General features: G+C 62.9%; 215 protein-coding genes and 5 pseudogenes (1 of these 220 cut by a window edge). 134 read left to right on the top strand and 86 right to left on the bottom strand.

Annotation, left to right across the window (positions count from 1 at the left end; genetic code table 11):
- The 4 genes in view from MUO32_RS01100 to MUO32_RS01085 are tightly spaced (at most 2 nt apart) and all read left to right on the top strand, a layout consistent with a single transcriptional unit that may run on beyond the window.
- A protein-coding gene (locus tag MUO32_RS01100; protein WP_257946391.1) for a sugar ABC transporter ATP-binding protein crosses the window boundary here: on the top strand, window positions 1-1,050 show its 3' portion. 495 nt of this gene lie to the left of the window's left edge; 1,050 of the gene's 1,545 nt are visible here — the last part of the coding sequence; its start codon lies beyond the left edge, outside the window; the stop codon is at window positions 1,048-1,050.
- Window positions 1,050-2,117, top strand: a complete 1,068-nt coding sequence (locus MUO32_RS01095; protein ID WP_257947140.1) for an ABC transporter permease — start codon at window positions 1,050-1,052, stop codon at window positions 2,115-2,117. Before MUO32_RS01100 ends, MUO32_RS01095 begins: the two co-directional genes overlap by 1 nt.
- 2 nt (window positions 2,118-2,119) lie before the next feature.
- Window positions 2,120-3,154 carry a Gfo/Idh/MocA family protein gene (locus MUO32_RS01090; RefSeq protein WP_257946390.1) on the top strand — a complete coding sequence of 345 codons (1,035 nt, stop codon included), beginning with the start codon at window positions 2,120-2,122 and terminating at the stop codon, window positions 3,152-3,154.
- Window positions 3,151-5,013 carry a hypothetical protein gene (locus MUO32_RS01085; protein WP_257946389.1) on the top strand — a complete coding sequence of 621 codons (1,863 nt, stop codon included), beginning with the start codon at window positions 3,151-3,153 and terminating at the stop codon, window positions 5,011-5,013. Before MUO32_RS01090 ends, MUO32_RS01085 begins: the two co-directional genes overlap by 4 nt.
- Before the next feature lie 3 nt (window positions 5,014-5,016).
- Here MUO32_RS01085 and MUO32_RS01080 read toward each other — a convergent pair whose 3' ends face one another.
- On the bottom strand, window positions 5,017-5,733 hold the full coding sequence (locus MUO32_RS01080; protein WP_257946388.1) for a transcriptional regulator NanR: 717 nt from the start codon (window positions 5,731-5,733) through the stop codon (window positions 5,017-5,019).
- Window positions 5,734-5,883: 150 nt separating this feature from the next.
- Here MUO32_RS01080 and oiaX point away from each other — a divergent pair, with 150 nt between their 5' ends.
- The 3 genes from oiaX (at window position 5,884) to MUO32_RS01065 (ending at window position 10,341) form a co-directional block, all read left to right on the top strand.
- Window positions 5,884-7,140 carry a 3-oxo-isoapionate-4-phosphate decarboxylase OiaX gene (gene oiaX / locus MUO32_RS01075; RefSeq protein ID WP_257946387.1) on the top strand — a complete coding sequence of 419 codons (1,257 nt, stop codon included), beginning with the start codon at window positions 5,884-5,886 and terminating at the stop codon, window positions 7,138-7,140.
- 2 nt (window positions 7,141-7,142) lie between these two features.
- Complete coding sequence (locus MUO32_RS01070) at window positions 7,143-8,444, top strand: four-carbon acid sugar kinase family protein (RefSeq protein ID WP_257946386.1); 1,302 nt, start codon at window positions 7,143-7,145, stop codon at window positions 8,442-8,444.
- 106 nt (window positions 8,445-8,550) lie between these two features.
- Entirely contained in the window at window positions 8,551-10,341 is a 1,791-nt protein-coding gene (locus MUO32_RS01065) for a diguanylate cyclase (protein ID WP_257946385.1), read from the top strand.
- Here the strand turns inward: MUO32_RS01065 and MUO32_RS01060 are convergent.
- The 10 genes and pseudogenes from MUO32_RS01060 to MUO32_RS01015 all read right to left on the bottom strand — a co-directional run.
- Window positions 10,250-10,486, bottom strand: a pseudogene (locus tag MUO32_RS01060) (hypothetical protein); the annotation flags it as partial. The gene MUO32_RS01065 and the pseudogene MUO32_RS01060 sit on opposite strands and share 92 nt — an antisense overlap.
- A gap of 1 nt (window position 10,487) precedes the next feature.
- Window positions 10,488-11,387 (bottom strand): NAD(P)-dependent oxidoreductase, encoded by a 900-nt coding sequence (locus MUO32_RS01055; RefSeq protein ID WP_257947139.1) that lies wholly within the window; start codon window positions 11,385-11,387, stop codon window positions 10,488-10,490.
- Between the two features lie 50 nt (window positions 11,388-11,437).
- A complete protein-coding gene (locus MUO32_RS01050) occupies window positions 11,438-12,646 on the bottom strand; it encodes a mandelate racemase/muconate lactonizing enzyme family protein (protein WP_257946384.1) in 1,209 nt (402 codons plus the stop codon).
- Between the two features lie 24 nt (window positions 12,647-12,670).
- The gene (locus MUO32_RS01045; protein WP_257946383.1) at window positions 12,671-14,311 is read right to left on the bottom strand and encodes an ABC transporter ATP-binding protein; all 1,641 of its coding nucleotides are present in this window, start codon (window positions 14,309-14,311) and stop codon (window positions 12,671-12,673) included.
- A gap of 3 nt (window positions 14,312-14,314) precedes the next feature.
- A complete protein-coding gene (locus tag MUO32_RS01040) occupies window positions 14,315-15,142 on the bottom strand; it encodes an ABC transporter permease (protein ID WP_257946382.1) in 828 nt (275 codons plus the stop codon).
- A complete protein-coding gene (locus MUO32_RS01035; RefSeq protein ID WP_257946381.1) occupies window positions 15,142-16,101 on the bottom strand; it encodes an ABC transporter permease in 960 nt (319 codons plus the stop codon). Before MUO32_RS01035 ends, MUO32_RS01040 begins: the two co-directional genes overlap by 1 nt.
- Window positions 16,102-16,181: 80 nt before the next feature.
- A complete protein-coding gene (locus MUO32_RS01030; RefSeq protein WP_257946380.1) occupies window positions 16,182-17,771 on the bottom strand; it encodes an ABC transporter substrate-binding protein in 1,590 nt (529 codons plus the stop codon).
- Window positions 17,772-17,806: 35 nt separating this feature from the next.
- Window positions 17,807-19,300 (bottom strand): aldehyde dehydrogenase family protein, encoded by a 1,494-nt coding sequence (locus MUO32_RS01025; RefSeq protein WP_257946379.1) that lies wholly within the window; start codon window positions 19,298-19,300, stop codon window positions 17,807-17,809.
- On the bottom strand, window positions 19,297-20,406 hold the full coding sequence (locus MUO32_RS01020; protein ID WP_257946378.1) for a mandelate racemase/muconate lactonizing enzyme family protein: 1,110 nt from the start codon (window positions 20,404-20,406) through the stop codon (window positions 19,297-19,299). The genes MUO32_RS01025 and MUO32_RS01020 overlap by 4 nt, the downstream gene beginning before the upstream one ends.
- Window positions 20,403-22,052 (bottom strand): GMC family oxidoreductase, encoded by a 1,650-nt coding sequence (locus MUO32_RS01015; RefSeq protein ID WP_257946377.1) that lies wholly within the window; start codon window positions 22,050-22,052, stop codon window positions 20,403-20,405. Before MUO32_RS01015 ends, MUO32_RS01020 begins: the two co-directional genes overlap by 4 nt.
- 147 nt (window positions 22,053-22,199) lie before the next feature.
- Here MUO32_RS01015 and MUO32_RS01010 point away from each other — a divergent pair, with 147 nt between their 5' ends.
- Window positions 22,200-23,210: a LysR family transcriptional regulator gene (locus MUO32_RS01010; protein WP_257946376.1), complete on the top strand. Its 1,011-nt coding sequence runs from the start codon at window positions 22,200-22,202 to the stop codon at window positions 23,208-23,210.
- 274 nt (window positions 23,211-23,484) lie between these two features.
- On the opposite strand, the pseudogene MUO32_RS29265 reads toward MUO32_RS01010, so the two are convergent.
- Window positions 23,485-23,589 (bottom strand): annotated as a pseudogene (locus tag MUO32_RS29265) (hypothetical protein); the annotation flags it as partial.
- Between the two features lie 173 nt (window positions 23,590-23,762).
- Between MUO32_RS29265 and MUO32_RS01000 the strand changes: the two are divergent.
- Together MUO32_RS01000 and arsK are read left to right on the top strand one after the other, a co-directional pair.
- A complete protein-coding gene (locus tag MUO32_RS01000) occupies window positions 23,763-24,131 on the top strand; it encodes a helix-turn-helix transcriptional regulator (RefSeq protein ID WP_257946375.1) in 369 nt (122 codons plus the stop codon).
- Complete coding sequence (gene arsK / locus MUO32_RS00995; RefSeq protein WP_257946374.1) at window positions 24,097-25,341, top strand: arsenite efflux MFS transporter ArsK; 1,245 nt, start codon at window positions 24,097-24,099, stop codon at window positions 25,339-25,341. The genes MUO32_RS01000 and arsK overlap by 35 nt, the downstream gene beginning before the upstream one ends.
- On the opposite strand, the gene arsH is transcribed toward arsK, so the two are convergent.
- From arsH to MUO32_RS00965, 6 genes are read right to left on the bottom strand one after another with little or no spacing between them, the layout of a single operon-like run.
- Window positions 25,333-26,043, bottom strand: a complete 711-nt coding sequence (gene arsH / locus MUO32_RS00990; RefSeq protein ID WP_257946373.1) for an arsenical resistance protein ArsH — start codon at window positions 26,041-26,043, stop codon at window positions 25,333-25,335. The two genes, arsK and arsH, sit on opposite strands and share 9 nt — an antisense overlap.
- The gene (gene arsC, locus MUO32_RS00985; RefSeq protein ID WP_257946372.1) at window positions 26,036-26,458 is read right to left on the bottom strand and encodes an arsenate reductase (glutaredoxin); all 423 of its coding nucleotides are present in this window, start codon (window positions 26,456-26,458) and stop codon (window positions 26,036-26,038) included. The genes arsH and arsC overlap by 8 nt, the downstream gene beginning before the upstream one ends.
- Window positions 26,459-26,460: 2 nt before the next feature.
- Window positions 26,461-27,519 carry an ACR3 family arsenite efflux transporter gene (gene arsB, locus MUO32_RS00980; RefSeq protein ID WP_257946371.1) on the bottom strand — a complete coding sequence of 353 codons (1,059 nt, stop codon included), beginning with the start codon at window positions 27,517-27,519 and terminating at the stop codon, window positions 26,461-26,463.
- Window positions 27,519-28,046: an arsenate reductase ArsC gene (locus MUO32_RS00975; RefSeq protein ID WP_257946370.1), complete on the bottom strand. Its 528-nt coding sequence runs from the start codon at window positions 28,044-28,046 to the stop codon at window positions 27,519-27,521. The genes arsB and MUO32_RS00975 overlap by 1 nt, the downstream gene beginning before the upstream one ends.
- Window positions 28,047-28,061: 15 nt before the next feature.
- A complete protein-coding gene (gene arsN2 / locus MUO32_RS00970; RefSeq protein ID WP_257946369.1) occupies window positions 28,062-28,502 on the bottom strand; it encodes an arsenic resistance N-acetyltransferase ArsN2 in 441 nt (146 codons plus the stop codon).
- The gene (locus MUO32_RS00965) at window positions 28,499-28,852 is read right to left on the bottom strand and encodes a helix-turn-helix transcriptional regulator (protein WP_257946368.1); all 354 of its coding nucleotides are present in this window, start codon (window positions 28,850-28,852) and stop codon (window positions 28,499-28,501) included. Before MUO32_RS00965 ends, arsN2 begins: the two co-directional genes overlap by 4 nt.
- Before the next feature lie 106 nt (window positions 28,853-28,958).
- On the opposite strand from MUO32_RS00965, the gene MUO32_RS00960 reads away from it, so the two are divergent.
- The 3 genes and pseudogenes from MUO32_RS00960 to MUO32_RS00950 form a co-directional block, all read left to right on the top strand.
- Complete coding sequence (locus MUO32_RS00960) at window positions 28,959-29,318, top strand: hypothetical protein (RefSeq protein ID WP_257946367.1); 360 nt, start codon at window positions 28,959-28,961, stop codon at window positions 29,316-29,318.
- Window positions 29,319-29,334: 16 nt separating this feature from the next.
- Window positions 29,335-29,856, top strand: coding sequence for a GMC family oxidoreductase N-terminal domain-containing protein (locus MUO32_RS00955; protein ID WP_257946366.1), 522 nt, complete (start codon window positions 29,335-29,337; stop codon window positions 29,854-29,856).
- Window positions 29,857-29,898: 42 nt separating this feature from the next.
- A pseudogene (locus MUO32_RS00950) lies at window positions 29,899-30,345 on the top strand (GMC oxidoreductase); the annotation flags it as partial.
- 159 nt (window positions 30,346-30,504) lie between these two features.
- On the opposite strand, the gene MUO32_RS00945 reads toward MUO32_RS00950, so the two are convergent.
- Window positions 30,505-31,974 (bottom strand): PLP-dependent aminotransferase family protein, encoded by a 1,470-nt coding sequence (locus MUO32_RS00945; RefSeq protein ID WP_257946365.1) that lies wholly within the window; start codon window positions 31,972-31,974, stop codon window positions 30,505-30,507.
- Between the two features lie 224 nt (window positions 31,975-32,198).
- Between MUO32_RS00945 and MUO32_RS00940 the strand changes: the two genes are divergently transcribed.
- The 6 genes from MUO32_RS00940 (at window position 32,199) to MUO32_RS00915 (ending at window position 37,970) form a co-directional block, all read left to right on the top strand.
- Window positions 32,199-33,317, top strand: a complete 1,119-nt coding sequence (locus MUO32_RS00940) for an ABC transporter substrate-binding protein (protein WP_257946364.1) — start codon at window positions 32,199-32,201, stop codon at window positions 33,315-33,317.
- A gap of 72 nt (window positions 33,318-33,389) precedes the next feature.
- The gene (locus MUO32_RS00935; RefSeq protein WP_257946363.1) at window positions 33,390-34,274 is read left to right on the top strand and encodes an ABC transporter permease subunit; all 885 of its coding nucleotides are present in this window, start codon (window positions 33,390-33,392) and stop codon (window positions 34,272-34,274) included.
- On the top strand, window positions 34,271-35,059 hold the full coding sequence (locus MUO32_RS00930) for an ABC transporter permease (RefSeq protein ID WP_257946362.1): 789 nt from the start codon (window positions 34,271-34,273) through the stop codon (window positions 35,057-35,059). The genes MUO32_RS00935 and MUO32_RS00930 overlap by 4 nt, the downstream gene beginning before the upstream one ends.
- 2 nt (window positions 35,060-35,061) lie before the next feature.
- Window positions 35,062-36,120: an ABC transporter ATP-binding protein gene (locus tag MUO32_RS00925; protein WP_257946361.1), complete on the top strand. Its 1,059-nt coding sequence runs from the start codon at window positions 35,062-35,064 to the stop codon at window positions 36,118-36,120.
- Between the two features lie 45 nt (window positions 36,121-36,165).
- A complete protein-coding gene (locus MUO32_RS00920; RefSeq protein WP_257947138.1) occupies window positions 36,166-37,185 on the top strand; it encodes a sugar phosphate isomerase/epimerase in 1,020 nt (339 codons plus the stop codon).
- Window positions 37,182-37,970, top strand: a complete 789-nt coding sequence (locus MUO32_RS00915) for an inositol monophosphatase family protein (RefSeq protein ID WP_257946360.1) — start codon at window positions 37,182-37,184, stop codon at window positions 37,968-37,970. The genes MUO32_RS00920 and MUO32_RS00915 overlap by 4 nt, the downstream gene beginning before the upstream one ends.
- A 65-nt stretch (window positions 37,971-38,035) precedes the next feature.
- On the opposite strand, the gene choX is transcribed toward MUO32_RS00915, so the two are convergent.
- On the bottom strand, window positions 38,036-38,974 hold the full coding sequence (choX, locus tag MUO32_RS00910) for a choline ABC transporter substrate-binding protein (protein WP_257946359.1): 939 nt from the start codon (window positions 38,972-38,974) through the stop codon (window positions 38,036-38,038).
- 100 nt (window positions 38,975-39,074) lie between these two features.
- On the opposite strand from choX, the gene betI reads away from it, so the two are divergent.
- Both betI and MUO32_RS00900 read left to right on the top strand, forming a co-directional pair.
- A complete protein-coding gene (gene betI, locus MUO32_RS00905) occupies window positions 39,075-39,677 on the top strand; it encodes a transcriptional regulator BetI (RefSeq protein ID WP_257946358.1) in 603 nt (200 codons plus the stop codon).
- Window positions 39,674-41,038: an amidase gene (locus tag MUO32_RS00900; RefSeq protein WP_257946357.1), complete on the top strand. Its 1,365-nt coding sequence runs from the start codon at window positions 39,674-39,676 to the stop codon at window positions 41,036-41,038. The genes betI and MUO32_RS00900 overlap by 4 nt, the downstream gene beginning before the upstream one ends.
- Before the next feature lie 128 nt (window positions 41,039-41,166).
- On the opposite strand, the gene MUO32_RS00895 is transcribed toward MUO32_RS00900, so the two are convergent.
- Window positions 41,167-41,862, bottom strand: a complete 696-nt coding sequence (locus tag MUO32_RS00895; RefSeq protein WP_257946356.1) for a GntR family transcriptional regulator — start codon at window positions 41,860-41,862, stop codon at window positions 41,167-41,169.
- A gap of 150 nt (window positions 41,863-42,012) precedes the next feature.
- Between MUO32_RS00895 and MUO32_RS00890 the strand changes: the two genes are divergently transcribed.
- The 20 genes and pseudogenes from MUO32_RS00890 to MUO32_RS00795 all read left to right on the top strand — a co-directional run bounded on the left by MUO32_RS00890 (window position 42,013) and on the right by MUO32_RS00795 (window position 62,650).
- A complete protein-coding gene (locus MUO32_RS00890) occupies window positions 42,013-43,005 on the top strand; it encodes a substrate-binding domain-containing protein (RefSeq protein ID WP_257946355.1) in 993 nt (330 codons plus the stop codon).
- A gap of 85 nt (window positions 43,006-43,090) precedes the next feature.
- Window positions 43,091-44,596 carry a sugar ABC transporter ATP-binding protein gene (locus tag MUO32_RS00885; protein ID WP_257946354.1) on the top strand — a complete coding sequence of 502 codons (1,506 nt, stop codon included), beginning with the start codon at window positions 43,091-43,093 and terminating at the stop codon, window positions 44,594-44,596.
- A gap of 2 nt (window positions 44,597-44,598) precedes the next feature.
- A complete protein-coding gene (locus MUO32_RS00880; RefSeq protein WP_257946353.1) occupies window positions 44,599-45,588 on the top strand; it encodes an ABC transporter permease in 990 nt (329 codons plus the stop codon).
- Complete coding sequence (locus MUO32_RS00875; RefSeq protein WP_257946352.1) at window positions 45,585-46,619, top strand: NAD(P)-dependent alcohol dehydrogenase; 1,035 nt, start codon at window positions 45,585-45,587, stop codon at window positions 46,617-46,619. The genes MUO32_RS00880 and MUO32_RS00875 overlap by 4 nt, the downstream gene beginning before the upstream one ends.
- Window positions 46,616-47,548, top strand: coding sequence for an SMP-30/gluconolactonase/LRE family protein (locus MUO32_RS00870; RefSeq protein ID WP_257946351.1), 933 nt, complete (start codon window positions 46,616-46,618; stop codon window positions 47,546-47,548). Before MUO32_RS00875 ends, MUO32_RS00870 begins: the two co-directional genes overlap by 4 nt.
- Window positions 47,548-48,333 (top strand): SDR family NAD(P)-dependent oxidoreductase, encoded by a 786-nt coding sequence (locus tag MUO32_RS00865; RefSeq protein WP_257946350.1) that lies wholly within the window; start codon window positions 47,548-47,550, stop codon window positions 48,331-48,333. The genes MUO32_RS00870 and MUO32_RS00865 overlap by 1 nt, the downstream gene beginning before the upstream one ends.
- 14 nt (window positions 48,334-48,347) lie before the next feature.
- On the top strand, window positions 48,348-49,544 hold the full coding sequence (locus MUO32_RS00860; RefSeq protein ID WP_257946349.1) for an AGE family epimerase/isomerase: 1,197 nt from the start codon (window positions 48,348-48,350) through the stop codon (window positions 49,542-49,544).
- A gap of 89 nt (window positions 49,545-49,633) precedes the next feature.
- Window positions 49,634-50,614 carry a sugar ABC transporter substrate-binding protein gene (locus tag MUO32_RS00855; protein WP_257946348.1) on the top strand — a complete coding sequence of 327 codons (981 nt, stop codon included), beginning with the start codon at window positions 49,634-49,636 and terminating at the stop codon, window positions 50,612-50,614.
- Window positions 50,615-50,674: 60 nt separating this feature from the next.
- On the top strand, window positions 50,675-51,646 hold the full coding sequence (locus MUO32_RS00850) for an ABC transporter permease (RefSeq protein ID WP_257946347.1): 972 nt from the start codon (window positions 50,675-50,677) through the stop codon (window positions 51,644-51,646).
- 3 nt (window positions 51,647-51,649) lie between these two features.
- Complete coding sequence (locus MUO32_RS00845) at window positions 51,650-52,405, top strand: ATP-binding cassette domain-containing protein (protein ID WP_257946346.1); 756 nt, start codon at window positions 51,650-51,652, stop codon at window positions 52,403-52,405.
- 66 nt (window positions 52,406-52,471) lie between these two features.
- A complete protein-coding gene (locus MUO32_RS00840) occupies window positions 52,472-53,719 on the top strand; it encodes an enolase C-terminal domain-like protein (protein ID WP_257946345.1) in 1,248 nt (415 codons plus the stop codon).
- Between the two features lie 11 nt (window positions 53,720-53,730).
- Complete coding sequence (locus MUO32_RS00835; RefSeq protein WP_257946344.1) at window positions 53,731-54,864, top strand: fumarylacetoacetate hydrolase family protein; 1,134 nt, start codon at window positions 53,731-53,733, stop codon at window positions 54,862-54,864.
- Window positions 54,865-54,988: 124 nt separating this feature from the next.
- Window positions 54,989-55,723 carry a FadR/GntR family transcriptional regulator gene (locus tag MUO32_RS00830; RefSeq protein WP_257946343.1) on the top strand — a complete coding sequence of 245 codons (735 nt, stop codon included), beginning with the start codon at window positions 54,989-54,991 and terminating at the stop codon, window positions 55,721-55,723.
- A gap of 2 nt (window positions 55,724-55,725) precedes the next feature.
- Complete coding sequence (locus tag MUO32_RS00825) at window positions 55,726-56,928, top strand: mandelate racemase/muconate lactonizing enzyme family protein (RefSeq protein ID WP_257946342.1); 1,203 nt, start codon at window positions 55,726-55,728, stop codon at window positions 56,926-56,928.
- Between the two features lie 145 nt (window positions 56,929-57,073).
- Window positions 57,074-58,048, top strand: a complete 975-nt coding sequence (locus MUO32_RS00820; RefSeq protein ID WP_257946341.1) for a sugar ABC transporter substrate-binding protein — start codon at window positions 57,074-57,076, stop codon at window positions 58,046-58,048.
- A gap of 70 nt (window positions 58,049-58,118) precedes the next feature.
- Entirely contained in the window at window positions 58,119-59,102 is a 984-nt protein-coding gene (locus MUO32_RS00815; RefSeq protein ID WP_257946340.1) for an ABC transporter permease, read from the top strand.
- Window positions 59,099-59,830 (top strand): ATP-binding cassette domain-containing protein, encoded by a 732-nt coding sequence (locus MUO32_RS00810; protein WP_257946339.1) that lies wholly within the window; start codon window positions 59,099-59,101, stop codon window positions 59,828-59,830. The genes MUO32_RS00815 and MUO32_RS00810 overlap by 4 nt, the downstream gene beginning before the upstream one ends.
- Window positions 59,831-59,837: 7 nt before the next feature.
- Entirely contained in the window at window positions 59,838-60,593 is a 756-nt protein-coding gene (locus tag MUO32_RS00805; protein ID WP_257946338.1) for an SDR family oxidoreductase, read from the top strand.
- Window positions 60,593-61,477: an aldose 1-epimerase gene (locus MUO32_RS00800; protein WP_257946337.1), complete on the top strand. Its 885-nt coding sequence runs from the start codon at window positions 60,593-60,595 to the stop codon at window positions 61,475-61,477. The genes MUO32_RS00805 and MUO32_RS00800 overlap by 1 nt, the downstream gene beginning before the upstream one ends.
- A 393-nt stretch (window positions 61,478-61,870) precedes the next feature.
- Window positions 61,871-62,650: pseudogene (locus tag MUO32_RS00795) on the top strand (integrase core domain-containing protein).
- On the opposite strand, the gene dhaL (MUO32_RS00790) reads toward MUO32_RS00795, so the two are convergent.
- The 14 genes from dhaL (MUO32_RS00790) to MUO32_RS00725 all read right to left on the bottom strand — a co-directional run bounded on the left by dhaL (MUO32_RS00790) (window position 62,647) and on the right by MUO32_RS00725 (window position 78,624).
- Window positions 62,647-63,282, bottom strand: a complete 636-nt coding sequence (gene dhaL, locus MUO32_RS00790) for a dihydroxyacetone kinase subunit DhaL (protein ID WP_257946336.1) — start codon at window positions 63,280-63,282, stop codon at window positions 62,647-62,649. The pseudogene MUO32_RS00795 and the gene dhaL (MUO32_RS00790) overlap by 4 nt on opposite strands.
- A gap of 28 nt (window positions 63,283-63,310) precedes the next feature.
- On the bottom strand, window positions 63,311-65,428 hold the full coding sequence (locus MUO32_RS00785; RefSeq protein ID WP_257946335.1) for a bifunctional sugar-binding transcriptional regulator/dihydroxyacetone kinase subunit DhaK: 2,118 nt from the start codon (window positions 65,426-65,428) through the stop codon (window positions 63,311-63,313).
- 136 nt (window positions 65,429-65,564) lie between these two features.
- The gene (dhaL, locus tag MUO32_RS00780; protein ID WP_257946334.1) at window positions 65,565-66,206 is read right to left on the bottom strand and encodes a dihydroxyacetone kinase subunit DhaL; all 642 of its coding nucleotides are present in this window, start codon (window positions 66,204-66,206) and stop codon (window positions 65,565-65,567) included.
- A 13-nt stretch (window positions 66,207-66,219) separates the two neighbouring features.
- Entirely contained in the window at window positions 66,220-67,212 is a 993-nt protein-coding gene (locus tag MUO32_RS00775; protein ID WP_257946333.1) for a dihydroxyacetone kinase subunit DhaK, read from the bottom strand.
- 11 nt (window positions 67,213-67,223) lie between these two features.
- A complete protein-coding gene (locus MUO32_RS00770; protein WP_257946332.1) occupies window positions 67,224-67,997 on the bottom strand; it encodes an SDR family oxidoreductase in 774 nt (257 codons plus the stop codon).
- Between the two features lie 60 nt (window positions 67,998-68,057).
- The gene (locus MUO32_RS00765) at window positions 68,058-69,044 is read right to left on the bottom strand and encodes a substrate-binding domain-containing protein (RefSeq protein WP_257946331.1); all 987 of its coding nucleotides are present in this window, start codon (window positions 69,042-69,044) and stop codon (window positions 68,058-68,060) included.
- An 84-nt stretch (window positions 69,045-69,128) separates the two neighbouring features.
- On the bottom strand, window positions 69,129-70,133 hold the full coding sequence (locus MUO32_RS00760) for an ABC transporter permease (protein ID WP_257946330.1): 1,005 nt from the start codon (window positions 70,131-70,133) through the stop codon (window positions 69,129-69,131).
- Window positions 70,134-70,187: 54 nt separating this feature from the next.
- Window positions 70,188-71,666 carry a sugar ABC transporter ATP-binding protein gene (locus MUO32_RS00755; protein ID WP_257946329.1) on the bottom strand — a complete coding sequence of 493 codons (1,479 nt, stop codon included), beginning with the start codon at window positions 71,664-71,666 and terminating at the stop codon, window positions 70,188-70,190.
- A gap of 309 nt (window positions 71,667-71,975) precedes the next feature.
- A complete protein-coding gene (locus tag MUO32_RS00750) occupies window positions 71,976-73,559 on the bottom strand; it encodes a Na+/H+ antiporter (RefSeq protein ID WP_257946328.1) in 1,584 nt (527 codons plus the stop codon).
- A gap of 107 nt (window positions 73,560-73,666) precedes the next feature.
- Window positions 73,667-74,380, bottom strand: coding sequence for an ABC transporter ATP-binding protein (locus MUO32_RS00745; protein ID WP_257946327.1), 714 nt, complete (start codon window positions 74,378-74,380; stop codon window positions 73,667-73,669).
- Window positions 74,377-75,195 (bottom strand): ABC transporter ATP-binding protein, encoded by an 819-nt coding sequence (locus MUO32_RS00740; protein ID WP_257946326.1) that lies wholly within the window; start codon window positions 75,193-75,195, stop codon window positions 74,377-74,379. Before MUO32_RS00740 ends, MUO32_RS00745 begins: the two co-directional genes overlap by 4 nt.
- On the bottom strand, window positions 75,192-76,499 hold the full coding sequence (gene livM, locus MUO32_RS00735; protein WP_257946325.1) for a high-affinity branched-chain amino acid ABC transporter permease LivM: 1,308 nt from the start codon (window positions 76,497-76,499) through the stop codon (window positions 75,192-75,194). The genes MUO32_RS00740 and livM overlap by 4 nt, the downstream gene beginning before the upstream one ends.
- Window positions 76,500-76,510: 11 nt before the next feature.
- Window positions 76,511-77,428 (bottom strand): branched-chain amino acid ABC transporter permease LivH, encoded by a 918-nt coding sequence (locus MUO32_RS00730; protein WP_257946324.1) that lies wholly within the window; start codon window positions 77,426-77,428, stop codon window positions 76,511-76,513.
- Between the two features lie 80 nt (window positions 77,429-77,508).
- Entirely contained in the window at window positions 77,509-78,624 is a 1,116-nt protein-coding gene (locus MUO32_RS00725) for an ABC transporter substrate-binding protein (RefSeq protein ID WP_257946323.1), read from the bottom strand.
- Between the two features lie 324 nt (window positions 78,625-78,948).
- Between MUO32_RS00725 and MUO32_RS00720 the strand changes: the two genes are divergently transcribed.
- From MUO32_RS00720 to MUO32_RS00695, 6 genes are read left to right on the top strand one after another with little or no spacing between them, the layout of a single operon-like run.
- Window positions 78,949-81,033, top strand: coding sequence for a hydantoinase/oxoprolinase family protein (locus MUO32_RS00720; protein WP_257946322.1), 2,085 nt, complete (start codon window positions 78,949-78,951; stop codon window positions 81,031-81,033).
- A gap of 11 nt (window positions 81,034-81,044) precedes the next feature.
- The gene (locus MUO32_RS00715) at window positions 81,045-82,703 is read left to right on the top strand and encodes a hydantoinase B/oxoprolinase family protein (protein WP_257946321.1); all 1,659 of its coding nucleotides are present in this window, start codon (window positions 81,045-81,047) and stop codon (window positions 82,701-82,703) included.
- Window positions 82,700-83,911: a pyridoxal phosphate-dependent aminotransferase gene (locus tag MUO32_RS00710; protein ID WP_257946320.1), complete on the top strand. Its 1,212-nt coding sequence runs from the start codon at window positions 82,700-82,702 to the stop codon at window positions 83,909-83,911. Before MUO32_RS00715 ends, MUO32_RS00710 begins: the two co-directional genes overlap by 4 nt.
- 12 nt (window positions 83,912-83,923) lie before the next feature.
- Window positions 83,924-84,730 carry an NAD(P)-dependent oxidoreductase gene (locus MUO32_RS00705; protein WP_257946319.1) on the top strand — a complete coding sequence of 269 codons (807 nt, stop codon included), beginning with the start codon at window positions 83,924-83,926 and terminating at the stop codon, window positions 84,728-84,730.
- Window positions 84,730-85,923, top strand: coding sequence for an FAD-binding oxidoreductase (locus tag MUO32_RS00700; RefSeq protein WP_257946318.1), 1,194 nt, complete (start codon window positions 84,730-84,732; stop codon window positions 85,921-85,923). Before MUO32_RS00705 ends, MUO32_RS00700 begins: the two co-directional genes overlap by 1 nt.
- Before the next feature lie 17 nt (window positions 85,924-85,940).
- The gene (locus MUO32_RS00695; RefSeq protein ID WP_257946317.1) at window positions 85,941-87,626 is read left to right on the top strand and encodes a thiamine pyrophosphate-binding protein; all 1,686 of its coding nucleotides are present in this window, start codon (window positions 85,941-85,943) and stop codon (window positions 87,624-87,626) included.
- Window positions 87,627-87,647: 21 nt separating this feature from the next.
- On the opposite strand, the gene MUO32_RS00690 is transcribed toward MUO32_RS00695, so the two are convergent.
- On the bottom strand, window positions 87,648-88,379 hold the full coding sequence (locus MUO32_RS00690) for a FadR/GntR family transcriptional regulator (RefSeq protein WP_257946316.1): 732 nt from the start codon (window positions 88,377-88,379) through the stop codon (window positions 87,648-87,650).
- A 35-nt stretch (window positions 88,380-88,414) separates the two neighbouring features.
- Window positions 88,415-91,480, bottom strand: a complete 3,066-nt coding sequence (locus MUO32_RS00685; RefSeq protein WP_257946315.1) for an FAD-binding and (Fe-S)-binding domain-containing protein — start codon at window positions 91,478-91,480, stop codon at window positions 88,415-88,417.
- 98 nt (window positions 91,481-91,578) lie between these two features.
- On the opposite strand from MUO32_RS00685, the gene MUO32_RS00680 reads away from it, so the two are divergent.
- The 3 genes from MUO32_RS00680 to MUO32_RS00670 are packed head-to-tail and all read left to right on the top strand — an operon-like array spanning window position 91,579 to window position 93,282.
- Window positions 91,579-92,328 (top strand): SDR family NAD(P)-dependent oxidoreductase, encoded by a 750-nt coding sequence (locus MUO32_RS00680; RefSeq protein ID WP_257946314.1) that lies wholly within the window; start codon window positions 91,579-91,581, stop codon window positions 92,326-92,328.
- Window positions 92,321-93,064, top strand: coding sequence for an SDR family oxidoreductase (locus MUO32_RS00675; protein ID WP_257946313.1), 744 nt, complete (start codon window positions 92,321-92,323; stop codon window positions 93,062-93,064). Before MUO32_RS00680 ends, MUO32_RS00675 begins: the two co-directional genes overlap by 8 nt.
- A 20-nt stretch (window positions 93,065-93,084) precedes the next feature.
- Complete coding sequence (locus tag MUO32_RS00670; protein WP_257946312.1) at window positions 93,085-93,282, top strand: hypothetical protein; 198 nt, start codon at window positions 93,085-93,087, stop codon at window positions 93,280-93,282.
- A gap of 27 nt (window positions 93,283-93,309) precedes the next feature.
- Here the strand turns inward: MUO32_RS00670 and MUO32_RS00665 are convergent, their stop codons facing one another.
- Window positions 93,310-94,638, bottom strand: a complete 1,329-nt coding sequence (locus tag MUO32_RS00665) for an MFS transporter (protein WP_257946311.1) — start codon at window positions 94,636-94,638, stop codon at window positions 93,310-93,312.
- 323 nt (window positions 94,639-94,961) lie between these two features.
- Here MUO32_RS00665 and cyoA point away from each other — a divergent pair, with 323 nt between their 5' ends.
- The 5 genes from cyoA to MUO32_RS00640 are packed head-to-tail and all read left to right on the top strand — an operon-like array spanning window position 94,962 to window position 99,851.
- Complete coding sequence (gene cyoA / locus MUO32_RS00660; protein WP_374708591.1) at window positions 94,962-96,020, top strand: ubiquinol oxidase subunit II; 1,059 nt, start codon at window positions 94,962-94,964, stop codon at window positions 96,018-96,020.
- A gap of 60 nt (window positions 96,021-96,080) precedes the next feature.
- Complete coding sequence (gene cyoB, locus MUO32_RS00655; protein WP_257946309.1) at window positions 96,081-98,084, top strand: cytochrome o ubiquinol oxidase subunit I; 2,004 nt, start codon at window positions 96,081-96,083, stop codon at window positions 98,082-98,084.
- A gap of 3 nt (window positions 98,085-98,087) precedes the next feature.
- Window positions 98,088-98,711: a cytochrome o ubiquinol oxidase subunit III gene (cyoC, locus tag MUO32_RS00650; RefSeq protein WP_257946308.1), complete on the top strand. Its 624-nt coding sequence runs from the start codon at window positions 98,088-98,090 to the stop codon at window positions 98,709-98,711.
- The gene (cyoD, locus tag MUO32_RS00645) at window positions 98,708-99,106 is read left to right on the top strand and encodes a cytochrome o ubiquinol oxidase subunit IV (protein ID WP_257946307.1); all 399 of its coding nucleotides are present in this window, start codon (window positions 98,708-98,710) and stop codon (window positions 99,104-99,106) included. Before cyoC ends, cyoD begins: the two co-directional genes overlap by 4 nt.
- Window positions 99,107-99,113: 7 nt before the next feature.
- Window positions 99,114-99,851 carry an SURF1 family protein gene (locus tag MUO32_RS00640; RefSeq protein WP_374708590.1) on the top strand — a complete coding sequence of 246 codons (738 nt, stop codon included), beginning with the start codon at window positions 99,114-99,116 and terminating at the stop codon, window positions 99,849-99,851.
- Window positions 99,852-99,857: 6 nt separating this feature from the next.
- Here MUO32_RS00640 and MUO32_RS00635 read toward each other — a convergent pair whose 3' ends face one another.
- Together MUO32_RS00635 and yghU are read right to left on the bottom strand one after the other, a co-directional pair.
- Window positions 99,858-100,241, bottom strand: a complete 384-nt coding sequence (locus MUO32_RS00635; protein WP_257946306.1) for a hypothetical protein — start codon at window positions 100,239-100,241, stop codon at window positions 99,858-99,860.
- A 5-nt stretch (window positions 100,242-100,246) separates the two neighbouring features.
- Complete coding sequence (gene yghU / locus MUO32_RS00630) at window positions 100,247-101,158, bottom strand: glutathione-dependent disulfide-bond oxidoreductase (RefSeq protein ID WP_257946305.1); 912 nt, start codon at window positions 101,156-101,158, stop codon at window positions 100,247-100,249.
- A 225-nt stretch (window positions 101,159-101,383) separates the two neighbouring features.
- Here yghU and MUO32_RS00625 point away from each other — a divergent pair, with 225 nt between their 5' ends.
- Window positions 101,384-101,707, top strand: a complete 324-nt coding sequence (locus MUO32_RS00625) for a hypothetical protein (RefSeq protein ID WP_257946304.1) — start codon at window positions 101,384-101,386, stop codon at window positions 101,705-101,707.
- Here the strand turns inward: MUO32_RS00625 and MUO32_RS00620 are convergent, their stop codons facing one another.
- Entirely contained in the window at window positions 101,708-102,376 is a 669-nt protein-coding gene (locus MUO32_RS00620) for a TetR/AcrR family transcriptional regulator (RefSeq protein ID WP_257946303.1), read from the bottom strand.
- Window positions 102,377-102,497: 121 nt separating this feature from the next.
- Here MUO32_RS00620 and MUO32_RS00615 point away from each other — a divergent pair, with 121 nt between their 5' ends.
- Together MUO32_RS00615 and MUO32_RS00610 are read left to right on the top strand one after the other, a co-directional pair.
- Window positions 102,498-103,715, top strand: coding sequence for an efflux RND transporter periplasmic adaptor subunit (locus tag MUO32_RS00615; protein ID WP_257946302.1), 1,218 nt, complete (start codon window positions 102,498-102,500; stop codon window positions 103,713-103,715).
- Window positions 103,716-103,738: 23 nt separating this feature from the next.
- Entirely contained in the window at window positions 103,739-106,822 is a 3,084-nt protein-coding gene (locus MUO32_RS00610) for an efflux RND transporter permease subunit (RefSeq protein WP_257947136.1), read from the top strand.
- Window positions 106,823-106,895: 73 nt separating this feature from the next.
- Here the strand turns inward: MUO32_RS00610 and MUO32_RS00605 are convergent, their stop codons facing one another.
- On the bottom strand, window positions 106,896-107,936 hold the full coding sequence (locus MUO32_RS00605; protein ID WP_257946301.1) for a glutamine synthetase beta-grasp domain-containing protein: 1,041 nt from the start codon (window positions 107,934-107,936) through the stop codon (window positions 106,896-106,898).
- A gap of 337 nt (window positions 107,937-108,273) precedes the next feature.
- Between MUO32_RS00605 and MUO32_RS00600 the strand changes: the two genes are divergently transcribed.
- Window positions 108,274-109,281 (top strand): magnesium and cobalt transport protein CorA, encoded by a 1,008-nt coding sequence (locus MUO32_RS00600; RefSeq protein ID WP_257946300.1) that lies wholly within the window; start codon window positions 108,274-108,276, stop codon window positions 109,279-109,281.
- Window positions 109,282-109,332: 51 nt separating this feature from the next.
- On the opposite strand, the gene MUO32_RS00595 is transcribed toward MUO32_RS00600, so the two are convergent.
- The 4 genes from MUO32_RS00595 to MUO32_RS00580 all read right to left on the bottom strand — a co-directional run bounded on the left by MUO32_RS00595 (window position 109,333) and on the right by MUO32_RS00580 (window position 114,199).
- The gene (locus MUO32_RS00595; protein WP_257946299.1) at window positions 109,333-111,288 is read right to left on the bottom strand and encodes a methyl-accepting chemotaxis protein; all 1,956 of its coding nucleotides are present in this window, start codon (window positions 111,286-111,288) and stop codon (window positions 109,333-109,335) included.
- A 116-nt stretch (window positions 111,289-111,404) separates the two neighbouring features.
- On the bottom strand, window positions 111,405-112,298 hold the full coding sequence (locus tag MUO32_RS00590) for a DMT family transporter (protein WP_257946298.1): 894 nt from the start codon (window positions 112,296-112,298) through the stop codon (window positions 111,405-111,407).
- Between the two features lie 123 nt (window positions 112,299-112,421).
- Window positions 112,422-113,495: an ROK family transcriptional regulator gene (locus MUO32_RS00585; RefSeq protein ID WP_257947135.1), complete on the bottom strand. Its 1,074-nt coding sequence runs from the start codon at window positions 113,493-113,495 to the stop codon at window positions 112,422-112,424.
- 53 nt (window positions 113,496-113,548) lie between these two features.
- On the bottom strand, window positions 113,549-114,199 hold the full coding sequence (locus tag MUO32_RS00580; protein WP_257946297.1) for an SGNH/GDSL hydrolase family protein: 651 nt from the start codon (window positions 114,197-114,199) through the stop codon (window positions 113,549-113,551).
- 264 nt (window positions 114,200-114,463) lie between these two features.
- Between MUO32_RS00580 and MUO32_RS00575 the strand changes: the two genes are divergently transcribed.
- From MUO32_RS00575 to MUO32_RS00555, 5 genes are read left to right on the top strand one after another with little or no spacing between them, the layout of a single operon-like run.
- The gene (locus MUO32_RS00575) at window positions 114,464-115,540 is read left to right on the top strand and encodes an ABC transporter substrate-binding protein (protein WP_257946296.1); all 1,077 of its coding nucleotides are present in this window, start codon (window positions 114,464-114,466) and stop codon (window positions 115,538-115,540) included.
- 59 nt (window positions 115,541-115,599) lie between these two features.
- Window positions 115,600-117,093 (top strand): sugar ABC transporter ATP-binding protein, encoded by a 1,494-nt coding sequence (locus tag MUO32_RS00570; RefSeq protein ID WP_257946295.1) that lies wholly within the window; start codon window positions 115,600-115,602, stop codon window positions 117,091-117,093.
- A gap of 13 nt (window positions 117,094-117,106) precedes the next feature.
- Window positions 117,107-118,078: an ABC transporter permease gene (locus MUO32_RS00565; protein ID WP_308311252.1), complete on the top strand. Its 972-nt coding sequence runs from the start codon at window positions 117,107-117,109 to the stop codon at window positions 118,076-118,078.
- Window positions 118,079-118,080: 2 nt separating this feature from the next.
- Window positions 118,081-119,031, top strand: coding sequence for an ABC transporter permease (locus MUO32_RS00560; protein WP_257946293.1), 951 nt, complete (start codon window positions 118,081-118,083; stop codon window positions 119,029-119,031).
- Window positions 119,032-119,058: 27 nt separating this feature from the next.
- Window positions 119,059-119,715 carry an SGNH/GDSL hydrolase family protein gene (locus MUO32_RS00555; protein WP_257946292.1) on the top strand — a complete coding sequence of 219 codons (657 nt, stop codon included), beginning with the start codon at window positions 119,059-119,061 and terminating at the stop codon, window positions 119,713-119,715.
- A 42-nt stretch (window positions 119,716-119,757) separates the two neighbouring features.
- Here the strand turns inward: MUO32_RS00555 and MUO32_RS00550 are convergent, their stop codons facing one another.
- Entirely contained in the window at window positions 119,758-120,624 is an 867-nt protein-coding gene (locus MUO32_RS00550; protein ID WP_257946291.1) for an aldo/keto reductase family oxidoreductase, read from the bottom strand.
- A gap of 110 nt (window positions 120,625-120,734) precedes the next feature.
- Here MUO32_RS00550 and MUO32_RS00545 point away from each other — a divergent pair, with 110 nt between their 5' ends.
- Window positions 120,735-121,646, top strand: coding sequence for a LysR family transcriptional regulator (locus MUO32_RS00545; RefSeq protein WP_374708572.1), 912 nt, complete (start codon window positions 120,735-120,737; stop codon window positions 121,644-121,646).
- 78 nt (window positions 121,647-121,724) lie between these two features.
- A complete protein-coding gene (locus MUO32_RS00540) occupies window positions 121,725-122,345 on the top strand; it encodes a pentapeptide repeat-containing protein (protein ID WP_257946289.1) in 621 nt (206 codons plus the stop codon).
- A gap of 346 nt (window positions 122,346-122,691) precedes the next feature.
- Here the strand turns inward: MUO32_RS00540 and MUO32_RS00535 are convergent, their stop codons facing one another.
- The 3 genes from MUO32_RS00535 to MUO32_RS00525 all read right to left on the bottom strand — a co-directional run bounded on the left by MUO32_RS00535 (window position 122,692) and on the right by MUO32_RS00525 (window position 125,065).
- Window positions 122,692-123,180, bottom strand: coding sequence for a hypothetical protein (locus MUO32_RS00535; RefSeq protein ID WP_257946288.1), 489 nt, complete (start codon window positions 123,178-123,180; stop codon window positions 122,692-122,694).
- A gap of 380 nt (window positions 123,181-123,560) precedes the next feature.
- Window positions 123,561-124,343 carry a pyrroline-5-carboxylate reductase gene (locus MUO32_RS00530; protein WP_257946287.1) on the bottom strand — a complete coding sequence of 261 codons (783 nt, stop codon included), beginning with the start codon at window positions 124,341-124,343 and terminating at the stop codon, window positions 123,561-123,563.
- Between the two features lie 2 nt (window positions 124,344-124,345).
- Window positions 124,346-125,065, bottom strand: a complete 720-nt coding sequence (locus MUO32_RS00525; RefSeq protein ID WP_257946286.1) for a GntR family transcriptional regulator — start codon at window positions 125,063-125,065, stop codon at window positions 124,346-124,348.
- 201 nt (window positions 125,066-125,266) lie between these two features.
- Between MUO32_RS00525 and MUO32_RS00520 the strand changes: the two genes are divergently transcribed.
- The 11 genes from MUO32_RS00520 to MUO32_RS00470 all read left to right on the top strand — a co-directional run bounded on the left by MUO32_RS00520 (window position 125,267) and on the right by MUO32_RS00470 (window position 135,570).
- Window positions 125,267-126,100: an ABC transporter substrate-binding protein gene (locus MUO32_RS00520; protein ID WP_257946285.1), complete on the top strand. Its 834-nt coding sequence runs from the start codon at window positions 125,267-125,269 to the stop codon at window positions 126,098-126,100.
- 58 nt (window positions 126,101-126,158) lie between these two features.
- On the top strand, window positions 126,159-126,935 hold the full coding sequence (locus MUO32_RS00515) for an amino acid ABC transporter ATP-binding protein (RefSeq protein ID WP_257946284.1): 777 nt from the start codon (window positions 126,159-126,161) through the stop codon (window positions 126,933-126,935).
- A gap of 9 nt (window positions 126,936-126,944) precedes the next feature.
- Window positions 126,945-127,607, top strand: coding sequence for an amino acid ABC transporter permease (locus MUO32_RS00510; RefSeq protein ID WP_257946283.1), 663 nt, complete (start codon window positions 126,945-126,947; stop codon window positions 127,605-127,607).
- A gap of 10 nt (window positions 127,608-127,617) precedes the next feature.
- Window positions 127,618-128,283 (top strand): amino acid ABC transporter permease, encoded by a 666-nt coding sequence (locus tag MUO32_RS00505; protein WP_257946282.1) that lies wholly within the window; start codon window positions 127,618-127,620, stop codon window positions 128,281-128,283.
- A 10-nt stretch (window positions 128,284-128,293) separates the two neighbouring features.
- Complete coding sequence (locus MUO32_RS00500; RefSeq protein WP_257946281.1) at window positions 128,294-129,169, top strand: dihydrodipicolinate synthase family protein; 876 nt, start codon at window positions 128,294-128,296, stop codon at window positions 129,167-129,169.
- A gap of 54 nt (window positions 129,170-129,223) precedes the next feature.
- Window positions 129,224-130,462: an FAD-binding oxidoreductase gene (locus MUO32_RS00495; protein ID WP_257946280.1), complete on the top strand. Its 1,239-nt coding sequence runs from the start codon at window positions 129,224-129,226 to the stop codon at window positions 130,460-130,462.
- Window positions 130,463-130,473: 11 nt separating this feature from the next.
- Complete coding sequence (locus tag MUO32_RS00490; protein ID WP_257946279.1) at window positions 130,474-131,949, top strand: aldehyde dehydrogenase family protein; 1,476 nt, start codon at window positions 130,474-130,476, stop codon at window positions 131,947-131,949.
- Window positions 131,950-131,960: 11 nt separating this feature from the next.
- A complete protein-coding gene (locus MUO32_RS00485) occupies window positions 131,961-132,992 on the top strand; it encodes a proline racemase family protein (protein WP_257946278.1) in 1,032 nt (343 codons plus the stop codon).
- Between the two features lie 10 nt (window positions 132,993-133,002).
- Complete coding sequence (locus tag MUO32_RS00480; protein WP_374708571.1) at window positions 133,003-133,755, top strand: SDR family NAD(P)-dependent oxidoreductase; 753 nt, start codon at window positions 133,003-133,005, stop codon at window positions 133,753-133,755.
- Window positions 133,756-133,770: 15 nt separating this feature from the next.
- Window positions 133,771-134,526: an SDR family NAD(P)-dependent oxidoreductase gene (locus tag MUO32_RS00475; protein WP_257946276.1), complete on the top strand. Its 756-nt coding sequence runs from the start codon at window positions 133,771-133,773 to the stop codon at window positions 134,524-134,526.
- A 144-nt stretch (window positions 134,527-134,670) separates the two neighbouring features.
- A complete protein-coding gene (locus tag MUO32_RS00470) occupies window positions 134,671-135,570 on the top strand; it encodes a DMT family transporter (RefSeq protein ID WP_257946275.1) in 900 nt (299 codons plus the stop codon).
- A gap of 1 nt (window position 135,571) precedes the next feature.
- Here the strand turns inward: MUO32_RS00470 and MUO32_RS00465 are convergent, their stop codons facing one another.
- Window positions 135,572-136,156: a UbiX family flavin prenyltransferase gene (locus tag MUO32_RS00465; RefSeq protein WP_257946274.1), complete on the bottom strand. Its 585-nt coding sequence runs from the start codon at window positions 136,154-136,156 to the stop codon at window positions 135,572-135,574.
- Window positions 136,153-137,664, bottom strand: coding sequence for a UbiD family decarboxylase (locus tag MUO32_RS00460; RefSeq protein ID WP_257946273.1), 1,512 nt, complete (start codon window positions 137,662-137,664; stop codon window positions 136,153-136,155). The genes MUO32_RS00465 and MUO32_RS00460 overlap by 4 nt, the downstream gene beginning before the upstream one ends.
- A 108-nt stretch (window positions 137,665-137,772) precedes the next feature.
- On the opposite strand from MUO32_RS00460, the gene MUO32_RS00455 reads away from it, so the two are divergent.
- The 9 genes from MUO32_RS00455 to MUO32_RS00415 all read left to right on the top strand — a co-directional run bounded on the left by MUO32_RS00455 (window position 137,773) and on the right by MUO32_RS00415 (window position 145,113).
- Window positions 137,773-138,279: an SCP2 domain-containing protein gene (locus MUO32_RS00455; protein WP_257946272.1), complete on the top strand. Its 507-nt coding sequence runs from the start codon at window positions 137,773-137,775 to the stop codon at window positions 138,277-138,279.
- Complete coding sequence (locus tag MUO32_RS00450) at window positions 138,270-139,247, top strand: peptidase U32 family protein (protein ID WP_257946271.1); 978 nt, start codon at window positions 138,270-138,272, stop codon at window positions 139,245-139,247. The genes MUO32_RS00455 and MUO32_RS00450 overlap by 10 nt, the downstream gene beginning before the upstream one ends.
- An 11-nt stretch (window positions 139,248-139,258) precedes the next feature.
- Entirely contained in the window at window positions 139,259-140,191 is a 933-nt protein-coding gene (locus tag MUO32_RS00445) for a U32 family peptidase (RefSeq protein ID WP_257946270.1), read from the top strand.
- Window positions 140,192-140,519: 328 nt separating this feature from the next.
- On the top strand, window positions 140,520-140,675 hold the full coding sequence (gene napE, locus MUO32_RS00440; protein WP_374708589.1) for a periplasmic nitrate reductase, NapE protein: 156 nt from the start codon (window positions 140,520-140,522) through the stop codon (window positions 140,673-140,675).
- 10 nt (window positions 140,676-140,685) lie between these two features.
- Window positions 140,686-141,189, top strand: a complete 504-nt coding sequence (napF, locus tag MUO32_RS00435) for a ferredoxin-type protein NapF (RefSeq protein WP_257946268.1) — start codon at window positions 140,686-140,688, stop codon at window positions 141,187-141,189.
- Complete coding sequence (locus MUO32_RS00430) at window positions 141,182-141,466, top strand: chaperone NapD (RefSeq protein WP_257946267.1); 285 nt, start codon at window positions 141,182-141,184, stop codon at window positions 141,464-141,466. The genes napF and MUO32_RS00430 overlap by 8 nt, the downstream gene beginning before the upstream one ends.
- Complete coding sequence (gene napA / locus MUO32_RS00425) at window positions 141,441-143,945, top strand: periplasmic nitrate reductase subunit alpha (protein WP_257946266.1); 2,505 nt, start codon at window positions 141,441-141,443, stop codon at window positions 143,943-143,945. Before MUO32_RS00430 ends, napA begins: the two co-directional genes overlap by 26 nt.
- Window positions 143,915-144,406, top strand: coding sequence for a nitrate reductase cytochrome c-type subunit (locus tag MUO32_RS00420; protein ID WP_257946265.1), 492 nt, complete (start codon window positions 143,915-143,917; stop codon window positions 144,404-144,406). The genes napA and MUO32_RS00420 overlap by 31 nt, the downstream gene beginning before the upstream one ends.
- A 2-nt stretch (window positions 144,407-144,408) precedes the next feature.
- Entirely contained in the window at window positions 144,409-145,113 is a 705-nt protein-coding gene (locus MUO32_RS00415) for a cytochrome c3 family protein (RefSeq protein ID WP_257947134.1), read from the top strand.
- A gap of 3 nt (window positions 145,114-145,116) precedes the next feature.
- Here the strand turns inward: MUO32_RS00415 and MUO32_RS00410 are convergent, their stop codons facing one another.
- The 5 genes from MUO32_RS00410 to MUO32_RS00390 form a co-directional block, all read right to left on the bottom strand.
- Window positions 145,117-145,545: a DMT family transporter gene (locus MUO32_RS00410; RefSeq protein WP_257946264.1), complete on the bottom strand. Its 429-nt coding sequence runs from the start codon at window positions 145,543-145,545 to the stop codon at window positions 145,117-145,119.
- The gene (locus MUO32_RS00405) at window positions 145,542-146,030 is read right to left on the bottom strand and encodes a DMT family transporter (protein WP_257946263.1); all 489 of its coding nucleotides are present in this window, start codon (window positions 146,028-146,030) and stop codon (window positions 145,542-145,544) included. The genes MUO32_RS00410 and MUO32_RS00405 overlap by 4 nt, the downstream gene beginning before the upstream one ends.
- A 95-nt stretch (window positions 146,031-146,125) precedes the next feature.
- Window positions 146,126-147,361 (bottom strand): DUF2325 domain-containing protein, encoded by a 1,236-nt coding sequence (locus MUO32_RS00400; protein ID WP_257946262.1) that lies wholly within the window; start codon window positions 147,359-147,361, stop codon window positions 146,126-146,128.
- Between the two features lie 137 nt (window positions 147,362-147,498).
- Complete coding sequence (locus MUO32_RS00395; RefSeq protein ID WP_257946261.1) at window positions 147,499-148,197, bottom strand: LrgB family protein; 699 nt, start codon at window positions 148,195-148,197, stop codon at window positions 147,499-147,501.
- Complete coding sequence (locus tag MUO32_RS00390; protein ID WP_257946260.1) at window positions 148,190-148,564, bottom strand: CidA/LrgA family protein; 375 nt, start codon at window positions 148,562-148,564, stop codon at window positions 148,190-148,192. The genes MUO32_RS00395 and MUO32_RS00390 overlap by 8 nt, the downstream gene beginning before the upstream one ends.
- Before the next feature lie 371 nt (window positions 148,565-148,935).
- On the opposite strand from MUO32_RS00390, the gene MUO32_RS00385 reads away from it, so the two are divergent.
- The 6 genes from MUO32_RS00385 (at window position 148,936) to MUO32_RS00360 (ending at window position 154,734) form a co-directional block, all read left to right on the top strand.
- Window positions 148,936-150,585: an ABC transporter substrate-binding protein gene (locus MUO32_RS00385; protein WP_257946259.1), complete on the top strand. Its 1,650-nt coding sequence runs from the start codon at window positions 148,936-148,938 to the stop codon at window positions 150,583-150,585.
- Window positions 150,586-150,602: 17 nt separating this feature from the next.
- A complete protein-coding gene (locus MUO32_RS00380; RefSeq protein ID WP_374708570.1) occupies window positions 150,603-151,670 on the top strand; it encodes an ABC transporter permease in 1,068 nt (355 codons plus the stop codon).
- A complete protein-coding gene (gene nikC / locus MUO32_RS00375) occupies window positions 151,667-152,587 on the top strand; it encodes a nickel transporter permease (protein ID WP_257946258.1) in 921 nt (306 codons plus the stop codon). The genes MUO32_RS00380 and nikC overlap by 4 nt, the downstream gene beginning before the upstream one ends.
- Window positions 152,584-153,417, top strand: a complete 834-nt coding sequence (locus MUO32_RS00370; RefSeq protein ID WP_257946257.1) for an ABC transporter ATP-binding protein — start codon at window positions 152,584-152,586, stop codon at window positions 153,415-153,417. Before nikC ends, MUO32_RS00370 begins: the two co-directional genes overlap by 4 nt.
- The gene (locus MUO32_RS00365) at window positions 153,414-154,166 is read left to right on the top strand and encodes an ABC transporter ATP-binding protein (protein WP_257946256.1); all 753 of its coding nucleotides are present in this window, start codon (window positions 153,414-153,416) and stop codon (window positions 154,164-154,166) included. Before MUO32_RS00370 ends, MUO32_RS00365 begins: the two co-directional genes overlap by 4 nt.
- Window positions 154,167-154,236: 70 nt before the next feature.
- Window positions 154,237-154,734 carry a hypothetical protein gene (locus tag MUO32_RS00360; RefSeq protein WP_257946255.1) on the top strand — a complete coding sequence of 166 codons (498 nt, stop codon included), beginning with the start codon at window positions 154,237-154,239 and terminating at the stop codon, window positions 154,732-154,734.
- 7 nt (window positions 154,735-154,741) lie between these two features.
- Here the strand turns inward: MUO32_RS00360 and MUO32_RS00355 are convergent, their stop codons facing one another.
- The gene (locus tag MUO32_RS00355) at window positions 154,742-155,308 is read right to left on the bottom strand and encodes a pyridoxamine 5'-phosphate oxidase family protein (RefSeq protein WP_257946254.1); all 567 of its coding nucleotides are present in this window, start codon (window positions 155,306-155,308) and stop codon (window positions 154,742-154,744) included.
- Window positions 155,309-155,436: 128 nt separating this feature from the next.
- Here MUO32_RS00355 and gcvA point away from each other — a divergent pair, with 128 nt between their 5' ends.
- The gene (gcvA, locus tag MUO32_RS00350) at window positions 155,437-156,339 is read left to right on the top strand and encodes a transcriptional regulator GcvA (protein ID WP_257946253.1); all 903 of its coding nucleotides are present in this window, start codon (window positions 155,437-155,439) and stop codon (window positions 156,337-156,339) included.
- Between the two features lie 114 nt (window positions 156,340-156,453).
- Complete coding sequence (locus MUO32_RS00345; RefSeq protein ID WP_257946252.1) at window positions 156,454-157,158, top strand: SDR family oxidoreductase; 705 nt, start codon at window positions 156,454-156,456, stop codon at window positions 157,156-157,158.
- A 44-nt stretch (window positions 157,159-157,202) separates the two neighbouring features.
- Here the strand turns inward: MUO32_RS00345 and MUO32_RS00340 are convergent, their stop codons facing one another.
- A complete protein-coding gene (locus MUO32_RS00340; protein ID WP_257946251.1) occupies window positions 157,203-157,970 on the bottom strand; it encodes an SDR family NAD(P)-dependent oxidoreductase in 768 nt (255 codons plus the stop codon).
- 209 nt (window positions 157,971-158,179) lie between these two features.
- Between MUO32_RS00340 and MUO32_RS00335 the strand changes: the two genes are divergently transcribed.
- The 5 genes from MUO32_RS00335 (at window position 158,180) to MUO32_RS00315 (ending at window position 164,485) form a co-directional block, all read left to right on the top strand.
- Entirely contained in the window at window positions 158,180-159,370 is a 1,191-nt protein-coding gene (locus MUO32_RS00335) for a diguanylate cyclase (protein ID WP_257946250.1), read from the top strand.
- Between the two features lie 180 nt (window positions 159,371-159,550).
- Window positions 159,551-161,776, top strand: a complete 2,226-nt coding sequence (locus tag MUO32_RS00330; RefSeq protein WP_257946249.1) for a methyl-accepting chemotaxis protein — start codon at window positions 159,551-159,553, stop codon at window positions 161,774-161,776.
- Window positions 161,777-161,919: 143 nt separating this feature from the next.
- Window positions 161,920-162,273: a hypothetical protein gene (locus MUO32_RS00325; protein WP_257946248.1), complete on the top strand. Its 354-nt coding sequence runs from the start codon at window positions 161,920-161,922 to the stop codon at window positions 162,271-162,273.
- A 132-nt stretch (window positions 162,274-162,405) separates the two neighbouring features.
- Entirely contained in the window at window positions 162,406-163,974 is a 1,569-nt protein-coding gene (locus MUO32_RS00320; protein ID WP_257946247.1) for a hybrid sensor histidine kinase/response regulator, read from the top strand.
- 82 nt (window positions 163,975-164,056) lie between these two features.
- Entirely contained in the window at window positions 164,057-164,485 is a 429-nt protein-coding gene (locus MUO32_RS00315; protein WP_257946246.1) for a globin family protein, read from the top strand.
- A gap of 54 nt (window positions 164,486-164,539) precedes the next feature.
- On the opposite strand, the gene MUO32_RS00310 is transcribed toward MUO32_RS00315, so the two are convergent.
- Window positions 164,540-165,280, bottom strand: a complete 741-nt coding sequence (locus MUO32_RS00310; protein WP_257946245.1) for a response regulator — start codon at window positions 165,278-165,280, stop codon at window positions 164,540-164,542.
- 440 nt (window positions 165,281-165,720) lie between these two features.
- Between MUO32_RS00310 and MUO32_RS00305 the strand changes: the two genes are divergently transcribed.
- The gene (locus MUO32_RS00305; protein ID WP_257947132.1) at window positions 165,721-166,386 is read left to right on the top strand and encodes a DUF1062 domain-containing protein; all 666 of its coding nucleotides are present in this window, start codon (window positions 165,721-165,723) and stop codon (window positions 166,384-166,386) included.
- Window positions 166,387-166,522: 136 nt separating this feature from the next.
- Here MUO32_RS00305 and MUO32_RS00300 read toward each other — a convergent pair whose 3' ends face one another.
- A complete protein-coding gene (locus MUO32_RS00300) occupies window positions 166,523-167,575 on the bottom strand; it encodes a helix-turn-helix domain-containing protein (RefSeq protein WP_257946244.1) in 1,053 nt (350 codons plus the stop codon).
- Between the two features lie 989 nt (window positions 167,576-168,564).
- On the opposite strand from MUO32_RS00300, the gene MUO32_RS00295 reads away from it, so the two are divergent.
- Together MUO32_RS00295 and MUO32_RS00290 are read left to right on the top strand one after the other, a co-directional pair.
- Window positions 168,565-168,822, top strand: coding sequence for a complement resistance protein TraT (locus tag MUO32_RS00295; protein WP_257946243.1), 258 nt, complete (start codon window positions 168,565-168,567; stop codon window positions 168,820-168,822).
- Window positions 168,823-169,031: 209 nt separating this feature from the next.
- Entirely contained in the window at window positions 169,032-170,072 is a 1,041-nt protein-coding gene (locus tag MUO32_RS00290; protein ID WP_257946242.1) for an AI-2E family transporter, read from the top strand.
- Between the two features lie 390 nt (window positions 170,073-170,462).
- On the opposite strand, the gene MUO32_RS00285 is transcribed toward MUO32_RS00290, so the two are convergent.
- The 5 genes from MUO32_RS00285 to MUO32_RS00265 form a co-directional block, all read right to left on the bottom strand.
- Complete coding sequence (locus MUO32_RS00285) at window positions 170,463-170,651, bottom strand: hypothetical protein (RefSeq protein WP_257946241.1); 189 nt, start codon at window positions 170,649-170,651, stop codon at window positions 170,463-170,465.
- Between the two features lie 34 nt (window positions 170,652-170,685).
- Window positions 170,686-170,994 carry a hypothetical protein gene (locus tag MUO32_RS00280; protein ID WP_257946240.1) on the bottom strand — a complete coding sequence of 103 codons (309 nt, stop codon included), beginning with the start codon at window positions 170,992-170,994 and terminating at the stop codon, window positions 170,686-170,688.
- Window positions 170,995-171,201: 207 nt separating this feature from the next.
- Window positions 171,202-172,776, bottom strand: a complete 1,575-nt coding sequence (locus MUO32_RS00275) for a Do family serine endopeptidase (RefSeq protein WP_257946239.1) — start codon at window positions 172,774-172,776, stop codon at window positions 171,202-171,204.
- Between the two features lie 206 nt (window positions 172,777-172,982).
- Window positions 172,983-173,552, bottom strand: a complete 570-nt coding sequence (locus tag MUO32_RS00270; protein WP_257947131.1) for a L,D-transpeptidase — start codon at window positions 173,550-173,552, stop codon at window positions 172,983-172,985.
- A 126-nt stretch (window positions 173,553-173,678) separates the two neighbouring features.
- The gene (locus MUO32_RS00265) at window positions 173,679-175,229 is read right to left on the bottom strand and encodes a hypothetical protein (RefSeq protein WP_257946238.1); all 1,551 of its coding nucleotides are present in this window, start codon (window positions 175,227-175,229) and stop codon (window positions 173,679-173,681) included.
- 293 nt (window positions 175,230-175,522) lie between these two features.
- On the opposite strand from MUO32_RS00265, the gene MUO32_RS00260 reads away from it, so the two are divergent.
- From MUO32_RS00260 to MUO32_RS00215, 10 genes are all read left to right on the top strand, one after another.
- On the top strand, window positions 175,523-176,506 hold the full coding sequence (locus MUO32_RS00260; protein ID WP_257946237.1) for an AraC family transcriptional regulator: 984 nt from the start codon (window positions 175,523-175,525) through the stop codon (window positions 176,504-176,506).
- Window positions 176,507-176,985: 479 nt separating this feature from the next.
- On the top strand, window positions 176,986-178,050 hold the full coding sequence (locus MUO32_RS00255; protein WP_257946236.1) for a helix-turn-helix domain-containing protein: 1,065 nt from the start codon (window positions 176,986-176,988) through the stop codon (window positions 178,048-178,050).
- Window positions 178,051-178,512: 462 nt separating this feature from the next.
- The gene (gene msuE / locus MUO32_RS00250) at window positions 178,513-179,103 is read left to right on the top strand and encodes an FMN reductase (protein ID WP_257946235.1); all 591 of its coding nucleotides are present in this window, start codon (window positions 178,513-178,515) and stop codon (window positions 179,101-179,103) included.
- A gap of 22 nt (window positions 179,104-179,125) precedes the next feature.
- Window positions 179,126-180,229 (top strand): dimethylsulfone monooxygenase SfnG, encoded by a 1,104-nt coding sequence (gene sfnG, locus MUO32_RS00245; protein WP_257946234.1) that lies wholly within the window; start codon window positions 179,126-179,128, stop codon window positions 180,227-180,229.
- 109 nt (window positions 180,230-180,338) lie between these two features.
- Window positions 180,339-181,250, top strand: a complete 912-nt coding sequence (locus tag MUO32_RS00240) for an ABC transporter ATP-binding protein (RefSeq protein WP_257946233.1) — start codon at window positions 180,339-180,341, stop codon at window positions 181,248-181,250.
- Window positions 181,250-182,146, top strand: a complete 897-nt coding sequence (locus MUO32_RS00235; RefSeq protein WP_257946232.1) for a branched-chain amino acid ABC transporter permease — start codon at window positions 181,250-181,252, stop codon at window positions 182,144-182,146. Before MUO32_RS00240 ends, MUO32_RS00235 begins: the two co-directional genes overlap by 1 nt.
- Before the next feature lies 1 nt (window position 182,147).
- Complete coding sequence (locus MUO32_RS00230; RefSeq protein WP_257946231.1) at window positions 182,148-183,188, top strand: branched-chain amino acid ABC transporter permease; 1,041 nt, start codon at window positions 182,148-182,150, stop codon at window positions 183,186-183,188.
- A gap of 96 nt (window positions 183,189-183,284) precedes the next feature.
- Window positions 183,285-184,619: an ABC transporter substrate-binding protein gene (locus MUO32_RS00225; protein ID WP_257946230.1), complete on the top strand. Its 1,335-nt coding sequence runs from the start codon at window positions 183,285-183,287 to the stop codon at window positions 184,617-184,619.
- 108 nt (window positions 184,620-184,727) lie between these two features.
- Window positions 184,728-185,507 carry an ABC transporter ATP-binding protein gene (locus MUO32_RS00220; protein ID WP_257946229.1) on the top strand — a complete coding sequence of 260 codons (780 nt, stop codon included), beginning with the start codon at window positions 184,728-184,730 and terminating at the stop codon, window positions 185,505-185,507.
- A gap of 25 nt (window positions 185,508-185,532) precedes the next feature.
- Window positions 185,533-186,780 (top strand): SfnB family sulfur acquisition oxidoreductase, encoded by a 1,248-nt coding sequence (locus tag MUO32_RS00215; RefSeq protein ID WP_257946228.1) that lies wholly within the window; start codon window positions 185,533-185,535, stop codon window positions 186,778-186,780.
- Window positions 186,781-186,870: 90 nt separating this feature from the next.
- Here the strand turns inward: MUO32_RS00215 and MUO32_RS00210 are convergent, their stop codons facing one another.
- A complete protein-coding gene (locus MUO32_RS00210) occupies window positions 186,871-187,101 on the bottom strand; it encodes a hypothetical protein (protein ID WP_257946227.1) in 231 nt (76 codons plus the stop codon).
- A gap of 37 nt (window positions 187,102-187,138) precedes the next feature.
- A complete protein-coding gene (locus tag MUO32_RS00205; protein WP_257946226.1) occupies window positions 187,139-187,528 on the bottom strand; it encodes a hypothetical protein in 390 nt (129 codons plus the stop codon).
- A gap of 205 nt (window positions 187,529-187,733) precedes the next feature.
- Here MUO32_RS00205 and MUO32_RS00200 point away from each other — a divergent pair, with 205 nt between their 5' ends.
- On the top strand, window positions 187,734-188,267 hold the full coding sequence (locus MUO32_RS00200; RefSeq protein WP_257946225.1) for a methylated-DNA--[protein]-cysteine S-methyltransferase: 534 nt from the start codon (window positions 187,734-187,736) through the stop codon (window positions 188,265-188,267).
- A gap of 250 nt (window positions 188,268-188,517) precedes the next feature.
- Here MUO32_RS00200 and MUO32_RS00195 read toward each other — a convergent pair whose 3' ends face one another.
- From MUO32_RS00195 to MUO32_RS00160, 8 genes are all read right to left on the bottom strand, one after another.
- Window positions 188,518-189,267: a 2OG-Fe(II) oxygenase gene (locus tag MUO32_RS00195; protein WP_257946224.1), complete on the bottom strand. Its 750-nt coding sequence runs from the start codon at window positions 189,265-189,267 to the stop codon at window positions 188,518-188,520.
- The gene (locus MUO32_RS00190; protein ID WP_308311238.1) at window positions 189,264-189,830 is read right to left on the bottom strand and encodes a methylated-DNA--[protein]-cysteine S-methyltransferase; all 567 of its coding nucleotides are present in this window, start codon (window positions 189,828-189,830) and stop codon (window positions 189,264-189,266) included. The genes MUO32_RS00195 and MUO32_RS00190 overlap by 4 nt, the downstream gene beginning before the upstream one ends.
- A gap of 192 nt (window positions 189,831-190,022) precedes the next feature.
- Window positions 190,023-190,160 carry a hypothetical protein gene (locus MUO32_RS00185; RefSeq protein ID WP_257946223.1) on the bottom strand — a complete coding sequence of 46 codons (138 nt, stop codon included), beginning with the start codon at window positions 190,158-190,160 and terminating at the stop codon, window positions 190,023-190,025.
- Window positions 190,161-190,423: 263 nt separating this feature from the next.
- A complete protein-coding gene (gene alkB, locus MUO32_RS00180; RefSeq protein ID WP_257946222.1) occupies window positions 190,424-191,074 on the bottom strand; it encodes a DNA oxidative demethylase AlkB in 651 nt (216 codons plus the stop codon).
- Complete coding sequence (locus MUO32_RS00175) at window positions 191,058-191,708, bottom strand: hypothetical protein (protein WP_257946221.1); 651 nt, start codon at window positions 191,706-191,708, stop codon at window positions 191,058-191,060. Before MUO32_RS00175 ends, alkB begins: the two co-directional genes overlap by 17 nt.
- 22 nt (window positions 191,709-191,730) lie before the next feature.
- Window positions 191,731-192,372 carry a DNA-3-methyladenine glycosylase gene (locus MUO32_RS00170; protein WP_257946220.1) on the bottom strand — a complete coding sequence of 214 codons (642 nt, stop codon included), beginning with the start codon at window positions 192,370-192,372 and terminating at the stop codon, window positions 191,731-191,733.
- A gap of 19 nt (window positions 192,373-192,391) precedes the next feature.
- Window positions 192,392-193,483 (bottom strand): bifunctional DNA-binding transcriptional regulator/O6-methylguanine-DNA methyltransferase Ada, encoded by a 1,092-nt coding sequence (gene ada / locus MUO32_RS00165; protein ID WP_257946219.1) that lies wholly within the window; start codon window positions 193,481-193,483, stop codon window positions 192,392-192,394.
- A gap of 225 nt (window positions 193,484-193,708) precedes the next feature.
- Complete coding sequence (locus MUO32_RS00160) at window positions 193,709-193,858, bottom strand: hypothetical protein (protein ID WP_257947175.1); 150 nt, start codon at window positions 193,856-193,858, stop codon at window positions 193,709-193,711.
- Here MUO32_RS00160 and MUO32_RS00155 point away from each other — a divergent pair.
- Window positions 193,820-193,987: pseudogene (locus MUO32_RS00155) on the top strand (IS3 family transposase); the annotation flags it as partial. The gene MUO32_RS00160 and the pseudogene MUO32_RS00155 sit on opposite strands and share 39 nt — an antisense overlap.
- A gap of 52 nt (window positions 193,988-194,039) precedes the next feature.
- Here MUO32_RS00155 and MUO32_RS00150 read toward each other — a convergent pair.
- On the bottom strand, window positions 194,040-194,843 hold the full coding sequence (locus MUO32_RS00150; protein WP_257946218.1) for a DeoR/GlpR family DNA-binding transcription regulator: 804 nt from the start codon (window positions 194,841-194,843) through the stop codon (window positions 194,040-194,042).
- Between the two features lie 400 nt (window positions 194,844-195,243).
- On the opposite strand from MUO32_RS00150, the gene lsrF reads away from it, so the two are divergent.
- The 7 genes from lsrF to MUO32_RS00115 all read left to right on the top strand — a co-directional run bounded on the left by lsrF (window position 195,244) and on the right by MUO32_RS00115 (window position 205,193).
- Window positions 195,244-196,131, top strand: coding sequence for a 3-hydroxy-5-phosphonooxypentane-2,4-dione thiolase (gene lsrF / locus MUO32_RS00145; protein WP_257946217.1), 888 nt, complete (start codon window positions 195,244-195,246; stop codon window positions 196,129-196,131).
- Between the two features lie 68 nt (window positions 196,132-196,199).
- Entirely contained in the window at window positions 196,200-198,155 is a 1,956-nt protein-coding gene (locus MUO32_RS00140; RefSeq protein ID WP_257946216.1) for an SDR family oxidoreductase, read from the top strand.
- A 111-nt stretch (window positions 198,156-198,266) separates the two neighbouring features.
- A complete protein-coding gene (locus tag MUO32_RS00135; protein ID WP_257946215.1) occupies window positions 198,267-199,394 on the top strand; it encodes a sugar ABC transporter substrate-binding protein in 1,128 nt (375 codons plus the stop codon).
- Window positions 199,395-199,452: 58 nt separating this feature from the next.
- Window positions 199,453-200,991, top strand: a complete 1,539-nt coding sequence (locus MUO32_RS00130; protein WP_257946214.1) for a sugar ABC transporter ATP-binding protein — start codon at window positions 199,453-199,455, stop codon at window positions 200,989-200,991.
- Window positions 200,988-201,962: an ABC transporter permease gene (locus MUO32_RS00125; protein ID WP_257946213.1), complete on the top strand. Its 975-nt coding sequence runs from the start codon at window positions 200,988-200,990 to the stop codon at window positions 201,960-201,962. Before MUO32_RS00130 ends, MUO32_RS00125 begins: the two co-directional genes overlap by 4 nt.
- A gap of 1 nt (window position 201,963) precedes the next feature.
- Window positions 201,964-203,463, top strand: coding sequence for an FGGY-family carbohydrate kinase (locus MUO32_RS00120; RefSeq protein WP_257946212.1), 1,500 nt, complete (start codon window positions 201,964-201,966; stop codon window positions 203,461-203,463).
- The gene (locus MUO32_RS00115; protein ID WP_257946211.1) at window positions 203,460-205,193 is read left to right on the top strand and encodes a glycerol-3-phosphate dehydrogenase/oxidase; all 1,734 of its coding nucleotides are present in this window, start codon (window positions 203,460-203,462) and stop codon (window positions 205,191-205,193) included. The genes MUO32_RS00120 and MUO32_RS00115 overlap by 4 nt, the downstream gene beginning before the upstream one ends.
- 205 nt (window positions 205,194-205,398) lie before the next feature.
- Here MUO32_RS00115 and MUO32_RS00110 read toward each other — a convergent pair whose 3' ends face one another.
- Entirely contained in the window at window positions 205,399-206,343 is a 945-nt protein-coding gene (locus tag MUO32_RS00110; RefSeq protein WP_257946210.1) for a LysR family transcriptional regulator, read from the bottom strand.
- A gap of 162 nt (window positions 206,344-206,505) precedes the next feature.
- Between MUO32_RS00110 and MUO32_RS00105 the strand changes: the two genes are divergently transcribed.
- The 12 genes from MUO32_RS00105 to MUO32_RS00050 all read left to right on the top strand — a co-directional run bounded on the left by MUO32_RS00105 (window position 206,506) and on the right by MUO32_RS00050 (window position 216,325).
- Entirely contained in the window at window positions 206,506-207,180 is a 675-nt protein-coding gene (locus MUO32_RS00105; protein WP_257946209.1) for a 4-carboxy-4-hydroxy-2-oxoadipate aldolase/oxaloacetate decarboxylase, read from the top strand.
- A gap of 66 nt (window positions 207,181-207,246) precedes the next feature.
- Window positions 207,247-208,083, top strand: a complete 837-nt coding sequence (locus tag MUO32_RS00100) for an ABC transporter substrate-binding protein (protein ID WP_257946208.1) — start codon at window positions 207,247-207,249, stop codon at window positions 208,081-208,083.
- A gap of 111 nt (window positions 208,084-208,194) precedes the next feature.
- On the top strand, window positions 208,195-208,920 hold the full coding sequence (locus MUO32_RS00095; RefSeq protein WP_257946207.1) for an amino acid ABC transporter permease: 726 nt from the start codon (window positions 208,195-208,197) through the stop codon (window positions 208,918-208,920).
- A gap of 2 nt (window positions 208,921-208,922) precedes the next feature.
- Window positions 208,923-209,639, top strand: a complete 717-nt coding sequence (locus MUO32_RS00090; protein ID WP_257946206.1) for an amino acid ABC transporter permease — start codon at window positions 208,923-208,925, stop codon at window positions 209,637-209,639.
- On the top strand, window positions 209,636-210,358 hold the full coding sequence (locus MUO32_RS00085; RefSeq protein ID WP_257946205.1) for an amino acid ABC transporter ATP-binding protein: 723 nt from the start codon (window positions 209,636-209,638) through the stop codon (window positions 210,356-210,358). The genes MUO32_RS00090 and MUO32_RS00085 overlap by 4 nt, the downstream gene beginning before the upstream one ends.
- An 88-nt stretch (window positions 210,359-210,446) precedes the next feature.
- Complete coding sequence (locus MUO32_RS00080; RefSeq protein WP_257946204.1) at window positions 210,447-211,655, top strand: aspartate transaminase; 1,209 nt, start codon at window positions 210,447-210,449, stop codon at window positions 211,653-211,655.
- Window positions 211,656-211,699: 44 nt separating this feature from the next.
- The gene (locus tag MUO32_RS00075; RefSeq protein ID WP_257946203.1) at window positions 211,700-212,407 is read left to right on the top strand and encodes an HpcH/HpaI aldolase/citrate lyase family protein; all 708 of its coding nucleotides are present in this window, start codon (window positions 211,700-211,702) and stop codon (window positions 212,405-212,407) included.
- A 79-nt stretch (window positions 212,408-212,486) separates the two neighbouring features.
- Window positions 212,487-213,434 (top strand): 2-hydroxyacid dehydrogenase, encoded by a 948-nt coding sequence (locus MUO32_RS00070; RefSeq protein WP_257946202.1) that lies wholly within the window; start codon window positions 212,487-212,489, stop codon window positions 213,432-213,434.
- A 7-nt stretch (window positions 213,435-213,441) separates the two neighbouring features.
- Window positions 213,442-214,473 carry an L-idonate 5-dehydrogenase gene (locus tag MUO32_RS00065; RefSeq protein ID WP_257946201.1) on the top strand — a complete coding sequence of 344 codons (1,032 nt, stop codon included), beginning with the start codon at window positions 213,442-213,444 and terminating at the stop codon, window positions 214,471-214,473.
- Between the two features lie 11 nt (window positions 214,474-214,484).
- Complete coding sequence (locus MUO32_RS00060; RefSeq protein WP_257946200.1) at window positions 214,485-215,240, top strand: SDR family oxidoreductase; 756 nt, start codon at window positions 214,485-214,487, stop codon at window positions 215,238-215,240.
- Between the two features lies 1 nt (window position 215,241).
- Window positions 215,242-215,754, top strand: coding sequence for a gluconokinase (locus tag MUO32_RS00055; RefSeq protein ID WP_257946199.1), 513 nt, complete (start codon window positions 215,242-215,244; stop codon window positions 215,752-215,754).
- Between the two features lie 181 nt (window positions 215,755-215,935).
- A complete protein-coding gene (locus tag MUO32_RS00050; protein ID WP_257946198.1) occupies window positions 215,936-216,325 on the top strand; it encodes an RtcB family protein in 390 nt (129 codons plus the stop codon).
- Window positions 216,326-216,594: 269 nt separating this feature from the next.
- On the opposite strand, the gene MUO32_RS00045 is transcribed toward MUO32_RS00050, so the two are convergent.
- From MUO32_RS00045 to MUO32_RS00010, 8 genes are all read right to left on the bottom strand, one after another.
- The gene (locus MUO32_RS00045) at window positions 216,595-218,175 is read right to left on the bottom strand and encodes a GMC family oxidoreductase (RefSeq protein ID WP_257946197.1); all 1,581 of its coding nucleotides are present in this window, start codon (window positions 218,173-218,175) and stop codon (window positions 216,595-216,597) included.
- Window positions 218,172-218,987 carry an alpha/beta fold hydrolase gene (locus tag MUO32_RS00040; RefSeq protein ID WP_257946196.1) on the bottom strand — a complete coding sequence of 272 codons (816 nt, stop codon included), beginning with the start codon at window positions 218,985-218,987 and terminating at the stop codon, window positions 218,172-218,174. Before MUO32_RS00040 ends, MUO32_RS00045 begins: the two co-directional genes overlap by 4 nt.
- A gap of 50 nt (window positions 218,988-219,037) precedes the next feature.
- Entirely contained in the window at window positions 219,038-219,829 is a 792-nt protein-coding gene (locus tag MUO32_RS00035) for an L-iditol 2-dehydrogenase (protein ID WP_257946195.1), read from the bottom strand.
- A 22-nt stretch (window positions 219,830-219,851) separates the two neighbouring features.
- Complete coding sequence (locus MUO32_RS00030; RefSeq protein ID WP_257946194.1) at window positions 219,852-220,829, bottom strand: cyclase family protein; 978 nt, start codon at window positions 220,827-220,829, stop codon at window positions 219,852-219,854.
- A 20-nt stretch (window positions 220,830-220,849) separates the two neighbouring features.
- Window positions 220,850-221,839 (bottom strand): ABC transporter permease, encoded by a 990-nt coding sequence (locus MUO32_RS00025; protein WP_257946193.1) that lies wholly within the window; start codon window positions 221,837-221,839, stop codon window positions 220,850-220,852.
- Window positions 221,836-222,846 (bottom strand): ABC transporter permease, encoded by a 1,011-nt coding sequence (locus tag MUO32_RS00020; RefSeq protein WP_257946192.1) that lies wholly within the window; start codon window positions 222,844-222,846, stop codon window positions 221,836-221,838. The genes MUO32_RS00025 and MUO32_RS00020 overlap by 4 nt, the downstream gene beginning before the upstream one ends.
- Complete coding sequence (locus MUO32_RS00015) at window positions 222,843-224,327, bottom strand: ATP-binding cassette domain-containing protein (RefSeq protein WP_257946191.1); 1,485 nt, start codon at window positions 224,325-224,327, stop codon at window positions 222,843-222,845. Before MUO32_RS00015 ends, MUO32_RS00020 begins: the two co-directional genes overlap by 4 nt.
- Window positions 224,328-224,400: 73 nt before the next feature.
- Window positions 224,401-225,525, bottom strand: a complete 1,125-nt coding sequence (locus MUO32_RS00010) for an ABC transporter substrate-binding protein (protein WP_257946190.1) — start codon at window positions 225,523-225,525, stop codon at window positions 224,401-224,403.
- A 163-nt stretch (window positions 225,526-225,688) separates the two neighbouring features.
- On the opposite strand from MUO32_RS00010, the gene MUO32_RS00005 reads away from it, so the two are divergent.
- Window positions 225,689-226,510: aldehyde dehydrogenase family protein (locus MUO32_RS00005; protein ID WP_257946189.1), on the top strand; the 822-nt coding region annotated here is incomplete at its 3' end.

Genomic DNA, 226,510 nt, shown 5'->3' with positions numbered 1-226,510 from the left:
ACCCGCATCCTCATCATGGATGAGCCCACCTCGGCGCTGAGCGCTGCCGAAGTCGACGTGCTGTTCCGTGTCATCGCGGACCTCAAGGCACGCGGCGTGGCCATCGTCTATATCTCGCACCGGCTGGAAGAGCTGATGCGCATCGGCGACTATATTACCGTCCTGAAGGACGGGCAGATCACCGGTCATGCCATGGTCAAGGATATCGACACGCGCTGGATCGTGCGCTCGATGATCGGCTCGGATGCCAAGGATTTTGCCAAGCAGGTCGATCACGCGCCGGGCGAGGAGGTTTTTCGCACGGAAGACATCTGCCTGCCGCGCGCGCAGGGCGGCTATGCGGTTGATCATGTCTCGATCGGCGTGCGCGAGGGCGAGATCCTCGGCATCTACGGCCTGATGGGCGCGGGGCGTTCCGAGCTTTTCGAATGCATCATGGGCCGGCACGAGCATTACACGGGAAAAATCTTCGTCGAGGGCGAGGAGTTGAAGGGTCGTGACACGACCCGGCGTATCCGCGAGGGGCTTGCGCTGATCCCGGAGGATCGGCAGCGCGAAGGGCTCGTGCAGTCCATGTCGATTGCCGACAACCTGTCCATGGCGAGCCTCGGCCAGTTCCTGAAAGCCGGCTTCCATATCGACCTGAAGCTGGAGAAGGCGGCGATCCTCGAGGCGATCCGCAATCTTTCCATCAAGGCGAAGAACCCGGATTTCGACGTCACCTCCATGTCGGGCGGCAACCAGCAGAAGGTCGTTATCGGCAAGGCGCTGATGACCGGTCCGAAGGTGCTGCTGATGGACGAGCCCAGCCGCGGCATCGACGTCGGCGCCAAGGCGGACGTCTTCCGCACGATGCGGCGCTTGGCAGGCGAGGGCCTCGCCATCCTGTTTTCCACCTCGGACCTCGAAGAGGTCATGGCACTGTCCGATCGCATTGCGGTGATGAGCAACGGACGGCTGGTGACGGTCGTCGACCGCAAGGACGCCACCGAAGAGATGATCGTCTCGGCCTCCGCAGAGGGACATAAAACCAAAAGGATGCATGCGTGATGACGACAGCAACGCAAACTGCCGCCACCGGCAACCACCTCTCCACCGGAGCCGCCCTGCTGACGCTGATGAAGCTTCGAACCTTCATTGCGCTCTTTGCGGTGATCATCTTCTTCTCGATCTTCGCGCCGAATTTCCTGTCGACCGCCAACATGATCCTGATGTCGAAGCACGCGACACAGAATGCGTTTCTGGCAATCGGCATGACCTTCGTCATCATCACCGGCGGCATCGACCTGTCCGTCGGCTCGATCGTCGGCCTCTGCGGCATGATCGCCGGTGGGCTCATCATGTATGGTGTCGCGCTGCCGCTGGGCTACACGGTCTATTTCAACATCGTCGAAGTGGCTGTTATCGTCATGGTCGTCGGCATCCTGATCGGCGCGGTCAACGGCCTCTTGATCACCCGCCTGAACGTCGCCCCCTTCATCGCGACGCTCGGTACGCTCTATGTGGCGCGCGGCATGGCGCTGCTTTATTCCGACGGTCAGACGCTGCCCAACCTCACGGGGCGCGAAGACCTCGGCAACCAGGGTTTTTCCTATCTCGGCTCCGGCTCGATCCTCGGGCTGCCGGTCTCGGTCTGGATCCTCATCGTCGTCGCGCTGGGGGCCGCCTATTTCGCCCGCTTCGTGCCGCTCGGCCGCCATATCTTCGCGGTCGGTGGTAATGAACGCGCGTCCCGCATGTCGGGTATCCGCGTCAACCGCGTAAAAATGTTCGTCTACATGTTTTCCGGCTTCTGTGCGGCGATTGTCGGCCTCATCATCTCCTCGGAGCTGATGGCCTCGCATCCGGCGACCGGCACGAATCTCGAACTCAACGCCATTGCAGCAGCCGTTCTCGGTGGTACATCCATGTCGGGCGGGCGCGGCACGATTGGCGGCACGATTATCGGCGCCTTTGTGATCGGCATTCTCTCGGACGGGTTGGTGATGATGGGTGTGAGTTCCTTCTGGCAGATGGTGATCAAGGGCCTCGTCATCATCGTTGCCGTCGTGGTCGATCAGGCGCAGCGCCGCCTCCAGCAGCGCGTCACCCTGATGCAGATGGCAAAGGCAGGTTGAGCATGGCGAAGACGAAGGGTGCGCTCATCGGCTGCGGCTTCTTCGCCGTCAACCAGATGCATGGCTGGCAGGACCTGCCGGACGTCGAGATCGTGGCGATCTGCGACCGTGATCCGCAACGGCTTGCGATCGTCGGCGAACAGTTCGGTGTCGACAGGCGTTATCACTCGGCGGACGACATGTTTGCCGACGGCGGCTTCGATTTCGTCGATATCGCAACGACGGTCGGCAGCCATCGGGCACTGGTGGAGCTTGCCGCCAGCCACAAGGTTCCGGCGATCTGCCAGAAGCCCTTTGCGCCGACGCTTGAAGATGCCAAGGCGATGGTCGCCGCCGCTGACAAGGCCGGCATTCCACTGATGATCCACGAGAATTTTCGCTGGCAGACACCCATTCTTGCGGTGAAGGCGGTGCTGGACGGCGGCGCGATCGGCGATCCCTTCTGGGGTCGTGTCTCCTTCCGCTCCGGCTTCGATGTCTTCTCCGGTCAGCCCTATCTCGCCAAAGGCAAGCGCTTCATCATCGAAGACCTCGGCATCCATTCGCTCGATATCGCCCGCTTCCTGTTCGGCGACGCTAGCCGCATGACCGCCCGTACGCGCCGCATCAATCCGGACATTGCCGGCGAAGACGTGGCTACCATGCTGCTCGACCACGACAACGGCATCACCTCGATCGTCGATGTCAGCTACGCGACGAAGTTGCCGGAAGAACCGTTCCCGGAGACCTTCGTCGAAATTGATGGCAGTAAAGGCACGCTGCGCCTCGGCAAGGATTACAAGCTCGTCGTCCACGGGCCTGATGGCACGACGGAAAACATCGTCGCGCCGAACCTGCTGCCCTGGGCGTCGCGTCCCTGGCACAACATTCAGGAAAGCGTTGCGCTCATCCAGAAACATTGGGCCGAACGGCTGACAGAGGGCCGTGAGCCGGACACGTCCGGTCGCGACAATCTCAAGACCTTTGCCCTCGTCGAGGCAGCGTATTTGAGCGCCGAGCGCGGCGAGACCGTTACCATCGCGGACCTGCTTTCATGAGCAGTGACCTGCTCAGGCTCTATGGTACGAACGAGCGCGAGCCGGAAAACCGCATATTCACCGCCGGTGACCTGAACGTGGCATTTCAGGACGGCAATCTGCGCACGCTGCGCTTTCGTGGCCATGAAGTGCTGCGCGGTGTTTCCTTTCTTGTTCGGGACAAGGATTGGGGTACGTGTAGCGCCGAGATCTCGGGCCTCGATGTGCAAGAGTCCGGGGAGCGTTTCGACATTGCCTATACGGCCCGCTTCAAGGCTCCCTCCGGTGCCCATCTCGATTGCACCATAACCATTTCCGGCACGGCGACAGCGGTGACGTTCGCAGCCGACTGCGTCAGCGATGCCGATTTCGAAACCGCGCGCGCGGGGTTCGTCGTGCTGCACCCGGTCATCGGCGTTTCGGGGCAACCCGTCGATGTCCGCCATGGCGATGGTCGTGTCGAGCGCGCGCAGTGGCCGGACCGTATCGAGCCTTGGCAACCGTTCAAGGACATCTCCGCCATCACCCATCGGGTCGCGCCTGGCATCTCGGCGGTGACGGAATTTGTTGGCGATATCTTCGAGATGGAAGACCAGCGCAACTGGACCGATGGTTCCTACAAGACCTATGTGCGCCCGTTGGCGCTGCCCTGGCCCTATCTCGTGTCGAAGGACCAGCCGTTCAGCCAGAAGGTGGCCGTCGAAATTCAGGCTGCGGACGATGCCGTGCCTGCGACCGGCACCTCGGATGTCATCACTGTGCAGCTGGCACCGACGGCCCGCCGCTTTCCCGAAATCGGCGTCGGCCTGCGCCCGGAATGCCTTGCGCAGGAACTGGCGGCCGTCGATACCCTGAGGACCATCGGCGCACGGCACCTCATCGCCCATTTCGATCCGGATGCCGGCCATGGCATAGCGGCCTTGAAGGGCTATGCCGATATCGCGGAAAAATCCGGCCTCAAGGTCACGCTGGAACTCGCCGTGCCGTGCAGGCGCCCACTCGCCGAAGAGATGGCCGGCTTTGCCGCGCTGGTGCGGGATGCCGGCCTGATACTGGAGACGCTCTTCGTCTGTCCGTCGGTCGATCGCCAGTCGACACCGCCCGGCAGCATCTGGCCGGAGTGCCCTCCGCTGGAGCATGTCTACGCCGCGGCGCGGGCTGCCTTTCCCGGCGTCCGTCTCGGCGGCGGCATGATGAGCTATTTCACGGAACTCAACCGCAAGCGGGTGCCTGGCGATCTTGTCGATTATGTCAGCCATTGCACGAACCCCATCGTGCATGCGGCCGACGATCTCTCGGTCATGCAGACTTTCGAGGCTCTGCGCTCCGTGGTCAGTTCGACCCGTGCCATCTACGGCGAAAAGCCCTATCGCATTGGCCCGTCGACGCTGGCCATGCGGCAGAACCCCTATGGCAGTGCGACGAAAGAAAATTCTGCGGGTGCACGCATTCCCATGGCGAATATCGACCCGCGGCACAACGGTGCGTTCGGTGCTGCCTGGACGCTGGCTTATGCTGCGACGGTTGTTGGGGCTGGGCTGGAGGTCCTGACGCTTTCCACGCTCGCAGGCTCGTTCGGGCTAGTGGCGGGCGAGGGCGAGGCAACAGCGCAGGGGGCGCTACGGCCACTCGCCCATGTCCTGGAAAGCCTGGGCGCGTTGACGGGGCAGGATGTGTATTCCGTCGAGACATCACGGCCGAATGCGGTGCTGGGTCTTGCATCGACGGAGCGGCTTCTGATGGCAAATATCACGGCCGAGATGCAGAGAGTGGCCCTACCAGCGCTGCCGCTCGCGGTTTCGCTGATCGGAGGAGAGGCCTTGCCGGTCTCGGAACAGGTGATCGTCCCGCCCTACGGCTGCGTCGAGGTCGTGCTCTGAACCCTATTTCTGCCCTTTGAGGGCATAGAGCGCGCGGGAGCGTTCGAGGTGCTTGATCATCGCCTTCTCGGCAAGGTCCGCATTGCCCTTCTCGATGGTGCGGATGATTTCCTCATGCTCGGCGAGCGTAAAATTCTCGCGGCCCGTCCAGATGAGCATTTCGGTATGATAGGATTTCAGCCAGCCCAGCATTGCGCCGCAGACGGCGGCGAAGATCGGATTGCCCGAGATCTGCGCGATATATTGGTGAAATTCCATATCGGCATCGATGAAGGCGTCGGCATCGCCAAGGCTGGCTTTCTGTTTGTCGAGGAGGGCGCGCAGTTCGGCGATGTGCTGCGGGGTGGCCCGGGTCGCGGCCTCACGGATCATGCCGCGCTCGAAGAAGATACGGGCGCTCTTCAGGTGCTCCAGCGAGTCGGAGGAGCCGGAGAGCATCATCTTGGCCGGCAGGTCGACCTGCCGGAAGATGGATTCGGCAGTGATGCGGAGCACTTTGGCGCGCTCGCCCTGTGAAATCTCGACCAGGCCCTTGCCGGCGAGCGCCTGCATGGCCTCGCGAATGGCCGGGCGGCCGACGCCGTAGCGCTCCATGAGTTCGCGCTCGGAAGGCATGTCGTCGCCGGCCTTCAACTCGCCGGTCTCGATCATGGCCTTCAATCGCGCGAAAACTTCGTCGGAAAGTTTCTTGCGGATGATGGGTTCGGAAACGACGTTCATGAGTCACCTGATTTCGACAGGTTTGAATATGCACCAAGTTCCTTCGCCGCAACAGCTTTCACCGTGATCGGCTTGCAATAACATAAATACTCATTATACCAGCCATAAGGTATTCACAAGCGACATGTCGCGGCTGCGGAAGGATGAAACGTGATCCGTCTGACCTATCGGATAGAAACACCCGGTTCGGTGGAGAAGATGGCGACGAAGATCGCCAGCGACCAGTCGACCGGCACCTTCGTCGCGCTGCCAGGCGAGACGGAGGAATTAAAGGCGCGCGTCGCGGCCCGCGTCGTCGCCATCCGTCCGCTATCGCCGACGGACCGTGCATCATTCCCCGATGAGGCGGGCGGCGCCACGCTGTTCAATCGCGCGGATGTCGATATCGATTTCCCGCTGGACGCCGTGGGTACTGACCTCTCCGCGCTGATGACGATCGCCATCGGCGGCGTCTTTTCCATCAAGGGCATGACGGGTATCCGTATCGTCGACATGAAGCTGCCGCCCGAATTCGCCGCCGCCCATCTCGGCCCGCAATTCGGCGTATCCGGCAGTTTTGCGCTGACGGGCGTCAAGGACCGACCGATCATCGGCACCATCGTCAAACCGGCGCTCGGTCTTCGTCCGCCTGAGACGGCGGCGATGGTCGGCGAATTGATCGATGCCGGCGTGGATTTCATCAAGGACGACGAGAAGCTGATGAGCCCGGCCTATTCGTCCTTGAAGGATCGAGTCGCGGCGATCATGCCGAAGATTCTCGATCACGAGCAGAAGACGGGCAGGAAGGTCATGTACGCCTTCGGCATCAGCCATGCCGATCCGGACGAGATGCTGCGCAACCATGACACCGTGCTGGCGGCGGGCGGCAATTGCGCCGTCGTCAACATCAACTCGATCGGTTTCGGCGGGTTCGCATTCCTGCGCAAGCGCTCAGGCCTCGTGCTGCATGCCCACCGCAATGGCTGGGATGTTCTCACGCGCCATGCGGGCCTGGGCTTCGAATTTTCCGTCTGGCAGCAGTTCTGGCGGCTGCTTGGGATCGACCAGTTCCAGATCAACGGTATCCGCGTGAAATACTGGGAGCCGGACGAAAGCTTCGTGCGCTCCTATCAGGCTGTCACCACGCCGCTGTTTTCGGACAAGGACGTCGCGCTTCCTGTCATCGGTTCCGGCCAGTGGGGCGGGCAGGCGCCGGATACGATCGCGGCGACAGGTGGTTCGACGAACCTGCTTTATCTCTGTGGCGGCGGCATCGTCAGCCATCCGGGTGGACCGGGCGCGGGGGTGAAGGCGGTGAAGCAGGCGTGGGAGGCGGCCGTCGCGGGCGTGCCGCTCGAAACCTATGCCAAGGACCATCCGGAACTTCGGCAATCCATTGAAAAATTTGCCGATGGCAAGGCGGCCTAACCATGACGCGACCCCTGATAAGCTATTACGGCGATGATTTTACCGGCTCGACGGATGTGATGGAGGCGCTTGCCTCGAACGGCGTCGAGACCGTGCTCTTCCTGAAAGTGCCGGATGCGCAGTTGCTCTCGCGCTTTACCGGTGCGCGTGCCTTCGGTCTGGCCGGGGCAAGCCGAAGCGAAACGCCGGACTGGATGGATGCGCATCTCCGCGCGGCCTTCGTCTGGTTGAAGGCGCTGGATGCCGAACTTTGCCACTACAAGGTCTGCTCGACCTTCGATTCCGCCCCGCATGTCGGAAATATCGGAAGGGCAATCGAGATCGGCCGTGCGGTCTTCGGTGCCGGGACGGTGCCGCTCATCGTCGGTGCGCCGCAGATCCGTCGCTACACCGCCTTCGGCGAACTCTTCGCTGCCTATCAGGGCCGAAACTACCGCATCGACCGTCATCCGGTCATGTCGCGTCATCCGGTCACGCCGATGGATGAGGCCAATCTTCTCTTGCATCTGTCGCGTCAGACGCAGCTCTCTTCCGCCTTGGTGGACAATGTAGCGCTGCTCGGCGCGCCGGAACCCCTAGACGCCGATATCCTCCTGCTCGACGTGCTCGACCAGCCGACGCAGGCGGCGGCCGGTGCTTTGCTCTGGAATCGGATGCGTGGAAGCAGCCGCTTCGTCTGCGGCTCCTCGGGCGTCGAATATGCCCTGATCCCCGCCTGGAGGGCGGATGGTTTGATCGGTGAAAAACCGGCTTTCGCCGATGCCGGTCCCGTCGACCGCATCGCCGTCGTTTCCGGCAGCGTTTCTCCCACGACCGAGCGCCAGATCCGCCATGCGCTGGCCGATGGCTTCGGAGGTGTGACGCTCGACCCGCTCGCCCTTTCCGGCGAGGACAATGCGGCAACCATTGCTGCGGCCATAGCAGCCGGTCTCAACGTGCTGGAAACCGGGCAAAGCGTCGTGCTCTATACGGCGTTGGGACCTTCTGCCGACCGGGGCGGCGAGCTCGATTCCTCCATCGGTGCGCGCCATCGTCTCGGTCGGGCGCTTGGCCGCATCCAGTCGGAACTCGTTGCGCGGACGGGTCTCGCACGCGCCGTCGTCGCCGGCGGCGATACGTCCAGCCATGCGCTGGGCGAGATGGGTATTGCCGCGCTCACGCTGAAGATGCCGCTGCCGCAAACGCCCGGATCTCCGCTCTGCGTCGCCCATGGCGGTCCTGCGGATGGTCTGCAGATCGCGCTCAAGGGCGGCCAGGTCGGCGGCGACGATTATTTCAGCATGATCAGGGCGGGTGCCGCGTAGGACTGATTTCCTGCCACGATCTGCTCGATCCCGCTTCCGTCTGCCATTGCAGCAATCGGCAACGTTTTCTTAATCCTCGCTCAAGCCGCCGCTGGCAGTGTAGGGTATGAGGATAACCACGATCACCAACTGGGCCTATGGCATCACGGTCGTTCTGACCGCGCTATCAGGCACCGCATTCATTCTGTCGTCACGCAGCGCGCTCGAAGAACGGGCGACCGCCGAGCAGCATCTGATGCTCGATACGCTGGCGGAAGAGCTGGCGCTTGGCGCCGAAGTCACCAGCGACGAGGCGCGGCTCTATGTCATGCGTGGCGAGGAGCGCCATCTGCAGGCGTTTCAGGTCAGCGAAGGCGAGGAGCGGCGCCGGGAGGCGGCAGCCGCCAAACTTGCGTCGCAGGGCCTGGTGCCAGCCGAGGCGCAGGCACTGCTTGCCATCAATGCGGATGCGGAGGAACTGGACAAGATCGAACGCACCGCGATCGAGGCCTACCAGCGCGGAGACAAGGCTGCGGCGCAGGATCTCCTGTTCGGTCAGGAGCACGAACGGGTCCAGCAGGCGCTTCTCCAGACGGTCGCCCATTTCCGCGACCTGACGGCAACACGCTCGGGCGCCGAACTGGAAGCGGCGCGTGCGCGCAGCAACACATGGAGCCTTGTCGCCAAGATCATGCTGGCGGTGACGGGCGCGCTGTTCGTGGCAGTGCTTTATTTCGTTCTGCGGCGGCGGGTGGCGATGCCGTTGACGCGCATGACGGGCATCGTCAGCCGCCTCGCCAAGCAGGATTACACCGTCGAGGTGCCGGTCGACCGCAGAAGCGATGAAATCGGCGAGATGAGCGAGGCCATCGAGATCTTTCGCGCCAATCTGATCGAACGCGAACGGCTTGATACCGAGCGGCGGGCGGACCAGCAAACAAAAGATCTGATCCTGCAGATGATGCACCGCGTGCAGGCGTGCCAGAACCAGGCCGAGCTGACGGATGTCATCGTCCGCTTCGCGCCGCAGATATTTCCCGGCCTTGCCGGCGGGCTCTATGTGCTGAGTGAGGCCAACACGTCGCTGACGCGTACCGGCGCATGGCTTGAACCGCAGCATTCGGCGGCCGTGTTTCCCGCGGCGGAATGCTGGGGTCTCAGGCGTGGCCGATCTCATCACAGCAGCGTCAACGGTTCCGACGTGCCGTGCCAGCATATCAACCCGCCCGGCATTGCGGCCCTTTGCGTGCCCCTGACGGCGCAGGGCGATATGATCGGGCTTCTCTACTTCGAAGAGCGGGAGACCGAGGCGCTCGGGCCGGCGGGCCCACGGCTCTATCTCGAGCTGATCGCGGAGAATGTCGGCCTCGCCCTCGCCAATCTGCAACTGCGGGAAAAGCTGACGATGCTCGCCGTCAGCGATCCGCTCACGGGTCTGTTCAATCGTCGCTTCCTGGACGAGACGCTGCAACGGCATGCGCGAGACCACAGGCATGAGCCGCTTGCCTGCCTAATGATCGATATCGACCACTTCAAACGCTTCAACGATCAGTTCGGGCATGATGCGGGCGATCTCGTCATGCAGTTCGTCGGGCAGACGCTGCGCGAAACCTGCGGCGCGACCGGCAATGCGTTCCGGTTCGGCGGAGAGGAATTTACCGCACTCCTGCCGTCCCTCGATGAACAGGGCGCGGCCGATCTCGCTGACACGCTGCGTGAAAAGGTCAGCAGCGTCGCGCTTTCTCACGCCGGGCAAATTCTGGGTATGGTCTCCGTCTCCGTGGGCGTGGCGGCCTCTCCTGTCGGTGGCTCCGTCGAAACGCTGATCACGCGCGCCGATGCCGCTTTGCTCGAAGCCAAGGCGAAGGGACGAAACAGGACGGTCGCCGCAAGCGCGGTGAAGAAGGTGCTCTCCTAGGATGAGGTCCCCACCCTAGGGAAGGCCCCCCGAGATCCCGGGAGTCCTGTCCGAACGAGCCGAACTCCCGGCTGATGCCGGATTTCTTGAAGCCGCCGAACGGGGCGAGCGGCTCGTGCGACGCGCGGTTGATCGCGACCCGGCCGTCACTCCAGGCGCGCCGGGAATCCCTCCGCCCGGAGATCCTGCCCGACGGCGTCTTCCAACAACTTGACGATCTGGGTCGACTGGGCAGTACCGCCGTAGGTTTCCTTTCCCTTGAGAAAAATCTCGTTTGTACGCTGGGCGAGCTCCAGTGGAACGTTGAAGGCGCTGCCGTAATTCATTGCAAATCCGAGATCCTTCAAAGCAAGGTCCATCGTAAAGCCGACGTCGTAGCTGCCATTGAGGATGAGTTGGCCTTCCGTTTCGTGAACGAAGCTGTTGCCGGAACTTGCCTTAATTGCCTGCCAGGCCTGCGCCAGATCGATGCCGCCGCGCTTGGCAAGCATAAGGGCCTCGCCATCGGCCACGAGATGAATGAAGGCCAGCATATTGGTGATCACCTTGATCACAGCCGCATTGCCGAGCGGACCCATATAGAAAATCTTGTCGCCCATCGCCTGCAATGCAGGAAGGTGCCGATCGAAGAGGTCCTTCTGTCCGCCGGCGAGCATGGTGATTTTGCCCTGCGCGGCAAGGTGGACACCGCCGGTCACGGGCAACTCCATGGTCGTGACGCCCTTCGCTGCGGCTTCGGATGCAAGCCGAAGTATCTCTTCACGGCCAACTGTGGACATCTCGATCCAGGTCAGTCCTGGTTTTGCCGCACCGAGGATTTGGCCGAGGACCGCCTGCGAAATCTGCGGCGACGGAAGACAGGTCAGAACGACGTCACATTGCTGAGAAAGCGAACTGACGGAATCGGCCCATGTCGCGCCTGCCTGGATAAGCTTTTCGGCCGTCGCGGGTGCCCGATCATGCACGACGAGCCCGAAGCCCGCGCGCAGCAGGCTGGCCGCCAGATGCCCCCCCAGATTTCCGAGCCCGATGAAACCATAGCGCATTGCAGGACCTTTCTGTCGTCGAGGAGGTTGTTGTCCTTGTCCAGGATCGATCACGGCACGACCGGTTCGGCGACAAGGTTCAGGTGGAGTTCGCTACCCTTATAGGGGGCTGCAACGATCGCCTCGTCGTTCAATGTCACGCCGAGACCGGGAGCTGTCGGCGGAATGACGAAACCGTTTTCCCAGACGATCGGCTCGTTGAGAAACCGCATGAAGGGGCCATCGAAACGGCCGATCGATTCCAGGATGAGAAAGTTCGGACTGCACGTCGCGATCTGGATATTGGCGGCTGCCACGACCGGGCCACAATAGAGATGCGGCGCAATCTGCGCAGATCGCGTCTCCGCCATCGCGGCGATCTTCTTTGCTTCCAGTATGCCACCCACGCGGCCGAGGTTCATTTGCAGGATGGAAGCGGCGCCTGCCTCGAGCAGGCGCGCAAATTCATGTTTGGTGCAAAGGCGTTCGCCAGCGGCGATCGGGATGGCGGTGTAGCGGGCGACTTCCGCCATGTCCCCAGGATTTTCCGGTGGGATAGGTTCCTCGAACCATAGTGGATCGTAGGCTTCGAGCCGGCGGGCCAGGCGCTTGGCGCCGGAAACGGTGAACTGCCCATGGGTGCCGAACAGCAGGTCGGCTCTGTTGCCGACGGCTTGCCGGATGCGTTTGCAGAATTCTTCCGACCGCCAAAGATCCTCCATGCGAGGCTGATGGCCATCATAGATCGTATAGGGGCCGGCCGGGTCGAATTTGACGGCGGTGAAGCCCTCTTCGACAGCGGAAGCAGCTACCGCGGCGGCAATATCTGGATCGTTATAGACGTTGGGAAGGCCCGGGTCGGGATAAACATCGCCATGCGGCGGATAAAGATAGGTGTAGCTGCGCAGCCGCTCATGGACCTTGCCGCCCAGAAGTTGATAGACGGGCTGGCCCGCGGCCTTGCCGATGATATCCCAGCAGGCCATTTCAAGGCCGCTCAGGACGCCCGTTACGGTCACATCCGGGCGCATCGTAAAGCCGGCCCCATAACTCCTGCGCCACATCTGCTCGATATGATGCGGATCATTGCCTTCGAACTGGCGAGTGAACATGTCGACGGCCATCGCCGCGCAAAGATGCGGGCTGAACGTGGCGTTGTAGATTTCCCCCACCCCGCTGATGCCGCAGACCGTGGTCAGGCGGACGAATATGAAGTACCGGCCGCCATGACGCGGCGGCGGGTTGGCGACAACGAAGGTTTCTATTCGATCGAGCTTCATCGAGGGCCCCCTGTAAAACCAGTGTCAGGAAAAAGGTTCTGCGTTCCTGGACGTCAACGTGCGTGTCAGCCAGTCGGGATCCATTTCCGGCACGGACTGGAGAAGTCGCGTCGTGTAGCCGCTCGCGGGACGGGCGAAGACATCGCCGACATTGCCGGCTTCCGCGATACGTCCATGCTGCATCACGATCACCTCATCCGCAACGGCCTTCACCGTCGACAGGTCGTGCGTGATGAACAGGAGCGCAAGGTTGCGCTCCTTCTGGATATCCGCCAGCAGCTTCAGGATACCGGCGGCGACGATCTGATCGAGCGCGGAAGTCACTTCATCACAGATGATGAGTTTCGGTTCCGCTGCGAGCGCGCGCGCGATGCCGATGCGTTGTTTCTGCCCACCGGACAATTCGGACGGCAACCGGTTCATGTATTTCGCCGGGTCGAGTTCGATCTGTTCCAGCAGACCGGCGATGCGCCTGTCCCGCTCGCGCCCGCGCAGGCCGAGATAGAACTCCATCGGACGACCGACGATATCGCGGATGCGCTGCTTCGGATTAAGCGCTGTGTCGGGCATCTGGTAGACCATCTGGATGTGGCGCAGATCCTCTCGCGAGCGGGTGCGGTAGTCCGCAGCGAGCCGTCGCCCCTCGAACAGGACCTCTCCGAGCGAAGGTCTCACGACGCCGCTGATGACGCGCGCCGCGGTCGATTTCCCGGAGCCGGATTCACCGACGACGGCGACGGTTCGGCCTGCATGCACGTCAAAGGAAACACCTTCGAGGACTTTCAGCGCGCCATAGGCGGCATCGATGTTGCGCACGCTCAAGACCGGCCCCACGGTCGGACGTTCCGGCGCGCGCGCATGATCCAGAGAACGTACGGACCATAGGGATTTGGTATAGTCCTCTTTCGGGTCGCGGAGCATGGTGCGGGTAGGGGCGGTCTCCACCGCCCTGCCGCTTTTCAGCACCGTGATGCGGTCCGCCATCTGCGCCACGACCGCAAGGTCATGGCTAATGTAAATCGCGGCCGTGCCGAACTGCCTGACGATATCGCGAATCGTTGCCAGAACCTCGATCTGGGTCGTGACGTCGAGGGCGGTGGTGGGCTCGTCGAAGATGATCAGATCGGGCCGGCACGCCATCGCCATCGCCGTCATGGCGCGCTGCAGCTGGCCGCCCGAGACCTGATGCGGATAACGGAAACCGATCTCTTCGGGTTGCGGCAGCCGCATGCGCCTATAGAGATCGACGGCATCCTTCATCGCCTTCTCGCGCGGCATGACCTTCTTGACGACCGGCGCTTCGCAATGCTGGACGATGAGCTTGTGGGCCGGATTGAAGGAGGCGGCAGCGGACTGCGCCACATAGGCGATGCGCTTTCCGCGCAGGTCGCGCCGGACCGTTTCGCCGGAGCCGACGAGATCGATTCCGTCAAAATCGATGGAGCCCCCCGCGATGCGGCATCCGTCGCGGGTGAAGCCCATGGCTGCCAGGCCCAATGTCGATTTCCCCGCCCCGGACTCGCCGATCAGGCCCAGAATTTCTCCGCGCGCCAAGTCGAGATCGACGCCGTCGACGAGCTTGATCCACCCTTCCGAAGAGCGGCCTTCGATCGTCAGATTGCGGATTGAAAGGAGCGGCGATCCTGCCTTGATGTCGTCGGTCATGGCTTAGTCCTTCAATCCGCTGGCCCGGTGGAGCATCCAGTCGATGACGAAGTTGATGGAGACGGTCAGCAACGCGATGGCCGCCGCCGGCAGGAGCGGCGTTACGTCGCCGAAGGAAATCAGCGTCGCGTTTTCCCGAAGCATGGAGCCCCAGTCGGCCGTCGGCGGCTGAATGCCGAGGCCGAGGAACGACAGCGCCGCGATGAACAGGAAGACGAAGCAGAAGCGCAGCCCGAATTCGGCAACGAGTGTCGAGGCGATGTTGGGCAGCACTTCCCGCAAAATCAGCCAGGGCAGCCGCTCGCCGCGCAGCCGGGCGGCCTGCACGTAATCCATGACGACGACGGTCTGCGCCGAGGCCCGCGCGAGCCGGAAGACCGGAGCGACATAGATCAGCGCGATGACGAAGACCATGCTGGCGATCGAGGTGCCGACGATGGTGAGCAGCATGAGCGCCAGGATCAGCGACGGAATGGCCATGATCACGTCGATGATCCTGGAGAGGATGCGGTCGGTCATGCGCCCGAGAAGAGCGGCGAGAATGCCCAGGATCGAGCCGATGGTGAAGGCGATGACCGTGGTGAGCAGCGCAAGGCCGACGGTATTGCGCGTGCCATAGACAAGCCGCGTGAACATATCGCGGCCGAGATTGTCCGTTCCGAGGAGATACTGCCGGCTCCACGGCTCATACTGGGCTCCGACCACGGCGGTTTCGCCGTAGGGTGCAATCAACGGCGCGAAGAGACCTATGACGGCAACGATGAGTATGACGATCATGCCGAAGCGCGCGGTGAAGGGGGCGGCGGCAAAAAGCCGGAAAAGGTTTGCCATCAGCCTTCTCCATTCAGAATGCGCGGATTGCTGACGATGGACAAAAGGTCGGCGATCAGGTTGAGCAGAATGTAGGCAGCCGCGAAGATGAGACCGACCGACTGGACGACCATGACGTCGCGATGGCTGACCGCGTCCACGAACAGCTGGCCAAGCCCCGGATAGACGAAGACCACTTCGACCACCACGACGCCCACGACGAGATAGGCGAGGTTCAGCGCCACCACGTTGATGATGGGCGCGAGGGCGTTCGGAAGGGCGTGGAACAGAATGACGCGCAGGCGGCCCATGCCCTTGAGCCGCGCCATCTCGATGTAGGGGCTCGCCAGCACGTTGATGATAGCTGCGCGCGTCATGCGCATCATATGGGCGACGACCACCAGTACGAGCGTCAGGGCTGGAAGGAACGAGCGATACAGCAACTCTCCGAACGGCATTGCGGCGTCGATGTTGGAGAGCGAGGGAAACAGCGCCATGCGCACCGAGAAAAACAGGATCAGAACATAGGCGACGAAGAATTCCGGCAGGGAAACGCAGACCAGGGCGACGACGTTGCAGAGCCGGTCGAAGACCGAATTCCTGTAGAGCGCGGCCAGAACGCCGAGGGTGAGCGCCAGCGGGATGGAGATGGCCGCGGCGAAGGAGGCGAGAAACAGCGTATTGCCGAGCCTTGCCGAAAGGAGTTCGGAAATCGGCCGATTGTTCGAGAGGGAATTGCCGAAATCGCCGTGCAGGGCGCCCGCCAGCCATTGGAAATAACGCTGGACGGCCGGCTGGTCGAGGCCGAGCTCCCTGCGGAACGCCTCAACGGTTTCGGGCGTCGCGGATTGGCCGAGTATCTGCTGCGCAAGATCGCCAGGCAGCAGCTCGACACCGAGGAAGATCAGCGCGGAAATCGCGATCAGGGTGACGACACCCAAGGCTAAACGTTCTCCGAGGAGAACCCAGATTCGTGACATGCCGCCTCCCAGCGTCGTTCGTAGGTTTCTGCTTGCCCAGCTCTGCCGGAAGAGCGTTTCCGGCAAAGCTGGGCAAGGCATCAGGCCATCCACCACCGTTCGATGAAGTGCAGGCTATCCATGTTCCACATTTCACTGAGCTGGCCGTGCTGGACGGTATCCTTCAGTGCGAAGACGTATTGGCCGAACATGGGGATCAGCGCGCCACCGTCGTCGCGGCACAGGCGTTGCATTTCGGAATACATTTCAGCACGCTTGCCCTGGTCGACCTCTGCGCGTGCTTCGAGCAGAAGCTTGTTGAAGCGTTCGTTGTTCCACTTCGTGTCGTTCCACTCGGCGTCCTTGGAGTAGCCCGCGGAGAACATCCAGTCCGGAGTCGGGCGGCCGCCCCAATAGCTGCAGCAGAAGGGTTTCACCAGCCAGACATTGGACCAGTAGCCATCGTTCGGCTGGCGAAGAACCTCGATGTTGATGTTCGCCTTCTTCGCCTGTTCGGCATAGAGGATCGACGCATCGACTGCACCCTCGAACGCGGCTTCCGCCGTGTAGAGCTGCACATTGAGGCTGGAAAGTCCTGCCTGCTTGAGATGGAACTTTGCCTTGTCGGGGTCATAGGCACGTTGCTCGATCGATGGATCGAAGAAGGGCATCGAGGAACTGACCGGATGATCGTTGCCGACAGATCCATAGCCCTTCAATACCTTTTCGACCAGTTCTTCGCGATCGATCGCGAGCTTGAGGGCCATGCGCACGTCGACGTTGTCAAAGGGCGCGGTGTTGACATGCATGGGCATCGTATAGTGAAGCGTGCCGGAAACGGTCTCGACCCGCAGGCCCGGCGCTCGCTTCAAAAGATGGATGGTCTTGAGGTCGGGTCGGTCGATGAAATCGACCTGTCCCGTCATCAGGGCATTCATGCGCGCCGTCGTATCGGAAATGGTGGTGATCTCGACCTGATCGAAATGCGCGCGACCTTCCTTCCAGTAATTGTCGCGCCGTTTCAGGCGGACGCGAACGCCCGGCTCGAAGCTTTCGATCGTATAGCCACCCGTCCCGATCTGGCTGAGCGGATCGATCTTGCCGTTTACCGCCTGCTTGATGCAGAGGTGATAGTCGGCGAAGATATAGGGGAAATCGGCATTTCCCGTCGAAAGCTCAAAGACGACAGTATGATCGTCCGGCGCCTTCATCTCCGCGATCTGGGAAAGAACCGGCTTGACCGCGGACTTCGAGTCTTCGCCGAGATGATATCCCAGGGATGCGATGACGTCGGCGGAGGTCAGCTTTCTGCCATCGGAAAATTCCACGTTCTTTCGCAGCTTGAAGGTCCAGATCTTGGCGCCAGGCTCCGGCGCGAAGCTCTCGGCTAGATCGGGCGCAATGACGCCACCAGGTGCGAATTCCGTGAGGTGGTTGAAGACGGCGTAGTTCGTCGCGAACATGAAGTCGTTGTTGTAGGTCGCGGGATCGAAGGAATCCGAGGTCGATCCTTGCAGGAAGCCGACGCGAAGCGTGCCGCCCTTCTTGGGAACGGCCTGTTCCGCCTGGGCGAAGGCGGAGGATGCGACGGACAACGTTGCGCCAAGCGCGAGTGCCCCCGTCATGAACCCGCGACGGTCCATTTTTCCCGCCAAGAACGAGCGCTTCAATATATCAAACTGGTCTGTCATGCCTGCCTCCCTGTGAATGATGAATTGCCTTCCGCTCAATGGCGGATGGTGATCGCCTTCGTGCGTGTGTAGGCCTCGATCCCTTCGAGCCCTTTTTCCCGCCCGAAGCCGGACTTCTTGGTGCCGCCGAACGGCACTTCGATGCCGCCGGCCCAATAGTCGTTGACCGTGACCTGACCGGCCTCGACGCGGCGGGCGATTTTCAAGGCCTTGCCGATGTCGCGTGTATAGATGCCGGCGACGAGGCCGAACTCGGTGCCGTTGGCGACATCGATCGCTTCCTCCTCGCTGTCGACGACCTGTACCGTCAGCACAGGGCCGAAGATTTCGTCCTGAACGGCCGGATCATTGACGGATGCGCCGTCAATGATGGTCGGCTCGAAGAACCAGCCCTGTCCCGTTTCGCCATCGACCGTGGCTTGCCCGCCGGTGACGATCCGGCATCCCCGCCGGCGCGCGGCGTCGACATGGGCGGCAATGCGGTCGAGGTGAAGTTTCGAATTGATCGCGCCGACCTCGGCGGCCGGCGAGAGGCCGTGTCCGAGGTGCAGGGCGCGGGCCTTCTCGGCCAGTCTTTCCAGCATGCGGTCATGGATTGGCCGTTCGACCACGAGCCGCGACCCTGCCGAGCAAATTTGTCCCGCATTGGAGAAGATAGCCCAAAGCGCACCGTCCACCGCGCGATCCAGGTCGCAGTCGGCAAGCGCGATCAGGGGCGATTTTCCGCCCAGTTCGAGCGTCAGGCCGGTCACATTTGCCGCAGCTGCCTGCATCGCGCCGATACCCGTCGCGACGGAGCCTGTAAATGTGACATGGGAAATCGCGGGATGCCGGACGAGCGGTGCGCCCGCGTCGAGACCGAACCCCGTGACGACGTTGAGCACGCCCGCCGGCAGTCCGGCTTCGACAAGCCAGGCTGCCAGGATGAGGGCGGTGAACGGCGTCGTTTCCGCGGGCTTGACGACGGCGGCGCAGCCGGCCGCCAATGCCGGCGCGACACCGCGGGCAAAGGTCGAGGTGGGATAGTTCCACGGTATGATATGGGCCGTGACGCCGACCGGCTCGCGTTCCGTCCAGCTGGTAAGCCCGGGGCCGAGGGGGATGGAGCGTCCTTCGAGTTTGTCCGCTGCCCCCGCATAGTATTCGAAGCAGCGAATGGCGGATTGGACGTCGCCGCGTGCTTCGGCCAGCGTCTTGCCGGAATCCAGCGTTTCGACGAAGGCGAGATAGTCGCCTTTCGCCCGGATCACGTTCGCCATCCGGTTCAGAACGCGGCATCTTTCGGCCGGCGCGGTGTCGCGCCAGACCGAAAGACCCTTCTGCGCCGATTCCACGGCCCGTTCGATGTCCGCCGCATTCCCGGCCGGAAAGGTGGCGAACGGGCGTGCGAGGCCGGGGTCGAGGCTTTCGATCGTTTCGCCCGTCGCACCGGCCACTGTGGCGCCGTGGATGAAATGGCCCGTCGGCAGGCCCTCGACGCGACCGCCCGTAAAGTAGCAACGGGCAAGGTCTTCAGCGGTCAGGGTCATGCTGCGATCTCGCTTTTCTGATATAGCGAGCGGGCGAGCCAATCAGGGGAGATTTCCACGCCCCAGCCCGGACGATCGCTGACGGTCACCGTGCCGTTCGTCACGGTGTAGGGATCGTCGACGAAAAGCCCTTCCTGCCACGGATAGTAGTCAGGCCCCTCGATCGAGAATTCGAGATACTTGCCGGCATTCGGGATCGCGCGGAGAAGGTGCATCGTGAACAGGGTTACGAGGGACAGGTTGGCGCTGTGCGGTGTGCAGGGCAGGCCCGCCGCCTCGGCCATGCGGGCGACTTCCAGAGAGCGTGTCATGCCGCCCATATAGAGGATGTCGGGCTGGACGACATCCACTGCCTTCATGGCGATCATCCGTTTCCAGTGCTGCATGTCGAAGTCCTGTTCGCCACCCGTCACGTCCAGTGACAGCGCCGCGGCGACCTCGCGGGTCTGCTCCATCTCCCAATAGGGGCATGGTTCCTCGAAATGCTCGACGCCGTTGGCTTCGAGCATCTTGCCGACCTCGATGGCCCGGCGCGGCGAGTAACAGGAATTGGCATCGACCAGCAGCGCGGCATCGTTCCCCAGCGCCTTGCGGACAGTCGGAACGATACTGTCGGTCCGGCCGTCCCATTCGTCCCTGTCGTGCCCGCATTCGGAGCCGATGCGGAACTTGAAGGCGTCGAAACCGTATCGGTCGCGCAATTGCAGCAGGCGCATGGCCTCGTCTTGCGGCGTGATATCGCGACGCATGGAGGAGCCATAGGCGCGCAGCGAACCGGCAGAGCCACCGAGAAGCGCGGCCACAGGCTTTTCAGCGGCTTTGCCGCGCCAATCCCATATCGCCGTGTCGAGGCCGGACAGGGCGCGGTAGAGATAGGAGCAGGAGAAGAACTTGTGTTCGCGTTCGGGGATTTCCGTCACCAGCGCTTCAAGGTCGCCTGTATCGCGCCCGAGGGACCACGGCGCGATCTGGCGGTGAAAGACCGTTGCCGTAACATCCGCATTGTAGGTGGAGAGCTGGCCCCAGCCCATGGTCCCGTCCTCGCATGTCAGGCGCACGAAGCCGACGTACGGATCGGTGAAAGTTTCGAGCTTGCAGATTTTCATTCGCATTCCATCCCAAGGAATTGTCGATCGGATTGTTTGGCGGCTTCGAGGATCAGGTCGGCCGCGCGATGGGCGAGCATGATGGTGGGCGCGTTCGTGTTTCCCGAGGTGATGCCGGGGAAAGAGGAAGCATCGGCGACACGCAGGCCCGTGACGCCGAAGACACGCAGTTCACAATCCGTGACGCCCGTCGCCGCATCCTGCGCCATGCGGCAGGTCGAGACCGGATGAAAGACGCTGCCGCACCGCTTGCGGAAATCGTCGAGTATGCCGTCATCGTCCAGCGTCTGGATATCGGGCGCCATAGCCTCCTTCGTGAAGCGGCGCATCGCGGCCGTGCCTGCCATGCGCTGGATCAGCCGGCCGCCGGCGATTACGTCGTTCAGATCCTTCGCCGTCGAGAGGTAGTTCGGGACGATCTTCGGCGCGTCTTCCGGGTTCGGCGAGACGATCTCGATCGTGCCCCGGCTGGTCGGCCGTGTCGGCTGAAACGAAAGGATATAGCCGGGGAAGGGGTCCGGATTGATGATCGGTCGCTTGTCGGACGGCGCGGTCGTATAGGTGACGGGGTTCAGATACAGCTGCTGGTCGGGCCGCCCGAGCCCCGCGTTCGAGCGCACGAACCCGCCGCATTGGTTGACGCTCAGGCTCAGCGGCCCGCGGCGGGTCAGGATATAGCGGGCGCCCTGGATCGCCTTGCCCCACCACGGCGACAGCATCGAGTTCAAGGTGGGCTCGGTCGCCTTGTAATAGTAGTTTATGCCTAGATGGTCCTGGAGATTGGCGCCGACATTGTCGTTTGCCATGACAACGGGAATGTCGAGCCGTTGAAGAAGCGCGGCCGGCCCGATCCCCGAGGCCTGGAGCAGCTTCGGCGAATTGACGGTGCCAGCGCTGACGATGATCTCCTTACGCGCTTTGAAGACCTGAACGCCGGACGCCGACCGAACCGATACGCCCGTGGCACGCCTGTCCTCGACAATGATGCGGTCCACCAGGCAGTTCTTGAGCAGGGTGAGGTTCGGGCGGCCGAGAGCCGGCTTCAGAAACGCATCGGCGGCAGACCATCTTTTTCCGTGTCGCGTCGTGATCCGGTAGCGGGTGACGCCTTCGGGCGAGGGGCCATTGCAATCGTCCGTCACCGGCAGGCCGAGTTCCTCGGCCATGCTGAAATAGTGCCGGTTCGACGGGTGAATATCGTTGCTGACGTCGCTGACGAAGAGCGGGCCGTTGCCCTCAATCTCGCCGTTCGCCAGGATTCGGCTTTCGATTGCCTCATAGTGCGGACGCACGTTGTTCCAGCCCCAGCCCTGCGCGCCGGCCGATTCCCAGTCGTCGAAATCGGCGGGAAGTCCACGACAGTAGATGAGCGCGTTGATCGAGCTCGAACCGCCCACGACCTTGCCGCGCGGCCAATAGCTGACGCGGCCGTCGGTCTGCGGATCCGCCTCGGTCGTGTACATCCAGTTGATGCGCGAATCGAAGAAGGTCCGGCCGTAGCCGATCGGCGTCCGTATCCAGAAGCTCTTGTCCGAGCCGCCGGCCTCCAGGACCAGCACCCGGTTGGTCCCGTTTCTGGAAAGGCGGTCGGCCAGAACGCAGCCGGCAGAGCCCGCGCCCACTACGATATAGTCAAATGTATTCAAAATGCGGCCCTCCGGCCTTCCCAGGATGCATTTGGCTTCGCCGCCTGATGCCCCGTCTCCCGGCGCTAAAGTTCATTCGTGGCTTGGCCAAAGTCAAACAAAGCTTTATTGCTGTTAGGCATCATTTTATTTGAAGCGGGATCGGCCATGGCTTACGCACTTCCACCTCTTCAATGGTTGCGTGCCTTCGAGGCGGCAGCGAGATCGTCGAGTTTTTCCACGGCGGCGGCGGAACTCAATCTCACGCCGGCGGCCGTCAGCCATCAGGTCCGCTCTCTTGAGCGGCATCTACGGTTCCAATTGTTCAAAAGATTGCCCCGAGGCTTGCAGCTGACCGATGTCGGCAGGGCCTATCTGCCCAGTGTCGCAAGAACGTTCGACGAACTGACAGTCTCGACCGTAGGTCTGTTTGGTCGCAGCCAGCATACGCATGTTTCTGTCCGGGCTTCACTCCTGTTTGCCACGACCTGGGTCGCGCCACTGCTCCCGAAGTTCTATGCGAAGTTTCCGCATATCAAGATCAGGCTGCTGGCGGCGGTGTGGGCCGATACGTCGACGAGCGTCGATGTCGATGTTCGCTTCGGGGATGGTCATTGGAGTGAGTTCGAGGTGCGCCCCTTGTGGCGAGAGCCCTCGGTCCTCGTCGCCAGGAAGGATGACGTGATTGCAGGCGACTGCGACCGGGAACGGCTGCTCTCTCTTCTGAAGGGAGGCGTCGTGCAGATCATGGGCTGCGAGGATCGCTGGACGAAGATCTTGCGCAAGCACGATATTGGCGAAGCCGGATTGCGGGTCAACACGATGACGGACAACTCGCTCATCGCCCTCGAACTGACCGCCGCCGGCTTTGGGCCGTGTATCGTGCAGCAGAGCTATACGACGCACTATCTGAAGGAGCGGCACCTCCATATGCCCCTCGCCGAGGGCATATCGATCAATGAGTCCCACTTCATCCTGACCGCGCGCTCGGCCGAGCGGACGGCGCCTGAAGCGGTGATTTTCAGGGACTGGCTGATCGCCGAATTGAAGGATGTCCAGGCTGGGAGGGATGAAGCCGGTCGCATCGAGGATCATGGCAATGGCCCAATGGAGCGGGAGATCGTCGATACTGTAGGCGTGCCCACTCAACATGTTCTGCAAAATCAACAGGATTTATGAGGCGTTGATCGATCCGATCCAAAGCAGTGTCATCAACGCAAGTTCGAAGATCCGTCATCCCCGTGAATGCCGCTGTACAGACGGGTGAGACGACCCTGGGTCCCGAGAAGCGAGCCGGCGCTCCAGCCAAGCGCGGTGAAGATGTGCAATAGAGCATCCGCGGTCGGCCTCCGTCGCTGACCCCGAAGGTGAGCTTGGCCTCTGGATCGGGCAGCGCGTGATCCGAAACATTGCGGATGATCGCGGAGAGCTTCCCCGTCGGCACGTGGCTCCTGCCGTCTTCATCGATATCCCAGAGCTGGATGAACATCTCCAGCCACGCTTCTGAATTCGAGACGCAGTCGAGCGCCGAGAACGCGCCCGCCTTGACCTCGGTTATAGGATAACCCGCCCTTCACCAGGTGTCCTTCGTAGGGAAACACGAGCGATGCCTCGGGCGCAGCCGCAAGGCCGTCAAGAAGTTGGCCAAACGTGGTATCGGAGGAAATGGTCTTGTCGATTGCTGTTCTGTGCGCTATTCCTCCGATTCAATAATTCAAGGATTATTGAATAATGGATGAACGTCAAGCCCTCACGTCATTCGCGGCCCTGTCGCAACAAACCCGTCTCGCCATCGTTCGCACGCTGGTTGTCGCCGGACCGGATGGGTTGGCCGCCGGCCTCATAGCCGAGCGTATGGGCGTCTCGCCTTCGAATGTGTCTTTCCATCTGAAGGAGTTGGAGCGTTCGAGCCTTATCATGCAGCGCCGGGAATCTCGGTCGATCGTTTATAGCGCCAGCTACGATGCGCTGGCCGATCTCGTGAAATTCCTGATGGAAGACTGCTGCGCCGGACACCCCATCATCCGCGAGAACGTCCAACGGCCCGAAGGCTGCAGCAAGACGGATGTTGCCCGGAGCGAGGGCGACATCGTTGCGTAATCCGAATGTTCCTGTCGGCATCGTTGCCGCACTCGGCCTGACCCAGATCATCGGTTACGGCACCCTCTATTATAGTTTCAGCATTCTGGCGCCTGGCATGGCGGCGGATCTCGGCATTACCGTCTCGCAGGTTTTTGCCATCTTCTCCGCATCGCTCTTCGTTGGTGGTTTATCGGCACCCTATATCGGCCGGCAGATGGACCGCGTTGGGGCGTCGACCGTGATGGCTATCGGCTCGGTGTTGTCTGCCTTGACCTTGATCCTCTGCGCCTGGTCACCATCGGTGGCGATCTTCGCCTTAGCCATCGTCCTTCTGGAAATCTCGTCCGGCATGGTTCAGTATCAGGCTGCGTTCGCGGCGTTGGTCGAGGCCGGCCCACGGTCTGCATCGCGGAGCATCACCTATCTCACCCTGATCGCCGGCTTTGCTTCCACGATCTTCTGGCCGATTGCCACGGCGCTGCTCGGCTATCTCTCGTGGCGGGAAATCTACCTCGTCTATGCCGGGCTCAATCTTGCCATCTGCATGCCGTTCCACGTCTGGATCATGCGAAAAGGAAAGATGGCCGCGGTCGGCGGGCAAAGACCCATGCGCGAGCCTGTCGTCGGGGCTATTCCGCGCGAGCGTCGGCGTGGTGCGGTTATCGTCGTGTCGGCTGCATTCGCTCTGCTCAGCTTCACACTTGGAGCGATGCTGGCGCATATGGTGCCGATGCTCGGCGCGCTCGGCTTCGGAAGTGCCGCCGTCGTCATCGGCTCCCTGTTCGGCCCGGCGCAGGTTCTCAGCCGTCTCGTGAACATGATCTTCGGCACGCGGCTCGCACCGCCGGGCCTCGCGGTCGTCTCCGCGGCTTTCATGGTGCTGAGTGTCGTCATCCTGGCGCTGTCCGGCAACTGGCTCCCCGGCGCGGTCGCCTTCTCGATTTGCCTCGGCCTCGGATCGGGCATCAACAGCATCGCGCAGGGCAGCCTGCCCCTCTACCTGTTCGGCTCGGATGGATATGGTGCGCTCACCGGCAAGATGGCGGCGGCAAGACTGGCTGCTGGCGCTGCCGCCCCCTTCGCCTTCGCGGCGACGATGGAGCAGTTCAGCATAGGCGCATCGCTCGTCCTGAGCGCGTTCCTCGGCTCTATTGGTATCGTAGCCTTTGTCGTGGTGGCGGTGGCGACCAAGCGGACGCTCGTCGCCACCGCGAGCCTGTCAAATTGAGCGCAGCGACACGCGCTTCTCAAGCTCGGCCGCCTGTTCCTTCCGCTCGCTGTAGCGGTCGGTGAGATAGGCGGAAGCATCGCGCGTGAGGATGGTGAATTTCACCAGTTCCTCGCAGACGTCCACCACCCGGTCGTAGTAGGGCGAGGGCTTCATTCGGCCATCGGTGTCGAACTCCTGATAGGCCTTGGCGACCGAGGATTGATTGGGAATAGTGATCATCCGCATCCACCGGCCGAGGATACGCATCTGGTTCAGGGCATTGAAGGACTGGCTACCGCCCGAGACCTCCATGACCGCGAGGGTCTTGCCTTGCGTCGGTCGAACCGATCCGACCGAGAGCGGAATCCAGTCGATCTGCGATTTCATGATGCCGGTCATCGCGCCATGGCGTTCCGGACTCACCCAGACTTGGCCTTCCGACCATTGCGAAAGCTCGCGCAGCTCCTGCACTTTCGGATGGCTCACCGGCGTTTCGTCGGGGAGCGGCAAGCCCTTTGGATCGAACATGCGCACGTCGCATCCGAGCCGTTCGAGCAGCCGGCGGGCCTCGAACGCGAGCAGGCGGCTATAGGAAACCTCGCGCAGCGAGCCATAGAGGATCAGGATGCGCGGCTTGTGTGTCGAGAACGCCGGGCGCAGGGCATCGAGATCGGTCGAGTGCAGGTGATCATCCTGCAATGCGGGGAATGTGTCAGGCAATGCGCTTTCCTTCCCGGTCAAGAACCTGCTCACCGTCTTCCTTGAAGAATGGCCCCTTGAAGGGGGCCGGCAGGATGTCGAGCACCGCTTCGGAGGGGCGGGCGAGCCTCGTGCCGAGCGGTGCCACGACGAAGGGACGGTTGATGAGGATCGGCGTCGCGATCATCGCGTCGAGCAACTGCTCGTCGGTCAGGTTCGGGTTGTCGAGGCCGAGTTCGGCATAGGGCGTGCCCTTCTCGCGAATGGCTTCCCGGACCGTCAACCCGGCGTCTGCGATCATCGTTGCAAGCTGCTCGTGTGTCGGCGGATGCTGCAGGTACTCGATGACAACAGGGTCGATCCCGACCGCGCGGATCAGTGCCAATGTGTTGCGGGACGTTCCGCAGGCGGGGTTATGATAGATGGTGACGTCCATTCTCAATGCCTTTCGGTAGCAGTGGTTCGGGAGACAGCGGGGGCCGATTCGTACCAATCCTTCGAGCGGTTCACGATCCACACGACCGACAACATGACCGGCACCTCGATGAGCACGCCGACGACGGTGGCGAGCGCTGCCCCGGACTGGAAGCCGAACAGGCTGATGGCGGCGGCAACCGCGAGTTCGAAGAAGTTGCTGGCGCCGATCAGCGCCGAGGGACCGGCAACGCAGTGCCGCTCGCCGGTCATCCGGTTCAACAGGTAGGCGAGCCCGGAGTTCAGATAGACTTGGATCAGGATCGGCACGGCGAGCAAACCGATGACGGCGGGCTGGGCGATGATCTGTTCACCCTGAAAAGCGAAGAGCAGGACGAGCGTTGCGAGGAGCGCCAACAGCGAGACGGGCTGGAGCTTTGCAAGAATGCCATCGAGTGCGCGCGTCGTTCCGTCAGCCGTGAGCCGACGGCGGATGACCTGCGCGATAATGACGGGCACGACGATGTAGAGGGCGACGGAGAGAACGAGCGTTTCCCACGGCACGGTGATGGCGGAGAGGCCGAGCAGCAGACCGACGATCGGAGCGAATGCGACGACCATGATGGCATCATTCAACGCGACCTGCGACAGCGTGAACAGCGGCTCCCCGCGCGTCAGGTTGCTCCAGACGAAGACCATCGCCGTGCAAGGGGCTGCAGCGAGGATGATCAGTCCGGCGATGTAGGAATCGATCTGATCGGCAGGCAGGTAGGGGCGGAACAGCCAGCCGATGAACAGCCAGCCGAGCAGCGCCATCGAGAATGGCTTGACGGCCCAATTTATGAACAGGGTCACGCCGATACCGCGCCAATAGGTGCCGATCTGCGCCAGCGACCGGAAATCGATCTTGAGCAGCATCGGGATGATCATCAGCCAGATCAGGATCGCGACGGGAATGTTCACCTTTGCGATCTCGGCCGCACCGATGATCTGGAAGAGACCGGGTATGAAGTGGCCGAGGGCGACACCGGCGATGATGCACAGGAACACCCAGATGGTCAGGTAACGCTCGAACGTGGACATCAGGCAGACTTTCCTTGCGGCGAAGTCGAACCTTCCATCGCGCCGATCTGACGAAGCTTCGTCTCAAGTGCCATGTGATCGATGGATGCCAGCGGTAGGTTGACGAAAGCTGCGATTCGGTTCTTGAGGAAGCGCGCGGCCTGAGCGAAGGCGCGCTGGATCTCGACGTCCGATCCCTCGATGGCGGCCGGGTCCTCGACACCCCAATGGGCGGTCATCGGATGGCCGATCCAGACCGGGCAAGCCTCACCGGCGGCGCTGTCGCAGACGGTGAAGATGAAGTCCATCTGCGGAGCATCGGGCTCCGCGAACACGTCCCAGCTTTTCGACGAGAAGTTCGTCGAGGTATAGCCGAGCGCTTCCAGTTCCTTCAGGGCATGCGGATTGACCTCACCCTTCGGCTGACTGCCGGCAGAGTAGGCTTTGAACCGTTCGCCACCGTCCTTGTTGAGGATGGATTCGGCGAGAATAGAACGAGCGGAATTGCCCGTGCAGAGGAACAGCACGTTGTAGGTCTTGTCGGTCATGGTCGTGATCCGTGGTTAGGTCGGCGGCTTGATACGCTTCATGATCGTCGCCGATGATGGGCAGATGGAGGAAAGCTGGCGGGTCGCCAGCACGGCTGCGGGCACGCTATTGCGCTGGACTTCAGAAAATCCGATGCGCGTGAAGAATGGTGCTGCACTCGTCGTGGCAAGGAAGACGTCGCCGGCATGATCGAGGCCCGCCAGTGCCTGTTCGACCAAAACGCTCCCAAGTCCTTGTCCACGGTGATCGGGAAGCGTGATGACCGAACTGAGGAGGAAATCGTCACCGCAGCGCTCGACACCGGAGAAACCGACAACCCGGCCATCCGATGACAGAGCCCTGAAGAAGGTGCGGTCGTGATCCTCGATGTCATCAGTTGGCAGGTGTGCGTCCGTCAACGCCGCCCTGAGGTCGGCGTCGTTGTCCTCAATTTGCTCCAACCTGATCGCGCTCATGATATCTTCGCCTCCGGGGCGCAGCAGGGTGTCAATTCGGCAATGAGCGGAGCGCAAAGCTCCGTCGATCCGCCGCAGCAGTCCTTCAGGAGGAACAGGGTCAGGTCTCGCAGGCCATTGAGGTCTGCCCGGTAGATGATCGACCGGCTCTGCCGCTCGCTCGTGACCAGTCCGGCCCGCGAAAGCGTTGCGAGATGCGCCGACATGGTGTTCTGCGGCACGTCGATGAGGCGGGCAAGTTCGCCCGCTGGAATGCCATCGGGCTCGTGCCGCACCAGCAGCCGGAAGGTCTCCAGCCGTGTTGTCTGGGCCAAGGCGCCGAGCGCCGCTATCGCTGTGTTGTTATCCATGTATCCAGAATAACGGATATTTTGAGCCTGTCAATCAAAGTCGACAGTCAGAGTCTCCAGCTGTGATAAAGAGAAGCATGCTCCATGCTCGGCCCTCTATCAGCAGATGTATGATGGGTTCTTCATCTTCCTCGTCTGGACCTCGGCGCTCAACTCCGCGCTCGCCGGCATAGGCATCGCCGATTACGCCTTCCTGCGCGGCCAGAAGCTCGACATGCGCAGCCTCCACGCGCCGCAGGTAAACAGTCCCTACCGTTTCTGGGCCGACTTCTACCCGATCGGCCTGTTTGCGCTGGCCGTCGGCTTCGGGGTCTACGTGCTGGTCTTCCATCCGCAGACGCTCGAAAGCCTGCCGATCTTCAAATACCTCAGGGCCTCCGTGCCTTCCTGCCTTGCGGCCGGCGCGGTCCACTATGTCCTGACCCGGTTGTTTGCTCGCGGGCGCGGCTGGGGCCTCTATCCGTAACCTTTGGATGGTCGCCATGACCGAGACCTACGACTATATCATCATCGGCGCCGGATCGGCCGGCTGCGTGCCTGCCAACCGGCTTTCGGAAGATCCGGATGCTCGAATATGGCGGCAGCGACAAGTCGATCTTCATCCAGATGCCGACGGCGCTGTCCATTCCGATGAACTGCACCAAGTACAACTGGAAATATATGCCCCTGCCGGAACCCGGCCAAACCTCAACGTCACTACCCATGCCATGACGCGGCGCGTGCTGCTGGAAGGCAAGCGCGCCGTCGGCGTCGAATATGAACTCGGCGGCGAGCACGTCATGGTCAAGGCGAGCCGAGAGGTGTTGATTTCCTCCTGTCCGATCGGCTCGCCGCACCTCCTCCAGCGCTCCGGCATCGGCCCGGCCGCCGTGCTGCAGAAGGCTGATGTTGAGGTGCTGCACGATCTGCCGGGGTTGGCGAAAACATGCAGGATCACTCGGAGGTCTATATCCAATATGCCTGCAAGGAGCCGATCACGCTCAACGGCAAGATGGGGCTTTTGAGCAAAGCGCTGATCGGCGCGGAATGGCTGCTATCTCGACCGCGAGGAGGACCGCGAGGGCTTCCGCCGCTGCCTGCGCCTCACCCGCGAAATCGTCGCCCAGCCGGCCTTCGACCGTTTTCGCGGCGAAGAAATCGCGCCGGGCAAGGATGTCCGCAGCAATGACGAGATCGACGCCTGGGTGCGCGAGACCATGGAAAGCACCTATCACCCCTGCGGTTCCTGCCGTATGGGCGAGGATGCGATGGCGGTCGTGAACAGCGACCTCAAGGTGCGTGGCCTCGAAGGGCTTAGGGTGATCGACAGTTCCGTCTTCCCTGCCGAGCCGAACGCCAACCTTAACGCGCCGACTATCATGCTCGCCGAACGTGCCTCGGACATCGTGCGCGGCAAGCCGCTGCTAGCGGCCTCCAATGCTGAAGTCGGCGTTGCGCCCGGCGTCGGTGTGACCCAGCGCAGCGGCACGCCGAAACGTATCCTGCAGCATTGAGGTAGCGGCGATGCCACGGGGGATCGGCCATGTGCTTGCCCGGCGCGACCCGGAGAATCCCGAGGAGCCGCGTGATTGGGCGCTTTTCATACAGGCGCTCTTTCGTGAGCTCCTGGCCCGCTTCGCCGGCATGCCCTTTGGAGACCGGCGACAGCAACATCAGGATCGGGAAAGCGCCTCGGCGAAGCGGCTGAGATAGGGGCGCATGCGCTCTGCCGGCACGCCGGCATAGCCGAGGACGAGTGCGTTCGGTCTTGGCGTCGCGATGGTGTAGTCGGAGAGCGGGTAGCACTGCAGGCCCGCCTCCAGCACATCACGCTGGGCGACCCGATCTTCGCGCCCGTTCGTGAGCCAAACCAGCGCGTTGAGGCCGCTTTCGGAACAGTCGATATTGGCCAGGCCGGCGAGCGCTGCCTGCCCCGCGTCGAGAAAGGCGCTGCGGCGCTCGGCATAGAGCCCGCGCATTCGGCGCAGGTGGCTGGCGAAATGGCCGCCGCCGATGAATTCGGCAAGCGCAAGCTGGGTTTCGACCGGCACGCTGCGATGGATCAGGCCTGAAAGATTGCGGAAGGTGCCGACAAGCTGCGGCGGCAGCACGAGATAGCCGACGCGGATGCCGGGATAGAGCGCCTTGCTGAAGCTGCCCGCATAGATGACCCGCCCATGGCTGTCGATGGAGCGCATGGAGGGCAGGGGCGCGCCGTCGTAGCGGAACTCGCTGTCGTAGTCGTCCTCGATGATCCAGGCGTCATTCGCCCGCGCCCATTCGAGCAGGGCAAGCCGGCGCGGCAGGGAGAGTGTTGCGCCGAGCGGATGATGGCGGGAGGGCATGACGAAGGCGAGTCGGGCATCGGGATAGTGCGCCATTGCGCCCGCCACATCCATGCCGTCTTCGTCGACGTCGGCCAGGCAGAGGTCGAGGCCGAGCGTGCGGAACAGGTTGGAGGTGGTGACGGGGCCGGGGTCTTCGAACCAGACGCCGTCACCCGGATCGGCCAGCGCCAGGGCGGCGAGCGTGAAGGCGGCGTGTCCACCGGGCGTGATGACGATCTGTTCCGGATCGCAAGGGTCGCGCCGGTGCAAAGCGAGATATTCCGCGATCCGCTGGCGCAGGACGAATTCCCCAGCGACATCGCCATAACCCATGCCTGCCCTGCCGCCGCGGGTCGCGGCATTCCAGCACTTGCGCCAGACGGCGAACGGAAACCGGTCGAGCGCCGGCTGGTTGGGCAGGAAGGGTTTGGGTTCCACGCGGTCTATTTCCGCCGAAACCCCACGCGACAAGGCGCCGATCCGCGACAATCTTGGCGGGGCATCGTCCTCTGCCTGTGCGAAACGCGCCTTTGCCGGGCGGCGCGGCAGGGCGGCTGAGACGAAGGTGCCCGCACCTTGCCGTGCCTCCAGATAACCTTCCGCCTTGAGGTTCTCCAACACCCGCACGAGGGTCTGCCGCGACAGGCCCAGCTCCTCGCAAAGAATGCGGCTCGCCGGCAGGCGCGTACCGGCGCGCAGGTGCCCCTGCAGGATTGCCGTGCGCAGCTGGTCCTGCACCTGCCGGAATTTCGGCAGGGCGATGCCGGCATCCAGGCGAAGGAAGGGCAGGATCGGGCCTTCGAGCTGTTTGGCCAAGGCCTATCTCCAAAATTGGTACAGTTGAACGCACAATAATGGACGTTTTATTGTTGTCCAATTGTTACATGCTCTGCCTACACGAAAAGCACCGATGCAGCCCCGAAGGACGCAGACAGAGTGCGGGGGAACCGGAATGCACGGACCGCGGTCGCGGCCGGATGCAGAGACCGACAGACAGTCAACGCTCACGCGCCGTCGCAGACGGTCAACAGGAGGACTTCATGAAAACGCGCCTATCGCATGCCGCCCGCTCGGCTTTCGTTTCCACGCTTGCCATCGCCGCCGCGCTGCCGGGCCTTGCCCGCGCCGAGGCGCCGCAGGATCTCGTCGATGCCGCCACGAAGGAGGGCATGCTGACCGTCATCGCCCTGCCGCATGACTGGTGCAACTACGGCGAGGTTATTGAAGGCTTCAAGGCGAAGTATCCCGGCATCACCGTCAACGAACTGAACCCCGACGCCGGCACGGCCGACGAACTGGAGGCGATCCGCTCCAACAAGGGCAATACGGGCTCGCAGGCGCCCGACGTCGTCGATCTCGGCCTCGCCTTTGCGCCGGCGGCCACGAAGGAAGGCCTCTTGCAGCCCTACAAGGTGGCGACCTGGAACGAGATCCCTGACAACATCAAGGACGCGGACGGCTACTGGTACGGCGACTACTATGGCGTCATGGCCTTCGGCATCAACAAGGACCTGATCCAGACCCCGCCGGCCGACTGGTCGGACCTCACCAAACCGGAATATTCCGGTTCCGTCGCGCTCACCGGCGATCCGCGCTCCTCGGCACAGGCAATCCTTGCCTTGATGTCGGCGGGCATTTCGCGCGGTGCCGAGCCCGGCGCGGACTCCGGCAAGAAGGGTCTCGAACTCTTCGCCGAATTGAACAAGGCCGGCAATTTCGTGCCTGTGCTCGGCAAGGCCGGCACCATCGCACAGGGCCAGACGCCGATCATTGCCGCTTGGGACTACAACCTGCTGTCCTGGCGCGATGCGCTGAACGGCAATCCGCCGATGGACGTCATCGTGCCGGCGACCGGCGTGGTGGCGGGCGTTTACGTACAGGCGATCTCGGCCTATGCGCCGCATCCGAATGCCGCCAAGCTCTGGATGGAATATCTCTATTCCGACGAGGGCCAGACCGGCTGGCTGAAGGGCTACTGCCATCCCGCGCGCTTCAACGCCATGCTGAAGGCCGGAAAATTCCCGCAGGAGCTGCTCGACAAGCTGCCGCCTGCCGAAGCCTATGAAAAGGCGATCTTCCCGTCCGTTGAGGCGCTCGACGCCAACAAGAGCGCGATCGTCGAAGGCTGGGACAAGGTGGTCGGCGCCAACGTGAAGTAAGCCCGCATCCGGCCGGAGGCTTTGCTCTTCTCGCGAAGCCTCCGGCCAAGTCCTCCCCGCAGGAAACATCCGATGACGACAAGCGCCGCTTCTCTGCCGGCGGCCTTGCGGCCGCGGCAACTTATTCACTGGATCGGGGTTGCTCCGTTCTTCCTCTTCGCCACGCTGTTCCTGATCCTGCCGACGCTCAACATCGTCATCGGCGCTTTTCGCAACCCGCAAGGCCAGGTGACGCTGGAAAATCTCGGCAAGCTGCTCTCGCCCTCCATCCGGTCGGCCTTCTGGATCTCCATCGAGCTCAGCCTGCTGACTGCCGCGCTCGGCTGTCTCTTCGGCTTCCTCATCGCCGCCGCAATCACGCTCGGCGACCTGCCGCGCTGGCTTCGCAACGGCATCATCACCTTTTCGGGTGTCGCCTCGAACTTCGCCGGCGTGCCGCTCGCCTTCGCCTTCATCGCAACGCTCGGCCGGCTCGGTTTCGTGACCATGCTTTTGCGCAACTGGTTCGGCATCAATCTCTACGGCTCCGGCTTCAGCATCGTCTCGTTCCTCGGGCTGGCGCTGACCTATCTTTATTTCCAGATCCCGCTGATGGTGCTGATCATCACGCCCGCGCTGGAAGGCCTTCGCCGCGAATGGCGCGAGGCGGCCGAAAGCCTCGGGGCTTCAGGTGCGCAATACTGGCGGATGGTAGCGCTGCCGGTGCTGTGGCCCTCGCTGCTCGGCACGCTGGCCCTGCTCTTCGCCAATGCGTTCGGCGCCGTCGCCACGGCTATCGCGCTCACCGGCTCCTCGCTCTCGATTGCGCCCATCGTGCTCTTCGCGCAGATCCGCGGCGACGTGCTCAACGATCCGCATCTCGGCTATGCCATCGCCTTCGGCATGATCGCGCTCACCGCAATCGCCAACGGCATCTACATCCTTCTGCGCATGCGTGCCGAACGGTGGGTCAAATGATTGGAAAGCGCTTCTGGTCTCTCTTCGCCGTCGCGCTCGGCGGCATCTATTTCCTGCTGCCGCTCGCCGGCATGGTCGATTTCTCGATGCGCATGAAGCGCGGCGAATACAGTTTCGAAGCCTACCGCATCGTGCTTGCCGATCCGCAGTTCCAACAGACCTTCCTCTATTCGGTCGTGCTGGCCTTGCTGACCATCGTGCTCGGCATCCTCCTGGTCGTGCCGACGGCTTACTTCGTGCGGCTCCGACTTCCTGGCCTCAGGCCCGTCATCGAGTTCATCACGCTCCTGCCGCTGGTCATTCCGCCTATCGTCATCGTTTTTGGCTATATCCGCATCTACAATACCTCCTCCATCCTGCCGCTGACGGGAACCTGGTTGGGCACCAACCTGCTCCTGCTCTTCGGCTATGCGACGCTGGCGCTGCCCTACATGTACCGTTCGGTCGACACAGGCCTGCGCACCATCGACATCGCCAGTCTCACCGAAGCGGCACAGTCGCTCGGGGCTGGCTGGGCGCGCATCCTCACGGTCGTAATCCTGCCGAATGTTTTCGTATCTGTCCTGTCGGGTGCATTTCTGACCTTCGCGATCGTCATCGGTGAATATGTCTTTGCCGCCCTGCTGAACGTCAATTCCTTCGGACCCTACATGGTCTGGATGGGTGGCAACCGGGCCTATGAGCCCTCGGCGCTTGCCGTTGTCGCCTTCGCCATCACCTGGGCCTGCATGGGACTGATCCAGCTCGTCACCCGATTCTCCAAATTCTCCACCGCGAGGCGCTGACCATGGCCTTTCTCGACATCCATCACCTGGAAAAAGCCTTCGGCGCGACCCGCGTCGTCAAGGATTTCAATCTCGGCATCGAAAAGGGAGAGTTCGTCTCCTTCCTCGGCCCCTCCGGCTGCGGCAAGACGACGGTTCTGCGCATGGTCGCCGGCTTCGAGACGCCGACATCGGGCGCAATTCGCATCGATGGCCGGGATGTCACGGGCCTTCCCGCAAATCGGCGCAAGATCGGCATGGTCTTCCAGGCCTATGCGCTCTTTCCAAACCTGACCGTGGCGGAAAACATCGGCTTCGGCCTCAAAGTGGCGGGTGAGGACAAGGCGTCGATCGCGCGGCGCGTTGCGGAAATGCTGGAACTGATCGGCCTGCCGCAACTCGGCGCCCGCTATCCCTTCCAGCTCTCCGGCGGCCAGCAGCAGCGCGTGGCGCTCGCCCGGGCGCTGGCGCCGCGTCCTCAGGTGCTGCTGCTCGACGAGCCGCTCTCCGCGCTCGATGCAAAGATCCGCATCAGTCTGCGCGAGGAAATCCGTCGCATCCAGCAGGACCTCGGCATCACCACCATCTTCGTCACACATGATCAGGAAGAAGCGCTCTCCATATCGGATCGTATTGTGGTCATGCACCAAGGGATCGCCGACCAGGTCGGCACGCCCTTCGATATCTACAATCGTCCTGCGACCCGTTTCGTCGCGGAGTTCGTCGGCACGCTCAATCTCGTCGATGTCGATGTGGTGGAGGCGGCCAATGGCCGCGTTCGCCTCGGCGAGGTGCCCGTCGTGTTGAACCGGCCATTGTCTGCCCGTGCCGGTGAACGCATCAGCCTGGCGCTTCGGCCGGAAACGGTAGCGCTTGGCCGGACCGAGGGGCACGACGTGGTGCTTGCCGGTCGCATCGCCGAGGTGCATTTCCTCGGTTCGGTGATCCGCATTCGCGTCACGGTCGGCGGCCAGAGCCTGTCCCTCGACACGTTCAACCAGCCCGACCGGCCGCCGCCGGCCGTGGGCGCGTCCGTCGAGGTGAGCATCTCGGATCGCGACCTTCTGGTGCTCGCCGCCTGAAGGATGCGTAACCTGAATTATGGAGGAACCGATATCGTGACGGAAATGCCGTGGAGCCTTGAGCCGCCGGACTGGCGCAAGACAATCGCCGCGTTGGATCCGGCAAGCCGAGCCCGGCTTGCCGCGCGTGCGCGCGGTGCGCCGCTTTTTGCCCATGCCTATGCCTTTCATCTCAATATGCGTTTCGGCGGCATGACGCCGCTGCGGCTCGCGGATTTTACCGCAGCGCAGCGCCTTTCCGGTCTCAAGCTGCATGTCGACGATGGGGAGCAGGCCAGCCTCAGCCGCATGGATGACGACACGCTCGCCGCTTTAGCAACGCAGCTAAAGGCGCGTGGACTGGAACTCCACGTCGAGACCAGCACGACGGAGGAGGGCGGCCTTGCCGATGCCGTGCGCATCGCGCTCACCACCGGCGCGACCTCGCTGCGGTGCTACCCACGCTACGAGGGACGGGTGTCACAGATCATCAACTGGACGATCGCCGACCTCCGGCGCCTTACAGATTTCGATCCGGAGGGCCAGCTGCGCTACACGCTGGAGCAGCACGAGGACCTGAAATCGCAGGAATTGGTTCACATCATTGAAGCGGTTGCCAATCCACGCCTCAGCCTGCTCTTCGATTTCGGTAACATGATCAATGCCTACGAGTTGCCGATGCCGGCTCTCGCGATCCAGGCTCCCTACATCACAGAGGTTCATGTCAAGGACTGCCTGGTCGAGCCGGATCGCGGTGGTTGGGCGCATCTGGCCTGTGTCTCGGGCGCGGGCCATCTGCCGATGCAGGCGATGTTCGTGGATCTGCTTCTGCTCGGTGAAGACCGCTCGCAGATTCTCGCCTTCGGACTGGAGGAGGAGGAGGGCTACTTCGCCCCGGCGCTACGCCGGCCCTCGGATGGGCCGGATCCCTTCATTCCCGACCGAACGGCGAGCTTCACCGATCTCGGACCGGGAGATCTCGCGGCGCGTCTCAGCCGCGAGGCCGTCGCCGCCCAGCGGCAGGTGGAAACGATCCGGACCATGCTCGAGGATATCGCGCAAGAAGCCGAAAGGACCGAAGGATGAATGCTGAAACCACCTGCCCGCCGGCTTTTCTGGCGATCGCCCACGCCATGGCGGATGCCGCCGCAGAGGTGATCCGCCCGTGGTTCCGCAAGCGAATTCCGGTCGATGCCAAGGCCGATGCCAGCCCCGTCACCATCGCCGATCGCGATGCCGAAACGGTCATGCGCGGCATGATCGAGGCGGCATTCCCCGAGCACGGCATAAGGGGCGAGGAATTCGGCGCGTGCCGGACCAATGCCGAATGGATCTGGGTTCTCGACCCGATCGACGGCACGAAATCCTTCCTCTCCGGCTCGCTCGCCTTCGGCACGCAGATCGCGCTGCTTCACCGGGGCAAGCCCGTTCTCGGCCTGATCAACCAGCCGATCACCGGCGAACGCTGGCTTGGCACACATGCCACTGCGACCCTCAACGGTGCGCCGATCCGCACAAGCGACCAAATCCGGCTCGGCGAAGCCATCCTCTACACTTCAGCCCTGGAGCAGTTCGATCCCTCGCACCACGAGCGTTTCGCCGCCCTTGCCGCAAAGGTCCGTTTCAGCCGCTTCTCGCATGACTGCTACGCCGCCGGCTTGCTCGCCCTCGGCGGCATCGACCTTCTCGTCGAAAGCAACGTCTTCGACTACGACATCCTTCCGCAAATGCCGATCGTAGAGGCGGCCGGCGGTGTCGTAACCGACTGGCACGGTCGGCTGCTCATCGACGCCCCGCAATATGAAACCGTGCTGATGGCGGCCAACGCGGAAATCCACCGTGCGGCCTTGGACCTCCTGCGTCGGGATTGATGGAGGCGTGGAAACGCCCCTGCGCGATGGCCCGGTGCCGAGCTTTCGCTCGGCACCGTAGTCATCTACCTTGCCAACAATGCGTCCTGGGCAGCCTGCAGGCCATCTCCGCCGTCGCGTGCCGTCACGCCAGCCAACCATTTTTCAAGAATCTCCGGCCGCTTGGCGATCAGCCTCTTCGCGGTTTCGGCCGGGTCGGCGCCATCGGTCATGATCGCATTCATGCCGATGTTCTCGTAGTCGAGATGGAATGTCAGGTTCTTGAGCAGCTTCGCGACATTCGGGCACTCTTTGGCGTATCCCTTGCGGGCGATGGTGCGCACCGTCGCGCCGCCGTAGTTCGGGCCGTATTCCGCATCGCCGCCGTTCAGATAGGTGAGCTTGTAGTTGATATTCATCGGATGCGGTTCCCAGGCCAGGAACACGATCCATTCGTTGCTTTTGGTCATCTTGTCGACCTGCGTGAGCATGGCGGTCTCGCTGGATTCGATGACCTGCCAATCCTTCAATCCGTGGCGATCGGCGGTGATCATGTCGAGCAGGGGCTGATTGGAACCTGCCTCTATCCCATAGATTGTGGCGTCGAATTTGTCGGCGTGTCCGGCGAGGTCGTCGTAGGATTTGACACCCGCTTCGGCGACATAGCTCGGCACTGCGAGCGTGAATTTGGCTCCCGTCAGGTTCGTCACGATGACCTCGACGTCCCCGTCATCGAAGTAGGACTTGAACTGCTCCTCCTGCACGGGAAGCCAGTTGCCGAGAAAGACATCGACCTGGTTGGTCTTCAGCATCTCGTAGGTGACGTTAAGGCCGAGAAGCGTCTGCTCGGTCTCGTATCCCAGTGAGTTCAGCAGCAGGGATGCCGTGGCGTTCGTCAAGGCGAGGTCCGTCCACCCAAGATCGGAAAGGCGGACCTTCTGGCAGCTTTCCGGCTCCGCCCAGGCGGACGCAGCAGAACCCAGAAGCGCGAGCGAAACGCTGGCGAAAAGGACGTGAGTTTTCATGGTTCCCTCTTTTTTATTGATCGTGCCAACAATAATATCTTTTTTGTTGGCGCGATCAATAAAAAATGCAAAATGCCTGTGTCATGCAGGAGGACACGGGATGCCAAAGGTCGGCATGCAACCCATTAGGCAGAAGCAGATCATCGCTGCCGCCATTGAAACCATTCACGAATTCGGGATCGAACAGAGCTCCATCCGACAGATCGGCATGAAGGCTGGTATTTCCCCCAGCCTCATCACCCATTACTTCGGTAGCCGGGATGCGCTCTATACGGTGGTCCTGCGCCATCTGAACCGCGAGCTGTCACGGGCGACCGTTGAGCGGCTTCGTGGTGCAGGGACGCCGATGGAACGGTTGCTGGCTATCGCCTCCGCTCAGTTCGAGCCCGCGCAATTTCAGCCCGCTGTTGCGACGACGTGGTTCGCCCTGTGGGCCAGCCTTGCCGGAAATCCCGAGATGATGCGTTTCCAGTCGATCTATGAAAGGCGGCTGGCCAGCAACATCGCCCATTGCCTGCGCTCCCTCATCCCGGCTGATCGGATCGAATTCGGCGTGAATTGCCTTCTCGCCATGATCGACGGGCTCTGGGTGAAGGCGGCACAGCCGACCAGCCGCATCACCACCGAAAATGCCTTTCCGATCTTCAAGGACTATGTCCTTCAACTTGTTGCACAGCTTTCGCGCGGGCAGGTGGGGCAATGAAGGAATGGGAATACAGCGCTTTGGACGGGGTGGCGCTTGCAGACCTGATCGCGCGAGGAGAGGTGTCCCGCGAGCAGGTCACGGCGGCGGCAATCGGGGTGATCGAAAGCCGCAATCCCGATCTGAACGCCGTGATCCGCTATAATTTTGATGGCATCCGGGACGGCTCTTCTGAAATCCGCAGCATGCTCGATGGGGTTCCGTTTCTCTTGAAGGACGCCAACCTCTATTCGTCCGGCATGCCAACGACCTTCGGCTCGGCGTTCTTCCGCGATGCGGCTGCACGACCTGACAGCCTCATGGTCGATCGTTGGCGCAAGGCGGGGCTGTCCATCCTCGGCAAGACCAACACGCCTGAATTCGCAGCCGAGTTCGTGACGGAGCCGCGCGCCTACGGCACGACGAAAAACCCGCGTGCGCCCGGATTGACGGTCGGCGGAAGCAGCGGCGGTGCAGCGGCAGCGGTGGCCGCCGGCATGGTGCCGATTGCGCACGCCACCGATCTTGGCGGCTCCATCCGGATCCCGGCCGCCTGCTGCGGTGTTTTCGGGTTCAAGCCGACGGCTGGTCTCAATCCCGTTGGTCCCTACTTCGCCGAAATTGCCGGAGGCCTTAACTCCGACCATGTCGTCACCCGATCGGTTCGCGACAGCGCAGCCTCGCTTGACATTACCGCGGGCCGAAAACCCGAAGGAGGCTCCTACCTCAAGGCCCTCCACCAACCTACAGGCCGCCTCAGGATCGGCATCAGCGCGGTCGATCCCATGGGCCGCAGATCCGGTGCGGAGCAGCAGCAGGCGTTGAGCGATGCAGCGCGGCTTCTTGAGGGCCTTGGGCACGACGTGTTCGAGTATGTCTACCCTGAAGGCCTGTCCGCGCCATGGTTCGACGACCTCTGGATTTTCGACATCGTGAAGCTGGTGGATGAGAGGGCGCGGGAGATAGGACGCAGTCCCGAGCGTGAGGAGCTCGAGCCTCTGACGTGGCATCTGCTGGAGAAAGCGAAAGCCGGCGGCCCTGCGGCTCATGCAGCGGCACAAACGGCGCGTATCGGCTACAATACCCGCTATCTTGGCTCCATGCAGGAGATCGATATCGTGTTGACGCCGACCCTGGCGGCGAACCCGCCAAAGGTGGGCACCTTGGCCTTCACCAGTTTCGATGGCGTGGATGCCTGGAACGAGGCGGGCTATGGTTTCGCACCGTTTTCGACACCCTCGAATATTTCAGGTCAACCTTCGGCGTCCTGCCCGTGGTTCGCGAGCACGTCGGGTCTTTCTATCGGGGTGCAAATCAGTGGCAAGCCGGGAGGCGATCTTCTGGTTCTGCAGCTGGCTGCACAGTTGGAAGAGGCGAGATAGCCCCGCCTGAAGGCATGCGAGGGAAGTTTCAATCATCGGGCAATTCTCGATGGAAATATCGGCCACGCCGGGCAGCGGTACATGGGCTGAAATTCTCAATGCATCTGTGGCCGGCAGGTGGTCGGCCGTCATTGCTCATTTGAAGTGCGCATCGCTTCTTGCGCGAAGAAGGATGAAAACCGTCGCGAAAGTTCGCTGAGATCCAGCATGACCCGCCGCAGGTGCAGTTTCATCACTTCCTGGGCGCGGTCCACGTCACCGCTCGTCACGGCATCCAGTACTTCCTGGTGATCTTGCACGAGCTGGTCGAGTTGGCCTGCCTGCACCGACAGGCGACGGACGCGATCCATGTGCTTCTTCGCATCGGAAATGAAGCCCCAGACCCCGTCGCGGCCGGCCAGGCTGCAATAGAGCGCGTGCATGCGCTCATCGCATTCGAAGAACAAATCCGGATTGTCTTCCTGGATGGCAAGCGCCTGCTCTTCGATGGCTTGGCGGATGCCAAGCAGGATGCGGCGGTTCGATTGCCGCGCCGCTTCCGCCACGATCGCGAGTTCGAGCTGTTCGCGGACGAACTGTGCCGTGCGCACCGCGTCCATGCGGATCGGTGCGACCACGACGCCCGCCCGCGACCGGATATCGACCAGCCCCTCCGCGGAAAGCCGCGACAGCGCCTCGCGCACCGGCGTGCGGCTGACGCCCAGGAGGTCGGCCATCGCATGCTCCCCGATCGGTTCGTTCGGCTTCAGCTCGAGCCCGATAATCTTTCGTGAAAGGGTACGGTAGCAATGCTCCGCCGCCGAAATCTTCGTGTCACGCGTCATGGGTTGAACACCTCTTGTTTTCTTGCATGCAAATCGCCCGCACGCGCAGGATAACCCGGGAAACAAAGATATTCCACTCGTACCAATGTCGAAGCTTGACCATTGCCGGAATCTTGCATACAAGAATGCAAGACATTTGGGAGGAGACCGATGACACTGCATGGCAAGTTGCGGCCCGCTATCGTGCGGACCATTGCATCTACCGGAATGGCCGTATTCATGGCGGGCGCGGCAAGCGCTGAGGATCTGACGATCGGCGCCCTGTACCTTGATGCGCAGGGCTTTTATGGCGGCATCAAGAAGGGCATCGAGGCAGGTGCCGGTGATGAAAGCGTGCGCCTGCTCGGGCAGAATTCCCAGGGCGATGCGGCCAAGGAAGCGCAGTTTGCTTCCACGCTGATCTCCTCGAAGGTCGGCGCCATCATCATGTCCCCGGTGTCGGCCACCGCCTCCGTGCCGGTCGTAAAGCAGGCGGCGGAGGCCGGTATACCGGTGGTCTGCTACAACACCTGCGTGAACGACGAGGACGCCAAGAAATACGTCAAGGCGCTCGTGACGACCGACCAGTACAAGCTCGGCTACGATGTCGGCCTCGTCGCTGGCGACTACTTCAAGGGTAAGGGGATCGACAAGCCCCGGTTCGGCATTCTGAACTGCGACGTCTACGAAGCCTGCGTCCAGCGCAAGGCCGGGTTCAAGAAGGCCGTGGAGGAGAAGGTTCCGGGCGTCGAATGGGCGGCCGACCAGGCGGGGTTCGAGCCGGGCAAGTCGACCGAGACGGCAACGACCATGCTGACCGGCGACATGGCGATCAACGCCATGTTCGCAACGACGGACAATGGCACGATCGGCGCCATCCAGGGCATCATGGCCTCGGGCCGCCAGGGGCAGGCGGTGGTGTTCGGCAACGATATCAGCGTGCAGCTCGCGCAATATCTCATCAACGCGCCCGAAACGCTGATCGCCACCAACGGCCAGCAGCCGCAGCAGATGGGCAAGGATTCTGTGCGCATAGCGCTGAAGGCCATCAAGGGCGAGGCGGTCGACAGCTATCTGACCATCGTGCCGACGGAAATGTTCCTGTCGTCCGATCCGGAGAAGGTGAAGTCCTGGCTGGAAGCGCGGCCCGACGGCATCCCCTGATGCTGGTTCTGTTTCCTCCCGGAGGAGGGGCGCGGCTTGCCGCGGCCTTCCTTCTTTTTCAATCGCAGTCAGTGGCATGGTCCCCATGGTCGAACCGCTCGTTCATATGCGCGGAATATCCAAGGCGTATCCCGGCGTTGTCGCCCTGGAGGACGTGAGCTTCGCCCTGGCGCGGGGCGAAGTCCGTGCCCTGCTCGGCAAGAATGGCGCGGGCAAATCGACGCTGGTAAAAATTCTCGCCGGCGTCGAACGGCCGGACGAGGGTACGATCCTGATCGATGGTAAAGCCGTCGCGCTGCGCGCGCCCATGGATGGCATCCGGGCCGGCATCGCCACTGTGCATCAGGAATTGAGCGTGGTGCCGGAGCTTTCCATCGCGGAAAACGTCTTCCTCGGCCGCTGGCCGACCCGCGGCAGGCGCGTCGATTGGCGCCGGATGCAGCGCGAAGCACATGATGCACTGGCCCTGCTCGGCCTTCATCTCGATCCACGCCAGCCGGTGGCGCGCCTCTCCGTGGCGGAGCGCCAGCTCATCGAGATCGCGCGCGCCCTCAGCCAGGGCGCCCGCCTGCTCATTCTTGACGAGCCGACCAGCTCGCTCGTCGCCCAGGAGGCGGAAACGCTGATCCGTGTCGTGCGGCAGCTCGCCGAACAGGGCACCAGCATCATCTACATTTCCCACCGCATGGATGAAATCCGCAAGGTGGCGCATTCCGTCACCATCATGCGGGACGGCCGCCATATCGCGACCGCACCGGTTGCCGATGTCTCGAACCGCGAGATCGTCGACATGCTGCTCGGCAGCGCGCAGGGCGAAGGCGGTAGCACACGCATCTTCGGCCAGCCGGGTAAATTTACCCCGTTGCTGACGATCAGCGACCTTCGTGTTGCGCCGCGCATCGAAAACGCGAGCCTGGAGATTCGGGCCGGCGAGGTGCTGGGCATCGCCGGCGTGCTCGGATCCGGCCGCACGGAGCTCCTGCAGGCCATCGCCGGCCTGCGCGCCGCCCATGGCGGCTCCATGACGCTTGCCGGCAGAGACTTCAGGCCGACGAGCCTGCGCGAGGCGCGGGCGAACGGCATCTTCATGACGCCGGAAGATCGTCGCGGCGAGGGCGCCGTGATGATGCTCGGCATCGACGAGAACCTGGTCATGGCGAGCTGGGGGTCGGTCTCGCGTGGTGGCGTGATCGACCGGGCGGCCATGCGCAGGAAGGTTACCGCATCGATCCGCTCGCTCGGCATCAAGCTTGCCCATCCCGGCGAGGCGCTCGGCAATCTCAGCGGCGGTAACCAGCAGAAGGTCGTCATCGGTAAGGCACTGAATGCCGCGCCGCGCATCCTGCTGCTCGACGAGCCGACGCGCGGCGTCGACATAGGCGCCAAGCGGCAGATCTACCAGCTGATGCGGGATGCCGCCGCCGACGGCCTCGCCGTCGTCTTCGTCTCCGGCGAGATCGAGGAATTCTGCGAGGTCTGCGACCGCGTCCTGATTCTGCGTGGCGGCTGCATAACGGGCGAGGTGGAGGGGTCGGCGATCCGCACGGAGACGCTGGCCGACCTGACGACGGGCGAACACGGAGTGCATTGACGATGGCCCCTATCCAATCCGAATCCTATCAGAAATTCGATCTGCGACACTTCCTGAGCGGGCGTGCCAACGAGATCGGCCTCCTCGTCGCCATCCTTGTGCTCTACGCCTTCCTGGCGGCTTTCGCCTCGAATTTCATGACGCTGCCCAACCAGCTCAATATTCTCCGCGATGCCGCCTTCGTCGGCATCATCGCCTGGGGCATGACGCTGGTGCTGATCAGCGGCGAGATCGATATTTCCGTCGGTCCGCATGTCGCCTTTGCCGGCGTGCTTCTCGCCTCGCTGGCGCAATCCGGCGTACCACTTGCCGTCGCTGCGCTGATCGTCATCGTCCTTGGCGCGCTGATCGGCTGCTTTACAGGCGTGCTGCGCGCCTTCCTCGACGTGCCGAGCTTCATCGTCACGCTGGCGCTTTGGCTCGGGCTGCGCGGTACGGCGCAGGTCATGTCGGATGCCGTGCCGATCGTGATCATGGATTTCAGCTTTCAGCGCCTCGGTGCGGGCTGGTTCCTGGGGATTCCGACGCCCGCGGTCATCATGCTGATCCTTTTTGCCATCTTCAGTTTCGTTGCGACGCGCACGGTCTTCGGCCGCAGCGTCTACGCGGTCGGCGGCAATGCGGAGGCCGCGCGCCTCTCGGCCATTCCCGTTGCGCGGGTGCGCATCCTCGTTTTCGCCATCACCGGCGCGCTGGCGGCACTGACGGGCATCCTGATGGCAAGCCGCCTCGGCTCCGGTAACAGTGGCGCGGCCTCCGGCCTGGAGTTCGACATCATCGCCGCCGTCGTCGTCGGCGGAACCAGCCTGTTCGGCGGGCGCGGCACCATGCTCGGTACGTTGCTCGGCGTGGTGTTCATCGCAGCCCTCGTCAACGGTCTCGTCCTCATGGGCGTCGATCCTTTCGCGCAGGGTATCGTGCGCGGCGTCGTCATCCTCGTCGCCGTCATGGTCAACATCATCAGCATCAAGCGCATGCGGGGGCGCACATGAACCTCAACGTCACAAGGCCGAACCGGGCAGCCGTGCTCCTGTCGCCCAACCATGTCGAGTTGCAGGACTGGCCGGAGCCGGCCGCGGGTCCGAACGATGTGGTGGTGGAGGTCGCCGCTGTCGGCGTGTGCGGATCGGATGTGCACTATTTCCGCCATGGCCGCATCGGCAATCTCGTCTGCGACCGGCCGATCGTGCTCGGTCACGAAGCGGCGGGTACGGTCGTCGCGACGGGCGGTGCGGTTACGCATCTCAAGCCCGGCGACCGCGTGACGCTGGAGCCGCAGCGGCCGTGCGGCCATTGCGAGCAATGCTGGTCGGGTGCCTACAATCTCTGCCGCGACGTGGTGTTCATGGCGACCCCTCCCCATCACGGGGCATTCGCGCGGCGAGTCGTCAATCCGGCCGACTTCACCTTTGTCATTCCCGACAGCCTCTCCTTCGAGGAGGCGGCAATGATCGAGCCGCTGGCCGTGGGACTGTGGGCGACGGAGCGGCTCGACCTCAAGCCGGGCAGCTCCGTACTGATCGTCGGTGCCGGTCCGATCGGGCTTCTGGCGGGGCAGGCGGCGGCGGCGCGGGGGGCCACGCGCATCATCCTTTCCGACATCAACCCGGCGCGTATCGGCCTCGTCGCCCGTTTTCCGCGTTTCGAGGCGCATGATGCGGCAGCCGATCCGGCCTATGAGACGATTGCCGAGGTGGATGCCGTCATCGAATGCAGCGGGGCGCCGATGGCGGTGACGCGCGCCCTGCCGCGTATCCGTCCGCGCGGCGGCCTTGCTCTGGTCGGCATAAACCCGACGGGCGCTGCCTCCGTCGATTTCTGGCCCGCCATGGAGCGGGAGCTCTCGATCCACGGCGTCTTTCGCTATGCCGGCATGTATCCGAGGGCGATCGAACTGGCCGCAAGTGGTCTTGTCGATCTGAAATCCGTCATCACGCACCGTTTCGGTCTCGAGGAAACGGCGGCGGCGCTTGCCAAGGCGAGCGACGATCCGTCCTCGATCAAATCGGTGGTGCTGCCATGAAGATGACGATTTCCCTGCTCCTCGATGCGCAGGACACCGTCGGTGAGAGCGTCGTCTGGTCGGGTGAGGAGAACGCGCTTTACTGGGTCGATATCGTCGGCCGGCGCATCCATCGGCTGGAACCCTCCAGCGGCCGCCACGATGTCTGGCCGACGCCCGATTTCGTCACCTCCATCGGCATGCGGGCGGATGGTGGCTTCATCGTCGGCCTGCGCCGCACTGTCTGCCTGTGGCTGCCGGGCGGCGCCTTCGAGGAGTTCGCGGTGCCGGAGCCGGATCTGCCGGACAACCGCCTCAACGAGGGGCGCGTCGCGCCGGACGGTACCTTCTGGGTGTCGACCATGCAGAGCAATCTCCATCCCGACGGGTCGCCAAAGGATATGGACCGCAATGCCGGGGCCATCTACCGCATCGATGCGGGCGGCCAGGTCGCACAACTGACGCCGAACGTATACGGTATCACCAACACGATGGCCTGGACGCAGGATGGCCGCTTCTTCTTCGCCGATACTCTGGCGAACGAGCTCTATCTCTTCGATTGCGATGTCGCCACCGGGACCCTTGCCAACCGGCGCACCCTCGCGGCCGGTTTCCCGCGTGGCTTTCCGGACGGCTCCTGCCTCGATGCGAAGGATCGGCTGTGGAACTGCCGTGTGGCGGGCGGCGCGGCGGTCGCAGGTTTCGACACGGATGGCGGTCTCGTCGGCGTCGTCGAACTACCGGCGGGCTGGCCGACGAGCTGCACCTTCGGCGGGCCGGATCTTTCCACCCTCTATGTCACCTCGGCGCGCTTCACCATGTCGGCCGACCATCTCGATGCGCATCCGCTGGAAGGCGGGCTCTTTGCCGTCGAAGGCGTCGGGCGTGGTCTCGCCGAGCCGAAATTCGGGGCCTGTGGCCAAAATCCTTCCGTTTCGGAGAAAGCATGATGAGTGAATTTGACGGCAAGAGCATCATCGTTACCGGTGGTAGCCTCGGCATGGGGCTTGCCTGCGCACACCGTTTCGCGGCGGGCGGCGGCAAGGTGCTGATCGTCGCCAACGACAAGGCTTCGGTCGATGACGCGGTGGCGGCGATCGGCAGTAGCGCCGCCGGCTTCGTCGGCGATGTGCGCAGCAAGGACGACATGGCGGCTGCCGTTGCGGCCGCGGTCGCGCGCCACGGCGGCGTCGACGTGCTTGCCTGCTGCGCCGGCATCCAGCGCTACGGCACGGTGGTCGATACACCGGTCGAGGTCTGGGACGACGTGCTGGATATCAATGTCAAAGGCCTCTTCCTCGCCGCGAAATTTGCCATCCCGGAAATGAAGAAGCGCGGCGGCGGAGCGATCGTCGCCATCTCCTCCGTGCAGGCCTATGCCTCGCAGGCGGGCGTCGCCGCCTACACGGCGAGTAAGGGCGCCATCAACGCGCTGGTGCGCGCCATGGCGCTCGACCATGCGCCTGATAACATCACAGTGAACGCCGTCTGCCCCGCCTCGATCGACACGCCCATGCTGCGCTGGGCGGCGGATATCTGGAAAGGTGAGAGCACGGCCGAGGCGACGCTCGACGCCTGGGGCCGTGGCCATCCGCTCGGCCGCGTCGGCAAGCCGGCCGAGGTCGCCGATCTCGTCGCCTTCCTCGCAAGCGACAAGGCCCGCTTCATCACCGGCGCCGATATCAAGATCGACGGCGGCGTCCTCTCCAAGCTCGGCATCATCATTCCCGATTGATCGGAAGGCTGGCCATGAAACCGTTTCCCGATTTCCGCTCGAAGACGTTCCTGCTCGCCCATCTGCGCGAGATCATGGATTTCTACCACCCGATCTGCCTGAACAGCGAGGACGGCGGCTATTACAACGAATACCGCGACGACGGCTTCGTCACCGACCGCAAGACACAGCATCTCGTCTCGACCACGCGATTCATCTTCAACTATGCGACGGCCGCCGTGCTGTTCCAGCGGCCGGACTTCGCCGAAGCTGCCGCCCACGGCGTCAAGTATCTCGACGAGGTACACCGTGATCCCGACTTCGGCGGTTATTTCTGGTTGATGCACGGCCGCGAACCGGTGGATACGACCAAGCATTGCTACGGTCACGCCTTCGTGTTGCTGGCCTATGCCACGGCGATGAAGGCCGGCATCGCCGGCATGGCCGAGAAGGTGTCAGAGACCTGGGACTTGCTCGAAAACCGCTTCTGGGAGCCGGAACACGAGCTCTACAAGGACGAGATTGGCCGCGACTGGCAACGAGTTTCGCCCTATCGCGGCCAGAATGCCAACATGCACATGACCGAGGCGATGCTGGCGGCCTATGAGGCGACGGGCGAGACGCGCTACCTCGACCGCGCCGAAACGCTCGCCCGCCGCATCTGCGTCGAGCTTGCGGCCGGTGCCAAGGATGTCGTCTGGGAGCACTATCGCCAGGACTGGGCGATCGACTGGGATTACAACAAGGACGACCCCAAACACCTTTTCCGCCCCTACGGCTATCTGCCGGGCCATATGACGGAATGGACCAAGCTGCTGCTGATCCTCGAGCGGTATCGCCCGCGGGAATGGATGCTGCCCAGGGCCGTCCTGCTCTACGAGACGGCGCTCGCCAAAAGCGCGGACCTCGAGTTCGGCGGCATGCACTACAGCTACGGCCCGGATGGCAAGCTCTACGATCTCGACAAGTACCATTGGGTTCATTGCGAGACGGTGGCGGCCGCCGCCGGCCTTGCGGAGCGCACCGGCGAAGAGCGCTACTGGCAGGACTACGGCCGTCTCTGGCGCTACAGCTGGCGGCATCTCGTCGATCACGATCACGGCTGCTGGTTCCGCATCCTTTCACCCGCTGGCGAAAAGCAGAGCGACATCAAGAGTCCGCCGGGCAAGACCGACTATCACCCCTTCGGCGCCTGCTACGAAATCCTCCGCATACTGGGGGAGGCGAAGTAGCGCCCGATGGAAAACGGCCGGCCGCGCCAGGCGCTCCGCGGCTCGTCTCTCGGCAGAGAGCGCAAGCAAAGATTATGGGAGGGAATGACATGCTGAAGACATCGCTAGCCGCATTGGCGTTGGGCGCCGCGCTCGTCACGGCCGGTGCCGCCGGGGCGGCGGACAAACCGAAATTCGTCTATCTGACGCAGACCGGCATCGACAACAGCTTCTGGCAGTCGATCAAGCGGGGCATGGACGATGCCTGCGCCCAGTTCGAGGCGGATTGCCAGCTCATCTTCACGACGCCGAACGGTGACTTGCAGAAGCACCTGCAGAATCTCGAAACGGTGGTGGAGCAGGGTGTTGACGGCATCGTCACGGTCGTCGTCAACGACGACCTCTACGACGAGACCGTGAAGAAGGCTGTCGACAAGGGCATTCCGGTCATCACCGCCAATGTCGATGACAGCCAGGGTGCTGCCGGCAACGCGCGCAACGCCTTCGTGGGGCAGGATCTTTTCGAGGCGGGCTATGTCCTGATGAAGGGGCTCCATGCGAAAATTCCGGCCGGCCAGCCCATCCATGCGCTGCTGGGTCTCTCCCGTCCGGGGGAAAGCTGGGCCGAGGCGCGTATCGGCGGCGCCAAGAAATTCCTGGAGGAGGCAAAGGCGGCCGAGCCGAACCGCGAGATCACCTACGAGGTGATCGACAGCTCCAATGACATTTCCGTCACGGCGTCCCGCATCTGCCAGTATGTTCAGGGCAAGCCGGAAACCAACGCCTATGTCGATGCCGGCTTCTGGGGTGCGGGGGCGGGTGAATGCCTGCGCGACCTCGGCATCAAGCCCGGCCAGCTGCACATGGCGACCTTCGACCTCGTGCCCGTCGTGCTCGACGAGATGAAGAAGGGCTATGTCGATATCACCATCGATCAGCAGCCCTACTACCAGGGTTATCTGCCGATTCTCCAGCTAGCGATGATGAAGAAGTTCGGTCTCAGCGCCTTCGACGTCAACACCGGCAAAGCCGTGGTCGAACCGAAGGACCTGGAGCAGGTGGAGAAATTCATGTCGATGGGTGTCCGCTAAGCCCGCCGTTTCCCAGCCCTTCCGCCAAGGCGCGGGAGGGCCCTTCAAAGGCCTGACACCATGAAACTCAATGTCCGCAACCTGATGGCGCGGCCGGAAATGGCGGCGCTGCTGATCTTCGTCGCCCTGTTCGTCGTCTTCAGCTTCATCAACGACCGGTTCTTCGCGACCGGCAACATGACTGTCTATCTGCAGCCGATCCCGGAACTGGCGATCGTCGCGATGGGCATCACGATCCTGATCATCGCCGGCGAGTTCGACCTTTCCGTCGGCTCCGTCTTCGGCCTCTCGCCGATGGTGACGGTGCTCTTGATGCAGAACGGTTGGCCGACCGCGGCGGCAATCCTCGCTGGTCTCATGATTGCCGCGTTGATCGGCTTCGGCAACGGCCTGATCACGCTGAAACTCAAGATCCCCTCCTTCATCGCGACGCTCGGCATGCTGTTCATGGCGCGAAGCTTCGCGGTCGTGCTGGCCGGCGGCTTTCCGCCGATCTTTCCGCGCGAACTCGATGTTTCCTGGCTGGTCGGACGGCTCGATCTCGGGCTCGTCACGCCGCGCGTCTCGTTGCTCTATATGATCGCGATTGCGCTGGTGCTCGGCTTCGTGCTGCGCCGCATGGATTTCGGCCACTGGATCTTTGCCACCGGCGGCCATCCGCAGGCGGCGCGCGACATGGGCATCAAGACCGAGCGGGTGAAAATGGCCTGCTTCATGTTGTGCGCCACGCTCGCGGGATTTGCCGGTATCATCCAGAGTTTCCGCGTCAAGGTGATCGTGCCCAATCTCGGCACAGGCCTTGAAATGCAGGCAATCGCCGCGGCCGTCATCGGCGGCGTGGCGCTCACCGGCGGCGTCGGCTCCATTCTCGGCGCGGTGGTCGGCACGCTGCTGATCGCCATGATCGAGAACATTCTCATCCTCAGCGGCGTCAATGCCAACTGGTTCATGTTCGCCGTCGGCGCCATGATCGTGGTGGCGGTCGTCCTCAACACGCAGACCCGGCTGAAAGCCGAAGGCATGAAGGGGTAAGCCATGAGCACCGCTGCCAATACGGCCGAAGAGCCGATCATCAAATGCGTCGGCCTGCAGAAGTGGTACGGCGCCGTCCATGCCCTGAAGAATGTCGATTTCCATGCCGCGCGCGGCGAGGTGATCGGCCTCGTTGGCGACAACGGTGCGGGCAAGTCGACGCTGATCAAGATCCTGTCCGGCGTGCACACGCAAGACAAGGGCGACATCTTCATCGAAGGCCGCAATGTCTCCATTACCGGCCCGGAAGTGGCGATGGGCCTCGGCATCGAGACGATCTACCAGTACACCGCCATGGTACCGGAAATGTCGATCGCGCAGAATTTCTTCATCGGACGGGAGCCGCTGAAATTCGGCCGTCCCGGCCTCGGCATCGTCGACCGGGCGAAGATGGCGCGCGAGGCGATGGAGGGGCTGCGCGGCGTGGGTCTTCACCTGCGCGGGCCCGATACGCCGGTCAAGGCCCTTTCGGGCGGCCAACGCCAGGGCGTCGCCATCGCGCGCGCCATGCATTTCCGCTCGAAGGTGCTGATCCTCGACGAGCCGACCAATCACCTCTCGGTCAAGGAGACCAACAAGGTGCTGGATCACGTCGTCGAGCTGAAGGGCCTTGGCATCACCTCGATCTTCATCAGCCACAACCTGCATCACATCCATCCGATCTCCGACCGCATCGTCGCCATGGCCCGCGGCGAGAAGATCGCCGATCTGCCTGCCGGCGAGATCAGCGTCGACGAGATGACCCGGATGATCAGCTAACGGCCTCGCTGGCCAGAGCCGGGATGTCCCCGGCTTTCCCGACAGACAGTTCCATTGGAGCCTCCCATGAAGCGACCCAGAATTACCGATATCCGTGCCACGACCATCACCGTTCCGCTGGAGGCGCCACTGCGCCATTCCAACGGGGCCCATTGGGGACGTTTCGTGCGCACCATCGTCGAGGTGGAGACCGATGTGGGCATCGTCGGCCTCGGCGAGATGGGCGGCGGCGGAGAGAGCGCCGAAGCCGCCTTCCGGGCGTTGAAATCCTATCTCGTCGGGCACGACCCTTTCGAACTGGAAAACCTCCGGTTCATGATCTGCAACCCGACGGCAAGCCTCTACAACAATCGCACACAGATGCATGCGGCGCTCGAATTCGCTTGTCTCGACATCATGGGCAAGTTCCTCGGCGTACCGGTCTATGATCTGCTCGGCGGCAAGATGCGTGAAATGGTGCCCTTCGCCAGCTACATGTTCTTCCGCCTGCCCAACAAGGACACGGGTCTCGGCGAAACGCGCACGGCCGACCAGCTCATCGAACAGACGCTGGCGCTGAAGAAGAAATGTGGCTTCACCTCGCACAAGCTGAAAAGCGGCGTCTTCCCGCCGGACTACGAGCTGGAGGTGTATCGTGCCTGGGCGAAGGCGCTGGGGCCGGACAGCGTGCGCTACGACCCCAACGCCGCCTTCTCCGTCGAGGAGGCGATCCGTTTCGCCAAGGGGATCGAAGACCTCAACAACGACTATTACGAGGATCCGACCTGGGGGCTCAACGGCATGCGCCGCGTGCGCGAGAACACCAACATGCCGCTCGCCACGAATACCGTGGTCGTCAATTTCGAGCAGCTCGCCACCAACATCCTCAACCCGGCGGTCGATGTCATCCTGCTGGACACGACCTTCTGGGGCGGCATCCGGCCCTGCGTGAAGGCAGCCGGTGTCTGCGAGACCTTCCAGCTCGGTATCGCCGTGCATTCCTCCGGCGAACTCGGCATCCAGCTCGCCACCATGCTGCATCTCGGTGCCGTCGTGCCGAACCTCGTTTTCCATGCCGATGCGCACTACCATCAGCTTGTCGACGACATCATCGTCGGCGGCCCGATGCGCTACGAGAACGGCGCGATCAAGGTGCCGTCCGCGCCGGGTCTGGGTGTGGAGATCGACCGTGACAAGCTCGGCAAATATGCCGACCTTTACAAGACGCTGGGCGGCTATCCCTACGACCGCGATCCGTCGCGCGAAGGCTGGTTCTCCGTCGTGCCGAATACGCGCTGGGCGGATCCGGATGACAACCGCGTCGTCAACTACTGAGGGACCGGGCTATGGAGCTGGATCCTCAAGGCACCTTCGTCGGCCGCGCCTGGCTTCCCGCCGTGGCCGGCCCCTCTCTTGTCGTGTTGCGCGACGGGACGCTGGTCGACATCACCTCGCGCCAGACGCCGACCATGCGCGACCTGCTCGAAATGGACGACCCCGCCGGCTTCGTGCGGGCACAGGCCGGAACGGCCGTCGGCCGTCTGGACGACATTCTCGCCGCGTTCGGGCGCAGAGACGGGCCATGGCTTCTCGCGCCCTGTGACCTGCAGGCCGTCAAGGCCTGTGGCGTGACCTTCGCGCGCTCGATGATCGAGCGGGTGATCGAGGAGCGCGCGGCCGGCGACCCGGCCCGCGCAAAGGCGATCCGGGAGCGGGTGGCGACGCTTGTCGGCGCCAGCCTTCGTGATCTGAAAGCCGGTTCGCCGCAGGCCGCGAACGTGAAGGCCGCTCTCGTGGAAGAGGGGCTCTGGTCGCAATATCTCGAGGTCGGCATCGGCCCGGATGCGGAGGTGTTCACCAAGGCGCAGGCGCTGTCGTCCGTCGGCCACGGCGCGGATGTCGGGCTGCACCCCATTTCGAGCTGGAACAATCCCGAACCGGAAGTCGTCCTCGCTGTCGACAGCCGTGGCCGGGTGCGGGGCGCCACGCTTGGCAATGACGTCAACCTGCGCGATGTCGAGGGCCGCTCCGCGCTGCTTCTCGGCAAGGCCAAGGATAACAATGCCTCCTGCTCCATCGGTCCCTTCATTCGGCTCTTCGACGAAAGCTACTCCATGGAGGACGTGCGAAATGCCGTTCTCCAGCTAAAGGTGGAAGGCGAGGACGGTTACGTGCTCACCGGAAGCAGCTCCATGAGCGAGATCAGCCGTGACCCGCTTGATCTCGTGGCCCAGACGATCGGCGCCCATCACCAATATCCTGATGGATTCATGCTGTTTCTCGGGACCATGTTCGCACCGGTCGAGGATCGCGGCGTTGCCGGCCAGGGTTTTACCCACAGGATCGGCGACCGGGTCAGCATATCGAACGACCGGCTCGGCACGCTGGTCAACCGGGTCAGGTTGTCCACGGAATGCGATCCCTGGCTGTTCGGCATATCCGATCTGATGCGCAATCTCTCGAAGCGCGGTCTGCTTTAGGACGAGCTGGGGAAAGCGCCTGCGGGCGGGCGGAGGTGGAGCCGCCATTTTTCGAATTGACACTCCTTCGGGCGGAGGCTAATTAAAGGTTACGCTATACCTATATGATAGGTTGGAGGATAACTTGAAAGAGATCGCGCCGGATGGCACGCCACCCCGCATTCAATCGGAGACCGACGGGCTGCTCGGGGGCGTCATCAATGCTGTGAAGGCTCATATCCGTGAGAATGGGCTGCAGGTCGGTGACTGGTTGCCGAGCGAGGGGGCCTTTTCGGAGAAATTCGGCGTCTCCCGCGGCATCGTGCGGGAGGCGTATCGTTCTCTCGCCGCGTTGACGCTGATCGATATCGGCAATGGCCGCCGCCCACGGGTGGCCGCGCCCAAGGCGGATGTTCTGGCGCTGATCACCGATCACGCCGTCTACACCGACCAGGTGACGATCCAGCAAATATTCGACGTGCGCCGGACGATCGAGCGCCGCACCGTCGTACTCGCCGCCATGCGGCGCACCGACAGGGAGGCGGCCGAGATCATCGCGCTCGCCGATGCGATGCAGCGCGATTTTCAGGATCCGCAGAAAGTCATGGAGCACGATATCGCGTTTCACGAGGCGATCGGCGCCGCGTCGCGCAATCCCATGTTCGCCCTGATCGTCGGCTCCTTCCACGTCGTCACGCGCCAGACCTGGCCGATCGGCTGGGCAAGTCGCGCCAGCAACGAAACGCGGCAGGAGAGCATCGATGGCCACATGACGATCGCGCAGGCCATTGCCAATGGAGACCCGACGCTGGGCGAACAGGCGATGGTGGAGCATTTCGATCTGACGGTGAAGGCGCTGTTGACGGCGGGAGTGTATTGAGCATGAAGATTACGGCGTTCGAAACGGTCCGCGCCCGCGACTTTCCCAACATTCTCTGGGTCCGCATCCACACGGACGAAGGCCTTGTCGGACTTGGCGAGACCTTCTTCATGGCTGCGACGGTGGAAGCCTACATCCATGAGGTCGTCGCACCCAAACTCCTCGGCCGCGATCCGCTGGAGATCGACCGGATTTCCAAGGACCTGACGGGCTATCTCGGTTTTCGCTCGACGGGCGCGGAGATGCGCGGCAATTCCGCCGTCGATATCGGGCTTTGGGACCTCTTCGGTAAGGCGACCAACCTACCGATCGCCCAGCTTCTCGGCGGCTTTTCGCGACAGGAAATCCGGACCTACAATACCTGCGCCGGCAACACATACATGCGTGAGGCGAAGGGCCAGCAGACTGCCAATTACGGCATCGGTGGCCCCCAGCGCGACTATGACGACCTCAACGGTTTCCTGGAGCGGGCCGATGAGCTTGCCGAGGATCTGCTGTCGGAGGGTATCACGGCCATGAAGATCTGGCCTTTCGATATCGCTGCAGAGAAGAGCGGGGGGCAGTACATTTCCGGTCCGGATATGCGCAAGGCGCTGGAACCCTTCGAGAAAATCCGCAAGCGCGTCGGCGACCGTATAGATATCATGGTCGAGTTCCATTCCATGTGGCAGCTGACGCCCGCTATCCAGATCGCAAGGGCCCTGGAGCCCTATGCCACCTTCTGGCATGAGGATCCGATCAAGATGGATTCACTCTCCAGCCTGAAACGTTACGCTGCGGCCAGCCGCGCGCCGCTCTGCGCTTCGGAGACGCTCGCCACCCGCTGGGCCTTCCGCGACCTGATGGAGACGGATTCCGCAGGCGTCGTGATGCTCGACCTTTCCTGGTGCGGCGGTATTTCGGAAGCCAAAAAGATCGCCACCATGGCGGAGGCCTGGCACTTGCCGGTCGCGCCGCATGATTGCACCGGGCCGGTCGTGCTGGCCGCATCGACGCATCTTTCGCTCAACGCGCCGAACGCGCTCGTGCAGGAAAGTGTGCGCGCCTACTACAAGACCTGGTACGCCGAGCTGACGACGCAATTGCCGACCGTGAGGAACGGCATGATCACCATTCCGCCGGGAGCAGGGCATGGTGTCGATCTCGCGCCGGATCTTGACCGCAAGTTTGACGTTTCGCGCCGTATGTCGGCTCTCGAAGGGTAGGGCCTTCGGGTGTCTTGCCTGCGCGCGGACGGCATCTGCGCGATTTTCTGAAGATTGCCGGGACTGCAAGGTCCCGGGTGGAGTTCCGCGACGGCGTGAAGGAGCGCCGGACACAACGATCGATGTTCAACGGGAGGTACGCATCATGATCCGAAAATTGATAACGGGAACAGCCCTCGGGCTGGCATTCATGGCTTCCGGCGCCAGCGCCGAAGGGCTCAACATCGCCTTCATCAGCCACTCGTCCGCTTCCAACACCTTCTGGCAGTCGGTCAAAAAGGGCTATGACGATGCCTGCGAGAAGGTCGGTGCCTCATGCCAGCTGATCCTCACGCAGACGGAAGGAGCCGTCGAACAGGCCGTCGCCAACCTTCAGGCGGCGATTGCTTCCAAGCCGGATGCGATCTTTGTCGCGATCGTCGACAACAAGGCCTATGACAATGTGATCCAGGAAGCGGTCGATGCCGGCATCCTCGTTCTCGCCGTCAATGTCGATGACAGCGAAGGCGCCAAGGGCAATGCCCGTAAAGCCTTCATCGGCCAGGGCTTTACCGCAGCCGGCTATTCGCTCGCCAAAGCGCAGTCGGAGAACTTTCCGAAGGACGGCCCGCTCAACCTGCTGGTCGGCGTGAATGCGCCCGGCCAGACCTGGTCCGAACAGCGCGCCGGCGGTGTGATGAAGTTCCTCGAAGAGTACAAGGCCGCGCACACCGATCGCGAGATCACCATTACGCGCATCGATTCTGCGACCGACCTTGCGCTGACCGCCGACCGTATCGGTGCATATCTCAATGCCAACCCCAACACGACGGCCTATTTCGATACGGGCTACTGGCACGCTGGCGTCGCCAAGGTGCTGAAGGATAGGGGCATCGAGCCCGGCAAGGTTCTGCTCGGCGGTTTCGATCTCGTGCCGGAAGTGCTCCAGCAGATGGAGGCTGGCTATGTGCAGGTGCAGGTCGACCAGCAGCCCTACATGCAGGGCTTCATGCCCGTCATGCAGGCCTATCTGTGGAAGACGGCCGGGTTGACGCCCTCCGACATCGACACCGGGCAGGGCATCGTTACGCCGAAAGACGTTCCGATCATTCTTGAAATGGCAAAGCAGGGCCTGCGCTGATCCGGCGCACCCGACACGCAACCGGCGTCTTGTCCCGGAAGGCGAGACGCCGAACCATAAGTGGCGGTTCATGAAGCGGTTTCTGAAAATCTATCTCGACAAGCCGGAACTCGCCGGCCTCGCTCTGCTGATCGTTCTCCTGGCCGTTTTCCAGGTGAAGTCGAACGGCATCCTGCTCTCCTTCGAGAACGTGCGCGGCGTCATGGGCTTGCTGCCGGAAATGGCGCTCGTCGCCATCGGCGTGACGATCCTGATGATCTGCGGCGAGTTCGATCTGTCGGTCGGGTCGGTCTTCGCGCTGATGCCGATGTCTATGGCCGTGATGCTGAACGGCGGAGTACCCTTCACGGGCGCGGTTCTGCTGGGGCTTCTGGTCTGCGCGGTGATCGGCTTCATCAACGGCTATGTCACGTTGCAATTCGCGATCCCGAGCTTCATCACCACGCTCGGCATGCTGTTCATCGCGCGTTCGCTGACCATCGTCATCTCCGGCGGCTTCCCGCCGTTGCTACCCTCCGACCTGCCGACCTGGCTCTTCACGGACTATATCTGGCAGGGCGCGCTGTTCCGTATGTCCTTCGTCTGGTTCGTCGGCATTGCGGCGCTGGTCGGGGCCATGCTGTCGCTCACCAATTTCGGCAACTGGATCCGTGCAGCCGGCGGCTTCAACGAGGCGGCCGCCTCGATGGGCATCCCCGTCAAGCGCGTCAAGATCGCCTGCTTCATGCTCTGCTCCGTGCTGGCGGGGTTCGCCGGCCTCTTGCAGGTGCTGCGTCTCGGTTCGCCGCTCCCCTCCATCGGCGAGGGGCTGGAGCTGCAGGCGGTCGCGGCCGCGGTCATCGGCGGCACGGCGCTGGCGGGCGGCATAGGCACGGTCTTCGGCGCGATCATCGGCACGCTGCTGATCCGCACGATCGACAATGGTCTGGTTCTCTCGCGCGTCGATGCCAACTGGTTCAAGTTCGCCATCGGCGTGCTCACCATGTTCGCTGTCATCGCCAATGCCTGGATGGGCAAGCTTTCCCGCAAGATCAAGGTGGAGGCGCACAAGTGACGACGCCGGTCATCGAATGCCGCAACCTGCAGAAATGGTACAGCGGCGTGCACGCGCTGAAGAGCGTCAACCTCACCATCCATCCCGGCGAGACCGTCGGGTTGGTGGGCGACAATGGGGCGGGCAAATCGACGCTCATCAAGATCCTCTCCGGTGTCCACCATCAGGATTCCGGCGAGGTGCTGATCGAAGGCAGGAAGGTCGAACTGCGCAGCCCCAAGGACGCGATGCGTCATGGGCTGGAGACGATCTACCAGTACAATTCCATGGTGCCTACCATGTCGATCGCCCGAAATCTCTTCATCGGTCGCGAGCCGATGAAATGGTCGCTCTTCGGCATCGGCATCATGGACCAGAAGCGCATGCGCGCCGAAAGCGTGCAGGCCATCGCCGATGTCGATCTGCACCTGCGTTCGCCGGATGCACTCGTCGGTGAGCTTTCCGGCGGTCAGCGGCAGGGTGTCGCAATCGCGCGTGCCATGCATTTCAAGTCCAAGGTGCTGATCCTTGACGAGCCGACCAACCATCTCTCCGTCAAGGAGACCGACAAGGTCATCGGTTTCGTGCGGGGCCTGAAGGCACAGGGGCTGACCGGTATCTTCATCTCGCACAACATGCAGCATGTCTTCCAGTCCTGCGACCGGATCGTAGCCATGGCCCGCGGCGAGATCGTGTTCGACAAGCCCACGTCCGAAACCTCCATCGACGAGGTTCACGCGCTTCTGTGAGGAGACAATGACAGAGCTGACAGGAAAGACCGTCCTTCTCACCGGCGCGCTCGGCACGCTCGGCCGCGCCCAGGCAAACCGGCTTGCGCGTGCCGGGGCGAGCCTGCTGCTGCTCGACCGTCCGGACACCGGCGGCGGCGAGGAATTCGCTGCCGAAACGGCCCGGGCGTACACCGGTAAGGCAGTCTATATCGGCGAGGACCTGAACGACCTCGCCGCTGCGGAAAGGCGTGTGTTCGTGCTCGCGCGCGAGCACGGCGGCATCGATATCCTCATTAACAACGCCGCGCTCATCATCAACAAGCCCTTCGAGGCGTTCTCGCTCGAGGAATACGAGGATCAGGTCCGCGTCAACTCCTCCGCCGCCTTCGCGCTGGCCCGCGCCGTCGCGCCGGCCATGAAGGGCAGGGGTTACGGCAAGATCGTCAATTTCTGCTCGGTAACGCTGAACGGTCGCTGGGACGGATATGTGCCCTATGTCGCTTCCAAGGGCGCGATGCTGGGGCTGACGAAGTCGCTTGCGCGCGAACTCGGCCCGCATGGCGTGCGCGTCAATGCGGTCTCCCCCGGCGCGGTGGTGTCGGAGGCGGAGGCGCGTGTCTTTGCCGACCGGCTGCAGGCCTACAACGACTGGATTCTCGAAAACCAGTCGCTGAAGGCACGTATCCAGCCGGAGGACGTTGCGGAACTGGTGCATTTCCTCGTCTCGCCGGCATCCGACATGATCTCCGGCCAGAACATAGCCGTTGATGGCGGCTGGTAATGACGGTTTCGCTTTCCAACGGCAGGGCGCGCATCACCGTGCGGCCTGATCTCGGCGCCGGGTTGGCGGCGTTCGACGTGTTGCATGGGGCGGACTGGCAGCCGATCTTTCGGGCAGTCGATCCCGGGACGGCTCATCCCTTTGCCCTATCCAACATCTTGCTCGTGCCCTTTTCCGGACGTGTTTCCGGCGGTGGCTTCTCCTTCAATGGCGACTTCCACGCATTGTCCCGCAACATGGACACAGAGGCCTATCCCCTCCACGGCAGCGGTTTTTCATCTCCATGGCGCGTGGCAGCGGAGGGAGGGGATTTCATAAGCCTGGCGCTCGCGGCCGAGGGGCCGGGGCCATTCCGTTTTGATGCGACCGCGACGTATCGTCTCGTCGATGCCGGGCTCGTCATGACGCTCGACGTCACCAACCGCGCAGCCATCCGGCTACCTTACGGCGCAGGCTTCCATCCCTGGTTCGTGCGCGATGCGGATACGACGCTTGCCGCCGCGGCTACGGACGTCTGGCTGGAGCAGGCCGATCATCTTTCGAAGGGCCGCGAGCCCGTTGGCATGCATCCGGACATGGATTTCAACCGGCCCCGGCTTCTCCCGGCCCGGTGGATCAACAACTGGTTCGACGGCTGGAACGGCAAGGCGCGGATCGCCTGGCCGGGGAAGGGCCTGGCGGCGGATATCGAGACGAGCGAGCCGCTGAACCGGTACGTCGTCTTTTCCCCTGCCGCGGATGCGGATTTCATCTGCTTCGAGCCGGTGACGCATCCCGTGGATGCTTTCAACCTGCCCGGTGAACCGCAGGACCATGGGCTCAGGGTGCTGGAACCGGCCGAAAGCCTGAGTGTCTCCATGCGCATCACGGTCTGCCCCGCGTGATGAAAAAGCAAAGCCGCGGTCGGGTGCGGGAGCCGTGGTCTCTATGAGCTCGGTCGGGCGTGCATGGTTCACCGACGATGGTAACTGTCTACCGCGGCAACGGCAGTTGCATATGTAAAGGGGAAAGTCTCTGTGGAGGGTGATCATATCGGCGAACGGCTTGAAACAGTGTGCCATTGCTCCCCGGGAAGCGGCATGCCCTCGAACCCCAACTGCATGAGAGAGAAATATGGTTTAGCACTGAGTCCCAGGTTTGGGCCGCCGGGATTTGGAATTTTCCGGCTTTGATCACGATGACCGGCTGATTTTGTCATCGGGATTGTGCATGGCAATCGTGACGTTGTATCCGATTGCCGAGTGGGGACGATCTTCAGTGTTTAGTCCCTGTATTTGATGGTGCAATCTTTTCCATGGAATGGAAGGAAGCACTATGGGCCAAACACGTCACGACCGCGCTCGCAGGAGCCGCGTTCAACTGTTGTCAGTGCAGAAGAGGAGGCGGTCATCGTTGCGTTCCGGCAGCACATGTTGCTGGTGCTGGATGATTGCCTCTAAGCCCTCCAGCCGACAATCCCGCATCTGACGCGCTCGTCATTGCATCGATGTCTGCAACGCCATGGGATTTCGAGATTGCCGGAGGTCGATGGTGATAAACCGCCGAGAAAGAAGTTCAAGGCCTATGCAACCGGCTATTTTCACGTCGACCTGGCCGAGCGAGCAGCCACCCGAACGGCGTCACACTTCCTGGATGCGCCGGTTGCTGCTGTACCCTTCGAGATCCGCACGATGTTAACCGACAGCGGAATTCAGTTCGCGGACATCCCGAAGAACTGCAACGGGCCAGCCGCCCGGTTCTGGGGGCATCCGTTCGATCGGGCATGCTGACGACATGGCATCGAGCATCGGCTGACCAAACCCAGGCATCCATGGACAAACGGCCAGGTCGAGCGGATGAATCGGACGATCAAGGAGGCAACCGTCAAACAATATCACTCCGACAGCTACGATCACCTCCGCAGACACATAGGCGATTTCGTCTCGACAACAATTTCGCAGGCGGCTCAAGACCTGACAGGCCTCACGCCGTATGATTACATCTTGAGCGTCTGGACAAAAGAACCCGAAAGATTCAGGCTCGCTCCAACCCGCCAAATATCAGGACCAAACACCTAGAGCGTCGCAGCCATCGCCTTGATCAGCATGGCGGCGGAGGCGGCGCCCGGGTCGGTATGGCCGAGCGAGCGTTCGCGCAGGCGGGCGGCGCGGCCCTTGGTGGCAACCATGGTGGCGGTGGCGGCAGCGCCGTTCTCTGCGGCGGCTTCCACGGCCTTCCAGAATTCGGGTTTCTGGCGGTGAGCGGCAACGGCTGTCGCGGCAGCCTCCGCGGCGGGCAGCCAGACGTCGAGCATCGTCTTGTCGCCGCGCTGCGCCTTGCCGCGGTCGCGGATGCCCTCGGAAATCGCGCTGAGCATGTCTCGGCAGGCCGCAAGATCGAGCTGGTCGCAGCCCGCAAGCGCCTGCCCGGCGCGGCGAAAGCCTGTTGCATAGAGCGGGCCGGTGGAGGCGCCGACGGCGTCGAGGAAGCCGCTTGCCGCCGTCGACATCACGTCGGAAGGGCTTGCACTTTCAAGATCAAGCGCGGCCAGTGCCGCCGTCACCGCCTTGAAGCCGATCGACATGGTGATGCCATGGTCGCCGTCGCCGATGGCGCCGTCGAGTTCGGAAAGGCGGTCCTTTTCCGTTTCGATCACCCTGGACATCCGTTCGAACATCCGGGCAAGCACCCGTGCGGCAGTTTCCGACATGTCTTCCTCCCCTAGGGCACAAGCGGCCTCAGCCCTTTGCCGCTTCGTCCGCTTCAGGCGCATGGATGGTCAGGATCGCCGTCCGGCACGGATGGTGCAAAAGCCCGGTCAGCTGACGGTCGAGATGCAGGATCGAGATGGAGGCGCCGACCATGTCGAGCGAAGTGCAGTAGTGCCCCACCCAGTTCGCCTCGATTTGGATGTTCTTGGCGGCGAGCCGCTGCTCTACCCGGCGGTAGAGGATGTAGAGCTCCATCAACGGCGTGGCGCCGAAGGAGTTGACGAGAACCGCCACCTTGTCGCCGGGCTCGGCCTTCATCTCCTTGAAGATGTTGTCCATGATCGCATCGACAATCTCGTCGGCGGTGCGCACGCGCTCGCGCGATACGCCGGGCTCGCCATGGATGCCCATGCCGAGTTCCATGTCATCGGGGCCGATTTCGAAGTTGTGCCGCCGTGTCTGCGGCATGGAGCAGGATTCGAGCGCGACCCCGACCGTATAGGTACGGTCGTTCGCCTTGCGGGTGACGGCCTCGCATTCGCCAAGCGTCATGCCGAGATCGCAGGCAGCACCCGCCACCTTGAAGACGAAGAAATTTCCGGCAACGCCGCGTCGTCCCTCCTTGTCCTCGACGGGCGAGGAGGCGATGTCATCGGTGGTCAGAACCGTGCGGATCGGGATGCCCCGTTCCTCGGCAAGCTCTGCGGCCATCTCGAAATTCATTACGTCGCCGGCATAGTTGCCGTAGACGAACAGTACGCCCGCACCACCGGAGGCCGCCACGGCGCATTTCACGATCGGGTCGGGCGGGGGGGAGGAGAAAATGTTGCCGAGCGCCACCGCATCGGCAAGCCCCTTGCCGACATACCCGACGAAGCAGGGTTCATGTCCCGTGCCGCCGCCGATGACGAGGCCGACCTTGCCGGGGCGCGGGCCGTTGCGGGCGACGAGGGCGCGGTGGGAGGTGCCGATCGGCTGGAGGTAAGGCCTGTGCGCGGCGATCAGGCCGTCCAGCATCTCTTCGACTACATCATTGGGATTGTTGAGGAATTTCTTGACATGGCTGCGATAGCTGTTGGCGACCGGCGTGCTTTTCTGGCGTTGCGAAAGCTTGCCGTCGAGACTGGTGACGCCATCGGCGCGGAGAATGCCGGCGCCTGTTGCCGCATCCGTTACAAGCACATTGACATAGCCGCCGCGCAGGGCGGCGAGGAGGGCCGGTACCTTGTCGAAGCCGCCGGCCACGGCGACGCGCGTGCCGATGCCGCGCAGCATTTCGAGCGAGATGCCGATGGTGCGGTCGTCGAGTGGACCGGCGACGGGACGGCCACGTTCGTCGATGAAGCGGCCGGCGAGCACGCCGGCGGCGCCCTTGGCGAGATAGTGCTGCAGGGGTACGGATTCGAAGAAGCCGCTGGTGTGGATCGTCGAATTGGGGCGCAGCGACGAGATGCCGAAGACGATGCGGTTGGCACGCGCGAGCGTATCGAACTGCTCGCGGATCAGCGGCTCGGCCAGCAGCATGTCGTGCATCTGCGCGGAGGCGACGACGGCGGGTGCGGTGATGTTGACGCAGCGCGCGGAGATGGCACGCGCAACGGCGGCGGTGGTCAGTTCCGGCGTGTAGGCGAAGCTCGCGGTGGTGCCACCGGTCGCCTGTACGACGGTGACGTCCTGCAGGGAGCCCATTTCGAGATGTTCGCCGACCGAAAGGATCGTGCGGCCCCAGGCGACGGCGAGCGTGTCGCCGGACTTGATCATCTTGGAAAGCGCCTGCGCGCCGGCAGCGCCCAGCCGGCCGATCAGTGGACGTGAATCGTCGCCGTTTGGCACGACGAGGCAGTCGGCGAGGCCGAAATGGCGCTTCAGTTCCTGCGCGATGGTGAGAGAGGCGAGGCGGGCGGGCTCGATGGAGATGTTGACGATGCCCTTTTCGCGGGCATCGGCGAGGTAGCTGTTGACGGTGGCGCGCGAGACGCCCATCGCCGAGGCGATCTCGCCCTGCGTCATGCCGTCTTCGTAATAGAGCCAGCAGGCCCAGACATAGGGGTCATCGCCATAGCGTAGCGGGATCGTGTCGATGCCCTCAGGCCCGGTGCCCCGGCCGGGGCCGCCCTTGCGCGGTGCGGAAGTCTTCAATACCATCGGTTTCGCCGGTCCCCCATCAGGCGGCGAAGATGAAAGCAACGCCGCCGGTTTGCAACATGCCACGGCAAAAAAGCGGTGCGCGACCCGTCACGAAGGACAGGCCGCGCATCCTGGGAGGAACTTTTCGTCTGTCTCAGGCGAGGCGTTCGCGCGCGCCGCCGGACAGTTCCTTGAGAATGATGGCGCAGGAGGTGGCGCCCGCATCCAGCACACCGAGCGAACGTTCGCCGAGGCGGCTCGCACGGCCGATCTTGGCAACGAGGTTGATTGTCGAGTCGCGGCCGGCTTCCGCGGCGGCGACAAGCGCTTCAAGTGCTTCGCCGAACGACTTATTAGCCGCCGTCGTCGTGTCGAAGGCCTCGACGGCGGGCGCGAGAGCGTCGATCAGCGTCTTGTCCCCGACCTTCGCCGAACCGATCGACTGGATGCCCGCCAGGCCGGCATGCAGCATCCTGCTGTAGGTGGCCGCGTCGATCTTTTCGATACCCTGGAGGGTCTCGGCGAATTCCGTGAACATGACGCCGTAGAGCGGGCCCATCGAACCGCCGATTTCCGTCATCAGTACGGTGCCGAGCGTGTCGAGGGATTCAGAAAGCGAAGCGTCCTTGCCCTTCAGGCGCTCGGCGGCCATGGCGAAACCCTTGGCCATGTTCACGCCGTGGTCGCCGTCGCCGATCTTGCCGTCGATCTCGCTGAGATAGGCGCGGTTCTCGACGATCCGTTCGGCCATCGACAGCACGATGGCACCTGAGGAGGCATTGTCGAAGGTCTGCATGTGTCTTCCTCCGTTACAGGATCATCGTGCAACGCGTCTCGACCTCGAGCAGCGTCTTCAGTTCGTCGTCGAGCGCCATGACGGTCAGCGTCGCGCCGACCATTTCCAGCGAGGTGAAATAGTTGCCGATCCAGGTCTTGCGGATTTTCAGGCCACGGGCCGAAATCTCGCTCTCGATCGTGTCGTTGAGGATGTAGAGTTCGTTGAGCGGCGTCGCGCCCAGGCCGGAGACGAGGACCGCGACCTCGGTGCCCTCGGGCAGGTTGTGATCGTCGAGCACGATCTTCACCATGTCCTTGGCGACCTCTTCGGCCGTCTTCAGCTTTTCGACGCGCACGCCCGGTTCGCCGTGATGGCCGATTCCGACCTCCATCGTGCCGGGCTCGATCTGGAAGTTCGGATGCCCGACGGCCGGCAGCGTGCAGGGGCCGAGGCCGACGCCGATCGAGCGGCAATTGTCGATGGCCTTCTGCGCGGTGGCGCGAACCTCTTCGAGGCTGGCGCCGGTCGCGGCCTTTGCGCCGCCCATCTTCCACATGAATATCTCGCCAGCGACGCCGCGGCGCTTTTCGCGCTCCTGCGGTGGGGCGGAGCAGACGTCGTCATTGGCGACGACGGTCGCGATCTCGATGCCGTCCTTGGCGGCGAGCTTCGTCGCCATCTTCACGTTCATGTTGTCGCCGGCATAGTTGCCGTAGAGCACGACGACGCCCTTGCCGCCATTGGCCTCGCGGATGGCATCGTAGAAGCTCTTGGCGGTGGGCGAGGAGAACAGTTCGCCGACGGCGACCGCATCCAGCATGTTCTTGCCGGTATAGCCAATGAAGGCCGGCTCATGGCCGGAGCCGCCGCCCGTCACCACACCGACCTTGCCGGCGAATGGCGCATCCCTGGCGACGACGACGCGCGGGTTCTCCGCAAGGCGCACGATGTCCGAATGGGCCTTGACGAAGCCCTTGACGGTGTCTTCGACCACCAGATCCGGATCGTTGATGAAACGCTGCATGATAAGTCCTCTCACAGAATGGTGTAGCCGCCGTCGATCAGGAGATCGGCGCCGTTGATCATGTCGGCGCCCGGCGAGGCCAGGAACACGGCGGCGGCAGCGATCTCTTCCGGGAAGGCGAAACGGCCGTTGGGGATGCGCTTTTTGGCGGCTTCGCCTTTCTCACCGGCCCAGGCCTGCTTGCCCAGTTCGGTCAGAACGATGGTGGGGGAGATCGTGTTGACGGTGATGCCGTGTTTGCCCCATTCGGCGGCAAAGGTCTTGGACATGCCGATGACACCGAATTTCGAGGCGCAATAGGCGACGTGATCCTCGATGGCGACCGTACCGGCCTGCGAGGCGAGGTTGACGATCTTGCCACCCTTGCCGGCCGCGATCATGCGGCGGCCGACGGCCTGGGTGATCAGGAAACTACCCTTGAGGTTGATGTCGATCGTCCTGTCCCACTGGGCAAGCGTCAGGTCTTCGGCTGGCGCAAGGGCCACGATGCCGGCGCTGTTGACCGCGATATCGATGCCGCCGAAGGCTTCGACCACATCGGCTACGGCTTTTTCGACGGAGGCCGGATTGGAGACGTCGCAGACGAAGGGCTTTGCCGAACCGCCGAGCTCCTCGGCCTTCGCCTTCGCGACCTCGACATTGATGTCGAGCACGGCGACCTTGGCGCCCTTGGCGGCAAAGGCGGCGGCGACGGCCGCGCCGATGCCGGAGGCGCCGCCGGTGACGAGCGCGACCTTGCCGTCGAGCGGGAAGTTGAGATCGATCTTGGGAGGTGTGTCGGTCATCGGTTCAGCCTTCGAAGGGTTGGGAGAGCGGGGCGGCATCGACCGCCCCGCGAATGGTCGTTACTTGCGCATGCCCAGGAGCTTGTCGACGTTGTCGGCCGTGACCGGCGTCCACGGAACATTGTACTCCTTGTCCTTGCCGTCGTTGAACGGCATGTCCGGATACTGCGCCCAGATGTCGGACTGCGGCTTGTAGTCACCCTTCCTGGCGTGGAAGATCGCGAGATCGAGCGCACCCTGCGCCTGGGCGCGGGCATCCTGCAGGATCGAGGTGATCGTGCCTTCCTTGACGGCCGTCAGCGCGTCCGTGATGCCGTCGATGCCGGCGATCGCGAAATCCTCGGTCTTCAGGCCGGCGGACTTGATCGCTTCGACGGCGCCGAGCGCCATTTCGTCGTTCTGGCCGATGACGCCGTTGATCTGGCCGGGATGCGAGGTCAGCCAGTTTTCCATCAGCGTCTGGGCTTCGGCGCGCGACCAGTTGGCGGTCTGCTGTTCGAGAACCTTGACATCAGGGCACTCGGCAAGCGCCTTCTGGTTGCCTTCAAGGCGCGAGATCTGTGCGGACTGGCCGATCGGGCCTTCGATGATCACGACATTGCCCTTGCAGCCGATCTTGTCGAGCACGGCTTTGGCTTCCATGTAGCCGGAGATCGTGTCGTCGGAGCCGACATAGGAGGCGAGCAGGTCGGAATTGACGCGGGTGTTGGAACCGACGACCGGAATGCCGGCGTCGCTGGCGGCCTGCACGGCGGTCGCGCCGGCTTCGATGTCGATCGGCACGAAGATGATCGCATTGAACTTCTGGGTGATCATCGTGTTGAACTGTTCTTGCTGGACCAGCGCGTCGTAGCGTCCGTCGAAGACGGTCAGCTCGACTTCGCCGCTCTTGACGGCCGGGTGTTCCTCGAGCGCTGCGGACCAGATCTGCATGAATTCCGCGTTGAGGCCGTAGGGTGCCGCGCCGATCTTCAGCTTCTCCTGGGCCATGGCGGACGAGGCGAGCAGCACCGTCGCAGAGGCAAGCGCGATCATCAGTTTCTTCATGTCATTCTCCTCCTTTGAGAATTTCGGCCGCCCTCCGGCGTGCCGTTCGTCCACGGGCGTGGGAAGACGCCCGGTTTCTGCGGGCTAGAGGCCCTGATTTCGCTTCTGGTCGAGCATGACGGCACCGACGATGAGGGCACCCTTGAGGACCTGCTGGTAGTAGGACTGGATGCCCATGAGATCGAGGCCGTTGTTCATGACGCCGATGATGAGCGCGCCGATCAGCGTTCCCGTCACCCGGCCGACGCCGCCCGAAAGGCTGGTGCCGCCGATGACGACCGCCGCGATGGCGTCCAGTTCGTAGGCGATGCCGGCCTGCGGCAGGGCCGAACCCGTGCGGGCCGACAGGATCATGCCGGCAAGGCCCGATAGAGCGCCCGAGATGACATAGACCATGAAGCGGATGCGGGTGACGTTGAGGCCCGAGGTCTTGGCCGCATGCGGGTTGCCGCCAACGGCATAGATGTAGCGGCCGAAGCGCGTGCGGGTGAGCACCCACCAGGAGACGCCGAAGACCAGCGCGAGCAGGATGACCGGCATCGGAATGCCGAGAATGTTGCCCGTGCCGATCCAGCGGAACTCGGGGCTGAGGCCCGGCACCGGCTTGCCGCCGCCATAGATCAGCGTGGCGCCGCGGGCGGCCGACAGCATGCCGAGCGTCGCAACGAAGGCCGGCACCGAGAAGCGCGAGACGATGAAGCCGACCAGCGCGCCGCAAGCGACGCCGACGAGGATGCCGACGGCGAGCGCCACGACCATCGGATAGGGCGCGCCGGCAATGCCGGCGGTCGCCGAACTCGTGACGAAGCTCGCGCTCACCATGCCGGCCAGCGCCACGACCGAGCCGACCGACAGGTCGATGCCGCGCGTCAGAATGACGAAGGTCATGCCGATGGCGAGAACGCCGTTGATGGACGTCTGCAGCAGGACGTTGGAAATATTGCCCGGCGTCAGGAAGAACTCGTTCGACAGCGCGAGGACGCCGACGAGCAGCAGAAAGGCGAAGAAGATGCCGTATTCCTGCAGGATCAGCCTGCGGCGGTCGGAATTCAGCCAGCTGCTGGCGGTGTTGTTTTCTGCACTGGACACGGTGTCACCTCTTGCCATGCTTGGGTCGATGCGTCGCTCGGGGTCTCGTTTCCGTCAGGTCGACAGATGCACGAGGGACTGGGCATCCGTCTGCCGCCGGTCATGGATACCGGCGGACCGTCCCTGCCGCATCACGAGGATGCGGTCGGACATTCCCAGGATTTCGTCGATTTCGGAGGAGATCATCACGACCGTACCGCCGGCGGCGGCGAAGTCGCAGATGATGCGGTAGATCTCGCGCTTGGCGCCAACATCGACGCCGCGGGTCGGCTCGTCGAGCAGCAGCACGCGCGGTTGGCGCTGGAACCACTTGCCGAGCACGACCTTCTGCTGATTGCCGCCCGAAAGGCCGGAGACCGGCATCGTGTCGCGCGCGGCCTTGATGGCGAAGCGGGCGATCATATCGGCGCTGGCGGCCTGCTCCTCGCTCTTGCGCATCACGAAGGCCGGGCTCATTTCCGGCAGGCTGGCGAGGCAGATATTGTTGCGCACGCTGTCCGTCAGGTTGAGGCCCGTGACCTTGCGATCCTCGGTGACGAAGGCGATACCTTCGGCCATGGCGTCGGACGGCTGGCGGATCGTGACGGCCTGGCCGTCGAGGCGGATGTCGCCTGCCGAGGGCCGGTCCATGCCGAAGAGGCAGTTGAAGATTTCCGTGCGGCCCGAGCCCATCAGGCCATAGATGCCGAAGATCTCGCCCTTGCGGGCCGTGAACGAGATGTCGTCGATCTTGCCGGGTGCAGACAGGCCCGAGACTTCGAGGCCGGCGATCTCGGTCGGCGTGTTGGTCTTGATGTATTCTTCGCCGAGATCGCGGCCGACGATCATGCGGATGAGGCCCGGCCGGTCGATATCGGCGAGCTTGCCTGCCCCCACGAAGCCGCCGTCGCGGAACACCGTGTAGCTGTCGGCGATCTGAAAGATCTCCGAGAGGCGGTGCGAGACATAGACGATGCCCTTGCCCTCGGCCTTCAGGCGCTGGATGGCCGAAAAGAGGTGCTGCGCCTCCTTCTCGCCGATCGCGGACGTCGGCTCGTCCATGAAGATGACGTCAGCCTCGTGGCTCAGCGCCTTGGCGATCTCGACCAGCTGCATCTGCGCGACCGAGAGGTTCATCATGTATTGCGTGGCGGAAATGCTGAATTCGAGGCGGTCGAGCAGCGACTGCGCATTGCGGTTCATCGTCTTGAAATCGATGCCGCCGAAGCGGGCCGATGGCTCGCGGCCGAGATAGATGTTTTCCGCCACCGTCATGTGCGGAACCGGGCTCAGCTCCTGCTCGATGATGGCGATGCCGGAGCGCAGTGCCTCTGCGGGGTTGGCGAATTCGACCGGATTGCCACGATGCAGGATCGTGCCGCCATCGCGCTTGTGGATACCCATGAGGATGGACAGGAAGGTCGATTTGCCTGCGCCGTTGCCGCCGCACAGCGCGTGCACCGAGCCGGCTTCCAGCTCGAAGCGGCCGTCGCGAAGCGCGGCAACGCCGCCAAAGGACTTTTTCAGTCCTTCCACTTTCAGAAGTGGCTGCATGCATTCCTCCCGGCATTTCGGGCGATGCTCTCCCATCGCATTTTTACAAAATACGTTTATGTGTCGACAAATGTCAACATTGGAAAATGACAAACGATGATGATCGCTTGTCTTTTGTAAGGTGGGCGAATGTCATCGGTCACCATGCCTTTGGCGGCATTGGATTTTTCGCTCCGAAACTCGGCCAGTCGGTTCGTGAAAATGTGTGGAGGAAACGACCCTGGTGGCGTTCGACCGCAGGAACGCAAGCGAAAACGGCGCGACCGCGCCGCGCCGTTTCCATTGGGGACTCTGGTGTGATGGCCGCCGTCAGCCCTTGGCGGAGATGGCGCTCAGTTCCTCGAGATCGAGATCGCGCTCCAGTTCGTGCAGGGTCTCGTCGTCGATATCGCCGGCGCGGTGGAGGCGGATGAGCTCGTGGCGGCCGGCGGCGACGATTTCAAGGACGAGGTCGAAATGCGCGTGCAGCAGCGGCGTGTAGTGCTCGGTGCGCTCGGCATAATCGACGATGGCCACGGCCCGGCGCTGGTATTTCTCGAGAAGTTGCGGATGGATGAGCGCGCCGTCGCCGTCATAGGCCCGCTTCTGCACCGTCGCGAACTGCGCCTGCGCCATGGTCATTTCCGCCTGGCTCATCGAAAGGCGTGGTTTTTCGGAAATGGATTCGCTGAGGCCGGCCCATTCGATGATCTTTCCGAGGGTCGTGCCTTGGATGAGAACGGTGCCGAGAATGACGGCGAAGGACGTGACGAGGATGAAGTCGCGGCCCGGAAAGCTCTCGGGCACGCTGAGCGCCAGCGCCAGCGTCACCACGCCGCGAATGCCGGCCCAGCTCAGCACCGTCGCGCCACGGGCACCCACCGGCGTGTAGCGCTTGAGGCCAAGCGTGTTGCCCACGACAATTGCGAGGTCCGACATGAATATCCAGGCAAAGCGCGCCAGCGTCAGCGCGACGAGGATGACGAGGATCGGCAGGCCCCAGGTGGCGGCGACGACGTCGAAGCCGCCGACGCGTTCCACGACGCCCCGCAGCGAAAGGCCGATCAGGATGAAGACAGCCGCCTCCATCAGGAAGACGACGACCGTCCAGAAGGACGTGCCGCGCATGCGCGTCGCGGCCGAAAGCACGGTGTGCTGGTGCCAGCTGGCAATGAGGCCCGTCGTGACGGTGGCGATGACGCCGGAGACATGCAGGTACTCGCCGAGCAGGTAGGAGGTCCAGGACAACAGGGCGGTGGCGGCGATCATCAGGTACTCGTCGCCCAGACGGCGCACCACCAGTACCCAGGCCGTGCCGATGGCCGTGCCGACCAGCGCACCGCCGACGGCCAGGACGAAGAAGCTGCCCACCGCCTCGGATGCGCTGAAGGCGCCGGTGACGCCGGCAGCGATCGCGAAGCGGAAGAGCACCAGGCCGCTCGCATCATTGAGCAGGCTTTCTCCCTCAAGCAGGATCTGCAGGCGCCGGGGCAGTTTTACGCGCTGCAGGATCGCGCGGGCGGAGACGGCATCCGGTGGCGAGACGATGGCGCCGAGCGCCGCGCAGGCCGCCCAGGGCAGTGAGGGAAACAGGAAATGGGTGACGACGGCGACGACAACGGCGGTGAAGAACACGGCGCCGACAGCGAGCGAGAAGATGCCGATCAGGTGCCGGCGCAGGCGTCCGACGGCGATGGTCCATGCGCCATCCAGCAGCAGCGGCGGCAGGAAGATGACGAGCACGAGTTCCGGGTCGACCTCGATGGTCGGCAGGCCCGGCACGAAGGCCAGCATGGCCCCACCGGCCAGCAGCGCGACGGACGGCGGCAGGCCGAGCCGGTGCGCGGCATAGTGGAGCGCGATGATCGCCACGAACATGCCGATCACGAGCTCGAACAGATGGGTCGGATCCATGCTCTCTCCGCAGCGGTCCATGCCGCAAAGCTTTATTACAAGAACGTTTTGCGCAAACGCAATTGCATCGGGCCGTCAACTGACCGGAAAGCACGGAAATCGCTTCTTCAATGCAGGCCGAGATAGGCCTTTCGGACATCTTCGTTGTCGAGCAGCGCGGCGCTTTCGCCGGACAGATGGATGCGGCCGTTGACTATGACATAGGCGCGTTGCGAGAGTTTCAGCGCATGGTTGGCGTTCTGCTCGACGAGGAAAATGGTTTTTCCCATCGCGGCGATCTCGCCCAAGACCTCGAAGACACGCTTGACGACAAGCGGCGCGAGACCGAGCGAAGGCTCGTCGAAGAGCATGAGTTCGGGGCGGGCCATCATGGCACGGGCGATCGCCAGCATCTGCTGCTCGCCGCCGGACATGGTGCCCGCGGTCTGGTTGCGGCGCTCGCGAAGACGCGGGAAGAGCTCGAACATCGTCGCGCGGTCCTCCTCGAAATGCGCCATGCCGATGGGCGTCGTACCCATCATCATGTTCTCCTCGACGCTCATGTCCGGATAGATCTGCCGGCCCTCCGGCACCAGCGCGATGCCGCGACGGGAAATCCGGTTGGTTGGAAGGCGCGAGATATCCTCGCCCCTGTGCAGGATTTTGCCTGCCGTGGCGCGTGGCGCACCGAAGATCGCGGAGAGGAGCGACGTCTTGCCGGCGCCGTTGGCGCCGATCAGGCTGACGATCTCGCCCTTGGAAATGTGGACGTTTACATCCTTCAGCGCCTCGACGGGTCCGTAATGGGCGTGCACGCCGGAAAATTCGAGCAATCTCGTCATGCGTTGACCTCTTCTTCGCTGACCCCGAGATAGGCGGCGACGACAGCCGGGTCGTTTGCCACATGCTCGGGCGTTCCGTCGGAAATCACCTCGCCATGGTCGAGCACGACGACGTGCTGCGATATGCGCATGACGAGGCCCATGTCGTGCTCGATGACGAGGACCGTCTGGCCGTGTTCGTGACACAGCCGCTGGATGACTTCGGATAGCTCGCGCGTCTCGGACGGGTTGAGGCCGGCGGCCGGTTCGTCGAGGCATATAAGTTTCGGGTCCGTGCACATGGCGCGTGCGATTTCGAGGCGTCGCTGGCGGCCGTAGGGCAACTCGCCGGCGAGCCGGTTGGCGTCCTCTGCCAGGTTCATCTGCCGCAGCCAATGATACGCCCTGTCGACGGCCTCGCGCTCCGCCCGGCGGAAGGCCGGCGTCCGCAGGACGCCGCTGACGATGTTGTTGGCGGTGACGCGATGCTGGGCGACCAGCAGGTTTTCCACGACCGACATTTCCTTGAACAGGCGAATGTTCTGGAAGGTGCGGGCGATGCCGGCGCGGGTGACGAGATGCGAGCCACCTGTGATGGGCCTCGTCATCAGCGCGCCGATGTCCTGCGGTCCGTCGCGGCCGTTAAGCAGGATCTGGCCTTCGCTGGCGCGGTAGAAACCGGTGATGCAGTTGAACATGGTCGTCTTGCCGGCTCCGTTCGGGCCGATCAGCGCGGTCACCGCGCCGCGCTCGACGGAGAAGCTGACGGCGCGGTTTGCGACGATGCCACCGAAGCGCATGGTAACGTTGCGCACGTCGAGGAGGGGTGTCGTCATCGGGTTGCCTCCGCTTTGGCCGCAAATGGAAGGCTGCCGGTTTTCTCGGCCGTGGTGCTCGGGAAGAAGGCCGGGCGCTTGATGCGCACGAGGCCGCGCGGTTTCCAGATCATCATGACCACCATCAGCACGCCGAAGATCAGCACACGATATTCGGCGAAGTCGCGCAGCAGTTCCGGCAGGATGGTGAGCACAAGGGCTGCGGCGATGACGCCGACGGTCGAGCCGAGGCCGCCGAGCACGACGATGGCGAGGATGAGCGCAGATTCGAAGAAGGTGAAGGAGGTGGGATTCACGAAACCCTGGTGCACGGCGAAGAACACGCCGGCAAGTCCGCCCGTCGATGCGCCGAGCATGAAGGCCGTGAGTTTCGTGAAGACGTGGTTCACGCCGAGCGAGCGGCAGGCGATCTCGTCCTCGCGCAGTGCTTCCCACATGCGGCCGAGCGGCATGACGCGCAGGCGCTCCACGGCGTAGATGACGAGGCAGACGACGAGGAAAAGCACGAGGTAGATGAACCAGAATTTGTAGTCGGCGCTGTAGGCGATGCCAAAATAGTCGTGCAGAGGCACGCCGCCCTGCTTGGCCGTGCGGGTGAATTCGAGCCCGAACAGGGTGGGCGCGGGAACCGGAGCACCGTTCGGGCCGCCGGTGAATTCCAGCCAGTTGTTGAGGACGAGACGGATGATTTCGCCGAAGCCGAGCGTGACGATGGCGAGGTAGTCGCCGTGCATCTTCAGGACCGGGAAGGCGAGGATCATGCCGAAGAGGCCCGCCAAGAACGGCGCGATGACAAGTGCGCTCCAGAAACCAAGTCCGAGATACTGATAACCGAGCGCCAGCAGATAGGCGCCCACGGCATAGAAGGCGACGAAGCCGAGATCGAGCAGGCCGGCAAGGCCGACGACGATGTTGAGGCCGAGGCCGAGCAGGCAATAGATGAGCGCGAGGATAGCGATGCCGAGAAAATACTTGTCGGCGAAGAAGGGCAGCGCGATGCCGGCGAGGAAGAGGAGGGCGAGAAGGGCGGTGGACGATTTTTCCTCACCCGTCATGACCGTCACGCCGCCGCCACTCGGTGCGGCCCCGCCGGCGAGTTTCCGCCCGAAGGCCGTCATGCCGATCAGCGAAAGTGCGACGCGGCCGAGGGTTACGAAGGCGGCGAGCACTACGGCGCGCGTCAGTTCGTTGCGGAATGAAAAGCCCTCCAGCACGAGGCCGGAAATCGGACCAAAGAGGATCAGCGAAACGGTGAAGGTGAGGAGAGCCTGCTTGAGCAGCGCCGGGAGGCGGTTCGTTTCCATGGTCGTTCTCCTCACACTTTCTGGATTTCCGGCCGGCCGAGCAGACCATAGGGGCGGAAGAACAGGAGGGTGATGAGCAGCGCGAAGGCGAAGACGTCCTTGTAGTCCGTACTGACATAGCCGGCGAACAGCGCTTCGGTCAGACCCAGCAGAATCCCGCCGAGCACGGCGCCGGGCAGCGAGCCGATGCCGCCGAGCACCGCCGCCGTGAAGGCCTTGATGCCCATGACGAAGCCGATGAAGAAGTTGAACGAGCCGTAATTGAAGGTGACGAGCACACCGCCGACGGCTGCCGTCGCGGCGCCGATGACGAAGACGGTCGAGATGATGCGGTCCGTGTTGACGCCGAGCACGGCGGACATGCGGATGTTCTGCTGCGTCGCCCGGCATTCGCGGCCGATGCGCGTGTAGTTGATCACATAGGTGAGGATGCCCATGGCGATCAGCGAGGCGAAGAGGATGACCGTCTGCATATAGGTGATCTGTGCGAAATGCACGCCGTCGCCGAAGCGGAAGGCGCCGCTGATCAGCGTCGGCACGCCCTGATCGCGTGCACCCTGGGCGATCTGCACATAGCTCTGCAGCATCAGCGAAATGCCGATGGCAGAGATGAGGGGAGCAAGCTTGGTGGAGCCGCGCAGCGGCCGGTAGGCGACGCGCTCGATGGCCCAGCCATAGACGGCAGTGATGGCGCAGGTGATCACCAGCACGGAAATCAGCGCGAACGGTACGGACTGGATGCCGAAGAAGGTGAGAACGGCCAAGGTGATGGCGGCGATATAGGCCGAGACCATGTAGACGTCGCCATGGGCGAAGTTGATCATGCGTATGACACCATAGACCATGGTGTAGCCGACGGCGATGAGGCCATAGATCGTGCCGAGCGTGATGCCGTTGAACAGTTGCTGGACCAGGATATAGACGTCCATGGCGCTCCCCTCTCTTATATTTTGCGGGCATGGTGAAGCCAGTCGGACGCAAAGGTCCGGCTGGTTCGAGCAGACCTGCCTCAGTTCACGAGGGCGGGGGTTCCCTTGTCATCGAAGTTGTAGAAGACGAACTTGAAGTCCTTGATGTCGCCTTTCTCGTCCCAGGTGATTTTGCCGATGGCCGAATCGACCGTGTTGCCGCGCAGCCATGCGGCTTGGGCATCGAGGTCTTCGCCGGCCTTCAGCGCCGCGACGACGGCCTGCGCATTGGCGTAGCCGTAGAGCACGTAGTTGGCCGGGGTGACGCCCGCCTTCGTCAGCGCGTCCTGAACATCCTTGGTCGACGGGTCGGCCAGCGGATCGGGCGTTGCCGAATAATAGACGTCCTTCAGGTTGGCGGCGCCGCCGGCCGCGGCGACGACTTCTGCCTGCGCGAAGGCGTCACCCGTGACGAAGACGACATCGACGCCCTGTTCCTTCAGCTGGCGTACCAGCGGGCCGCCTTCGGGGATGAGGCCGCCGAAGTAGACCGCGTTGGCGCCGGTGCTCTTGATCTTGGTGACGAGCGCGTTGAAGTCGCGTTCGCCGCGCGTCAGGCCTTCGTAGAGGACGGGCTGGATGCCGCGCGCCTCGATCGTCTTCTTCACGGCGTCCACCAGGCCCTGGCCATAGGTGTCCTTGTCGTGGATGAGGGCGATCTTGTCCCGCTTCAGCGTGTCGAGGATGAAGCCGGCGGCAACGACGGCCTGCTGGTCGTCGCGGCCGCAGCCGCGGAAGAGGTTGTCGAAGCCACGGTCGGTGACGGCAGGATTGGTCGAGGACGGCGTCATTTCGAGAATGCCGGCGTCGTTGTAGATTTCAGAAGCCGGGATGGTGCTCGAGGAGCAGAAGTGGCCGATCACGGCCTGCACCTTGTCCTGGTCGACGAAGCGGTTGGCGACGGCCACGGCTTGCTTCGGCTCGCAGGCGTCGTCGCCCTTTACCAGTTCGATCTGCTTGCCGTTGATGCCGCCCGCGGCGTTCACGCCGTTCACATAGGCCGACACACCGTTGAAGACCTGCTCGCCGAAAGTGGCGTTTGCGCCCGTGTAGGGGCCGGCGACGCCGATCTTGACCGTATCGGCGGAGAAGGCCGGCGCCAGCAGCAGCGCGGACGCGATGGCAGTGGCGGTGAGGAATTTCGAAACATAGGACATGAAAGGCTTCCCTCTGGTTAAGCCGTTGATCTTCCTGAAGGTGACGCGCGTTTTCCGGCGTTCGATCTTCTTCTTGCGGCCCGTCTTCTGCTTGTTTGCGGATGGGAAGACGGCCGGCATCCCGTCCTGTTCGCGACGCTTGTCCCGTCGTAAACAGGCCTCGATTTCAGTTGACACATGTATGATAAGTGATATATCCAAAATCCGTCAAGCGGAAATCTTGCATCGATGCGCCAGCCGTGGAAACTGGTGCGTCAGAGCTTCGCCCGGCGTTTGCGTCGGACTAGGATTGAGCGCCGAGGGTGCGTCTATTTGGGGAACGAAATGCCAAGCAACGTGTCGCGCAACTGCCGGGTGGGGGTCGATATCGGCGGCACCTTTACGGATATCGCCCTTGATCTCGATGGTGTTATCCATTCGACCAAGGTGCTGACCGACTACACCGCGCCGGAGCGGGCGATCCTCAAGGGTGTCGCCGCCGTCGCAGTGACGGCTGGCGTCGCCCTTTCCGAGATCGACCTTCTGATCCACGGCACGACGCTCGCCACCAACGCCTTGATCGAGCGGCGCGGCGCCAGGACGGCTTTCGTTACGACCGAAGGTTTTCGCGATGTGCTGGAAATGCGCACGGAAAACCGTTTCGAGCAGTATGATCTCAACATCGTCCTGCCGCCGGCATTGATTGCCCGCGCCGACCGTTTCGTGGTGCGCGAGCGTATGAATGCGGCCGGTCAGGTGCTGCTGGCGCTCGATGACGCCTCGGTTTCCGCCGTCGTCGACGCGATTGCAGCCGGCGGCTACGAGAGCGTCGCCATCGGCTTCATCCATGCCTATGCCAATGGGGCGCATGAAGGCGCGGTGCGCGAGGCGATCCTGAAGCGCCTGCCGCATGTCTCCGTCTCGATTTCCTCGGAAGTGTCGCCGCAGATGCGCGAATTCGAGCGGTTCAACACGGTCTGCGCCAATGCCTATGTGAAGCCGGCGATCAAATCCTATCTCGACCGTCTCGTCGTTTCGCTGAAGGAGATCGGTGTCGGCTGCCCGGTCTTCATGATCCATTCCGGCGGCGGCATCGTCTCGGTCGAGAGCGCTTCGGAGTTCCCGGTTCGGCTGGTCGAGTCCGGGCCTGCCGGCGGTGCGATCTTCGCGGCCGACATCGCCCGCCGCCATGGTTTGGATACGGTGCTGTCCTTCGACATGGGCGGCACGACGGCAAAGATCTGCCTGATCGAGAACCAGGTGCCGAAGACGGCAAAGACCTTCGAAGTCGCGCGCACCTATCGCTTCCGCAAGGGGTCCGGCATGCCGATTTCCATCCCGGTGGTGGAAATGGTGGAGATCGGCGCGGGCGGCGGCTCGATTGCCTCCGTCGATGGCATGCGCCAGATCCGCGTCGGCCCGCATTCCGCGGCCTCCGAGCCGGGGCCGGCCTGCTACCAGCGCGGCGGCAAGAATCCGACGGTGACCGACGCCGACCTTATCCTCGGCAAACTCGATCCCGACAATTTTGCCGGTGGCGCAATCCCGCTTTCCGTGGCGGCCAGCCGCCAGGCCATGGTCGACGATATCGGTTCCGTCATCGGTCTTGATCCAGACGCGGCCGCCTACGGCACCTGCGAGATGGTGGACGAGAACATGGCCAATGCCGGCCGCGTCCACACGGTCGAGAACGGTAAGAACATCGCCGATTTCACCATGATCACCTTCGGCGGCGCCGGCCCGCTGCATGCCGCCCGCCTCTGCGAGAAGATGGGCATTTCCACCTTCCTCGTGCCGTCAGGCGCCGGCGTCGGCTCCGCTATCGGTTTTCTGCGCGCGCCGTTCGGCTACGAATCCGTGCGCAGCGCTGTCTTCAACCTCTCGCATTTCGATTTTGCCGCGGCGAACAGGCTGGTCGCGGCCATGCAGGCCGAAGCGCTCGGCTTCGTCGAAGGCGGGCTCGACAGCGGTGCGCCCGTCGTCGAGCGCACGCTCTTCATGCGCTATGCCGGGCAGGGCTGGGATATCCCGGTGCCGCTCGAAACGGAAAAATTCGATGCCGTCAGCGCCGAAAAGATCGCGGCCCTGTTCGAGAGCGAATATGCGCGCTTCTTCGGTCGCGCCATCGAGGGCCTCGATATCGAGATCGTCAGCTGGTCGGTGAGGGCAAGCTCGCCGCTGCCGCCGGTCGCCCGCGTCGCCACCGTCGATGAAGGCGCCGTCGTTGTGCCGGCCAGGACCCGGCGTCTCTTCGAAGCCGCGCAAGGCACCTTCCTCGATGCTGGCATCCATGAACGCGACAACCTGAAGCCCGGCGATGTCGTGAAGGGCCCCGCCATCGTCGTGGAGCGCGAGACCTCCACCATGCTCACCGCGTCCTTCAAGGCCATCGTCCAGAACGATGGCTGCCTGCTCGTTACCCGGCTGTAAGGGATAGAATCATGAACCAGTCGATGATCGATATCCATATGCAAGTCATGTGGAACCGCCTGATCTCCGTCGTGGAAGAGCAAGCGCAGACGCTGATCCGCACCGCCTTCTCCACCTCCGTGCGCGAGGCGGGTGACCTCTCGGCCGGCGTCTTCGACCTCGAAGGCCGCATGCTGGCGCAGGCCGTGACCGGCACGCCCGGCCATGTCAACGCCATGGCCGAATCCGTCGCGCACATCATTCGCGACATCGGCCCGGAAAACATCTTCGAAGGAGATGTCTACATCACCAACGACCCGTGGAAGGGCACCGGCCACCTGCACGACATTACCGTCGTCACGCCATCCTTCCATCACGGCAAGTTGGTCGGATACTTCGCCTCCACCGCTCATGTCGTGGATGTCGGCGGGCGCGGCTTCGGGCCGGATGCACGTGAAGTGTACGAAGAAGGCCTTTTCATCCCGATCATGAAGTTCTTCGAGCGTGGTGAACTGAACCGCACGCTCATCCACATCGTGCGCAACAATGTGCGCGAGAACGACAAGGTGGTCGGCGACTTCCATGCGCTTGCCGCCTGCAACGAGACCGGCCATCGCCGCCTCATCGACATGCTGACGGAGTTCAACCTCGAAGATCTCTCGATGATCGGCGGCTTCATCCTCAAGCACAGCCGCGAGGCGACGCTGGAGCGCTTGAGGAACCTGCCGCACGGCAGCTGGTCCTACAGCCTCGATCTCGATGGCTACGACGAGCCGGTGCATCTCGCCGCAAAACTCACCATCGGCCCCGACGGCGTGCTGGTCGATTTCGACGGCACGTCGGGCATGAGCAAGTTCGGCATCAATGTGCCGCTGGTCTATGCCAAGGCCTATGCCTGCTACGGTATCAAATGCGTCGTGGCGCCCGACATCCCCAACAATGCCGCCTCGCTCGCGCCGTTCGACATCTCGGCCCCGGAGGGCTGCATCCTCAATGCCAAGCGGCCGGCGCCGGTCGCCGTGCGCCACGTGCTCGGCCATTTCGTGCCGGATCTCGTGCTCGGCGCGCTGCATCAGGCGCTGCCCGGCCAGGTGCCGGCGGAAGGTGCGAGCGCGCTCTGGAACCTGCACATGAGCGTACGCCCCATCTCCGACCAGATCGGCGGCAAGGGCGCGGAAATCCTGATGTTCAACTCCGGCGGTTCCGGCGCGCGCGCTTCGCTGGATGGCCTCAATGCCACTGCTTTTCCGAGCGGCGTTCACACGATGCCGATCGAGGCGACGGAGAATGTCGGCCCGGTTATCGTCTGGCGCAAGGAACTGCGCGAAGGTTCCGGCGGGGCCGGCGCCCAGCGGGGCGGTCTTGGCCAGATGATCGAGATCGAGGCGGCAGAGGGTTTTTCGTTCCGCTTCTCCGCGATGTTCGACCGGCTCGACCATCCGGCCCGCGGCCGCGACGGCGGCCTCGATGGTGCACCCGGCGGGGTGGCGCTCGATGACGGAACGGCGCTGAAGGGCAAGGGGCTGCAATTCGTGCCGGAGGGGCGGCGTCTCGTGCTCTCCCTGCCCGGCGGCGGCGGCTATGGCGAGCCGAAGGAGCGGCCCGCGGATGCCGTCGTCCACGACGTGAAGCACGGATATATCACCGAGGAACAGGCCGTGCTTTATGGCAGGTCGGGAGGAAAGCCATGAACATGATCGTGTTTGAAAGCGCGCGGGCATCCACCATCAAGTCGTCCCCCTCCATGGCCGTGTCCATGGCCGCCAAGGCCATGCGGGCCAAGGGCGAGCACGTCATTGACCTGTCGCTCGGTGAGCCGGATTTCGACACGCCCGCCCATATCGTCGAGGCGGCCGTCGATGCGATGAAGCGCGGCATCACCCGCTACACGGCACCGGACGGCCTTCCCGAACTGCGCGAGGCGATCGTCCGGAAGTTCAAGCGCGAGAACGGCCTCGACTACGCCGCGGATGAAATCTCGATCGGCAACGGCGCCAAGCAGATCCTGTTCAACGCCTTTCTCGGCACGCTGGAGCCGGGCGACGAAGTGGTGGTGCCGGCACCCTACTGGGTGTCCTACACCGATATCGTGATCTTGCACGGCGGCATGCCTGTTATCGTGCCTTGCGGTGTCGAGGATGCCTTCAAGATCACGCCGGAGCGGCTGGAGGCGGCGATCACGCCGAAGACCCGCTGGTTCCTGTTCAATTCGCCGTCCAATCCGACCGGCGCGATCTACACTGCCGGCGAACTGAAAGCGCTGGGCGAGGTTCTCGCCCGCCATCCGCGCGTCGCCATCATGTCGGACGAGATCTACGAGCATATCGTCTGCGCCGACGTGCCTTTCACGTCCTTTGCCAATGCCTGCCCGGATCTGCGCGACAGAACGCTGCTGATCAATGGCGTGTCCAAGGCCTATGCGATGACCGGCTGGCGGCTCGGCTATGCGGCCGGGCCCAAGAACCTCACCAGGGTGCTGAACAAGATGCAGTCGCAGAGCACGACCTGCCCGTCGTCGATCACGCAGGTCGCGGCCGCAGCGGCGCTCGATGGGCCTCAGGACTTCGTGACGACATCGGTCAAGGAATACAAGGCGCGCGGCGAGCGCGTCGCCAAGGGTTTTGCCGCCATTCCGGGTCTGGAGGTGCGCGCGCCGGAAGGGGCTTTCTATCTCTTCCCGAAATGCGCGCCCTATATCGGCAAGGCCGCGCCGGACGGCACCCTCATCGCCAACGACACGGCGCTCGCCTCCTATCTTCTGACGGAGGGCAAGGTCGCGACCGTGCCGGGTGCCGCCTTCGGGGTCGAGCCCTATATCCGCCTGTCCTTCGCCACCTCCCGCGACAATCTCACGCTCGCCATCGACCGCATCGCCGATGCGCTCGCCCGGCTTCGCTAAGAGGAACCGACCATGTCCCATTTCCAGAACGTTCTTCTGACGGGTGCTGCCGGCGGCGTCGGGACGGCACTGCGCCAGTCCGGCACGCGGCTCGGCAAGGCCGTGCGGCTCTCCGACCGTGAGCCCTGCGAAAACATCGCCTCGCATGAAGAGGATTTCCCGCTCGAGCTTGCCGATTTCGCTGCCGTTTCGCAGGCCGTGAAGGGCTGCGACGCCATCGTGCATCTCGGCGGCCAGCCGCTCGAGGCCGAATGGAAGACGATCCTCGATAGCAACATTTCCGGCGGCTACAATATCTACGAAGCCGCGCGCCAGCACGGCGTCAAGCGCATCGTCTATGCCAGCTCCGTGCATGCCATCGGCTATTATGAACGCACCGAGACGATCGACGGCACCGTGCCGACCCGGCCCGACAGCCTCTACGGTGTGTCGAAGACCTTCGTCGAAAATCTCGGCCGCTACTACTTCGACAAATTCGGCATCGAGACGGTGTCCATCCGCATCGGCTCCTGCTTTCCGGAGCCGACGGATCGCCGCCATCTCATCACCTGGCTCTCCTACCGCGATTGCCGCCAGCTGGTCGAAAAGTGCCTGTCGGCCGAGCGCGTCGGCTTCATGATCGCCTACGGCATGTCGAACAACAGCCGCGCCTTCTGGGACAACCGTACGGCCGCCTCGCTCGGCTACAGGCCGGAAGACAGCGCGGACGATTACGCCGAGAAGGTTTTTGCCAGGACCAGCCAGGGGGATCCGAACGATTCGGCCGTGCGCTTCCAGGGCGGCAGCTTCACCGCCGTCGGCCATTTCGAGGACACGTGATGCCGGCTTCGAAAACATCCTATGACGTCGTCATTGTCGGCGGTGCCGTCGTTGGCAGCGCAACCGCCTACTTCCTGGCGACCAATCCCGATTTCACCGGCTCCGTGCTGGTCATCGAGAAGGACTGGACCTATCAGCGCTCGGCGACCGCGCTCTCCTCCAGTTCCATCCGGCACCAGTTTTCCAATGCGATCAATGTGCAGGTCTCGCAGTTCGGCACGGAATTCATCCGCAATTTCAAGGAAAACGTCGCGGTCGACGAGGACACGCCGGAGATCGGTTTTCACGAAAACGGCTATCTCTTCCTCGCTGGCGATGAGCGTGGTGCCGACGTGCTTCGACGCAACCATGAAACGCAGGTCTCCTGCGGGGCCGAAGTCTCGCTGTTGGATCCTGACGGGTTGGGCAAGCGGTTTGCGTGGCTGAACACGGAGGGGCTGACGCTCGGCAGCAAGGGCGAACGCGGCGAGGGCTGGTTCGACAGCGTCGGCCTGTTGCAGGGTTTTCGCAAGAAGGCCCGTTCGCTCGGCGTCGAGTATATCGAGGACGAGGTCGTCGCGATCAACCGTGAGGGCGATCGTATCGTTTCGGTGACCACCAAAGGCGGGCAGACGATCGCCTGCGGCGCGCTGGTCAACACGTCGGGCACCAACGGCAAGAACATGGCGCGTTTGGCCGGCCTCGACATTCCCGTCGAGCCGCGCCGCCGCTCGCTCTTCGTCGTCGATTGCCGCGAACCGCTCGGCCCCGGCGTCGGTCTTACCATCGATCCGACGGGCGTGTTCTTTCGGCCGGAAGGAAAGTTCTACCTGATGGGCACCTATCCCAAGCACGATCCGGAAGTCGATCCGAACGATTTCGCCGTCATGCACGACGAGTTCGAGGAAGAGATCTGGCCGACGATGGCGCAGCGCGTGCCGGCTTTCGAGGCTATCAAGGTCGTCAACAGCTGGGCCGGTCACTACGACTATTGCACGCTCGACCACAACGTCATTCTCGGCCCACATACCGAGGTGAAGAATTTCCTCTTCGCCAACGGCTTTTCAGGTCATGGCCTGCAGCAATCGCCCGCCATGGGACGGGGGCTTTCCGAGCTGCTCACGTATGGTGGTTTTAGGACACTCGATCTCTCGCCCTTCGGCTACGAGCGCGTCGCCGCCAACAGACCCTTCCTTGAGGACGCCGTGATCTAGCGGCTGAGGAGACAGACATGACAACCGAATACGAGACCCGCAGCGGCGGCCAGGTTCTGGTCGACGCACTGAGGATCCATGGCGTCGACCGGGTGTTTGGCGTTCCGGGTGAGAGCTATCTCGCCGCCCTCGATGCCTTCCACGATGCGGAAGACGCGATCGAATTCGTCATCTGCCGACAGGAGGGCGGGGCGGCCTATATGGCGGAAGCCTATGGCAAGCTCACCGGCAAGCCGGGTATCTGCTTCGTCACCCGTGGGCCCGGCGCCACCAATGCCTCCGTCGGCGTGCACACGGCCTTCCAGGATTCCACCCCGATGATCCTCTTCATCGGTCAGGTCGCGCGCGATCAGGTGGAGCGCGAGGCGTTCCAGGAAATCGACTACCGCCGCATGTTCGGCCAGATGGCCAAATGGGTGGTGGAGATCGAGGATGCCGCGCGCATTCCCGAACTGATCAGCCAGGCTTTTCACCGTGCCGTCAACGGCCGGCCGGGGCCGGTCGTGGTGGCGTTGCCGGAAGACATGCTGACCGACAGGGTCGCGCTCGCCGATACGCCCGTCTACAAGCGCGTCGAAACCTATGCCGGGGGGCCGCAACTCGAAGACCTGGCGGCACTTCTGGCGAAAGCCGAGCGTCCGATGGTCGTCGCCGGTGGTGGTGGCTGGACCAGGCAGGCCGTCGCGGATCTGCGCGCCTTCTCGGAAGCCTTTGCGCTGCCTGTTGCCGCCTCCTTCCGCTGCCAGGACCTTTTCGACAACACCCACGAAAACTATGCCGGCGATCTCGGCCTTGCCGCCGGACCGAAGTTGATCCAGCACGTCAAGGATTGCGACCTGCTGATCTCCATCGGCGCGCGGCTCGGCGAGATGACGACCGGTGCCTACACGCTGATCGACATTCCCGTGCCGAAGCAGACGCTTGTTCACATCCATCCGGGGGCGGAGGAGCTCGGCCGTGTCTATCACGCGACGCTGCCGATCAATGCCAGCGTTGCGGGCTTCCTGTCGCAGGCGGCGACGCTGAAGCCGGCCATCGCGCCCGCCTGGGCGGATTGGACGACGACCGCCCATGCCGATTATCTGGCGAATATCCGGCATCCGCAGGTCCCCGGGCCCGTGCAGATGGGCGACGTGATGGAGTGGCTGCGCGGCCATCTGCCGGCCGATGCGATCCTGACGACAGGCGCAGGCAACTACTCCGCCTGGGCGCACCGCTTCTATCAGTACCGCACGTTCCGTACCCAGCTCGGGCCGACGAACGGTTCGATGGGCTATGGCGTGCCGGCTGCCATCGCGGCAAAAATCACCGCGCCGGAGCGCATGGTGGTGGCCTTTGCGGGCGATGGCTGCTTCCTGATGAACGGGCAGGAACTGGCAACCGCGATGCAATATGACGCCCGCGTCGTGTTCCTCGTCATCAATAATGGCATGTATGGCACGATCCGTATGCACCAGGAGCGCAGCTATCCGGGCCGGGTTTCCGGCACCAGGCTGACCAATCCGGATTTTGCGGCGCTTGCGCGGTCCTACGGCCTGCACGGCGAGACGGTGGTGGAGACGGACGAGTTTGCCGATGCCTTCCGTCGTTCGGAAGCCTCCGGCAAGCCGGCGCTCATCGAAATCCGCATCGATCCCGAGGCGCTGACGCCGAAGATGAGCCTGACTCAGATCCGCGAACAGGCGCTTGCCGCCGGAAAATAGGGACTGAAGGGCGGCGGGGCGTTATTCTTCCGCTTCGCTGCCCGCCGGATCGTTCAACATGGCGCGATAGCGGGTGAGGCTTTCCTCGAGATGCGCGACGAGCGCCTGTTTGGCGGCCTTCGGGTCGCCCTGCGTGATCGCCGCCAGGATAGCTGCGTGCTCCTTGTTGATCTTCTTCAGATAGGCGTTGTAGGTGCGGCCGGACTGGCGATGCTTCAGCACGAGATCGAAATTGATCTCACCCATCACGGCTTCGAGGAAACTCGGAAAATGCGGGTTGCGCGTCGCCTTGGCGATGGCGAGATGGAATTCGAAATCCGCCCGCGCCTCGATCTCTGCGTCTTCAGTGTCGAGGTTTTCGATATAGTCGAAGGCGCGGGCGATTTCTGCGAGGGCTTCCGGCGTGCGGCGCTGGGCGGCAAGCGCCACGGACTGCATTTCCACGCCAAGGCGCAGTTCCAGGATCTGCATCGCTGAGCGGATGTCGTCGATCCGGCTGATCTCGAAATTCAGCGTGCGGACGTCCTTGTCCGTGACGTAAACACCCGCTCCCTGGCGGGAAATGACGCGGCCGGCCACCTTCAATGAGGTCAGCGCCTCACGGATGACGGTGCGCGAAACGCCGAACTCTTCGCAGAGTTGCGCACTTGACGGGATCTTTTCGCCGGGCGCATAAAGTCCGCTATCGATGCGCTCGGACAGCTTGGCGACGACGATTTCTGCGAGATTGCCACGCTGCGTGATGATCGACATGCCCGTCCCGCCTTTTTTCCGATAGTTTACATTTATCACATATCATACCTGGCGCCTTTACTTAAAGAAAAGCCCGGGTTCTCCCTGAGAATGGCGAGGATGGCCTGAAGTGGATGCGGCAGGTGCCGATCCGCTATCAGCTTCACCTGCGAACGGCAGGAATAACCCGTCGCCATCACGATGGCGTCAGCCCCGGCGCGTGCCAGCGCCGGTCCCCAGCTCATGGCGTAGAGTTTTTCGGACATGTCCCGGTTGCGCATTTCGTGGCCGAAGGTGCCGGCCATGCCGCAGCAGCCGGTGTCGAGGGCGGTCAAGTCTACGCCCAACCTTGCGAAGACGGCGCTCCATTGGCTGACGGCGGTGGGCGCGTTGGTGCGCTCCGTGCAATGGGCCATCAGCAGGTGACGCTTCGCCTGTCCAGGAAGGGAGGGGAGGCGGTCAAACAGGGAGGCCAACCATTCCTGCGGCAGCTGGACGCGGGCGCGCATCCGCGTACCGGCATATTCGCCGCGATAGGCGAGCGTCATCGACGGGTCGAGACCGACCAGCGGAATATTGGTTTCGGCGAGCTTGTCGAGCCGCTCGGCCGTGCGCCGTGCCGTTCTTTCAAAGGCGCCGAGATAGCCATGCACATGCAGTGCCTTGCCGTTGAGGAAGGGAGGCGAGACGAAGGGCCGAAGCCCGAGCCGGCGCGCCACCTCGACCGCATCGAGCAGCACTTGCGGGTCGAAATGCTCGGTGAAGGCGTCGGGGACGAATATGACGGCGTTTGCCCTTTCCGCCTCACCAAGCCGGGCAAGCGCGGCCGGCGTTGCCACGGGGACCGCGCGAAGGGCGAGTTCGCGGCGGGCGGAACGTGCGGGAAGCGATGGAAGCGCGGTGAGGCCCACAAAGGCCAGGGCCGCTTTTCCGACGGTGGAGGCGGTTGCACGGTTATAGAGGGGACGCAGGCGCGCCATCAGCGGCAGCATGGTCTCGATGGTCGCGACGACAGGATCCTTCAAGGGACGCAGATAGCGCCTGTAGTAGAGTTCGAGGAATTTTGCGCGAAAGGCCGGTACGCTCACCTTTACAGGGCACTGGCCGGCGCAGGCCTTGCAGGCGAGGCAGGTGTCCATCGCCGCACGCACCTCATGGGAAAAGTCGTTGCGGTTCAGCGGGTTCAAGCTGTTCCACGCCCGCAGCGGGAGGGTGAGGCTGGCGAGGGGCCGGCGCTGCCGTTCGGCCTCGCGGCGGGGATCGATGCCTTTTTCCGACAGACGACGCAGCCATTCGCGCATCAGCGAGGCACGGCCTTTCGGCGAATGGCGCCGGTCGCCGGTCGCCTTGTAGGAGGGGCACATCTGGCTGTCCGCGTCGAAATCGAAACAGGCGCCGTTGCCATTGCAATAGGCCGCATTGTCGAAGGCGGCGCGAATTTCATTGCCGATCTGCCGATCGAGCGTGCCGCGCAAAGGAATTTCGTCGATTTTCGGCAGCGCCTTGCCAGCAGGTGCGACGATCTTGCCGGGGTTGAGCTGGCCAAGGGGATCGAAGGCCGTCTTGATGTCCTGCAGGCACGGATAGAGCGGGCCGAAGAATTCGGGCACATATTCCGACCGTACGCCCTTGCCGTGTTCGCCCCACAGTACGCCGCCATGTTTGCGCGTCAGCGCCACGACGGCGTCGCTGATCCGGCGAACGAGCGTCGCGTGCTCGGGTCGGGTAAGGTCCAGCGCAGGGCGTACATGCAGCACGCCGGCATCGACATGGCCGAACATGCCGTAGGAGAGGCCCTCCCCGTCGAGTAGGGCACGGAATTCGCGGATGTAGCCGGCGAGATTGTCCGGCGGCACGGCGGTGTCCTCGACGAAGGCGACAGGCCGCGTCGGGCCGTCCACATTGCCGAGCAGGCCGACGGCGCGCTTGCGCATCGTCCAGACCGCGTCGATCTCCGCCTTGCCATGGGTGGTCGTAAAGCCCTTTCTTCCGGGAAAGGGGGTGCCCGCCAGCGCCGCGGTCACCGCGAAGAGCTTGTCCGCAAGCTCCTCGGGCGTGTCGGCCAGCACCTCGGCGATATTGATGCCGTTGGCCGGCCCGTCCGCATCGTCGGGGAAAAAGGGTGCGATGCGTGGCCAGATGATATCGCCCTTGGCAAGCCGCAGCACCGTCTCGTCGATCGTTTCGACCGAGGCGACATTGAGTGCGACGAGATTGCGCGCATCTTCGAGGGCGGCGTTGAAATCGGCATAGCGGATGTTGACGAGGGCCGCGTGCGCGGGAAGAGGCAGCAGGTTGAGTTCGGCCTCCGCGATGATCGCCAGCGTGCCCTCCGAGCCGCAGAGCACGGCATTGAGGTCGAAGCGCCCGTCCCCGCGTTGCAGATGGGCGAGATCATAGCCGGTCATGAAGCGATTGAGCTTTGGGAAAATCCGTTCGATTTCGGCACGCTCGACAGTGGCGATGCGCGCGAGCGTGCGATGGATATCGCCGATCCGGTCGCCCCGCGCCTGCAGCGCGCGCAATTCCTCTTCGCGCACCGGCCGGGAGAGGAAATCGGTGCCGTCGGTCAGGACGATACGCAGGCCGAGCACATGGTTGCTGGTCTTGCCGTAGAGACAGGACCCCTGGCCGCAGGCGTCTGTGGAGATCATGCCGCCGATCGTCGCCCGATTGGAAGTGGAGAGTTCCGGCGCGAAGAACAGGCCGTGCGGCGCGAGCGCCTTGTTGAGCTGGTCCTTGACGACACCGGCTTCCACCCGCGCGATACGGCGCACGGGGTCGATGTCGAGGATGCGGTTCATATGGCGCGAGCAATCGACGACGATCCCCGTGGTCAGCGACTGACCGTTGGTGCCCGTGCCGCCGCCGCGCGGGGCAAGTGTCACGCCGGAGAATTCGGCGCGGGCGAGGGTCTTGGCAATACGCTTGAGGTCGTGGATGTTTTTCGGAAACAGGATGCCAGCGGGTTCGACCTGGTAGATGGAGTTGTCGGTGGCAAAGACATTGCGGTCTGCCGCGGACACGGCGATGTCGCCCTCAAAGCCCGCACCGGCAAGATGGTGCAGGAAATCGTCGCAGGGGGCGGACGCGGTCGGTATGGCGCTGAGGCGGGGGATCATGGGCGGGAGTCCAGAAACGGCTTGCGCTTCGCTAAAGTTGGCATATAAGTGATAACATACCAATATGGCGGCGCAACCCGAAATCGCGAGGTAGGAACGTGAAGAACCAGTCTGTTGTCATCGTCGGCGGGGCTTCAGGCCTCGGCCTTGTGACTGCCAAGCTGATGATCGCACAGGGGGCGACGAAGATCGGCCTTATCGATCGCAACGAAGCGCTGCTCGCCTCCTCGGCGACGGAGCTCGAAGCGCTTGGCGCAGAGGTGGCGACGGCCGTTGCCGACATTTCCCGCGCCGAGACGGCCCATGCCGGCTTCGAGGCGGTAGCCGCCAAGCTCGGCCGCATCCATGCGTTGGTCAACAGTGCAGCGATCTATCCGCGAAAAGCCATCCTCGAAATCACCGACGAAGACTGGGACCTCGAAAACGCCATCAACGTGAAGGGCACCTACCATATGATGGTGGCTGCCGTGCGCCACATGCGCCAGTTCGTCAGCGTGCCCGAGGTGACAGGCCGCATCGTCAACATCACCTCCGTCGACGCCTTCAAGGCGCATCCGCAGAATGCGCATTATGCCGCGACCAAGGCGGCCGTGGTGAGCCTCACCAAATCCTTCGCCCAGGAATGCGCCAAGGATCAGATCCTCGTCAACTCGGTCGCTCCGGCGGGTTTTGCCACCGATCGTGCCAAGGAACTCGGTTTCCTGCCGGAACTCGCCAAGGCAAGTGCGCTCGGACGCGCGGCGGAACCTGCCGAAATGGCTGAGTGGATCGTCATGATGGCCTCGAGCCGCAACACCTATGCGACCGGTGAGAATGTCGTCATCAGCGGGGGCTACATCTATGTCTGACGCCTATCGTGTCGCCGTCGTCACGGGTGCCACCAGTGGCATCGGCAAGGCCATCGTGCCGGCATTGCGCGCCCGCGGCCTCACGGTCTACGCCGTCGGCCGCAACGAGGCGCAACTCGCCGCACTTTCCGACGCGACCGGTGCGATCCCCGTCCAGGCGGATGTGCGCGATACCGCGCGTATCGCCGAGGCACTCGACGGTGTCGCGGTCGACATTCTCGTCAACAATGCCGGCATCCTCTCCACCCGCGCGGCTTTTCAGGACATCGATCCCGTCGAGATCGATGCGATGATCGATGTCAACCTGAAGGCGCCGCTGCATCTCACACGCGTCGTGCTGCCGGGCATGGTGGCGCGCAAGCGCGGCCATTTGATCTATATCGGCTCCAGCGGCGGCCAGGCGCCCTATCCGAACATGGGGGCCTATGGCGCCTCCAAGGCCGGCCTCAGCCTGTTCTGCGACAACCTGCGCTGCGATCTGCTCGGCACGTCCGTCCGCGTCAGCGAGATCGTGCCGGGTCGCGTCCAGACGGACCTTTACCGCACCTCGATTGCCGACAATCAGGCGCAGGCCGCGCTCTACGATGGCTATCGCCCGATCCTCCCGGAACATATCGCCCGCATCGTCACCGACGTGATCGCGCTTCCTGTCTATGTGGATGTCGCTCGCGTCGAGGTTTTTCCCACCGATCAGGCGCCGGGTGGTGGCACGATGGTGAAATTTCAGGCAGAATAAGGGTTTGCGGGGAGGGGCGCATGAGCGACAGGACTGATAACAAAACGATAAGCGTGAAACCGGATCTCGTGCGCAATTACCGCCCGGTTGCGATTCGTTCCGTCGTTGCCGCCCACGCGATGATCCCCAAGGCGCGCCCGGAAACCGCGTCCGAGCCGTCTGCTGCCGGGACGGGTTTTGCTCTACCGCCCGGCTTCCACAACCCTCCGGAGGAATGAGGGACAGGCCCCTGATACGCTGCCGCGTCAGGGGTTGTGGGTGGTCCGCGTCAGCGTCAGCGCCGCAATGGTGCAGATGGCGCCGGAAATCAGGTAGCCGCCGATGAAGATGATGCCGAAGGTGCTGGCAAGGCCGAGCGCCACGAGGGGTGCAAAGCCGGCACCGAGCAACCAGGCGAGATCGGAGGTCAGCGCCGCGCCGGTATAGCGGTATTGCTGTGTGAAGCGCGAGGATACGGCACCCGAGGACTGGCCGAACGTCAGGCCGAGGATGAAAAAGCCGATCAGGATATAGGCATCCTGGCCGCTGCGGCCGGCGTCGAGCAGGAACGGCGCCGAGAACGAGAAGATGGCGATGAGAACCGCGCCGAGCATCAGCTCGTTGCGCCGGCCGATCCGGTCGGCGATGAAGCCGGACAGCACGATGCCGACCGCGCCGAGCGCCGCGCCGGCCACCTGCACCCACAGGAACTGCGCCGCCGACTGGCCTCCCGTCAACGTCACCCAGGAGAGCGGGAAGATGGTGACGAGGTGGAACATGGCGAAGCTTGCGAGTGGCACGAAGGCGCCAAGCACGACGTCCATGCTGTGCTTGCTCAGCATTTCGAAGATCGGTCGGGCCTGAAGTTCCTGCGCCTGCATCGCCGCGCCGAATTCCTTGCTGGCGACGATTCGCAGGCGCGCGAAGAGCGCCACGACGTTGATGGCGAAGGCGACGAAGAACGGATAACGCCAGCCCCAGGCGAGGAAATCGGCCTCGGAGAGGTTCGTGACGAAGTAACCGAAAAGGATGCTGGCCAGCGCGAAGCCGAAGGGTGCGCCGAGCTGCGGGATCATGGCGTACCAGCCGCGTTTGTTCTCCGGCGCGCTGAGGTTGAGGAGCGAGGCCAGGCCATCCCACGCCCCGCCGAGCGCAAAACCCTGTCCGAGTCGGAAGAGGGCCAGCAGCGCCACCGCCCAATAGCCGATCGTGTCATAGCCGGGCAGGAAGGCGATCGAGGCGGTGGAGCCACCGAGGATGACAAGCGCCGCCGTCAGCTTCGTGCCGCGACCGTAGTTGCGGTCGATCCACATGAAGACGAAGGAGCCGATCGGTCGGGCGATGAACGCGAGCGGGAAGAGAGCGAAGGACATCAGCGTCGCGGCCACCGCGCTCGACGCGAAGGGGAAGATCAGCTTCGGGAAAACGAGGATCGAGCCGAGGCCATAGACGAAGAAGTCGAAGAATTCGGAGGTGCGGCCTATGACCACGCCGATGGCGATGCTGCCCGGGGAGAGCGGCTTGTCGTCGTCGTGCATGCGACGGGCATCCCGTTCCATGCCGGATGATGTGGGGTGGTGGGTGGCCGAACTCATGAACTCCTCCGCGCGGATTTGCGTCATGTGGTTAGAATGTTGATCAATCGGCGCCGGAGATCAAGGACTGGATAGGGGGCCGGTGCCGATTTGCCTTCGGTGCCTGAAATTGACGACAGGCATTTCTATTGCGCTAGTACAAACGCGCATCGACAGATAGCCCCTGATTGACTAACCTCCTGCGACAGAATGCTGCGCTGCGACGAACGACCTCATTTCCAAGTGCCGTGGTGCCCGATTATTGCCGACTAGACAGAACGCAAGTTGAGGCCGAAATGCCGAAGCAATTCAGTTTAGCCCGACGATCCATCATTTTTGCCCTGATGCTGGCCACCCTTTCGGGGTGCAATATGGTCGTCATGTCGCCCTCGGGCGATATCGCTGCGCAGCAAAGGGACCTCATCGTCATCTCGACGATCCTGATGCTCGTCATCATCATTCCCGTGATTTTCCTGACGCTGTTCTTCGCCTGGCGCTATCGCCAGTCGAATACGGCGGCGACATACGATCCGGAATGGCACCATTCCACCGGCCTCGAAGTCATCATCTGGTCTGCGCCGCTCGCCATCATCATCGCGCTCGGCGCCATCACATGGGTGAGCACGCACAAGCTCGATCCCTATCGCCCGCTCGACCGGATCGATGCGGCCCGGCCCGTTACCGAAGAGGTGAAGCCTGTTACCGTCGAGGTCGTGGCGCTCGATTGGAAATGGCTGTTTTTCTATCCGGACTACGGCATCGCGACCGTCAACGAGATGGCCGCACCCGTCGACGTGCCGATCAATTTCAAGCTGACCGCCTCGTCCGTGATGAACTCCTTCTACGTCCCGGCGCTTGCCGGCATGATCTACACGATGCCCGGCATGGAAACGAAGCTGCACGCCGTCATCAACAAGGCCGGCGAGTATGAAGGTCTCTCCTCGAACTACAGCGGCGACGGCTTCTCGCATATGCGCTTCAAGTTCCACGGCGTGGATCAGGCCGGCTTCGACGCATGGGTCGCCCGTGTGAAGCAGAACGGTACGGCGCTCAACCGCGATGCCTACCTGAAGCTCGAAAAGCCCAGCATCAGGGAGCCGGTCCGCTATTTCGCCTCGGTCGATGACGGGCTGTACCAGGCTATCCTCAACATGTGCGTGCGATCCAACCAGATGTGCATGAAGGATATGATGCACATCGACATGATGGGTGGTGCGGGCAAGGAGAGCCACGAGAACAAGGCCAAGCTCGAGCACGACAACCGGCATGCGGCGGAGGAAGCGCCTGCCGCCACCTTCCCGGAAACCGGCAACCCCGCGCGCAGCGAAGAGCCCGCCGAAGGCGTCGAGGAGCGGCAGGAGGAGCCGGCCACGATGAACCACGACGCGCACCAGTCGCACTAGGATTTCATCGCGTCCGCCGGTCACGGTGGACGCGCAATCGACAAGCTATTGGACGATCCCATGTTCGGTGACATCAGCCTCACGAAATTCCTCTTCGGTCGGCTTTCCCTTGAAGCGATCCCCTATCACGAGCCCATCCTCGTCGTGACCTTCGCGGCCGTGGCCGTCGGCGGCCTTGCGGTTCTGGCGCTCGTCACGAAGTTCAAGCTCTGGGGCTATCTCTGGAACGAGTGGTTCACCAGCGTCGATCACAAGAAGATCGGCATCATGTACATCATCCTCGCCATCGTCATGCTGCTCCGCGGCTTTGCCGATGCCATCATGATGCGCATCCAGCAGGCGATCGCCTTCAACGGCAACGAGGGCTACCTCAATCCGCATCACTACGACCAGATCTTCACCGCCCACGGCGTGATCATGATCTTCTTCGTGGCGATGCCCTTCGTCACCGGCTTCATGAACTATGTCGTGCCGCTGCAGATCGGCGCGCGCGACGTCTCCTTCCCGTTCCTGAACAATTTTTCCTTCTGGATGACGACGGCCGGCGCCATCATCATCATGATGTCGCTCTTCGTCGGCGAATTCGCGCGCACTGGCTGGCTCGCCTATCCGCCGCTTTCGGGCGCTGACTACAGTCCCGGCGTCGGCGTCGATTATTACATCTGGGGTCTGCAGGTGGCGGGTGTGGGAACGACGCTGTCGGGCATCAACCTGATTGCGACCATCGTGAAGATGCGCGCGCCGGGCATGACCTTCATGAAGATGCCGGTCTTCACCTGGACGTCGCTGTGCACCAACATCCTGATCGTCGCGACCTTCCCGATTTTGACCGCGACGCTCGCGCTGCTCTCGCTCGACCGTTACGTGGGGACGAACTTCTTCACGAACGACCTCGGCGGCAATCCGATGATGTATATCAACCTCATCTGGATCTGGGGCCATCCGGAAGTCTACATCCTCGTGCTGCCGGCTTTCGGCATCTTCTCCGAGGTGGTCGCGACTTTCTGCGGCAAGCGCCTCTTCGGCTATACGTCGATGGTCTACGCGACCTGCGTGATCATGATCCTGTCCTATCTCGTGTGGCTGCACCATTTCTTCACGATGGGCTCGGGCGCCTCGGTCAACGCCTTCTTCGGCATAACGACCATGATCATCTCGATCCCGACGGGTGCGAAGATGTTCAACTGGCTCTTCACCATGTATCGCGGCCGCATCCGCTACGAGCTGCCAATGCTGTGGACCATCGGTTTCATGATCACCTTCGTCATCGGCGGCATGACGGGCGTGATGCTCGCGATCCCGCCGGCCGACTTCGTGCTGCACAACTCGCTGTTCCTCATCGCCCACTTCCACAACGTCATCATCGGCGGCGTCCTGTTCGGGTTGATGGCGGGCGTCGTCTACTGGTGGCCGAAGGCCTTCGGCTACAAGCTCGATGTGTTCTGGGGCAAGATGAGCTTCTGGTTCTGGCAGATCGGCTTCTTCTTCGCCTTCATGCCGCTCTACGTGCTCGGCCTGATGGGCGTCACCCGCCGCGTCAGCCAGTTCGAGGATCCGTCGCTGCAGATCTGGTTCATCATCGCCGCCTTCGGCGCGGGCCTGATCGCGATCGGCATCGCCTCTTTCGTCATCCAGCTCGTCGTCAGCTTCCTGAAGCGTGACCAGCTGCGCTGCGACAGCGGTGATCCGTGGAACGGCCGCACGCTCGAATGGTCGACCTCCTCGCCGCCGCCGGACTACAACTTCGCCTTCACGCCGGTCGTGCACGATCACGACGGCTGGTACGACATGAAGAACCGCGGCTACGAGCGTCCACTGGAAGGGTTCAGGCCGATCCACATGCCGAAGAATACCGGCACGGGCGTCATTCTCGCCGGCATCAGCATCGTGCTCGCCTTCGCTCTGATCTGGTACATCTGGTGGCTGGCTGCGGTGTCCTTCGTCGCCATCGTCGCGGTGTCGATCGCCCATACCTTCAACTACGATCGTGACTTCTTCATCCCCGCCGAGACCGTGACGGCGACGGAAGATGCGCGCACGAAGCTGCTTGCAGAACGGACCTGAGCCATGAGCGCGACCCAAGTCCAAAACACCGATGAAAAACCAGTCTTCTACCTGAAGGAAGAGCATCACCCGGAAAACAGCACCATGCTGGGTTTCTGGCTCTACCTGATGAGCGACTGCCTGATCTTCGCCGTGCTCTTCGCTACCCATGGCGTGCTCGGTCGCAACTACGCGGCCGGCCCGTCGCCGGCCGATCTTTTCGACCTCAACCTCGTCGCGATCAACACGGCGATGCTGCTCCTGTCCTCCATCACCTACGGTTTCGCGATGCTCCAGATGGAGCGCAACGCCAAGATGGAGACGCTGGTCTGGCTCGGCATCACCGGTGTCTTCGGCGCGGCCTTCCTCGGGCTGGAACTCTACGAGTTCTATCACCTGATCCTCGAAGGCGCCGGCCCGACCCGCTCGGCCTTCCTGTCGTCCTTCTTCACGCTGGTGGGCACGCACGGCCTGCATGTCACCTTCGGCATGATCTGGCTGATCACGCTGATGGTGCAGGTCAGGCGATACGGTCTCAACCCCGAAAACCGTCGCCGGCTGATGTGCCTCTCCATGTTCTGGCACTTCCTCGACGTCATCTGGATCGGCGTCTTCTCCTTCGTCTATCTTCTGGGAGTTCTCGGATGAGCGCGCACCCCACGCACGAAAGCGCACACGACACCCACCATGCGCACAGCCATGGCGCCGGCGCCGGACACGGCTCGTTCAAGGGCTATATGACCGGCTTCGTCCTCTCGATCATCCTGACGGCCATTCCGTTCTGGCTGGTCATGGGCGAGGTGCTCGACAGCAAGCTCTTCACCGCCGTCCTCGTCATGGGCCTCGCCGTGGTGCAGATCGTCGTGCACATGGTCTATTTCCTGCACATGAACACGCGCTCCGAAGGCGGCTGGACGCTGATGGCGCTGATTTTCACCCTCATCATCGTCGGCATTGCCATCGCCGGTTCGCTCTGGGTCATGCATCACCTCAATACGAACATGATGCCGATGACCCACGAGATGATGAAGAATATGCCCTGACGTGACGATGCGCAGGGATCAATGGCCTGACGGGGAGGGTGCGAAGCCGCCCTCCCGCGCACGGATGGTTCTGACGGCCCTCCTGCTCGGCCTCGCCGTGGCTTTCATCGCGCTTGGCACCTGGCAGGTGCAGCGCCTCTTCTGGAAGCTCGACCTCATCGCCCGCGTGGAGGCCCGCATCCACGCCGATCCGGTGCCGGCACCATCGGGCGCGACCGATCAGGCGGAGGACGAATACCGCCGCGTTACCGCCATCGGCCTTTTCGAGCATGGCAAATCGGTGCTCGTGCAGGCGGTAACGGAACGTGGCCCCGGCTTCTGGGTGATGACGCCGCTCCGGCAGGTCGATGGATCGACGATCCTCGTCAACCGCGGCTTCGTGCCTTCGGACAGGAGTTCTGCCGATGCGCGCGTCGGCAGCGAACTGGCCGCCGGCCCTGTTTCCGTGACGGGCCTTCTGCGCCTCACCGAACCCGGCGGCGGTTTTCTGCGCTCCAACGATCCGGCAAACGATCGCTGGTTCTCGCGCGATGTCGAGGCGATAGCGGCGGCGAAGGGATTGGCCGACGTCGAGCCCTATTTCATCGATGCGGATGCGACGCCCAATCCAGGTGGCCTGCCGGTCGGCGGGCTTACCGTCGTGGCCTTCCGCAACAGCCATCTGGTCTATGCGTTGACCTGGTATGCGTTGGCGGCCATGAGCGCCGGCGCGGCCTATGGCGTGATGCGCCGGCGGTTCGTGTAACGCTGACTACACTTCGAAGTGATCCTCGAAGGCTTCCGGAAAGCTCTGGCGGGCGACACGCTCGTTGATCTGCAGCATCGCCTCGTAGGACAGGGGATCGAAATCCTTGTCGGCCGCAATGACCTCCCGACCGAAAAGCAGGCTGAGGCGCGCGGCGTCGAGATTGCCACGCTCGAAGGGTTCTGCACCGAAATGGTACCAGAGCGCATGCATGAAAGCAGCGTCGATGCGGTACTCTGCCATGCCTGCCCGCGCCTTGCGGGGCAGCGCCTTGACAGGCGTCACCCCGCGCGGATTGGCGCGGCGGATGGTGAACTGAACCCCGGTGCCCGGCATGCCGGAGGGAAAACCGCGGTGTTTGATCATGTCGGGCAGCGTCGCTTTTCCCATGGTCCTCAGGTCCCGTTCTGGCCGATCTTGTCCTGCGTCTTCGTGTCGAAGTCGGAGGCGTCGTGGCGTTCATGCAGCTGTTCGGACGGATCGCCGGTCAGCTTGTTGACCATGCGGCCGCGCTTGACGGCGGGGCGTGCGGCGATTTCGGCCGTCCAGCGCTGGACGTTTTTGTAGCTCTGCACATCGAGGAAGGTGCCGGCATCGCCGTAAGCCTGACCGAGGGCGAGGCCACCGTACCACGGCCAGATCGCCATGTCGGCAATCGTGTAGTCCGCGCCTGCCATGTACTGGTTGTCCGCCAGATGACGGTCGAGCACGTCGAGCTGGCGCTTCACCTCCATGGCGTAGCGGTCGATGGCGTATTTGATGTGGATCGGCGCATAGGCATAGAAATGCCCGAAGCCGCCGCCGAGGAAGGGGGCGGAGCCCATCTGCCAGAACAGCCAGTTGAAGGTTTCCACGCGGGCGCGAAGGTCGCTCGGCAGGAAGGCGCCATATTTTTCGGCGAGATAGAGCAGGATCGAGGCGGATTCGAAGAGGCGTACCGGTTCACCGCCGCCCTTTGGCGCGTGGTCCATCAGTGCCGGGATTTTCGAGTTCGGGTTGACGTCGACGAAGCCGGAGCCGAACTGGTCGCCATTGCCGATACGGATCGGCCAGGCATCGTATTCCGCATCCTTGTGGCCGGCGGCCAGAAGCTCCTCCAGCATGATGCCGACTTTCACGCCGTTGGGCGTGGCGAGCGAATAGAGCTGCAGCGGGTGTTTGCCGACCGGCAGGTCCTTGTCATGGGTCGGACCGGCGACCGGCCGATTGATATTGGCGAAAGCGCCACCATTGCCCTGTTCCCACTCCCAGACCTTGGGTGGCTGGTAGCCGGCGGGAAAATTGTCGCTGGGCGATTTTTCGGTCATGAAATTCAACCTTGTTTGGCGGGAGGAGATCCATCTGCCGGAATCGGCAAATCTCCATATAGGAATACTCTCGGCTTTACTCACCCCTCCCGCGCCCGGTTTCAAGAGGGTGTTTTCCAGACATGCGGCCGATTGCCGTTAAAGCGGTACAAAACGCGCGCTGAGGGTATCTCAATTTGTTTACGCCTATTGTCCGGCCTATCGAAAGTGATTGGGTGGATCGACATGGTCGGAGCAGTTTCCTCATCGACATCAGCAGCCGTTACGCTCACATCCTCGTCGGGCGGCAGTGGTCTTTCAGCGCTTGAAGCGCAGCTTTCCGCTAAGGAGAGCGAGCTTTCCGAGGCGCAGGACGAGGACGCGAAGGCCGAACTCAAGGATGCGATCGCCACGCTCAAGGCCGAGATCGCCGCACTGAAAGCTGCGAAGGAAACGAGTTCGCCACAACAGCAGGCGGCGCAGGCTTCCGGAAGCGAAGACACCTCGCGCATCGGCACGCGCAATTTCGAGGACGGCGATCCCTTCGGCGAACGGGAAATGTACGTCTGATCAGTTTTCCGGCGCCGGGCGAACGCCGGTGCCGTGGACGAAGATGCGGATGCAACGCCGCATGTAGTCCTTGCGCGCGTCGAGGCCCGGCCACTCGGCGTGCGCACCCGTTTTCGTCACGATGGCGCCGAACATCATGTCCATGAGCATCCTTGCGGCGCTCGGTGTGTCGTCGATGAAGAACCGCCCTGCCTGTTTTTCCGTCTCCATCCATTCGGCAAGTAGAGCATGCGCCCGCTGCCCGCCGAGCCGGTGCAGCATCTCGCCGACCTCGGGATAGCGTGCGGCCTCCACGATGGTGAGGTTGAGAAAGGCCTCCCGTGCCCTATCTTCCTCTTCGCTGATATCGATCTGGAAAATCCGTTCGAGGGCATGCGAAAGGCTCAATCCCTCGTAGTCACCTGGAAGAGCCAGCATGCTGGTACGATGCTGCTCGATGATAGCGCCGAGCAGATCGGTCTTGGAGGGAAAGAGTTCGTAAAGCGTGCGCTTGGAAGCGCGGCAATGGGCGGCGACCTCGTTCATCGTCGTGCCGCCATAGCCCTGGGCCAGAAACAGCTGGCGCGTTGCCGCGATGATCTTCGCGCGTTGTTCGGCAGGCGTCGCAAGCTTGGGGCGTCCCCGGGTTCTGCGTTTCGCGGGGGGTGTCGAGGCCGGGGTTTCGGGCATGGGGGATTTCCGTGGAGGCGGTAGCCATTGACTATCTCGGTTCATGGAGATTAATGGTACTTATTGGTTTTGTAAATATGGCAAACGGGCAGGATGATCTGCCGTCACCGGAAAAGGGTGCATGATGCACGAGAAAATCCTGCGGATCGGCCTTGTGGCGGCTGGGCTTCTTCTGGCCGCCTGCTCCGATCAGAATGGTGCAAACGCCCCGGCGGGCGGTACCATGCCTGCGACCGAGGTGGGCTTCGTGGTTCTCAAGGCGCAATCCGTGCCGCGTTATGCCCAGCTCTCCGGCCGCGTCGTGGCGCATGCCACGGCGGAAATCCGCCCGCAGATCGACGGCATCATCGAGAGCATCGATTTTCGCGAGGGGCGGCAGATGAAGGCCGGAGACCTCCTTTTCAAAGTGCGCGATGCCAAGTTCAGCGCGGCCTATGCGGCGGCGGCGGCCGTGCTGTCGCGTGCCGAGGCGACGGAACAATCCGCCCAAGCTACGTTCGCCCGGAACGAGCGGCTGCAATCGCAGAGCGCGGTGAGCCAGCAGGTGCTGGACGAAGCGAAGGCGGCGCTGTTGCAGGCGAAGGCCGATGTGGAATCGGCCAAGGCCAGCCTGGAGGCGGCGCGGATCGATCTCGACAACACGACAATCAAGGCGCCCATCGACGGGATCATCGGCACGGCCAGCGTCAGCGTCGGTTCGCTTGTCACCCAGAACCAGACGGATGCGCTGGCGACGATCCGCCAGATCAACCCCGTTAATGTCGATCTCGTCGATACCAGCGCCAACCTCCTGCGGATCCGGCAGGATGTCGAGGCCGGGCGACTCGGACGCGAGGGCGAGGGGGCGCCGAGCGTCAAGCTGACCCTCGAGAACGGCGCAGAGTACAAGCAAACCGGCACGATCTCGCTGGCGACGGTCAATGTCAGCGAAAGCACCGGCACCTTTACGCTGCGTGCGAGCTTCCCCAATCCCGAATACATCCTGCTGCCGGGCATGTTCGTGCGCGCTTCCGTCGATCTCGGTACCATGCCGAACGCCTTTCTGGTGCCCCAGCGCGCCGTGCAGCGCAGCGGCACGGGCGATCCCATCGCCTATGTCGTCTCCGCTGACAGCAAGGTGGAGCAACGCACGCTTTCCACCGGCGGAACGAGCGGCAACGATTGGATCGTCACGGAGGGGGTGAAGGACGGAGACCGCCTGATCGTCGATGGGTTCCAGAAGATTTCCGCTGGCGCCAGCGTGACGCCGGTGGAAGCGACGATCGATGAGGATGGTGTTGTCGAGCAATCCCTGGCAGCCCCGGCCGTTGCCGGCGATGCGTCGGGAGACGCGAAATGACCGAAGGCCTCCGGCGCAACGCCCTGGCGAGCTTCTTCATCGCTCGCCCTGTCTTTGCCATCGTGCTTGCGATCGCGACCCTGCTTTCCGGGGTGATGGGCATCTATTCGCTCTCGATCTCGCAATATCCCGATGTCGCACCCGTCACGGTCCGGATCAGCGCGAGTTATTCCGGCGCCACGGCGGAAGCGGTCGAAAATTCCGTCACCACCAAGATCGAAAGCGTGCTCACCGGCCTTGAAGGCCTGCTCTACATGGAATCCACGTCGAATACCGGCTCGGCGTCCATCTCGCTCACCTTTGCCAGCGGCACGGATCCGGAACTGGCGCAGGTGGAGGTGCAAAACAAGCTGGCGCGCGTCGAATCCCAGCTTCCCGAGGCCGTGCAGGATGCCGGCGTCAGCGTTTCCCGTTCGCCCTCCGGCATCCTGATGATCGGCAACATCATCTCGCGCGACGGCCGCTACACTTCTTCGGAACTTTCCGACATCATGTCGAGCAGCATCGAGGAGCGCATCGAACGTCTCGACGGTGTCGGTTCCGTGCAGTCCTTCGGCAGCGGTTATGCCATGCGCATCTGGCTCGATCCCGACCAGATGCAGAAATACCAGCTGGTGCCCTCCGACGTCACCACGGCCATCAAGGCGCAGAACGCGCAGGTCGCCGCCGGGTCCATCGGCTCGACGCCCGTGGTGCGCGGCCAGCAGCTCAAGGCCAGTATCGTCGCGCAGACGCAAATGACGTCGGCCGACGAATTCAAGAAGATCATCCTCAAGACGGCGACCGACGGTTCGGTTGTGCGCCTCGGTGATGTCGCCCGCGTGGAAATCGGCCTCGAGAGCTATGGCCAGAGTTCGACCTTCAACGCCATGCCGGCGGCGGGCTTCGGCGTTCAGCTCGCAAGTGGCGCGAATGCGATCACGACCGCGAACGCCGTGCATGCGGAACTCGACAGCCTTGCCGGCTCGCTACCCGAGGGCGTGGAGATCGCCTATTCCTACGAGACGACGCCGTTCGTCGAACTATCGATCGAAAAGGTCGTGGAGACGCTGATCGAGGCGATCGTGCTGGTCTTCCTCGTGCTCCTGCTCTTCCTGCAGAACCTGCGCGCGACGATCATTCCCATGATTGCCGTACCCGTCGTGCTGCTCGGCACGTTCGGCGTGCTCGCAGCACTCGGCTATTCCATCAACATGCTCACCATGTTCGCCATGGTGCTGGCCATCGGCCTCCTCGTCGACGATGCGATCGTGGTGGTGGAGAATGTCGAGCGCGTCATGTCGGAGGAGGGGCTTTCCGCCCGCGAGGCGACGGAAAAGTCGATGGGAGAGATCACCGGCGCGCTGATCGGCGTGGCGCTCGTCCTCACGGCGGTCTTCATTCCCATGGCCTTCTTCTCGGGGTCGGTCGGCGTCATCTACCGGCAGTTCTCCGTCACCATCGCCAGCGCCATGCTGCTCTCCGTTCTCGTCGCCATCATCCTGACGCCGGCGCTTTGCGCGATGCTTCTCAAGCCCACCCATGGCGGGCTGGCGGCGCGTGTCTTCGGCGGTTTCAACCGGGGTTTTGAGAAGACGACGCGTGGCTATGTCAGTGTGGTTGCCGGCATGCTCCTGCGGCCGCTGCGCATGCTCGTGCTGTTTGCGACGCTGCTCGGCGGCGCCTGGTGGGTCTATACGCAATTGCCGACCTCCTTCCTGCCGGAAGAGGACCAGGGCGTGCTGATGACGCAGATCACGCTTCCGGCCGGCGCCAACGCGGCCCGTACCCAGGCCGTGATCGACATGGTCGAAAGCTACTTCCTCACCAAGGAGAAGGATGCCGTGCAAAGCGTCTTCATGACGCTCGGCTTCGGCTTCGGTGGCAGCGGCGAAAATGCCGCGATGGCCTTCGTGCGGCTCAAGGATTTCGACCAGCGCACGGATACGGCACTCTCCGCCTCCGCTATCTCGCAGCGCGCCACGGCGCATTTCCGCAAGATCCGCGATGCCGAGGTTTTCGTGCTTTCGCCACCGGCCATCCAGGGGCTTGGCCAGAGCAACGGCTTTTCTCTTTATCTGGAAGACACCGGCAACAACGGCCGGGAGGCGCTGACGGCGGCCAGCAACCAGCTGGCCGATCTGGCGCAGACGGACGACACGGTCGGCAATGTGCGGGGCAACACCCGCACGCTGGAGAGCCAGCTGAAGATCGAGATCGACCAGGAAAAGGCAGGCGCCCTCGGCGTCGATCTCAGCGGCATCAACGGACTGATCTCCACCGCTTTTGCCGGCAGCAACGTCAACGACTTCGTCTATAACGGCGAGATCAAGCCCGTCTACGTGCAGGCCGATGCGCCGTTCCGCATGCAGCCGGAGGATATCAATCGCTGGTATGCCCGCAACGGCAACGGCGAGATGGTGCCGTTCTCCGCCTTCGCCACAACGAAGTGGATCCAGGGTTCGCCCTCGCTTGCCCGTTTCAACGGAACGCCGGCCATCTCCATGAATGGTGCGGCTCAGCCCGGTGCCAGTTCCGGCGATGCGATGGACCGTATGGAAGCGCTCGTCGCCGATCTCGACGGGGGCTACAGCGCGGCCTGGTCCGGCCTTTCCTATCAGGAGCGGCTCGCAGGTTCGCAGGAGGCGATGCTCTATGCCGTCTCCATGCTGGTCGTCTTCCTCTGCCTAGCGGCACTTTACGAAAGCTGGTCCATCCCGCTTTCCGTCATCCTCGCTGTGCCGGTGGGCGTGCTCGGCGCGCTGGTTGCCGCCTGGCTGTTCGGCCAGTCGAACGACGTCTATTTCAAGGTCGGCTTGCTGACGACGATCGGCCTGACGGCCAAGAATGCCATCCTGATCGTCGAGTTCGCCAAGGATCTGCGCGATCAGGGAAAAAGCATCGTCGATGCCGTCCTGGAAGCCGCGCGCATGCGCCTGCGGCCCATCGTCATGACGTCGCTCGCCTTCGTGCTCGGTGTCCTGCCGTTGGCCTTTGCAACCGGCGCCAGCTCGGCGGCGCAGAACGCCATCGGCATCGGCGTGATGGGCGGCATGATCGCCGCGACCGTACTCGGCATCTTCTTCGTACCGCTGCTCTTCGTGGTCATTACGAAACGGCGAGCCTGATCGTCACGAAACCCCCAAAAGCAAAACGCCCCGCAAATGCGGGGCGTTTCTGTTCCAGCGATCGAAGGAAGCCTTAAGCGGCCTGACGGTTTTCCACGTCGGTCGGGACCGTGGCGATCGTCTTCAGGATCTGCGAAGCGATCTGGTAGGGGTCGCCCTGCGAGTTCGGACGGCGGTCTTCCAGATAGCCCTTGTAGTCGTTGTTGACGAAGCTGTGCGGTACGCGGATCGAGGCACCGCGGTCGGCCACACCATAGCTGAACTGGTGGATCGAGGCGGTCTCGTGCTTGCCGGTGAGGCGCATGTGGTTGTCCGGGCCGTAAACGGCGATGTGGTCGGCGCGGGCTTCGGCGAACGCGTCCATCAGGTCTTCGAAATAGGCCTTGCCGCCGACTTCGCGCATGTATTCGGTCGAGAAGTTGGCATGCATGCCCGAGCCGTTCCAGTCGGTGTCGCCGAGCGGCTTGCAGTGATATTCGACGTCGATGCCGTACTTCTCGGTCAGGCGCTGCAGCAGGTAGCGGGCAAGCCAGATCTCGTCGGCGGCCTTGCGCGAACCCTTGCCGAACACCTGGAATTCCCACTGGCCCTTGGCGACTTCGGCGTTGATGCCTTCATGGTTGATGCCGGCAGCCAGGCAGATGTCGAGATGTTCCTCGACGATCTTGCGGGCGAGACCGCCGACATTGCTGAAGCCGACGCCGCAGTAATACGGGCCCTGCGGAGCGGGGAAGCCGGCATCCGGGAAGCCGAGCGGGCGGCCGTTCTGGTAGAAGAAGTATTCCTGCTCGAAGCCGAACCAGGCGCCGTCGTCGTCGAGGATCGAGGCGCGCGTGTTGGACGCATGCGGCGTCTTGGCGTCGGGCATCATGACTTCGCAGAGCACGAGAACGCCATTCTTGCGCTCCGGGTCGGGATAGACCGCGGCGGGTTTCAGCACGCAATCGGAGCTCGAGCCTTCGGCCTGCAGGGTGGAGGAGCCGTCGAAGCCCCAGAGCGGGAGCTGGTCGAGCGTCGGGAAAGCGTCGAATTCCTTGATCAGGGTCTTGCCGCGCAGGTTCGGGGTGGGCTTGTAGCCATCGAGCCAGATGTATTCGAGCTTAAACTTAGTCATTTCGTTCTCTCACGTGACGCTGGTTCCAAGACCGCCGGGCATCCTCTCCGACAGTCACTGAGCTGTCATATGCATGTGCCGTGCCAGTTTGAGATTGGCGTAAAAACCGGCCGAATTTTCGCCTTTGCCGTGCCAGTCGATGTCTTGCGGGAGTTGTTTCGCGCAAGGAAGAGGCGGACTGCTCAAAAAATAGGCGACACGTTGTGAGAGAACAGGCAGAGCGGCACAGGCACCTGGCAAAGATCAAGCTTTCCCTCGAACCGTTTGCGAATCTGCGCTAAATTAGCGACCTGCCCGCCCGCCGTACCGGTGACGCGCTTGCAGACGGGAGGTGATGATGGATCATGTCCGCAACTTCGCGCCCGCCCCGGCGCAAGAGGGGATCGTCGCCTCAAGCGTCTACGCGGCCGGCCGGCGCATTGCCGATATTCCCATCGAGGAGGCCGGCGCCTGGGCGGCGAAGGAAGGGCATGTCGTCTGGATCGGCCTGCTGGAGCCGAGCCGCGAGCTTCTGCTGCGCGTGCAGGCGCAGTTCAGTCTGCATGATCTGGCCATCGAAGACGCAGAACACCCGCACCAGCGCCCCAAGCTGGAGCAATATGGCGATGCGCTGTTCATCGTGGCGCGCACAGCGCAGTTGATCGAACGCCGCGTCATCTTCGGCGAAACGCATCTCTTTGTCGGCAAGGGCTATATCGTCAGCGTGCGGCACGGTCCCTCGACCTCCTATGCCACCGTCCGCCAGCATTGGGAGAGCTGCCCGCATTCGCTGGCGAAGGGCGAGGACTTCGTGCTCTATGCCATCCTCGATTTTATCGTCGACAATTACATGCCGGTGCTGGAGCAGCTCGAATACGAGGTCGAGGAAATCGAGGACAAGGTGCTCCTCAAGCCGATGACGGGGCCGGAGATCGAACGGCTTTACATGATGCGGCGCGACCTTCTGCGCCTGCGCAACGCCGCACTGCCGCTGGTGGAAGTGTGCCGCCGTCTGACGAGTTCCGACCTGCCGCAAATTCAGGCAGCCTTGCATCCGCTGTTTCGCGATGTGACCGATCATATCCGCACGGTGCAGGAAAAGATCGACAGCCTGCGCGAGGTGCTGGCCTTCGCCTTCGAGGCGAGCCTTCTGGTCGGCCAGAGCCAGGAAACGGCGATTTCCAAGAAGCTCGCCTCCTGGGCGGCGATCCTCGCCGTGCCGACAGCGCTTGCCGGCATCTACGGAATGAATTTCAACGATATGCCGGAGCTGCGGATGGCGTACGGCTATCCGATGGTGCTCACCGCCATCATAGCGACCTGCACCTTCCTCTATTGGAGGTTTCGCAAGAACGGCTGGTTGTGAGGGTGATCATTCTCGCCGAAGCGGAGTGCTCCGGCGAGACGGTGGTTTTCCCTAGAACTCGTCCCACCCCGCTTCGACAGCCGGAGCGGCTGCTGCACCACCGAAGGCGCTCGCGATCCTGCCGACCATGCGCCGTGCCGGTGAAGGGACGTGGCGCGAAGCTGTATTCGCTGCCGCGATCGGGGCCCTTGCAGGTGCCGAAGCTTGGCTGGATACCGCAGCGACCTGGAACTGGCCGACGAGCTGGCGCAGCCGTTCGGCTTCCGTGGCGAGCGAGGCGCTGGCGGCCGTCGACTGTTCGACCATGGCGGCATTCTGCTGCGTCGTCTGGTCCATCTGGTTGACGGCGGCGTTGACCTCGGCAAGGCCGATCGATTGTTCGCGCGCCGAGGTGGCGATGGCGTTCAGCTGGCCGTTGATATCGTTGACATGCTGGCCGATGATCTTCAGCGCATCGCCGGTTTCCGTCACAAGGCGCACGCCGCCTTGGACTTCCGTGGCCGAATGACGGATCAACTCCTTGATTTCTTTCGCCGCCTGGGCGGAACGTTGGGCAAGCTCGCGCACCTCCTGGGCGACGACCGCAAACCCCTTGCCGGCTTCGCCGGCACGCGCCGCTTCCACGCCGGCATTCAACGCCAGCAGGTTGGTCTGGAAGGCGATTTCGTCGATGACGCCGATGATGTTGGAAATCTGGCGCGAGGATTCCTCGATGCGCTGCATGGCCGATACGGCGTCCGAGACGACCTTGGTGGACAGGTCGGCCGAGCCCGTGGCTTCCAGGGCCTTCGCCCGCGCCTCTTCGGCGCGCTTGGAGGAATTGGAAACATTGGCGGTGATCTCGTCGAGGGCCGCGGCGGTCTCTTCGAGGGCTGCGGCCTGCTGTTCTGTGCGACGTGACAGATCGTTGGCGGCCTGGCTGAGTTCCCGAGAGCCGCTGTCGATGGAGCCGGTGGCTTCGGAAACAGATTGCAACGCGGTGCGCAACTGGCCGACGGCGGCGTTGAAATCCTGGCGAAGCGCCTCGAACTCCGGGGCAAAGGATTGCGTCAGCTCGCAGCCGAGATCGCCGTCGGCCATGCGCTTCAGCCCTCTCGCAAGGCCGTCGGTCGCCTCAGCCATGGCTGCGGCGCGCCCGCGATCGATCTCGGCGCTGCGTGCGCGCTCGGCTTCCGCCGCGCCGCGCTGGGCTTCGGACGAGGCTTCGAGTGCGCGGGTGCGCAGGCCGTTGTCCTTGAAGACCTGTACGGCGCGGGCCATGCTGCCCACTTCGTCACGGCGTTCGGTTTCGGCAATCGCAACGTCGAGATCGCCATTGGCGAGCGTGGTCATGGTGCCGGCAAGCGCGTTGAGCGGTCGGGCGATCCAGGCGCGCACGGCGAAGAACCCTGCGACGAGCATCACGGCAAGGCCGATGATGACGGCCAGGACCGTCGTGAGGATGGTTGTTCGCGTGGCTTCCACCAGGGTCGTCTGACGGGTTTCGGTGGCTGTGGTGATCTTGCCGATCTCATCGGTTATGGCGGCGATGACGGCGGTGAAGGCCGGTTTGCAGGATGTGGCGAAGTCATCGTGTGTACGCTTGATCGAGCCCTCGTCGAGCGCGGCGGTGGCGGCCGTTACGACGGCGGCGCAATGGCCGTTCAGCGCGTCGAGCGCTGCAACCTTGATCGCGTTGATCCGCTCGTTGCCGGGTGCTGCGGCAATCGCCGTGTCCATCTGCTTGGTGAAGAAGCCTTCGCTCAATTTTATGTCCGCGGCGGCCGCTGTTGTCTCCTCCGGCGTGCGCGCCATCAGCAGGTCTGCGATGGCGGAGCGGATGGAAACGAGACTGCGGCTTGCCCGGGCCAACATCAGTGTCGCGGCGGAATCTTCGTCCAGCAGCGAGGAATAGGACGTATCGATGAAGGCGATGCGCCAGGTGCTGTAGGCTGTCACGCCAGCAACAAACAAACCAAAGGCGCAGAGGATGACGAGGAACTTGCCGATAACAGGAATATTGCGCATGGCGGCGGCCTAAGCTGGAGAAACTGCTCCTTTGGTAGGCGGTGACCGTTAGATTTCGCTTAAATTTTTACCCCTCAATCGGCAAGGCAGTTTTCACACTTTGGCATCAATAAGCATCAGCGAATAAAGATCAGGCCCATGCCGAGGATGACGAGAGCGGCACCCGCCCACGCGCCGGCAGCGGGGCGTTCACCGGTCCGCAGCCACAGCATCGGCAGGATAATGGCGGGCGAGGTGGCCGAGAGCGTCGAGACGATGCCGACCTTGCCGCCCGAAAGCGCGAACAGCAGCAGCGTCATGCCGATGGCAAGAGCCGTAACGCCGGTAAGCGCGGTCATAGCAAGGACCTTTGGTGTCAACGGCCCTTTCGGCTTGACGGAGGCTATGGGTAGCTGCGCCATCACGCTGAGGCAGGCGGCCGCGACGCCGACGCGCAGCAGCGAGGCGACGAAAGGGTCGAGGCCGGTTTCCATGACCGGACGCGCGATGATCGAACCGATGGCCTGGCCTGTTGCCGCACCAAGGCCCAGCAGCACGCCGACCGAGAGCGGCCCCTTGATCGTCTCCCATTCGTGCATCTGTGCCCGGCGCTTGCCGAAGATGATGGCGAGGAAGACGCCCGATGCCGTCAGTGCGATGCCCGCGAGGGCGAGGGGCGGCAGCGCCTCGTCCAGCACCAGCCAGCCGAGCAGCGCCGCGATCGGCGCGTTCAGCGCGAAGAGAATGCCGGAACGGCGCGGTCCCAGCCGGTTGAGCGCGGAAAAAAGCAGGGTGTCGCCGATGAAAATGCCGATGAAGCCCGAAAGCAGCAGAGGACCGACCGTCGCCATATCCAGCTCGCGCCATGTTCCCGTGACGATCACGTAGATCGTCAGCAGCCCCGTGACGAAAATCTGGCGAACGCGGTTGAAGGTCGGCGCGCCGAGATGACCGGCAGGGCCTGCCGAGATCAGCCCCGTCAGGGCCCAGCAGGTCGCGGCGCCGAGCGCGGCAAGTTCATGAATTGGCATTGCAGTCCGATCGGTAGGCAGCCCGGAAGCGGCGTTCCGTCCGCTCCGTTAAAGCGCGATCGAGCGGCTTTCGTCCAGAGCCGCAACGCTGGATCAACAGGCTTCTGTTGCGTGGCGAGATCGTCAGTTCACCATGAAGCGGGAGCTGAAGGGAAGGCTCGCAGCGCCGACGGCTTTCGGGGCCGCGGAGGTCCTGCCCACGACGGCGTTCACCGAGGGGATTTCCTGCCGAATGAGCATGCAGAGTGCGGCACAGATATCGGCGGGAACGAAGGACGAGAGAACGACGGTCTTCAGTTCGATGAATTGCAGCAGCGATTGGGTGAGCTGAACGAGGCTTTCCGCGCAGGCCTGCTGCCAGGTGGCAAGCTGTGGCCCCATGGACGGCCAGGCGTGATCCTGGCCCCAAAGTTTTTCCGCAGCCGCATCACCCGGCGGCAAGGCGCGTTCCAGCGCGAGCACGCCGACATCGTAGCTCAGGGGAGAGTTGCCGTTGTAGATCTGGTGGTTGAGCACGAGCCGCCCGTGCAGCCGGGCGCCGAGATAGAAGAACAGGAAGTCCTGCAGTTGCCGCGCCGTGCCGAACAGGCTTTCGCCGCCGGCCGCGGCCGTGATGTCGTTCTGCACGAAGACGGGAAGGCCAAGCTCGGCCTCCAGATAGCGGTGCAGAACGTCATGGTCCGGCCCGGAGCGGATCGGCGGGGTGGGCAGAGCCAGGCCGACGCCGGCGATGCGCGTCTGCCGGCTTTGCGAAAGTCCCGCGATCGCCTGGTGGATTTCGAGCGCCAGCGCTTCCGGTGCATCGAACGTATCGGCGGTCTTGTGCGGCATCACGCGCTGATGCTGCACATTGCCGATGAAATCGACGACGACGATATGGGTATTGCGATAGCCGACGCTGACCCCGACGGAATAGGCGCCTTCGGAATTGAGCATCAGCGGCGTGGTCGGCGGGCCGACACGGCCCTTCTGCGCCTCGCCGCGCACGACCAGGCCTTCCTGTTCGAGCGAGCGCACGATGACGGAGATGGTCTGGGCCGAAAGGCCGGTCTTCTCGCCGATTTCGAGACGGGTCGTCGCCTCGTTTTGCAGGAGCAGCGAGAGGACGAGACGTTCGTTGTGGCTGCGCACGCTCAACGAATTGAGGCCGCTGGCGCGGTCGGCGATGCGAAGCGGGTTGGGCGGCGCGAAACGCATATCAGGCAAGGCGGCGATCCTTCCCTGAAAGGGTGATGATCCGGCGGCAGAGATTACGCATCGGCCCACCCGATCGCCAGAACCTCCTGCGCAAGCGCTTCGCCGAGCTGGCGATGCGCCGCCTCGTCGATATGGAAACCATCGGCTGGCGAGCATTGGCAGACCGTGCCGGCATCGAAGAAATGCGCTTCCAGCGAATCCGCCATGATCTCGAACTCCAGCGCAAGCTTGCGGGATTTTTCCTGCGCGCCGGAGAAGATCGATTCCCACTCGCGAAGATCGTCCAGCATCGGCGGCGGGGCGACGATCATGATTTCCGGATCGTGCCCGGCGGGGCCGGGCGAAAGCTCGCGGATATCGTGCACGAGGCAGCCTATGCCCATGGCGACCTCCGATGGCGGCATGTTGAAGCGCCGCTTCAGGTCGTTGGTGCCGAGCATGATGATGATGAGGTCGAGCGGCGTGTGGCTTTGCAGGCAGGGGCGCAGATAGGTGCGGCCGTTCTTCAGCGCGCCCTCGATCGGGTCGTCATGAACCGTCGTGCGACCGCTCAACCCCTCTTCGATGATCTGCCAGCCCGGGCCGAGCAGGCCTTCCAGGACACCACCCCACCGCTGTTCGCGGCGATAGCGTTCAAGCGGCCCCCGACCGGGAATCTGGCCGTGCGTGTTGGAATCCCCGAAGCATAGAACGGTTCGCGCCACTGTCTCCTCCACCGGGCCGCATGCCCGCTTTTCGGGTTGAGACTTCGCATCCGGAGGGGCGATTTGCAAGGATGGTCGATTATTCATTCAGTCTGAATAACTATTGACAGCCGAAAGCGCCAGTGGTTTTGTGTCGGTCGGAGGAGAGTTTCAGGTCGTTTCAAAGGCTGTGCACGAGCACCGGACATGCGTCACGGGCTGTCGATGCCGCATGTCTTCCGGCCGACCTTCCCCCTTGTGGACGCCAGCTTTTGGAGGAGAAGTATGAGCAGCATCATCAAGAAAATAGGCCTGTCGGTTCTGTTGGCCGGTGTGGTCTTCGCTACGAACGGTTTTGCGCAGGAGGCGCCGCTGCTCGAGGGCGTCACGATCCGTGCGGAGAACAACCCGACGGTGGAAGAGGGCAAGTACAAGAAGGACGCGCCCTGGGTCATCGGCATGAGCAGTTTTGGCGTCAACGCCAACACCTGGACCGTGCAGGTGGCGCATGAGGCGCAGGCCGCTGCCGACCGCGACAAGCGCATCACCAAGTTCGTTCTGCTCGATGCCGGTTTCGACCAGAAAAAGCAGGTCGCCGACATCGAGGACCTGATCGCGCAGAAGGTGGATGCGATCATCGTCCAGCCGGTGACGTCGACCTCCGCCAATGCCAGCATCGAGAAGGCCATCGCGGCGGGTATCCCGGTCGTGCTGCACACCGGCCGCATCGAATCCGAGGCCTATACGACGGAAATCCAGGGCGGCGCCGAGCATTTCGGCAAGGTCATGGGCGATTTCCTCGTCAAGGAACTCGGCGGCAAGGGCAACATCTGGGTGCTGCGTGGTCTTGCCGGCCATCCGGAAGATACCAACCGCTACAATGGTCTCAAGCAGTCGCTTGAAGGCAGCGAGATCAAGATCACCGCCGAGGAGCACGGCGACTGGCAGTATGACAAGGCCAAGAAGGTCTGCGAGACGCTTTACCTCAACGACCCGAATGTCGCCGGCATCTGGTCGTCGGGCGCGGACATGACGCGCGCCTGCGTCGACGTCTTCAAGCAGTTCGGCGCCGCCATCCCGCCGATATCCGGCGAGGGCAACAACGGCTTCTTCGGCCAGTGGATCGCCGACGGCTTCAAGTCGGTCTCGTCGGAATACAGCCCCGCGCAGGGCGCTGCCGGCATCCGCGCTGCGGTCGCTCTTCTGGAAGGCAAGGCGCTCCACAAGCACTACGACTACAACCCGCCGGGCTGGGATATCGAGAAGGTCAAGAAATACTACCGCGACGACCTGTCGGCCAATGTCTGGTGGCCGTCGGAACTCTCTGAAGAACAGCTCAAAGAGTTCTACGCCAAGCAGTAGGCGGATCGTTACGGGAGGCGGACATCTGCCTGCCTCCCGTTGTCCGGTAGGGGAAATCCATGTCGCATCTCATTGAAATGACCGGAATCTCAAAAGCGTTCGGCGGCAGCGTCGCGCTGCGTGGCGTGTCGCTGGCGCTGGCTCCGGGCACCGTACACGCGCTGATGGGCGAAAACGGTGCCGGCAAATCGACGCTGATGAAGATCCTTGCCGGCGTGCACCAGCCTGACAGCGGCGAGATTCTTCGCGCTGGCCGGGCCGTCAGCTTCGCCAACCCGCGCGCAGCACTTGAAGCCGGCATATCCACGGTGTTCCAGGAACTGTCGCTGCTGCCCAATATGACGATTGCGGAAAACATGTTCCTGGGCCGCGAACCGATCGGTCGCCTTGGTGGCATCGACCGGCGGCGCATGCGCGACGAGACAAAGGGCGCGCTCGCCCGCCTCGGCCTGACGCTCGATCCCGACACGCTGGTGTCGGAACTTTCCATCGCCGAACGCCAGTTTGTCGAGATCGCCCACGGTATCGATGCGGACGCCGATGTCTTCATCCTCGACGAACCGACGGCCGCGCTGAATGCCGCCGATGTCGAGGTTCTCAACCGGCATATCCGGACATTGCGCGACACCGGCAAGGCCATCGTCTACATCTCCCACCGCATGGACGAGATCTTTGCCATCTGCGACGTGGTGACGGTGCTGAAGGATGGCCAGCGGGTCGGCACCCGACCGCTCTCGGAGATGACGCCGGCCTCGCTGATCGCGATGATGGTCGGGCGAGAGCTGGAAGATCTTTTTCCCGAGCGCGGTGAAGGCGAGGGTGCCGCGGCGCTCTCCGTGTCGGGGCTTCGGCTTCGGATGGATTCCAAACCCTTCTCCTTCACGGTGAAGAAGGGAGAGATCGTCGGTTTTGCCGGGCTCGAAGGGCAGGGCCAGCAGAAGGCGCTGCGAGCGCTGGTCGGTCAGTTCGCGCCGGCCGAAGGAACGGTCTCCCGGCGCGGAGAGACCATCAGGCTTCCCGTGTCGAAGGAAAGCGGCGTGCGGCGCTGGCAGGCGCTCGGCGGAGCCTTCGTGCCGGAGGATCGCAAGGACGAGGGCCTGTTCCTCGGCCATTCCGTTGGCCAGAACATCGTCACGGCGCTGCATGCCGCTCGACCGGCGCTGAAGGCGGCGAAACGCTACGGTGCCGTCGTCGCCGAGACCATGCGCCGGCTGAACGTCAAGGCGTCCGGACCGTCAGCCGCGGTCGGCGCGCTCTCCGGCGGCAATCAGCAGAAGGTGCTGCTCGGCCGCTATCTGGCGACCGATGCCGACCTTCTTCTGATCGAGGAACCGACGCGCGGCGTCGATGTTGGCGCCAAGGCGGAAATCTATCGCATCCTGCGCGATTTCGCGAAGGCGGGTGGCGCCGTGCTGCTGCTGTCGCGGGAAACGGTGGAGCTCATTGGCCTCTGCGATCGCCTCTATGTGATCCACGGCAACACGATCGTATCGGAAATGCGGGCTTCGGATGCGACCGAGCACGGCATTCTCGACGCGGCGCTCAGCGCATGACGGATTGGAAAGCCTGATGAACCCTTCTTCCACCTTCGGAAAACTGCTCACCGGCCGCGGCAGCCGGCAAGGCCTCTGGCTACTGCCGCTCATCATCGCGCTTGCCATGGTGTTGTGGCTCGCGGTCGCCACCAGCCAGTTCGCTCAATGGAGCAATCTTGCCAATCTCGTCGCGCAGGGAATGCCACTGCTGATTACGGCAGTCGGGCAGATGTTCGTCGTGCTCGTCGGCGGGCTGGATCTGTCCATCGGCTCCGTCGTCAGCTTTACGACGGCGATCCTCGCGCTCGATTTGCCGGGCTACGTTACCATCCCCAGCGTCTTTCTGCTCGCCGGGCTGATCGGCGCGACCAACGGCTACTGTGTCACGCGGCTCAACGTGCATCCGATCGTCGCCACGCTCTCCATGCAATATGTCGTGCTCGGCATCACGCGCGTGCTGCGCCCGGTTTCGGGGGGCGCGGTGCCGGATGGCGTGCGCTGGCTGGTCGAGGGCTCGATCTTCGGCCTGCCGCTGCCGGTCTTCTGGGGCATCGTCACGATCCTCGTCGCCTGGAAGCTGCTCTACGGCTCGCGCTACGGCCTGCATCTCTTCGCGATCGGCGGCGGTGTAGCTTCCGGCTCTGACGATGCCGCGCGCAATTTCGGCATCCCGGCCAGCCGCAACATCCTGCTGGCCTACGTCGTCTGCTCGCTGTTCGCCGCGCTTGCCGGCGTGTTCCTGGCGGGGCGCATCGTCTCGGGCGATCCGAATGTCGGCCTGCTGATGGAACTCGATGCGATCACAGCGGTCGCGATCGGCGGCACGCAGCTATCGGGCGGCGTCGGCAGCCTGCATGGCACGGTCATTGGTGTCGCGGTGCTGGCTCTGCTCTCCAACGGCATGAACCTGCTCAACGTCACGCCTTTCGTCCAGACGGCGATCAAGGGCATCCTGCTCATGGCCGTCGTCGCGCTCCAGTCGCGCAAAAAGATCGGACTCTGATCATGTCGGCTCTCGTCAACTCGTCCCTGTTCCGGCGCATTTCCAGGGTTCCGCCATCCTACTACCTGCTCGTCGCGCTGCTGGTGATCCTCTTCGTGACGCGCCCGCAGATGCTGAACGCCAATGTGCTCGGCGTCTTCGTGCGGCAGGTCGTGCCGCTCGGCATTCTCGTGCTCGGGCAGCTGCTGGTGATGCGGGTAAAGTCGATCGACCTCTCGGGCGGCGGCGTCATCCTTCTCATCAATTACTGCATTTCGTCCGGCATGTTCCCCGGCGCCTCGCTCGGCTTCTACATCGTGCTGGCGCTGGCGACGGGCCTTGCCATCGGCCTCTTCAACGGCGTGATGGTGGCCAAGCGTCGGGTTTCTGCGGTCATCGTCACGCTGGCGCTTTCCATCGTCCTGGTGGGTTTCGTGCAATACCTGTCGAGCGGCAAGCCGCCGGGCGATGTGCCGAAAATCTTCGCGGACCTATTCAATACCCGTTTTGCCGGGCTGCCGAGCCCTGTCCTGTTCTGGATCGCGCTCACGGCACTGATGGCACTGCTCCTGTCGCAGACCGTCTTCGGCCGCTTTGTCGCCGCAGTCGGCGAAAGCATGCCGGCCGCGCATTTTTCCGGCGTGCCGGTCGAGCGCACAGTCATCCTTGCCCACACGATTGCCGGCCTGATGGCCGCGATTGCCGCACTCGTGCAGACGGCCTCCATCGCCGTCGGGAGCGTGCGCGTCGGGCTCGATCTGCCGATCCTGTCGGTCGCCGCGACCATTCTCGGCGGCGTGGTGTTCGGGCGCGGCGAGGGTGGCGTCTGGGGGCCGTTCTTCGGCGTGCTCTGCTTCGCCTTCCTCTTCGTCGTGATGACGATGTTCGGCGTGGGCGATGCGGGGAAACTCGTCGCCCAGGGGCTGATCATCCTGTTCGCCGCCATCTTTTACGGCCTTCGCGCCGGCAAGTGACATCAACAGCCATTCAAGGAGGACTAAATGGCCGAAAAGCGCTCAATCCTGTGCTTTGGAGATTCTTTGACCTGGGGCTGGATTCCCGTGAAGGAATCCGCGCCCACGCTGCGCTACCCCTATGAGCAGCGCTGGACCGGAGCCATGGCCGCACGGCTTGGCGAGGGATACCATATCATCGAGGAGGGTCTCAGCGCCCGTACCACCAGCCTCGACGACCCGAACGACGCTCGGTTGAACGGCAGCGCCTATCTTCCTTCGGCGCTCGCCAGCCACCTGCCGCTCGATCTCGTCATCCTCATGCTCGGCACGAACGACACGAAGTCCTATTTCCACCGCACGCCCTATGAGATCGCCAATGGCATGGGCAAGCTGGTCGGACAGGTTCTGACGTCGGCGGGCGGTGTCGGCACGCCCTATCCGGCGCCCAAAGTGCTGGTCGTTGCCCCGCCGCCGCTCGCGCCGATGCCTGATCCGTGGTTCGAAGGCATGTTCGGCGGTGGCTATGAGAAGTCGAAAGAGCTTTCCGGCCTCTACAAGGCACTCGCCGATTTCACCAAGGTCGAGTTTCTCGCCGCCGGCGACCACGTCGCCACCGACGGCGTCGACGGCATCCATTTTTCCGCCGAAACCAACATCAAGCTCGGACACGCCATCGCGGACAAGGTCGTGGCACTGTTCTGAGCGAAGCCACTCCGGTGCCTCCCTTGCCGGAGTGGCATTCTTCTAGCCGGCGATTGCGTCGAGTTCCGCCACGGCATCGGCCGGCAGGACGATGTCGGCCACGGTGAGATTTTCCTGAAGGTGGATCCGCGACGAGGTGCCGGGAATCAGCAGGATGTTGGGCGCGCGTTGCAGAAGCCAGGCAAGCGCCACCTGCATCGGCGTGTGTTCGAGCCGGCCGGCGACGGCAGATAGCGTCGAGGATTGCAGCGGCGAGAAGCCGCCGAGCGGGAAGAAGGGCACATAGGCCGTCCCCTCTGCCGCCAGTTGACCGATCAGCGCATCGTCGTTGCGATGGGCGAGGTTGTACTGGTTCTGCACGCAGACGATATCAGCGATCTTGCGCCCGTCGGCGATCTGCCTGGCCGTCACGTTCGACAGGCCGATATGCCGGATGAGGCCCTGGCGCTGCAGATCGGCCAGCACCGAGAGCGGCTCTTCCAGCGATCCCTCAGCTGGGCCATGCACGTCGAACATGGCGCGCAGGTTGACGACATCGATGACGTCGAGGCCGAGATTGCGCAGGTTGTCGTGCACCGCTTCGGTCAAGGCTTCCTTCGAGAAGGCCGGGTTCCACGAAGCATCGGCCCCGCGCGTCGCACCGACCTTGGTGACGATCGTAAGGTTGTCCGCATAGGGATGCAGCGCCTCGCGGATGATCTGGTTGGTGACATGGGGGCCGTAGAAATCGCTCGTGTCGATATGATCGACACCATTTTCGACGGCCGCGCGCAGCACCGCGACGGCTTCCGCGCGGTCTCTCGGCGGGCCGAAGACGCCTTTGCCGGCGAGCTGCATGGCGCCGTAGCCCAAGCGCTTCACCTGACGGTCGCCAAGCGTGAAGACACCGGATTTTTCAAGATTGGGCATGATCCATCTCCTTTGATTGCGAGGCTGGAGATAGGGCTGTTTCAGCGTCATGATAATTGGCTATAATCCGTATGGGCCGTTCGGATTTTCGGACAGTGATCGAGGCGATGATGAGCAGCAAACCCGACATGGAAGATCTTGGCGCCTTCCTCGCCGTTGCCCGCGCCGGCGGTTTTCGCGAGGCGGCGCGGATTGGCGGGGCCAGCGCCTCCGTCCTCAGCGACGCGGTGCGGCGGTTGGAAACCCGGTTGGGCGTGCGCCTTCTCAACCGCACCACGCGCAGCGTCGTGCCGACGGAGGCGGGACGCGGTCTCCTGGAACGGCTCGCCCCGGCCTTCGGTGAAATCGATGCCGCACTCGCCTCCGTGAAGGATACGCTGGGTCGCCCGGCCGGTAGGTTGAAACTCAATGTTCCCGTCAGTGCCGCCAGGCTGGTTCTGCCGCGCATCGTACCGCCCTTTCTGGCGGCTTACCCGGATATCCGGCTGGAAATCATGACCGACGAAAATTTCGTCGATATCGTCACCGCCGGCTGCGATGCCGGCATCCGCTACGACGAACGACTGGAGCAGGACATGATCGCCGTACCGATCGGCCCGCGCCTGCAGCGTTTTGCAAGTGGAGCTTCGCCCGCCTATCTGGCTGCCCATGGCAAGCCGGAGCATCCGCGAGACCTGTTGGCGCACACCTGTATCCGCGGCCGTTTTGCCGGCCGGGCCATCACGCCCTGGGAATTCGAGCGTGACGGCGAGCTGGTGCGCGTCGATCCGCCGGTCGCACTCGTCGTGCAGGCTGGCGGCGGTTCGGATCTCGGCGTCGCCGCCGCGATTGCAGGCACGGGGGTCGTGTCCCTCTTCGAGGACTGGCTGCGACCGTATTTCGAAAGCGGTGCGCTGGAACCGGTGCTCGAACCCTGGTGGCAAAGCTTTTCCGGCCCGTTTCTCTATTATCCCGGCCGCAGGCTTGTGCCGGCGCCCTTGCGCGCGTTTATCGATTTCATAAAGGCTCTTCCCGAGGACTGAGTATCCGGATCGGTTTTTCCTTCATCGGCCTGTGCGTTGCGCCTATCGTGATCGCGAAGAATCACCAGGCGGACGACGATGGCAGAAAGACGATATGGCGAGGCACCGCCGAAGACCGATGTCACCATTGCCGGCGCGGACTGGTATGGCCGACAGATCGAGCGCGAGCGCCATGAGAAGACGCTGTTCGCCGATCTCGACATGAGCGAGGCGCAGACGCTCGGCGTGGTCTTCCACGAATGTATCTTCCGCCGTGCCCGCTTCAATGCCTCGTCGCATCAGGCGAGCGCCTTCGTCAATTGCACCTTCATTTCCTGTCGGTTCTTCGACAGCCGTTTCACCGAATGCAAGCTGGTCGGCAGCATGTTCGATGCCTGTGATTTCGACCAGATGCAGGTTTCGGGCGGCGACTGGTCCTTTACCGGCTTGCCGGGCGCCGTACTCGGTCGCGCCGTCTTCAAGGGCGCGCGCCTGCGCGAAGCCGATCTCACGGGCGCCTTCTGCAAAGGCGGCTCGATGTGCGACGTCGATCTCTCCGGTGCGTGGCTACACGGCGCGGACTTCACCGCCTGCGATCTCCGGGGCAGCGACCTCAGCGCCATCGACCCGGTCAATGTCCACCTGAAGGATGCGATCATCACGATCGACCAGACGATCGTCATCGCCGAGGCTTTTGGTTTTGACGTGCGATTGAAGTGATTCTTCGCGGGTAAAATCCGTCTTGCCGCCTGCTGGCGCTGGCGTGCCAAGCGGCGTGAGGCGCCCCTCGGCAAAGGCCCGCACGAGCGACGTGAGCAGTGTCACCGCCCGGGCGAGCACGTCGATATCGTGCCCTTGCGCGGCAAGCCGCTCGATCGCCACCGCCTGCCAGCGACGCGGTTTTTCACGCGGGATGATGCCATCATAGGTGGATTGGATTCGAGTAAGCGCTTCTTTTGGGAGATCGGAACGCTGGGCTGTCTTCCCTGCTCGCGGAGCTTCGCAGGAAAAGTGTGAAGAATCGCCTTTCGACGACGCCCATGGGTGTGGCTACCGTTCCGAGGTCTCAAAGAAAGGGCGTAACGGCGATCGGCAGGGCCACGACGATGATCAGGCTGAAAAACACGGCGGAAGCCAGCTTCAGGCGGTTGCGCTTTCGGGTCGACTCGCCGGTCCAATCATACGCCATACTCTTCCCCTCATAGGCACGCTTGTCGCGATTGCATTCGCGAGCAGGCAAATCTGTCTCCAACGTGGCGTCATGGCAACCCCTGAAATCTTGAGGCTCACCGTCCGCAACAGGAATGCTTGTTTCGCACGGCTCCGAAGAAGCCCTGCACCATCGATGCGCAGCCGTCTGCGCGACGTTCCCCGTCTCCCGGCAGCGCTGCAGCGCTTCCTGCAGGATGCGGCGGGCGCGGTATGCGCTGAGCGGAGCAGGCTGGTTCGCGCGGCGGGCCTGTTCGAGACGCCTGTCTATGTTGCGGATCGCGCGCGCCAGGCGTTCGATGGGCGGCAGTTCTGGCAAGGGCGGGCGGAAGCGTCGCAGGGGCATGTTCATTTCCTCGAATCGGCCCCGTCATGGAGCCGTGCAGACCGTAGCGGGCTCGCCGCTCGATCCAAGGTACTCATGATTGCGAGGTGCATTGCAGTCGATAAAGTCTCATCAGCCGCCTGAAAATTTGAATCGAATGCGAGATATCGGCCTGCCGCCGACGTCGCGCGATGCAACCATGCCTCTTTTCGAGACGTCACGAGCAATGCCGGAACCCGGCAGGGCGATTGCGCCTTGACCTGTCGAGAAGGAATGAAGGCAGAAAAATGGAAGCAGGCCGCGAAACTGAAATCCGCCGCCGTGGCATCGCCTGGACGGAAGCGTGATGATACGCACCGTGATGGCCGACCTATGCGTGCGTCCGCGTTATGGAGCGGATATCATCCGGTGATGCGCTTCAGTACCCGGTCCAGCGCCAGCCTCAACGCATCCGAGCCACCCTCGTTGTCGAAGTCCCGGAAGACCTGCTCGTTGAGGCCGCCTTTGGTCGCAAATTCGTGGCTCATTTCCATGAATGCGGTTTCCTTGCTGCCCCGCAGGGCCGTGTCGGAGAGGCTGGCGAAGAGGGGCGCGAGATAGGCGCGGGCTTTTTCTTCCGGCAGGCCGTTTTCCGAAAGCCATTGCGTCGTGCGGTGCATGATACCGAAATAGGTGGCCATCAGGGCGCTTGCAGCGGCAAGCAGGTCGTACTCCGCCCGTGTCTCACACTCGACGGCATTGCCGAGCACATTGAAGATGGCGGCCGTATCCGCGTCGGCCGGATAGACGGCGGTGACGCCCTTGCGGCGCGCGACGAAGGGCAGGGGAACCGCCTGCGAAAGGCGCACATCCGCGCCGATCCAGTCGAGAAGCGCCTCGCGGCTCATCGCAGCGACGACGCTGATCACCCTCTGCCCGTCGCGGAACTGCAGGGGACGGATGACTTCCTCGGCAATCTGCGGACGGATGGCCAGCATGACGGTGTCGCAGCCATCGACGATCGCCTGGTTGTCGCCGGAGACGAGAACCTGCGGATAATCGGCGGCGAGCGCGGCCGAGATATCCGTGCTGCGCTGCGAGACCATGACATGCGGCACGGCAGCGGGCTTGGTGAGCAGGCCGCGCACCATGGCGTCGGTGATGGTTCCGGTTCCGATAAAACCGATTTTCTGGGGGAGGGACATGATCATTCCGCAGCAGCAAGAGGGCCGAAGGAGACATCGGTCGTGTAGTTTTCGCGCAGGAACGCGATAAAATTGTCCTGGAACTGTCGCGTATGCGCGTGCGCCAATTCGTCGGCACGCTCGACATTCTTGGCACGGATCGCTTCCAGCATCAGTTCGTGCTCGTCGGTCAGGAGATAGCCGTCGCCGGTGCGCTCCAGATATTCGAAATGCAGGTGCAGCATGCGCTGGCCCTGGTTGAGCAGGCGCTCGTAGAACGAGGCGAGATAAGCGTTCTTGCCGGCATAGGCGACGGCCATGTGGAACTGCTTGTTGGCTTCCGACATCTTGAGATGCTGGCCGGTCTTCACCGCCGTCTCGAATTCCTTCTGGCGCTTGGCGATGATCTTCAGGTCGGCCTCGGTGCGCAGTGCCGCGGCAAGGCGCGTGTTCATGCGCTGGGCGACGTCGAGGGCTTCGACATATTTCGGAAAACTCGCCACTTCGATGGGCGCGACGATGGTGCTTCGGTTGGAGAGCGTGATCACCAGTTCTTCACCGGCAAGCCGGATCAGCGCCTCGCGGATCGGCGAGCGCGACATATCGAAACGCTCGGCGAGCGTCGTCTCGTCGAGCAGCTGACCGGGCGGCAGGGTGAGCGCCAGAATTTCGTTGCGCAGCGTGTCGTACACACTTTTCGAGCCCATGCCGCGCACGCGTTTCGATTCAATTTCCTCAGACACTTACGTCCCTTTCCGCATTTCACGGCCATTGGGCCAGAAAATCCACGCCGCAGCAATCTTAAAATTTGCGCTTGACTTTGTCGACACGGTGGCGACATAAATTCACCAGTCGACACGGAGCCGACATAAAAAGACCGCAAGAACGGCCAAAGCCGACGGGTGGAACCGCGCGTCCTACGCGCTCAAAATGGGAAGATGCACATGCTTTCGAAAGTGATGACGTCCGCTCTGCGGACCACGGCCGCGCTCGCCCTGATGGCAGGTCTTTCGGCTACGGCCGCATTGGCCCAGGAGACGGCAGGATACTGGCAAGGTGTCCAGAAGAACGGTACGCTGCGCTGCGGCGCGGCCGTTGCCCCGCCCTACATCATGCGCGATCCGGCAAGCGGCGAATATTCCGGTTTCTTTGCCGATCTGTGCCGCGAATTCGCCGACGTCCTGAAGGTAAAGCCCGAGTTCGTCGATACGACCTGGGATAACATCGTCGCGGGCCTTCAGGCCGGAAAATGGGATGTCTCGCTGGCGCTGAACCGGACGCCTGCCCGCGCCATGGCGGTGCAGTTCTCCATCCCCGCGATGGAGTACCAGATCTCGCTTGCCTACAACAAGGAGAACCCGAAGGTCCCTGCCGGCGCCGCCTCGGTCGCCGATATCGACAAGGCCGACGTGACGCTTGCCGTCATGTCCGGCACGGCACAGGACAAGGCGATCTCGGCAGCCGTCAAGAATGCGACGATCCTGCGTCTGCCCGGCAATGACGAGACGCGTCTCGCCGTCGTCTCGCGCCGTGCGGATATCCTTGTCGACGCCTCCGACACCAACCAGCTTTTCACGCAGTCGAACCCGGAATGGGCCGTTGCGCTGAACCCCACGCCCGCACTTGCCAAGCAGGGCGTCGCCTTCGGCCTGCCGTACCAGCTGTCGGCTTCCGACGTCGAAGTGGTCAACATCTTCCTCGAGGAGCGCGTTGCCACCGGCCATGTCGAAGAGCTGATCAAGAAGGCCGTCGACGACGTTCTCAAGGCTTCCAAGTGATCGATCGGGAAGCCGGGTTCTCCCGGCTTCCCGCCAACGCCCAGGCTGGAGAACCCGCATGACCTCCGCATCCGCTCCCCTTGTCGCCATCCGCGCGCTGCACAAGAGCTACGGCCCGCATATCCAGGTGCTGAAGGGGCTCGATATCGAGATGAAGCCCGGCGAACGCGTCGTCGTCATCGGCCCCTCGGGCGGGGGCAAATCGACGCTCCTGCGCGTGATGATGGGCCTCGAGAAGATCGACAGCGGCGCCGTCACCTTCGGCGGCAAACCCTACATCTCCTCCGCCGGCCCCGAGGCGAAGACGCTCATCGATACCGAGGTGCGCCGCTCCATCGGTATGGTGTTCCAGCACTACACGCTGTTTCCGCATCTCAGCGTCATCCAGAATCTGGTGCTCGCGCCTTGCAAGGTCCGCGGCGAGAAGAAGGCGAGCGCGATGCAGCGGGCACAGGCGCTGCTGGAGCGTTTCGGCCTCGGCGCCAAGGCGAACGCTTTTCCGGCTCAGCTCTCGGGCGGCCAGAAGCAGCGCGTCGCCATTGCCCGCGCGCTGATGCTCGATCCGAAACTGATGCTGTTCGATGAAGTGACGTCGGCGCTCGACCCCGAACTGGTGGCGGAAGTCGAGCAGGTCATTCTCCAACTCGCAAACCAGAACATGCCGATGATGATCGTGACCCACGACATGTGGTTTGCCAAGAACATCGCCTCGCGCGTCATTTTTTGCTCCGGGGGCGTGGTGGTCGAGGATGGCCCGCCCGAACAGGTGCTGGGCGCCCCGCGGGAGGACCGCACCCGCGAATTCATCGACCGCGTCTTCCACATCAAGCAATAGGAGATGGCGGTGAACTATACGTTCGATTTCAATGCCGTCTCGCTCGGCCCGCTGATCGAGGGGCTGATCGTCACGCTGGAGCTGACCGTCGCGGCCAATCTCATCGGCGTCATTCTCGGCTTTCCACTCGCGCTTTTGATCATGAGCCGCTTTGCCGTCATCCGCTGGCCGGCGACGCTGTTTGTCGAATTCTTCCGCTGCACGCCGGCCATCGTGCAGATCGTCTGGTTCTTCTACTGTGTGCCGATGCTGTTCAACGTCTTCCTCGGCTCGATGACGATGGGCATTCTGGCGCTTGGCCTCAACCTCATGGCCTTCAACGCGGAAGCCTACCGCGCCGCCATCCAGGCCGTGCCGCGCGAACAGCTCGATGCCGGCATCGCGCTCGGCCTAAACCCGTTCCAGCGTGTGTTCCATATCGTGCTGCCGAATGCGCTTCGGGCTTCGATCCCTGTGCTTTTGACCAACGGCATCGTCATTTTCCAGCAGAGCGCGCTGGTAGCCATCGTTGCCGTTCAAGACCTCATGTACCAGGCCAAGACGCTTGCGACGGAGACCTACCGGCCGATCGAGACCTTCACCATCGCCGCGCTGATCTACTTTGCCGTCTCGTTCCCCGTCTCGCAGGTCGTCGGCTGGCTCGAACGCCGCCGCCAGATCCTGACGAGCTAGGAGAAAAGCCATGTCGCTCGACTTCTCCGTTCTTTTGCGCTTCCAGGAGGCGCTTGCACTGGGCCTCTGGACGACGATCAAGCTGACGCTGATCTGCATCGTGCTCGGCTGCTCGCTCGGTTTCCTCGTCGGCCTTGCCCGCACCGCACCCAGCGTCATCGTGCGCGGTATCGCCAGCGTCTACGTCGAATTCTTCCGTGGCACGCCTGTCCTGATCCAGCTGTTCTGGATCTTCTTCTGCCTGCCGCTGATCCTCGGCGTCGAGCTCTCGAACCTTGCCTCCGGTGTCATCGCGCTGACGCTCTATGTGGGCGCCATCACCAGCGAGACGTTTCGCGCGTCGCTGAAATCCGTCGGCCGCGAGCAGATGGATGCCTGTATCGCGCTCGGCCTGCCGCGCCGGGTGCAGGTGACGAACGTGATCCTGCCGCAGGCGGTGCTGCGCGCCGTTCCGACGCTGCTCTCCAACTGTGTCAGCCTGTTCAAGGAAAGCGCGCTGGTTTCGGCGGTCGGCATGGCGGACCTGATGTTCGTCGGCCAGAACATTTCCAACAACACGGCCCGCCCGGTCGAGGTGCTGACCATCGTCGCGCTCATCTACTTCGCCATCGCCTTTCCGCTGACGCGCGCCGTCACGCTCGTCGAAGGCCGCATCCTCAAGAAACTCGCCATTTAGGAGAAAGACCATGAAACTGTCAGGCGTCATGCCCGCCCTCGTCACCCCCTTCGACGCCAACAACCGGGTCGATTTCAAGGCCTTCGAGAAACATCTCACAGGCCTGCGCGCTGCCGGCGTCACCGGCTGGGTGCCGATGGGCTCGACAGGGGAGTATTTTTCGCTCTCGAACGAAGAGCGCGAGGACGTGCTGAAATTCGTCAAGGATTTCGCCATCGAAGGCGAAGCGCTGATCGCCGGCACCAATGCGCCGGCCACCCGCGAAGTCATCGAAAACACGCTGCGCGCCAGGGAGATCGGCTACGACACGGTGCTGCTCGCCACGCCCTTCTACACGCGCCCGACGCAGGATGAGTTGCTGGCGCATTACCGCGCCGTCCTCGATGCGACCGACATCAACCTCATCCTGTACAACTATCCGCCGAAGGACGGCATCGAGATCGGCTTCGACCTGATGGATGCGCTTGCCGACGACCCGCGCGTCATCGGCATCAAGGAAAGCTCGGGCGTGCTGCAGCGCGCCGTCGATATCCATGCGCGCTACAAGGGGCGCATCGACCTCGTCTCCGGCTCGGACGACATCGCGCTCGACTTCATGTTCTGGGGCGCCGACTGCTGGATCTGCGGCCCCGCCAACTGCATGGCCGCTGCCTGCGTCGATCTCGACCGCGCGTTCCGTTCCGGCGATCTCGCCAGGGCGAAGGAGAAGATGACCGTGCTCTACCGTGCGATGAACATCCTCGAAAGCGGCAAGTTCGTGCAGAAGATCAAATATGGCTGCGAGCTGCAGGGCACGCCCGTCGGTACCTGCCGCGCGCCGCTGGGTGAACTCACCGAGCAGGAAAAGGCCGATTTCCGCGCCGCCATCGCGCCGGTTCTCAACTGACGCAACTTAAGCCGGAGGCGTAGGCCTCCGGCACCTCTTCGAGGAGCGCTTCCCGTGTCATCCACCGCCGTCGTCGGCGCCGGCATCATCGGCACCACTATCGCCTATGCGCTTCAGCGCCGCGGATTTGCCGTGACGCTGGTCGATCGCGATGCACCCGGCAAGGGTGCCTCCTATGGCAATATGGCGAGCATCGCGGTGACCGAGTTCATGCCGGCCTCGCGACCGGGCGTCTGGGCGCAGATGCCGAAATGGCTGCTCGATCCGGAAGGGCCGGTGCGCATCCGCCCGGCCTACATGCCGAAGCTGGTGCCGTGGTTCCTGCGCTTCCTCGCGGCGAGCCGCCCGTCGAAATTGCGCGAACTGGAAGCGGCAGGTGCGGCCCTTTGCGGGCGCGTCCATGAGGATCTCGATGCGCTGCTCCGGGAAACCGGCCTGACCCACATGCTGGGCGTCGAGGGCTGCCTCAGCCTCTATGCCGACGAGGCGGAATTCCGCGCCGACCGCGAGCATATCGACATCCTCGAACGCTTCGGCTTTCGCCACGACGTCATCGGCGGCCATGCCATCCGCGATCTCGAGCCGGCCTTGACGACGAAGATCGCCAAGGCCGTGCGTTTTCCGGACAATCGCTCCATCGCCGATCCTTACCGGTTGGTGACGGCGCTTGCGGACCGGTTCCAGGCGCTGGGCGGCGCCATCCAGACCGGCGATGTCGTCGGATTTGAACAGGGGGAGGGCGGTGTTTCGGCGCTGCAGTTCGCCGATGGCCGGCGCCTTGCCGCCGATCGCGTCGTGCTGGCGGCAGGCGCCTTTACGGGGCGTCTCTCCAGACTGCTCGGCGAGCCGATCCCGCTTGAAACCGAACGCGGCTACCACACGCAGATCATGGCACCAGGCATTTCGATGCGCCACTCGATCATATGGCCCGCCCGCGCCTTCATGGTGACGCCGACGGCAGGCGGCATCCGGGTCGGCGGTACGGTGGAGATGGCCGGCCTCGATGCGCCTCCGGATTATCGCCGCGCCAAGGTGCTGGTGAAGCGTGCGAAGGAAGCGCTGCCCGATCTCAAGGCGGAAGACACCAGCGAATGGATGGGGCATCGCCCGGCGCTTCCCGATACGGTGCCGGTCATCGGCCCGTCGGCCAAGCGGAAAAATGTCTTCTACGCCACCGGCCACGGCCATCTCGGCCTTACCTATGCCGCGACAACAGGCCGGCTGATTGCCGATCTCATGACGGGCGCAAACCCGCCCGTCGATCTCAAACCCTACCGCATCGACCGTTTCTGAAAGGCCTGACCATGCGAAGCGAACTCTACATCGATGGATCGTGGAAAGCCGCGTCCGACGGCAGGACCCTTGAGGTCGTCAATCCGGCGACGGAAGAGGTCATCCACCACATCGCCGCCGCTACGGCGGAGGATGTCGATTTGGCCGTGAAGGCGGCCCGCCGCGCCTTCGACACGGATGGCTGGCCGAGGACATCGGGTGCCGAACGCGCGCGATATCTCCGCGCCATCGCAGCGGGCATCCGCGCCCGCCAGGCCGAGATCGCCCGGCTCGAAACCATCGACAACGGAAAGCCTTTTCCGGAGGCCGACTGGGACATCGCCGATGCCGCCGGGTGCTTCGATTTTTATGCCGGCCTTGCCGAACAGCTCGACAGCAACCCGGAAGAACCCATTGCGCTGGCCGATGCGCGTTTCACCTCCAAGGCCGTCAGGGAACCGATCGGCGTCGCCGGCGCCATCATCCCGTGGAACTATCCGCTGCTGATGGCGTCGTGGAAGGTCGCCCCGGCGCTCGCAGCCGGCTGCACCGTCGTGTTGAAGCCTGCGGAAGTCACCTCGCTGACCGCGCTGGAACTTGCCGCCATCGCCGACGAAGTCGGCCTGCCGCCAGGTGTGCTCAACATCGTCACGGGCGCCGGTTCTGTCGCCGGCCAGGCGATCATCGATCACAAAGGCGTGGACAAGCTGGCCTTCACCGGCTCCGGCCCGGTCGGCTCGAAGATCATGGCCGCCGCCGCCCGCGACATCAAGCGCATCAGCCTCGAACTCGGCGGCAAATCGCCCTTCGTGGTCTTTGACGACAGCGACATCGAGAAGGCCGTCGAATGGATACTCTTCGGCATCTTCTGGAATCAGGGCCAGGTCTGCTCGGCAACGTCGCGCGTGCTGGTGCAGGAGGGGCTCTATGAGCCGTTGCTGAAGCGGTTGATCGAAGAGACGAACCGCATCCGCATCGGCGACGGTCTTGCAGACGGCGTGCTGCTAGGGCCGCTTGTCTCGAAGAAGCAATACGACCAAGTCATCGCGGCCATCGAGGCTGCGAGGTCGGCAGGCGCGACGCTCGCCTGCGGCGGCAGGAGGCCGGAGGGTTTCGAGAAGGGCTACTACCTGCGCCCAACCGTTCTCACTGACGTGCCGCTCGACAGTGCCGCCTGGGTTGAGGAAATCTTCGGTCCTGTCGTCTGCATGCGTTCCTTCAAGACGGAAGCCGAAGCCGTTGAACTCGCCAACGATTCCCGTTTAGGCCTCGCCGCCGCCGTCATGTCGGCCGACGATGCGCGGGCCGAGCGGGTGGCAAAGGCCTTCCGCGCCGGCATCGTCTGGATCAACTGCTCGCAGCCCACGTTCACCGAGGCACCCTGGGGCGGCTACAAGCAGTCCGGCATTGGCCGCGAACTCGGCCGCTGGGGTCTCGACAACTATCTCGAGACCAAGCAGATCACGAAGTATGTGAGCGAAGATCCCTGGGGCTGGTACATCAAGTAGGAGCCCGCGCCATGCACTTCGAAAAAGTCCTCGATCTCCTGCTCGTCCACTGCCAGGGCGAGCTCGGCCATGTGCTGATCGACGGCGCACCGGACATTCCCGGCGCGACCATGCTCGACAAGATGAACCACATCAACACCGTGGACGACAGCCTGCGCCGCTTCCTCACCTTCGAGCCGCGCGCCCATGTCGCCCAGTCGGTGAACCTCGTCGTCGCGCCGACGCGGCCGGATGCGGATGCCGGTTTCATCGTGCTTCAGGCCGATCGCGCCCATCCGATGTCCGGCAGCAATTGTATCTGTGTCGTCACGGCTCTTCTTGAAAGCGGCCGGGTGGCGATGCGGGAGCCGGAGACGCTGGTCCGCCTCGATACGCCCGCCGGCCTTGTGGTGGCGCGGGCGCGCTGCGAGGGCGGACGCTGCCTTTCCGTTAGTCTCGACAATGTGCCGAGCTTTGCTGAGCTGCTGGATCATGGCCTCGATACGCCCTGGGGCCGCATCAACGTCGATATCGCCTTTGGCGGCGTCTACTATGCATTGGTTGATGTCGGCCAGCTCGGTCTCACCATCAGGCCGGAAAATGCCCGCGCGCTCGCCGAGGCGGGTATCGAATTGAAGCGGCTGCTTGCCGACCAGGTGAAGGTGCGGCATCCGACGCTGCCCGGCGTCGATGAGATCGCCTATGTCATGTTCCGTGACAGCGAGCCGGATGGCGCGGTGCGCACCTGCACCACGCTCCCGCCCGGCCGGGTCGATCGCTCGCCCTGCGGCACGGGCAGCTCCGCCAACCTCGCCACGCTCTTTGCGCGGGGAGCGGTTTCGGTGGGCGACGTCCGCACTTCGCGCTCCATCATCGGCGGTGAGTTTCTCGCCGAAGCTATCGGCGAGGTGGAGATCGGCGGACGCCGCGCCGTGCTGCCGCGCATCACGGGGTACGGTTATGTCTATGGCCGCACGCAACTGCGCCTGGACCCGAATGATCCATTCGCCAGCGGTTTTGCGCTGTCGGATACATGGGGCCCGCAGGTCGATCGTCTGAGGTAGGAACATGCACATGTCATTGCAGGGACAGACCATTCTCGTCACCGGCGCCTCGGGCGGTATCGGTGCCGCCATTGTCGAGCGTCTGGCGGGTGAGGGTGCCCGCCCGATCATTCACTATGGGCGCGACGCAACCGGCGCGGAGGCGCTCCTTGCCCGTGCCGGCGGCAACGGGCTGCTGGTGCAGGCCGATCTTTCCACGCCGGATGGTCCGTTTGCGTTGTGGCAGAAGGCGCTCGATGCGGCAGGCCGCATCCACGGCCTCGTCAACAATGCCGGCATCCGCACGGAGATTTCCATCGCGGCATCGCCCGAGGACTGGAAGGCCGCGTGGCAGAAGGAGTTCCAGATCAATGTCTTCGCTGCCGCCGATCTCTGCAAGGAGGCCATCCGCCACTTCAAGGCGACAGGCGGCGGGCGCATCGTCAACATGGCGAGCCGTGCCGGCCAGCGCGGCTATGCGGCCGATGCCATGCCCTATGGCGCAAGCAAGGCGGCGCTGGTCAATCTTACCAAGTCGATTGCCCGCAGTTTCGGCGCCGATGGCGTCACGGCCATCGCTATCGCGCCCGGTTGGGTGCGCACCGACATGGCCGAAGACTTTATCGCCACGCATGGCAAGCAGGCGGCTGTCGCCGATATTCCGATCGGTGAGATGGCGTCACCCGCCGACGTGGCCGAACTCGTTGCCTTCGTGTTGCGTCCGTCGCAGGCCTCGCTGAATGGCGCAACGCTCGATGTCAACGGTGGCAGCTATATCCGGTAAATCAGGGAGGGTTTCATGAAGCGGTTTGAAAACAGGGTCGCCATCGTCACGGGCGCGGGTGGAGGGATCGGCTCGGCCATCGCGCGGCGGCTCGCCGCCGAGGGTGCTTTGGTGGTGGTGACGGACGTCAATGTCGAGGCTGCGGCGGCCGTGGTGCAGGGCATCGAAGCCGAGGGCGGGCGGGCGACGGCGATTGCCGCCGACATCGCGAAGAAGGATGCCTGTCTCTCCCTTATCGAGCAGGCCTTTGCGCTGGAGGGCCGTATCGACGTGCTGGTCAACAATGCCGGCATCAACAGGCGCGGCAATCTCCTCTCGCTTTCGGATGAGGACTGGGAGATCAGCTTCACCGTCAATCTGGATTCGATGTTCCATCTCTGCCGCGCGGTACTGCCGCATATGATCGCGGCAGGTGGCGGGGCCATCGTCAACACCGCCTCGCAATGGGGGCTCTATCCGGCGCCGAACCACATCGCCTACAATACGACCAAGGCCGCCGTCGCCGCCTTCACGCAGAACCTCGCCCGCGACTATGCGCCGGACAAGGTGCGCGTCAATGCGGTCTGCCCCGGCGAAATCCACACGCCGATGCTGGAAGCGGGCGTCAAGCGCTCCGGCCGCACCATCGCCGATCTCGACAAGCTCGTTCCCTACGGTCGCATCGGCAAGCCCGAGGAGGTCGCCGCCCTCGTCGCCTTCCTCGCTTCGGAGGAGGCCGCGTTCATGTGCGGATCGCTGGTGGAGATCACGGGTGCGCAGGCCGTGGCCTGACGCACCGGCTGGCGGGGCTTGCGGTCGGCCGATGACCGCAAGCCGCGCTCCACGCAGGATTGACATCACGCTTCGTCCTGCATCGAACTGTTTCCTGCGTGAATGATGTAAGGTCCGCGAACAGTGTGATGGCGAGAGGGCGGGATGGCATCGGAAAAGACGAATGTGTCGGCGGATCTCACGCTGCTTCTCCTGCTCTCCACCCTCTGGGGGGCGTCCTATACCTTCATCAAGATCGGCGTTGAAACGATCCCGCCCGTGACGCTGATCGCTGCGCGGACGCTGATCGCGGGAGGTCTGCTGATGGTTCTGGTCAAGATGCGTGGGCTGTCGCTGCCGACGGATCGCGAAAACTGGGCCCGTTTTCTCTTCCAGGCCTGTCTCAACAGCGTCATTCCGTTCACGCTGATCGCCTGGGCGGAGCAGACGACGGATGCGGGGCTTGCGACTATCCTCAATTCCACGTCGCCGATCTTCACCTTCCTTCTGACGGTCCTCGTCACCCGCCACGAAGCGGTAACACGGCGAAAACTCTTCGGTGTCTCCGCTGGCCTGGTCGGGGTCTGCCTCATCGTCGGCTTCGAGGCACTGGATGGCCTCGGGCGTGAAGCCCTGGCGCAACTCGCCATTGTCGCGGCGACGATATCCTATGCCGGCGCGGCGATCTTCGGCAAGAGTTTCAAGGGCATGGATCCTATGCTGCCCGCCGCCGGGTCGATGATCTCGGGAGCGCTAATCCTTCTTCCCGTCAGCCTCGTCGTCGATCGGCCATGGACATTGGCGCCGAGCGGTCAATCCATCGCAGCTCTTTTCGGTCTTTCCGTCTTCTCGACCGCACTCGCCTTCGTGATCTACTTCCGGCTGATCCAGACGCTGGGCTCGGTCGGCACGACGGCGCAAGCCTATATACGGGTGCCGATCGGCGTCGGTCTCGGCGTGGTGTTCCTGGGGGAAACGGTGACGCCGACGGCGGGGTTGGGCCTTGTCTGCGTGCTGGCCGGCGTCGTTGCGATGACATGGCCGGCAAGAGCACAGCTCGCTTGATCTACGCGCCGCCCGTTCCTTCCCAGCTTCGCGTCAGCGACGGGCGGGCAAGCGCGAGAAGGTCGATGGCCCGGGCGGCGAGGTGGTCGACAATCTCGGCGACGGAGTTCGGCCGATGATAGAAGGCGGGGACCGGCGGCATGATGATGGCGCCCATCTCGGTCGCCGAGACCATGGCGCGCAGATGGCCGAGATGCAGCGGCGTTTCCCGCGCAAGCAGGACAAGCCGGCGGCGCTCCTTCAATTGCACGTCGGCTGCACGCGTGAGCAGCGTATCGGCGCGGCCGGTGGCGATGGCCGACAACGTCTGCATGGAGCAGGGCGCGACGATCATGCCATGGACCGGGAAGGAGCCGCTGGCGATGGAAGCGCCGACATCGTCGATCGGGTGATGACGATCGACGAGGGAGGTGAGGTTTTCAGGTGTATCGAGACCGCATTCGAGCGCAAGCGTGCGCCGCGCCGCGTCGGAAACGACGAGATGGGTTTCGATGTCGGGGAGTGCCGAGAGCCGCTCGACAATGCGCACGCCGAGCGCTGCACCGGATGCGCCGGAAATGCCGACGATGACGCGCTCCACGGTCATGCGATCGTCTCCCCGAGGCCAAGCGAATGCCAGAGGCCATCGACCCTTGCCACGACATCGGGCGTCATCGCGAGGGGGCGCCCCCATTCGCGGTCGGTTTCCGTGCCGATCTTCGTGGTGGCATCGAGGCCGAGCTTGCCGCCGAGGCCGGATTTCGGCGAGGCGAAGTCGAGATAGTCGATCGGCGTGTTATCGACGATCATGAGGTCGCGGCTGGCGTCGAAGCGGGTCGAAAGCGCCCAGATGACATCCGGCCAGCTTTTGACATCGATATCGCCGTCCACGGCGATGATCAGCTTGGTGTAGCTGAATTGCGGCAGCATGGACCAGAGGCCCATCATCACCCGCCGCGCCTGGCCCGGATAGCGCTTGTCGATGGAGACGACCATGGCGCGGTAGGAACAGGCTTCGGGCGGCAGCCAGAGATCGTGGATTTCGGGAAACTGCCGCTTCACCAGCGGTACGAACAGGTCGTTCATCGCCTCGCCGAGCCGCGAGGGCTCATCCGGCGGCCGGCCGGTATAGGTGGAGAGGTAGAGCGGGTTTTTCCGCATCGTGATCGCCGAGAGCGTCAGGACCGGGAAGGCCTCGACGGAGTTGTAGTAGCCCGTGTGGTCGCCATAGGGACCTTCCTCTGCCGTTTCGCTGGCGGACACGGTGCCTTCCAGCACGATCTCCGCACTGGCGGGGATGGGGAGCGGCACGGTGACGCCCGATGCCGTCTGCTGCCGTCGGCCGCACAGCACGCCGGCAAAGGCGAGTTCGCTCATGCCGTCCGGCAGCGGCATGACGGCGGAGAGGATGGTGGCGGGATCGGCGCCGATGACGACGGCAACGGGCATTTCTTCTCCGCGTGCCTGCCAGAGCCGGTGGTGGCGCGCCCCTCCGCGATGCGCCAGCCAGCGCAGGATCAGTCTGTTCTTTCCGAGCTTCTGCATGCGGTAGATGCCGACATTGATGTCGGATGGGTCGTCGGGTGCCCGGGTGATGACGAGCGGCCAGCTGACGAGGGGTGCAGGTTCGCCCGGCCAGCAGGTCTGGATCGGCAGGCGGCCGAGGTCGATGGCCTCGCCCTGCCAGATCGTGTGTTGGCAGGGCGGGCGGGAGACCGCGCGCGGGTTCATCGACAGGGCGGCTTTGAGATGCGGCAGCTTCCGCCAGGCATCGCGCATGGATCGCGGCGGTTTCGGATCGCGCAGGTCCGCGAGGAAGGAGGCAAGATGCGGCAGGTCGCCGGTTTCGAGCCCGAAACCCCATTCGATCCGTTCGCGCGTTCCAAAAAGATTGGCAAGGAGCGGCACGGGCTGGATGTTGCCGCCACCATCGACAGACCTCTCGAACAGCAGCGCGGGGCCCTCCTGCGCAAGCACGCGACGGTGGATTTCGGTGACCTCGTGTACCAGCGAAACGGGCTCGTGGATGCGCTTCAGCCGCGCCCGCCGTTCGAGCAGGGCGACGAAATCCTGAAGGCTGTCATAGCGGCGCGGAATGGGGATATCGGCTTTCATGCCGAACCCTTGCCGGGGAAAAACGTCACGGTCTTTGTGCTGGAGCAAACTCCCCCGGGTCAACGCTCCCTAGGCTTTGCGCATTCATTCCCGCCAAGGCGAACCCGCATGCCCACCCTTCCTCCCCTCCTTGCCAAACCTGTCGAAATCGCGCCGCTCTGGTTCGTGGAGCGCGTGGCGCGTGCGATCTTTTCCAGCGTGCTGAAGGCGCACCCCGATCTCTTCGACCGGCTCGGGCAGTACAAGCAGACGCGTTACTGTTTCTCGCCCTGCGACCTGCCGCTGCATTTCCGCGTCGTGCCGGCGGCCCAGTCGCTTGCCGTTTCGCGTGGTGAGCCGCCCTTGGCCGATGCGCGCATCGAGGGGCCGCTCGCGCTGCTGCTCGGCCTGCTGGAAGGGCGCTGCGATGCCGACGCGCTGTTTTTCTCGCGCGATCTCTCCGTCACCGGCGACATGGAAGCGATGCTGGCACTGCGCAACACGCTTGATGACAGCGCCATCGACCTGCCGAGGGAATTTGGCGCGCTGGCAGGCCCGTTTTCGCCGCTGGTGGCGGCTGCGGCCCGCCACATCCGGGCGCGGGCGCTCGAAGGGAGGGACGCGGCATGGAACTGATCTGCCCCGCCGGCACGCCCGCCGCTTTCCGCGAGGCGCTGGAAGCCGGAGCGGATGCCGTCTATTGCGGTTTTCGCGACGAGACCAATGCGCGCAATTTCCCGGGCCTCAATTTCAGCCGAGAGGAGCTGCGCCAGTCGATCATGCTCGCCCGCCGCAAGGGCGTACAGACCTTCGTTGCCCTCAACACCTTCATGCGGGCCGGCGACGAGGCCCTCTGGTATGCCGCCGCCGACGACGCGGTGGCGCTGGGGGCAGACGCTCTCATCGTCGCCGATTTCGGGCTGATGGCCTATGTGGCTGAGCGATATCCGGAGCAACGGCTGCATGTCTCCGTCCAGGCCTCGGCCTCGAACCCGGATGCGATCCGCTTCCTCGTAGAAGCCTTCGCTGCCAAGCGCGTGGTGCTGCCGCGCGTGCTGACAGTTCAGGACATTGCCCGCCTCACCCGGCAGATCGATTGCGAGGTGGAGGTCTTTGCCTTTGGCGGTCTTTGCGTGATGGCGGAGGGGCGCTGCTCGCTGTCCTCCTACGCGACAGGCAAGTCGCCGAACATGAACGGCGTGTGTTCGCCGGCAAGCCATGTGCGCTACCGGGAGGAGGAGGGCGCGCTCGTCTCCGAACTCGGCGCCTACACGATCAATCGCTTCGGGCCCGGCGAGGCCTCCGGCTATCCGACGCTCTGCAAAGGCCGCTTCGATGTCGGTGGCACGGAAGGCTACGCCTTCGAGGACCCGGTCTCGCTCGATGTGATCGACGAGATCGACGCGTTGAAGGCGGCTGGCGTCTCGGCGCTGAAGATAGAGGGGCGGCAACGCGGCAAGGCCTATGTCGCCGAGGTGGTTTCCTCGCTGAAGAAAGCGCTCGGCGCGACCCCGGCGGAACGCTCTGCCCTCGTTTCCCGATTGCGGACGATGAGCGAAGGCCAGCGCACCACCTCCGGCGCCTACGACAAGCGCTGGCGTTAGGAGATGACAGGATGAAAATGAAGCGGGCAGCCCTGAGCCTCGGGCCGGTCTACTATTTGTGGGACGGGCCGAAGTGGCGGGATTTCTATTTCCGCATCGCCGACGAAGCTGCGGTCGAGTATGTCACGCTGGGCGAGACGGTCTGTTCCAAGCGCCAGCATTTCAGCGAGCCGCATGTCGCCGAGGTCATCGAGCGGCTGGAGGCGGCCGGCAAAGAGGTGACGCTCTCGACGCTCGCGATGGTGACCCTGGAGCGCGAAAGCCGGCAGGTGCGCGATCTCATCCGCGATAGCGTTCATGCGGTGGAAGCGAACGACCTCTCCGCGCTTGGCCTGCTCAAGGGGCAGCCGCATTCGATCGGTCCGCTGGTCAATGTCTACAATGCCGCCACGGCGCGCACGCTTGCTGCGCGCGGAGCGAACACTATCTGCCTGCCGCCGGAGCTTCCTGCTACCTCCGTCCATCGGATGCTTGAAGCCATGCCCGGTTTTTCCTTCGAACTCTTCGCTTTCGGCCGTATGCCGCTGGCCATCTCCGCGCGCTGTGCCCATGCGCGCTCGAAGGGGCTGACCAAGGACAATTGCCAGTTCATCTGCGGCGGCGACCCGGACGGTCTGCCGTTGCGCACGCTCGACCGCCAGTCCTTCCTGGTGCTCAACGGCGTGCAGACCATGTCCAGCAGTTGCGCCGTCCTGCTCGACGATCTCGCGCCATTGGTCGATGCGGGTCTTTCCCGTATCCGGCTCTCGCCGCAGGACTGCGACATGGTCCGCGTCGCGGCGCTCTACCGCACGGTGCTCGACGGGCGTATGGACGGCGAAGAGGCACTTGTGGAATTGGCGAAGGCCTATCCGGGTGTGCGCTTTTCGAACGGCTTCCTGCATCAGCAGGAAGGGGCCGCCTGGGTTTCACGAGGCCGGTCCGCGGGCCTGGGGCATGGCTGAGGCGCGTGGTTCGGATGGCTGCTCCACTTGTAGATAGGTAAAACACTTTTAAAACATATGGGAATTTTTACATTCAATTATTCTAATTTTATTTCGCTTTTTAGTCTGCGCTCTCTATTTTGGCGAGATGAACTGAAGGGTTTCTCGATCTTCGTTATATTTATTAATATATATCGCTTGTTGATATTTGACAAGTATTATCATGAGTGGAATAGTTTAGTTTTTTCTGCTTTATTTTCAGTTCTCCAGTGCTACTATCGCGTCAATGATCTTGCGTCGGAGGAAGTGAACCTTGTCCGAAGTCTCGACAGAACATACGTCGCCGCAGGTGTCGAAATCCACGCGCCGCCGCGAATTGATCACCTTCCTCATTCTGGCTTTCGGAATCTGGCCTATCGTCGCCGTCGGCATCGTGGGCGGCTACGGCTTTCTGGTATGGGGGCTCCAGATCATCTATGGGCCTCCCGGCCCGCCGGCCCATTGAGGGCGCGACGATGGAGCGGCGCGAAACGGTATCGAGACGGGATTTCCTGAGAGGCGGTCGTCGAAACGCATCCGTCCATATTCGTCCGCCTGGGATCGAAGAGGCGTCGCTTGCCGCGTGCACGGGCTGCGGCGCCTGTGTCGAACGCTGTCCGAGCCAGATCGTCAGTCTTGTCGACCGGTTGCCGGTGCTCGATTTTTCGGTCGGCGAATGCACTTTCTGCGGCGCCTGCGCGCAACACTGTCCGGAGCCGGTGTTCACCGGCGCCCCGGCCACCAGCTTTGCCCACATCGTCGCCATCGAAACCTCGTGCCTGCCATTCCAGCGCGTCGATTGTCAGGCCTGCCGGGATGGCTGTCCCACCGGCGCGATCCGTTTTCGCCCCGTGCGTGGCGGGCCGTTTGTACCGGAGTTGCTGGCCGAAGCCTGCACGGGCTGCGGTGCCTGCATCTCCGTCTGTCCCGTCGGTGCGATAGCGCCGGCGCCGCGAGAAGCGGAGGCCGCCTATGCCTGATCGGCGGCAACATCACATTTCCAGCGCCGTGATCGCCACAAGACCCGTGGCGATCGACGGCGTGCTGACCGCACTTGCCGAGTTCGACAATGTCGAGGTGTACGGTGCGGACAAAGGCAAGATCGTCATCGTCATCGAGGGGCCATCGACCGGCGTGCTCGGAGATACGCTGATGCGCATCTCGCTCCTCGACGGTGTGATCGCCGCAAACATGGTTTTCGAACATGTCGAAATGGAAGGGAACGAGGCTGATGGGCAGCGAACTGACGCGGCGTGACATCCTGAAGGCCCAGGCGGCGGGCGTCGCTGCGGCGGCGGCCGGCATTGCGCTGCCGGTCGCCGCCCAGCCGGTACCGGGCGGGGTGAGCGCGCTGGAAATCAAGTGGGACAAGGCACCCTGCCGCTTCTGCGGCACGGGTTGCGGCGTCATGGTGGGCGTCAAGGAAGGTAAGGTCGTCGCCACGCATGGCGACATGCAGGCCGAGGTCAACCGCGGCCTCAACTGCATCAAGGGCTACTTCCTGTCCAAGATCATGTACGGTGCCGACCGCCTGACGGCACCGTTGCTGCGCAAGCGCGACGGCGCCTACGCCAAGGACGGCGAGTTCGAGCCGGTGACCTGGGAAGAGGCCTTCGATGTGATGGCGGAACAGGCCAAGAAGGTGTTGAAGGAGAAGGGGCCGACGGCGCTCGGCATGTTCGGTTCCGGCCAGTGGACGATCTTCGAAGGTTATGCCGCGACCAAGCTGATGCGCGCCGGCTTCCGCTCGAACAATCTCGACCCGAATGCCCGCCATTGCATGGCCTCGGCGGCTTACGCCTTCATGCGTACCTTCGGCATGGACGAGCCGATGGGCTGCTACGACGATTTCGAGCATGCCGATGCCTTCGTGCTGTGGGGCTCGAACATGGCGGAGATGCATCCGATCCTTTGGACACGCATCGCCGACCGGCGGCTCGGCCATGAGCATGTGCGCGTGGCGGTTCTCTCAACCTTCACCCATCGCAGCATGGACCTGGCCGACATCCCGATGGTCTTCAAGCCGGGCACGGACCTCGTCATCCTCAACTACATCGCCAATCACATCATCCAGACCGGCCGGGTGAACGAGGATTTCGTTCGAAACCACACGAAGTTCGTGCGGGGCGTCACGGATATCGGCTATGGCTTGCGCCCCGACAATCCGCTGGAGGTGAAGGCGGCGAACGCGGCCGATCCGACCAAGACCGAGGCGATCGACTTCGAGGCCTTCAAGGCTTTCGTTGCGGAATACACGCTGGAAAAGGCCGTCGAGATGACCGGCGTCGAAGCCGGCTTCCTCAAGCAGCTTGCCGAACTCTATGCCGACCCGAACCGCAAGGTCATGTCGCTCTGGACCATGGGCTTCAACCAGCATGTGCGCGGTGTATGGGCCAACCAGATGGTCTATAACCTGCATCTGTTGACGGGGAAGATTTCCGAGCCCGGCAACAGCCCGTTCTCGCTGACCGGCCAGCCGTCTGCCTGCGGCACGGCGCGCGAGGTCGGCACCTTCGCCCATCGCCTGCCGGCCGATATGACGGTGACCAACCCCGAGCACCGCAAGCACGCGGAGGAGATCTGGCGTGTTCCGCATGGCATCATCCCGGAAAAGCCCGGTTATCACGCCGTGCAGCAGGATCGCATGCTGCGCGACGGCAAGCTGAATTTCTACTGGGTGCAGGTCAACAACAACGTCCAGGCCGGTCCCAACACCTCCAACGAGACCTATCTGGGCTATCGCAATCCGGACAATTTCATCGTCGTCTCGGATGCCTATCCGACGATCACGGCGATGAGCGCCGACCTCATCCTGCCCGCCGCCATGTGGGTGGAGAAGGAAGGCGCCTACGGCAATGCCGAGCGGCGAACCCATGTCTGGCACCAGCTGGTACAGGCGCCGGGCGAAGCGCGCTCCGACCTCTGGCAGATGGTGGAGTTCTCCAAGCGCTTCACCACCGACGAGGTCTGGCCTGCGGACCTTCTGGCCGCGAACCCCGCTTACAAGGGCAAGACGCTCTATCAGGTGCTTTTCGCCGAAAGCGATGTCGCAAAGTTCCCGATCAGCGAGGTCAAGCCGGAGCACGACAACAACGAGGCCCAGCACTTCGGCTTTTACCTCCAGAAGGGGCTGTTCGAGGAATATGCCGCCTTCGGCCGCGGCCATGGCCACGACCTGGCTCCCTACGACACCTATCACGAGGGGCGCGGCCTGCGTTGGCCGGTCGTCGATGGCAAGGAGACGCTCTGGCGCTACCGCGAAGGTTACGACCCCTATGTGAAGCCCGGCGAGGGCGTCAAATTCTACGGCAACAAGGACGGCAGGGCGGCGATCATCGCGGTGCCGTACGAGCCGCCGGCTGAATCGCCTGACGATGAGTTCGACACCTGGCTCGTCACCGGCCGCGTGCTGGAGCATTGGCATTCCGGCTCGATGACCATGCGCGTGCCCGAACTCTTCAAGGCCTTCCCGGGCGCGCGCTGCTTCATGAACGCCGACGACGCTCGCAAGCGCGGCCTCAACCAAGGCTCGGAAATCCGCATCATCTCGCGGCGCGGCGAAATCCGCTCGCGCGTCGAGACCCGCGGGCGCAACCGCATGCCGCCAGGCGTGATCTTCGTGCCGTGGTTCGATGCCAGCCAGCTCATCAACAAGGTCACGCTCGACGCCACCGATCCCATCTCGAAACAGACGGATTTCAAGAAATGCGCAGTCAAGATCGAACCCGTCGCATAACCTTCCGCAAGGGATGGATGCTGGCTGTGCTCAGCGCCGCCGTCATCGCCACCAGCGCCATGGCGCAGATGGTGCCGCAGCTCTCCGGTCCCGATGGAGACAAGATGCAGGAGGTGCCGGCCGATCCGCTGCCGAAGTGGATCGTCGACGATATCAGGCGCATGCGCGCCTATCCCGAGCAGCCGCCGATCATTCCGCATTCGATCGACGGCTACCAGCTTTCGGTCAATGCCAACCGCTGTCTCTCCTGCCACAAGCGCGAGTTCTCGCAGGATGCCGGCGCGCCGATGATCAGCGTCACCCATTACATGACGCGTGAGGGCCAGATGCTCGCCGACGTCTCGCCGCGCCGCTACTTCTGCACTGCCTGCCACGTGCCGCAGGCGGATAAGAAACCGCTCGTCGGCAATACCTTCAAGGACATGAGCGAGCTTGGCGTCACCAATGCGGGAAGCGAGTGATGATGGCGCGCATCAAGGAACTCATCGTCTGGGTCTGGACCATCCTGACGACGCCGGCGGCGACCCTCAGCCTCGCCTTTCTGACGCTCGGCGGCTTCGTCGGCGGCGTGATGTTCTGGGGCGCCTTCAACACGGCGCTGGAGCTGACCAACACCGAGAAATTCTGCACCTCCTGTCATGAGATGAAGGACAACGTCTATCAGGAACTGACGAACACCGTGCATTTCACCAACCGCTCGGGCGTGCGCGCCTCCTGTCCGGATTGCCATGTGCCACACCAGTGGACCGACAAGATCGCCCGCAAGATGCAGGCCTCGAAGGAAGTCTGGGGCAAGATCTTCGGCACGATCAGCACGCGTGAAAAATTCCTCGACAAGCGGCTGGAACTCGCCAAACACGAATGGGCGCGCCTGAAGGCGAACGACAGCCTGGAATGCCGCAACTGCCATTCCGCCGTGGCGATGGATTTCACCAAGCAGACCCAGCGTGCCGCCGACATTCACGCGAAGTATCTCCTGCCGGGCAAGGCGACCTGTATCGATTGCCACAAGGGTATCGCGCACGAACTGCCGAACATGAAAGGTGTCGAGCCCGGCTGGAAGATGCCGAAGGAACTGGAAGGGAACGAGCTTCCAGCGGCCTCAAACGATGCCATCGGCGACCTGCGCCGGGCGGTTGCCAGCGCGCATGGCGTGACGACGTTCTAGACGTCAGCCGCGTGGCCGGCGCTGGGCGACCAGCATGCCGGCCATGATGAGCACGACGCCGAGACTGGAAAGCCAGAGCGACAGTTTTCCGGATTGCAGGAGGTCGATCGCAAGACCGCAGACCATCTGCCCGCCGATGATCAGGAGGGCAGTGTTGACCGCGCCGATGCGCGCGACGAGCCAGCTGCTCAGCGCTACGAAGACGACGCCGATCGGACCGCCGAGATAGGCGTACCACGGTGCGTCGGCTGCACTGGCAGGCCACAGGCCGCCGACGATCAGCCCGAGCGCCGTCAGGGCGACGAAACCGACAAGATGGTTCCAGAAGGAGGCGATCAGCGGGGAGGTCGAAAGGCTGAGCCGGCCGTTGAGTTGGCGGCTGAGGCCGACGAGAAGGCCGGCGGAGCAGGCGATCAGGATGAACGGGCTCATGCGGTGACATTTCCTGCGAGAAGGATGAGCAGGCTACCGGCCAGAACCAGCGCAAGGGCTGCGAAATCGCGCAGGGAAATGCGCCGCTTCGGCAGGCCGAACAGGCCCCAGCCATCGGCTGCCAACCCGAAGGCCAACTGGCCGGCAAGCCCGAGCGCAAGCGTGCCGGGAAGACCGGCGGGTGAGTTCACGGCCATGGAGGAGAGAACGACGGTCGCCGCACCCGAGAGCCCGCCGAGATAGGCCCAGAGCGGTGCGGGTGGTCGTGGTTCGAGGGCCGTGCTGCGGCGGGGCAGCACGAGAAGGAACAGCAGCGCCGCGACCGTTCCCGTCGCATGCGCGGTCCAGGAGGAAAACAGCGAATTGCCGTAATGCGCCAGAGCGCCGTTGAGCTGCACCATCAAAGCGAGCAGGCCGCCGGTGCCGAAGGCGACGAGAAAGCCGAGCGGATGGGAATGGGTCTGGTCTTGTGGGCTGGAACGCATCGTCGGGCCTCCCGCACGGTTGCCGACCCGATCGTCCGCACCGTTCTCCTCGGCTCCTGTCAGCAAAGCGGCCGAAGATCAAGCCGGCTTTTGCGCTAGAGCCGTCCATAGGCGCCGCCCGCGCCCGTTATCGCCGCGAGGAAGCTTGCGAGGCCGGCGGAGCGCAGGGGAAGGTAGGATTTTCCCTGTTCGCGGCACAGGCGCTTCACGAGGCCGACGGCCGCGTGGCTGATGTGATCGACCGGGAAGAGGACGGTTGCCGCCTGTCCGACAAGGGCCGGCAGCAGCGTCGTGCTGTCCTCCATGCCGCCGTCGTGCAGGAGGAGATCGACATTGCGGTTTTCCGCGCAGGCCCTGAGGTGATCGAACAGGTTGCGCCTGCCGCCGACATAGAGCACAGGACCGGCCGTCTGTGTGGTGACGTTCTTGGTCGCATGCCGATCCTCGGCGGCGACGATCGCCTCGAGGGCTTCGTTTTCGCGCAGGACCGAATGGGAGAGGTCCTGCAATTGCTCCAGCTCACGCTGCAGGGCGCCGCAGCGCTCCTCGGTCGCCGCGAGGCGCCGGGCAAGCGCATCGGAGCGGGGGGCGTCGGTTTCGGTGCGCCCGGCGGGAATGGTCTCCTGTTGTCGCGCGCGCCGGGCATGGGCGGCCAAGGCTTCTGCCTGCACGGCTCGCTCCTCCAAATGGCGGATGCGCTGTTGCAAGGCGATGCGCTCCTCGGCGGCGACCTTCAAGCGTGTTTCCTGGCGGGCGGTCTTTTCCCGCTCGTCTTCCAGTTCCCTTTCGAGCCGGGTCAGGCGGGCGATGTCGAGGCGGCTGGCGCTGCCGACGAGATGCGAGAGCATATGGACCTCGCCGAAAATGTCACGCACGAGGCCCGGCGGCGTGGCCGGATGGCTGATCAGCGCCCAATAGGGGCCGGCAATGTCGCCGCGGTCGAAACTCTCTCGCCAGATGCGTCGGAGCATCGTCTCGTCCGCCTGCCGGGGGATGCGCTTGATGCTGGCCTCATGGCGTTTGTCGAGCGCCTTGTTGAGCAGTTTCGCCGCCTGGTCGCGCTGGCCTGCCAGGCGCACGCCGCGCCCATGCAGGCCATGGTCCGTGGCGGCTTTCGCGTCCTCCTGGCCTGCCTTGAGCAGGATCTGTCGCAATTCGCTATTCGTCAGGCAGGTGCCGATGATCGAGCAATGAAAGGCGGTGGGAATATCCCAGGTCTTCAGGCGCTGGGAGCTTGCCTTTTCTGCCGCGGTATCCGGTGCCCTCGCGCTAGAGGGGAGGGGAATCGGCATGGAAACGGATGGTGGCAGGAGGCGGGGTTGGGTCGGCATGGCATATCCTTTCAACGTTATATTTCATAAAACATAACGAATGGGAAGCGTATGCCGCTGTCCCGGGCGGCTATGCTAGGCCGGTCGGGCCGGCCGCTGCATTCAAGCCCTGCGTATCCTTCAGGGCTTGAATGCCGTTACAGGAAGAGGTGGACGATCAAGGAGGTCAGGACGGCATTGAGGCCCATGGCGATGCCGGAAAACAGCCCGGCGACCGGATCCACGGAATAGGCGCGTGCCGTGCCGATGCCGTGCGAGGCGAGCCCGACGGCAAAGCCGCGGGCGCTGTAATCCTTGATCCGCATGGCGTTCATCATCGGCGTGACGATGATGGCGCCGCAGATGCCGGTCAGCACGACGACAGCGGCGGTCAATGCCGGGTCGCCTTGAAGGCCTGAGGAGATGGCCATGGCGACGGCCGCCGTGGTGGATTTCGGCGCAAGCGAGGCGACGACGGAAGGCGAGAAGCCGAAGAGATGGGCGAAGAAGACGGTGGCGCCCACAGCGGTCAGACTGCCGACGACGAGGGCGGCCAGCATGGGGACCAGATTGCTCTTTACCAGCGAGAGCTTTTCGTAGAGCGGGATGCCGAGCGCGACGGTCGCCGGCCCCAGCAGAAAGTGGATGAATTGCGCACCCTCGAAATAGGTCTTGTACTCGATGCCGGCGAAACAGAGCACGGCAGCGATCAGGGCAATGGTGAGCATGATCGGGTTGAGAAGCGGATTGCCGGGACGCAGGCCCGCCATGGCCGTCGCAGCGAGCCAGACGACCAGCGTACCTGCGAGCCAGAGAAGGGGCGAGGTGGCGAGATAGACCCAGAGAGCGTTATTCATCGGCATAGCCTCCCGAAAGACGCTTCACCAATATGAAGACCCAGACCGTCACCGCGAGCGTGATGACCGTCGACAGCAGAACGATGGCGAGGAGCGCAAAACCGCGGTCACGAATGAGATCGAGGTGCTGAATGATGCCGACCCCGGCCGGCACGAAGAGAATGCCGAGATTGGCGAGAATCGACCGCGAGGTTTCCAGGGTCTGCCGGTGGGCCGGCTCAAGCATTTTTACGCCGCCTGTCAGCGTCAGGACCACCGCGATCATCGCCATGCCGATGACCGGACCGGGTACGAAGCCGCCGAGAAAATAGGCTGTGACTTCGCCGATCAATTGGAAGACCAGAAGGATCGTTATTCCGACAAGCATGCGTGCTCTCCTCGTTCCGTGTCCCGACACCGGATGTCGCCAATCCAGCCCAACGGAAGGGCCGTTGCCGGAGGGATGAGGCGCGCCGGTTGATGGAAGGATTAAAGGCGTTCGGCCGTTAAATCCACCGCCCCAAAAGGCAGGATCGAGATTTGCGCCGATGGACGACGACGTCGTCTGATCCGCCGCCGCCGGTTCCGCGCTCTGCGTTTGCACGTCGCTTGAGCAGGAGGTCAGATGCCTCTTTCTCAAGGAGTGGGGACAGCCAGAAAGAAGGGTTGTCTTTCCCCTCAATAGTATGATTGACTTACGAAAATGACATCCGCCCGATCGGATGCCAAAAGGACAATCGTGTTAAACGGGGAACGGAAATGAACAGGGAAAAGATCACCAGCCGCATTCGCCCTCTGCTCGCGGGCACCGCCTTCTCGCTGCTGCTCGTTTCGGGCGGCATGGCGCCGGCCTTTGCGGAAACGCCGGCCGATACGCTGGTCCAGGCCTGGGCAATCGACGATACGATCACGCTCGATCCGGCCGAATCCTTCGAACTGTCACCGGCCGAGTTCATCGGCAACGCCTATGACATGCTTGTTCGCCTCGATATCGCCGACACGACCAAGGTCAAGGGCGGCATCGCCGACAGCTGGACCGTTTCCGACGATGGCCTCACCTATACGTTCAAGCTGAAGCCCGGCATCAAGTTCGCCTCCGGCAACCCGGTCACCGCCGAGGATGTCGCCTGGTCCTTCGAGCGTGTCGTCAAGCTCGACAAGAGCCCCGCCTTCATCCTCACCCAGTTCGGCCTGACGGGCGACAACGTTGCTGAAAAAGCCAAGGCCCTGGACGAAAACACCTTCGTCTTCACCGTCGACAAGGCCTATGCGCCGAGCTTCGTGCTGAACTGCCTCACCGCCACCGTCGGCGCCGTGCTCGACAAGAAGCTGGTGATGGAGCACGCCGAAGCCAAGACGCCGAGCGACGAGTACAAGTACGACACCGATTTCGGCTATGGCTGGCTGAAGACCAACTATGCCGGCTCCGGCCCGTTCAAGATCCGCGACTGGCGTGCCAACGAAATCCTCGTTCTGGAGCGCAACGACAACTACTATGGCGAAAAGCCGGCGCTGACCCGCGTCATCTACCGCCACGTCAAGGAAAGCGCGACGCAGCGCCTGATGCTGGAAGCCGGCGACGTCGATGTTGCCCGCAACCTGGAGCCGGGCGATCTCGACGCCGTTTCCAAGAATGCGGACCTCCAGACGACAAGCGCGCCGAAGGGCACGGTCTATTACATCAGCCTCAACCAGAAGAACGAAAACCTCTCCAAGCCCGAGGTGCGCGAGGCTTTCAAGTATCTCGTCGACTATGACGCGATCGGTGCGACCCTCATCAAGGGCATCGGCGAAATCCGCCAGACCTATCAGGCCAAGGGCGTGCTCGGCGCGCTGGAGGCGAGCCCCTACAAGTTCGACGTGGCGAAGGCCAAGGAACTGCTGGAGAAGGCAGGCCTGAAGGACGGCTTCTCCGTGACCTTCGACGTGCGTAACACGCAGCCGGTGACCGGCATTGCCGAATCCTTCCAGCAGACCGCCGGCCAGGCCGGCGTGAAGATCGAGATCATTCCCGGGGACGGTAAGCAGACGCTGACCAAGTACCGCGCCCGCAACCACGACCTTTATATCGGCCAGTGGGGCATGGACTACTGGGATCCGAACTCGAATGGCGAAGCCTTCACTTCCAACCCAGACAATGGCGACGACGCCTCGGTCAAGACGCTCGCCTGGCGCAATGCCTGGGACATTCCGGAACTGACAGCCGAATCCAAGGCCGCCCTTCTCGAGCGTGACAACGACAAGCGCGCCGCGATGTATGAGGCGCTGCAGCAGAAGGCGCTGGAAACCAGCCCCTTCGTCATGATCTTCCAGCAGACGGAAGCGGCCGGCATCCGCGGCGTGGTGCAGAACTACAAGCTCGGACCGACGATGGACACCAACTTCCTTTCGACCGTGACCAAGGAATGACCTGAAGGAACGGTTCCTTGAACACTGCTGCTAGACACAAGCCGGCAAGGCGCGCCAACCGGCGCGCCTTTGAGAGGCTGAAATCGGTCGCCGGCTTTCTTGTCGTCGTCGCCACCACCTATCTCGGCCTGCTTGCCGTCACCTTTTTCATCGGCCGCGTCGTGCCGATCGATCCGGTGCTGGCGATCGTCGGCGATCGTGCGCCTGCCCATGTGGTCGAGCGCGTACGGCAGGAAATGGGGTTCGATCTGCCGTATTATCAGCAGTTCTGGCTCTACCTGAAAGGTGTGTTCCAGGGGGATTTCGGCACCTCGGTGCTGACGACCAATCCCGTCATGACCGACATCCGCCGCGTTTTCCCCGCGACGATGGAGCTTGCCACGGTCGGGACGATCTTCGGCGCGCTCCTCGGTATTCCGCTCGGCGTGCTCGCGGCCGTCCGGCGCGGCAGCATTGTCGATCAGGTGGTGCGCATCGTCGGCCTCGTCGGTTATTCGGTGCCGATCTTCTGGCTTGGCCTTCTGGCGCTGCTCGTCTTTTATGCGCGCCTCGGCTGGGTCTCCGGCCCCGGCCGCATCGATGTCGTGTTCGAATATACGTTCACGCCCATCACCGGCTTCTTCCTGCTGGACGCGATCATCAACCGCGACTGGGCGGCCTTCCGCGATATCGTCTCGCACATCATCCTGCCAGCCTCGCTGCTCGGCTATTTCTCCATGGCCTATATCAGCCGCATGACGCGCTCCTTCATGCTGAACGAACTTGGCCAGGAATACATCGTCGCCGCCCGGGCGAAAGGCCTGTCGGAGACCCGCATCATCTGGGGCCATGCATTGCGCAACGCCGCCGTGCCGCTCGTCACGGTGATCGCGCTCTCCTATGCCGGCCTGCTCGAAGGCTCGGTGTTGACGGAAACCGTATTCGCCTGGCCGGGGCTGGGTCTCTACATCACCAATTCCCTGCAAAACGCCGACATGAACGCGGTGCTCGGCGGCACTATCGTCATCGGTTCCGTCTTCATCGCCATCAACCTTCTCTCCGACGTGCTCTACCGCATGCTCGATCCCAGAACGAGGACACGATGAGCGAGGCCGCCACCATGACCCGTCGCGAATGGCTTCTGACCGACCGGCCGCAATCGCGCCTGCAGGCGAGGCTCGGCCGTGCCTATGTCGCCTGGCGGCGGTTTACCGCCAATCGCCTTGCCGTCATCGGCCTCGTCATCATCCTCGGTCTGGTCTTTCTCGCCGTCTTCGCGCCGTTCATCGCGCCCCATTCGCCCTATATCGGCGACCTCGCCAAGACGCGCCTTCTGGCGCCGGGCCAGGGGCACTGGCTCGGCACGGACGATCAGGGCCGCGATATCCTCTCTCGTCTCATCTACGGTTCGCGCCTCACCTTGCAGGTCGTGTTGCTGGTCGCGGTCATCGCCGCCCCCATTGGCCTTCTCGTCGGCACGGTCGCCGGCTATGCGGGCGGCTGGGTGGATGCCGTGCTGATGCGCATTACCGACATCTTCCTCGCCTTTCCGAAACTCGTGCTGGCGCTTGCCTTTGTCGCCGCCCTCGGACCGGGCATCGGCAACGCCATCATCGCCATCGCCATCACCTCCTGGCCGCCCTATGCGCGTATCGCGCGGGCCGAGACGCTGACGGTGCGAAATTCCGACTATATTCTTGCCGTGCAACTGATGGGCGCCTCGCCCTGGCGCATCGTGCTGCGCCATATCATGCCGCTCTGCATGTCCTCGCTGATCGTTCGTGTGACGCTCGACATGGCCGGCATCATCCTCACGGCCGCCGGCCTCGGCTTCCTGGGCCTCGGCGCGCAGCCGCCGCTGCCGGAATGGGGCGCGATGATCGCGTCCGGTCGCCGCTTCATCCTCGATCAATGGTGGGTTGCCGCCGCCCCGGGTTTTGCCATCCTTATCGTCAGCCTCGGCTTCAACCTGCTCGGCGACGGTCTGCGCGATGCGCTCGACCCGCGCGGGAGCGGCCAATGAGCACTCTGCTTGACGTCGAGGACCTCCGGGTCTCCTTCCCGACGCGCACGGGCGTCATCGAAGCCGTACGCGGTGTCTCCTTCACGCTTGGCCGCGAGCGGTTGGGCATCGTCGGCGAAAGCGGTTCCGGCAAGTCGCAGACCGGCCGTGCCATCATGGGCCTGACGGCCGAGCATGGTGTCATCGAGGCCAAGAGGCTGGATTTCAACGGCACCGATATCCTCAAGGCTTCGAAAGCCGAGCGGCGTGCGCTGCGTGGCAAGCGCATCGCCATGATCCTGCAGGATCCGAAATATTCGCTGAATCCGGTCATGACCATCGGCCGCCAGATCGTCGAGACGCTGCGCACACACGAGCCGGTCGGCAAGGCGGAGGCGAAGAGGCGGGCGCTCGACATGCTCGCTGCGGTGCAGATCCGCGATCCCGAACGCGTCTTCGGCCTCTATCCGCACGAAGTTTCCGGCGGCATGGGGCAGCGCGCGATGATCGCCATGATGCTGATTGCCGGCCCCGAACTGCTGATCGCCGACGAGCCGACTTCGGCGCTCGACGTGACGGTGCAGCTTGATGTGCTCGCCATCCTCAACCGGCTCGTCGTCGAGCGTGGCATGGGGTTGATCTTCATTTCGCACGACCTGCGCCTCGTGTCCTCGTTCTGCGACCGCGTCATCGTCATGTATGCAGGCCGCATCGTGGAGGAACTGCCGGCGGCAAAGCTCTCCGAGGCGCAGCATCCCTATACCCGCGGCCTGCTCAACTGCATGCCTGAGATCGGCGCGGACAGGCATCCGCTACCCGTGCTCGATCGCAAACCGGAGTGGAGACTATGACGCCGGCTCTCGCCATTGACGGCCTCGGCGTCGAGTACGACGACTTCGTGGCGCTGGATGATGTCAGCCTGACGGTTGCACCGGGCGAGTCCTTTGGTCTGGTCGGTGAATCCGGCTCCGGAAAATCGACGCTGCTGCGCGCCGTTGCGGGGCTCGCGCCCGTCTCCGCCGGCACCATCACGGTCGATGGCAACGTGCTCGGCAGCAAGCGCGACAAGGCTTTCTACCGCAAGGTTCAGATGGTCTTTCAGGATCCCTATGGCTCGCTGCACCCGCGCCAGACGGTCGACCGGCTGCTGCTGGAGCCACTCGCCATCCACGGCTTCGACGATGCCGAGGAGCGTATCGTGCGTGCGCTCGACGAGGTGGGGCTGGGCGCGAGTTTTCGCTTCCGCTACTCGCACCAGCTCTCCGGTGGCCAGCGCCAGCGCTTGGCGATCGCCCGCGCGCTGATCCTCGAGCCGTCCATCCTGCTGCTCGACGAGCCGACCTCGGCGCTTGACGCTTCCGTGCAGGCCGAGGTGCTGAACCTGCTCGAACAGCTGCGCGCAACCCGCAACCTCACCTTCGTCATGGTCAGCCACGACCTGGCCGTCGTTACCCATATGTGCGACCGGCTGATGGTCATGCAGAGCGGCCGTGCGGTGGAGCAGCTTGCTTCCACCGATCTTGCCGCCCGCAAGGTCACGCAGGACTATACGCGCGGCCTGCTCACTGCCAGCGAGGGTTTTCGGCGCGATCCCGCTTAAAGCCGTTTGCCGCCGGATGCGCGCATGATAGGGCAGGCGACACTTTCGATCGCCAAGCCGGATGATATCAATGACCGTTTCGCTCTACGCCGATTACATCGCGGATCTGCGCGTCCTGTTTTTGGAACTGGACCGCAGTCCCGACCTCTTCCAGAGCATCGACGTGCATCTGGAACTGGCGGCCGGCGGCAGCCTCGTCGTCTACGAGACCAAACGGCGCAAAGGCCAGACGGACAGCCTTTACTATGGCCGCCCCACGGCGGGGGATGCCAACCGCCAGATTTCTCAGGCCACCGCCTTTTCTGCGATCGACCGTTTCTTCGCCCTCGGCCAGTTCATCGCCCTGACCGGCGAGGCGACGCAAACGCTGGATACGCAGTATCCGCATTGCGCCGTCAATTTCTCCTACCGCAAGAAAGGCCATCCGGCTGCACGCTCGATGCTGATGGTGTTTGTCGGGTTCAACGACGAGGCGGATGCCTTGCACTATATCGCCGCAATCGACGATCCCTCGGTTTTCGTTTCCGAGCGCCCCTACAGGACGGCCAAGGCCTACGAATGGAAGTGAGCACTGCTCACGGTGCGAGCCGTGTGCCTCGCCAGTCCGCCCCTTGTCGCTCGAACGCATAGCGGATGTGGTCAGGAGGGGACAGGTCGAGCCATTCGAGACGTGTCAATGTGACGGTGACCAAGGCGAAGCGGTCGTAGGCGCTGCCGGTCGCAGAGGGCTCGACCGCCTCCAGGGGCTGGTTGCCGTCGCCCAGAACGGTCCCGGGCGCGTGCGGTGCGTCGAACAGGATCAGCGTGCGTTCGCGCAGCGCCTCCCACATGGCGCGCCGCTCTGCCTCGTCGCTGACGATTGCGGCTTTGCCGGAAAGTCGAAGCTGGACCGATGCGGTCGGATCGAAGCCGACGAGGGCGACGCGCGGCTCGTCTTGGATCTCCCGAATTTTCGGAGAGCGCATGTCGGTGACGAAGGAGAGCGTTCCGCGTTCGACATTGCAACCCCGCAGCACGATGGTGCGCAACTGCGGCGCGCCGTCCGCGCCAGTCGTGGCGAGCTGCAGGAAATTGAAGGGCGACCGGCTCGTCGCGGCGGCGTCCAGACGTTCCCAGATCGTGGCCAGAATGGTTGCCGTCAAAGCTTGCTCCGTCGTGGGGTGTTCCGCTTCTGTAACACGGGTTCATCGGGCTGTCGAAACAGTTTGCCGTTCTCATTGCGATAGAAAATCTGCTATGGGAGAAGTCCCTTTCATCCGAAAAAGCATCCATGGCCGACCGCATCGGAAAATTGCCTTCCCTCAATGGTGTGCGTGTCTTCGAAGTCGTGGCGCGGCATCTGAATTTTCGGCTGGCGGCGGAAGAGCTTGGCGTCACCCAGGGGGCGGTGGCGCAACAGATCCGCGGGCTCGAGGCCGAGCTTGGCCTCAAGCTGTTCGAGCGCCATCCGCGGGCCTTGGCGATCACCGAAGCGGGGCGCAGCTATGTCGGCAGCATCCGCCGCGCCTTCGAGTTGATTTCGGAGGCCACGGAGACACTGCGGCCCGAGCCGCAGCACCTGACCATCAGCGTCACGCCGACATTCGCCTCGAAATGGCTGATCCCGCGCCTGCCGGATTTCACGGCTGTGCACCCCGAAATCGACCTGCGCATCCTCGCGACCGACCGGATCGCCAATTTCCAGACCGATGCCGTCGACCTCGCCGTGCGCTACGGTCGGCCATCGTTCGGCCCTGGCCTTCAGGCGGATCTGCTCTTCGAGCACATCGTCGTCGCGCTCGGCAGTCCGCTTCTCATCGACAAGCTGGGAAGGCCTGAAATAGCGGACAATCTTGCAGCCTATGCGCTGCTGCACGATGCGCATAATTTCTGGCCGCAGTTCCTCGAGCACGCCATGGGCAAGACGGCGCCCGTCATGGCGGCGAAGAACATCCGGTTCAACCAGACGTCGCTTGCCCTGGAGGCGGCGATTGGCGGGCAGGGGTTGGCGCTCGCCAGCAGCTTCTTCATCGAAGAGGATATTGCCGCGGGCCGCCTCATGCGGCTGTTCGAAACGGAGTTGCGGGTGGGAGGCGATTTTTACATCGTCGCACCGCGAAAACCGCGCCACGCCGCTTCTGTCGAAGCGGTGCGTGGCTGGCTTTTGCGGGAAAGCGCGAAGTTCAAGGGCTGAAGACCAGCATTCGATAGATTTTCTACAGGATGATGCGCGCATTTTTGTTTGGTCGCGCAAGGGGCCGCCGTGCCAGAATGGCGGCAAGCAATCAGAGAGCGAAAGGACATTCCGATGACAGAACAGAAGGTCGCATTGATCACCGCCGGCGGCAGCGGCATGGGGGCTGAGGCGGCCAGACGGCTGGCTGCGGATGGTTTCAAGATCGGCGTGCTGTCCTCCTCCGGCAAGGGCGAGGCGCTGGCCGCCGAATTCGGCGGTTTCGGCATCACCGGCTCGAACCAGTCGAACGACGACCTGCAGCGTCTTGTCGATGGCGCGATGGAGCGCTGGGGCCGGGTGGATGCCCTGGTCAACAGCGCCGGCCACGGGCCGCGCAAGCAGATTCTCGATCTCACGGATGAGGATTGGCACGTCGGCATCGACGTCTATTTCCTCAACGCCGTGCGCCCGACACGCCTTGTGACGCCGATCATGCAGAAACAGAAGTCGGGCGTCATCATCAACATCTCCACCGCCTGGGCCTTCGAACCGAGCGCGATGTTCCCGACCTCTGCGGTCGCCCGGGCGGGCCTTGCCTCTTTCACCAAGATTTTCGCCGACACCTATGCGGCCGACAATATCCGCATGAACAACGTGCTGCCCGGCTGGATCGACAGCCTGCCGGCGACGGAAGAGCGGCGCGATGGCGTGCCGATGAAGCGTTATGGCACGAGCCAGGAAATCGCCGCGACGATTTCCTTCCTCGCCTCCGACGGCGCGGCCTATATCACCGGCCAGAACATCCGCGTCGACGGCGGCATTACGCGCGCCATCTGACGAGGTGGCCGGAGCAACGGCGCCCGCAAGCGCCGTTGCTCGCATCAGATGGCTGTAAACCCGTTATCAACGAAGAGATGGGTGCCGCTGACGAATTCCGATTCGTCGCTGGCAAGATAAAGTGCCGCGCGCGCGATATCCTCGGGCTCGCCGATGCGGCCCTGCTGCGCGGCGAGCGCGGCATCCGAGACATCCACGCCATAGCGGTTCAACGCTTCGATTTCACGGTTGCCGTGCGGCGTGCGCACGAAACCGGGGCAGATGGCGTTGCAGCGGATGTTGCGGTCGCGGAACTCGACGGCGATGGCACGGGCAAACATATGCACCGCACCCTTCGTCGTGCCGTAGAGCACCTCCATCGGTGTCGCGGCCACGGCCGAAATCGACGACGTGCAGACGATGGAGCCGCCGCCGGCCGCGATCATGCCCGGCAGCACGGCGCGTGTAACGAGGAACATCGAGCGCACATTGATCGCCGTCAGCCGTTCCCATTCCTCAAGCGTCGTTTCGAGGAAGGGTTTTACGATGATCGACCCCGCATGATTGAACAGCACATTGGCCGCGCCATAGTGGTCCTCGGCCGCCTTGATAGCGGCGATGACAGCAGTTTCGTCGGAGACGTCGGCCATGAAGGCCTGTGCATCGCCGCCGTTTGCGCGAATGTCGGCGGCGGTCTCCTCCGCTGCCGCCAGATTGTAGTCGACGATTGCGACGCGTGCGCCCTCCCTGGCGAAGAGGCGCGAGGCTGCCCCGCCCATGCCCGTCGCACCACCGGAAATGATTGCCGTTTTTTTCTCAAGTCTGTCCGCCATCGCCGCACGTTCCTCCAGGTTACGGATGGGGCGGGTCTTTCGAAACCCGCCGGGATTTGCATCGGCAAATTCGTCGTCTTCTCGACGCTGGAGTCAATGGGCAGGCGCGAAAGCATCCGGTTCGGCAAAGCATACCTTGCAACTTTAGGCACTTGTTCAGTATTCTTGCCTAACGTCAGGCAATTATTCCGCATACGGGGACTTCGACGATGACCGTCGTGACGCTGGACCAGGTGGAGCGCCAGAGGGCGCGGGGTTTCCGCTTCCTGCGCTTTTCCCCCGAAATCGAGGCGTATTTCCGCAAGGACTATGCCGCCGAGCGGGTGCGGCTCGCCGTGATCTGGGGCATCATCGGCACGTTGATCTACGATCTCGTCTATTTCGGCGACCGAACCATGATGGCGGATGTCTTTTCCGGCCTCGTCACGGTGCGTTTCTTCATCTTCACGCCCTTCGTCATCGCCTGCATCCTCGCGGTGCGCCGCTGGCCGGATGCGGCCCTTTATGACGGGCTTTCGGTCGCCATAGCCGTGCTCGGCGTCACGCTGCCGATGGCCGTCGCCATCGGCAGCGAAAGCCCCTATCTGTTCGTCTACCAGAACGGCAATTCCGCCGCCTTCCTGTTCTTCGTCATCGCGCTGCGGCCGCGCTTTCCCGCCATCCTCGTCGGTCTCGTGCTGATGTGCGCCTCGCATTTCACCACGACATCGCTCACCGGCGCCTTCGATGCCGTCACCTACTCCGGCATCGTCACCTTCTACGTGACGCTGTCCATTTTCCTGGCAGTGAGCGCCTATTTTCTGGAGCAGAAGGACCGGCAGAATTTCCTCAACCAACTGCGTGGAAGCCTGCTTTACCAGCAACTGGAGCACAATGCCGACCTCGACGAACTGAGCGGCCTGCTCAACCGCCGCTCGCTTTCCCGCGTCCGCGATGCGGTTTGGAATGGCGCCCCGACCAGCGTCGCGGCGATCCTGCTCGATATCGATCACTTCAAGCGTTTCAACGATGTGCATGGCCATATCGAAGGCGACGCCTGCATCCGTGCCATCTCGCAGTGCATTCACGGCACTGCGGACAAGGGCGCCCATGTGTTTCGCTTCGGCGGTGAGGAGATATTGGTGCTTTCGGCCGGCCAGTCATCCCTGCAGGCGCTTGCGCAGGCCGAGCGCATTCGCAAGGCGATCGAGGCCCTCGCCATTCCCCATAAAGGCCTGGACGATAGTTGCGTGACGGTCAGCCTGGGCGTCGCGCTGGTCTCTCCGGCCGAGGTCGCGCTGGAGCGCCTCCTGCAGGACGCGGATGCCGCTCTTTACGAGGCCAAGCGCAGCGGCCGAAATACGGTCGCACTTGCCTCGGGCCTGGTTGCACCCATCCGGGATGATTGGGCTGCGGCCTGACGACCGGATACAACCATCGCGCTTTTGGAATTTGCGAAAAATTCCACCGGCAAAGCCATGCGAACGGCCGCATAGCGTGATTTTCCATAAAGGCTTTATTACTTATTAAGTTAAATACCGCAGCGTCGGGGCATCCAATTGCAACCATCGCCGGTATCGCGGCGAAACAGGACCGACCCCATGGCCTCAACCTCTGCTGCGCGTCCGAAATCATCCCGTTCACTGGCCGTCAAGCTGCTCTCCGTGAGTGCTGTCGCGATTGCCTGCGTTCTGGCGTTGACCTTCCTCGTCGTCATTCTTCAAGTGCGCGAACGCACCGTGGCCATCACGCTCAAGCAGGCGGAAGCCGAGGCCGAGGCGACGGCGCAGGCAATGAGCGGCAAGATAGACGCACTCTCCGGCGCCACGCGCAGTCTCGCGGGTATCATCGAGCGCGGCATTGCGGCAGGCAAGCTCGACCGGGCCATGATCACGACGATGCTGCCGGCGCAGGTCGAAAAATTCGACCTCGTCTTCGGCGCGTGGATCGTCGATACGGAGCAGGGGCTCGACGGCACGCTCGGGCCGAAGGACGATGCGGCACAGGGCACCAATGCGGACGGTGTCTTCACGCCCTACTGGGTCCGTGGCGCCAGCGGCATGGAGCTGCTGCGGCCCACCGTCGATCGCAACGCCGAATACTACCGCCTCGCCGCCGCGAGCAAGAAGGGCGCTGCGACAGAACCCTATGAAGAGCCGTCGGCCAACAACCTCCTGATGATGACCGTCACCCAGCCCGTCATCGTCGACGGGCGTCTGGCCGCCGTCACCGGCCTCGACGTCGCCCTCGGTTCGCTGGCCGAATCGCTGAAGGCGGAACGTCCCTTCGGGGAGGGGCGCGTCTACCTGCTCTCGGGCACCGGCAAATGGCTGGCAGCGCCGGATGCGTCGCAGGTGATGAAGGAATATGCCGCCGAAGGCACCGATCAGGTGAAGGCGGCCCTCGGCGAGGGCAAGACCGTGACGCTGCACGATGTTGCCGGCAGTGACGGCGGCTCGGTCTACCGCGTCGTCTATCCGTTCGATCTGCCGGGTCTCAATGCCCGCTGGGCCGTGGCGGTCGATGTGCCGGTCGCGGCGGTGTCCTCCGTCGTCAACGAACAGACGAAGATTCTCGTGATCGGCGGCATGTTCATCCTGGCGGCCGTCATCGGCTCGCTGCTGCTGGCCGTGCGTGCCTTCGTGCAGCGGCCCATGGCCTCGCTGCTCGGCGATGTCGCGCGCATGTCCGAAGGGCAGCTGGAACAGCCGGTCGCCGGCCAGGAGCGCAGCGACGAAATCGGCAAGGTTGCCGTCGCTCTCGAAGCCTTCCGCCATCGCCTCGCCGACGGCCATCGTCTGGAAGCCGCCAATGTCGAGCAGCGCCAGCTGGGCGAAAACGAACGGCGCCAGGCCGAGGCCGAGCGCACCCGCGCCGCCGAAGAACAGCGCAAGGTCGTCGAAGCTCTCGGTCGCGGCCTCGCCAATCTCTCGCGTGGAGATCTCACCAGCCGCATCACCGAGGCGTTCCCGCCGTCCTATGTAGGGCTGCGCGACAATTTCAACGACACGATGGACAGCCTCGAACGCACCATTTTGCAGCTCAACCAGACCGTCCACTCGCTGAATGCCGGCATCGGCGAGATCAGCCGCAGCTCGGACAATCTTTCGCGCCGTACGGAGCAGCAGGCCGCAAGCCTGGAGGAAACGGCGGCCGCCATGAACGAGATCGCCGAGCAGATGCACACCAGCACCCGCAATGCCGGCGAGGCCGCGACGAAGGTCAACGCCGCCTGTTCGGATGCCGACCGCTCCAACGCCGTCGTTCGCAAGGCGATCACCGCGATGGAGGGCATCGAGGATTCCTCGAAAAAGGTCAGCCAGATCATCGGCGTGATCGACGAGATCGCCTTCCAGACCAACCTTCTGGCGCTGAACGCCGGAGTCGAAGCCGCCCGCGCCGGGGAAGCCGGCAAGGGTTTTGCCGTGGTGGCGCAGGAAGTGCGCGAGCTTGCCCAGCGCTCAGCCCAGGCCGCCAAGGAAATCAAGGCGTTGATCTCGGCCTCCAGCGCGCAGGTTCAGGAAGGTGTTTCGCTCGTCGGCGAAACCGGCGGGGCACTGACGCGCATCGCCGAGCAGATCCTGTCCGTCAACAAACTGATCCAGGACATCTCCGCCTCGTCGCGCGAGCAGTCGTCCGGGCTTCAGGAAATCAACGTCGCCGTCAACAATATGGATCAGGTGACGCAGCAGAACGCTGCGATGGTGGAAGAAACCACCGCCGCCGCGAACCTCCTCAACGACGAGGCGCATAGCCTGCGCGACATGGTGATGCGCTTCTCCGTCGGCGATGGCGGCGCGGTGCAGCACCGACGCGCTGCCGCCTGAGGTCAACCCGCCTTATCCTGCGGGCGCGGTCATCGCGCTCGCGGGATAACCCTCGATCCTTGAAACCTGGCTGAAACACAGCGCACGAACGGGTGAAACCGTCGTCTGGCAAGGTGTCGGCAGATCAAGGAGAGGATCATCCGATGTGTGCAGCCATTCGACGTGTCTTTGCCAGGGCCCTCGTGACGGGCATTGCCCTCAGCCTTGCCGTGCCCGCCTTTGCGGCGGACGGGACGAAGCTTTTCAGCTTCGTCAGCGAGGACGGGGAGATCGTCGCGGCGCTGACATCGGAGGACGCTGCGCTCGGCGCGGACGTCGGGGCCATCGGGAAGGTGCTGCACGATCATGGCACGCTTACCGTCTGGCGCTATGCCGTGCGCAAAGCGACGGACGGCGAACTGGAGCAGGCGCCTCTGGCGAAGATCAGCGTGCAGGCGCAGGGCAATCTTCGGGTCGAGCCTTACACCACGCCGTTGCGCGTGGTGCCGTTGCAGTAAGCCCCGCCTGCGCCTTCCGTTCGGCGGCTGAAACACAAGCGAAACACTTGCCGGCTAGTCTTCCGCGGCCCCGCCATCATCCTGCGGCCCTCCGTTCTTCCGGGGGTGCCCGGTTTCCCGGAAGGACTGCGCATGAACACACCGTCCGAGTTCCGCGAACTCGAAGCCTATCATGCGGCGGTTGTTCGGAGCGCGCTCGATGGCATCGTCGTCATCGACGGCGAAGGGCGGGTGGTCGATTTCAACCCGGCGGCGGAAGCAATCTTCGGCTATGAGAGGAATGCGGTCATCGGCGCGCCCATCGCCGACCTGATCATTCCGCCTGAACACCGCTCCGCGCATGACAATGGTCTTGCCACCTATCTCGCGACGGGGACGAGCCGCATGCTCGGCAAGCGGCTGGAATTGCCGGCCATGCTTTCGACGGGCGAACTGATCCCTATCGAGCTTGCCATCACGGACGTCACGCTCGGTGGCCGGCGGCTGTTTGCGGCCCATATCCGCGACCTGCGGGCGGCACGACGTGCCGAAGCGGAAATCCGCGAGCAGCGCAACGCGCTCCACCAGAAGGAAAAGCTGGCGGCACTCGGATCGCTTCTCGCAGGCGTAGCCCATGAGCTCAACAATCCGCTGTCGATCATCACCGGGCAGGCGTTGATGATGCGCGAGGCGATGGAGGAGCGGGCCGTTGCCGACTGGAACGGTCTCGTTCGGCGCTGCGACCGCATCTCGACGGCGGCGGATCGCTGCGCGCGCATCGTGCGCAGCTTCCTAGACATGGCGCGGCAGCGCGAGGCGGAGCGCACGCCGACGCGGCTGGAGACGGTGGTGAACGAGGCTGTCGAACTTCTTGGCTATACGATGGGCGCGGCCGGCATCACCGTCGAGCGCCGCTGGGCGGAGGACCTGCCGATGCTTGCCCTCGATTCCAGCCAGATCCATCAGGTCGTGCTGAACCTGCTCGTCAATGCCCAGCAGGCGCTGGAGCAGGCGGGCGGTGCGGAGCGAAAGATCACCGTCGGTATTGCCGTCGATCGGGCGGCGGGTGCGGTTTCGCTCACCGTCGATGACAACGGCCCCGGCGTGCCGGAGGCGATCCGCAGCCGCATCTTCGATCCCTTCTTCACCACCAAGCCGCAAGGGGCTGGCACCGGCATTGGCCTTGCAGTGTCGAAAGGCCTCGTCGAAGCCCATGGCGGCAGCCTGACGCTCGCCGATGCGCCGGGCGGAGGTGCGCGCTTCATCATCCGGCTCCCCTGTGAAGCGGTACAGCCGAGCGAGGCGGAGAGCGCCCGGCCGACAGCGAAGGTGGATCGACCGACCCCCGACCGGCACCTGCTGGTGGTCGATGACGACGCGGCGATCGCCGAACTCCTGGCGGAGATCGCCGGGCGCCTCGGCTATGCCGTCACCGTCACGCATGGCGGGAACGAGGCGCGGGGCAGAATTGACGCGCGAGGCGGCAAGTTCGATGCGATCCTTTGCGATATCCGTATGCCCGCCGGCGATGGCCCCGGTCTCTACGACTGGCTTCAGGAGAGCTATCCGGCGCTGGCCGGACGGATCGGCTTCGTGACGGGGGACACGCTCGGGCCGCTCGCCGGTCGCTTCCTTGCCCGGTCCGGCTGCCCGATGATCGAGAAACCGTTTACGCCCGGCGATATCGAAGCTTTCCTCGAGGATCTGACGACACCGTGCTGAAACAGTTGAAACATGCCGGATCGAGGCGGGAAACGGCCATCGTCTAGCGTGGCACCATCGAACAACCGCTGGAGCCCGTGTCATGGATGACCGCAAGATCGCATTGCTTGAAACCACATTCGCCGAGGTGAGGGCCTCTCAGGATGCCGCCGCCGCGCTGTTTTACGAACGGCTCTTCGTCAACGACCCGTCGTTGCGCCGGCTTTTCACGGCGTCCGACATGTCCGCGCAGGGCCGCAAGCTGATGGCGGCGCTGGCACTCGCTGTCAATTCGCTGCGCAAGCTCGATGCGCTCGTGCCCGTGCTGGAAGGCCTTGCGGTGAAACACGTCACTTATGGCGTCGAGCGCGGCCACTATGAGACGGTGGGCAAGGCGCTGATCGAGACCCTGTCGCTTTCCTTCGGGGAGCGGTTCACCGCCGAGGTCCGCAACGCCTGGACCGACACGTACCAGCTCGTCGCCGGCGTGATGATGCGCGCGGCCTATGAGCCCGAGGCGGTGCCGGCTTGAAGCTGTTCCGGCGAACGTGTGCAGCGGCCGTGTTCGGAATGGCCGGCAAACGCTCTAGGTGCCGCGATTGGTGACGAACATGTAGCCGACGCCGCGGATGGTCTTGATGGTCGCCGGCTTGGCGGGGTCGGCTTCGATTTTCTTGCGCAGGCGCGTGATGCGGACATCGATCGAGCGGTCGAAGGGCTCGTTGTCGCGGTTGTGGGCAAGATCGAGCAGTCGGTCGCGGCTCAGCACGCGGTTGGGGTGTTGGGCCAACACGCGCAGCAGGTCGAACTCCATGGCCGTCAGCGTCTCGCGCGTTCCACCCTCGAGGATGAGGCAGTGGCCTTCAAGGTCGAGATGCGCCCGGCCGAAGGCAACGAGGCCTTTGCCCGCCACGGGGGCGGGCGGGGCGGCTGGCTCGGCCGGTTGGGTCGCCCCGCGGCGCAGCACGGCGCGGATGCGCGCCTTGAGTTCGCGCAGGTCGAAGGGTTTGGTCACGTAGTCGTCCGCGCCCATTTCCAGCCCCACGACCCGGTCCACCACATCGGAGGCGCCGGTGAGCATGATGATGGGAACGGCGGACCCGGCCCGGATACGCCGGGCAATGGAAAACCCGTCCTCGGCCGGCAGGTTCAGATCGATGATCAGGAGATCGGCCGGCCGCTCGCAGAGGGCGGCATCGAGAGCCGCGCCGCTTGCGACGCCGCGCACGGAAAATCCCTGACCGGCAAGATAGTCCGAGACCATCTCCCGCAGGTCCTCGTCGTCATCGGTGACGATGACGTGGGGTAAAACGGCATGTTCGTTCAAGAGTGTGGCCCGGTGTCGTCTGTTCTTCCTCTAGTTGAACATAGCGCGAAGAATGGCGCCTGTCGCGGCCGATCACTGGCCGGACAGGACGAATCCAACCAATTTTTTCCAAAAGTGGCGTTCGTGCCGCGCGTTGGTTTCGCCGGCAGGATTTGATCCCCTGTTCATGCGCGCGAGCGTTTGCTAAAGCTGGGCGCGAAGAGCTTTGGCACCCAGAGGTTCCGTTTTGCCGTCGTAAACACCGGTCTCACCCCTTTCGCCCCATGGAGCAGGATGGCGCTTGCCATGCTGGTCCGTGCCTTGTCCATCGGGTGATGGTCTGAGACCGGTCTGGCATTGTCGACCTGTGCCATGCGCAGCCGTTTACGGCTGTCTCAGCTCTTCCGCCCTCGAAACATCGCCACACCGCGCCCGCAACGGGCTCTCACGACCGTCTCTTGGTGAACTTCCTTTCGGAAGACCAAGACGACATGCATCATTTCCTCATGGTCCGCTGGACCATCGTTCCCTCCCGGGCGCCGCAGCCCATTCTCCCGTGCAGCACCTGCGGTGGTCCAAGACCCTTCAGGTCGAGCGACCGGCTTCGGCTCAATGCAAATGGCAAGAAGCTCGACGCCTGGCTGATCTACAAATGCACCCAGTGCGACAAGACCTGGAACCGCACGCTCTTCGAGCGCCGCAACATCCGGGAGATCGACCCGGCGACATTGCAGGCTCTGCAATCCAACGACGCGCAATGGGCGCGCCGGCACGCCTTCGATCTCGATGCCCTGCGGCGGAAGGTGTCGCACATCGAGACCTTTCCAGACAGCACGGTGCATAAGGCCGTGCTTGGGGGGAATGCGGGTGGAAACAGTTTGGAGATCGTTTTCTCGGTGCCCATGCCGAGCCAACTCCGGCTCGATCGGTTGCTGGCGAACGAACTCGCAATCTCCCGTTCCCGTCTTCAGGCGCTTGAAGCCGCCGGAAAGGTCGGCTTTCATCCTGAGCGCAAGGATGCCTTGCGGCGGCCGGCATCGGATGGCTGCGTGGTGCGCTTCGCGGTCGAGGGGTTGCCGGAGTGCGAGGCCCTGATATCGGCGGCATGTGGCATCGAGACCGGATAGGCCGTAGCATGCAGGGGTGGTCGCCTGGCGTCCACCCCTGCACTACGAGCGCCGGGATACGCTTCAGCCCGGCAGAATGCCGGATGGCGCTGTCGGCGAGCAGGGGGGACTGTTTCAGGCCGCTCCTGTTGCAATCCTACGATTGTCCCGAGAGATAGCTGTTCGTCAAAAGAGAGTGCAGGGAGGGGGAGGTGTTGCCGTGCACACCCTCCGGCCGAATTCGGGGTCGTCTGATCCCCAGCCAGCCAGCCTCTCGAGCCTCCTTCGGGGTCATGCCGAATTCGCGCCGGAACGTCCGGCTGTATGTCGATGCGTCGAGGAAACCCCACTCCTCGGCGATCGCCGAGATGGTGCGCCTGTCCGTCTCGTCGGCGAGGATGTCTCTGGTGCGCAGCAGACGTTGACGCCGGATGGTGTTGGAGATGCCGCCCGAGGGCTCGAAAATCCGGTAGAGCCTGGATCGCGAGACGTTCAGGTCTCGGCATAGTTTTTCCGGCGAGAGATCGTGATCGGCGAGTTGTGTGGCGATGAGCTTGTTGGCGCGCGCCATGATCACGGCATTGATCGGCCCTTCCGCTTCGAAAATGTGATTGCGGGACGGGACTATGCATGCGGCAATCAGATTGATCGTCGCAATGGCGATATACTCGGCATCGCGCTCCGTTCGATCGGGAAGCGAGCGATAGAGGAGCTGGACGTAGTCGGAAATGAAGGTCGCCATCTCCGGGCGGATGGTGAGATCGAAAGGCTGCGAGAATGCAAAATCCCGTGGAAGGAAAAGCGAAAGGACGCCATCGTCCTCGGCCTGGTCTTCATGCGGCGCGCCAAGGCACTGCCAGCGTAGTTTTTTGGCCTGCAAGGATCCTCCGTCCGAGGCAAGCCTGAACGGGACGCTCAGCACCCAGTGGTCGAAAACGGGGTTCTTCTTGCTGCTCCAGCGCCGTCGATAGCCGTTGCCGCGACAATCCAGCGATAGCAGCGTTAAATTGCCGAGCTGCCAGATCCGCTGGCGGGCGGCAAAAGTTTTGAATTTGTTCCGCAGGAGCGTAATGTCCACAACACCGGCGTTCCAGGTTCGGTAAAAATCGAACTGTTCAGCCGGTGGCGCCAAGGACGTGTCGAGGTCGATGGCGCACTTTAGAGGGATCTGTTCGGCGTTGCCCGCGGCGGTTTGAGTTTCTTGCTGCATGGCCATCCCTATCGTGTGGCCTCTGGCGATTGGCCGAGGAAATTGCTGATCAGAAGATGGGGATCGATGAGGCGGAGTGTCCTGTCTATTCCCGCGTTCATGATCAACTCCTGATCCCGTGGCGCCGCGCTAAAAGCGCCCTCTGTCACCGCTATGGAACCGGCCAGACGTCATTGAAGCCAACCTTTCCACCTCTGGGTAAAATGCATTCAAGCCAAGAACAAATGGTGTGAAACTGGAACACCTGTATCGAATGATCGCTGTGAGTCTAATCTCACCATGGGATTTGAACATATGCAGCCGGTCCCAATTATGGGTGCTGCATCCTCTTGCTGCTTGAACAGGCGGCTATTGGCCGACGGATTGGCAACCCCCGTGCTTTCAGCACTATGCGAGACGGAGCGTTCATCCGCACTGCCGGTGAGCGCATCACGCGTTTTGAGCTGGCGTTCGCGGCAAATTTAGTTTGAGCCCCTCCAGCGGGCTCAAAAATCCGATAGAGGCGCAAACGGGAAATGCCGAGGTTTTGCCGGTATCACTACCGGGGCGCGAGCCTTGCATCGATCGGATGCTGCGCCTCTTCCAGCTTTTCGCTGCAAAGGGAGAGTGTTGCGGCGATGAGGAAACTGGAGAGATTGCGTTGTCTCATCTGAGTGACATTGCATTGAAGGAGGATCAAATAATCTGCACCGCATGGAAGTAACGATAGCGGGGAGGGGAGCAAGGCCTCCCAACTTCTGTTTCCCGGGCTTATTTCATGCTGCCTCGCGCACAAGCCGCTCGGGCGCGTGACTACTCGCCGGCCATGCGCAAACTTTGGAAATATCGTTGATTTTTGGGGTGGGGCTCTGGCTGCAACGTCGGATTAGAGACGCAGCGCATGGGTTTGGGACATGCGACTGATTGTACTCCGAACGATATTTGCAAAAATGCTTCGTCGCAATGCTGCGATCCCGCAAGGGGGAAAGAGTTTGTTTCGGAGAAAGAAAATGAAAAAAGTCGCTGTTGCTGTGGTCTGCGCCATGCTTGTCGCAAGCTGTACCTCGAACGAACAGCGCGTGGCGGGAACGACCGTCGCCGGTGCCGCGACCGGCGCCGTTATCGGCGGCATTGCCAATGGACGCCGTGGCGCTTTGGTCGGCACCGCAATCGGTGGTGCTACGGGCGCAATGGTCGGCGTGGCCACCAATCCTCGCGAGTGCTGGGCACGGGACCGGTGGGGTCATCGCGTCCGCGTTCGTTGCTGATGTACCGCCGACCGATAGCGCATAACGTCTAGCCTTTTGCGAGCGAAGCCCTTCAGAATCGCGTCGGCGGCAGCATTCGCGCCGCCGACGGCAAGGCATGATAAAACAAAATCATCGGTTGTGAGGTATGGAGGGCAATCGCACATTGGAATAGCATTGTCCTTGGCCGCCACGGTTTGTGGTTGGCGCGCCCAGGGAACATCGACATCATGAACAGCCGAGCATTGCTTACCCCCCTCTTCATTATCGCGATCGTTGCGCTTATATCCGCCTTCAAGATTGCGGCCGCCGTGTTTGCTCCCGTGGCCGGGGCGCTCTTCATCATCGCGCTCGTCTGGCCGTTCCAGAAGAACCTGCAGCGTTTTCTACCGAAACTGCTGGCTCTGGCGCTGGTGGTCGCGACCATCGTCCTGGTCTTCGTCGTGCTCACGTCGATCGCCGCCTGGGGATTTGGGCGCATCGGCCGATCCGTGATTGCAGACAGCGCACGGTTCCAGGTGCTTTACAGCCAGCTCGCCGACTGGCTCGACGGTCATGGTATTGCCATTGCCGGTATGTGGGTCGAGCATTTCAACGTCGGTTGGTTGCTGCGCATGCTGCAAGGTGTGACCGCGCGGCTGAACACGACGATCTCGTTCTGGATCGTCGTTGTCGTCTATGTCCTGCTCGGACTGCTCGATACGGAGGCCATCGCCCGGAATATCCGCAGGGCCCTCTCCGCCGAAACCGCCGATGCCGTGATCGGTGGTGGCGTGCTCACGGCATCCAAGCTGCGGCGCTACATGCTTGTCAGGACGGTCATGAGCGTTGCCACCGGCACGCTCGTCTGGGCTCTTTCCGCCGCATTCGGGCTTCGGTTCGCTGCCGAATGGGGTGTCATCGCCTTTACGCTCAACTACATCCCCTTCATGGGGCCATTCGTGGCGACACTCCTGCCAAGCGTCTACGCTCTTGCGCAGTTCGGCTCGCCGGAAGCGGCCATCCTGATCTTTGCCGGTCTCAACGTCATCCAGTTCGTCATCGGAAGCTATATCGAGCCGAGAGTGGCGGGTTACGCGCTCGCGATGTCGCCCTTCCTGGTTCTCTTCTCGGTCTTCTTCTGGTCGTTCATCTGGGGCCTGTTCGGCGCGTTCATCGGCGTGCCGATCACCATCATGATCCTGACCTTCTGCGCGCAGTTCCCTTCGACGCGATGGATCGCCGAGATTTTCGGGGCGCCCGCTGCCGCGGAAAACGAGCAGTCGGGCTAGTCCGTTCCGGCTTGTGGATTGGTTGCCGCCGGGCAGGCTCGAGATGGTGCGCTTGCGCGAAAACGTGGCCGACCCCATGGGCGTGGTGTTGGCCATGTCGATGGCAAGCTGCACCCCGCTCGTGATGGGAAGCCACCGCAGACGCGTCCGGGCCGCGCAGCGCGTACACCCATTCGAGCCGGCGACAGAGATCGCAGGAGCCACAGGGCGGCGCCGACCAGTGCCGGCCTCTTCACAAAGCATACAAGGACGGCAGTGGCGTTCCTTCGATTGCCGTCACCGCCACGGGCCAGGCTCCGCGATCAGCGTTAATCCAACCGACGCCATGCGCGATCAGATCGATTCCTAGGAATGCGCCGATCACCCAACTGCTGGTCGATGGATGTCTCGTCAGAACTGGAAGGCCGATCTCCGCGACCCCGCGCAGATGGCAGCGATCGCGAGCACGGCGATCCTGACGATCGTGGCGAGGGCACCGTCGGCGAGGACGAAGGCACCGGCAAGGGCAAGGGCGATGCCGATGGCTGCGTTGATCCCGCGCGAGGAACGGGGTTGCTCTGCGGTGGATCGGCGCATCATCACCCGGTCCCTTCAGCGAGCCTTGGTGAGGAGCCTATCGGCGGCGAAGCCGATGGACGTCGATGACGCGGCCTGTACGGGAGCTGAGCGCGATCTCGAAGGTGCTGTTGCCGCGCCTTGCGTGATAGATGTACGTGCGGCCCCTGCAGTCGATACGGCGGACATCGCGGAAGCCGCGGTTGCGAATGAGCTGCTGGCCCTGCCTGCAGGTAATCGCGCGGCCGAAATTAAGGTTGGAGCCGACGTGGATGCTCACCTCTAGGGCATAGGCCGGGGCAGGCAGCGACACTGGCAAAATCAGGCTGAACGCGAGAGCAAATGCCGACCATGTGTTTTTGCGCATCTTCTTTCTCCATCGATGAAAAGCTTCGCGATGATAGGTTTCGCTTCCGGCGCCTTGTCAAGGCGTGGTTTTCTGGCATCCCCGTTTTCGGGACGCGATGCCTATTTTTAGGAATGAATTCATCAAGGCGCGGTTGCCGGACAAAGACGTAACGATACAAAAAGGCGCCAGTTGCCCGGCGCCTCTATCTCACTGATTGTTCACCTGTCAGGCCTGATCGACCGGCAGGGTTACGAACCGGGTGCTGCCGTCTGCTTCCAGCTGGAAGAGAGCGTGCTTGCGACCGCCTTTGCGGGCCTCATCGAGGACTTTCCCCGCATCCGCGGCGCTGACGACTTTCCGGTTGTTGATCGAGACGATCTTTTCTCCACTCTTGAAGCCCTGGTCGGCCGCGCTGCTGTCGGGGTCGACATCCGTCACGACGAGACCGGATTGATCGTCGGCCGGCGTGACGGTAAGGCCAAGCTCCGTCATTTCGGTCTTTTCGGAGGGCACCTGCTGGTCGCCGCCCTGGTCAGCGTTCGCGGCGACGTCGTCGCTTGCCGTCTCGCCCAGCGTGACCGTTACGGTCTGGGCCTTGCCGTCGCGAACCAAGGCAACCTCCGCCTTGACCTGCGGGCCGAGGGCCGCAATGCGGCGCGACAGGTCGCGGGCGTCCTTGACCGGTTGGCCATTGACGGCCGTGATCACGTCACCTTGCCTGATGCCGGCTTTCTGGCCGGGTGAATCTTCCTGGGGAGCGACGACGAGTGCGCCGGCTGCGTCCTTCAGGCCGAGGGAGTCTGCGATATCCTTGTCGACGGGCTGAATCTGCACGCCGAGCCATCCGCGGTCGATCTTGCCGTCCTTGATCAGGCTGGCGACGACGCCCTTGGCCGTGGAAGCGGGGATTGCGAAGGCGATGCCGACATTGCCCCCCGATGGCGAGAAGATCGCGGTGTTGATGCCGACGACGTTGCCGGCGAGGTCGAAGGTCGGGCCGCCCGAGTTGCCCCGGTTTACGGCCGCGTCCACCTGGATGTAGTCGTCATAGGGACCCGAGCCGATGTCGCGGCCGCGGGCAGAGACGATACCGGCGGTGACGGTGCCGCCAAGGCCGAACGGGTTGCCGACCGCAACGACCCAGTCACCGACGCGGACCTTGGAGTCGTCCGCGAACTGGACATAGCTGAATTTGCGCTTGTCATCGACCTTCAGCACGGCGAGGTCGGTGCGGCTGTCCTTGCCGATCAGCCTGGCATCCAGCTCGGTGCCGTCGTTCAGCACGACCGTATAGGCCGAACCGTCGGCGACGACGTGATTGTTGGTGACGACATAGCCGTCTTCCGAGATGAAGAAGCCGGATCCCTGGCTGGTCGGGCGAAGATGGCGGGGGCGGCCGCCGTTCTGCTTCGGGTCGCCACTATCGCGATCAGCCCGCTTTTCGGCTCCCTCATGCTGCTGGCCGGATCTTTTATCGCCGAACTCATGAAAAAAGCGCTTCAGCGGATGATCTTCGGGGAGCTGATCGAAATTCCCGCCGCCGAAATTGCCGGAAAAGTCGCCGGCATCGCTGGATACGCGCTGCACATCGGACTTGACGCGTATGGAGACCACGGCGGGCGAAACCGAGGAGACGACATCGGCGAAGCTCGGTGCCTGCGATGGGGTGACGCTGACGGGAGCAGCGAAGGACTGAGCGACCTGTGCCGGAATTCCGGTGGCAAACATGACCGCCGCAAGACCGGCCACGGAGGCGGTTTGCAACGTGGTTTTCAGTGAGGGGCGAGTGGGAATGCGCATGGGGACGAACTTTCCTTTCAAGCTGGCTCGTACCGGGATCGGTTCGGCGAATGAGAAAGGTATGTACGAGTCCAGGTTACGTCCGCATGGAGGAAGGGTGAAACATTGGTAATGCGTCACGACCTGTGAGCCCGCCTGACGTCGTTTATGGAGCAGCGTGACGTCCGGTTCTTAGACGGGCTGATTTGCCCTGTCGTTTCATTGGGCTACAGCACGATAACCCGGGCCCCGTTGCGAACGGTGGCGAAGAGCTCCAGGATATGCTCGTTCAACATTCGGATACACCCGGAGGACGCGGCCTGCCCGATACTCCATGGCTCGTTGGTGCCATGGATGCGGTAAAGCGTATCCTGGCCGTTTCGATACAAATACAAGGCCCGTGCCCCGAGAGGATTTTGCGGGCCGCCAGCGACGCGCACCGGCAGGTTCGGGTTGCGGCGGCGCATGTTGGCCGTGGGAGTCCAGCTTGGCCACCGGGCCCTTCGTCCGACAACAGCTTCGCCGGTCCATCTCTGCCCGTCCCGGCCGACCGAGATGCCGAATCGAAGTGCGCGGCCGGTGTCTTCTATGTAATAAAGGAACCGTTCCTGCTTGCTGATGAGGATCGTCCCGGGAGCCTCACGCCCCGAATATGCAACCACCTGGCGATGGAAGCGGGCCGGAAGAAGCGACTTGTCGACCAGGGGAATGTCGAATGGCTGCTCAGGAATCCTGCCGATATACCAATCCCGCTGGGAAGCCTGTCCCGAACCGGAGAGGGCGAGAAGGGACAACATCCCCCCGAGCATCGATCGCCTGTCTAACAAATGTGCCATGCGCGTCCTGGTCTGACCGTTTCGATTGGCCCTAATCGACGAATTGCTCCCGCGAACCGCCTTGCAGCCGGTGCCGGTTTCTCTTCGTCAGCCGGGCCGGGTAAAGCCGAGGTCGTCACGGATGACCGTGCCGGGACCGATCGGCAGCACTTCGGCATCTGCGATATCCAGCTTCTCGAAGTTTATCTTGTACTTCCACACCGTTTTCAAGAAATCCTCGAACGCATTGATAGTCAACTGCTCGCCGGGACAGCGCCGATACCCGAAACCGAAGGGCGCAAAACCGGCATGGTCGCAAACCGGCAACGCTTTGCCGTCCGCCACACCGAACACGGTTCCGAAAGCGCTGTTGTCGAGCGAGACCTTCCGCCCGTCTTTTACGGGAAAGCTCGCATTTTCGAACGGACAGCGCGCCATGCCGATACGCTTGACGTGATTTTCGTCCGCCTGGGCGCTGGTCGGTACCGTTTCATACCGGGCCGGATCGAATGCCGCGGGCTCCTTCCAGTGAACGGGATCGTGGCTTGTCGATGTATGGGGACTGATGATGTAGCCCGAACGCTCAAATGCCGGCGGCGTGGTCTCCTGCAAGGAGGAGATGCTTCCGCCGTTCGGCGAAATGACACGGAAGAGTTCCATGACGTAGCGCTCGAGCGGCGTAAAGGAGGTGGCTTCGCTGGCCTGATCGAAGGAACCCTCCATCGTTTTCCTGAAAGCGTCGCGCGTATCGGTATCGCCGGTCTCGGCGCCGAGCCTCAACATGACGTTGTAAAGGGAGTTACCCCACTGGCTGAAAGCCACGAAGTTGTGGAAGCATTCGAACACAACATCCTTGTGCGCGAAATTCTCATCCCCTTCGCCGTTCTTGAGCCAGTACCATGCGAATGTCTTTTCCGCATCGGGCGTCTTGCCGGTCTCGATATCGGCCAAGCGCTCCTCGATCCACGTCTTCAGAAAGTCGAGGTCGTCGCGTACGGACATGTAGTTCTCGTAGACGACGCGTTGCGTGGGGTCGAGATAGGCCAGCACCGTGTTGAAACTCATGCCGATCCGGCGGACCTGCAGTGGGAGCGCATTGCCCTTGACGCCCAGATGCAGGTCCCAATACATGTCCCAGAAGGTGTCGAGATAGAGCCGCATCAGCGGCTTGCCCGCATTGTTCTTCGAGAAAAGCCCTTCGAAGAATGCCGTCACCTTCGGGCTGTAGGCGTCCTGGTAGAGGTCGGGCGTGACGGCGCTCATGTAGATGCGCTTGCGGCGGTTGTCGGGGCCGCGCTTGTCGAGCCCCTGCAGGAAAACGGTCACGCCCTTCTCGGGAGCAGGTCTCCAGCTTTTGCTTATCAGGCCCCACAGATATGTCGGGAGCGCATTTTCTTTCGACAACGTCTCGTCGATCATCGGCAGCATCGCGCGCTCGCCCTGATACACGCTGACAAGGAAGAACGGCAGGATCGCATTGTCGACGTATTGCTGGTCGAAATCCTGGGAGAAACGGGCGCGCAATTCCGCCGCCGCATTTTCAAGCTCCGAGATGGCGAGAGGCTGACGCGCGCCGTCGGATGATTGGGAGAAGGCAGACTGAGCGGACAGGCCGGCTGCGGCCGTTGCGCTTCCGGTCAGAAACGTACGTCTCTTCATATCAGGCTCCCTCGTGTTAATGGACAGGGAAGGTATAGTCCTCGCGATGGGCGAAAAAAAACTGATCAGGCCGGGATTTTACCGCAGCAAAGCCAAAAAGGGATGCGTCGCACAAAGGCAGGATAAACTGCATATGCTGCCGCGATCATGAGAGCCTGACCGCGGCCAAGGAGTCGGCGGCCAGATGCATCTCTTCTGCCGGCATCGATATGGGTCAATCCGGACGGGCGAATCGCATAAAACGGTCACACCCGGCATCGTGCTCACCGGATGACGCAGTCTTGGAGACCATGATGTCAGAAGCGCCCACATGGTACGCCCGCAGATACAACTCCGTCGTGGCCCGAACCCGTGAGACCGACCCCGATGCGGAGTTTCATATCCGGCAGATCGGCGCGCAGAACCATGCCTCGCGCTTGGCAACCATCGACTATGGCGACGCGTTCGTCCTCGACCTGCAGGATAAGGGCGGCATCGCAATGTCAGGAGCGATTCATGACCAGGCGTTGACGGCAGTGTTTCTCTGGGGGGAGGGCACGACCTTCAACGGGGAGAAGAGCGAGATACCACAACTGCGGATCATCGGGCCGGGAACGGAATTCAGTCTGGAGATGCCGGGTCGTTATCGCCTCATGCGGATCGGGCTGCGCGGCGAGGCGCTTGCTTCATTGCGCATGGCATCGGCATCTCACTCGGATCGTCAGCACCGCCTGATGCCGGGAGTGCACCAGCCGCGCCTGGCGCCGGGAACGGAAGTGGAGCTCCAGCAGAAGCTGCTGCGGACCGCCGGATTCGCCGAGGCGGCCGCGCAACGCGGCCACGACCTTCGCGCTGCCCTGGCGGTTGCTGCCAGCGAGGCGGGAACCGCGCTCGCGCAGGTTCTCACGCATGCGCAGTGGCCACCTGCCCCAAGCCTCAGTTCCCGTGAGCGGCGCGATATGGTCGATGCCACTCTCGCCATCCTGGAAGCGAACCCGTCCAGTCCTGTTTCGGTTGGAGCTGTCTGCGAGGTTCTGAACGTCGGGGAGCGCACGCTGGAGCGTGCCTTTCAGGAATGCCTCGGGGTCAGCCTCCGTGCCTATGAGCGGGAACGGCGCCTGCGTGGCGTTCACGGCCTTATCCTTGCGGAGGGAGACCGTCTGTCGATCACGGATATCGCCATGAGCTTCAGCTTCTGGCATCTTGGCCGCTTTGCCGGAGCTTATGCCGCGCTCTTCGGGTGCTCACCCAGCGAGACGCGGAGGCGCATTTGGGAGAGCAGACCGCAAGACCCATGAAGGGTGCCGGGCAACCGACGGTTCCGCCGATTGGGCAATCATCGGCAAGTGGATTTCTCTGACGGGCGATATCTCTGTCTTACTTCTGGCGATGGTTCGGTACGTTTACCGACGGTTAACCCTATCCTGTCCGCACCGCTCCACGCTGGTGCAGAACCGCTCTCCGGTCACCCTGCCTGTCGGAAAGTGGATAGAGTTTCCCTTGCATTCGGGAAACTCTGAGGACGCGATCTCGTCGCATCGACTGGTTCCAGAACGAACTCAACTCTCGGGCCGTCCATGAGATCGGCATCGTCGCGAATGACAGAGGGCAGACTGATGTTCGACCATCCTCCCACACACGGCCACCGTGCCCATCCGCACGCATCCAGGCGCGGAAATTCCGACATCACCCCAACTCTCGAACCCGTCGGAAGAAAGGCCCAGGGCACAAAGCCCTCTGCCGGGGCCTGCACGGCGTTGGCGGGATAGGATCTGCCATGGACGCAAGACTGCATTCGGCCGGCGTTCCGATCGATCCTTTCGCCAATGAGCCCCTCCGTTGCACTATCGACACGGACACCTCGTCGCATCCGCCTGCCGACCAGTTCGGTTTTTTCCAGACCTGGTATGCCGGATTTGCCAATGTCCAGCTTCTCCGGGCCGACGGCCTCTCATTCCCAGCCCGCCAGCAGGTATGGCAGCTGGGAGACCTGATCTTGAGCGCCACGCGGCTTCCTGGCTGCGGCCTTCGATGGACCCATCGGAAGCGACCTCTTCTGGACCATTGGATGCTCGACATACCATTCTCGCAAACTCCTGACGGCGGCATGGTTCCGGGAAGCCCCGGCATAACATGCCTGGCAGCGCCCGATGAGAAGGTGACTAACGACGATCTGCTCATCACGCTGTTTCTGCCGCGAACATGGTCGGCGGCGCATCCTTCAAGTATTCAGGTGGACAGCGCCGCGTTGAATTTCCTGGCTCAGTACACAGTTCTGTTGCACCGCTCTCTTTCCCATTTGAGAGAGGGAGACTTGCCCCATATCGTTACCGCGACGGCCAGCCTTCTTTCTGCGGTTCTCATGTCCTGCGATGATCCTCCCGCAGCGGCGCATGGGGCGTTGGATGCCATTGCTGCAGCACGGATCACCAGGGTCATCGCGCAAAGACTGGCCGACCGCGACCTGACGCCGGATAGGCTCTGCCGGGCAGCCGGCGTCTCGCGTTCCTGTCTCTATCGGATCTTCGAACCGGCAGGCGGGGTGTCCAGCTACATCCGTCGCAAGCGGTTGCTCAGAACACGCGACATCCTCGCAGATCAGTCGGATCGCAGAACGATCGCCAGCATTGCCGAGGGGTGGGGCTTTACCGAAGCCTCGGCTTACAGCCGGATGTTCAAGAAAGAGTTTGGCATGTCCCCGAGCGAGGCGCGCGATCTTGGCTGGAAGGGCGTCAAACACTCGTCCTGGCTGAACGTCGAGTGGCCGGGCGGCCGGGAATGTGTCCTCAGCAACCTGCTGATCTACAATACTCTAGGGTTATCGCTTTCCCCGATGCGGTAAGCCCCATGGGTCATGCAGGCTGGAGCGTGACGTCCCTGCAAGCGGCGCGCCGGGAAAGTCCTCGGGCACGGCGCAAAGATGGGCTGGCACTACGCAAGGCAATGGCCGAGACTACAACGAGTGCGCCCTCGCGCGGTCCTCGGCTGTTTGTCGCCGACGGAACCTGCTGGCTGGTGCCGTGATTTCGATGGGCCGCCCTGGTCCAATCACGGCCGGAGGCGAACGCTTCTGCCGGACCACCAAGCATAAACGCTTCAGAAAGCGCCCTGCCATGCTTCAGGGAGGGGGATTTTTCAGGAGTCAGGCCGTTCTCCGCTCCCCATATGGCTGCGTTTGATTTGGCCTGCATTCGGGTCCCTCAGCGCCAATGCTTTTCACAAAATATGCTGAGTTTGGAATGTGTGTCTTTGATAATCTACTAAAAACATAGAATATAAATACAACGAATAGCGAGGGACGAGCGTGAAAATCCTGGGTATTTCCGGCAGCGTCAAGCGGCCATCGCGCACGCTTCATATCGTGGAGCGCATTGTTGCCGCAATCGGACAGACGGCGGACGTCGAAGCCGATCTCATCGATCTCGCCGATGCCGCGCCGGTGCTGTTTCGGGCACTGCGTGCCGATCAGCTCGACGAGGCCGGACGTGCGATCATCGATGCGGTCGAGGCTGCCGATGTACTCGTCGTCGGCTCGCCGGTCTATCGGGCCTCCTATACGGGCGCACTCAAGCATCTCTTCGATCTTGTCGATTTCCGCGCGTTGCAAGGCCGGCGTGTGATCCTTGCCGCAACGGGCGGCACGCCGCTGCACGGTCTGATGCTCGAGCACCAGTTTCGCCCGCTTTTCGGTTTCTTCGGCGCCGTCACCGTGCCGACGACGGTCTACGCCGTCGAGGCCGATTTTACGGAATACACACTTTCGAACCCGGCGGTCGAGGCGCGCATCGCACGCGCCGTCGCCGATCTCTTCGACCTTCTGCCCGCCACGGCCCTTGCCGCCGGCGAAACCCACCCGACCCTTCGCGTCGTTGCGCGCGAAACGGTCGCCAACTGACATCAGGAAAGAGGAGTATCCCATGACTGAACAGAACAGGGACGCCGTGAAATTCGCATACTGGGTGCCGAATGTCTCCGGTGGCCTCGTCATTTCCAACATCGAGCAGCGCACCAGTTGGACGATCGATTACAACCGCAAGCTCGCCCAGATCGCCGAAGCGAGCGGCTTCGACTATGCGCTGAGCCAGATCCGTTTCACCGCGGGCTACGGTGCGGAATTCCAGCACGAATCCGTGGCCTTCAGCCACTCGCTGCTTGAGGCGACGAAGACGCTGAAGGTCATCGCCGCAATCCTGCCCGGCCCGTGGAACCCCGCACTCGCCGCCAAGCAGATCGCCACGATCAATCATCTCACGAACGGCCGCGTCGCCGTCAATGTCGTCAGCGGCTGGTTCCGTGGCGAGTTCCATGCGATAGGCGAGCCATGGCTCGACCATGACGAGCGCTATCGTCGCTCTGAAGAGTTCATCCGCGCGCTGCGCGGTATCTGGACCGAAGAAAGCTTTACCTTCCGCGGCGATTTCTATCGCTTCAACAACTATTCCCTGAAGCCGAAGCCGATCGATCCGCAGCCGGAAATCTTCCAGGGCGGCTCGTCGCGTGCAGCACGCGACATGGCCTCGCGCGTGTCCGACTGGTACTTCACCAACGGCAACACGCCGGAGGAAATCGCCAAGCAGGTCAATGACCTCAGGGCGAAGGCGCGGGAGAACAACCACTCGGTCAAGGTCGGCGTCAACGCCTTCGCCATCGTGCGCGAGACCGAGGAGGAGGCGAAGGCGGTGCTCGCCGAGATCATCGAGAAGGCCAATCCCGAGGCGGTCAACGCCTTCGGCCACGAGGTGAAGAATGCCGGAAAAGCCTCGCCGGAAGGCGAGGGCAACTGGGCGAAATCGAGCTTCGAGGATCTCGTCCAGTACAATGACGGCTTCCGCTCCAACCTCATCGGCACACCCAAGCAGGTGGCCGAGCGCATCGTGCGCCTGAAGCGCGCCGGCGCCGATCTCATCCTTCTCGGTTTCCTGCATTTCCAGGAAGAGGTCGAGTATTTCGGCAAGCACGTCATCCCGCTGGTGCGTGCGCTGGAAGAGGCCGAGGAAAACGCCGCGATCGCGGCCGAATAAGGCAAGAGCACAAACGCAGCGGCGGCCCGGCCGCCGCTGACTGCAACGCGAGCACGAGCGTGTCCGCGAAGGAAAACCTGTGCCCGCTGGGCGATGGACGGAACGAACCATGTCGGCATCGAATTTTCTGCTCGTGGGCCTCGGCAGCGAGGTGGCGATCCCGCCCGATATCGCGGAGCATCTTGCGCTGCGCAGTGCGCGCGCCGAGCCGCAAACGGCGCGGGCAGACCAAGCTCTCGCGCTTGAACTGAGCGGGATCGATCTTTCTTTCGGTGGCGTCGTCGCCCTCAAGGATGTGGATCTGGCCGTGCGTCACGGTGAGATCCGGGCGATCATAGGCCCGAACGGCGCCGGCAAGAGCTCGCTCATCAACGTGATTTCCGGTGTCTATCGGCCGGACCGCGGCCATGTCGCGATCGACGGTACGGCTTACCGGCCGGTCCCCACGCAGAAGCTGGCCAAGCTTGGCGTCGCCCGCACCTTCCAGAACCTAGCTCTGTTCAAGGGGTTGAGCGTGCTCGACAATGTGGCGGCTGGCCGTGCCTATGCCGGACGCGCGAACTTCCTGAGCCAGATCATCGGCCTGCCGGGCGCCCGCCGCGAACAGACGGATGCCCGCGAGCGGGCTCGCAGCATCATCGATTTTCTGCACCTGACGCCTTATCTCGACCGGCTTGCAGGCACGCTGCCCTATGGTCTGCAGAAGCGGGTCGAGCTGGCAAGGGCGCTTGCCGCCGAACCGCGCATCCTGCTGCTCGATGAGCCCATGGCCGGCATGACGGCAACGGAGAAGAACGAGCTGGCCGACTATGTTCGCCTCGCCCGAGACGAATACGCCATCACCGTCGTGCTGATCGAGCACGATGTCGGCGTGGTCATGGGCTTGTCCGACCGCATCGCCGTGCTCGACTACGGCCGCAAGATCGCCGACGGCACGCCGCAGGAGATCGCCAGCGACCAGCGCGTCATCGACGCCTATCTCGGCGTTCCGCCTGAAAACGAAGGCGGGGAGGGCATCTGATGGCCGAATTCGACTGGCTTTTCTTCACCGAGGTGCTGATCGGCGGGCTTCTCTCCGGCGTCATGTACTCCCTCGTCGCGATCGGCTTCGTACTGATCTACAAGACCTCGGGCGTGCTCAATTTCTCGCAGGGCGCACTTCTTCTGTTCGCCGCACTGACCTTCGTCAGTCTCACCGAGCGGGGCGTGCCTTTCCCCGCCGCTTTCGCCATCACCTTCGCGGCAATGGTGGCCATCGGCATCGCTATCGAGCGCACGGTGCTGCGCCCGCTTACCAACAAGCCGCCGATCACGCTCTTCATGGCCACCCTCGGGCTGTCCTACATCATAGAAGGTGCCGCACAGCTCATCTGGGGCACGCAGGTGCATGGTCTCGATCTCGGTATCGAGGACATTCCCTTCGATGTCGGTGGCGTGTTCATCAGCCAGTTCGACATCTTCGCCGCGATTGTCGCCGCTGGCATGGTGGCGGCGCTCTCGGCCTTCTTCCGCTACACCCGCATCGGTCTCGGCTTCCGGGCGGTGGCGGATGACCAGTTCGCCGCCCTTGCCGTGGGCTTGAAGCTGCCCTGGATCTGGGCAAGCGTCTGGGCGGCCGCCGGCCTCGTCGCGCTGGTCGCCGGCCTGCTCTGGGGCGCTCGCCTCGGCGTGCAGTTCTCGTTGTCTCTGGTGGTGCTGAAGGCACTGCCGGTGCTCGTTCTCGGCGGCTTCGATTCCATTCTCGGCGCCATCATCGGCGGCCTGCTGGTCGGCGCATCCGAAAAGCTCGCCGAGGTCTATATCGGCGATTACTTCGGCGGTGGCATCGAGGGCTGGTTCGCCTATGTCGTGGCGCTCGCCTTCCTGCTCGTCCGCCCATCCGGCCTGTTCGGCCAGAAGCTCGTGGAAAGGGTCTGACATGTCCGCCGTCACCGCCGATCTGGCCCCTCCCTTTTCGCTGCCGCGCCATGCGGGAACGCTTGGCGTGCTCGCCGTCGCCTATCTCGTCGTGCCCTTCATCGGATCGAGCTATCTCTTCGAGGCGATCCTGCTGCCGTTCCTGGCGCTCAGCCTCGCTGGCGTCGGGCTCAACATCCTGACGGGTTATGCCGGCCAGGTCTCGCTCGGCTCGGCCGCCTTTATGGCCGTCGGCGCCTTTGCCGCCTACAATTTCAACCTGCGGGTCGAGGGGCTGCCGCTGGTCGCCTCCATCGTGCTCGCCGGCCTGTCTGCGGCGGCGGTCGGGCTTGTGTTCGGCCTGCCGAGCCTTCGACTGCGGGGGTTCTACCTCGCCGTCTCGACGCTAGCCGCGCAGTTCTTCGTGCAATGGGCGCTGACGAAATTCAGCTGGTTCTCCAACAATTCGGCCTCCGGCGTCATCGATGCGCCGCCGCTGTCGCTTGCCGGCCTCTCCTTCGAAGGCCCCGTGGGACGCTACCTCTTCGCGCTGACGGTGGTGGCCGGCCTTACCTTCCTTGCCTATCGCCTCGTCTCCTCGCAGACCGGCCGCAACTTCATCGCGGTGCGCGACAACGAGACCGCCGCGCGCATCATTGGCGTGCCGGTGCTGCGCACGAAACTGCTCGCCTTCGCCATCTCGTCCTTCATCATCGGGGTCGCCGGCGTGCTCTGGGCCTTCGCCTATCTGCGCACGGTCGAACCGGCCGGCTTCAATCTCGACCGGTCGTTCCAGATCCTCTTCATCGTCATCATCGGCGGCCTCGCCTCGATCCGCGGTGCCTTCTTCGGCGCGGCGCTGATCGTGGTCTTCCCGCTGGTGCTTTCCCGGCTTGGGTCTTTCCTGCTGGGCGACGTGTTCGATTCCGGCGTGCTCGACATGACGCAGCGCATCGTCATCGGCGCCTTGATCATCCTCTTTCTGATCCTTGAGCCCGATGGTCTCGTCGCGCTCTGGGATCGCCTGAAATCACGCATAACGGCCGCCTTCCGGCGGGCGTGAGATCCGAAGCCTTCGGCTTCCAACAACAAAAGCCTTTGAACCCTCGAAATCAACACGGACGGCCGAGCGCCAGCCGACAGACGGAGTGTGTCCAACATGACCCTTTACACCAAGATCAGAGCCGCCGCCTTCGCCGCCGGCATCGGCCTTGCCGCCATCGCCTTCCCGGCTCAAGCCGACGAGCAGCATTTCCCTCTGCAGAGCTACCGCGTCGGCCCCTATGCGGCCGGCGGCACCGGCTTCTTCGGCGGCTTCATCGATTATCTCAACCTCATCAACATCAGGGACGGCGGCGTCAACGGCGTGAATCTCACCTGGTCGGAGGCCGAAACCCAGTATGAGGTGGAACGCGGTGTCGAGGCCTATGAACGCCTGAAGAGCAATCAGGGCATCGCCGCCTGGAACCCGCTGTCGGTCGGTATCGCCTATGCCATGATCGACCGGATCACGCAGGACAAGGTGCCGCTGATCACCATCAATCATGGCCGGACCGACAGCACCGACGGCCGCGTCTTCCCCTATGTCTTCCCGCTGCTGCTCAATCCCTACAGCGAGACCTCGGGCATCGTGAACTACATCGCCTCCAAGGAAGGCGGCCTTGAGAGCCTGAAGGGCAAGAAGATCGTCGTGCTCTATCACGGCTCGCCCTATGGCAAGGAAACCATCCCGATCTATGAACTGCTCGCCGAGAAATACGGCTTCGAGCTGCAGCAGATCGAGGTGCCGCATCCGGGCAACGAGCAGCAGTCGCAATGGCTGACGATCCGCCGCGCCAAGCCTGATTATGTCGTGCTGCGCGGCTGGGGCGTGATGAACCCGGTGGCCCTGAAGACGGCGGCAAAGACCGGCTTCCCGGTCGATCATATCATCGGCAATGTCTGGTCGAACTCGGAAGAGGACGTCATTCCGGCCGGCGATGCGGCCAAGGGCTACACGGCGATCACCACGCAGGCTTCGGGCGCCGAATATCCGGTCGTCAAGGAGATCGTGAAGACGGTCTACGACGCCGGCAAGGGTAACCTCGAGGACAAGGGCCGCATCGGCTCCGTCTACCACAATCTCGGCATCGTCAACGGCATCCTCAATGTCGAGGCGGTCCGCATCGCGCAGGAAAAATTCGGCAAGCGCACGCTGACCGGTGACGAAGTCCGCTGGGGCTTCGAGCACCTCCAGCTCGACCCCGCCCGCGTCGAAGCGCTGGGTGCCAAGGACCTGTTCCACTCGATCAACGTCACCTGGGACAATCACGAGGGCAATGGTTACGTGACCTTCCAGCAGTGGGACGGCAAGAAGTGGAACGTCGTTTCGGACTGGATCGCGCCGGACTGGGCTCTGCTGCGGCCGATCATCGAGAAGTCCTCTGAAGCCTATGCCGCCGAAAAGGGCATCACGCTTCGCACGGCCGAAGATGCGGGTGCCGCGACGAACTGATGCCTCTGGCCGCGCGCCCTACCGCGCGGCCCGCGGCCGGGCATCGGGAGGCTCTCTCCTCGCCGTGCCCGGCCGCAAATCCCCCGAAACCCAATAGAGGCGTTCGACATGACTGAGGAAAACCGGCTGCTCGCCGTGGAGGACGTCCATGCGACCTACAACCATTCTATCACTGCCCTGCACGGCGTGACGCTTTCGCTGGCGCGCGGTGAAATCCTGGCCATTCTCGGAGCGAACGGTGCCGGCAAGACGACGACGCTGAAGGCGGTCTCGAACCTGCTGCCGGCCGAACGCGGACAAATCCTGGCCGGTCGCATCCTGTTCGAGGGGCGCGATGTGGCGCGCGAGGCGCCGGCAAGCCTGGTGCGGCGCGGCCTCGTGCAGGTGCTGGAGGGGCGGCACTGCTTCAAGTCGCTGACGGTGGAGGAAAACCTCGTTTCCGGCGGCCTCGGCCGCAGCGCCTCCCGCGCCGAAATCGCCACCGACCTCGAGAAGGTCTATACGCATTTTCCGCGGCTCAGGGAAAAACGCCGGGTGCTTTCCGGCCTCACATCCGGCGGCGAGCAGCAGATGACGGCGATTGGTCGGGCGCTCATGTCGCGCCCCAGCCTGCTGGTGCTCGACGAGCCCTCGATGGGGCTTGCGCCCCTCGTCGTGCAGGACATTTTCCGCACGCTGAAACGCCTCAACCGCGACGAGGGCCTGTCGATCCTCGTGGCCGAGCAGAATTCGGCGGTCGCGCTCACCTATGCCGACAGGGCGGTCATTCTCGAAAACGGCGTCAGCGTGCTCTCGGGCAGCGCCGCCGAACTCAAGGCTCGCGATGACGTCAAGGCCTTCTATCTCGGCCACAAACCCGTCGCGGCCGCGTCCGCTCTTGCCCATTGAACCCAACCCGAAGAGGAGACTTGCGATGACCATTTCCAACGTCAACACGAAGGATGCCGTCGAGGGCGTTCCGGCCGTGCCGCGACCGAGCGAGCCGGCCCATATTATCAGGAGCGATGCCGAGGCGATCGCGGTCGCGAAAAAGATTGCAGCCGAGATTGCACCGGGAGCGGCGATCCGCGACCGCGACCGCATCTGGCCGGTCAAGGAACTCGATGCCTTCTCGCAGAGCGGCCTGTGGTCGATCAACGTGCCGAAAAAGTTCGGTGGTCCGGACGTCTCCTATGCGACGCTTGCCAAGGTGATCGAGATCGTCTCGGCGGCGGATTCGTCCATCGGCCAGATCGCGCAGAACCATCTCGGCGTCGTCGCGGCCATCCGCACGGTTTCCGACGAGGCACAGCAGACGCTGCTCTTCGCCGAGGTGCTGCGCGGCACGCGCTTCGGCAACGCCTTCTCCGAATTCGGCTCCAAGCGCGCGGCGGATTTCGAGACGAAATTCATCGACGCCGGCGACCATGTCGTCGTCACCGGCCAGAAGTTCTATTCCTCGGGCGCGCTGCTTGCCCATCTCGTGCCGGTCGTCGCGCTCGATGAGGAGGGGCGTGCCTGGTATGCGATTGCCGAGCGCGATGCGCCCGGCCTCACCGTCATCGACGACTGGTCTTCCTTCGGCCAGCGCACCACGCTGTCGGGCACGGTCATCCTCAACAATGTGAAAGTGCCGAAAACCCATCTCGTGCCCGGCTACAAGGGCTATGCGGTGCCGACGGCCGACGGCGCGATCTTCCAGATCATCCAGGTGGCGGTGGATACCGGCATCGCGCAGGCGGCAATCGACGAGACCGTCTCATTCGTGCGCACCAAGAGCCGCGCCTGGGTGGACAGCGGCCTGGAGCGCGCCTCCGACGATCCCTACACGATCCATGCCGTCGGCGACCTGACGCTGAGGCTCCATGCAGCGCAGGCGCTGCTGGAAAAGGCCGGCCATGCCATCGACCGCGCGATCGAGAACCCCAATGCCGAGACGGTCGCCGAGGCCCAGATCGTCACCGCCGAGGCCAAAATCCTGTCGACGGAAATCGCGATTGCCGCGACCAACAAGCTGTTCGAGCTGGCCGGCACACGCTCGACGCTCGCCGAGCATCACCTCGACCGCCACTGGCGCAACGCCCGAACCCACACGCTGCATGATCCCGTGCGCTGGAAATACGCCATCCTCGGCAAGTATTTCCTCAACGACGAAAAGCCGCCGCTTCATGCCTGGAGCTAAGGCATATTGCGATCGCTCCGAAGGTCACGGATTCCAGGACTTTGTCTTCAGGCATGTCGCGCAAACTCTTGCGCGACATACTGCTCCGACTCATTTTTGCTGACGTACAGCTCCTGCGACGCTCCGATCCATTGTGTCCGCAGCGGACCGGGTTTTGCTCTCTCCTACCTCGAGCGTTTGATGAGCTTCGGGCGTAGCGCGCATCATCATCTCGATGTCCACGCCTATGGGCGGTGGCGTGATCGTCTTGAGCAATTCGGGACGCAAGCCGTCCCCTCGCTGAGCGGCAATGGCATTTAAACCCGACAGCATGGTCATCATGGCTTCCCTCCTTCATTGATCGACGACGGTGCGGCCGTCACACCGCATTGACGTATCTGAGTGCTGCGGAGTGCCCCCAGATACGATGCCGGGGCGGCTCGCCCTTGGGGTCATCGAGCGGATCAACGTCCGGAAAGAGCGCCCGCGCCCGCAACGTCTCGGAGATCCGATCCGGGCCGAGGACGTGTTCGAGATCGTTGATCTGGGCGGCCACCCATTCGACCATCCGCCCCAATTCGGGATGCGAACTGTCGTCCACCGGACGGGCATAGGCGCTGATCCAGCGCTGCAATCCGTCCGCGCGCCGTTGTGCATCAACGAGGTTTGCGAGCAATGCCAAGCGCGCGCTCTCGCGCTGGCGGCGTGCTGCCGCCATCTGCTGTCGGAGGCCAAGCTCTTGCGGATCGTAGATATCTGGGATGTTCATTTGCTGCTCCATCGCGCTTCTGTCACCGACGATACGGTTGCTGTTCGGGCAAATGCGCTCCGAATATTGCTTTCAAATCGAAAATTGGTGTCCGCACCGAAAGAGATGCCACCGACCGATATTTGATTTGGAAGCAAGGATCGGAGCGTCAGGCAGCACATCGCCTTCTAAGCTCGTTTCACAGCGAACGAAGGAGGTCAGGACGATGCGTGAAACTATTCGATTTGCATGGGGAGATAGCTCCCTTGGAGACTTTGTCGCCGCCGTGTCGGACAAGGGGATCGTGGCGCTCGAATTCAGCGCGACCCGCATCGCGATGGAAGACGCGCTGCGCACCCGTTTTCCGGAAGCCGCACTCGAACCCGGCCAGCAGGAACTCGCCAGCGTGATCGACATCGTTGGCGGCGTGATCGACGACCCGGCGCGGGCGTGCGATCTCTCGCTCGATCTGCGCGGGACACCGTATGAGGTGCAGGTCTGGCGCCTGTTGCAGGAAATTCCCGCCGGCCAGACCACGAATTATGGGACGCTCGCGGCCAAGCTCGGCTCGCGCGATCCGCGGGACGTGACGGCTGCGATCGCCAGCAACCCGATCGCCGTGATCGTGCCGTGCCATCGGGTCATCAAGAAGGACGGCTCGATTTCCGGCTATCGATGGGGTGTCCGGCGTAAGCGGGCGCTTCTGGTGCGCGAGCAGCACGCCACGGGGGAGCGAGATGCCGGATGTTCCCACGGCTGAACCGCTGCAGGTCATCCGGCTGTCGATTGAGTCCGTGTCTGGCTGCGGCACGTGCCATGCACCTGGCACGCAGCCGAGGCGATTGCCTGTATGCGCGCTGGCGGCACATTCGAGGATTGGGCCCGGCTCTATGCGCTTGATCCCGGCTGGCAGCGACGATGGTCTGCACTGGCCGGCAGCGATCAGAACATTCGTCGTACTTTGCAAAGGCGCCCGGCGCCGCGGTGATCACGACGCCGGCTTTGCACTGTCATCGTGCGTCGTGAAAAATGATCCCGACGGTATGGCGCATGCCGGAGCGGATGCGGCTCACCCCGTGGCGCAGGTTCACGCGGTAGTTTCCCTTCGTCCCCTGGACCGGACGGTTATGAACGGCGAAGGCGACGGCGTCGCCCTGACGAAGCGGTACCACCTCGACGCGGCTCTGCATGCGCGGCCGCTGTTCGGTCAGCGCGAATTCGCCGCCGCTGAAGTCGCGGCCCGGCTCGGACAGCAGGATCGCCACCTGGATCGGAAAGGCAAGGTCGCCGTAAAGGTCCTGGTGAAGGCAGTTGAAGTCCCCGGGGACATATTGCAGCAGGAGCGGCGTCGGTCGGGTCTGGCCTGCGTTGTGGCATTGCCGCAGGAATGCGGCGTGCTCGCCGGGGAAACGTTGTTCCAGTCCCATCCGCTCGTTCCAGGCATTGGCGACTTCGGCAAGGCGTGGGTAGAGCGCCGTGCGCATGCCGTCGATGAGATCGGGCAACGGATATTTGAAATAGCGATATTCGCCCTTTCCGAAACCATGTCGCGCCATGATGACATGGCTGCGGAAATGGCTTTGGTCTGGATAGAGCGACGCAACGCTGCTGCATTCCTCCGATGTGAGAAGACGGGGAAGAACGGCGCAGCCGAAGCCGTCGAGCTCGCCGTCGAGCGCCTTCCAGTCATAGGCGGCAATCCGTGCCTCCGGGGATGCATTCGCGGAGGCTGGAACCCTATCGATCGCAGACGTGTTCATGCCGAGGTTTCCTTCTCGATGAGGATGCGCTTGCGCTCGAGCCCCCAGCGATAGCCGGAGAGCGCGCCGTTGCTGCGCACCACGCGATGGCACGGAATGGCAAGCGCGATCGGATTGGCGGCACAGGCGGCCGCGACGGCGCGTGGATGCGAGAAGGGGCTCAGCCAATGGGCGAGTTCCGTATAGGTCACCCTGCGGCCGACGGCGATGGTCTGCAGCTTTTCCCAGACGCGGCGCTGGAACGGCGTGCCGCGCGTGTCGAGCGTCAGCTGCAGGCCGTTGGCGGGCTTTGCGATATAGCGCAGAACCCTTGCTACATCGTCCTTTGCCATAGCCTCGCTCGCAACGAGCGTTGACTGCGGGAAGCGAGCGGCAAGATCCGCCGCCAGTTCCCCGGCGTCGATGCCCAGCAGGATCGCGCAGACACCCTTCGTGCTTCGCGCGATCAGCACCTTTCCGAGTTCGCAGTCGGCGATCGCGTAGGAAAGAACGTCGGCCGCCGTTGGCGTGACGTTGGCCAGTGGATCCGGCCGCAGCGTGTCGGTTCCGATCATGCAATTCATCACCGTATCTCCTTGTTTCGTCTTCACGGTCGAACCTATGTCCTTCGCCGATCCCCCGAACTCCGATCCTTGTTTTCAAATTGAAGTTTGTTCTGAGGCGCGGAAAAAATGCCGCGCTGCTGCGCTCGACCTACGAATAGAGTTTCGAGCCACACCACCCGCTCACGCGCGGCGTTCCGGCTGGTTGCCGCATCAAGCGAGCCTGAGGATCGCCGTTTCTGCGAGAAGATAGGTCTCGCCGGAGGCGAAGCGGATTTCGAACTCTCCATTGTCGAGCATTTGCAGTTCGGCATAGCCGGCGACCACGAGCTGGCCGATATAGGTCGTCACGAATGTCTTGTCCGGGTTGCCCCGGGCACCTGCAACGAGCATGTCGATGGCGCTGGTTTCGGACCGTCTGCACCGGCCCGCCCTGGCGCTGAATCCGCCTCGCGAAAACATGAGCGTCGGCTTCCTTGCTTCGGTCGTTGCGGCGAGCAGATTTTCGAAATCCGACGATCGCCTGTCGCCCCCCGATGAACGACATACCTGGCCATAAGGCGGCTCCGGCGGCACTCCGATTGTTGTCGCCAAACTGAAAGAAGATCGGGGTGCTATAGAGCGCCTCGAAAGGTGAGGTTGATGCGCATCCGCCCGACGGTCTCATGGATGCCGTCCCTCAATTCGGGAACGCCGTGATGGAAGAGCCGCGACGGGCCGCCCCAGACGGCTACATCGCCGTGCCGCAGCGCATATTTCCTCACGGGATCGTTCCGCTTCAGGCCTCCGAACTGGAATGTCGCCGGCAGGCCGAGCGATACCGACACGATCGGATTGGCGAAGTCGCGCTCGTTCTTGTCCTGGTGCAGCGAAAGGCGGGCGCCGGGCTCGTAACGGTTGATCAGGCAGGCGTCCGGGCGAAAATCGGGATAGCCGGCCCGTGTCGCCGCATCGACCGCCAGGTCGAAGAAGCATTTCGGCATGGAAGGCCACGGTCGTCCGCTTGCGGGATCATTGCGGTCGTAGCGATAGCCGGTGCGGTCCGTAACCCAGCCGGCCGCCCCGCAATTCGTCATCGCGACGGACATGGTGAAGCCGCCGGGTGTGACCATGTGCCGGAAGGGTGAGTGGGCGACAATGTCGCCGAGCGCGGCCAGCAGATCCTTTTCGTAGGGCAGGGCCACTGCGCGCAGCAACAGCGCGCCGTCCGCCATGACCTCGGTTTCGGGCGAGGTTGGTACGAGCGTGTCAAAAAGGTCGGGCATCGTCGGGCCTGTCAGGTGACGGGTTGATCGAAGGGTGAAGAATGGGTCTGTAGCCCGCGAAGAACGCCATGACGGTGGACGGCGGCGTCAGCAGCCAGTCCGCATCGTGAAGAACCCGGGCACGGCCATATCCGTTGTCGGTCCAGCGATAGGCCAGACCGGCGCAAAGCGTGTAGGCATAGCCATCCAGGGCAACGACTGCACCGTCAGGCAGATCGGACAGCAGCAGCTTCAACGGATGCAGGCGCTTGCGGCCATGCTCGAGGCGCTCGGCATGCAATACGGCATCCATCTGTTTGGCGGAGGGCGGCGGCTCGGCTCTGGCCGATGCCCAGCACGTCCGGAACCGTTCCGCAGCTTCGCGCCGGCAGAGGAAGCAGGGGCGGTGACCGGCAGCCAGCGCCACGGCCTCGTCGAGGAAAAACAACTCGGTCCAGCTCCGGCCGGCCATCACATTCCGTCGGCGCCCCTTGAAATCGCAGGTGCAGACGAGCCAGGCTCGCGTCGTCCAGTGCCTCCGCAACAACGTCTGCGTCACAGGGTCGTGAATGATGCCGCGATTGCCTGTGAAAAGGCCGCGCTGAGAAATGGCGACGATGCTACCGTAGGGCGTAACGCGATTTTGACGCGGCATGGCGTTCTTCCCGGAGCCGTATCTACGTCAACACGTTGCCGCGCTCGCGCGGGATGCGCCAGAGATACCAGGCCGCGACCGTACGATGAGGCGACCAGATCCTGGAGAGTTCGCGCAGCGCCTTGGGCTTCGGCTGTTCGGGTAGCGATTTCAGCACACGGTAGCCTTCGCGAACGCCGAAATCGTCGGCGGGCAGGACGTCCCTCCGCTCCAGCGAATACATCAGCAGCATCTCGACGGTCCAGCGGCCGATGCCCTTGATGACAACCATGCGCTCGATCAGCGCCTCGTCGTCCATTGTGACGGCGACGTCGCGGGTGGGGATGAGGCCGTCAATCGTCCCTTGCGCGATCGCTTTGATGGTGGCGATCTTGCTGCCCGAGAAGCCACAGGCGCGAAGCGGGTCGAATTCCGCCGCACTGAGATCTTCCGGGGTTGGAAAATCGCGGCCGTCGAACAATCCCTTGAGCCGGCCGATGATCGCATCGCCGGCCTTTGCCGTCAGTTGCTGGTAGGCGATCGCCCGGACGAGCGCTTCGTAGGGCTCCCGGGCTGCTTTGGGATCGTGCCGGCAGGGGCCGACCAGTTCGATCAATCTGGCCCAGTCGTCGTCATGGCTGGAGAGAAAGGCAACGGAGTCGTCGTAGCGTGAAAAGGGGCTCATATGTCTCTTTCCGGTGACGTCATGCGCTCTGGAGCACTTCCCGATCGAGTAGAACGCGCTTGCGATCGACGCCCCATGCGTAGCCGGAAAGCGCACCGTCGTTGCGCACCACACGATGACAGGGAATGGCGACCGCGATATTGTTTGCCGCGCACGCGCCGGCGACGGCCCGCGTGGCGTTCGGCAAGCCGATGCGGCGGGCAACGTCTGAATAGGATACGCGCCCGCCGACGGGGATCTCCTGCAGAGCCTGCCATACCCGCCGCTGGAAGGCCGTGCCGCGAACGTCGAGCGGCAGATCGAGGCCGACGCCCGGATTCTCGACGAAGCCGCAGACCTTGGCGATCAACGCCTCGTAGTCGCGGTCCATGCCGATCAGGCGCGCCTTGGGAAAGCGATTCTGAAGATCGCGAACCAGCGCATCCGGGTCGTCGCCGAGCAGGATCGAGGCGACGCCCTTCGCGCTGGAGGCGACGAGGATCGCGCCGAGGCAGGATTGGCCGACCGCAAACTTGATATCCTCATTGACGCCGCCCTCGCGATACTGCGTCGGCGTCATGCCGAGCATGCCGTTTGACTTCTCATAGAAGCGGCCGCTGGAATTGAAGCCGGCGTCATACATCGCCTCGGTGACGCTCGTGCCGGTTTCGAGACCCTCACGCACCTTTTTCGCACGATGGCCGGCGGCATAGGCCTTCGGGGTCAGTCCGGTCGATGCCTTGAAGATGCGATGGAAATAGCTCGGGCTGCGCTCGACAGCCGCGGCCAGGTCCTCCAGCGACGGTTCGTCCTCGCTCTCCTCGATAAGGCGGCAGGCCTTGGCGACGAGCGAAGCATTCTCGCATTCGAGCGAAGGACCATCAGGGTTGCAGCGCCGGCAGGGGCGGAAGCCGGTCGCCCGCGCGCTTTCGATCGTATCGTGCAGCGTGATGTTCTTCGGATTCGCCGTGCGTGACGGACATGAGGGGCGGCAATAGACGCCGGTTGTCGAGACGGAATACCAGAGCCGGCCATCGGCGGATTTGTCACGCGCGACGATCAGCGCCCAGCGGGGATCATCCGCTACGGCAGGGTGCTGGACGCGAAGGGGTGATGCGGGGCGAATGTTCATGTCCATGGTCTTCCACTCGAATCTGTCCTGGCGCGATCCTGCTTTCCGTCTTCGCTGATCACACTCCGATCCTTGCTCTCGAATCGAACAAAAACCACCCGGTTCTTGCGCAGCCTCTCGACAGAGCGTCGGGCCGGCTGCGAGGCGCAAAGCAGATGAGGCTCGCGCCGGGGACTGCGCGAGCCTCAGTTCTCTCGATCAAGCGTGCCCAACAGGGCCGCGCTATCAGGCCTTCCGGATCAGCTCGAGTTGCATCATCGCCGTCAGGCCGTCGCCGAGGCCATGCGCTTCAACGATCATGCCATCGACCACCTTCGGCACGGTCTTGTCGGTATGGACCGGGCATCGTTCTTGAAGCACCACAATCTGGTTCATTCGGTGAGCCGATGTGGCAACTATCATGACAATGCCGTGGCTGAGAGCGTCTTCAATCTGCTGAAGCGGGAGCGGATAGGCCGAAAGGTCTATCGTGCAAGAGACGACGCCAGGCAGGACGTGTTCGAAGAGCAGCAGAAAACGTAACGCGAGGATGTCTACGAAACTAGGGGCTATTCAATCAGACGATCTCGACATGCACTTTGGAAGCGCGAATAAGGTCCAGTTTGTCCGGCGGTATATCGCCCGTGAGGATGACCAGGTCAAAATCCGTGATCTCGGCGACATAGTTCAATGCGCTGAATTGGAATTTTGTGGCATCGGCAAGCAAAATGCGCCGTCTTGCAACGTGCATCATCGCCTGCTTGGCGCGAACCACGATCTCGTCCGGGGTATAGAGCGAAAGGCCCTGGATCGTGGTTGTGGACAGGATCGCGACGTCGACGTGATAGGAGCGTATGGCCTTTTCGCAATTGGCGCCAAAATAGCCGTTATAACCCGGATGATAGCGTCCGCCGGTTGATACCAGATCGATCTCGGGTAGGTGGCGAAGCCTTTCCAGGATCGGCGCCGCATTGGTGACGACCGTCAACGGCGCAACCTCCGGCAGAAATTCGCTGAGATGGTAGGTGGTGGTGCTGTCGTCGATCATCACGGCATTGCCGGGCTCTAGATGCGCAAGTGCCGCGCGTGCCAGCCGCTTCTTGTCCTCCACGTTCTTGCGGCCGCGATAGTTATAGCTGCTCTCGAACAGCAGGGATTTTTCCGCCGAAACCGAACCGCGCAACCGTCGGACGAGACCTTCCTTTTCCAGCACGGACAGGTCGCGGTGAATGGTCATGAGGCTGACATCCAGCATTTCGGCCAGATCGCGGATCAAGGTCGACGACCCGCTCATCAGAACCTGGATGATTTTCGTGCGCCGCCGTTCCGCCTTTGAGGATGCGGCGTCGGTGTCGACATCGAAATTGTTATGATCTGTCATCGCGCGCCCTGCTGAATTTAACATTTTCTGTATCAAGCAATTTCGATGTCTTGTCTATTAGTTTCTGAAATTTGAGAAATACACGGATAAAAGTCAATATTTACAACTTGTTGCGCTGAGGCTTTCTGGATCGGCATTTATGGTGCGAATGTTTCTTTTCACATTGCAGATTTCAAAAATGTCGCATTGCAACATAAATTTCGATATAGATAACAAAATAATTGATATCTCTCACCGGGCCTGCTAGGAATTGAGCATCGGGGTGGGAAGGCCACCGGCAAAATCTAAATCTTCGCCTACAGGCGAAAAAACATGTTTCCAGCTCGCGAGCCTATCGGTTCGTGGCGTTGGAAACGCGCGTCAGCAGACGGCCGCGCAAGGCGGCACAAGAGAGGATGACATGGCAGATCTGGACGATATCAAGGATGGCAAGGATTGGGGCCGCGACCGGCCGGCCGATACGTCGCGCTTCTTCCTGAAGGGCAACGCCCACCATGACTGGGGCATGAAGGCGCGGCTTTCGCAAGTCTTCCGCCCCGATACCGGACGCACGGTCATGCTGGCTTTCGACCACGGCTATTTCCAGGGCCCGACCACCGGTCTGGAGCGTCTCGACCTGACGATCGCTCCGCTCGCCGCACATGCCGACGTGCTGATGTGCACCCGCGGCGGCCTGCGCAGTTCCATCCCGCCGGACGCGCTCAAGCCCGTTGTGCTGCGCTGCTCGGCAGGCAATTCGATCCTGACGGAGCTTTCCAACGAGCTTGTGAGCGTGGATATAGACGATGCCATTCGCCTTGGCGCTTCGGCCATGGCCGCGCAGGTCTATATCGGCGCGGAATATGAGCACAAATCCATCGCCAACGTCGTGAAGCTCATCGATGCCGGCACGCGTTATGGCATCCCGACCATGGCCGTCACCGGCGTCGGCAAGGCCATGGCGCGCGATGCCCGCTACTTCGGTCTGGCCACGCGCATCGCGGCCGAAATCGGAGCGCAGTTCGTCAAGTCCTACTATGTCGACGAAGGCTTCGAGCGTATCACCCTCGGCTGCCCGGTTCCGATCGTCATTGCCGGTGGCAAGAAACTGCCGGAACGCGAGGCTCTGGAAATGGCCTATCGCGCCATCGACCAAGGTGCGGCCGGCGTGGATATGGGACGTAACGTCTTTCAGTCGACCGATCCGGTGGCAATGCTGACCGCGCTGGCGGCAGTCGTCCACGAGGGGCGCACTGGCGCGCAAGGCTATGAGCTCTTCCAGGACCTGCACGGTAAGGCGGCGGCGTGACGCCGTCACCGTAAATGAGCGGGGAGCCGGGCCCGCGCGGCCCGGCAACAGAAATCAAGGATCATCGCATGGAAAATCTCTGGAACGAGGCCGAGGCCGGCGAGGCCGCAACCGGCCTGGATTTGCGGGCCTACTCGTCGCGGCTCATCGGGCGTGATCCCGCCATGGTGCTGCATGGTGGCGGCAATACGTCCTACAAGGGTCTCGCCACCGACCGTTTCGGAGCTGAACAGCAGGTGATCTGGGTCAAGGCCAGCGGTTTTGATCTGGGCACGATGGGGGTGGAGGGCTTTACCGCGCTCGACCTTCCCGCCGTACTCGCCCTGGCTGAACTTGAAACACTGTCCGACAGCGACATGGTTGCCGAGGTCAAGCGGGCGCGCCTCGATCCGCAGGCGGCGGCGGCGTCCATCGAAGCCATTGTCCATGCGCTGTTTCCTGCCGCCTATGTCGACCATTCCCATGCGGACGGCGTGCTCACCGTCTCCAACAGCCTGAACGGCACGGCGCTGCTCAGGGAGATCTATGGTCCGCGCGTCATGATCCTGCCTTATGTCAAGCCGGGGTTCGATCTGGCCCGACAGATGCGTATGGTGATCCTTTCGCCGGAATTCGCTGAGGCCGATGCCATCATCCTCGAACATCACGGCGTCTTTACCTGGGGCGATACGGCCCGCCAGAGTTATGACCGCATGGTGGCGATTTGCGCACGCGCCGAGGATTGGCTTGCCAGCCACATTCCGTCCCTGCCGGCCGCCCCGCAGACCGAAACCGATCCGGTCGTCATCGCCCGGCTGCGCGGCGCAGCAAGCCGCCTTGCCGGTCGGGCCCAGATTTCGCGTCCAGCGGCGGCCCTGCCCGTCGCGGAAATCGCTGATGTCGCCCGGCTTTCGCGCCACGGCACGCTGACACCGGAACATGTCATTCACAACAAGCCCTTTCCAGCGGTCGTCCACGATGAGCCGGAAAAGGCGCTCGAGGATTTTGCAGCCGAATACCAGGCCTATGTTGCTCGCGGTGACGATGCGGGTCTGATGCCGCTGCCGCCGCATCCCCATTGGGCGCTTCTTGCCGACGGCGCCGTGCGCAGTTTCGGGCCGACGCTGGCACGCGCGCGCGTCTCGGCGGACGTGGCGGCGGCTAATTTGCGCGCCCTGCGGCTCGCCGCCCGCCTTGGCGGCTGGCAGGGATTGGAAGACGGTGACCTGCGCGCCCTAGAATATTGGGAGCTGGAGCAAGCCAAGCTCCGCGCCCAGGGCGCCCTGCCCCCCCTGGCAGGCAAGATCGCAGTTGTGGGTGGTTGTGCAACGGGTATTGGCCGCGCGACAGCCGAGGCATTGCGCGACCGCGGCGCGGTGGTGATAGGGCTGGATATCAATCCCGCCGTGAAGGACCACATGAACCGTCCCGGCTATGACAGCATAATCGTCGAACTGACCGACGAGGCGAAGGTAAGCGCCGCTCTCCGGCAGGTGGTCAACGACTACGGCGGCCTCGACATTCTTGTTTCCAACGTGGGTATCTTCCGCGCTGGCGCCAATATTGAAGTGCTGGAGGACGCGGCCTGGGATGCATCGCTGGCCGTCAATCTGACATCGCACCGCAAGCTCCTGAAGCAGTCGATCCCGTTCCTGCGTCACGGCGTCGAGCCGAGCGTCATTCTCATCGGCTCCCGCAACGTGCCGGCGCCTGGTGCCGGCGCTGCAGCCTATTCCGTATCGAAAGCGGGACTGACGCAGTTGATGCGCGTGGCAGCCCTTGAACTCGCTCCCGAAGGGATCCGGGTCAACGTCATTCACCCCGACGGCGTCTTCGACACCGACCTCTGGACACCGGAGGCGCTGGCCACTTCGGCGCGGCGCTACGGTTTGACGGTGGAGCAATACAAGGCGCGCAACCTGATGCGGACGGAGGTGACGTCTAAGGATGTCGCCCGCGCCGTGGCAGCTCTTGCCGACAGTACGTTTTCCCGAACCACGGGGGCGCAGATTCCGGTGGACGGCGGCAATGACCGGGTCATTTGAGCCGGGAGGAGCACAACACCAGAAAAGGATGGCTGCGTGAAACCAGCCATTGAGGAGCAACAGCAGGATGATCCGGTTGTGAAGCAAGTACCAGCACTAAAGGAGGATATGATGCGAGGCTTTTTGAAGGGACTGACAGCGGTATCGGCGCTCTGCCTGATGGCAGGTGCAGCCGCGGCCAAGGACTACAAGGTTGCCGTTATCCGGTGGGAACCGAACGACATCTATTTCAACGGCGTCGCGCTCGGCCAGCAGCAGGAAGCCAAGCGCATCCAGACCGAAAGCGGCGACACGATCACGTTCAACGTCTTCGGCGCGAACGATGCCGGCCAGCAGCTGAAGGCGCTTCAGGCGCAGTTCGACAGCGGCGTCGATGGCGTGCTTCTCACCTCCTGGCGTGGTGAAGCGATGCGCAGCATCGTCAAGCAACTGCAGGAAGCCAACATTCCCGTCGTGACGACCAATGCCTGGGTTCCCGGCGTGAAGCAGACCTTCGTCGCGTTCGACAATGAAACGGCCGGTCGCCTTGGCGGCGAGGCTCTGATCAAGCGCCTCGACACGCTACGCGGTGAGGGGTGGGCCGAAAAGGGTGGTGTCTTCATCGAACTGCGCTGCATCATCACCGCCTCCTTCGATATTGCCCGCCACACAGGCTATCGCTCTGCGCTCGATCCGATCGCGGCCAAATATCCCGGCGTGAAGATCGTCGAGCAGGAGGCAGGCTGCGACGGCGGCAAGGCACGCAAGATCGTTGACGACGTGATCTCGCGCGAAGGCGCCGACAAGATTCTCGGCATTGCCAGCATCGACGGTACGATGGGTATCGGCGGTGCGGTTCCGGCCTTCAAGGCGCAGGAACTGCTTTTCCCGATCGACGATCCCAAGCATATTCCCGTCGCGACGATCGATGGCACGGTGCCGGAATTCCAGTCGATGGCGCGCGGTGAGATCGACCATATCTCCGTTCAGCCTGCGACCGGCGAAGGCATCATTTCGATGCGCATGCTTTACACGCTGATGTCGGGCAAGGCATTGCCGGACGAGGCCAATGTGCTGCTCAAGGGCGAGGAACCGGTCTGGGCACCTGTCAAGGTGCTCACGCCCGAGGCGATCGAAGGTTCCTGGTACCAGACGCAGGCTTACAGCGTGCCGGGTGATGCGAACTATGACGACCCGCGCAACTGGGCGAATGAAATGACGGTCGAGCAGACAGGCAAGATGCCCGACTTCGGCAAGTAACCGCGTCAAGACTGCGAGCGCGCAGGCGCTCGCAGTCATTCTCGCAACAGGAGTTTCCATGACACTGGACCCTTCGCTGAGCTTTGCCGTGCAAGGCGTGACACGCCGGTTTCCGGGCGTTCTGGCGGTCGATTCCGTTGATCTTGACGTCCGCAAGGGCGAGATACACGGCCTGATCGGCAAGAATGGCGCGGGCAAGTCGGTGCTCGTTTCCCTGGTGGCCGGATTGCTCGCACCGAGCCAGGGACAGATCGTCACTGACCGGGGTGCCCTGACGCCGTCACAATCCGGGCCGTCTCGGGCCAAAAAGCTCGGCATCGCACTCGTCACCCAGGAACCGGCCTTTGCCGCAGACCTCTCGGTTGCGGACAATCTCTTCATGGGCCGGCATCCGGGCGGTCGACTGAATTTCCTATCGCCCGGCATAACACGCCAGCAGTCGGCCGATGTGATCGGGCAACTTGGCCTGCGTGCTCGGCCCGAAGACCGCATGGGCGACCTGCCGCTTGAAACCCAGCAGCTTCTTGCCTTCGGCCGTGCCGTCTTTATCGAAAAGGCGCGTACCATCCTGCTGGACGAGATCACGGCCTCCCTGACCAGCGAGCGCAAGGAAAGCCTCCTGCGTCTCCTGCGCCGGTTGATCAACGACCAGCCCGACCTGTCTTTCACCCTGATCTCGCACCATGTCAGCGAAGTCATGGGGTTTACCGACCGCGTATCGGTGATGCGCGACGGCGAGCGCGTCGCGACGCTGGAGACGGCGAAAACGACCGGCAGGGAACTGGCCGACTGGATCGTCGGCGATGTTGCCCGCACCGAGATCAACTATACCGACCAGCCCGAATTTTCGGCCAAACCGGTTGTGAAGGTTCAGGCGCTGAAGGCTGGGCGTTCCCTCATACATCTGGATTTCGAGCTTCACCGCGGTGAAGTTTTGGGCTTCGCCGGCCTGGAAGGCTCCGGCAAGGACGCGGCCATCGAAGCGCTCTACGGATTGGTCCCGAACTATGGTGGATCAATCGCGATGGACGGTGCCGACGTGCAGATGAAAAGCCCCAAGGCGGCGCAGACGGCCGGCGTTTCCTTCCTGCCCAAGCACCGCGAGGAGCAGGCGGTGATCCAGAACCGGTCGGTGCTGGAAAACGCGATCATCGCCGGGCTTCCCGTGCTCACGAACCGGCTGGGCTTCGTGCGCCGTGCGGAATGCGAAGCCGTTGCCCGCTCCATCGTCACGCGCCTCAAGGTCAAGACGCCGGGTCTCGACGTGCCCATCGACGGGCTGTCGGGTGGCAACAAGCAGAAGATCCTGCTCGGGCGCCTGTCGCTGACGGCGCCGCGACTGGTGCTTCTGAACGAACCGACGCGCGGCGTGGATATTTCCGCCAAACCGGACATCCTCAAGATGATCCGGGAGGACCTGTCGCGCGATGCGGGCGTCATCATGATCTCGGAAAGCGAGGAAGAGCTGGCCGAGATCTGCGACAGGATCCTGATCTTCTATCAGGGACGGGTGGTCCGGGAGTTGAAGCGCGGCAAACCGGGTTTCGATGTCGAGACGATCTACAAGGCGATACAGGGTGTTGAGGTGCCGGCATGACTTCGGTGAATAAATTCATTTTTCTCGTTCTGGAAAAGCATCTGATCTGGGCCCTGCTCGCGCTGTTGTGTCTGGCCGGGTTGGCGGTTCCGGGCTTTCTGTCGGCGCGCAACATTCTCAACGTGATGTGGGCGGCAGCTCCGCTCGGCTGCATGGTGCTCGGACTGTTCTTCGTCCTTCTGACCGCGAATGTGGACCTGTCGCTTGAATCGACTTTCGCCTTGGCGCCGGCGCTGGCCATCGTTCTGTTCTTCCAGAGCCTCTCCCTGGACAGCTACCCCATTCTCGCCGTGCTCGGCACGCTGTTGTTCGGTGCGCTGGCAGGGCTGGTGAACGGCATCTTCTCCGTCAAGCTCAGGGTCAGTTCCTTCCTCGTCAGCCTCGGTACGATGCTGTTAATGCGCGGCATCGTGGTCTACCTGATCCCGGAAGGGATCTATTATCTGCCCGAGGGCTACGTCTATCTCGGTTCGGCAAAGCTGTTCGGCATCATGCCGGTGGCCGTGCTGGTGTGGATCGCGATCTTCCTCGTCGCCTGGCTGCTGATCGATCGCCACCGCCTCGGCAAGGATATTCTCGCGCTCGGCAACAACGAACATGCCGCCTTTGTCGCCGGCGTGAACATCGAGCGGACGAAGATCATCTGCTTCGCCATTGCAGGCTTCCTCGCGTCGCTCGGTGGCCTTCTCGAGGTCGGTCGCCTGGAATCCGTCGTGGCCGACATGGGGCAGGGCGACATCATGATGGTCTTCGCAGGCACCATCCTTGGCGGCACGGCAATGACCGGCGGCAAGGGCAATGTCGGCGGTGTCTTTGCCGCGGTGCTGGTGATTGCCATCATCGAGAACCTCATGAACCTGCATGGTGTACCGCCCTCGATCCGGCAGGTCGTCTTCGGCGCCGTGCTTCTGGTGGCGATCTATCTGGCGAGCCTGCAGGAAAGACTGCGCCACGCCCGGCTGGAATCCTGACATGACGGCTTATCTTCTCGGGCTCGACAGCGGCCTGACAGTCACCAAGGCCGTGGTCTTCCGGGAGGACGGCAAGGTCGTCGCCCTTGCCCGGCGCGAGATCGCGCAGATCAAGACAGTGCCCCGCCATGTCGAGCGGGACATGACGGACCACTGGCACGCCTCCGCCGGGGCCATTCGCGAAGCGCTGGAACGTGCAAGCGCGATCGTCGGTGCCGAGGTTCGTCCCGCCGCCGTTTCGGTGGCCGGGCATGGCGACGGCCTCTATCTGCTCGACCGCGCCGGAGCACCACTCGGCCTTGCCGCAACGTCGCTCGACAGCCGGGCGCAAATGCTGCTGCAGCGCTGGGACGACATTGGCGTATCGGCGCGCGCCCTGGAACTGACCGGGCAGCGGCCCTTTCCGTCATCGCCGGCACCCTTGCTTGCCTATCTGCGGGACGAGGAGCCGGAGCGGTATGCGCGCATCGGCGCCATCCTGTCCTGCAAGGACTGGCTGCGCTATTGCCTGACCGGCGAGGTGGCCACCGATTTCACCGAGGCCAGCGTCGCCTTCACCGACATCCGGACCCAGCTCTACAGCAACGCCGCGCTCGAACTCTTCGGGCTCGGTGCCATTGTCGACGCCCTGCCTGATGTTCGTATGCCATGCGCGGTTGCGGGACACGTGACCCAGCAGGCTGCGGCCGCCACGGGTCTCGCCATCGGGACGCCCGTTGCGACGGGGCTGCACGACGTCACCGCTTGTGCGGTCGGATCTGGCGTCACCAAAGCCGGCACGATCGCGGTGATCGCCGGTACCTACTCGATCAACGAAATGCTGGTCGATGCGCCGAAAATCTCGGTCGGCTGGAATGCACGCAACGGACTTCGGCCGGGCCAATGGATGAACATGTCGGTTTCGCCGGCCTCCAGTGCTAACCTCGACTGGTTCCTGGCCACGGCCGCACGTGATGCGCTGGCGGGTGGAAATCCTTTCGCCACACTTCAGGCCGAACTGGACGCCGTTGCCGATGACCCTTCCGACATCGTTTACCTGCCGTATCTCTACGGATCGCCCCATGCCGAAGACGTGCCCGCCGCTTTCCTCGGCCTGCGGGGCTGGCATGGGCGTGGCCACATGCTGCGCGCTGTGGCGGAAGGAATTGTCTTCAATCATCGCCACCACATCGATCTGATCGACCCCGAAAGGGAGGTCGGTCGCGTACGCCTGACCGGGGGAAGCAGTCGCAACCCCTATTTCGGCCAGCTCTTTGCCGATGCGCTGGACCGCTGCATCGAAGTGCCGGAAATGCCTGAAGCCGGCGCCCTCGGTGCGGCCATCGCGGCCGGCATCGCCGCTGGCGTCTATGGCGGGTGGGAGGACGCAAGCCTGCGCACCACACCGCAATTGCGCACCTACCACCCTGGAGAGGCCGTGGTGCGGCTTGAGGCCGGTTACGGCCGCTATCGCGAAGCCGTCGGCACCATCATGAAGCGGCACGAAGAGAAGACCCCATGACTGCAAATGAACCCACGCGCGAGGCGCATCTGGCTGCCTTGCGCCGCACCGGGCACGTTCCTGTCCTGATCGTCGGCGGTGGCGTCAACGGCATGGGAACATTCCGCGATCTTAGTCTTCAGGGTGTCGATTGCCTTCTTGTCGAGCAGGGCGATTTCTGCTCGGGCGCCAGTCGCGCGCCGTCGCGCATGATCCATGGCGGGCTGAAATATCTTGAGACGGGCGAATTCCGTCTCGTCCGGGAATCCGCAGCCGAACGCAACAGACTGCTGCTCAATGCCGCGCACTATGTCAGTCCGCTGGAAATGATCATCCCGATCCATTCATGGTTCGGCGGGGTGGTGCCGGCGTTGCGCAAGTTTCTGCGCATGCCGGCGAAGATCACCCAGCGCGGTGCATTCGTCATCAAGTTCGGGCTTTGGCTTTATGATCTCTATGGCGCGCTGAACCGCGTCATGCCGCGCCATCGCATGATTGCGCGTCAGGATATCCTGCGCGAAATCCCGGATCTCGACCCCTCGCTGAAGATCGCTGCCTCCTACTACGACGCCTGGATCACATCGCCCGAGCGGCTCGTCCTGGAACTGGCACTGGACGGAATGGCTGCCAAACCCGGCAATATTGCTCTCAACCATCTGCGTTTCAGCGGGGTGAAAGGCGATCGGGTCGAACTGCAGGACGTCGACAGCGGCGAGACCTTTTCCCTGACCTGCGATGTGCTGGTCAATGCTGCCGGTGCATGGATCGACCGGGTGAATGCCTGCGCATCTCAATCGCGCAAGATGATCGGCGGCACGAAGGGCAGCCATCTGATGCTCGACCTGCCCGCACTGGCGAAAACCCTGCATGGCCGAATGATCTATTTCGAGGCCGATGGCGGACGCATCTGCATCCTGTCGAACTTCATGGGACATGTCCTGCTCGGTTCCACTGACATACCGGTCGATGATCCCGATGGCGTGATTTGCGACGATGACGAGGTGAATTATCTTCTGGGGGCGTTCCGTCGGCTCTTCCCACAGGTGCCCGTCGACCGGTCGAACATCTTTTTCAGCTATGCTGGCGTTCGCCCGCTGCCGGCCAATGACGCGAGCGACCCCGGCGCGGTCAGCCGTGATCATTCCATGCCCGAACTTCCTCCGGACGGGGAACGAAAGTTCCCCATCCTTTCGCTGGTCGGAGGAAAATGGACGACTTTCCGCGCATTCTCCGCTGAGGCAACCGATGAAATCCTCGGGCGCCTGGGCAAGCGTCGGTCGTCGTCCACGGTGGATGTCCCGATCGGCGGCGGTGCGGGTCTTTCCCAGGCAACGGCTCCCACGGAAAAACTGCTTTCGACCATCACGAAGGATCACGGACTTGCCCGGCAAAGAGCGCACCAAATCGTCAACCGCTATGGCACGCGTGCAAAACTCCTGGCGCCAGCGCTGGCCGCAGGTGAAACGTTCCTCGCATCCTTGCCCGAATTCTCAGAGGAGGAGATCGCTTTCATCTGTGAAACGGAACTGGTCCTGCACGCTGAAGACTTCCTCTTTGGTCGCACCTCTGTTTTCCTGGAGCGCCCGCTTGACCACGCGGCACTGAGCGAGTTGGTCAACGCAATCGGCTCCGTCCGCGGCTGGGATGATGTGCATCGGGCGGTGGAACTTGCGCGGTTGATAGAACGGTACCGCAAAATCCATAGAGTGGAAGTCTCGGCGCTACCGAACCGAAGGCCGCAATTTGTCTAGGTTCGAACGTCGAGCGCACGACCGTCAAAGACCAATCGCTTCGGATGTTCATTTACACGTTTGCGCGATCAGGGCGGCAGTGGCGCCGGGATCGCCGGTCAACCCGAAAACAGAATGTTAGCTGACAGAATGATTGCGCCCCATGAGGGGATCGGCAGGTCGAGCTCCATGGGCATGGGGATGCTAGCGATCGTCGTGGCGAAGGTCAGCCAATCGTCACGGTTCTAATCTCCTCGTCCAAAATCCAGTGCCCATGAGCGGAGATCTCCGTGACCAGCTCGGCCAGTTGATTTTGAACAGCCAAAACAGCGTTGCTGGTCTGGCTTCTTGGCGCGGTGGATAGAACAAACTTCCTGTAGAGGGCAGGGCTTGAAATCAGTGCGCTTGAGAAACCGCGAGGGCCGCCCTCGGACGCCGTCAGGCTCCATCCCATGACGGTCATGCCCAGGCCTTCGCGAACGGCGGCTTTGATACTGCCAGCGCCTTCGATCTCAATGTCGACATTCAGCTGGAAACCGGCTCTCTCGGCCTCGCGCTCCATGAGTATCCGGATCGCATGCTTTCGAGAGGGAAGAATGAGCGGCATCCGCGCCAGCTGTTGAAGTGCAATTTTCGGTTTTCGTCCCTTGAAGTAACCTTGAGGGCCAAGAACATAGAGGCTTTCCCTGAAGCCGAATGGAGCGTTGTTCCCCGCAATGTCCGACAGATTGAGCGCGATGTCATAGCTGCCAGCCTCCAGGCCTGCCCGTAACGTCTGACTGTCGCCTTCCCGTAGGATGAGGCGGAGGCGCGGGAATTTCTCCCGGCAAGTCTTGATGAGGCGAGCCGACAGAATAGGCGCTATCGAGCTGACGAGACCCAGGATGACGTCCCCGGAAGGAACCGCGGATTTTTCCCGCGTCGCATGCTCCGCGCGCTGTATCGCATGCAGAATGCTCTGACAGTGAACGAGCAGCGTATCTCCGGCTTCGGTCAGCTCCATTCCGCGTGCGGTGCGCGTCATCAGCTTTACGTTCATTTCGTCTTCGAGAAGACGGATATGGTGGCTGAGGGCAGGCTGCGCGATTCCGAGTTCCGCCGATGCCTTTGTGAGCGAGCCGTGTTCGGCAATGCTGACAAAGTACCGCATTCGAATGACAGTCAGGATCAATGCGAGCTCCCTCAGAAAACGCAACGAAATGGATCGGATTGCCTGAAGTATAAAAAAAATCTATCGCAGGCATTAGCATTATATATTTGATTGATTTCAATGCGCAATATACCCCTCCTCCAACGACTGCAACGCGCAGAAAATGGCTTTCTTGGAGGAGCAATGATCCATCTTCACAGGACAATCGAACGTCCCGCTCCCGGTCTCGTGAAGGCTCTTGGCGCCTATTCACCGGCAACGATTCACGAAGCGCAGGGACGGCGCGGAGCGTTGTCGTCACGTATCAAGCCGGTCAATCCGGACATGAAGCTGTGCGGGCCTGCCTTTACCGTTGTCTGCGCGCCGCGCGACAACATCATGCTTCAGGTCGCGATCTCCTATGCGTCGCCGGGGGATATCATTGTGGTGTCGGCAGGCGAGTATGAGGAGGCGGGTTCATTCGGCGACGTTCTGGCCAACGCGTGCCTGGCTGCCAAAATCGGCGGACTTGTTACCGACACGGGTGTCCGCGACACGCTGCAATTGCGCCAACTCGGCTTCCCGGTCTTTTCGCTCAGCGTGTGCATCAAGGGCACTGTCAAGGAAACCCTGGGGGCGATCAATCAGCCCATCGTCATCGGGGGAGAAACCATCAATCCGGGTGATGTCGTCGTGGGGGACGCGGATGGCGTTGTCGTCGTCAGGAGACAGGAAGTCGCGGATGTCGTGGAGCTGTCGCGTACACGTGAGGAAAACGAGGCCGGCTACATAGCCGCATACAAGGCCGGAAAGTCCGTCATCGAGGTTAGCAATCTGGAGGAGAAGCTCCGTGAAAAGGGCTTCGTGATTGGCGCCTGATCAAGGCGTTTGGAGCGCCGTGGCCCAAGAGATTTCACCGCGGAAGTTCAACAAAAGGGGAATGACATGACCGATCTCAAATCACTCGTTCTGGCAGGCGGCATCATTGCAGCAGGCATGGCTTGCGCGACGCCAGTCAGCGCCGATGTGTTGAAGGACATCAAGGACCGCGGCAATTTCATATGCGGTACTCTCGGCACATCCGAGCCGTTCAGCTTCCAGGACGCCACGACGCGCGCCGTGGTCGGATATGAGATCGATTTGTGCCAGGCGATCGCTGATAGCCTTGGCGTTCCGCTTGAGCTGAAGCTGATCTCGGTCGAGGCGCGCATCCCGGAGCTGGTTGCCGGTCGCGTGGATCTCGTCGCGGCCAACTTGGGTTGGAATCCTGAGCGTGCGCAGCAGATCGATTACTCCAATCAGCATTTCGTAAGCATGCAGAAAGTACTCGTCCGCGCCGATGCCGGCCTGAAGTCTTCCGACGAATTGGCGGGAAAGCGCGTTAGTGCCGTTCGTGGCTCCAGTTCGGAGCGTGGTGCACGCGAGCACATCAAGGATGTGAATGTCCTGACCTTCAAGGACGGCGGAAGCGCGTTTCTTGCCGTTCAGCAGGGGAAGGTAAGCGGCATGGTCTCCTCGGAGATGGCGCATATCAAGCTTCGCGATGCTGCCAAGAAGGACGGCGGCGTCGAGGTGATGATCCTTGAGCCGGCATTGTTCGCAGAGCCATGGGGCCTTGGCCTTCGCAAGGGCGAAGATGCGTTCAAGGCGCATGTGAACAAGGTTCTGGCGGATCTCGAAACCTCCGGCAAGTTCGACCAGATCTTCGATAAGTGGTTCGGCGTGGAAACGTCGTTCGGCGGCCTGAAACGGGCGTTCAAGATCGAGGAAATCACGGAGTAAAATCGTTGCTCCGGAAGCAGCCCGCTCGCGGGCTGCTTCTCCAGTACGTTTCCGTCGCGGCTTTGAACTCGCGTCCGTAGCGGGAAGGCCAAAACGAAGTGAGATGAGGCCATGCAATACAATTTCGATCTTGGCGTCATCTTCCAAGAGCAATATTTCAGCCTCCTCGTTTCGGGTTTTTCCACGACGATCATGCTGACACTGACTTCGCTGTTGCTTGCGTTTCTTGTCGGCAGCCTGCTTACGGGACTCCGGTTGACGGGCTGCCGGAGTGCCGACGTGTTCGTCGCCCTCTATGTGGCATTCCATCGCAATGTCCCGATGGTCGTGCATATTCTGTTTTGGTATTTCGGCGTCGCAGCGTTGCTGCCTGCGACCATGACCGACTGGCTCTACAGCCACAATGCCGAATTTCTGATGGCGATGATTGCGATCGGCTTGGTGGGGTCGGCCTATATATCGGAGGATTTGCGCAGCGCGGTTCGCTCCATTCCTGCAGGTCAGACAGAGGCCGCACGGGCGCTCGGACTGAACTACGTGCGCACGCTGCGCAGGATCATTTTGCCGCAAGCGTTTCGCATCGCCATTCCACCTTTGGTGAACCAGACGGTACTGATGTTCAAGAACACCAGTCTGGCGATGGCGATCGGCGTACTCGAACTCACCGCAGCCGGACGTGAAATCGAGAACTATACTTTTAAGACATTCGAGATTTACGTGGTGATCACCGCTTTCTATCTCGTGTTCTCGTTGTTCATCATGTGGGGCGGCGGAGTCCTGGCAAGCCGATATGCGGCAGTTGTGCGTGACTATGTCGCGCCGGTGAAGGCAGGTTGAGGATGATCGAGATTATCCAGAACAACTGGCTTCTGCTTCTCGTCGGGTCGTATCCGCACGGTCCAGTAGGCGGGCTCGTCGCGACACTAGGAATGGCAGTGACCAGCATATTGCTGGCATTGCCCCTGAGCATCCTTCTCGCCCTCGGTCGTATCAGCCCGTTTGCCGTAGTCCGCTTGCCTGCGACCGCTGTAGTCTATGTGGTGCGCGGTGTGCCGCTGCTGATGTTCATCTTTTGGGCCTACTTCCTCATTCCTCTGGCCACCGGCACGCCGGTGCCCGGATATGTGATCATGGTCATCACGCTTGCGTTCTATGAAAGCGCCTACTTGGCGGAGATCATCCGCGCCGGCATTCAGGCACTGCCCGCCGGCCAGTATGAGGCGGGACGCACTCTTGGCCTGCCATATCTCAAGGTGATGCGCGTGATCATCCTTCCCCAGGCTCTCTTCAACATGCTCCCGAGCATGCTGAACCAGTTGGTTTCCACGGTGAAGGAGACATCGCTGGCTTACATCATTGCCACGCAGGAACTCACCTTCGCGGCGGACCAGATAAACAACGTCCTGTTGACCAAGCCGTTCGAGGTGTTTGGGCTTCTGGCGCTGACCTACTTCGCGCTGAACTTCGCTCTCACCTCCATCGCGAAGTTCGCCGAGAATAAAATCAACGACAAGCGTTCCGGCGCCTCATCGACAGTCGAGAGTGTAGCGGCATGATCACGTTTTCCAATGTTTGCAAATGGTATGGCCAGTACAAGGCGCTGGATGGCATCAGCGCTACCGTCAATCGCGGGGAGGTGGTTGTCGTTTGCGGGCCGTCCGGTTCCGGGAAATCCACGCTGATCAGGACGATCAATCGCCTCGAGGCGATCCAATCGGGCGATATTCATGTGGATGGCGTGAATGTAAATGCGCGGTCCACAAACATCGACGAGCTGCGCACGCATATCGGTTTTGTGTTCCAGCAATTCAATCTCTTCCCGCATCTCAGCGTTCTGGAGAACCTGACGCTGGCGCCGCTCGAACTGAAGAAGACGAAAAAAGCGGAAGCTCAGGAACGGGCGATCGAATTGCTGACCCGTGTCGGCCTGGCGCATAAGGCGAACGCCTACCCGTTGCAGCTTTCCGGTGGTCAGCAGCAGCGCGTGGCGATTGCGCGAGCTCTAGTCATGCGGCCGCCGGTTATGCTTTTCGACGAACCGACAAGCTCGCTCGACCCGGAAATGGTGGGGGAGGTGCTTCAGGTCATGAAGGCGCTTGCCAGCGACGGCATGACGATGGTGTGCGTCACGCACGAAATGGGGTTTGCACGCGAGGTCGCTGACCGCGTCTGGTTCATGGATGAGGGGCGTCTGATCGAGACTGCGACGCCTGAGGACTTCTTCGCAAATCCGCAGAGCGAGCGCGCAAGAAAGTTCTTATCCGAGATTCTCTAGGGCGCGTGATCCCGGGCACCGCAAAGTCCTGGATCAGGACGGACATGAACGGTGCCCTGCGCCAATCTTAAACCAGAAGGACATTATCGTGACTGAGTTTCAAGCCGCCTCCAGGGTGAACCGCATCAAGCCTTCGCCGAGCTCACTGGCGTCAGCGCGGGCGCGCGACCTGAAGGCTGAAGGGCGTGACATTGTCGATCTCACGGTCGGAGAACCGGATTTCGACACGCCTGAGAATATCAAGGCAGCGGGTATCGCGGCCATTCAGGCCGGTGATACGAAATACACTGCGGTCAATGGAACGGTGGCCCTTCGAAAGGCGATCCTGGCGAAATTCGAGCGCTCTCTTGGCCTTACCTACACGCATGAACAGATATGCGTCGGCGGCGGAGCCAAGCAGATCATCTTCCTTGCGCTGATGGCCAGCGTGGAGAGCGGTGCCGAAGTCATCATTCCCACTCCGTATTGGGTGTCCTATCCGGACATGGTCCTGGCCAACAACGGCAAGCCCGTTATCGTGGACTGCACCGAAGGCAATGGTTTCAAGCTCACGGCCGAAGCGCTCGAAGCCGCCATCACACCGAACACACGCTGGTTGATCCTGAATTCGCCGTGCAATCCTTCCGGTTCCGTCTACATGCGGGAAGAGCTGACCGCTCTTGCGGCTGTGCTGCTCAAGCATCCGCACGTCTGGGTGCTTGCCGATGAAATCTACAATGAGGTGCTGTTCGATACGGAGGCGGACATCAACCTGGCGATTGTCGAGCCGCAGTTGAAGGAGCGGCTGTTCATCGTCAATGGTGTTTCAAAGACCTATGCCATGACGGGCTGGCGCATCGGATACGGTGTTGGTAACGCTCGGCTCGTAGCGGCGATCAACAAGCTGCAGTCGCAGATGTCTTCCTGCCCATCGTCAATCAGTCAGGCAGCCGCCGTGGAGGCGTTGAATGGCGACCAGAGCTTCATCGTCGAGGCCACGAGTGTCTATCGGGCGCGGCGCGACCTTGCCGTCGGGCTCCTGAATGCCGTGCCCGGTCTGCGATGCCCGTCCCCGAACGGTGCTTTCTACGTATTCCCGAACTGCGCCGGCGTTCTTGGTAGGATGACGCCGGACGGCAAGCGGATCGAGAGCGACCTCGATTTCATCCTCTATATGCTCGAAAGCGTCGGCGTTGCTGCCTTGCACGGCAGTGCATACGGGATGCCGGGATATTTCCGACTCTCAATCGCCACCTCCGAGGAAACGATCCGGGAGGGGTGCCGCCGTATCGCGGCTGCGGTGACGGGGCTGAGATAACGTCGATTCAAGAGAAATGATTGAGAAGAATAGGAGCCACGCAAATGAGTGGTGACGTATTGCGTAGGAAGCTGGCGAGCGGTGCGAACGTGACGATGTTCAATCCCCATCACGTTTCAAGCGGTCTGGCGGCCCGTCTCATCGAGCTCGGAGCGGATTCCGTTTTCCTCGATTGTGAACACGGCACCTGGGGTTTCGATGATGTCCGCGCCACGGGGCAGATCGCACGCTCGGTTGGCGGTTCGGCGATCGTACGGCCGCATTCTCATGAGCGGCCTGTCATCATTCGCTACCTGAATGCCGGCGCAGACGGTATCATGGTGCCAATGGTTGAAACTGGCGAGCAGGCTCGCGCTGTCGTTGAGGCTGTGCGCTATGCCTTGCCGTCGGACCACGCGAAGCGCCTCGTCGTTGCGATGGTCGAAACGACGGCTGCGATCGACAACCTGGAAGACATGCTTTGCGTGGACGGCGTAGACGTCTTTTTCATTGGTCCCGGTGATCTTTCCCAAGACATGGGTTTTGCGCCGGCGCCGCCGTTTGGCGAGCCCCGTCCTGCCGAGGTGCTCACCAAGGTCGCCGAGGCCGTCGACAAGATTCGCACCGCCGGAAAAGTCGCCGGTACACTTGCCACCCTCGAGGAAATTCCACACTGGCGCGCCAAAGGTGTGCAGTTCTTCTATGTGCATTCCGATCCGTTCCTGCGGCTCGGGCTGACTGCCGTTAAGAGCGCGCTTGCCGGCTCCGCCTGAGTGCATTTCGTCTGACAACAAAGCTGTACGTGCCGCGCTATCCATAAGGGAGGAGCCGCACGTCGCCGGAGATCCTTTCATGAGCTCAATCGAAATTCTTCAGGTTGGCCCTTATCCCTCGTGGGACGAGGAGCGGCTGAACGCGACCTTCAATATGCACCGCTATTTCGAAGCGGCAGACAAGATGGCGTTTCTTGCCGAACGCGGCGCAGACATTCGCGGTGTCGCGACGCGCGGCGAGCTTGGCGCCGGTAGGGCAATGATCGAGGCGCTGCCGAAGCTGGAGGTCATTTCCGTCTATGGCGTCGGCTATGACGCCGTGGACTTGGCAGCCGTCCGTGAGCGTGGCATTCGCGTTACCAACACGCCCGATGTGCTCACGAAGGATGTCGCCGATCTCGGTGTCGCGATGATGCTCGCGCAGGCGCGCGGCATGATCGGCGCGGATCGTTGGGTTCGCAGCGGCGACTGGGCCGGCAAGGGCCTCTATCCGCTCAAATCTCAGGCGCATGGAAAGCGCGCCGGCATTCTCGGCCTCGGCCGTATCGGCTTCGAAGTCGCCAAGCGGCTTGCCGGTTTCGACATGGACATCGCCTATAGCAGCCGCACGCCGAAGGATATTGCGGGGAACTGGACCTACATCGCTGATCCCGTCGCACTCGCCGAACGCTCGGACTTTCTCTTCGTCACACTGTCCGCCTCCGCCGCGACGCGTCACATCGTTGACCGCAAGGTCATTGAGGCGCTTGGCCCTGAGGGCATGCTGATCAACATATCTCGCGCCTCCAATATCGACGAGGATGCGCTCCTCGACGCGCTGGAGACAAAGGCGCTCGGATCCGCGGCGCTCGATGTCTTCGAGGGCGAGCCGAAACTCAATCCACGTTTTCTTTCGCTCGACAACGTGCTGCTCCAGCCACACATGGCTTCTGGCACGGTGGAGACCCGAAAAGCGATGGGAAAGCTCGTCTTCGACAACCTCTCGGCCCATTTCGACGGCCGTCCGCTCCTCACACCGGTTCTGTGAGGGCGCGATGAAAGCGATCGTCATCCATGCGGCCAAAGACCTGCGCATCGAGGAACGGGAGCCGGGAGCACCCGGCCCCGGCGAGGTGGAAATTCGCCTCGCTGTCGGCGGCATTTGCGGTTCGGACCTGCATTACTACAATCACGGTGGCTTCGGCACGGTGCGCTTGAAGGAGCCGATGATCCTCGGGCATGAGGTCGCGGGCCACGTCGCGGCCCTAGGCGAGGGCGTTTCGGATCTGGCCGTCGGCGATCTCGTTGCCGTCTCGCCTTCTAGGCCGTGCGGCGCTTGCGACTATTGCCTGAAAGGTTTGGCGAACCATTGCTTCAACATGCGCTTCTATGGCTCGGCCATGCCCTTCCCGCACATTCAGGGCGCCTTTCGGGAACGGCTGGTCGCCAGCGCCAGTCAATGCGTGAAAGCTGAAGGCCTTTCCGCCGGCGAGGCCGCGATGGCCGAACCGCTGTCCGTGACCCTGCATGCCACACGCCGAGCCGGCGAGATGCTGGGTAAGCGTGTGCTTGTCACCGGTTGCGGTCCGATCGGTACGCTCTCGATCCTCGCCGCCCGCCGCGCTGGTGCTGCCGAGATCGTCGCCGCCGATCTTTCCGAACGGGCGCTCGATTTTGCGCGCGCGGTGGGCGCGGACCGCGTGATCAATCTGTCGGAAGACCGCGAGGGTCTTGTTCCGTTCAGCGAGAACAAAGGCACATTCGACGTGCTCTATGAGTGCTCGGGCGCACAGTCCGCCCTCGTCGCCGGCATCCATGCATTGTGCCCGCGCGGCGTTGTCGTGCAGCTCGGTCTTGGCGGCGAAATGACCCTGCCGATGATGGCGATAACAGCCAAGGAACTGGACCTGCGCGGCTCTTTCCGCTTTCATGAGGAATTTGCGGTCGCGGTAAAGCTGATGCAGGGTGGTCTCATCGACGTGAAGCCGCTGATCACCCATACGCTGCCGATTGCGGATGCGCTCAAGGCGTTCGAGATCGCCTCGGACAAGGGCCATTCGATGAAGACGCAGATCGCATTCTCCTGAGGAAGAAACCCATGAGCACGCACCTTTTCAACCTGACGGGCAAGCGCGCCCTCGTCACCGGCTCCTCGCAGGGTATCGGCTTAGCGCTGGCGAAAGGCCTTGCCGCAGCCGGCGCCGAAATTGTCCTCAACGGTCGCGACGAAACCAAGCTTTCAGCCGCCGCAAAGGAACGCGGTGCAAAACACACGCTCGCATTCGACGCCACCGACCACGAAGCGGTGCGCAAGGCGGTCGATGCCTTTGAGGCAGAGGTCGGCGCCATCGACATCCTCGTCAACAATGCCGGCATGCAGCACCGCACGCCGTTGGAGGACTTTCCCGCCGATGCCTTCGAGCGGCTCCTGAAGACGAATATCTCGACGGTGTTCAATGTCGGCCAAGCTGTTGCGCGCCACATGATCACGCGCGGCGCGGGCAAGATCATCAATATCGCCAGCGTGCAGACGTTGCTCGCCCGCCCGGGCATCGCGCCCTACACCGCCACCAAAGGCGCCGTCGGCAATCTAACCAAGGGCATGGCGACGGACTGGGCAAAATACGGTTTGCAGTGCAATGCCATCGCACCAGGCTATTTCGACACGCCGCTGAATGCCGCGCTCGTCGCTGACACCGACTTTTCGGCATGGCTGGAAAAGCGCACGCCGGCTGGCCGCTGGGGCAAGGTGGAAGAGCTTGTCGGCGCCTGCATCTTCCTCTCCTCCGATGCTTCCTCCTTCGTGAACGGACATGTGCTCTATGTCGATGGCGGCATCACGGCTTCCCTTTGATATGGCCGATCTTTCCAATCCAAGACGCATCGTCCTGATGGGCGTCGCTGGCTGCGGCAAATCGGCCGTCGGCGCGGCCCTCGCCGCTCGTCTCGGCGCGACCTATATCGACGGCGACGATCTGCATCCGCCTGACAATATCGCCAAGATGAGCCGTGGCGAACCTTTGACGGACGACGACCGCTGGCCGTGGCTGACGCGCGTCGGCCGAACACTCGCGGAGCCCGAAAGCATTCTTGTTCTCGGCTGCTCGGCGCTCAAGCGCCGCTACCGCGACCATATTCGTCTGGAGGCAGGCGCGCCGGTCGCTTTCGTCCACCTTTCCGGCAGCAAAACGCTGATCGCGACCCGCATGGGCGCTCGATCGGGCCACTTCATGCCGACAAGCCTCATCGAAAGCCAGTTCGCAGCGCTCGAACCGCCAATGGCAGACGAAGCCGCTACAACTGTCCACATCGATGCGGCGCCGGAGGTGATTGCCGACCAGATTATCGCTCAACTTGGCTTTCAATAAGCAGCGCCGCTTGCACAAGTAATGTCGAGAGCTGCATTTTCCGCGCGGGAATGCGAAGGACGCAAAGCGTCGAAATGGCCGAAGCCTCGCTGCACCAGTGATGATGGCCAGATGCCTTGGGGCTTTTTGTCGAAGCAAGGGCTTCTCTTGTCAGAGGCGTTAAAGCCAGCCTGAAACGAAAATGTTAGGTGCCTTCGCTATCGGCAGCGGCAGCTTCAAGACATTGAAGGGCTGCGGGATGCTTTCTCAATCACTAAAGGCTCTCCCGGGTGTGAACGTCAAACGGGACAATCCACGTATCCTCGTCGGCAATGACGCCGGCTGTGGCAACCACTTCTGCGAACTACAGGCGGTTGAAAACGTCTCCTCACCGGCATCCGGGATCGACCGCCAGAGCCTGTACCTGCTGGTTCATTCCGGTTCCCGGGGCTTCGGAGCGCGTGTCTTTTCCGACACCCTGCCGCTCGAACCGGACCTGATGTCGGGCTCGATGTCGCGTCTCCGGCCAGCCTCCATTGGCTCGGCCTGCATGACCAATGTATTGCCTGGGCATCGCTCAATCACAGCCTGATCGCGCAAAAGGCGGCATCGGCGCTGAGTACCGATTGCCGTCTGGTGGCCGATGTGCCGCATACACGATGAGCTAGGTCCTGGTGTTGATTGCAGCCTCGTTACAATTTTTAGCGTCTGCCGTTTTTCTGCACGCGCAATGGTGGTGCGTTGCAAAATCAGGCGATGTTGCTGCCCGTATTCCGATCGTTCGATGTCTATGCTGTGATCCCAATGCAAGTTACAGCCGTGCTCCCCTCAGCCGCTTCTCCACCGGGACGGTCACGGTTTCTAGCGACCGAGCATGATATCGGACGCCTTCTCTCCGATCATGATCGCGGCTGCGTTGGTGTTTCCTGAGACAAGGCTTGGCATGATGGAATTGTCGACCACGCGCAGGCTGCGCATTCCCTTCACGCGCAATTGCGGGTCGACAACCGCACATTCGTCGTTACCCATCCGGCAGGTTCCGACTGGATGAAAGACTGTCTTTCCGCGCCCGCGAATATAGGCTGAAAGTGCTGCGCCGTCGCCCAGGTCCTTTCCAGGATAGGCTTCCGTCTTCTCGACGAATGGTGCGAAAGCCGGTTGCGCGAGGATGCTGCGGGCGACCTCAAGTCCTTTCAGGGAGAGGCGCATATCGTCCGAATCTGACAGATAGCGCGGGTCCACGACGGGGTGGGCTTTCGCGTCGCTCGAACGCAGGCGAATTTCCCCCCGACTCTTGGGTCGCAGGACACAGGGGTTGATCGTTGCGCCGGCGCGCCGGATCTTCTGGTTCAGGTAGCCATCGATGAAGACGATCGGAGCGAAATGCATCTGGATGTTGGGTTCGGCGTCTTCGTCGTCGACATTCATGAAGGCGCAGGCTTCGGTCACATTGGACATGGCAGGCCCGGTGCGGAAAAGCAGATACTCCAATCCGTTCTTGATCGCCCGAAGTGGCGAGTCCTCGCCATGATAGCCGTGTCGGCCGGTGCAGAACCGTATCGCGGGAAACTCCATGTGGTCCTGGAGGTTCTGGCCAATCTCTTCGCGGCGTTCCCTGATCGTTATTCCGTGGCGTTTTAGTTCTTCCTCTGGTCCGATGCCAGAAAGCATCAACAGTTTCGGGGTTTGTATCGCTCCGCCGGAGAGGATGACTTCCAAGCCGGCATGAACCTGCGTGAGGCGACCGCGTTGGAGATATTCGACGCCGGTCGCCCGATCTCCCTCGAAAAGGACCCGCGTGACCAGGCAACCGGTCTTGACGTCGAGGTTCCCGGTCTTGTGGGCCGGTCGCAGATAGGCGGCGGCCGCGCTGCACCGCCTTCCATTCCGTGTTGTCGTCTGGACCAAACCGACACCGCGCTGCCGCGCGCCGTTGAAATCCGACGTATAGGGGATCCCCGCTTCCTGCGCACTGCGTACGAATGCGCGCGTCAGGTCACTGACGTGACGCAGATCCGAAACGCCGAGCGGGCCTCCGCTGCCATGATAGGCATCGATCAGCCTGTCATTGTCTTCCGCCCGAATGAAATACGGTAGGACATCGCGATACGACCACCCTTCCGCGCCGCCTTCGGCCCATCCGTCGTAGTCGGCGCACTGCCCGCGAATGTAGACGGTAGCGTTAACCGAACCGCCGCCGCCCAGAACATGCCCCTGCGGTAGGATCGGTGCGCGCCCGTCGAGCGAAGGTTGAGGTTCGGTCTGATAGTGGTGGAGCAGTTTCCCATCCAGAAGCTTCACGAAGCCCGCCGGGATGTGGATCAAGGGGTGCCAATCCGACGGCCCCGATTCCAGGACCAGGACTTTTGCCCCGGCCTGTGCGAGCCGACCCGCGAGCGTCCCTCCGGCTGAGCCTCCACCGACGATGATATAGTCCGTCACTTGCCTGTCTCCAGGAACTCACGCACCTTCGGCAGGACAAACTCAGGCGCTTCGAGGGTCGGGCTGTGCCCCACTTTCGGGACGACTACGACTGTAGCGTCCTTGAGGTGTGACGCGCATTCCTGCGCCCATTCGGGCGGACGCTGGAAATCTTCCTCACCATTCACCAAAAGAACGGGAATGTTGATCTTGTCGAGGAGATGCAATGCGTCCTCCCGCTCAATCACGCCTTTCATCGCCGGAAGCAGCCTGCGCGGTACGGCACTGATGCGATCCTCCCATAGCGTGACCAGCGCTGCTTTGGCCGGGTCGCTACGGGTCGTTGCGCCGAGCATGATTTCCATGGTTTCGTCGAGCGCCTTGTTGATGAAACCCATCTCGCCGGCACGCCCTACCCAGGCGCGCAGCCGCTCGATTTTCGCTCGATCTTCTTCTTGCACGGAGGAACCGAGCATAATGAGCATTGAGAAAAGCTCTGGCCGAGCCGCGACCATGCGCGCAGCGACGTCGCCACCCATCGATTGCACGATGAGGCGGATATCGCGAAGTCGGAGATGTTCGATCAGCGCCAACATGTCTTCGGCGCAATCGTCCATGGATATGATCGGAGCGCCGGAAAGGTCACTGCGGCCCTGTCCGCGAAACTCGGGACGGACGATCCGGTATTCCTCTGAAAAATAGGCGACGAGGCCATCAAACATCCGGGAATCGAGGAACAGCGAATGCAGGCAGAGTATGACGGGCAAATCGGGCTCGCCGCTGTCCTCGACATAGAGGTTGGTGCCGTTCACGGCGATGAGGGAGGGTGTCATGGGATTTCCTGTTCGATTGCAAAAATGGGAAGGGATCTATCGGCGATGCGTCAGGACATGACAGTCCCACCGTCGACATTCAGCGTCTGGCAGGTGATGAAAGCGGCGTCGTCGCTTGCAAGGAAGACGGCGGCGCCCGCCAGATCATGCGGCTGGCCCATCCGCCCCATGGGAACCGCACCGATGAAGCGTTGCGTCGGCTCGCCGACCGGCAAGCCCATGCTTTGCGCGTAAAGCTGATCTACAGTCCTCCACATAGGGGTATCGGTGATGCCCGGCGCGATCGCGTTGACTCGGATGCCATGCGGGGCCATCGCAAGGCCTGCGCTCTGGGTATAGCTGATGACAGCTGCCTTTGAGGCGCAGTAGTGGGCTACGAGCGGCTCGCCGCGCCGTCCCGCCTGCGAGGCGACATTGACGATCGCCCCTTTGACGTCGTGCTCGATCATCTGGCGCAGTACCGCCTGCATGGTGAAGAACATGCCCTTGACGTTCACACCGAACACCCGGTCGAAGCTTTCGACGCTCGCCTCCGTCACCGGCGCCAGATCGAAGATCGCTGCGTTGTTGAACAACCGGCTGATCGGCCCGCGCTTTTCCGTGGCTTTGGCGATCACGGCGCGAACGCATGCCGCATCGGCGACATCAGCTGCAACATAGTCGAGCTGCGACCGGTGAGCTTTCAATAGTGCTTCGATGGCTTCGCCGGGGGTGTCTGCAAGATCGATCGCCGTGCATATGGCACCTTCCGCGAGATAGGCGGCGAGTACGGCCAGCCCGATCCCGCCACCGGTTCCGGTCAGAAGCGCGTGATGTCCAAGAAGGCGTCCCGTATTCGCCATGTTATCCTCCTGCATGTTGTTGCTATTTGATGACCACAGGGTTTACCGGCGCGCCCGAGCCGTTGACGACCTTCAGCGGTGCGGCTGTATAGAGGAAGGTCCATTGCCCATCCTGGACGCAGTCCGCGGCCAGATCGTCGAGGGCGGCGATTTCGGTGAAGGCGACGCCGAGATTGCGCATCAGCGCGCAATGGAGCGGGATCATCACGCCGGTTTCCGGCTCCAGCGTCACCTCGTTGGCGATGGTATCGGTCACAAGGTTTGGGATCTCCATATCCCGGAACCATTCGACCAGCGCCGGACTGAAGGTGAGACCCGGTTCGATGAAGTCGGCGTAGAACTCGTTCGGGTCACGACGGTAGAAAGAGCCGATCCAGCCGGTGCGCACGAGCAGGACGTCGTGCCTTTCGATGCGGACGCCTTGCGCCTCGGCAGCGGCCATCAGGTCGCCATGGTCGAAGGTCTCACCTTTGCCGAGGACATCCTTGCCGCGATGGCGAGCCATGTCGATCAGGATGCCGCGCCCGACAATACCGCGCTCCGCGAGCGGCAGGACACTGGCCTTGCGCATGCCGCCGGCCGTCGTTTTCGCGTCGAAGCCATTGTAGATATGATCGTCGTACCAGACATGGCCAAGTGCGTCGTACTGGGTGGAACCCTGCAAATACATGATCATCAGGTCGTCGGCGAATTCGTGGCATCCGGGGATGTCCGGTCCGTGACCGCAGATGAAGTCGCCCTTGTCCATAAGGTTGAAACGTTGCGCTCCGCGGCGGCCCGGCCAGACGGGATCGCCTCTCGGGTCGCCCATACGGACCTGCAGCGTGAAGGTCTTGCCTGAGCGAACGGAGGCAACGCCCCGTAGCACCTCGGCCGGCGTCAGGTAGTTGAGAGCGCCAACCTCGTCTTCGGTGCCCCATTTTCCCCAGTTCGTCGGCAGGCCGGCCATGAGTTCGCGCATATGTGGCACGGCTTTCGCATCGATATCGGCATTGCACATGAAGGTATTTCCTTCCCCATTCAGGATGTTTCGCGCGACGTTGCGAGCAGAACGGCAAACAGCACGAGACCGCTTGCGATGTAGCGAAGGGCCGGGCTGAAGCCGAGGGTGATGAGCAGGTTGGTCAGGAGCGTGAAGATGATCGCGCCGAGTACCGTTCCTGCGAAGCTGCCCTGTCCACCACTGAGTGACGCGCCGCCGATAACGGCTGCGGCTACCGACATCATCGTGTAGGGCGCGCCGAGCGATAGGTTGACGCTCCCGGCAAAGCCAAAGAGCACGACACCGGCGAGTGCTGAAAGGATGCCGCTCGCCATATATGCCCCGATGACGACGCGGGCCGTTGGTACGCCGGCCGCCCGCGCGGCGCGTATATTGGACCCGACGAAATAGAGCATTCGGCCGTAGCGGCTGTACCTCAAGAGCAGCGTGAGGGCGATGGCGAGCCCTGCGGCGACTATGACGATCCATGGAACGCCCCAAAAGCGGCCGACACCGAGCGTCTCGATGAAACGGCCCGGCATGGAGGGAGCGCGCGCCTGGGCATAGACCAATCCGAGACCTTCGACGGCGAAGGACACGCCGAGCGTCATGATCAGCGGGTAGAGCCTCAGGACTTGCACACCGAGCCCGTTGAGGAGGCCGATTGCCGCGCCAAGGATCAAGGCGGCGGCCACTGCCGGCGCGAGCGCGCCGTCGGACGTGCCGCCGATGCCGGAAACCAGCAGCGCCGCGCAGGTCATGATCGTGCCGACCGACAGGTCGATGCCCTGGTTGCCAGACAGGATGACGAGCGTCTGGCCGGCGCTGGCGATAGAGAGCATAGCCGCGATGGACAATACGCTCCACAGGTTGGTGGCCGAGAGAAAAGCGGGGTTTATGACGAAGCCCGTGAGCGCCAGGCCGGCGATGATGGTGAAGCTGCCCGCATGGGGAAATAGCAGAAGTGTCCGGAAGGTACCGGCTTGCCCCTCGGAGGGGATAGGACCGGAGGTCTTTGCCTCGTTCATGCGGCTTCTCCTCTTCTGATGGTGCTGAGGGTGAGGGCGATGCGCGCATCCTCGGTGCGGTCGATCGAGCGGCGAAGCAGGACGACGCCCGCCAGACCGCACAGCAGCACAGTGCCGACGATGAATTGCTGGTAGAAGGGCGAGAGGCCGATCCCGAGCGCGAGTTCGCCGGTGATGCCAATGAACATCGAGCCAAGGATCGCGCCGATACCACTTCCAGAGCCGCCCATCAGCGCGACGCCGCCGATGACCGCGCCGGCTATGGTCAGCAGCGTGTAGGGCTGACCGATCAGCGGATCGCCTGCGCCGATGGTCAAGGTCACGAAGATGCCCGAGAGCCCGCAGAAAAGTCCGGCAAGGATGTAGGCACAAAGCCGCGTTCGCAGCACCGGCACGCCGGAATTGAAGGCCCGTTGCGGATCACTTCCAGTGCCGCGCAGAAGCAGCATGAAGCGGGTACGCGCGAGGACCTGCCAGAGTGCAACAAGCGCAAGAAGAGCTACGAGGGCGTTCGGCACACCGAGGCTCGATCCGTTCATCATCGTCACCGCGCCGATTGGCGCCATTCCACCCGGTGCAGGCTGAATCTGCAGGCTAAGGCCGAGCAGCACGAAGGACATGGCGAAAGTAGCGAGCAAGGCGTTTATCTTGAGGACGGCGATCAACAGGCCATTGGCGAGGCCGATCACGGTCCCCGTCAGAAGCGCTGTGGGCAGAACAAGCCAGAGCGGCCAGCCGAGACCGAAGAGGGCGATCGCCACCACGTTGACGAGACTGACGGCCGCGCCCGTCGACAGGTCGATGCCACGGCCGACGAGGACAACGGTCTGAGCGAGCACGGCCGCCCAGAGGCCGAGCTGCGAGGTCGACCAGCCGATCAGACCCGCTGGTGAGACAAGGCCGGGATTGATGATCGCCGCCAGGCCGAGACCAAGGCTGGCGAGGGCGAGCGCCGGGATGGCGGAATGGCTGCGCAGGCGCGGCGCGGCGGAGGGGAGCGCGCTCATGCCGCTTTCTCCTGTTTCATGTAGGCGGAGACGATTGCTTGGGCCGAAAGGCCGCCTGTGGCCCGGTCGAGATCGGCGACAACCGCGCCATCATCCATGACGAGCACCCGGTCGCAAAGATCCGCGAGTTCCAGATCGTCCGAGGACGTCACGAGGATTGTCGTGCCCTTTGCGGCAAGATCACGAAAGAGCCGGTGCACGTCCGCACGCGCAGCGACATCGATGCCCTTCGTCGGGTCTTCCGCCACCAGCAGCGCTGGATCAGCGAGAATGCATCGGGCGATGAGAACCTTTTGCTGGTTGCCGCCCGACAGCGAACTCATCGGCATGTCCAGGCCGGCGTAGCGCGTCGAGAGCAGTGAGAGCGCAGCGGCAAGTGATGCGTCGTTCGGCCGGTCGGCGCCTCGGGCGACAAAGGGGGCGAGCATGTTCTCGCGGATGCTGCGCGCCGCAAATACGGTTTCGTCGCGGTCTCCGCTGACGAAGACGATTCCCGCACCTGCCGCGTCGGTCGCTGCGCCTAAGATGGGGCGCTTCCCGGCAACGGAAATGTCAGGTTCGGTGGCAGGCCGGGTGAGGCCCGCGAGGATACGAAGCAGCACCTTCTGACCCTGGTCGGGAAGTCCGCCAAGACCGGCGATTTCGCCCGCGGCGAAGGAAAGCTGAAGTGAGGCCTCGCGCCGGCCGAGACGAAGATTGTCGATCTTCACGGCGGTGGGCCGATCTGTCGCCGCCGATCGGTTCGCAGTTGCGACAGAGGCGGAAGAACGCCCGCCCGCCCAACCGACCAGGTCGGCGTCGCTGACCGCCTCCAACCGTTCATCCGCCACGCGTCGGCCGTTGTGAAGGACGGTGATTGTCGAGCAGAACCGGCGAAGTTCGTTCAGGCGGTGGCTGACGAAGAGCGCGCCACCTCCGTCAGCAAGATGCCTGTCCAGCAGTTGGGCGAAGATATCGACTTCGGAGGCGTGCAGTGTCGTCGTCAATTCGTCGATAACGATGTAGCGCGGCTTGAGATAGAGCGCCTTCGCCAGCTCCACGAGATACTTCTCACCCGTCTGGAGCGCGTTCGCCTTGACGCCGCAGAAATGCTCGAGGCCGATCTCGGCGAGATGCCGACGAGCATCGGCGTAGAGACGCCGTCGATCGGTGAAAAGGCCGAAATGGCGCGGTGCGTCGCCGATGACAACATTTTCAGCGACGCTGAGATCGGAAAGCAGGCTAAGTTCCTGGAAGGTGATGCCGATACCCAACATTCGCGCGCGTCGGGGAAGGGCGGTGCCGAGGAACTGGCCGTCGATCTTGACTTGTCCGCCGGAGGGCGCGACCGCGCCGCTGACGATGCGCGCCGTTGTGCTCTTGCCAGACCCATTGCCGCCATAGAGCGCACGGCATTCGCCAGGCTCGACCGTCAGCGAAACATCATCCAGTGCACGCACCGGGCCATAAATTTTGGATATATTTTGAAGGCGCAGCGCCATTGTCTTCTCCTCTCCGTGACGGTCGGAACCGGGCCCGTCTGTTGCATGGCCCGGCTCCGTCTCGGGAGAAACGTCACTTGAAGTAGTGCTTGCGGATGCCGTCGGCGGACATGAAACTGTCGATCGAATAGTTGTCCGGCTTGCCGTCGAGCAGTTTCAGCGCCTCGTCGAGCGAGATGCATTTCGTCGTTTCCGTGCACCAGTTCCGCCCGGTGTTCGCTTCCCGCTCGATAACGTAGGGCTCGGGAACGACGATCGTGTTCTTGTAGGAGGGGTTAATCGGGTTGGCGACGAGTGCCTCGGTATTCAGCGTGTTGCCGCGCAGGAGTTCCGTGGCGATACGCAAGGCGTCCGCGCCAACGCCGGGCGGATTGGCGACGACCACGCTCAACAGTTCCGGCGTGTCCTTCCAGTATTTGAGATAGGAATGCACATAGTCGCCGGTCATCGGCTTGAGCGGCACGCCAGCGGCGGTAAATGCGCGGATTGCCCCTTCCGGCATGACCTCCTGGATCAGTACGCCGTCGATATTGTCGTGGGCGGCGAGCAGGCCGGTCATGGCTTCGCGGGCGGTTGCCTGATCCCATTGTCCCGGAACGGAGGCCAGCAGTTTCACGTCCGAGTTTTTCGCCAGCACCTCGTCACGGGCGCGCACGCGCCAGTCGTTGGCGGTGTTGCCTGCAAGTCCTTCGATTGCGACGATGTTGCCCTTGCCATTCAACGTCTCGACCAGCCATTGCGTCTCGATGCCCCAATATTGGGTGTGATCGAGCGGGACATTGAGAACGTCCGGCATGTCGAGCGGATTGTCGACGACGACGACCAGCACGCCTGCTGCGACGGCACGGGCGACGACTGGCTTGAGGGCTTCGCCGGAAACCGGGTTGATCACCAGCGCGTCGATGCCGCGCGACAGAAGCGAATTGATCTGGGTGATCTGTCCGTTCGCGCCGCTGGTGGAGTTGACCACGATGACGTCCTTGACGTCGCCGTCAGCCTTTAATTCGGCGGCGACGGCCTCGATATCGGCTACGAACTGGGCGCGCCAAGCGTTGCCGATGAAGCCGTTGGACACGCCGATGGTAAATGGCTTCTCATGTCCAGCGGCATTTTTCAGGAATGGTAGGTCCTCGCTCGCGGCCGGAACGGCTGCAAGCGTGATCACGCCGGCAATTGCCAGCCATTTGGTCAATTTCATGATGTCCTCCCGATTGAATGCGATAGCAGGTCCTCTCCTCAGTCCCTGTGTAATGGTGATATATTATATATCATGTAGGATTTGCAAGGTGTTTGTTGCGTCTGGCGGCTTGCAAATAAAATATATGATATATAATGGTATGGAGCGAAATGGGAGAACTCCGATGACCTTGAAAGACCCGAGCCTGCTGCGTCAGGCAGCACTGGTTGGCACGCGCTGGATCGAAGCCGACGGCAGCGGCATCGCGGTGAAGAACCCGGCGACGGGGGAGCTTGTCGGCTATGTGCCGAAGCTCGGTGCTGCGGAAACCAAGGAAGCCATCGACGCGGCCGCCGTCGCCCAGAAGGGCTGGGCGGCGCGCACGGCCAAGGAACGCTCGGGCATCCTGCGCAAGTGGTTCGAGCTGATGATCGACAACAAGGACGATCTCGGCCGCATCCTCACCATGGAACAGGGCAAGCCCCTGGCCGAAGCCACCGGCGAGATCGTCTATGGCGCAAGCTTCGTCGAATGGTTCGCCGAGGAAGCCCGCCGCCTCTATGGCGATATCGTGCCCGGCCACCAGAAAGACAAGCGTATCCTGGTGATGAAGCAGCCGATCGGTGTGGTGGCGGCCATCACGCCCTGGAACTTTCCGAATGCCATGATCACCCGCAAGGCCGGCCCGGCCTTTGCCGCCGGCTGCGCCATGGTGCTGAAGCCCGCCTCGCAGACGCCGTTTTCCGCCATCGCGATTGCCGTGCTGGCAGAGCGTGCCGGCCTGCCCGCCGGCCTGTTCTCGGTCATCACCGGCTCCGCCCGCGAGATCGGTGCGGAGATGACGGCGAACCCGACGGTGCGCAAGCTGACCTTCACCGGCTCGACGGAGATCGGTGCGGAACTCTACAAGCAGTGCGCCCCGACCATCAAGAAGCTCGGCCTTGAGCTTGGCGGCAATGCGCCCTTCATCGTGTTCGACGATGCCGATCTCGATGCGGCGGTGGAA

It is taken from the genome of Shinella sp. CPCC 101442 (assembly GCF_024704725.1).
In the GTDB taxonomy this organism is placed as follows: domain Bacteria; phylum Pseudomonadota; class Alphaproteobacteria; order Rhizobiales; family Rhizobiaceae; genus Shinella.
Note: the sequence above shows the minus strand (reverse complement) of the source record. Positions and strands in the feature narration are given on the sequence as shown.

Bases quoted from the DNA above. Each gene is read 5' to 3' on its own strand.
- MUO32_RS00880 (WP_257946353.1), top strand. From the start codon at position 44,599: ATGGCCCCTATCCAATCCGAATCCTATCAGAAATTCGATCTGCGACAC.
- MUO32_RS00620 (WP_257946303.1), bottom strand. From the start codon at position 102,376: ATGCCCGAAACCCCGGCCTCGACACCCCCCGCGAAACGCAGAACCCGG.
- MUO32_RS00845 (WP_257946346.1), top strand. From the start codon at position 51,650: ATGAGCACCGCTGCCAATACGGCCGAAGAGCCGATCATCAAATGCGTC.
- arsN2 (WP_257946369.1), bottom strand. From the start codon at position 28,502: ATGAGCGCGATCAGGTTGGAGCAAATTGAGGACAACGACGCCGACCTC.
- MUO32_RS00320 (WP_257946247.1), top strand. From the start codon at position 162,406: ATGAACACACCGTCCGAGTTCCGCGAACTCGAAGCCTATCATGCGGCG.
- MUO32_RS00275 (WP_257946239.1), bottom strand. From the start codon at position 172,776: ATGCGCATTCCCACTCGCCCCTCACTGAAAACCACGTTGCAAACCGCC.
- MUO32_RS00335 (WP_257946250.1), top strand. From the start codon at position 158,180: ATGACCGTCGTGACGCTGGACCAGGTGGAGCGCCAGAGGGCGCGGGGT.
- MUO32_RS00925 (WP_257946361.1), top strand. From the start codon at position 35,062: ATGGCCTTTCTCGACATCCATCACCTGGAAAAAGCCTTCGGCGCGACC.
- nikC (WP_257946258.1), top strand. From the start codon at position 151,667: ATGAGCGAGGCCGCCACCATGACCCGTCGCGAATGGCTTCTGACCGAC.
- MUO32_RS01010 (WP_257946376.1), top strand. From the start codon at position 22,200: ATGGCTTACGCACTTCCACCTCTTCAATGGTTGCGTGCCTTCGAGGCG.
- MUO32_RS00035 (WP_257946195.1), bottom strand. From the start codon at position 219,829: ATGGCGAATACGGGACGCCTTCTTGGACATCACGCGCTTCTGACCGGA.
- MUO32_RS00200 (WP_257946225.1), top strand. From the start codon at position 187,734: ATGCGTGAAACTATTCGATTTGCATGGGGAGATAGCTCCCTTGGAGAC.
- MUO32_RS00930 (WP_257946362.1), top strand. From the start codon at position 34,271: ATGATTGGAAAGCGCTTCTGGTCTCTCTTCGCCGTCGCGCTCGGCGGC.
- MUO32_RS00975 (WP_257946370.1), bottom strand. From the start codon at position 28,046: ATGACCGACAAGACCTACAACGTGCTGTTCCTCTGCACGGGCAATTCC.
- MUO32_RS00020 (WP_257946192.1), bottom strand. From the start codon at position 222,846: ATGAGCGCGCTCCCCTCCGCCGCGCCGCGCCTGCGCAGCCATTCCGCC.
- MUO32_RS00255 (WP_257946236.1), top strand. From the start codon at position 176,986: ATGGACGCAAGACTGCATTCGGCCGGCGTTCCGATCGATCCTTTCGCC.
- MUO32_RS00490 (WP_257946279.1), top strand. From the start codon at position 130,474: ATGCGAAGCGAACTCTACATCGATGGATCGTGGAAAGCCGCGTCCGAC.
- MUO32_RS00865 (WP_257946350.1), top strand. From the start codon at position 47,548: ATGAGTGAATTTGACGGCAAGAGCATCATCGTTACCGGTGGTAGCCTC.
- MUO32_RS00390 (WP_257946260.1), bottom strand. From the start codon at position 148,564: ATGCTTGTCGGAATAACGATCCTTCTGGTCTTCCAATTGATCGGCGAA.
- MUO32_RS00285 (WP_257946241.1), bottom strand. From the start codon at position 170,651: ATGATGCGCCGATCCACCGCAGAGCAACCCCGTTCCTCGCGCGGGATC.
- MUO32_RS00745 (WP_257946327.1), bottom strand. From the start codon at position 74,380: ATGACGAGATTGCTCGAATTTTCCGGCGTGCACGCCCATTACGGACCC.
- MUO32_RS00385 (WP_257946259.1), top strand. From the start codon at position 148,936: ATGAACAGGGAAAAGATCACCAGCCGCATTCGCCCTCTGCTCGCGGGC.
- MUO32_RS00900 (WP_257946357.1), top strand. From the start codon at position 39,674: ATGAAGGAATGGGAATACAGCGCTTTGGACGGGGTGGCGCTTGCAGAC.
- MUO32_RS01070 (WP_257946386.1), top strand. From the start codon at position 7,143: ATGACGCGACCCCTGATAAGCTATTACGGCGATGATTTTACCGGCTCG.
- MUO32_RS00860 (WP_257946349.1), top strand. From the start codon at position 48,348: ATGAAACCGTTTCCCGATTTCCGCTCGAAGACGTTCCTGCTCGCCCAT.
- MUO32_RS01045 (WP_257946383.1), bottom strand. From the start codon at position 14,311: ATGACCGACGACATCAAGGCAGGATCGCCGCTCCTTTCAATCCGCAAT.
- MUO32_RS00540 (WP_257946289.1), top strand. From the start codon at position 121,725: ATGGCAGAAAGACGATATGGCGAGGCACCGCCGAAGACCGATGTCACC.
- MUO32_RS00215 (WP_257946228.1), top strand. From the start codon at position 185,533: ATGACCATTTCCAACGTCAACACGAAGGATGCCGTCGAGGGCGTTCCG.
- MUO32_RS00815 (WP_257946340.1), top strand. From the start codon at position 58,119: ATGAAGCGGTTTCTGAAAATCTATCTCGACAAGCCGGAACTCGCCGGC.
- MUO32_RS00875 (WP_257946352.1), top strand. From the start codon at position 45,585: ATGAACCTCAACGTCACAAGGCCGAACCGGGCAGCCGTGCTCCTGTCG.
- cyoA (WP_374708591.1), top strand. From the start codon at position 94,962: ATGCTGGCCACCCTTTCGGGGTGCAATATGGTCGTCATGTCGCCCTCG.
- MUO32_RS00280 (WP_257946240.1), bottom strand. From the start codon at position 170,994: ATGCGCAAAAACACATGGTCGGCATTTGCTCTCGCGTTCAGCCTGATT.
- MUO32_RS00555 (WP_257946292.1), top strand. From the start codon at position 119,059: ATGGCCGAAAAGCGCTCAATCCTGTGCTTTGGAGATTCTTTGACCTGG.
- MUO32_RS00205 (WP_257946226.1), bottom strand. From the start codon at position 187,528: ATGAACATCCCAGATATCTACGATCCGCAAGAGCTTGGCCTCCGACAG.
- MUO32_RS00470 (WP_257946275.1), top strand. From the start codon at position 134,671: ATGGCATCGGAAAAGACGAATGTGTCGGCGGATCTCACGCTGCTTCTC.
- MUO32_RS01085 (WP_257946389.1), top strand. From the start codon at position 3,151: ATGAGCAGTGACCTGCTCAGGCTCTATGGTACGAACGAGCGCGAGCCG.
- MUO32_RS00225 (WP_257946230.1), top strand. From the start codon at position 183,285: ATGACCCTTTACACCAAGATCAGAGCCGCCGCCTTCGCCGCCGGCATC.
- MUO32_RS00520 (WP_257946285.1), top strand. From the start codon at position 125,267: ATGCTTTCGAAAGTGATGACGTCCGCTCTGCGGACCACGGCCGCGCTC.
- MUO32_RS00330 (WP_257946249.1), top strand. From the start codon at position 159,551: ATGGCCTCAACCTCTGCTGCGCGTCCGAAATCATCCCGTTCACTGGCC.
- MUO32_RS00800 (WP_257946337.1), top strand. From the start codon at position 60,593: ATGACGGTTTCGCTTTCCAACGGCAGGGCGCGCATCACCGTGCGGCCT.
- MUO32_RS01050 (WP_257946384.1), bottom strand. From the start codon at position 12,646: ATGAAGCTCGATCGAATAGAAACCTTCGTTGTCGCCAACCCGCCGCCG.
- MUO32_RS00505 (WP_257946282.1), top strand. From the start codon at position 127,618: ATGTCGCTCGACTTCTCCGTTCTTTTGCGCTTCCAGGAGGCGCTTGCA.
- MUO32_RS00480 (WP_374708571.1), top strand. From the start codon at position 133,003: ATGTCATTGCAGGGACAGACCATTCTCGTCACCGGCGCCTCGGGCGGT.
- MUO32_RS00685 (WP_257946315.1), bottom strand. From the start codon at position 91,480: ATGATCCCCCGCCTCAGCGCCATACCGACCGCGTCCGCCCCCTGCGAC.
- MUO32_RS00705 (WP_257946319.1), top strand. From the start codon at position 83,924: ATGTCCCATTTCCAGAACGTTCTTCTGACGGGTGCTGCCGGCGGCGTC.
- MUO32_RS00295 (WP_257946243.1), top strand. From the start codon at position 168,565: ATGAAAAAAGTCGCTGTTGCTGTGGTCTGCGCCATGCTTGTCGCAAGC.
- MUO32_RS01035 (WP_257946381.1), bottom strand. From the start codon at position 16,101: ATGTCACGAATCTGGGTTCTCCTCGGAGAACGTTTAGCCTTGGGTGTC.
- MUO32_RS00515 (WP_257946284.1), top strand. From the start codon at position 126,159: ATGACCTCCGCATCCGCTCCCCTTGTCGCCATCCGCGCGCTGCACAAG.
- MUO32_RS00370 (WP_257946257.1), top strand. From the start codon at position 152,584: ATGAGCACTCTGCTTGACGTCGAGGACCTCCGGGTCTCCTTCCCGACG.
- MUO32_RS00870 (WP_257946351.1), top strand. From the start codon at position 46,616: ATGAAGATGACGATTTCCCTGCTCCTCGATGCGCAGGACACCGTCGGT.
- MUO32_RS01080 (WP_257946388.1), bottom strand. From the start codon at position 5,733: ATGAACGTCGTTTCCGAACCCATCATCCGCAAGAAACTTTCCGACGAA.
- MUO32_RS00855 (WP_257946348.1), top strand. From the start codon at position 49,634: ATGCTGAAGACATCGCTAGCCGCATTGGCGTTGGGCGCCGCGCTCGTC.
- betI (WP_257946358.1), top strand. From the start codon at position 39,075: ATGCCAAAGGTCGGCATGCAACCCATTAGGCAGAAGCAGATCATCGCT.
- cyoD (WP_257946307.1), top strand. From the start codon at position 98,708: ATGAGCGCGCACCCCACGCACGAAAGCGCACACGACACCCACCATGCG.
- MUO32_RS00775 (WP_257946333.1), bottom strand. From the start codon at position 67,212: ATGCAGCGTTTCATCAACGATCCGGATCTGGTGGTCGAAGACACCGTC.
- yghU (WP_257946305.1), bottom strand. From the start codon at position 101,158: ATGACCGAAAAATCGCCCAGCGACAATTTTCCCGCCGGCTACCAGCCA.
- MUO32_RS00210 (WP_257946227.1), bottom strand. From the start codon at position 187,101: ATGATGACCATGCTGTCGGGTTTAAATGCCATTGCCGCTCAGCGAGGG.
- MUO32_RS00150 (WP_257946218.1), bottom strand. From the start codon at position 194,843: ATGACAGATCATAACAATTTCGATGTCGACACCGACGCCGCATCCTCA.
- MUO32_RS00025 (WP_257946193.1), bottom strand. From the start codon at position 221,839: ATGAACGAGGCAAAGACCTCCGGTCCTATCCCCTCCGAGGGGCAAGCC.
- MUO32_RS00430 (WP_257946267.1), top strand. From the start codon at position 141,182: ATGCCTGATCGGCGGCAACATCACATTTCCAGCGCCGTGATCGCCACA.
- MUO32_RS00120 (WP_257946212.1), top strand. From the start codon at position 201,964: ATGACGGCTTATCTTCTCGGGCTCGACAGCGGCCTGACAGTCACCAAG.
- MUO32_RS00010 (WP_257946190.1), bottom strand. From the start codon at position 225,525: ATGAAATTGACCAAATGGCTGGCAATTGCCGGCGTGATCACGCTTGCA.
- MUO32_RS00715 (WP_257946321.1), top strand. From the start codon at position 81,045: ATGAACCAGTCGATGATCGATATCCATATGCAAGTCATGTGGAACCGC.
- MUO32_RS00955 (WP_257946366.1), top strand. From the start codon at position 29,335: ATGACCGAGACCTACGACTATATCATCATCGGCGCCGGATCGGCCGGC.
- MUO32_RS00240 (WP_257946233.1), top strand. From the start codon at position 180,339: ATGTCGGCATCGAATTTTCTGCTCGTGGGCCTCGGCAGCGAGGTGGCG.
- MUO32_RS00595 (WP_257946299.1), bottom strand. From the start codon at position 111,288: ATGCGCAATATTCCTGTTATCGGCAAGTTCCTCGTCATCCTCTGCGCC.
- MUO32_RS00560 (WP_257946293.1), top strand. From the start codon at position 118,081: ATGTCGGCTCTCGTCAACTCGTCCCTGTTCCGGCGCATTTCCAGGGTT.
- MUO32_RS00725 (WP_257946323.1), bottom strand. From the start codon at position 78,624: ATGTCCTATGTTTCGAAATTCCTCACCGCCACTGCCATCGCGTCCGCG.
- MUO32_RS00070 (WP_257946202.1), top strand. From the start codon at position 212,487: ATGAGCTCAATCGAAATTCTTCAGGTTGGCCCTTATCCCTCGTGGGAC.
- MUO32_RS00325 (WP_257946248.1), top strand. From the start codon at position 161,920: ATGTGTGCAGCCATTCGACGTGTCTTTGCCAGGGCCCTCGTGACGGGC.
- MUO32_RS00530 (WP_257946287.1), bottom strand. From the start codon at position 124,343: ATGTCCCTCCCCCAGAAAATCGGTTTTATCGGAACCGGAACCATCACC.
- lsrF (WP_257946217.1), top strand. From the start codon at position 195,244: ATGGCAGATCTGGACGATATCAAGGATGGCAAGGATTGGGGCCGCGAC.
- MUO32_RS00940 (WP_257946364.1), top strand. From the start codon at position 32,199: ATGAAAACGCGCCTATCGCATGCCGCCCGCTCGGCTTTCGTTTCCACG.
- MUO32_RS01090 (WP_257946390.1), top strand. From the start codon at position 2,120: ATGGCGAAGACGAAGGGTGCGCTCATCGGCTGCGGCTTCTTCGCCGTC.
- choX (WP_257946359.1), bottom strand. From the start codon at position 38,974: ATGAAAACTCACGTCCTTTTCGCCAGCGTTTCGCTCGCGCTTCTGGGT.
- MUO32_RS00615 (WP_257946302.1), top strand. From the start codon at position 102,498: ATGATGCACGAGAAAATCCTGCGGATCGGCCTTGTGGCGGCTGGGCTT.
- ada (WP_257946219.1), bottom strand. From the start codon at position 193,483: ATGAACATTCGCCCCGCATCACCCCTTCGCGTCCAGCACCCTGCCGTA.
- MUO32_RS00040 (WP_257946196.1), bottom strand. From the start codon at position 218,987: ATGACACCCTCCCTCATCGCCGTGAACGGCACCAACCTCTATGTCGAG.
- MUO32_RS00135 (WP_257946215.1), top strand. From the start codon at position 198,267: ATGCGAGGCTTTTTGAAGGGACTGACAGCGGTATCGGCGCTCTGCCTG.
- MUO32_RS00315 (WP_257946246.1), top strand. From the start codon at position 164,057: ATGGATGACCGCAAGATCGCATTGCTTGAAACCACATTCGCCGAGGTG.
- MUO32_RS01095 (WP_257947140.1), top strand. From the start codon at position 1,050: ATGACGACAGCAACGCAAACTGCCGCCACCGGCAACCACCTCTCCACC.
- MUO32_RS00690 (WP_257946316.1), bottom strand. From the start codon at position 88,379: ATGTCGATCATCACGCAGCGTGGCAATCTCGCAGAAATCGTCGTCGCC.
- MUO32_RS00890 (WP_257946355.1), top strand. From the start codon at position 42,013: ATGACACTGCATGGCAAGTTGCGGCCCGCTATCGTGCGGACCATTGCA.
- MUO32_RS01040 (WP_257946382.1), bottom strand. From the start codon at position 15,142: ATGGCAAACCTTTTCCGGCTTTTTGCCGCCGCCCCCTTCACCGCGCGC.
- MUO32_RS00700 (WP_257946318.1), top strand. From the start codon at position 84,730: ATGCCGGCTTCGAAAACATCCTATGACGTCGTCATTGTCGGCGGTGCC.
- MUO32_RS00840 (WP_257946345.1), top strand. From the start codon at position 52,472: ATGAAGCGACCCAGAATTACCGATATCCGTGCCACGACCATCACCGTT.
- MUO32_RS00765 (WP_257946331.1), bottom strand. From the start codon at position 69,044: ATGAAGAAACTGATGATCGCGCTTGCCTCTGCGACGGTGCTGCTCGCC.
- MUO32_RS00500 (WP_257946281.1), top strand. From the start codon at position 128,294: ATGAAACTGTCAGGCGTCATGCCCGCCCTCGTCACCCCCTTCGACGCC.
- arsC (WP_257946372.1), bottom strand. From the start codon at position 26,458: ATGGACGTCACCATCTATCATAACCCCGCCTGCGGAACGTCCCGCAAC.
- MUO32_RS00920 (WP_257947138.1), top strand. From the start codon at position 36,166: ATGCCGTGGAGCCTTGAGCCGCCGGACTGGCGCAAGACAATCGCCGCG.
- MUO32_RS00465 (WP_257946274.1), bottom strand. From the start codon at position 136,156: ATGACCGTGGAGCGCGTCATCGTCGGCATTTCCGGCGCATCCGGTGCA.
- MUO32_RS00590 (WP_257946298.1), bottom strand. From the start codon at position 112,298: ATGCCAATTCATGAACTTGCCGCGCTCGGCGCCGCGACCTGCTGGGCC.
- MUO32_RS00915 (WP_257946360.1), top strand. From the start codon at position 37,182: ATGAATGCTGAAACCACCTGCCCGCCGGCTTTTCTGGCGATCGCCCAC.
- MUO32_RS00550 (WP_257946291.1), bottom strand. From the start codon at position 120,624: ATGCCCAATCTTGAAAAATCCGGTGTCTTCACGCTTGGCGACCGTCAG.
- MUO32_RS00410 (WP_257946264.1), bottom strand. From the start codon at position 145,545: ATGAGCCCGTTCATCCTGATCGCCTGCTCCGCCGGCCTTCTCGTCGGC.
- MUO32_RS00170 (WP_257946220.1), bottom strand. From the start codon at position 192,372: ATGAGCCCCTTTTCACGCTACGACGACTCCGTTGCCTTTCTCTCCAGC.
- MUO32_RS00125 (WP_257946213.1), top strand. From the start codon at position 200,988: ATGACTTCGGTGAATAAATTCATTTTTCTCGTTCTGGAAAAGCATCTG.
- MUO32_RS00720 (WP_257946322.1), top strand. From the start codon at position 78,949: ATGCCAAGCAACGTGTCGCGCAACTGCCGGGTGGGGGTCGATATCGGC.
- MUO32_RS00360 (WP_257946255.1), top strand. From the start codon at position 154,237: ATGACCGTTTCGCTCTACGCCGATTACATCGCGGATCTGCGCGTCCTG.
- MUO32_RS00805 (WP_257946338.1), top strand. From the start codon at position 59,838: ATGACAGAGCTGACAGGAAAGACCGTCCTTCTCACCGGCGCGCTCGGC.
- MUO32_RS00055 (WP_257946199.1), top strand. From the start codon at position 215,242: ATGGCCGATCTTTCCAATCCAAGACGCATCGTCCTGATGGGCGTCGCT.
- MUO32_RS00475 (WP_257946276.1), top strand. From the start codon at position 133,771: ATGAAGCGGTTTGAAAACAGGGTCGCCATCGTCACGGGCGCGGGTGGA.
- MUO32_RS00960 (WP_257946367.1), top strand. From the start codon at position 28,959: ATGTATGATGGGTTCTTCATCTTCCTCGTCTGGACCTCGGCGCTCAAC.
- gcvA (WP_257946253.1), top strand. From the start codon at position 155,437: ATGGCCGACCGCATCGGAAAATTGCCTTCCCTCAATGGTGTGCGTGTC.
- MUO32_RS00065 (WP_257946201.1), top strand. From the start codon at position 213,442: ATGAAAGCGATCGTCATCCATGCGGCCAAAGACCTGCGCATCGAGGAA.
- MUO32_RS00075 (WP_257946203.1), top strand. From the start codon at position 211,700: ATGAGTGGTGACGTATTGCGTAGGAAGCTGGCGAGCGGTGCGAACGTG.
- MUO32_RS00100 (WP_257946208.1), top strand. From the start codon at position 207,247: ATGACCGATCTCAAATCACTCGTTCTGGCAGGCGGCATCATTGCAGCA.
- cyoC (WP_257946308.1), top strand. From the start codon at position 98,088: ATGAGCGCGACCCAAGTCCAAAACACCGATGAAAAACCAGTCTTCTAC.
- MUO32_RS00460 (WP_257946273.1), bottom strand. From the start codon at position 137,664: ATGAAAGCCGATATCCCCATTCCGCGCCGCTATGACAGCCTTCAGGAT.
- MUO32_RS00050 (WP_257946198.1), top strand. From the start codon at position 215,936: ATGTTAGGTGCCTTCGCTATCGGCAGCGGCAGCTTCAAGACATTGAAG.
- MUO32_RS00535 (WP_257946288.1), bottom strand. From the start codon at position 123,180: ATGCCCCTGCGACGCTTCCGCCCGCCCTTGCCAGAACTGCCGCCCATC.
- MUO32_RS00265 (WP_257946238.1), bottom strand. From the start codon at position 175,229: ATGAAGAGACGTACGTTTCTGACCGGAAGCGCAACGGCCGCAGCCGGC.
- MUO32_RS00340 (WP_257946251.1), bottom strand. From the start codon at position 157,970: ATGGCGGACAGACTTGAGAAAAAAACGGCAATCATTTCCGGTGGTGCG.
- MUO32_RS00090 (WP_257946206.1), top strand. From the start codon at position 208,923: ATGATCGAGATTATCCAGAACAACTGGCTTCTGCTTCTCGTCGGGTCG.
- MUO32_RS00730 (WP_257946324.1), bottom strand. From the start codon at position 77,428: ATGGACGTCTATATCCTGGTCCAGCAACTGTTCAACGGCATCACGCTC.
- MUO32_RS00625 (WP_257946304.1), top strand. From the start codon at position 101,384: ATGGTCGGAGCAGTTTCCTCATCGACATCAGCAGCCGTTACGCTCACA.
- dhaL (WP_257946334.1), bottom strand. From the start codon at position 66,206: ATGCAGACCTTCGACAATGCCTCCTCAGGTGCCATCGTGCTGTCGATG.
- MUO32_RS00665 (WP_257946311.1), bottom strand. From the start codon at position 94,638: ATGAGTTCGGCCACCCACCACCCCACATCATCCGGCATGGAACGGGAT.
- MUO32_RS00885 (WP_257946354.1), top strand. From the start codon at position 43,091: ATGGTCGAACCGCTCGTTCATATGCGCGGAATATCCAAGGCGTATCCC.
- MUO32_RS00825 (WP_257946342.1), top strand. From the start codon at position 55,726: ATGAAGATTACGGCGTTCGAAACGGTCCGCGCCCGCGACTTTCCCAAC.
- MUO32_RS00095 (WP_257946207.1), top strand. From the start codon at position 208,195: ATGCAATACAATTTCGATCTTGGCGTCATCTTCCAAGAGCAATATTTC.
- MUO32_RS00675 (WP_257946313.1), top strand. From the start codon at position 92,321: ATGTCTGACGCCTATCGTGTCGCCGTCGTCACGGGTGCCACCAGTGGC.
- MUO32_RS00115 (WP_257946211.1), top strand. From the start codon at position 203,460: ATGACTGCAAATGAACCCACGCGCGAGGCGCATCTGGCTGCCTTGCGC.
- MUO32_RS00750 (WP_257946328.1), bottom strand. From the start codon at position 73,559: ATGGATCCGACCCATCTGTTCGAGCTCGTGATCGGCATGTTCGTGGCG.
- MUO32_RS00195 (WP_257946224.1), bottom strand. From the start codon at position 189,267: ATGAACACGTCTGCGATCGATAGGGTTCCAGCCTCCGCGAATGCATCC.
- MUO32_RS00755 (WP_257946329.1), bottom strand. From the start codon at position 71,666: ATGCAGCCACTTCTGAAAGTGGAAGGACTGAAAAAGTCCTTTGGCGGC.
- MUO32_RS00695 (WP_257946317.1), top strand. From the start codon at position 85,941: ATGACAACCGAATACGAGACCCGCAGCGGCGGCCAGGTTCTGGTCGAC.
- MUO32_RS00030 (WP_257946194.1), bottom strand. From the start codon at position 220,829: ATGTGCAATGCCGATATCGATGCGAAAGCCGTGCCACATATGCGCGAA.
- MUO32_RS00420 (WP_257946265.1), top strand. From the start codon at position 143,915: ATGCGCAGTCAAGATCGAACCCGTCGCATAACCTTCCGCAAGGGATGG.
- MUO32_RS00545 (WP_374708572.1), top strand. From the start codon at position 120,735: ATGAGCAGCAAACCCGACATGGAAGATCTTGGCGCCTTCCTCGCCGTT.
- MUO32_RS00060 (WP_257946200.1), top strand. From the start codon at position 214,485: ATGAGCACGCACCTTTTCAACCTGACGGGCAAGCGCGCCCTCGTCACC.
- MUO32_RS00175 (WP_257946221.1), bottom strand. From the start codon at position 191,708: ATGCCGCGTCAAAATCGCGTTACGCCCTACGGTAGCATCGTCGCCATT.
- MUO32_RS01025 (WP_257946379.1), bottom strand. From the start codon at position 19,300: ATGACCCTGACCGCTGAAGACCTTGCCCGTTGCTACTTTACGGGCGGT.
- MUO32_RS00785 (WP_257946335.1), bottom strand. From the start codon at position 65,428: ATGGTATTGAAGACTTCCGCACCGCGCAAGGGCGGCCCCGGCCGGGGC.
- MUO32_RS00740 (WP_257946326.1), bottom strand. From the start codon at position 75,195: ATGACGACACCCCTCCTCGACGTGCGCAACGTTACCATGCGCTTCGGT.
- livM (WP_257946325.1), bottom strand. From the start codon at position 76,499: ATGGAAACGAACCGCCTCCCGGCGCTGCTCAAGCAGGCTCTCCTCACC.
- MUO32_RS00415 (WP_257947134.1), top strand. From the start codon at position 144,409: ATGGCGCGCATCAAGGAACTCATCGTCTGGGTCTGGACCATCCTGACG.
- MUO32_RS00140 (WP_257946216.1), top strand. From the start codon at position 196,200: ATGGAAAATCTCTGGAACGAGGCCGAGGCCGGCGAGGCCGCAACCGGC.
- MUO32_RS00400 (WP_257946262.1), bottom strand. From the start codon at position 147,361: ATGCCGACCCAACCCCGCCTCCTGCCACCATCCGTTTCCATGCCGATT.
- napA (WP_257946266.1), top strand. From the start codon at position 141,441: ATGGGCAGCGAACTGACGCGGCGTGACATCCTGAAGGCCCAGGCGGCG.
- MUO32_RS00105 (WP_257946209.1), top strand. From the start codon at position 206,506: ATGATCCATCTTCACAGGACAATCGAACGTCCCGCTCCCGGTCTCGTG.
- MUO32_RS00260 (WP_257946237.1), top strand. From the start codon at position 175,523: ATGTCAGAAGCGCCCACATGGTACGCCCGCAGATACAACTCCGTCGTG.
- MUO32_RS00895 (WP_257946356.1), bottom strand. From the start codon at position 41,862: ATGACGCGTGACACGAAGATTTCGGCGGCGGAGCATTGCTACCGTACC.
- MUO32_RS00850 (WP_257946347.1), top strand. From the start codon at position 50,675: ATGAAACTCAATGTCCGCAACCTGATGGCGCGGCCGGAAATGGCGGCG.
- MUO32_RS00710 (WP_257946320.1), top strand. From the start codon at position 82,700: ATGAACATGATCGTGTTTGAAAGCGCGCGGGCATCCACCATCAAGTCG.
- MUO32_RS00130 (WP_257946214.1), top strand. From the start codon at position 199,453: ATGACACTGGACCCTTCGCTGAGCTTTGCCGTGCAAGGCGTGACACGC.
- arsB (WP_257946371.1), bottom strand. From the start codon at position 27,519: ATGTCCACGTTCGAGCGTTACCTGACCATCTGGGTGTTCCTGTGCATC.
- MUO32_RS00270 (WP_257947131.1), bottom strand. From the start codon at position 173,552: ATGTTGTCCCTTCTCGCCCTCTCCGGTTCGGGACAGGCTTCCCAGCGG.
- MUO32_RS00220 (WP_257946229.1), top strand. From the start codon at position 184,728: ATGACTGAGGAAAACCGGCTGCTCGCCGTGGAGGACGTCCATGCGACC.
- MUO32_RS00230 (WP_257946231.1), top strand. From the start codon at position 182,148: ATGTCCGCCGTCACCGCCGATCTGGCCCCTCCCTTTTCGCTGCCGCGC.
- MUO32_RS01000 (WP_257946375.1), top strand. From the start codon at position 23,763: ATGGATGAACGTCAAGCCCTCACGTCATTCGCGGCCCTGTCGCAACAA.
- MUO32_RS00770 (WP_257946332.1), bottom strand. From the start codon at position 67,997: ATGACCGACACACCTCCCAAGATCGATCTCAACTTCCCGCTCGACGGC.
- MUO32_RS00365 (WP_257946256.1), top strand. From the start codon at position 153,414: ATGACGCCGGCTCTCGCCATTGACGGCCTCGGCGTCGAGTACGACGAC.
- dhaL (WP_257946336.1), bottom strand. From the start codon at position 63,282: ATGTCGGAAACTGCCGCACGGGTGCTTGCCCGGATGTTCGAACGGATG.
- MUO32_RS00450 (WP_257946271.1), top strand. From the start codon at position 138,270: ATGGAACTGATCTGCCCCGCCGGCACGCCCGCCGCTTTCCGCGAGGCG.
- cyoB (WP_257946309.1), top strand. From the start codon at position 96,081: ATGTTCGGTGACATCAGCCTCACGAAATTCCTCTTCGGTCGGCTTTCC.
- MUO32_RS00635 (WP_257946306.1), bottom strand. From the start codon at position 100,241: ATGGGAAAAGCGACGCTGCCCGACATGATCAAACACCGCGGTTTTCCC.
- alkB (WP_257946222.1), bottom strand. From the start codon at position 191,074: ATGCCCGACCTTTTTGACACGCTCGTACCAACCTCGCCCGAAACCGAG.
- MUO32_RS00570 (WP_257946295.1), top strand. From the start codon at position 115,600: ATGTCGCATCTCATTGAAATGACCGGAATCTCAAAAGCGTTCGGCGGC.
- MUO32_RS00345 (WP_257946252.1), top strand. From the start codon at position 156,454: ATGACAGAACAGAAGGTCGCATTGATCACCGCCGGCGGCAGCGGCATG.
- MUO32_RS00605 (WP_257946301.1), bottom strand. From the start codon at position 107,936: ATGACTAAGTTTAAGCTCGAATACATCTGGCTCGATGGCTACAAGCCC.
- MUO32_RS00290 (WP_257946242.1), top strand. From the start codon at position 169,032: ATGAACAGCCGAGCATTGCTTACCCCCCTCTTCATTATCGCGATCGTT.
- MUO32_RS00445 (WP_257946270.1), top strand. From the start codon at position 139,259: ATGAAAATGAAGCGGGCAGCCCTGAGCCTCGGGCCGGTCTACTATTTG.
- MUO32_RS01055 (WP_257947139.1), bottom strand. From the start codon at position 11,387: ATGCGCTATGGTTTCATCGGGCTCGGAAATCTGGGGGGGCATCTGGCG.
- MUO32_RS00455 (WP_257946272.1), top strand. From the start codon at position 137,773: ATGCCCACCCTTCCTCCCCTCCTTGCCAAACCTGTCGAAATCGCGCCG.
- MUO32_RS00835 (WP_257946344.1), top strand. From the start codon at position 53,731: ATGGAGCTGGATCCTCAAGGCACCTTCGTCGGCCGCGCCTGGCTTCCC.
- MUO32_RS00965 (WP_257946368.1), bottom strand. From the start codon at position 28,852: ATGGATAACAACACAGCGATAGCGGCGCTCGGCGCCTTGGCCCAGACA.
- MUO32_RS00405 (WP_257946263.1), bottom strand. From the start codon at position 146,030: ATGCGTTCCAGCCCACAAGACCAGACCCATTCCCATCCGCTCGGCTTT.
- MUO32_RS00670 (WP_257946312.1), top strand. From the start codon at position 93,085: ATGAGCGACAGGACTGATAACAAAACGATAAGCGTGAAACCGGATCTC.
- MUO32_RS00575 (WP_257946296.1), top strand. From the start codon at position 114,464: ATGAGCAGCATCATCAAGAAAATAGGCCTGTCGGTTCTGTTGGCCGGT.
- MUO32_RS00935 (WP_257946363.1), top strand. From the start codon at position 33,390: ATGACGACAAGCGCCGCTTCTCTGCCGGCGGCCTTGCGGCCGCGGCAA.
- MUO32_RS00085 (WP_257946205.1), top strand. From the start codon at position 209,636: ATGATCACGTTTTCCAATGTTTGCAAATGGTATGGCCAGTACAAGGCG.
- MUO32_RS00395 (WP_257946261.1), bottom strand. From the start codon at position 148,197: ATGAATAACGCTCTCTGGGTCTATCTCGCCACCTCGCCCCTTCTCTGG.
- MUO32_RS00640 (WP_374708590.1), top strand. From the start codon at position 99,114: ATGCGCAGGGATCAATGGCCTGACGGGGAGGGTGCGAAGCCGCCCTCC.
- MUO32_RS00585 (WP_257947135.1), bottom strand. From the start codon at position 113,495: ATGCGTTTCGCGCCGCCCAACCCGCTTCGCATCGCCGACCGCGCCAGC.
- MUO32_RS00235 (WP_257946232.1), top strand. From the start codon at position 181,250: ATGGCCGAATTCGACTGGCTTTTCTTCACCGAGGTGCTGATCGGCGGG.
- MUO32_RS00300 (WP_257946244.1), bottom strand. From the start codon at position 167,575: ATGCAGCAAGAAACTCAAACCGCCGCGGGCAACGCCGAACAGATCCCT.
- MUO32_RS00600 (WP_257946300.1), top strand. From the start codon at position 108,274: ATGGATCATGTCCGCAACTTCGCGCCCGCCCCGGCGCAAGAGGGGATC.
- MUO32_RS01020 (WP_257946378.1), bottom strand. From the start codon at position 20,406: ATGAAAATCTGCAAGCTCGAAACTTTCACCGATCCGTACGTCGGCTTC.
- MUO32_RS00820 (WP_257946341.1), top strand. From the start codon at position 57,074: ATGATCCGAAAATTGATAACGGGAACAGCCCTCGGGCTGGCATTCATG.
- MUO32_RS00190 (WP_308311238.1), bottom strand. From the start codon at position 189,830: ATGAATTGCATGATCGGAACCGACACGCTGCGGCCGGATCCACTGGCC.
- arsK (WP_257946374.1), top strand. From the start codon at position 24,097: ATGTTGCCCGGAGCGAGGGCGACATCGTTGCGTAATCCGAATGTTCCT.
- napF (WP_257946268.1), top strand. From the start codon at position 140,686: ATGGAGCGGCGCGAAACGGTATCGAGACGGGATTTCCTGAGAGGCGGT.
- MUO32_RS01065 (WP_257946385.1), top strand. From the start codon at position 8,551: ATGAGGATAACCACGATCACCAACTGGGCCTATGGCATCACGGTCGTT.
- MUO32_RS01030 (WP_257946380.1), bottom strand. From the start codon at position 17,771: ATGACAGACCAGTTTGATATATTGAAGCGCTCGTTCTTGGCGGGAAAA.
- MUO32_RS00015 (WP_257946191.1), bottom strand. From the start codon at position 224,327: ATGGCGCTGCGCCTTCAAAATATATCCAAAATTTATGGCCCGGTGCGT.
- MUO32_RS00160 (WP_257947175.1), bottom strand. From the start codon at position 193,858: ATGAACCAGATTGTGGTGCTTCAAGAACGATGCCCGGTCCATACCGAC.
- sfnG (WP_257946234.1), top strand. From the start codon at position 179,126: ATGACTGAACAGAACAGGGACGCCGTGAAATTCGCATACTGGGTGCCG.
- MUO32_RS00485 (WP_257946278.1), top strand. From the start codon at position 131,961: ATGCACTTCGAAAAAGTCCTCGATCTCCTGCTCGTCCACTGCCAGGGC.